The sequence below is a fragment of the Ventrimonas faecis genome (assembly GCF_040096075.1).
Classification (GTDB): domain Bacteria; phylum Bacillota; class Clostridia; order Lachnospirales; family Lachnospiraceae; genus Brotaphodocola; species Brotaphodocola faecis.
Map to the genome: position 1 here is coordinate 1 of NZ_JBBMFJ010000001.1, position 229,596 is coordinate 229,596.

Annotated in this window: 215 protein-coding genes, 3 tRNA genes, 1 pseudogene and 1 riboswitch; of the genes and pseudogenes, 29 read left to right on the forward strand and 190 right to left on the reverse strand. The window is 49.9% G+C overall.

Translation table 11 applies throughout. The features are described from left to right. Positions 1-317: 317 nt before the first annotated feature. The 5 genes from WMO41_RS00005 to WMO41_RS00025 are packed head-to-tail and all read right to left on the reverse strand — an operon-like array spanning position 318 to position 6,397. Entirely contained in the window at positions 318-1,955 is a 1,638-nt protein-coding gene (locus tag WMO41_RS00005; RefSeq protein WP_349228227.1) for a ComEC/Rec2 family competence protein, read from the reverse strand. Then, positions 1,867-3,057, reverse strand: coding sequence for a ComEC/Rec2 family competence protein (locus WMO41_RS00010; protein WP_349228056.1), 1,191 nt, complete (start codon positions 3,055-3,057; stop codon positions 1,867-1,869). Before WMO41_RS00010 ends, WMO41_RS00005 begins: the two co-directional genes overlap by 89 nt. A gap of 22 nt (positions 3,058-3,079) precedes the next feature. Then, positions 3,080-4,048 carry a GerMN domain-containing protein gene (locus WMO41_RS00015; RefSeq protein ID WP_349228057.1) on the reverse strand — a complete coding sequence of 323 codons (969 nt, stop codon included), beginning with the start codon at positions 4,046-4,048 and terminating at the stop codon, positions 3,080-3,082. Positions 4,049-4,059: 11 nt separating this feature from the next. Further along, the gene (locus WMO41_RS00020) at positions 4,060-5,499 is read right to left on the reverse strand and encodes a sensor histidine kinase (protein WP_349228058.1); all 1,440 of its coding nucleotides are present in this window, start codon (positions 5,497-5,499) and stop codon (positions 4,060-4,062) included. A gap of 1 nt (position 5,500) precedes the next feature. Continuing rightward, entirely contained in the window at positions 5,501-6,397 is an 897-nt protein-coding gene (locus WMO41_RS00025) for a DegV family protein (protein WP_177292079.1), read from the reverse strand. A gap of 232 nt (positions 6,398-6,629) precedes the next feature. On the opposite strand from WMO41_RS00025, the gene WMO41_RS00030 reads away from it, so the two are divergent. After that, positions 6,630-7,928 (forward strand): Na+/H+ antiporter NhaC family protein, encoded by a 1,299-nt coding sequence (locus tag WMO41_RS00030; RefSeq protein WP_349228059.1) that lies wholly within the window; start codon positions 6,630-6,632, stop codon positions 7,926-7,928. 108 nt (positions 7,929-8,036) lie between these two features. Here the strand turns inward: WMO41_RS00030 and gpmI are convergent, their stop codons facing one another. From gpmI to WMO41_RS00055, 5 genes are all read right to left on the reverse strand, one after another. Continuing rightward, positions 8,037-9,578, reverse strand: coding sequence for a 2,3-bisphosphoglycerate-independent phosphoglycerate mutase (gene gpmI, locus WMO41_RS00035; RefSeq protein WP_349228060.1), 1,542 nt, complete (start codon positions 9,576-9,578; stop codon positions 8,037-8,039). Positions 9,579-9,793: 215 nt separating this feature from the next. Beyond that, positions 9,794-12,724 (reverse strand): NYN domain-containing protein, encoded by a 2,931-nt coding sequence (locus WMO41_RS00040; protein ID WP_349228061.1) that lies wholly within the window; start codon positions 12,722-12,724, stop codon positions 9,794-9,796. 62 nt (positions 12,725-12,786) lie between these two features. Next, positions 12,787-13,740 carry an L-lactate dehydrogenase gene (locus WMO41_RS00045; protein WP_349228062.1) on the reverse strand — a complete coding sequence of 318 codons (954 nt, stop codon included), beginning with the start codon at positions 13,738-13,740 and terminating at the stop codon, positions 12,787-12,789. A gap of 130 nt (positions 13,741-13,870) precedes the next feature. Continuing rightward, positions 13,871-15,229: an MATE family efflux transporter gene (locus WMO41_RS00050; RefSeq protein WP_349228063.1), complete on the reverse strand. Its 1,359-nt coding sequence runs from the start codon at positions 15,227-15,229 to the stop codon at positions 13,871-13,873. A 12-nt stretch (positions 15,230-15,241) separates the two neighbouring features. Then, positions 15,242-15,664, reverse strand: a complete 423-nt coding sequence (locus tag WMO41_RS00055; protein WP_349228064.1) for a C-GCAxxG-C-C family protein — start codon at positions 15,662-15,664, stop codon at positions 15,242-15,244. 386 nt (positions 15,665-16,050) lie between these two features. On the opposite strand from WMO41_RS00055, the gene WMO41_RS00060 reads away from it, so the two are divergent. Beyond that, positions 16,051-16,488: a hypothetical protein gene (locus WMO41_RS00060; protein WP_349228065.1), complete on the forward strand. Its 438-nt coding sequence runs from the start codon at positions 16,051-16,053 to the stop codon at positions 16,486-16,488. Between the two features lie 45 nt (positions 16,489-16,533). Continuing rightward, positions 16,534-16,854, forward strand: coding sequence for a hypothetical protein (locus WMO41_RS00065; RefSeq protein ID WP_349228066.1), 321 nt, complete (start codon positions 16,534-16,536; stop codon positions 16,852-16,854). A gap of 111 nt (positions 16,855-16,965) precedes the next feature. Here WMO41_RS00065 and WMO41_RS00070 read toward each other — a convergent pair whose 3' ends face one another. From WMO41_RS00070 to WMO41_RS00125, 12 genes are all read right to left on the reverse strand, one after another. Next, positions 16,966-17,589 (reverse strand): GNAT family N-acetyltransferase, encoded by a 624-nt coding sequence (locus WMO41_RS00070; RefSeq protein ID WP_349228067.1) that lies wholly within the window; start codon positions 17,587-17,589, stop codon positions 16,966-16,968. 82 nt (positions 17,590-17,671) lie between these two features. Next, positions 17,672-19,501, reverse strand: coding sequence for an ABC transporter ATP-binding protein (locus WMO41_RS00075; RefSeq protein ID WP_349228068.1), 1,830 nt, complete (start codon positions 19,499-19,501; stop codon positions 17,672-17,674). After that, positions 19,488-21,272, reverse strand: coding sequence for an ABC transporter ATP-binding protein (locus WMO41_RS00080; protein WP_349228069.1), 1,785 nt, complete (start codon positions 21,270-21,272; stop codon positions 19,488-19,490). The genes WMO41_RS00075 and WMO41_RS00080 overlap by 14 nt, the downstream gene beginning before the upstream one ends. Further along, positions 21,265-21,843, reverse strand: a complete 579-nt coding sequence (locus tag WMO41_RS00085) for a MarR family winged helix-turn-helix transcriptional regulator (protein WP_349228070.1) — start codon at positions 21,841-21,843, stop codon at positions 21,265-21,267. Before WMO41_RS00085 ends, WMO41_RS00080 begins: the two co-directional genes overlap by 8 nt. 367 nt (positions 21,844-22,210) lie before the next feature. Beyond that, positions 22,211-23,884 carry a recombinase family protein gene (locus WMO41_RS00090; protein ID WP_494338403.1) on the reverse strand — a complete coding sequence of 558 codons (1,674 nt, stop codon included), beginning with the start codon at positions 23,882-23,884 and terminating at the stop codon, positions 22,211-22,213. Then, positions 23,865-24,095 (reverse strand): helix-turn-helix domain-containing protein, encoded by a 231-nt coding sequence (locus WMO41_RS00095; protein ID WP_021631742.1) that lies wholly within the window; start codon positions 24,093-24,095, stop codon positions 23,865-23,867. Before WMO41_RS00095 ends, WMO41_RS00090 begins: the two co-directional genes overlap by 20 nt. A gap of 88 nt (positions 24,096-24,183) precedes the next feature. Beyond that, positions 24,184-24,369 (reverse strand): hypothetical protein, encoded by a 186-nt coding sequence (locus WMO41_RS00100; protein WP_173685184.1) that lies wholly within the window; start codon positions 24,367-24,369, stop codon positions 24,184-24,186. Positions 24,370-24,384: 15 nt separating this feature from the next. After that, positions 24,385-25,674 carry a plasmid recombination protein gene (locus WMO41_RS00105; protein WP_195308560.1) on the reverse strand — a complete coding sequence of 430 codons (1,290 nt, stop codon included), beginning with the start codon at positions 25,672-25,674 and terminating at the stop codon, positions 24,385-24,387. Positions 25,675-25,762: 88 nt separating this feature from the next. Beyond that, positions 25,763-25,951 (reverse strand): hypothetical protein, encoded by a 189-nt coding sequence (locus WMO41_RS00110; protein ID WP_349228072.1) that lies wholly within the window; start codon positions 25,949-25,951, stop codon positions 25,763-25,765. 69 nt (positions 25,952-26,020) lie between these two features. Continuing rightward, positions 26,021-26,335: an LLM class flavin-dependent oxidoreductase gene (locus WMO41_RS00115; RefSeq protein WP_494338401.1), complete on the reverse strand. Its 315-nt coding sequence runs from the start codon at positions 26,333-26,335 to the stop codon at positions 26,021-26,023. Positions 26,336-26,635: 300 nt separating this feature from the next. Next, the gene (locus WMO41_RS00120; protein ID WP_349228229.1) at positions 26,636-27,982 is read right to left on the reverse strand and encodes a DNA primase family protein; all 1,347 of its coding nucleotides are present in this window, start codon (positions 27,980-27,982) and stop codon (positions 26,636-26,638) included. 10 nt (positions 27,983-27,992) lie between these two features. Next, positions 27,993-28,604, reverse strand: a complete 612-nt coding sequence (locus tag WMO41_RS00125; protein ID WP_195308558.1) for a CHC2 zinc finger domain-containing protein — start codon at positions 28,602-28,604, stop codon at positions 27,993-27,995. Positions 28,605-28,825: 221 nt separating this feature from the next. Here WMO41_RS00125 and WMO41_RS15960 point away from each other — a divergent pair, with 221 nt between their 5' ends. The 5 genes from WMO41_RS15960 to WMO41_RS00150 all read left to right on the forward strand — a co-directional run bounded on the left by WMO41_RS15960 (position 28,826) and on the right by WMO41_RS00150 (position 34,936). Continuing rightward, on the forward strand, positions 28,826-29,935 hold the full coding sequence (locus WMO41_RS15960; protein ID WP_349228073.1) for a DUF6076 domain-containing protein: 1,110 nt from the start codon (positions 28,826-28,828) through the stop codon (positions 29,933-29,935). 18 nt (positions 29,936-29,953) lie between these two features. Next, positions 29,954-30,652, forward strand: coding sequence for a hypothetical protein (locus tag WMO41_RS00135; protein ID WP_349228074.1), 699 nt, complete (start codon positions 29,954-29,956; stop codon positions 30,650-30,652). 46 nt (positions 30,653-30,698) lie between these two features. Continuing rightward, positions 30,699-31,880: a sigma-70 family RNA polymerase sigma factor gene (locus tag WMO41_RS00140; protein ID WP_173685805.1), complete on the forward strand. Its 1,182-nt coding sequence runs from the start codon at positions 30,699-30,701 to the stop codon at positions 31,878-31,880. 78 nt (positions 31,881-31,958) lie between these two features. Further along, complete coding sequence (locus WMO41_RS00145) at positions 31,959-32,630, forward strand: response regulator transcription factor (protein ID WP_173816899.1); 672 nt, start codon at positions 31,959-31,961, stop codon at positions 32,628-32,630. A gap of 2 nt (positions 32,631-32,632) precedes the next feature. Further along, positions 32,633-34,936, forward strand: coding sequence for a sensor histidine kinase (locus WMO41_RS00150; RefSeq protein ID WP_349228075.1), 2,304 nt, complete (start codon positions 32,633-32,635; stop codon positions 34,934-34,936). Between the two features lie 67 nt (positions 34,937-35,003). On the opposite strand, the gene WMO41_RS00155 is transcribed toward WMO41_RS00150, so the two are convergent. From WMO41_RS00155 to WMO41_RS00175, 5 genes are all read right to left on the reverse strand, one after another. Further along, positions 35,004-35,249 carry a DUF6061 family protein gene (locus WMO41_RS00155; RefSeq protein WP_173685808.1) on the reverse strand — a complete coding sequence of 82 codons (246 nt, stop codon included), beginning with the start codon at positions 35,247-35,249 and terminating at the stop codon, positions 35,004-35,006. Positions 35,250-35,273: 24 nt separating this feature from the next. Next, a complete protein-coding gene (rlmD, locus tag WMO41_RS00160; protein ID WP_349228076.1) occupies positions 35,274-36,953 on the reverse strand; it encodes a 23S rRNA (uracil(1939)-C(5))-methyltransferase RlmD in 1,680 nt (559 codons plus the stop codon). Between the two features lie 135 nt (positions 36,954-37,088). Beyond that, positions 37,089-37,370 (reverse strand): DUF4366 domain-containing protein, encoded by a 282-nt coding sequence (locus WMO41_RS00165; RefSeq protein WP_118530963.1) that lies wholly within the window; start codon positions 37,368-37,370, stop codon positions 37,089-37,091. Between the two features lie 168 nt (positions 37,371-37,538). Next, complete coding sequence (pcrA, locus tag WMO41_RS00170; RefSeq protein ID WP_349228077.1) at positions 37,539-39,788, reverse strand: DNA helicase PcrA; 2,250 nt, start codon at positions 39,786-39,788, stop codon at positions 37,539-37,541. A gap of 190 nt (positions 39,789-39,978) precedes the next feature. After that, complete coding sequence (locus WMO41_RS00175) at positions 39,979-40,359, reverse strand: RidA family protein (RefSeq protein ID WP_118530959.1); 381 nt, start codon at positions 40,357-40,359, stop codon at positions 39,979-39,981. A gap of 192 nt (positions 40,360-40,551) precedes the next feature. Here WMO41_RS00175 and WMO41_RS00180 point away from each other — a divergent pair, with 192 nt between their 5' ends. Further along, the gene (locus tag WMO41_RS00180) at positions 40,552-41,175 is read left to right on the forward strand and encodes a DUF1836 domain-containing protein (RefSeq protein WP_349228078.1); all 624 of its coding nucleotides are present in this window, start codon (positions 40,552-40,554) and stop codon (positions 41,173-41,175) included. A 45-nt stretch (positions 41,176-41,220) separates the two neighbouring features. Here WMO41_RS00180 and WMO41_RS00185 read toward each other — a convergent pair whose 3' ends face one another. The 4 genes from WMO41_RS00185 to WMO41_RS00200 all read right to left on the reverse strand — a co-directional run bounded on the left by WMO41_RS00185 (position 41,221) and on the right by WMO41_RS00200 (position 44,930). Then, positions 41,221-41,568 carry a YerC/YecD family TrpR-related protein gene (locus tag WMO41_RS00185; RefSeq protein WP_177292091.1) on the reverse strand — a complete coding sequence of 116 codons (348 nt, stop codon included), beginning with the start codon at positions 41,566-41,568 and terminating at the stop codon, positions 41,221-41,223. A gap of 70 nt (positions 41,569-41,638) precedes the next feature. Continuing rightward, on the reverse strand, positions 41,639-42,457 hold the full coding sequence (locus WMO41_RS00190; RefSeq protein WP_349228079.1) for a Cof-type HAD-IIB family hydrolase: 819 nt from the start codon (positions 42,455-42,457) through the stop codon (positions 41,639-41,641). A 141-nt stretch (positions 42,458-42,598) separates the two neighbouring features. Continuing rightward, positions 42,599-43,591, reverse strand: a complete 993-nt coding sequence (locus WMO41_RS00195; protein WP_177292103.1) for an ABC transporter substrate-binding protein — start codon at positions 43,589-43,591, stop codon at positions 42,599-42,601. 4 nt (positions 43,592-43,595) lie between these two features. Further along, positions 43,596-44,930 carry a D-alanyl-D-alanine carboxypeptidase family protein gene (locus WMO41_RS00200; protein ID WP_349228080.1) on the reverse strand — a complete coding sequence of 445 codons (1,335 nt, stop codon included), beginning with the start codon at positions 44,928-44,930 and terminating at the stop codon, positions 43,596-43,598. A 110-nt stretch (positions 44,931-45,040) separates the two neighbouring features. Between WMO41_RS00200 and WMO41_RS00205 the strand changes: the two genes are divergently transcribed. Continuing rightward, positions 45,041-46,465 (forward strand): polysaccharide deacetylase family protein, encoded by a 1,425-nt coding sequence (locus tag WMO41_RS00205; protein ID WP_177292094.1) that lies wholly within the window; start codon positions 45,041-45,043, stop codon positions 46,463-46,465. 37 nt (positions 46,466-46,502) lie between these two features. On the opposite strand, the gene WMO41_RS00210 is transcribed toward WMO41_RS00205, so the two are convergent. Next, positions 46,503-47,882 (reverse strand): MATE family efflux transporter, encoded by a 1,380-nt coding sequence (locus WMO41_RS00210; protein WP_349228081.1) that lies wholly within the window; start codon positions 47,880-47,882, stop codon positions 46,503-46,505. Positions 47,883-48,078: 196 nt separating this feature from the next. On the opposite strand from WMO41_RS00210, the gene WMO41_RS00215 reads away from it, so the two are divergent. Further along, positions 48,079-48,939 (forward strand): hypothetical protein, encoded by an 861-nt coding sequence (locus tag WMO41_RS00215; protein ID WP_349228082.1) that lies wholly within the window; start codon positions 48,079-48,081, stop codon positions 48,937-48,939. A gap of 10 nt (positions 48,940-48,949) precedes the next feature. Here the strand turns inward: WMO41_RS00215 and WMO41_RS00220 are convergent, their stop codons facing one another. From WMO41_RS00220 to nusB, 22 genes and pseudogenes are all read right to left on the reverse strand, one after another. Then, positions 48,950-49,645, reverse strand: coding sequence for a response regulator (locus WMO41_RS00220; RefSeq protein WP_349228083.1), 696 nt, complete (start codon positions 49,643-49,645; stop codon positions 48,950-48,952). After that, positions 49,635-50,771, reverse strand: a complete 1,137-nt coding sequence (locus WMO41_RS00225) for a sensor histidine kinase (protein ID WP_349228084.1) — start codon at positions 50,769-50,771, stop codon at positions 49,635-49,637. Before WMO41_RS00225 ends, WMO41_RS00220 begins: the two co-directional genes overlap by 11 nt. Before the next feature lie 162 nt (positions 50,772-50,933). Continuing rightward, entirely contained in the window at positions 50,934-51,686 is a 753-nt protein-coding gene (tpiA, locus tag WMO41_RS00230; RefSeq protein WP_177291386.1) for a triose-phosphate isomerase, read from the reverse strand. A gap of 155 nt (positions 51,687-51,841) precedes the next feature. Beyond that, complete coding sequence (locus tag WMO41_RS00235; RefSeq protein ID WP_177291387.1) at positions 51,842-53,065, reverse strand: phosphoglycerate kinase; 1,224 nt, start codon at positions 53,063-53,065, stop codon at positions 51,842-51,844. Positions 53,066-53,191: 126 nt separating this feature from the next. After that, positions 53,192-54,223 (reverse strand): type I glyceraldehyde-3-phosphate dehydrogenase, encoded by a 1,032-nt coding sequence (gap, locus tag WMO41_RS00240; protein WP_118733521.1) that lies wholly within the window; start codon positions 54,221-54,223, stop codon positions 53,192-53,194. A 245-nt stretch (positions 54,224-54,468) separates the two neighbouring features. Then, a complete protein-coding gene (locus WMO41_RS00245; protein ID WP_349228085.1) occupies positions 54,469-56,142 on the reverse strand; it encodes a Na/Pi cotransporter family protein in 1,674 nt (557 codons plus the stop codon). Between the two features lie 230 nt (positions 56,143-56,372). After that, on the reverse strand, positions 56,373-57,860 hold the full coding sequence (locus WMO41_RS00250) for a M14 family zinc carboxypeptidase (protein WP_349228086.1): 1,488 nt from the start codon (positions 57,858-57,860) through the stop codon (positions 56,373-56,375). A 3-nt stretch (positions 57,861-57,863) separates the two neighbouring features. Continuing rightward, a complete protein-coding gene (locus tag WMO41_RS00255; protein WP_349228087.1) occupies positions 57,864-59,972 on the reverse strand; it encodes a polyribonucleotide nucleotidyltransferase in 2,109 nt (702 codons plus the stop codon). 180 nt (positions 59,973-60,152) lie between these two features. After that, on the reverse strand, positions 60,153-60,419 hold the full coding sequence (gene rpsO, locus WMO41_RS00260; RefSeq protein ID WP_118530908.1) for a 30S ribosomal protein S15: 267 nt from the start codon (positions 60,417-60,419) through the stop codon (positions 60,153-60,155). A gap of 143 nt (positions 60,420-60,562) precedes the next feature. Further along, positions 60,563-61,024: a divergent PAP2 family protein gene (locus WMO41_RS00265; RefSeq protein ID WP_349228088.1), complete on the reverse strand. Its 462-nt coding sequence runs from the start codon at positions 61,022-61,024 to the stop codon at positions 60,563-60,565. A 73-nt stretch (positions 61,025-61,097) separates the two neighbouring features. Next, a complete protein-coding gene (glgA, locus tag WMO41_RS00270) occupies positions 61,098-62,543 on the reverse strand; it encodes a glycogen synthase GlgA (RefSeq protein WP_177292512.1) in 1,446 nt (481 codons plus the stop codon). A gap of 122 nt (positions 62,544-62,665) precedes the next feature. Further along, the gene (gene spo0A, locus WMO41_RS00275; RefSeq protein WP_349228089.1) at positions 62,666-63,478 is read right to left on the reverse strand and encodes a sporulation transcription factor Spo0A; all 813 of its coding nucleotides are present in this window, start codon (positions 63,476-63,478) and stop codon (positions 62,666-62,668) included. A 281-nt stretch (positions 63,479-63,759) separates the two neighbouring features. Further along, positions 63,760-65,049 carry a SpoIVB peptidase gene (gene spoIVB, locus WMO41_RS00280; RefSeq protein WP_349228090.1) on the reverse strand — a complete coding sequence of 430 codons (1,290 nt, stop codon included), beginning with the start codon at positions 65,047-65,049 and terminating at the stop codon, positions 63,760-63,762. A 129-nt stretch (positions 65,050-65,178) separates the two neighbouring features. Continuing rightward, positions 65,179-66,843 (reverse strand): DNA repair protein RecN, encoded by a 1,665-nt coding sequence (gene recN, locus WMO41_RS00285; protein ID WP_349228091.1) that lies wholly within the window; start codon positions 66,841-66,843, stop codon positions 65,179-65,181. Positions 66,844-66,862: 19 nt separating this feature from the next. Next, positions 66,863-67,315, reverse strand: a complete 453-nt coding sequence (argR, locus tag WMO41_RS00290) for an arginine repressor (RefSeq protein WP_349228092.1) — start codon at positions 67,313-67,315, stop codon at positions 66,863-66,865. A gap of 14 nt (positions 67,316-67,329) precedes the next feature. Further along, positions 67,330-68,157, reverse strand: a complete 828-nt coding sequence (locus WMO41_RS00295) for an NAD(+)/NADH kinase (protein ID WP_349228093.1) — start codon at positions 68,155-68,157, stop codon at positions 67,330-67,332. Between the two features lie 13 nt (positions 68,158-68,170). Further along, positions 68,171-68,980 carry a TlyA family RNA methyltransferase gene (locus WMO41_RS00300; protein WP_349228094.1) on the reverse strand — a complete coding sequence of 270 codons (810 nt, stop codon included), beginning with the start codon at positions 68,978-68,980 and terminating at the stop codon, positions 68,171-68,173. Positions 68,981-69,126: 146 nt separating this feature from the next. Then, a pseudogene (dxs, locus tag WMO41_RS00305) lies at positions 69,127-70,974 on the reverse strand (1-deoxy-D-xylulose-5-phosphate synthase); the annotation flags it as partial. 26 nt (positions 70,975-71,000) lie between these two features. Then, on the reverse strand, positions 71,001-71,888 hold the full coding sequence (locus WMO41_RS00310; protein WP_177291622.1) for a farnesyl diphosphate synthase: 888 nt from the start codon (positions 71,886-71,888) through the stop codon (positions 71,001-71,003). Beyond that, positions 71,875-72,078 carry an exodeoxyribonuclease VII small subunit gene (xseB, locus tag WMO41_RS00315; protein WP_177291623.1) on the reverse strand — a complete coding sequence of 68 codons (204 nt, stop codon included), beginning with the start codon at positions 72,076-72,078 and terminating at the stop codon, positions 71,875-71,877. Before xseB ends, WMO41_RS00310 begins: the two co-directional genes overlap by 14 nt. A gap of 36 nt (positions 72,079-72,114) precedes the next feature. After that, positions 72,115-73,350: an exodeoxyribonuclease VII large subunit gene (gene xseA, locus WMO41_RS00320; RefSeq protein ID WP_349228096.1), complete on the reverse strand. Its 1,236-nt coding sequence runs from the start codon at positions 73,348-73,350 to the stop codon at positions 72,115-72,117. Between the two features lies 1 nt (position 73,351). Next, positions 73,352-73,804: a transcription antitermination factor NusB gene (gene nusB, locus WMO41_RS00325; RefSeq protein WP_349228097.1), complete on the reverse strand. Its 453-nt coding sequence runs from the start codon at positions 73,802-73,804 to the stop codon at positions 73,352-73,354. A 195-nt stretch (positions 73,805-73,999) separates the two neighbouring features. Between nusB and WMO41_RS00330 the strand changes: the two genes are divergently transcribed. Further along, entirely contained in the window at positions 74,000-74,428 is a 429-nt protein-coding gene (locus WMO41_RS00330; protein WP_177291626.1) for a DMT family transporter, read from the forward strand. Positions 74,429-74,529: 101 nt separating this feature from the next. On the opposite strand, the gene WMO41_RS00335 is transcribed toward WMO41_RS00330, so the two are convergent. From WMO41_RS00335 to WMO41_RS00450, 24 genes are all read right to left on the reverse strand, one after another. Continuing rightward, the gene (locus WMO41_RS00335) at positions 74,530-75,567 is read right to left on the reverse strand and encodes a cytidylate kinase-like family protein (protein WP_349228098.1); all 1,038 of its coding nucleotides are present in this window, start codon (positions 75,565-75,567) and stop codon (positions 74,530-74,532) included. Between the two features lie 15 nt (positions 75,568-75,582). Further along, complete coding sequence (locus tag WMO41_RS00340; RefSeq protein WP_349228099.1) at positions 75,583-76,929, reverse strand: sodium:proton antiporter; 1,347 nt, start codon at positions 76,927-76,929, stop codon at positions 75,583-75,585. 348 nt (positions 76,930-77,277) lie between these two features. Next, a complete protein-coding gene (locus tag WMO41_RS00345; protein ID WP_118531089.1) occupies positions 77,278-77,613 on the reverse strand; it encodes an Asp23/Gls24 family envelope stress response protein in 336 nt (111 codons plus the stop codon). A gap of 152 nt (positions 77,614-77,765) precedes the next feature. Beyond that, a complete protein-coding gene (locus tag WMO41_RS00350) occupies positions 77,766-78,569 on the reverse strand; it encodes a SpoIIIAH-like family protein (RefSeq protein WP_349228100.1) in 804 nt (267 codons plus the stop codon). Positions 78,570-78,584: 15 nt separating this feature from the next. Then, the gene (locus WMO41_RS00355; protein WP_177292307.1) at positions 78,585-79,175 is read right to left on the reverse strand and encodes a SpoIIIAG-related protein; all 591 of its coding nucleotides are present in this window, start codon (positions 79,173-79,175) and stop codon (positions 78,585-78,587) included. Continuing rightward, entirely contained in the window at positions 79,060-79,746 is a 687-nt protein-coding gene (locus tag WMO41_RS00360) for a stage III sporulation protein AF (protein WP_349228102.1), read from the reverse strand. The genes WMO41_RS00355 and WMO41_RS00360 overlap by 116 nt, the downstream gene beginning before the upstream one ends. Continuing rightward, complete coding sequence (locus tag WMO41_RS00365) at positions 79,724-80,926, reverse strand: stage III sporulation protein AE (RefSeq protein WP_349228103.1); 1,203 nt, start codon at positions 80,924-80,926, stop codon at positions 79,724-79,726. The genes WMO41_RS00360 and WMO41_RS00365 overlap by 23 nt, the downstream gene beginning before the upstream one ends. Positions 80,927-81,012: 86 nt before the next feature. Continuing rightward, positions 81,013-81,399, reverse strand: a complete 387-nt coding sequence (locus WMO41_RS00370) for a SpoIIIAC/SpoIIIAD family protein (protein WP_177291917.1) — start codon at positions 81,397-81,399, stop codon at positions 81,013-81,015. 8 nt (positions 81,400-81,407) lie between these two features. Then, positions 81,408-81,602, reverse strand: coding sequence for a stage III sporulation protein AC (gene spoIIIAC, locus WMO41_RS00375; RefSeq protein WP_118720174.1), 195 nt, complete (start codon positions 81,600-81,602; stop codon positions 81,408-81,410). Positions 81,603-81,614: 12 nt separating this feature from the next. After that, the gene (locus WMO41_RS00380) at positions 81,615-82,142 is read right to left on the reverse strand and encodes a stage III sporulation protein AB (protein ID WP_349228230.1); all 528 of its coding nucleotides are present in this window, start codon (positions 82,140-82,142) and stop codon (positions 81,615-81,617) included. A gap of 2 nt (positions 82,143-82,144) precedes the next feature. Then, entirely contained in the window at positions 82,145-83,110 is a 966-nt protein-coding gene (gene spoIIIAA / locus WMO41_RS00385; RefSeq protein ID WP_349228104.1) for a stage III sporulation protein AA, read from the reverse strand. Positions 83,111-83,183: 73 nt separating this feature from the next. Then, a complete protein-coding gene (locus WMO41_RS00390) occupies positions 83,184-83,930 on the reverse strand; it encodes a hypothetical protein (protein WP_349228105.1) in 747 nt (248 codons plus the stop codon). Positions 83,931-83,965: 35 nt separating this feature from the next. Then, positions 83,966-84,445, reverse strand: coding sequence for a 23S rRNA (pseudouridine(1915)-N(3))-methyltransferase RlmH (gene rlmH / locus WMO41_RS00395; RefSeq protein ID WP_349228106.1), 480 nt, complete (start codon positions 84,443-84,445; stop codon positions 83,966-83,968). Next, positions 84,442-85,428 carry an alpha/beta hydrolase gene (locus WMO41_RS00400; RefSeq protein ID WP_349228107.1) on the reverse strand — a complete coding sequence of 329 codons (987 nt, stop codon included), beginning with the start codon at positions 85,426-85,428 and terminating at the stop codon, positions 84,442-84,444. The genes rlmH and WMO41_RS00400 overlap by 4 nt, the downstream gene beginning before the upstream one ends. Positions 85,429-85,485: 57 nt before the next feature. Further along, positions 85,486-86,952, reverse strand: coding sequence for an MFS transporter (locus tag WMO41_RS00405; protein ID WP_349228108.1), 1,467 nt, complete (start codon positions 86,950-86,952; stop codon positions 85,486-85,488). Positions 86,953-87,009: 57 nt separating this feature from the next. Continuing rightward, complete coding sequence (locus WMO41_RS00410; RefSeq protein ID WP_349228109.1) at positions 87,010-87,708, reverse strand: response regulator transcription factor; 699 nt, start codon at positions 87,706-87,708, stop codon at positions 87,010-87,012. 15 nt (positions 87,709-87,723) lie between these two features. After that, positions 87,724-88,407, reverse strand: a complete 684-nt coding sequence (locus tag WMO41_RS00415; protein ID WP_349228110.1) for a helix-hairpin-helix domain-containing protein — start codon at positions 88,405-88,407, stop codon at positions 87,724-87,726. A gap of 181 nt (positions 88,408-88,588) precedes the next feature. Next, positions 88,589-89,566, reverse strand: a complete 978-nt coding sequence (locus WMO41_RS00420) for a glycoside hydrolase family 25 protein (protein ID WP_349228111.1) — start codon at positions 89,564-89,566, stop codon at positions 88,589-88,591. A gap of 97 nt (positions 89,567-89,663) precedes the next feature. Next, positions 89,664-92,105, reverse strand: a complete 2,442-nt coding sequence (locus WMO41_RS00425) for a homocysteine S-methyltransferase family protein (protein ID WP_349228112.1) — start codon at positions 92,103-92,105, stop codon at positions 89,664-89,666. A gap of 45 nt (positions 92,106-92,150) precedes the next feature. Then, positions 92,151-92,807 carry a vitamin B12 dependent-methionine synthase activation domain-containing protein gene (locus WMO41_RS00430; RefSeq protein WP_349228113.1) on the reverse strand — a complete coding sequence of 219 codons (657 nt, stop codon included), beginning with the start codon at positions 92,805-92,807 and terminating at the stop codon, positions 92,151-92,153. Positions 92,808-92,850: 43 nt separating this feature from the next. Further along, entirely contained in the window at positions 92,851-93,708 is an 858-nt protein-coding gene (gene metF / locus WMO41_RS00435; protein ID WP_177292441.1) for a methylenetetrahydrofolate reductase [NAD(P)H], read from the reverse strand. 76 nt (positions 93,709-93,784) lie between these two features. Next, positions 93,785-94,891 carry a hypothetical protein gene (locus WMO41_RS00440; protein WP_349228114.1) on the reverse strand — a complete coding sequence of 369 codons (1,107 nt, stop codon included), beginning with the start codon at positions 94,889-94,891 and terminating at the stop codon, positions 93,785-93,787. A 161-nt stretch (positions 94,892-95,052) separates the two neighbouring features. After that, positions 95,053-95,976: a SufB/SufD family protein gene (locus WMO41_RS00445; protein WP_349228115.1), complete on the reverse strand. Its 924-nt coding sequence runs from the start codon at positions 95,974-95,976 to the stop codon at positions 95,053-95,055. Beyond that, positions 95,976-96,713, reverse strand: coding sequence for an ATP-binding cassette domain-containing protein (locus WMO41_RS00450; protein WP_177292438.1), 738 nt, complete (start codon positions 96,711-96,713; stop codon positions 95,976-95,978). The genes WMO41_RS00445 and WMO41_RS00450 overlap by 1 nt, the downstream gene beginning before the upstream one ends. Before the next feature lie 165 nt (positions 96,714-96,878). Between WMO41_RS00450 and WMO41_RS00455 the strand changes: the two genes are divergently transcribed. Continuing rightward, positions 96,879-97,649, forward strand: coding sequence for a DUF134 domain-containing protein (locus WMO41_RS00455; protein WP_349228116.1), 771 nt, complete (start codon positions 96,879-96,881; stop codon positions 97,647-97,649). Positions 97,650-97,735: 86 nt separating this feature from the next. On the opposite strand, the gene WMO41_RS00460 is transcribed toward WMO41_RS00455, so the two are convergent. The 16 genes from WMO41_RS00460 to WMO41_RS00535 form a co-directional block, all read right to left on the reverse strand. Further along, the gene (locus WMO41_RS00460) at positions 97,736-99,079 is read right to left on the reverse strand and encodes a S41 family peptidase (protein WP_349228117.1); all 1,344 of its coding nucleotides are present in this window, start codon (positions 99,077-99,079) and stop codon (positions 97,736-97,738) included. Positions 99,080-99,174: 95 nt separating this feature from the next. Further along, positions 99,175-100,440: a murein hydrolase activator EnvC family protein gene (locus WMO41_RS00465; RefSeq protein ID WP_349228118.1), complete on the reverse strand. Its 1,266-nt coding sequence runs from the start codon at positions 100,438-100,440 to the stop codon at positions 99,175-99,177. A 26-nt stretch (positions 100,441-100,466) separates the two neighbouring features. Continuing rightward, positions 100,467-101,375 (reverse strand): permease-like cell division protein FtsX, encoded by a 909-nt coding sequence (gene ftsX, locus WMO41_RS00470; RefSeq protein WP_349228119.1) that lies wholly within the window; start codon positions 101,373-101,375, stop codon positions 100,467-100,469. Continuing rightward, a complete protein-coding gene (ftsE, locus tag WMO41_RS00475; protein ID WP_349228120.1) occupies positions 101,365-102,051 on the reverse strand; it encodes a cell division ATP-binding protein FtsE in 687 nt (228 codons plus the stop codon). Before ftsE ends, ftsX begins: the two co-directional genes overlap by 11 nt. A gap of 2 nt (positions 102,052-102,053) precedes the next feature. Further along, a complete protein-coding gene (locus WMO41_RS00480; protein ID WP_177292762.1) occupies positions 102,054-103,142 on the reverse strand; it encodes a helix-turn-helix domain-containing protein in 1,089 nt (362 codons plus the stop codon). 146 nt (positions 103,143-103,288) lie between these two features. Further along, positions 103,289-104,140 carry a YitT family protein gene (locus WMO41_RS00485; RefSeq protein ID WP_349228121.1) on the reverse strand — a complete coding sequence of 284 codons (852 nt, stop codon included), beginning with the start codon at positions 104,138-104,140 and terminating at the stop codon, positions 103,289-103,291. A 78-nt stretch (positions 104,141-104,218) separates the two neighbouring features. Next, on the reverse strand, positions 104,219-104,809 hold the full coding sequence (locus tag WMO41_RS00490) for a methyltransferase domain-containing protein (RefSeq protein ID WP_177292760.1): 591 nt from the start codon (positions 104,807-104,809) through the stop codon (positions 104,219-104,221). A 10-nt stretch (positions 104,810-104,819) separates the two neighbouring features. Further along, positions 104,820-105,653: a S1-like domain-containing RNA-binding protein gene (locus WMO41_RS00495; RefSeq protein ID WP_177292759.1), complete on the reverse strand. Its 834-nt coding sequence runs from the start codon at positions 105,651-105,653 to the stop codon at positions 104,820-104,822. A 68-nt stretch (positions 105,654-105,721) separates the two neighbouring features. Further along, entirely contained in the window at positions 105,722-106,450 is a 729-nt protein-coding gene (locus tag WMO41_RS00500; RefSeq protein ID WP_349228122.1) for an acyl-[acyl-carrier-protein] thioesterase, read from the reverse strand. Positions 106,451-106,638: 188 nt separating this feature from the next. Beyond that, positions 106,639-106,710, reverse strand: a tRNA-Gln gene (locus WMO41_RS00505). A 29-nt stretch (positions 106,711-106,739) separates the two neighbouring features. Then, positions 106,740-106,811, reverse strand: a tRNA-Gln gene (locus WMO41_RS00510). Between the two features lie 72 nt (positions 106,812-106,883). Further along, positions 106,884-108,368 (reverse strand): anti-sigma-I factor RsgI family protein, encoded by a 1,485-nt coding sequence (locus WMO41_RS00515; RefSeq protein ID WP_349228123.1) that lies wholly within the window; start codon positions 108,366-108,368, stop codon positions 106,884-106,886. Positions 108,369-108,374: 6 nt separating this feature from the next. Further along, on the reverse strand, positions 108,375-108,905 hold the full coding sequence (locus WMO41_RS00520) for a sigma-70 family RNA polymerase sigma factor (RefSeq protein WP_177291422.1): 531 nt from the start codon (positions 108,903-108,905) through the stop codon (positions 108,375-108,377). Between the two features lie 95 nt (positions 108,906-109,000). Continuing rightward, entirely contained in the window at positions 109,001-110,176 is a 1,176-nt protein-coding gene (locus WMO41_RS00525; protein WP_494338404.1) for a cation diffusion facilitator family transporter, read from the reverse strand. A 96-nt stretch (positions 110,177-110,272) separates the two neighbouring features. Next, entirely contained in the window at positions 110,273-111,118 is an 846-nt protein-coding gene (gene truA / locus WMO41_RS00530; protein WP_349228125.1) for a tRNA pseudouridine(38-40) synthase TruA, read from the reverse strand. A gap of 195 nt (positions 111,119-111,313) precedes the next feature. Continuing rightward, the gene (locus WMO41_RS00535) at positions 111,314-112,480 is read right to left on the reverse strand and encodes an aminotransferase class I/II-fold pyridoxal phosphate-dependent enzyme (RefSeq protein ID WP_177291331.1); all 1,167 of its coding nucleotides are present in this window, start codon (positions 112,478-112,480) and stop codon (positions 111,314-111,316) included. Between the two features lie 293 nt (positions 112,481-112,773). Between WMO41_RS00535 and WMO41_RS00540 the strand changes: the two genes are divergently transcribed. Further along, positions 112,774-113,604, forward strand: a complete 831-nt coding sequence (locus WMO41_RS00540) for a deoxyribonuclease IV (protein WP_349228126.1) — start codon at positions 112,774-112,776, stop codon at positions 113,602-113,604. 340 nt (positions 113,605-113,944) lie between these two features. On the opposite strand, the gene WMO41_RS00545 is transcribed toward WMO41_RS00540, so the two are convergent. From WMO41_RS00545 to WMO41_RS00575, 7 genes are all read right to left on the reverse strand, one after another. Then, the gene (locus tag WMO41_RS00545) at positions 113,945-115,333 is read right to left on the reverse strand and encodes an MATE family efflux transporter (protein WP_349228127.1); all 1,389 of its coding nucleotides are present in this window, start codon (positions 115,331-115,333) and stop codon (positions 113,945-113,947) included. After that, positions 115,323-115,925: a cytidylate kinase family protein gene (locus WMO41_RS00550; RefSeq protein ID WP_177291335.1), complete on the reverse strand. Its 603-nt coding sequence runs from the start codon at positions 115,923-115,925 to the stop codon at positions 115,323-115,325. Before WMO41_RS00550 ends, WMO41_RS00545 begins: the two co-directional genes overlap by 11 nt. Before the next feature lie 219 nt (positions 115,926-116,144). Beyond that, complete coding sequence (locus WMO41_RS00555) at positions 116,145-116,642, reverse strand: GNAT family N-acetyltransferase (protein WP_349228128.1); 498 nt, start codon at positions 116,640-116,642, stop codon at positions 116,145-116,147. A gap of 85 nt (positions 116,643-116,727) precedes the next feature. Continuing rightward, entirely contained in the window at positions 116,728-117,357 is a 630-nt protein-coding gene (locus WMO41_RS00560; protein WP_349228129.1) for a flavodoxin family protein, read from the reverse strand. Between the two features lie 124 nt (positions 117,358-117,481). Then, positions 117,482-118,315, reverse strand: coding sequence for a bifunctional 5,10-methylenetetrahydrofolate dehydrogenase/5,10-methenyltetrahydrofolate cyclohydrolase (locus WMO41_RS00565; RefSeq protein ID WP_349228131.1), 834 nt, complete (start codon positions 118,313-118,315; stop codon positions 117,482-117,484). Positions 118,316-118,332: 17 nt separating this feature from the next. Further along, entirely contained in the window at positions 118,333-118,959 is a 627-nt protein-coding gene (locus WMO41_RS00570) for a cyclodeaminase/cyclohydrolase family protein (RefSeq protein ID WP_349228133.1), read from the reverse strand. A gap of 198 nt (positions 118,960-119,157) precedes the next feature. After that, positions 119,158-120,594 carry an aspartate ammonia-lyase gene (locus tag WMO41_RS00575; RefSeq protein ID WP_177291340.1) on the reverse strand — a complete coding sequence of 479 codons (1,437 nt, stop codon included), beginning with the start codon at positions 120,592-120,594 and terminating at the stop codon, positions 119,158-119,160. Between the two features lie 212 nt (positions 120,595-120,806). On the opposite strand from WMO41_RS00575, the gene WMO41_RS00580 reads away from it, so the two are divergent. Further along, entirely contained in the window at positions 120,807-121,736 is a 930-nt protein-coding gene (locus WMO41_RS00580) for a LysR family transcriptional regulator (protein ID WP_349228134.1), read from the forward strand. A 283-nt stretch (positions 121,737-122,019) separates the two neighbouring features. Here WMO41_RS00580 and WMO41_RS00585 read toward each other — a convergent pair whose 3' ends face one another. Then, complete coding sequence (locus WMO41_RS00585; protein WP_349228135.1) at positions 122,020-123,375, reverse strand: MATE family efflux transporter; 1,356 nt, start codon at positions 123,373-123,375, stop codon at positions 122,020-122,022. Between the two features lie 206 nt (positions 123,376-123,581). Between WMO41_RS00585 and mscL the strand changes: the two genes are divergently transcribed. Continuing rightward, the gene (gene mscL / locus WMO41_RS00590) at positions 123,582-124,064 is read left to right on the forward strand and encodes a large conductance mechanosensitive channel protein MscL (RefSeq protein WP_494338402.1); all 483 of its coding nucleotides are present in this window, start codon (positions 123,582-123,584) and stop codon (positions 124,062-124,064) included. A gap of 82 nt (positions 124,065-124,146) precedes the next feature. Here the strand turns inward: mscL and WMO41_RS00595 are convergent, their stop codons facing one another. The 6 genes from WMO41_RS00595 to argC form a co-directional block, all read right to left on the reverse strand. Further along, positions 124,147-125,127: a D-isomer specific 2-hydroxyacid dehydrogenase family protein gene (locus WMO41_RS00595; RefSeq protein WP_349228136.1), complete on the reverse strand. Its 981-nt coding sequence runs from the start codon at positions 125,125-125,127 to the stop codon at positions 124,147-124,149. 254 nt (positions 125,128-125,381) lie between these two features. Further along, entirely contained in the window at positions 125,382-126,578 is a 1,197-nt protein-coding gene (locus tag WMO41_RS00600; RefSeq protein WP_349228137.1) for an aspartate aminotransferase family protein, read from the reverse strand. Between the two features lie 26 nt (positions 126,579-126,604). Continuing rightward, positions 126,605-127,510, reverse strand: coding sequence for an acetylglutamate kinase (argB, locus tag WMO41_RS00605; protein ID WP_349228138.1), 906 nt, complete (start codon positions 127,508-127,510; stop codon positions 126,605-126,607). Between the two features lie 25 nt (positions 127,511-127,535). Beyond that, the gene (gene argJ / locus WMO41_RS00610; protein WP_349228139.1) at positions 127,536-128,762 is read right to left on the reverse strand and encodes a bifunctional glutamate N-acetyltransferase/amino-acid acetyltransferase ArgJ; all 1,227 of its coding nucleotides are present in this window, start codon (positions 128,760-128,762) and stop codon (positions 127,536-127,538) included. A gap of 12 nt (positions 128,763-128,774) precedes the next feature. Continuing rightward, complete coding sequence (locus WMO41_RS00615) at positions 128,775-129,239, reverse strand: GNAT family N-acetyltransferase (protein WP_349228140.1); 465 nt, start codon at positions 129,237-129,239, stop codon at positions 128,775-128,777. Positions 129,240-129,335: 96 nt separating this feature from the next. Beyond that, positions 129,336-130,376, reverse strand: a complete 1,041-nt coding sequence (gene argC / locus WMO41_RS00620; protein ID WP_349228141.1) for an N-acetyl-gamma-glutamyl-phosphate reductase — start codon at positions 130,374-130,376, stop codon at positions 129,336-129,338. Between the two features lie 339 nt (positions 130,377-130,715). Here argC and WMO41_RS00625 point away from each other — a divergent pair, with 339 nt between their 5' ends. Then, positions 130,716-131,945: an argininosuccinate synthase gene (locus WMO41_RS00625; protein ID WP_118533756.1), complete on the forward strand. Its 1,230-nt coding sequence runs from the start codon at positions 130,716-130,718 to the stop codon at positions 131,943-131,945. A 102-nt stretch (positions 131,946-132,047) separates the two neighbouring features. On the opposite strand, the gene garD is transcribed toward WMO41_RS00625, so the two are convergent. The 8 genes from garD to WMO41_RS00665 all read right to left on the reverse strand — a co-directional run bounded on the left by garD (position 132,048) and on the right by WMO41_RS00665 (position 138,522). Next, positions 132,048-133,565: a galactarate dehydratase gene (gene garD, locus WMO41_RS00630; RefSeq protein WP_349228142.1), complete on the reverse strand. Its 1,518-nt coding sequence runs from the start codon at positions 133,563-133,565 to the stop codon at positions 132,048-132,050. 142 nt (positions 133,566-133,707) lie between these two features. After that, on the reverse strand, positions 133,708-134,226 hold the full coding sequence (locus tag WMO41_RS00635; RefSeq protein ID WP_349228143.1) for a hypothetical protein: 519 nt from the start codon (positions 134,224-134,226) through the stop codon (positions 133,708-133,710). A 176-nt stretch (positions 134,227-134,402) separates the two neighbouring features. Then, positions 134,403-135,860, reverse strand: a complete 1,458-nt coding sequence (nagE, locus tag WMO41_RS00640) for an N-acetylglucosamine-specific PTS transporter subunit IIBC (protein WP_349228144.1) — start codon at positions 135,858-135,860, stop codon at positions 134,403-134,405. 112 nt (positions 135,861-135,972) lie between these two features. Beyond that, positions 135,973-136,209, reverse strand: coding sequence for an HPr family phosphocarrier protein (locus WMO41_RS00645; protein WP_349228232.1), 237 nt, complete (start codon positions 136,207-136,209; stop codon positions 135,973-135,975). Between the two features lie 37 nt (positions 136,210-136,246). Continuing rightward, the gene (locus WMO41_RS00650) at positions 136,247-136,735 is read right to left on the reverse strand and encodes a PTS sugar transporter subunit IIA (RefSeq protein WP_349228145.1); all 489 of its coding nucleotides are present in this window, start codon (positions 136,733-136,735) and stop codon (positions 136,247-136,249) included. Between the two features lie 89 nt (positions 136,736-136,824). Continuing rightward, the gene (licT, locus tag WMO41_RS00655; RefSeq protein WP_349228146.1) at positions 136,825-137,670 is read right to left on the reverse strand and encodes a BglG family transcription antiterminator LicT; all 846 of its coding nucleotides are present in this window, start codon (positions 137,668-137,670) and stop codon (positions 136,825-136,827) included. 254 nt (positions 137,671-137,924) lie between these two features. After that, complete coding sequence (locus tag WMO41_RS00660) at positions 137,925-138,239, reverse strand: type II toxin-antitoxin system RelE/ParE family toxin (protein ID WP_349228147.1); 315 nt, start codon at positions 138,237-138,239, stop codon at positions 137,925-137,927. Then, a complete protein-coding gene (locus WMO41_RS00665) occupies positions 138,229-138,522 on the reverse strand; it encodes a type II toxin-antitoxin system RelB/DinJ family antitoxin (protein WP_177292277.1) in 294 nt (97 codons plus the stop codon). Before WMO41_RS00665 ends, WMO41_RS00660 begins: the two co-directional genes overlap by 11 nt. Before the next feature lie 311 nt (positions 138,523-138,833). Between WMO41_RS00665 and WMO41_RS00670 the strand changes: the two genes are divergently transcribed. After that, complete coding sequence (locus tag WMO41_RS00670) at positions 138,834-138,983, forward strand: hypothetical protein (RefSeq protein ID WP_177292278.1); 150 nt, start codon at positions 138,834-138,836, stop codon at positions 138,981-138,983. A 103-nt stretch (positions 138,984-139,086) separates the two neighbouring features. Here the strand turns inward: WMO41_RS00670 and eno are convergent, their stop codons facing one another. Beyond that, positions 139,087-140,382 carry a phosphopyruvate hydratase gene (gene eno, locus WMO41_RS00675; protein WP_349228149.1) on the reverse strand — a complete coding sequence of 432 codons (1,296 nt, stop codon included), beginning with the start codon at positions 140,380-140,382 and terminating at the stop codon, positions 139,087-139,089. 261 nt (positions 140,383-140,643) lie between these two features. Here eno and WMO41_RS00680 point away from each other — a divergent pair, with 261 nt between their 5' ends. Together WMO41_RS00680 and WMO41_RS00685 are read left to right on the forward strand one after the other, a co-directional pair. Further along, positions 140,644-140,862 (forward strand): FeoA family protein, encoded by a 219-nt coding sequence (locus WMO41_RS00680; protein WP_349228150.1) that lies wholly within the window; start codon positions 140,644-140,646, stop codon positions 140,860-140,862. Between the two features lie 67 nt (positions 140,863-140,929). After that, positions 140,930-142,900: an EAL domain-containing protein gene (locus tag WMO41_RS00685; RefSeq protein WP_349228151.1), complete on the forward strand. Its 1,971-nt coding sequence runs from the start codon at positions 140,930-140,932 to the stop codon at positions 142,898-142,900. On the opposite strand, the gene WMO41_RS00690 is transcribed toward WMO41_RS00685, so the two are convergent. From WMO41_RS00690 to WMO41_RS00730, 9 genes are all read right to left on the reverse strand, one after another. Then, the gene (locus WMO41_RS00690) at positions 142,897-143,568 is read right to left on the reverse strand and encodes a DNA alkylation repair protein (RefSeq protein WP_349228152.1); all 672 of its coding nucleotides are present in this window, start codon (positions 143,566-143,568) and stop codon (positions 142,897-142,899) included. The genes WMO41_RS00685 and WMO41_RS00690 overlap by 4 nt on opposite strands. Positions 143,569-143,603: 35 nt before the next feature. Next, entirely contained in the window at positions 143,604-144,230 is a 627-nt protein-coding gene (locus WMO41_RS00695) for a lactate utilization protein (protein WP_349228153.1), read from the reverse strand. A 257-nt stretch (positions 144,231-144,487) separates the two neighbouring features. Then, positions 144,488-144,558 (reverse strand) — tRNA-Gly (locus WMO41_RS00700). A 54-nt stretch (positions 144,559-144,612) separates the two neighbouring features. Continuing rightward, positions 144,613-145,539: a DMT family transporter gene (locus WMO41_RS00705; protein ID WP_349228154.1), complete on the reverse strand. Its 927-nt coding sequence runs from the start codon at positions 145,537-145,539 to the stop codon at positions 144,613-144,615. Between the two features lie 71 nt (positions 145,540-145,610). Beyond that, complete coding sequence (locus tag WMO41_RS00710) at positions 145,611-146,657, reverse strand: FAD:protein FMN transferase (RefSeq protein ID WP_349228155.1); 1,047 nt, start codon at positions 146,655-146,657, stop codon at positions 145,611-145,613. Positions 146,658-146,754: 97 nt separating this feature from the next. Beyond that, positions 146,755-148,425: an acetolactate synthase large subunit gene (locus WMO41_RS00715; RefSeq protein ID WP_349228156.1), complete on the reverse strand. Its 1,671-nt coding sequence runs from the start codon at positions 148,423-148,425 to the stop codon at positions 146,755-146,757. A 102-nt stretch (positions 148,426-148,527) separates the two neighbouring features. Further along, positions 148,528-148,740, reverse strand: coding sequence for a hypothetical protein (locus tag WMO41_RS00720; RefSeq protein WP_349228157.1), 213 nt, complete (start codon positions 148,738-148,740; stop codon positions 148,528-148,530). Next, on the reverse strand, positions 148,715-150,229 hold the full coding sequence (gene galT / locus WMO41_RS00725; RefSeq protein ID WP_349228158.1) for a UDP-glucose--hexose-1-phosphate uridylyltransferase: 1,515 nt from the start codon (positions 150,227-150,229) through the stop codon (positions 148,715-148,717). Before galT ends, WMO41_RS00720 begins: the two co-directional genes overlap by 26 nt. 198 nt (positions 150,230-150,427) lie before the next feature. Continuing rightward, complete coding sequence (locus WMO41_RS00730; protein WP_349228159.1) at positions 150,428-150,973, reverse strand: Gx transporter family protein; 546 nt, start codon at positions 150,971-150,973, stop codon at positions 150,428-150,430. A 109-nt stretch (positions 150,974-151,082) separates the two neighbouring features. On the opposite strand from WMO41_RS00730, the gene WMO41_RS00735 reads away from it, so the two are divergent. Next, complete coding sequence (locus WMO41_RS00735; protein WP_177291350.1) at positions 151,083-151,433, forward strand: NusG domain II-containing protein; 351 nt, start codon at positions 151,083-151,085, stop codon at positions 151,431-151,433. Between the two features lie 85 nt (positions 151,434-151,518). Here WMO41_RS00735 and metK read toward each other — a convergent pair whose 3' ends face one another. From metK to WMO41_RS00755, 4 genes are all read right to left on the reverse strand, one after another. Next, positions 151,519-152,706, reverse strand: coding sequence for a methionine adenosyltransferase (gene metK / locus WMO41_RS00740; protein ID WP_349228160.1), 1,188 nt, complete (start codon positions 152,704-152,706; stop codon positions 151,519-151,521). A gap of 88 nt (positions 152,707-152,794) precedes the next feature. Next, positions 152,795-152,914, reverse strand: a riboswitch (SAM riboswitch). A 191-nt stretch (positions 152,915-153,105) separates the two neighbouring features. Continuing rightward, entirely contained in the window at positions 153,106-154,131 is a 1,026-nt protein-coding gene (locus tag WMO41_RS00745; RefSeq protein WP_349228161.1) for a hypothetical protein, read from the reverse strand. A gap of 275 nt (positions 154,132-154,406) precedes the next feature. After that, positions 154,407-155,699 carry a UDP-N-acetylglucosamine 1-carboxyvinyltransferase gene (gene murA, locus WMO41_RS00750; protein ID WP_177291352.1) on the reverse strand — a complete coding sequence of 431 codons (1,293 nt, stop codon included), beginning with the start codon at positions 155,697-155,699 and terminating at the stop codon, positions 154,407-154,409. Between the two features lie 86 nt (positions 155,700-155,785). Continuing rightward, on the reverse strand, positions 155,786-158,260 hold the full coding sequence (locus WMO41_RS00755) for a hypothetical protein (protein ID WP_349228162.1): 2,475 nt from the start codon (positions 158,258-158,260) through the stop codon (positions 155,786-155,788). A gap of 252 nt (positions 158,261-158,512) precedes the next feature. Here WMO41_RS00755 and WMO41_RS00760 point away from each other — a divergent pair, with 252 nt between their 5' ends. After that, on the forward strand, positions 158,513-159,472 hold the full coding sequence (locus WMO41_RS00760) for a DUF5688 family protein (protein WP_177291354.1): 960 nt from the start codon (positions 158,513-158,515) through the stop codon (positions 159,470-159,472). Between the two features lie 77 nt (positions 159,473-159,549). Here the strand turns inward: WMO41_RS00760 and feoB are convergent, their stop codons facing one another. The 7 genes from feoB to WMO41_RS00795 all read right to left on the reverse strand — a co-directional run bounded on the left by feoB (position 159,550) and on the right by WMO41_RS00795 (position 167,511). Further along, the gene (gene feoB, locus WMO41_RS00765) at positions 159,550-161,589 is read right to left on the reverse strand and encodes a ferrous iron transport protein B (protein WP_349228233.1); all 2,040 of its coding nucleotides are present in this window, start codon (positions 161,587-161,589) and stop codon (positions 159,550-159,552) included. Between the two features lie 22 nt (positions 161,590-161,611). Further along, on the reverse strand, positions 161,612-161,857 hold the full coding sequence (locus WMO41_RS00770; protein WP_494338405.1) for a FeoA family protein: 246 nt from the start codon (positions 161,855-161,857) through the stop codon (positions 161,612-161,614). Positions 161,858-161,957: 100 nt separating this feature from the next. Next, on the reverse strand, positions 161,958-163,946 hold the full coding sequence (gene uvrB, locus WMO41_RS00775) for an excinuclease ABC subunit UvrB (RefSeq protein WP_349228164.1): 1,989 nt from the start codon (positions 163,944-163,946) through the stop codon (positions 161,958-161,960). A gap of 121 nt (positions 163,947-164,067) precedes the next feature. Next, complete coding sequence (locus WMO41_RS00780) at positions 164,068-164,394, reverse strand: branched-chain amino acid transporter permease (RefSeq protein ID WP_349228165.1); 327 nt, start codon at positions 164,392-164,394, stop codon at positions 164,068-164,070. After that, the gene (locus WMO41_RS00785) at positions 164,391-165,098 is read right to left on the reverse strand and encodes an AzlC family ABC transporter permease (RefSeq protein ID WP_349228166.1); all 708 of its coding nucleotides are present in this window, start codon (positions 165,096-165,098) and stop codon (positions 164,391-164,393) included. Before WMO41_RS00785 ends, WMO41_RS00780 begins: the two co-directional genes overlap by 4 nt. Before the next feature lie 167 nt (positions 165,099-165,265). Continuing rightward, positions 165,266-166,861, reverse strand: coding sequence for an FAD-dependent oxidoreductase (locus WMO41_RS00790; protein ID WP_349228167.1), 1,596 nt, complete (start codon positions 166,859-166,861; stop codon positions 165,266-165,268). Then, positions 166,858-167,511: an ECF transporter S component gene (locus tag WMO41_RS00795; protein ID WP_349228168.1), complete on the reverse strand. Its 654-nt coding sequence runs from the start codon at positions 167,509-167,511 to the stop codon at positions 166,858-166,860. Before WMO41_RS00795 ends, WMO41_RS00790 begins: the two co-directional genes overlap by 4 nt. A gap of 609 nt (positions 167,512-168,120) precedes the next feature. Between WMO41_RS00795 and WMO41_RS00800 the strand changes: the two genes are divergently transcribed. After that, on the forward strand, positions 168,121-168,432 hold the full coding sequence (locus tag WMO41_RS00800) for a hypothetical protein (RefSeq protein ID WP_349228169.1): 312 nt from the start codon (positions 168,121-168,123) through the stop codon (positions 168,430-168,432). A 139-nt stretch (positions 168,433-168,571) separates the two neighbouring features. Here the strand turns inward: WMO41_RS00800 and WMO41_RS00805 are convergent, their stop codons facing one another. From WMO41_RS00805 to WMO41_RS00875, 15 genes are all read right to left on the reverse strand, one after another. Further along, a complete protein-coding gene (locus WMO41_RS00805) occupies positions 168,572-169,684 on the reverse strand; it encodes a 5-methyltetrahydropteroyltriglutamate--homocysteine S-methyltransferase (protein ID WP_349228170.1) in 1,113 nt (370 codons plus the stop codon). A gap of 184 nt (positions 169,685-169,868) precedes the next feature. Next, a complete protein-coding gene (locus WMO41_RS00810) occupies positions 169,869-170,771 on the reverse strand; it encodes a LysR family transcriptional regulator (protein WP_349228171.1) in 903 nt (300 codons plus the stop codon). Positions 170,772-170,810: 39 nt separating this feature from the next. Further along, positions 170,811-172,502 (reverse strand): AAA family ATPase, encoded by a 1,692-nt coding sequence (locus WMO41_RS00815; protein ID WP_349228172.1) that lies wholly within the window; start codon positions 172,500-172,502, stop codon positions 170,811-170,813. 45 nt (positions 172,503-172,547) lie between these two features. After that, entirely contained in the window at positions 172,548-173,084 is a 537-nt protein-coding gene (locus WMO41_RS00820; protein ID WP_349228173.1) for a YolD-like family protein, read from the reverse strand. After that, complete coding sequence (locus WMO41_RS00825) at positions 173,084-174,583, reverse strand: Y-family DNA polymerase (protein WP_349228174.1); 1,500 nt, start codon at positions 174,581-174,583, stop codon at positions 173,084-173,086. The genes WMO41_RS00820 and WMO41_RS00825 overlap by 1 nt, the downstream gene beginning before the upstream one ends. A gap of 128 nt (positions 174,584-174,711) precedes the next feature. Continuing rightward, positions 174,712-174,936, reverse strand: coding sequence for a DUF362 domain-containing protein (locus WMO41_RS00830; protein ID WP_349228175.1), 225 nt, complete (start codon positions 174,934-174,936; stop codon positions 174,712-174,714). A gap of 272 nt (positions 174,937-175,208) precedes the next feature. Beyond that, positions 175,209-176,162 carry a 2-keto-3-deoxygluconate permease gene (locus tag WMO41_RS00835; protein ID WP_349228176.1) on the reverse strand — a complete coding sequence of 318 codons (954 nt, stop codon included), beginning with the start codon at positions 176,160-176,162 and terminating at the stop codon, positions 175,209-175,211. Positions 176,163-176,189: 27 nt separating this feature from the next. Continuing rightward, positions 176,190-177,086, reverse strand: a complete 897-nt coding sequence (gene dapA, locus WMO41_RS00840) for a 4-hydroxy-tetrahydrodipicolinate synthase (RefSeq protein ID WP_349228177.1) — start codon at positions 177,084-177,086, stop codon at positions 176,190-176,192. Between the two features lie 38 nt (positions 177,087-177,124). Beyond that, positions 177,125-177,571, reverse strand: coding sequence for a NanQ anomerase/TabA/YiaL family protein (locus WMO41_RS00845; RefSeq protein WP_349228178.1), 447 nt, complete (start codon positions 177,569-177,571; stop codon positions 177,125-177,127). A 13-nt stretch (positions 177,572-177,584) separates the two neighbouring features. Further along, positions 177,585-178,745: a sialidase family protein gene (locus WMO41_RS00850; protein ID WP_349228179.1), complete on the reverse strand. Its 1,161-nt coding sequence runs from the start codon at positions 178,743-178,745 to the stop codon at positions 177,585-177,587. 17 nt (positions 178,746-178,762) lie between these two features. Next, positions 178,763-180,046 (reverse strand): TRAP transporter large permease, encoded by a 1,284-nt coding sequence (locus WMO41_RS00855; RefSeq protein ID WP_349228180.1) that lies wholly within the window; start codon positions 180,044-180,046, stop codon positions 178,763-178,765. 16 nt (positions 180,047-180,062) lie between these two features. After that, positions 180,063-180,548, reverse strand: coding sequence for a TRAP transporter small permease (locus WMO41_RS00860; RefSeq protein ID WP_349228181.1), 486 nt, complete (start codon positions 180,546-180,548; stop codon positions 180,063-180,065). 9 nt (positions 180,549-180,557) lie between these two features. Further along, positions 180,558-181,844, reverse strand: a complete 1,287-nt coding sequence (locus WMO41_RS00865) for a four-carbon acid sugar kinase family protein (RefSeq protein WP_349228182.1) — start codon at positions 181,842-181,844, stop codon at positions 180,558-180,560. A 5-nt stretch (positions 181,845-181,849) separates the two neighbouring features. Then, on the reverse strand, positions 181,850-182,902 hold the full coding sequence (pdxA, locus tag WMO41_RS00870; protein WP_349228183.1) for a 4-hydroxythreonine-4-phosphate dehydrogenase PdxA: 1,053 nt from the start codon (positions 182,900-182,902) through the stop codon (positions 181,850-181,852). 20 nt (positions 182,903-182,922) lie between these two features. Next, positions 182,923-184,077: an iron-containing alcohol dehydrogenase gene (locus WMO41_RS00875; protein WP_349228184.1), complete on the reverse strand. Its 1,155-nt coding sequence runs from the start codon at positions 184,075-184,077 to the stop codon at positions 182,923-182,925. 177 nt (positions 184,078-184,254) lie between these two features. Between WMO41_RS00875 and WMO41_RS00880 the strand changes: the two genes are divergently transcribed. Beyond that, a complete protein-coding gene (locus WMO41_RS00880) occupies positions 184,255-186,054 on the forward strand; it encodes a sigma-54-dependent transcriptional regulator (protein ID WP_349228185.1) in 1,800 nt (599 codons plus the stop codon). Positions 186,055-186,223: 169 nt separating this feature from the next. On the opposite strand, the gene fic is transcribed toward WMO41_RS00880, so the two are convergent. The 10 genes from fic to acgA all read right to left on the reverse strand — a co-directional run bounded on the left by fic (position 186,224) and on the right by acgA (position 194,101). Further along, positions 186,224-186,829 (reverse strand): protein adenylyltransferase Fic, encoded by a 606-nt coding sequence (gene fic / locus WMO41_RS00885; RefSeq protein WP_349228186.1) that lies wholly within the window; start codon positions 186,827-186,829, stop codon positions 186,224-186,226. Between the two features lie 354 nt (positions 186,830-187,183). Beyond that, on the reverse strand, positions 187,184-187,813 hold the full coding sequence (locus tag WMO41_RS00890) for a GNAT family N-acetyltransferase (protein ID WP_349228187.1): 630 nt from the start codon (positions 187,811-187,813) through the stop codon (positions 187,184-187,186). Beyond that, complete coding sequence (locus tag WMO41_RS00895) at positions 187,810-188,427, reverse strand: TetR/AcrR family transcriptional regulator (protein ID WP_349228188.1); 618 nt, start codon at positions 188,425-188,427, stop codon at positions 187,810-187,812. Before WMO41_RS00895 ends, WMO41_RS00890 begins: the two co-directional genes overlap by 4 nt. A 76-nt stretch (positions 188,428-188,503) precedes the next feature. Continuing rightward, entirely contained in the window at positions 188,504-189,859 is a 1,356-nt protein-coding gene (locus WMO41_RS00900; protein ID WP_349228189.1) for an MATE family efflux transporter, read from the reverse strand. 63 nt (positions 189,860-189,922) lie between these two features. After that, positions 189,923-190,927 carry an SIR2 family NAD-dependent protein deacylase gene (locus WMO41_RS00905; protein ID WP_349228190.1) on the reverse strand — a complete coding sequence of 335 codons (1,005 nt, stop codon included), beginning with the start codon at positions 190,925-190,927 and terminating at the stop codon, positions 189,923-189,925. Continuing rightward, positions 190,863-191,657 carry a protein-ADP-ribose hydrolase gene (locus WMO41_RS00910; protein WP_349228191.1) on the reverse strand — a complete coding sequence of 265 codons (795 nt, stop codon included), beginning with the start codon at positions 191,655-191,657 and terminating at the stop codon, positions 190,863-190,865. Before WMO41_RS00910 ends, WMO41_RS00905 begins: the two co-directional genes overlap by 65 nt. A gap of 86 nt (positions 191,658-191,743) precedes the next feature. Then, entirely contained in the window at positions 191,744-192,139 is a 396-nt protein-coding gene (locus tag WMO41_RS00915; RefSeq protein WP_349228192.1) for a pyridoxamine 5'-phosphate oxidase family protein, read from the reverse strand. Positions 192,140-192,284: 145 nt separating this feature from the next. Then, the gene (locus WMO41_RS00920) at positions 192,285-192,875 is read right to left on the reverse strand and encodes a nitroreductase family protein (RefSeq protein WP_349228193.1); all 591 of its coding nucleotides are present in this window, start codon (positions 192,873-192,875) and stop codon (positions 192,285-192,287) included. Continuing rightward, positions 192,872-193,906 (reverse strand): radical SAM/SPASM domain protein, ACGX system, encoded by a 1,035-nt coding sequence (gene acgM, locus WMO41_RS00925; protein ID WP_349228194.1) that lies wholly within the window; start codon positions 193,904-193,906, stop codon positions 192,872-192,874. Before acgM ends, WMO41_RS00920 begins: the two co-directional genes overlap by 4 nt. 3 nt (positions 193,907-193,909) lie before the next feature. Then, positions 193,910-194,101 carry an ACGX-repeat peptide gene (gene acgA / locus WMO41_RS00930; RefSeq protein WP_349228195.1) on the reverse strand — a complete coding sequence of 64 codons (192 nt, stop codon included), beginning with the start codon at positions 194,099-194,101 and terminating at the stop codon, positions 193,910-193,912. Positions 194,102-194,339: 238 nt separating this feature from the next. Between acgA and WMO41_RS00935 the strand changes: the two genes are divergently transcribed. Next, a complete protein-coding gene (locus WMO41_RS00935; RefSeq protein ID WP_349228196.1) occupies positions 194,340-194,663 on the forward strand; it encodes a winged helix-turn-helix transcriptional regulator in 324 nt (107 codons plus the stop codon). Between the two features lie 18 nt (positions 194,664-194,681). Continuing rightward, the gene (locus WMO41_RS00940) at positions 194,682-195,023 is read left to right on the forward strand and encodes a winged helix-turn-helix transcriptional regulator (RefSeq protein ID WP_349228197.1); all 342 of its coding nucleotides are present in this window, start codon (positions 194,682-194,684) and stop codon (positions 195,021-195,023) included. A 66-nt stretch (positions 195,024-195,089) separates the two neighbouring features. Here WMO41_RS00940 and WMO41_RS00945 read toward each other — a convergent pair whose 3' ends face one another. From WMO41_RS00945 to WMO41_RS00990, 10 genes are all read right to left on the reverse strand, one after another. After that, a complete protein-coding gene (locus WMO41_RS00945; RefSeq protein WP_349228198.1) occupies positions 195,090-196,034 on the reverse strand; it encodes an L-lactate dehydrogenase in 945 nt (314 codons plus the stop codon). A 137-nt stretch (positions 196,035-196,171) separates the two neighbouring features. Beyond that, positions 196,172-196,432 (reverse strand): TspO/MBR family protein, encoded by a 261-nt coding sequence (locus WMO41_RS00950; protein ID WP_349228199.1) that lies wholly within the window; start codon positions 196,430-196,432, stop codon positions 196,172-196,174. Next, complete coding sequence (locus WMO41_RS00955) at positions 196,425-198,110, reverse strand: AAA family ATPase (RefSeq protein ID WP_349228200.1); 1,686 nt, start codon at positions 198,108-198,110, stop codon at positions 196,425-196,427. Before WMO41_RS00955 ends, WMO41_RS00950 begins: the two co-directional genes overlap by 8 nt. Positions 198,111-198,226: 116 nt before the next feature. Further along, positions 198,227-200,437 carry an ATP-binding protein gene (locus WMO41_RS00960; protein ID WP_349228201.1) on the reverse strand — a complete coding sequence of 737 codons (2,211 nt, stop codon included), beginning with the start codon at positions 200,435-200,437 and terminating at the stop codon, positions 198,227-198,229. Between the two features lie 33 nt (positions 200,438-200,470). Continuing rightward, positions 200,471-201,160: a response regulator transcription factor gene (locus WMO41_RS00965; RefSeq protein WP_349228202.1), complete on the reverse strand. Its 690-nt coding sequence runs from the start codon at positions 201,158-201,160 to the stop codon at positions 200,471-200,473. A 301-nt stretch (positions 201,161-201,461) separates the two neighbouring features. After that, entirely contained in the window at positions 201,462-202,763 is a 1,302-nt protein-coding gene (locus tag WMO41_RS00970; protein ID WP_349228203.1) for a CitMHS family transporter, read from the reverse strand. A gap of 108 nt (positions 202,764-202,871) precedes the next feature. Then, positions 202,872-203,792, reverse strand: coding sequence for a TDT family transporter (locus WMO41_RS00975; RefSeq protein ID WP_349228204.1), 921 nt, complete (start codon positions 203,790-203,792; stop codon positions 202,872-202,874). 15 nt (positions 203,793-203,807) lie between these two features. Continuing rightward, positions 203,808-204,332 (reverse strand): C-GCAxxG-C-C family protein, encoded by a 525-nt coding sequence (locus WMO41_RS00980; RefSeq protein WP_349228205.1) that lies wholly within the window; start codon positions 204,330-204,332, stop codon positions 203,808-203,810. A gap of 176 nt (positions 204,333-204,508) precedes the next feature. After that, the gene (locus tag WMO41_RS00985) at positions 204,509-204,709 is read right to left on the reverse strand and encodes a hypothetical protein (protein ID WP_349228206.1); all 201 of its coding nucleotides are present in this window, start codon (positions 204,707-204,709) and stop codon (positions 204,509-204,511) included. A 121-nt stretch (positions 204,710-204,830) separates the two neighbouring features. Beyond that, a complete protein-coding gene (locus WMO41_RS00990; protein WP_349228207.1) occupies positions 204,831-205,730 on the reverse strand; it encodes a LysR family transcriptional regulator in 900 nt (299 codons plus the stop codon). A gap of 165 nt (positions 205,731-205,895) precedes the next feature. On the opposite strand from WMO41_RS00990, the gene WMO41_RS00995 reads away from it, so the two are divergent. Both WMO41_RS00995 and WMO41_RS01000 read left to right on the forward strand, forming a co-directional pair. Then, on the forward strand, positions 205,896-206,543 hold the full coding sequence (locus tag WMO41_RS00995; protein ID WP_349228208.1) for a cytidylate kinase-like family protein: 648 nt from the start codon (positions 205,896-205,898) through the stop codon (positions 206,541-206,543). Positions 206,544-206,629: 86 nt separating this feature from the next. Next, a complete protein-coding gene (locus WMO41_RS01000) occupies positions 206,630-207,964 on the forward strand; it encodes an MATE family efflux transporter (RefSeq protein WP_349228209.1) in 1,335 nt (444 codons plus the stop codon). Between the two features lie 606 nt (positions 207,965-208,570). Here the strand turns inward: WMO41_RS01000 and WMO41_RS01005 are convergent. The 18 genes from WMO41_RS01005 to WMO41_RS01090 all read right to left on the reverse strand — a co-directional run bounded on the left by WMO41_RS01005 (position 208,571) and on the right by WMO41_RS01090 (position 228,877). Continuing rightward, entirely contained in the window at positions 208,571-209,632 is a 1,062-nt protein-coding gene (locus WMO41_RS01005; protein ID WP_349228210.1) for a tetratricopeptide repeat protein, read from the reverse strand. 31 nt (positions 209,633-209,663) lie between these two features. Continuing rightward, the gene (locus WMO41_RS01010) at positions 209,664-211,169 is read right to left on the reverse strand and encodes a tetratricopeptide repeat protein (RefSeq protein WP_349228234.1); all 1,506 of its coding nucleotides are present in this window, start codon (positions 211,167-211,169) and stop codon (positions 209,664-209,666) included. Between the two features lie 178 nt (positions 211,170-211,347). Beyond that, positions 211,348-211,887: an A24 family peptidase gene (locus WMO41_RS01015; protein ID WP_349228211.1), complete on the reverse strand. Its 540-nt coding sequence runs from the start codon at positions 211,885-211,887 to the stop codon at positions 211,348-211,350. Further along, positions 211,862-212,983, reverse strand: a complete 1,122-nt coding sequence (locus WMO41_RS01020) for a tetratricopeptide repeat protein (protein ID WP_349228212.1) — start codon at positions 212,981-212,983, stop codon at positions 211,862-211,864. Before WMO41_RS01020 ends, WMO41_RS01015 begins: the two co-directional genes overlap by 26 nt. Positions 212,984-212,998: 15 nt before the next feature. Next, positions 212,999-213,157, reverse strand: coding sequence for a hypothetical protein (locus WMO41_RS01025; protein ID WP_349228213.1), 159 nt, complete (start codon positions 213,155-213,157; stop codon positions 212,999-213,001). A 13-nt stretch (positions 213,158-213,170) separates the two neighbouring features. Beyond that, entirely contained in the window at positions 213,171-215,330 is a 2,160-nt protein-coding gene (locus WMO41_RS01030) for a protein kinase domain-containing protein (protein WP_349228214.1), read from the reverse strand. 27 nt (positions 215,331-215,357) lie between these two features. Next, a complete protein-coding gene (locus tag WMO41_RS01035) occupies positions 215,358-216,167 on the reverse strand; it encodes a PP2C family protein-serine/threonine phosphatase (RefSeq protein ID WP_349228215.1) in 810 nt (269 codons plus the stop codon). A gap of 28 nt (positions 216,168-216,195) precedes the next feature. Next, entirely contained in the window at positions 216,196-218,082 is a 1,887-nt protein-coding gene (locus tag WMO41_RS01040) for a DUF6382 domain-containing protein (protein WP_349228216.1), read from the reverse strand. A gap of 52 nt (positions 218,083-218,134) precedes the next feature. Continuing rightward, the gene (locus tag WMO41_RS01045) at positions 218,135-218,755 is read right to left on the reverse strand and encodes a prepilin peptidase (RefSeq protein WP_349228217.1); all 621 of its coding nucleotides are present in this window, start codon (positions 218,753-218,755) and stop codon (positions 218,135-218,137) included. A gap of 42 nt (positions 218,756-218,797) precedes the next feature. Then, complete coding sequence (locus WMO41_RS01050; protein WP_349228218.1) at positions 218,798-219,514, reverse strand: TadE/TadG family type IV pilus assembly protein; 717 nt, start codon at positions 219,512-219,514, stop codon at positions 218,798-218,800. Between the two features lie 3 nt (positions 219,515-219,517). Beyond that, positions 219,518-222,001, reverse strand: coding sequence for a DUF5702 domain-containing protein (locus WMO41_RS01055; RefSeq protein WP_349228219.1), 2,484 nt, complete (start codon positions 221,999-222,001; stop codon positions 219,518-219,520). 78 nt (positions 222,002-222,079) lie between these two features. Continuing rightward, a complete protein-coding gene (locus tag WMO41_RS01060) occupies positions 222,080-222,793 on the reverse strand; it encodes a hypothetical protein (RefSeq protein ID WP_349228220.1) in 714 nt (237 codons plus the stop codon). A gap of 94 nt (positions 222,794-222,887) precedes the next feature. Continuing rightward, the gene (locus tag WMO41_RS01065; protein ID WP_349228221.1) at positions 222,888-223,070 is read right to left on the reverse strand and encodes a Flp1 family type IVb pilin; all 183 of its coding nucleotides are present in this window, start codon (positions 223,068-223,070) and stop codon (positions 222,888-222,890) included. Between the two features lie 74 nt (positions 223,071-223,144). Then, the gene (locus tag WMO41_RS01070; RefSeq protein ID WP_349228222.1) at positions 223,145-224,071 is read right to left on the reverse strand and encodes a type II secretion system F family protein; all 927 of its coding nucleotides are present in this window, start codon (positions 224,069-224,071) and stop codon (positions 223,145-223,147) included. Positions 224,072-224,095: 24 nt separating this feature from the next. Beyond that, positions 224,096-224,890 carry a type II secretion system F family protein gene (locus tag WMO41_RS01075; RefSeq protein WP_349228223.1) on the reverse strand — a complete coding sequence of 265 codons (795 nt, stop codon included), beginning with the start codon at positions 224,888-224,890 and terminating at the stop codon, positions 224,096-224,098. A 13-nt stretch (positions 224,891-224,903) separates the two neighbouring features. Then, complete coding sequence (locus WMO41_RS01080; protein ID WP_349228224.1) at positions 224,904-226,139, reverse strand: TadA family conjugal transfer-associated ATPase; 1,236 nt, start codon at positions 226,137-226,139, stop codon at positions 224,904-224,906. Further along, positions 226,136-227,245: a P-loop NTPase family protein gene (locus WMO41_RS01085; protein WP_349228225.1), complete on the reverse strand. Its 1,110-nt coding sequence runs from the start codon at positions 227,243-227,245 to the stop codon at positions 226,136-226,138. Before WMO41_RS01085 ends, WMO41_RS01080 begins: the two co-directional genes overlap by 4 nt. Before the next feature lie 162 nt (positions 227,246-227,407). Further along, the gene (locus WMO41_RS01090) at positions 227,408-228,877 is read right to left on the reverse strand and encodes a helix-turn-helix domain-containing protein (RefSeq protein WP_349228226.1); all 1,470 of its coding nucleotides are present in this window, start codon (positions 228,875-228,877) and stop codon (positions 227,408-227,410) included. Positions 228,878-229,161: 284 nt separating this feature from the next. Here WMO41_RS01090 and WMO41_RS15890 point away from each other — a divergent pair, with 284 nt between their 5' ends. Then, positions 229,162-229,446: a glycerol-3-phosphate responsive antiterminator gene (locus WMO41_RS15890; protein ID WP_350340408.1), complete on the forward strand. Its 285-nt coding sequence runs from the start codon at positions 229,162-229,164 to the stop codon at positions 229,444-229,446. Positions 229,447-229,596: the final 150 nt, after the last annotated feature.

Genomic DNA, 229,596 nt, shown 5'->3' on the forward strand with positions numbered 1-229,596 from the left:
TTATTAGCACAGCTATGTGCAATATAGAATCATGCCAGTTATTGCAATATCAGAAATCAAAAGCAGGCAATTCATCCTACCACCTAAAGAGGATGGGGGAATTCTTGTAGTGTTTAGTTAAACTTCTCCCAGGTACAGAACATCTCCGAAGATGGCAAGATTCTTCTGAAAAACGGAGAAAGCTTCTTCTGCAGCCGCCGGACCAGAAAAGAAACGCAGGATGCTTATTTTTCCTATATATTTCAGAATCTTCGCAGTGGAGCCGCTTTCTAGCCACACAACCATACGACTCTTTTTCTCTTCTCCCCGAAATATCGTTATCCTTCCCGGGCTGTCTTCCAGCCCGTCCATGTGATGCGGTGCCCGTCTGTTTGCCAGATAATGGCGCCGCTTTCTTTCGTCTGAAGGATCTGGCTTTCACATTCAGAAAGACGCTCCAGCGTGTCCGGGTGCGGATGGCCATAACGGTTCTTTTTCCCGCAGGAGATCACCGCATAGTCCGGGTTCAGCCAGGCAAGAAACGTTTCGCTGCTGGAATAACCGGATCCGTGATGGGCGACCTTCAAAATCCAGATATCTCCTGCTTCTGGCCGTCCTGCCTTTTCCTCCTTCATCCCGGATTCCCGCACATCTGTTGAATCTGTTCCAATCGGCACCTTCCCCTCAGTGCCAGACTCCAGCCGCACCAGATCTGCCTCTCCATCTGCGCTCATGTCACCGGTCAGCAGCATATGAAATTCTCCGTAATCCAGCCGGAATACCAGAGAGTGTTCGTTGCGGTCTGTACCGGATACCGGTGTGCTGTGCCCGGAAACAGATTCCGGATAAAGGCACTGCAGGCGCAGCAAATTTTCCCCGGCGCCGCCAGTCCTTCTACCCAGACGTTCCCAGATGGCCTGCACGCCTGTGCTGCCTGCCGGGCTGTCACTGGCATTCTGCTTCACCACATCCCCCCTTGCGATCCACACGACCTGACCGCCCTGCTTTTCGCACAGCTGCTCCAGCCGCTCGTACACCTCTTCTCCTTTTCCTGCTTCCGGCATGGCCAGTGCTTTTACGCGGATCCTTCCGGAAGCCGTTCCAGACTCCTCTTCTGACGCCTGCTCCAGCAGCCAGCTCAGGCCACTGATATGATCCCAGTCTCCATGGGTGACAATGGCCAGGTCAATCTGACGGATGCCTTTGCTTTGAAAAAACGGCTCCAACCGGTACTGCCCCAGTTCCTTCTGGTCCGTGCTGCCGCCATCTACCAGAATCACCTGATTCCTTGTGCGGATACAGATGCCATCCCCCTGACCTGTATCCAGAATCGTCACCTCCAGGCCGCGGACTGCGGGCGGACGCAAAGAAAACAGTGACGCAAGCAGAAAGCAGACCAGAACCACTTCCCGCTTTCCACGCAGGATCCGGCTGATTTTAAGACCAGCCATTCTTGCTTTTGGCTGCCTGTCCCTTTTAAAAAGGACATAAATCAGCACTCCCAGCGCCATATAATACACCACAATCTGCCACAGCTCCGGTCTGCCCCGAAGCAGGCTGCTGCCTGGCAGTCTCAGAAACCACCGGCAGCAAATCTCGTACCAGGCAAGCACGGCCCGACCTCCCCCGGTCAGAAATGTGCCGGCACGAATCGCAAAAAGACTCGCCAGAAGACTGCCTGCTCCACTTCCCACGATAATCCCGGTCAGCGGAACCACCAGCAGATTCAGAAAAATTCCGTAAAGCGGATAAGAAAAGAAATGCCACAGAACAACAGGGAGCGAAACAAGCTGCATGCAAAGCGTCAGACGCAGGGTCTGCTCCCACGCCTGCGCTCCCTCACCGCCTGCGCCAAAAAGCAATGTCGTTTCTGACTCGGCTCCCTTTTCAGCCCATACGGCCCCCCATTCCTCCAGCTCCTTCGCCAGTCCGATTCCTCCAATGGCCGCAAACGAAAGCTGTACCCCCCGCCTGATCCATCAGATACGGACTGTGCCATAAAAGCATCAGCGCAGACAGTCCCATGGCCGACAGCAGATCGTAGGTGCGCCCCAGCCAGGCCGCCAGAAAGCCACACAACGTCATGATCAGGGCACGAATCACGGATGGAGATGCCCCGGTGAGAATACTGTAAAGGATCAGCACCACACCTCCCGCCACCGCCGCCCGGCCATATCCGGCCCCGGCCTTTCGCAGCAGTCCGTAGGCCGCCATGCTGACCAGAGACAGATGCAGGCCGCTCACTGCCAGCAGATGCGCAATTCCGTTTTTCTGATACAGATCCCGGATTTCTTCTGACATGCCGCTTTTGTCCCCCAGAAGCATGGCTGCGAAAATACTGCCGTCTTCCTCTCCGGCAAGGAGCCGCAGGCGGGCTGCCGCCCAGATGCGGACACGCAAAATTCCATTCGGCAGCACATAGGATAGCCCTTCTCCGTTTTCCACCTTCCGCACTGTCAGCGCAAATACCCGCCATATGAGCTTCTGGCCGCGGTAGTAAGAAGCGTAGTCAAACTCTCCCGGGTTGGAGGCCGGCTGAAACTGTGTAAATTCGCCCCAGACCCGCACCACATCCCCGATCCGGTACTCTGTCTGATCCGGGTGATCTGACTGCGGCATACGCCCGGATGTCTGTTCTTTCTCTGCCACCTGCCCCACTGGCCGCCCGGCCAGGCCCGTTTCTGATTTCTCTGCCGCGTCAGCCCGCTCCGCGTACACCTGCAGATACCGCAGCTTTCCTGCCTCTGTCCCCACGTCCCTTAAGAGCAGCACACTCCAGCTTTCCTTTTCCGTGATCCCGCAGATTTCCCCCACTCCGTAAGTGCTCTCCTCCTCCAGCGCCTGCTTCTGCTCCGCAAGCACAATGCGCTCCTCCACAAAGCCCCGTGCCATGCCGGACACGACAAAAAGGGGCAAAAGCTTTAGTCCTAAGCTCCTGCCCCAGAATAACTGTCTGCGCCGGTCCGCGCACACGGCAGCCACGCACAGCATAAGCGCCACCGCAAGAAGCGGTGCCAGTTCCTTCATTGTGCTCTGATGCAGGATCACGACCTCTCCAAGTACGAATCCCCCTGTCAAAAGCAGCAATGGATGTTTGATATTAATTGCCTCCTGTATAGTCGAGATTTCTCTCAAACAAGGTATTTAATGAAATGTTTTCCCGGAATGTCACCTCCTGGGAGCCGTTCACCGTGATCTGCACACGGTTTACATTGGAAAGCTCCGATAAGGAATTGACAATGGAATAGATCGGGATGTAATCCTTCACTTCCAGGGAATTGTTTAAAAACGCCGCGTCAAAATTCACGTAGCAGACGTTCTCGTTGACCGACACGTTTAAGATCTTGATGTCGGAATTCAACGTTGGCATCAGCCCCGGCTGTTCCGGTCCGCTGATGAGTTCCTCAATGATGACCCGCTCCACCGAAGTATTCACGTTGTGCATGACACTGCGCTTCTCCGGATACAGCATGGTTCCGTTCGCGTCGGTAAAATACAGCGTCAGCTCCGTGCGCTCGTAGGCGTTGACATCGGTGATGCTGTCCACGAAATCCGCCGCGGAAATGGGGCCTGCCGGCATCCCACTCTTATCGAGCAGCGGCTGATCTCCGGAGTAAATGCTGATATACTCAATTCCCGGCACCTGAGTCAGGGTCCGAGCCAGCGCCGCCCGGCATAAAATCTCCTGGCAGGCGTTCATGCTGGTATAATTGTTGTCAAAAAACAGATACAGTACGGTGTCATCCTTCCTGCAGCCCTGATACACCACTTTGTCGGATAAGACCACCTGAGCCTCCAGATCTGCCGGAACATGAAGCAGGTTCTCCATCAGTTCTCCGATGAGTGCGTCTGTATCCGTTGTCTTTGTGCGGTAGGGCTGCGCGATGAGTCTGGTCACCGCCTGGTTCATGTAGTAGATCTGGTACTCAGACTCGCCATCCTCCAGCGGTTTTTCCCGCTTCTGGCACCCGGCCAACAAAAGTACGGAAAGCAGGAGTGCCAGAAGCAGCAGATTCTTTGCGCCAGAGCTTTGCGCGAAGCCCGGACGGCTATGCTTTTTTCGTTCCATAGTTCCTCCTGCTAGGCAATGTAGTTTAACGGGATACGCAGCGTAAAGGTGCTGCCTTCGCCCTCTTTGCTGCTTAACTTGATGGCGCCCTTGTGCATCAGCACCACGTTCCGGGTGATGGCAAGGCCAAGGCCGCTGCCGCCGGTTTCCCGGGAACGCGCCTTGTCTACGCGGTAGAAGCGCTCAAAAATACGGTCCTGTACATCCTCCGGAATTCCGATGCCGGAATCCTGCACCTTCAGGTAAAAGAACTTGTGGTCCGCATCCAGAGTTACCCGCACCCAGCCCTCTTCCATATTGTACTTGATGGCATTCTCCACCAGGTTCGTGATGGCCAGGGACAGCTTCATCTCGTCCACATCGGCAGTCACCTCCCGGATACTCTCAAAGATCAGCTCCACCTTGCGCCGGTTGGCAATGGGCCGCAGCCGCTTTAAGATCTGCTCCACCAGAACATTTAAGTTCACCTGGGTGATATTTAACTCCGCCTCGGATTTGTCCATCTTGACGAGGGACAACAGATCGTCGATGATCTTGCTTTCCCGGTCAATCTCATTGGAGATGTCCTCCATAAACTCCCGGTAAAGCTCCACCGGCACCTCACCCATGCCCATCAGGGAATCTGCAAGCACGCGGATGGACGTAATGGGCGTCTTTAACTCATGGGACACGTTGGATACAAACTCCTGGCGGGACTGGTCCACCTCCTGCAGCTTGGTGATGGTCTGGGCCACGGAACTGGAAATGTCCCGGGTCTCCCGGTATGCCTCGGAGCTGATATCCGTATTCAGCGCGCCCTGCTCCACATGATGAAGCCGCGCCTGAAACTCCTTAAACGGCCGCACCATCATGGCGGCAGCCAGCACGGCAGCCAGGATCAGAACCAGGACCAGGATGACCTGGAACAACACCAGCCGGTCGCCTACCGCATCGGTCAGGCGCATCATGGCCTCCGTGGATGCCGTCATGACCAGAACTCCCTCAATGTTTTTGTCCTGGGAAAGGCTGTAAATGGGAACCGCCTGGGCAAAATAATGCTTATCGCGGTTATAGCGGCTCACCGTCTCCCCCTGAAACGCACGGATGACGGTCTCGGCGATGTGCATGCGGTTTTCCGCAATGTGGAACGTGTCCTGCACGATCCTAAAATCCTGATTCACCACCACGATACGCCCGTTGTAGACATCCGCAATGGTCTCGATCTCACTGTTTAAGCTGCCCTTATCTTCCCCGCTCAAATATCCGGTGCGGGCAATCTTACTGCTTAAGATCTGGCACTGGTTCTGTACCTCCACCATGCGCTCGTCAATCTGCGTCTGCTTCACCGAGCTCAAAATTGTCTGGGTGCACAGAAACATGGGGATGATTCCAAACAGCACCAGACAAAGGGTGATGGGCACCTTTAAGCTGACCACCCGCTTTTTGAGCCAGGGGATCTGCAGCTTTTTCATCTTATAAGCCATAGCGTTTCCGTTCTGCCTCTATGTCGATCTTTTTGGACATAGCCACAGCCAGGGAACCCGGTCCGATGTGGCAGGCAATGCTTAAGGACAGAGGAGCACGGTAAACAGCTCCGGCCTTCGGATAATGCTCCTCGATTTCTTTTGCGAACTCAGCCGCCATTTCATCATTCTGGGTGTGCGCCACAAGCATCCAGGTATTCTCTGCCTCCGGATCCGCAAAACGATCTTTTAAGTCCTTCTCGGCCGCTGCCAGCATGGTGGTGCGGGCCTGTTTCATGGTGCGTACCTTGGAAAAAGAGTCCAGCTTCTCGCCCTGGATCTGCAGCACCGGCTTGATGCGAAGGAGCGTTCCCAGCGCAGCTGCCGCCGGGGTGATACGGCCGCCCTTCTTTAAAAATTTCAGGGTATCAACCGTGATGTAGATGCTGGATTCCATCTTCACGCGTTCCAGGATCTCGAAAATCTGTTCTCCGTTAAAACCAGCCTCTGCCAGTTCCTTCGCGTCCAGTGCGGACTGGCGCTGGGTCACGGAAATGCGCTGGTTGTTCACTACAAATACCTTTCCCTCGTAATCATCGGCCAGCATGCGGGCGGTCTGACAGGAGCCGCTTAAGCCGCTGGACATGGGGATATGGACAATCTGCTCATATCCTTCTGCGAGCAGTTTGTCCCAGAGATCCGTCACATCCTGCGGAGACGGCTGGGAGGTGCTGATATCCGCGTCCTCCGCCTGGCGTTTGTAAAATTCTTCCTGAGTCAGATTGATATCTTCCTCAAAGGTTTCTCCATTGATCATAAAAGGCATCGGAAGCACGAAGATTCCCAGTTCACCTGCCTGAGACTGGGTAATGCCGCTGTTGCTGTCCGTAACAATTGCAATTTTCATGTTGTTCTCCTTCCACGGGGTATCTGATCCGGTCCGAACCGGTTTCTCATCAAAATATATTACAACCCATTCTATCTCATTTTGGTTAGAAAGGAAAGTATTATTTTTCACAGAAAAAAACGATGAAAACCATCGAAAAAGGAACCGTTCCGAACGAAAATACGGGATTGGAAAATGAAACTTCTTATGCTAAAATACCCATAATTCCCCATTTATACAAAGGAGCGTTTTTATGGAAACCATTACCCTGGGTCTTTTTTCCCTCATTCTGGTAGTCTGCCTTCTTTTGAAGCTCCCTACCCTGTATGCCCTCTTTGCCGGGCTCATCCTCTTTTGCGGCTATGCCGCCAAAAAAGGAAATTCTCCAAAAAAGATTGTTTCAATGCTCTACACCGGTGTCCTCACCGCGAAAAATATCCTGATCGTGTTTCTCCTGATTGGTATGATGACCGCCCTCTGGCGGGCCTGCGGCACCATTCCCTACATCATCTGCCATGCGGCAAAGCTGCTGCGCCCGGAGGTCATCCTGCTGGTTTCCTTTCTTTTAAACTGCGGAATTTCCGTGCTGACCGGAACCTCCTTCGGCACAGCTGCCACCATTGGCGTGATCTGCATGAGCATGGGTGTTTCTGCCGGGGCAAATCCGCTGCTTCTTGGCGGTGCCATTCTCTCCGGCGCGTTCTTTGGAGACCGGTGTTCTCCGTTTTCCACCAGTGCGCTTTTAGTCAGTGAACTGACAAAAACCAGCATCTTCGACAACATGAAAAACATGGTCCGCTGCGCATGGCTGCCATTTCTTCTTACCTGCGCGCTGTACGGCGTGCTGGGATTTCAGCTGCATAGCCAGAGTGCCCAGACCGACTTAACCGCCTTGTTTGGACGTGAGGTAGCGCTCCATCCGGCGGCGCTTTTCCCGGCCATTGTCATTTTCGCGCTTGCGCTGATGCGGGTTCCGGTCAAATACGCCATGCTCGCCAGCATCCTGGCTTCTCTTGGGGTCGGATTCGCGATCCAGCATTTTTCTCTGGCGGAACTGCCCGGACTGCTTCTTACCGGTTACCATGCCGCAGATCCGCAGGCAGCCGCATTTCTGGACGGTGGCGGCATCCGCTCCATGGTAAAAGTCGCCGCCATCGTGTGTATTTCCTCCTCCTACGCCGGAATCTTTCAGAGCACCGGACTCTTGGACGGACTGAAAGCCGGACTGTTAAAGCTTGGAAAATGCATCACACCGTTTGGCGCCATTTTGCTGGCTTCGGTCGGCACCTCCATGATAGCCTGCAACCAGACATTATCCATTATGCTGACGGACCAGCTCGGCAGCGAACTGGAACCCGATGCCAGCCGCATGGCGCTGGATCTGGAAAACTCCGCCGTGGTCGTGGCACCACTCATTCCCTGGTCCATCGCGGGTGCTGTGCCGCTTGCCACCATCGGCGCGCCGCTCACCAGTATCTTTGCATCGTTTTTCCTGTACCTGGTGCCGCTCTGTTATCTGCTGGCACAGATACCGGCTTCCCGCAGACTCTGAATCATCATAACTGTTCAGTACCCTCACAGTTACGAATCATCATAAACAGAAAAATGCCAGATGGTGCCAATTCGGCACCCCTGGCATTTTCGTTATTTTATAATCATGTTACTGAATCAGCAGAGATTTTCCGGTCATCTCTTTTGGCTGCTCCATACCCATCAGTTCAATAAGGGTCGGGGCAATATCTGCCAGGCAGCCGCCTTCTCTTAACTTGTAAGACGGATCTGCATTAACCAGAATGAACGGTACCGGGTTGGTGGTATGTGCGGTCCACGGCTCGCCGGTGCTGTAATCTACCAGCTGCTCTGCGTTTCCATGATCAGCACAGATAAACATGACACCATTCACTTCTTTGATGGCGTCTACTGCCCTGCCAACACAGGCATCTACAGCCTCAATGGCCTTGATGGCTGCGCTCTCCACGCCGGTATGTCCCACCATATCCGGGTTTGCGAAGTTGATGATGATCACATCGTACTTGCCGGACTTGATGCAGTCTACCAGCTTGTCGCAGACTGCCGGTGCGCTCATCTCCGGTTTTAAATCGTAAGTGGCTACTTCCTTCGGAGACGGAACCAGGATGCGGTCCTCGCCCGGGTTCGGCTCTTCCACGCCACCGTTGAAGAAGAAGGTTACATGCGCGTACTTCTCGGTCTCGGCAATGCGGGCCTGCTTTAAGCCATGGGCTGCCAGGAATTCACCGAAGGTGTTGGTGATGCTTTCTTTCTTGAATGCTACCAGCTTGTTCTCAATCGTTTCATCGTAATCGGTGAAGCAGACGAAGGTAGTCTTCACGCGCTCGCCACGGTCAAATCCGGTAAACTCGTCATCGCAGAAGGCGCGGGTCAGCTGACGGGCACGGTCCGGACGGAAGTTGAAGAAGATCACGGAGTCACCGGTCTTGATGGTTCCAACCGGAGCGCCATTCTCGATAATGACAGTCGGCATCATGAACTCATCGGTCTTGCCGTCATCGTAGGAAGCCTGAATGGCCTCTGCTGCATGCTCTGCGTGATTGTCCTCACCCTTTGTCAGCGCATTATAGGCTTTCTCCACACGGTCCCAGTTTTTATCACGGTCCATAGCGTAGTAACGGCCGGAAACCATTGCTACTTTACCAACGCCAAGCTCTGCCATCTTTGCTTCCAAAGCCTCCACAAACTCCTTGCCGGAGGTCGGCGGAGTGTCACGGCCGTCTAAGAAGCAGTGTACATAAACCTTGGAGAGACCATTTCTCTTTGCCAGCTCCAGCAATCCGTAAATGTGGGTGATGTGGCTGTGCACGCCGCCATCGGAAACCAGGCCGAACATATGCAGGGCAGAATCATTCTTTTTGCAGTTTTCAACAGCCGCCATCAGCGCCTCGTTGGAGAAGAAATCTCCATCCTCAATGGACTTGGTGATGCGGGTCAGCTCCTGATATACGATGCGGCCGGCACCCATGTTTAAGTGGCCTACCTCAGAGTTTCCCATCTGACCGTCCGGCAGTCCGACTGCCAGGCCGCTTGCCTGTCCCTTTACAAACGGGCACTGGCTCATAAGCTGGTCCATGATCGGGGTCTTGCCCTCGCAGACTGCGTTAGCCTCGCAGTTGTCATTCAGTCCATATCCATCCAGGATCATTAATACCACTGGTCTTTTTTCCATGATCGCTTCTCCTTCTATTTAACGACCGGGATTCCGGTCCGATCATTGCGGCATCCACAGCATGCAGAGCGCAATGTCTGCTCCCTGCATTCCCAACAGGGTTTGTTTAAAAATTGACGAATCAAATATATTGTACTTCACACAGAACAATTTTTCAAGGTGCAATTCCGGTTCTGCGAAGCTTTCTCGCTAAGTTTTCCTGCAACGTTTTTTGTTCATGCCTTCTTTTCTTCTGTCCCGGTCTTTTTTCCAAACGGTTCCTCAAAGACCTGTTCCGACGGAGCCGGGATTTTTCCAAGCCGCACCTGTTCCAGATACTCTGCCAAGTCCTGTTCCACTCCCGCAAACAGATAATTCTTCCCCGGCTTCACCAGATTTCCGCGGTCTTCCTCGATCTGGCGGCTGACACGCTCCATATCTTCTGCGAGATCACTTGCCGACATCAGAAGGCAGCCCTGACTCCGAATAATAACCTGCTCCAAGCCATCGGAAGTAGCTACCGTCACCCGGTGTTTCTTTCCCATGTCATGGGCGAATTTTTCAATGTACTGGTCCGCGGTCTCCGCCTCTTTCGTGTAGACCACATGGATATTATGGTAATCTTCGGCGCTTCCTACTCCTCCGGCAACCTTGTAGGCATCAAACACCACGATCAGGTTGTATTTGCGGTAGCCCTGGTAGTTGCAGAGCATGTCCATCAGGCGGTGGCGGGCACCGTCCAGCGTAATCTTCATCAGCTCCCGCAGTTCGTCCCAGGCGTACAGAATGTTGTAGCCGTCCACCAGAAGGTACTCCTCCACCGGCTCTTCTTTTTTGGCGCAGCCATACTTTCCGGCATCGTACACGACCTGGCGCGGACCGCTGTCGTAGGAGAGTTTGCGCTTGCTCTCGCCGTATGTGCGGGTGAAGATGGCCTCCAGCTCCTTGTCGTCGGCACCGAAGGAGGCGCTTCCACTGCCGGCACGACTGCCTCGGTTTCCTGTCTGTGATTCAGATGTGCCAGACTGACGGCCGACACCAGCGCCAGCACTCCCTGACGAACCTGCCCAGCCGCCTGCATCAAATGTCCCGCTGACACCAGAATCCCGTCTGCTGCCCGCATTCCATCCGCCCTCACCTGCTCCCGCATCCGCGCATGCTTCCTCTCCCAGCACCGGAATCCCGGTCTGGATGTGCATATAATGTTTTACCTCATACCACGGCACCACAAATCCGGCCCCGTGGGCACAGAATACCGAACCGGTTGGGTCAGCCAGATCCAGTTCTGCCTCATAATGGGTGTTTTCCACCACTTCCACCGCGTTGTGGCATGGGAAGTACCCCTGCAGCACGCAGCTTAAACGGCCCCGGCCCTTGGTGTAGGACACAACCTCCCGCTGGTAATTCTGCATGGTGGCCACCGGCACCACGCCGCTTAAGACCATGTTTTCCCCGTCCACCTCCGGCGGCTCAAAGGTTCCCTTCATGCGCTCAAGATCCGTCATGGCTCGGCCCACATATTCGGACGGCACCTCCAGCTTAAAGGCATAATACGGCTCCAGAATCTGCACACAGCCCTCCGCTGCTGCCTCACACAGTCCCTGGCGTACTGCCCGGTACGTTGCCTGGCGGAAATCTCCGCCCTCGGTATGCTTCTGATGCGCCCGCCCGGCAATCAGCGTAATCTGCATATCCGTGATCTCCGATCCGGTCAGCACGCCCCGGTGGCGTTTTTCCTCCAGATGGGTTAAGATCAGCCGCTGCCAGTTCCGGTCTAAAAAGTCCTCGCTGCACCGTGCGGAAAACTGCAGTCCGCTGCCCGGCTCCCCCGGTTCCATCAGAAGGTGTACCTCCGCGTAGTGGCGCAGCGGCTCAAAGTGGCCCACGCCCTCCACCGTGGCGGTAATGGTCTCCTTATAGACAATGCTTCCCGCATCCAGACGGATATCCACGCCAAAACGCTCTGCAACCAGACTTTTTAACACCTCAATCTGCACTTCACCCATGACCTGCACCTGAATTTCCTGTGCCTGCTCATTCCAGGTAATGTGAAGCTCCGGTTCTTCTTCCTCAAGCTGCTTTAAGTCCGCCAGCATCTTGTGGGCATCGCATTCCTCCGGGAGTTCCACCCGGTAAGTCAGAACCGGCTCTAAAACCGGAAGTTCGGACTCTGCTTCCGTTCCGATGCCCTGACCAGGATAAGTAGAAAGAGGCCCGGTTACCGCGCAGATCATACCCGCTACCGCCTCATTTACCGTTTCATATTTTGTACCGGAATAGATGCGGATCTGGTTTACCTTTTCTGCCTCCTTTCCTTTTTCCTGCAAAAAGTCCTTTACTTTCAGACTGCCGGATGTGATCTTCATGTGAGTCAGACGGCTGCCCTGCTCGTCCCGCGAAATTTTAAAAACCTTCGCGCCAAATTCCGCAGATTTATCCAGCTCAGCATCATGCATCCAGCGCTCCAGCCCGGACAACAGTTCTTCCACTCCCTGCAGCTTCAAAGCAGAGCCAAAGTAACATGGAAACAGCTTCCGCCCGCGAATCAGCCTGCATACCTCATCATTTGCAATCTCTCCGCTTTCCAGATACCGCTCCAGAAGTTCCTCGTCTGCCATGGCAATGGTCTCCCAGCATTCCTGCGGCACTTCTTCTTTCGGACCGTCCAGCAGCGAAAAATCTATGCAAAATTCGCTCAGCCGCTTTTGCAGTTCCGCCATCAGCGCCTCCCTTTCGGTGCCCGGCTGGTCCATTTTATTGATAAAAAGGAAGGTCGGTACCTGATAACGCCTTAGCAGGCTCCACAGCGTCTCCGTGTGTCCCTGCACGCCGTCCGCTCCGCTGATGACCAGCACCGCGTAGTCCAGCACCTGCAGCGTCCGTTCCATCTCCGCGGAGAAATCCACATGGCCCGGCGTATCAAGCAGCGTCACCGTGGTATCCCCCAGCTGGCACACGGCCTGCTTGGAAAAGATGGTGATGCCGCGCTCCCGCTCCAGAGCATAAGTGTCCAGGTACGCGTCCCGGTTGTCCACGCGCCCAAGCTTTCTTGTCGTTCCTGTTGTATATAAAAATGCTTCTGACAGAGTCGTTTTTCCCGCATCCACATGAGCTAAAAGCCCGATGCATCGATAATGTTCTGCCTTTTTCGGATCCTGCAATGCCATGAAAAAAGCCTCCTTCTGTGATTGCATAATGAAAAAATTATACCACAGAAGGAGGCTCCAGTCTACAATTCCAGCCCCTCCGCAATCCCTTTAAGTATCTCCGCCGACTGGATCAGCCGGGTCGTTTCATCTTCATTCAATGAGATCGGCACATGGGTTTCCACGCCGTCCAGGCCCAGCACCGCGGGCATGCTCAGGGTGATGTCGCGGATGCCGTATTCGCCATGCATCATGGAGGACACCGGCAGAATGGACCGCTCGTTGCGGATGATGCAGGCACAGATGCGCCGCACGGACATGGCGATGCCGTAGTAGGTGGCCTGCTTTTTAGCGATGATATCGTAGGCGCTGTTTTTCACGGACTCCGCGATCTCGTCCAGCTCCATTTTCGGATTGTCGTAGCCACGCATCTCGCAGAAGGTGTCCAGCGGAATGCCGGAAATGTTGGTGCTGCTTAACACCGCGATCTCGCTGTCACCATGTTCCCCCACAATGTAGGAATGGACGCTGCGGCTGTCCACCCGCAGATGTTCCCCCAGGGCGTACTTCATCCGGGCTGTGTCCAGAACCGTGCCGGAGCCGATGACGCGGTTTTCCGGCAGTCCGCTTAAGCGAAGCGCCACATACGTTAAAATGTCCACTGGATTTGACACGATCAGCAAAATGCCGCCAAAGTTCCGGCTGGCGATCTCCGGGATGATGCTCTTGTAGATTTCCACGTTCCGGTGCACCAGATCCAGCCTGGTCTCATCCGGCTTCTGGTTGGCCCCCGCCGTCACAATGATGATGGCCGCGTCCGCCACATCATCGTAATCCCCCGCGTAAATCTTCATGGGCGCCGCAAAGGGTACGCCATGGGAAATATCTATTGCCTCCCCATCTGCCTTTTCCCTATTCACGTCCAAAAGCACCAGTTCGGAAAACAGCTTGCTCTGCATCAGGGTAAACGCTGTCGCAGAACCAACAAAGCCGCAGCCAATGACTGCGGCTTTTCTGGATTTGATCACATTGCTCATAAGACCCTCTCTTTCCTGAATCACGGTCCGCACGGCAAAAGCGCAGACCGTTTTCCACAGTAATGAATTCTGTCTTAGTCTTTGTGAGAAATGGATCCGGTATACCGGACTTATGAAATTTTGTTGAAAATCAGTGTTCCTGTACCAGCTTTTCCGCGCCCTTCATCCAGTCCGCCCGGAAGAAATATACTGCCATGCCCACTGCGCAGAGCACCCAGGTCAGCGGCCATCCGGCAATCACTACCAGAAGGCTGTGGGTTCTCGGCACGGTGATGGCCAGGTAAATCTGGCGGACCACCACGAAGCAGCCCAGCATAAAGAACATCGGAATGCTGGATTTGCCTGCACCGCGCAGCGCGCCGCTTAAGATCTGCACCACCGGCAGCATCATGTAGCCGTAGGAGAATACCTTCAGGATTGCCGCTCCGTTGACGATCACCGCCGCGTCATCCGTAAAGAGCTGCACCAGCGCCCCGCCTTCCCGGTTCATCAGGATGCTTCCGCCCAGGATGATCACGGAGCACATGACCCACGCGGTGAAAATGCCGCGTTTGACACGGTCGGTTTTGCCCGCGCCAATGTTCTGCCCCACAAAGGTGGTGATGGTCATGTTAAAGCTCTGCAAAATCAGCTGCAAAAATCCATCGATCCGCACTGTGGTGGAGTATCCGGCTATGGCAGCCGTTCCGAAGCTGTTGATATAGGACTGCACTACCACATTGGAGAATGCCGTAATACTCTGCTGCAGCGCCGCCGGAAGTCCCACCATGATGATCTGGCGGATCATGTTCCCATGGAAGCGGATCTTTTTCAGTTCTACCCGGTAGTCTTCCCGGGTCTGTACCAGCTGACGCATGACCAGAAAGGCACTGACGGCCTGCGCAATCAGCGTTCCCAGGGCAACGCCCGCTACGCCAAGCCGTGCCCCGCACACCAGGATGACATCCAGAATGACGTTCAGCACACTGGCGATGGCCAGATAAATGAGCGGATCCCGGGAATTGCCGATGGCCCGCAGGATGCCGGAGCCCATGTTATAAAACAGAAGAAAGGTGATTCCGGCAAAATAGATGGTCAGATACAGTATGGAATGTGGCAGCACCTCCTGCGGCACGCCGATGGCCTGCAAAAGCGGCCTCGTAACCGCTATGCCGACAACGGTGAACAGCACGCTTAACAGGACGGTGAAAGCCAGGGCGCTGTGAATGGCCTGGCTCATCTCTTCTTTTTTTCCTGCCCCGAAATACTGGGCAATGACTACACCGGCACCGACCGACAGGCCCATAAAAAAGCCCACCAGCATCTGGATGACCGATACCGACGCACCGACCGCCGCCAGCGCGTTGGTGTCCACAAAGTTTCCGACTACATAAGAATCTGCCGTGTTGTAAAGCTGTTGGAACAGATTTCCGATCAGCAGCGGCACGGCAAAGACCAGAAGGGCCTGAAAAATGTTGCCCTCAATCAGATCTGCATGTTTCCTCCGCACGTTTCGCACCCCTTATTTCTCTGCCTGATGTTCCTTCAGATACTCCTCGGTCAGCGCCACGGCGTCCATGATGCACTGCGGGCAGCTGCAAAGTACCTTGCCGGTCTCCACGCCTTTGAGTTCGCGGCACAGATAGGAGCCGTTCTTCTCCTGGAATTTCTTCACATATTCCTTGACCTGCTTGTAGGTGCTGCCCTTGGTCGGCATGCCCTTGTTTAAATCTCCCACGCTGTTGGCAAGGCCGATGACCATCATCATGCCGGACAGGGCTCCGCACATCTCCATCATGCCCATGCCAAGGCCAAAGCCCTCAGCGATCTTAAACATTTCTGTTTCATCTACCCCGAATTCTTTGCAGAAGGTACAGGCCACTGCCTGCGCGCAGTTGTACCCCTGATCGTGTAATGAAATCGCGTATTCTGCTTTTGTGCTCATGTTGTTCTTCCTCCATATGAATTTAATGTGCTCTCGAAATCTTTTTGTGCTTGATTTTGCGAGAAGATTTTTTGTCAGTTGTGCCCAAATTTTTGAGGCGTACGCGGTGCGTATGTTGATGAAATTCGGGTGCAACTGGCGGAAAACAAGCCGCAAAAGCAGGTGCAGGAAAGACTCCGAGAGTACATTCCTCACTAAGTGTTCCTAGTATATCATACAACCTTATTTTCAACAAGTTTTTAAAAACGATCGCTTTTCGTTCGTTTTTCGTCAGAATCGTAAATATTTCGTCAGTTTCTTCTGACACTTTTTTCACATTTACTCCCTATGATAGTGTTTGTGTTCAAAATAATACAAAAACAAAAAGAAAGGTTGGTAATTCAACTATGAAAAAGAAATATTTAGCAATTCTTAGCGCTGTTGCTGTACTTGCAATGGCAACTGCATGCTCCGCCAAGAGCAATACTGAGACGGCCGCAGCCGGAACCGAAACCACTGCTTCCCAGCAGGAAGAAACCAAGGAAGAGCCTCAGAAAGAGACAAAAGAAACGGCCAAAGAGGAATCCGCAGCTGACAAGGAAGAAAACAAAAGCACAGATGCAGAAGAATCCACAATGACCGGTGAAATCAGTGATATCAAGGATTTCATGTTTACCATCTCCTCCGACGGACATGATTATGCATTCAGCTTTGATAACGACAAAAAGCCGGAAGGCCTTGCTGATGTAAAGGACGGAGACACCGTTACCGTTACCTATACCGGAACCGTCGATGAAGTAGATGCATTTGACGGCACAGTCCTGTCTGTAAAGAAAGCAAAATAATTTCTGCCATATGGCTGTCATGTTCTGCATGGCAGCCATATGCTTATGATAGAGAGTGCAGTTATAAGGCTTTCAGATTCCTTTTTTATTAAAGACACTTCTTTCTCCATTTCTGAACAGCCTTATGGCTCTCTGTTTGACCTTTATAATCAGGAATTCCTACAGCAGTCTGTTTCTAAAGGACTTATTAATCCCCATGCACTGGCTCTCGCCGGCGATGGTACTCCTTTTGTTACTTCTGCAAGAGAACGAAAGCATCGTGTTTGTGATTGTGCCTCTAAAGCTATCAATGACTGTTCCTGTGACCGTTACTTTTCCCAGCCTGATTGTGACATCGGATGGAATTCATCCCGTTCCTGTTTGTAAAGAAGGGCATCGAATGAATGTTCATCACCAGCTGTGCTGGATATAATCACTCAGGATTCCGAGAGATTATTTTAAAAATAACCCAACTCTGCTTTTAGTATACTCCGTTTTTTACAGGCTGTCTAACAGTTCCTGCACGCCGGAAAGTTCCGGGAACCAGGTCGGGGTCTGCATCTCATCTTTATGCTCGCCGATCATCTTTTCCATCCAGACCATGTTGTACCAGCGCCCGAATTTGTAACCGCATTTGTCAAATTCGCCCACCAGCCGGTAGCCAATGTGGGCGTGATACTCCTCGCTGTTGCGGGTCAGATGCTCGTCCTCCACCTGCGGCACACCGATGCAGGCTTCCATGTTCAGGATTCCCATAGCCCCGCACACGGCCTCCAGCGCACGGTTCAGCCTGCCGCCCACACCGGAATGGCGCAGGGTTTCATCTACATAGATGGATGTCTCCACGGCCCAGTCGTAGGCCGCGCGGTCATGAAACGGGCCGACATAGGCATAGCCGAGGATCTTCCCGTTCTGCTCTGCCACCAGATACGGATACTTCTGCAAGGTGTGATGGATTCTTCCGCGGAATTCTTCCAGTGTCGGAACCTCATATTCAAACGTGATGGCCGTTTTGATCACATACGGCGCGTAAATGGCTAAAATTGCTTCTGCATCGTCCTCCGATGCAACACGGATACGGATATCGTTGTTTTTCATAAAGATGCCTCGCTTTTCTGTCATAAAAATTTTCTGCTGAATGCGCAATGAGGAAATCTGAAATTTTCACTCATTATACATCAGCAGGAATCAATTGTCTATTTTACTATATGGAAATAATTCTTCCCAGTTCTGCCATCGTGCGGTGAGATATGGAAATGACCGTGCGGTCCGCGGATACCTGTTTCAGTGCCTTTAAGACGACCTGCTCGGTCTCCGCGTCCAGGTTCGCGGTGATCTCGTCCAGAAGAAGAAGTTCCGGGTCTGCTGCTGCCGCCCGGGCGATGGAAAGGAGCTGCCATTGTCCCTGGGAGAACAGCTCCGGCGTACACTCCGTATCGTAGCCGTGCTCCATCTGCATGATGGTTTCATCCAGGCCGGTCAGGACGGCGGCCCTCTTCACCGCTTCCATGGAAATATTTTTGTCAAACAGTGTAATCTGGTCTTTGACCGTGCCCGGCACCTGATGGAAGGACTGCTCCACATAGCCGAACCGTTTTCGCCGTTCTGTGTCCCGGATTTCCGATACCGGTCTGCCATGGAGAAGCACCGCTCCCTCCTGTGGGATATAAAGCCCCAGCAGCAGCTTTAAGATGGTGCTCTTTCCGGCACCGGTCCTGCCGGAGAGTGTGACCTGCTCGCCCTGCTGCACCTGAAAGCTCAAATGCTTCAGAACCATATGCTCATCGTAGCCGAAGGTGACGTTGCGAAATTCGATGACCGGAGCTGCCGTCCGGATACTGCCGGACTGACCTGCCTGATGGTCCTGCTCTGCCGTGCATTCCCGTGATTTTCCGCCAGCCGCAGGTTCCTGTTTCAGCACTGCACCAATCACCTGCTTCTGATGCTTCTGCCTTGCTTCCCCACACATGGCCTCGGCATGTTCGACCGCCAAAGCAGGCTGCTCCTCCTGCCCCAGAAATTCATTGATCCGCTTTACACCCGCAATGGCGGACTGGATGGTCTGAATCTCCATGCCCAGGCTTTCCACTGGCGTGAAGATCTGGGAAATGTAATTCATAACCGCCACCGCCGTACCGGCTGACATGCCAAACAGCGTCAGCACCTTCGGATTGCCCGACGCGGAAAGCAGCATGACAATGGCTACCACCACTGCATTCAGAATCAGGATGACCGGGGAGTAGACCGCATCGTAAAAGTTGGTTTTTTCCATGGCCCGATAGCTGTCACCGATGTAGCGGTCATACCGCTGTTCCATGTAGCTTTCCTTCCCCAGGGTATGAATGGTGCGGATGTTATGCAAAGTCTCCGGTACACACCCGGATGCCCGGCTCACGGCGCGGCGGTTCTCCAGCTGGGCCGCCAGCATATTTTTCTGCACGGTTCTGGTAAACAGAAACAGCACTGGAAGCAAAACCAGAAGCACCAGGGAAAGCCCCCGGTTGCGAAACCAGATTACCGCCAGAATGCTCACAATGCGGCATGCATCGGCAAACATGCTGATGATGCCGGAGGTAAACAAATTCTCTACCGTGTCCACATCCCCCACAAACCGGGATACCAGCGCCCCCGGCTCCAGATGGGTCAGCCCGTCGGCTGTCAGCCGCTGCATCTTTGCCATCAGGCGGCTGCGCAGCGCATGGGTGATTTTCTGGCCAAATACCGTCAAAAGTCCCTCCCGCACCGCCTCCATCATGCCGGTCAGCGCTGTCAGGGCAAAATAAGCGATCACCAGGGAAAACGCAAGCTGTTCCCCGGAACTCAAGCGGTCCACCACCGTTCCCAGAACCAAAGGCGGAAACAGGGAAACAACAACCGCGCCGCAGACCGTGACCGCAATTCCCAGTGACAGGACTGCCTTTTGACGAACAGTCTCCAGGATGATGCCGGCTACATGTTCCTTCCTGTTTGCAGGGCTGCTTTCCTTTCCATTCTGTGGGTTCATGGACATATCTGCCTGGTCAGTCTTCTTCATGACCTGCACCTCCTTCCTGTGCCGCAAACAGCTGCGCGTATTCCGGCACCTGTTTCAGCAGTTCTTCGTGTGTTCCCACTACGGTCTCTCCCGTCTCCATCCAGATGATCTGATCCATCTGCGGGAACAGGTACAGCCGGTGGGAGATCAGAAGCACGATGCTGCCCTTCGCCATCTCCTGTAAATGCGCGAAGGCTTCCCGCTCTGTTGTCCGGTCCAGTGCCGAGAAGGGATCATCCAGAATCAGAAGAGGCTTTTTGTGGTACAGCGTCCGTGCCAGAGCCAGACGCTGCGCCTGGCCGCCGGATAACCGCACACCGCCATTTCCCACCAGCGTCTGAAGACCGTCCTCCACGGACGTTAAATCCTGGTCCAGACAGACCGCTTTCAGATAGGGTTCTGCCTCTCTGCCGCCGCCCAGACGGATGTTATTTTCTATGGTATCGTTAAAAAGCTCCGGGTCGTGCCCCAGATAGCCAATGATTCCGGCGCGCTTTTTCTCATCCATCTTTTGCAGTTCCTGTCCGTCAAACTGAATGCTGCCCTCATACGGATATTCGCACAGAAAGCTCTTTCCCAGCGTGGATTTTCCACAGGCCACCGGCCCGGTGATGCCGATGATCTGCCCCGGCTCTGCGGAAAAATTCAGATGTTCAAACAGTTTTTTGCCGCCCGGATACGCAAAACCAAGGTCTGTAACCTGCAATGTTCCCGGAAGCATCTTTGTGTTCATATGGCTGTCCCCGCTGACCTTCATAAACGGTTTGATGCGTTTCCAGGATACCTGTGCCTTATGGACTGCATTGAACAGCTTTGCCGCGCTGGAGGATTTCACTGACAGTTTGGTAAAACAGGATAAAAATGTAGCGAAGGTGGCCACACTCCACGTGCTCCATCCCTCTCCCAGCACATTTTTTCCGCCGAAATAAAAGATAAACAGCACACCCGTCATGGAAATGACCCGGTAAAGCGGCTGCATGACGGTATTCCACACATTGGCTTTCACCGCTGCCTTTTCATAGGCGGACAGATTTTCCTCATAGGCCTGCCGCCGTTCTTCCTCGCAGCCAAACACCCGGTAAGTCAGGGCGTTGATGCCCCGGTCCAGAGTTGCTGCGCTTAAAATTCCTGACTGCTCCTTGCAGGCCGCTCCGGTCTTCTGGATCAGCCGTTTCATCTTCTCGGCAATGCAGTAGGATACCGGCGGAAAGATCAGAGCAAGCAGTGCCAGCCGCCAGTCATAAAACAGAAGCATTCCGGCATAGGCCATCAGTGCTACACCCGTATCAAATACTTCCGTGGTGAATTTCCGCATGCCCTCCACGCAGTCATCCACATCGAGAATGGCCTTGGTCATGACGGTTCCGGCACCTTCCTCCTGCAGCTCTGTCCTGCTTTTTCGCACCAGACTTCCGTAGATGATCTGCTTCATCCGGCGGTTTACGTTGTTGGCAAACCGGCGCACATAAAAGCGTTTCACATAGCGGGAACTCTGCACCACCGCAATGGAGGCCACATAGGCACAGACCAGAGTCAGCATCTGCGACGCCCTGGATATACCCTGTAAAATCCGAATCAGACAGCCGGTCATGCGGCCCTCAAACCATGGGCCTGCCAGAAGTCCCAGGTTATAGATCAGTCCGGAAACGGTAATGACGATCAGGACCTTCCACTCTTTTCGGAAGTAGGAAAGGATCCGGTCGGGGCGAAATCCTTTGCCTGTATTTTCCATCTGTTTTCGCACCTCATCTGATTCCATCGTTTCACGCATCTTCCTGCACCTTCTCTCTATCAGTGGGCCGCTCTGTGCTCTCCTGGTCTTCTACCGGTGGGCTGGACTGTGCTGCTTTCCACAGTCTATCCGTCTGAACATCCGTTTCATCTATCATTTTCACGCGCTCTGCCACATGTGCAAATCCTGCCTGCCGCTCCCGCTTGGAGCGCCAGTACAGCGCATCCAGCGTTTTGCAGAACTGCTCCCGTTCTGCCTCCGGCAGTTCTTCTAACAGCCAGTCATAAAAGATTGTTTCAATCCGTGCCTTGGAATTCTTCAGATTTTCCGCCAGTTTCGTCGCGTAAAGAAGCTGGCTCCTGCCATCCTTCGGATTCGGTTTGCGGATCAGATAACCTTTTGCCTCCAGGCTGGAAGCCCGTCTGGCCGCCGCCCCCTTGTCAATCTGAAGCTGCTCCCGCACCTGGGTCTGCGTAATACCCGGATTGTGCCGTACAAGATGAATAAAATCAAACTCCGCCGTGCCAATGCCATCTTCTTTCATAGTCTGCACTGTAAATTTGCTGACCTCCCGCGCAATCTTGGTCATTTTTCTTTCTGTCTGATCCATACATTTCCCTGCCCTTCCTATAAAACAAAAACGCACACCCGCTGAGATTTCTCCGGCGAATGTGCGTTAGATGTATCTGCAACCATTTAGATGATAGTGCAACTATTTTTTGTTGTCAAGTAAATTCATCCCAGACCTTTTTATGCTTCAGTAACTGATAGATTGCTCTCCCATCCTCTCTCCCAAATGTCCAGACACGCCTGGGGCACGCTGATATCAACACCACCTTACAGGTCTACACTCACGCCACCGAAAAGATGGCAGAGCGCAGTGTAGAAATCTTTGAAAAGGCAATAAGCCTTTGACAACATCTCAAAAAAGCGTTGTCAAATGGGCTTTCGTAGTCACTCAGGAAGCCCACAAACCCTTATTTTACGCGGGTCAAAAGCGCAATGGTTTCGACGGTTGTTTCAGTTTCCAAGGGAAGTTCTTTCACTTCCTCGCCATCAACAGGCACAGGGAAGTTGAACACAATCTTCCTTATCCAGCTACCGTCTTTCCTCTTTTCCGGGAACATCTCAATTCGCTCGATAAAGGCTTTCATAAACTCTTTCTGTTCCGCTTCCGTTGCGGAATGGTAGACTTCATCAAATGCCAGTAAGAGCCTGTAAATGTTATCGCCAGAGATTTTCTCCTGCTGGATGCTGCGTATTTGACTTTGCAATTCGCCAATCTGAACCTCGATTTCCTCTATGATATCATACTGCTCATCATAGCGTCGCTGCAAGTCCAAAATCTTTCTGTCATAGTGGGCATCATTGATGTCCAGAGTATCCATCTGACGCTCCAAGCGGTTTTTCGTGCCAAAGGCTTGCTTTAGCTGCCCTTGCAGGACGGCAATCTGCTTTTCCATATCTTCTGTATCAACCGCTGTTCCGATTTTCGCTTGAATTGCTTCTACAAATCGGGGATTGTTGACCATAGCGGAAATGACCTTCGCCACAAATTTGTTGATCTCTGCCTGCTCGATATTCAGCCGGAAGCTGCACTCATGTCCTGTCGGTGTAACCGTATTTTTGCAGTAGTAATAATACCGTGTTTTCTTGTCCTTGCTGTGTGCCTTGGCGATATTGCCGTACATACTCTTTCCGCAGCAAGGGCATTTCAAGATACCGGACAGGATGTGGGCGTGATCTGGATTGTTGACCTTTTCCCGCTTAAAGGAATTGATCTTGCGCTTCTCCTGTGCCAGATACCAATCTTCTTCGGAAATAATGGCTTCGTGCTGCCCATCGTAAACAGGGAACTCCGACTGCTCAACCACGTGCATCTCATTTCTTGTACCCTGTTTCTTTTCGGTTCTCCGTCTGCCATAAGCAATTTTACCCATATAAACGGGATTGTCCAGTACGTCCTGCACGAAGTTTCTTGAAAATCCGGGGATGGTGTTATTCTGCCGCAGTTTCTTGATAAAACCGTTGCGGTTCAGATATTTGGCTACTCCGGCAACGCCCTCGTTGGTATGGATGTAGCGGTCATAAATAACACGGATTACTTCTACTTCATCCTCCGCAATGACAAGATTTCCGTTTTCCAGTTTATATCCATAGGGAGCAAAACCGCCGTTCCACTTGCCCTCACGAGCCTTTTGTTCCCGTCCCGCCATTGTCTGTGTGCGGATATTCTCTCGCTCGATTTCTGCCACCGCAGACAGCACGGAGATCATCAGCTTTCCGGCATCCTTGGAGCTGTCAATGCCATCCTCCACGCAGATCAGGTTGACACCAAAATCCTGCATGAGCTGCAAAGAGTTCAGAACATCGGCTGCATTTCTGCCAAATCGGGAGAGCTTAAAGACAAGCACATAGGAAATGCCGTCTTTGCCGTCCTGGATATCGTTCAACATCTGTTGGAACTCCTGCCGCCCTTGGATGTTCTTGCCGGAAAATCCCTCGTCAGAATACTCCCCGACAACGATCATATCTTCGTATGCCGCATACTTCCGCAGCTTGTCACGTTGGGCATCCAAGCTGTACCCGTCTACCTGCATGGAGGTGGACACTCTCGTATATAGATAACATTTAAGTTTCTTCTTTTTCAGAATCGCCACCTCCCTCGCTCATTTCTTTTACCATCAATCCCTCGTTGCGGATATAATACTCCAAAAGTCTCAGCACATAATCCGGTGCATGGCGGTTGTCCAGTTCCCACTCAGTCATCGTCCGGTACGGGATATTGACGAGCTTGCAAAAGTCCTTCCGGTTTAGTCCTGTGCTTTCCCGCAACTTTATAATTCTGTTTTTACAATCCATCTTCCTATCTCCCTAAAAACAAAAATACACGTTGCGTAATCATTATAGCACAGCTACATCGAATACGCAACGTGTAAATTGCAAATTTTTACGCAGCCTTATCCGTTAAAGGCTGCGCTTGCTTCTCATCCTTGGAACACTCCACCGTTTGTGGAGCGTCCTGCTCCAATTTATCCAAAACCTGATGCCCGTATTTCTGGAGCAACTGGGTCATAACATCCACACAGCGGTCAAATGCCGCATTATATTTCGCTTCCTCATAGTATTTCTTCAATAGGCAATCCCTCCATCAAATTTCCATATCCTGTCCACGCTTGCGGGCAGGGTGCTGGTGTTCCTGTGTTTCCTTTCCTCTGGCGAGGACGGCAGAAATAAAAGCCCGAACTCTTTCGGATGCGATTTCCAGTGCATCCAGAAAGGGTTGGGCTTTCTGTTTGAGTTCCATATATTTTTCGTTTACCGCTTCATACCGCTGCTTCCAGATGGAAACCGTCTTTTCTGCGGAAGCCAGTTTTTCTTTCAGACGCTTATTGTCGGCATTGGCGATAATGCCGTTGACCGCATAGCGTTTGAGTGTGCCGCATTCATCCGGTGTCAGCGTGATATTGTTTCCGAATGTGGCTTTCTTGCCCATCGCTTCAATGTCCTGCACCGTCAGCGCAATGGTCTTTGCTGTCTTGGTTTCCTTTTGCAGAGCTTCCAGCTTCTTTTTCTGCTTTTCCGTGGCAGACTTGGCATCCTCCAAACTCTGTTCTGCCTGTGCCACCTGTCCGGTCACAGCTTCTAAACGCTGCTGTTCTGCCTGTACCTTGAACTGTGTCACCGTCAGATGTTCCTCGGTACTGCCACGCTCTCCACGCTCTACATCGGTATATCCGGCAGCTCGCATGAAATGAAAAAAGTCATCCTGCAACACACTGTAGGACGACTTCAATATCTTTTTCCCTTTTGCGTTCAGCATCGGATTGCCGTTCTCGTCAAGTACCGGCTTTGAGTCCCATTTCTTACTGCGGCTGACTTGTGTGATCGTTTCTTTTACTGTTCCCCGGAGGGATTCATCCTTGCACCGCTTTGACCAAAGGATCTGCTTTTCCACCACTGGGATATAAACCACATGAAGGTGGTAGTGGTACACATCCTCGCCCAGAGCTTCGGACATTGCCCGGTTGCGCTCGTCGGCGTGCATCACAGCGGAGAGGATATACTGCTCACCGCCCACGATCTCCACGGCAGCTTTATAGGCATCGGCATAAAACTGTTTTGCAAATTCATAGCCACCGTGGTTGTAGAAGTAAGCGGAGTTCACATCGAAGATCAACTCGCCGTATTTGACGGCATCCGGTTTCAGACCTCTGGTGGAGATCACGCCATCCTGCTCCATCTGTTCAAACATTTTCACATAATCGTCCGTGGGTGCTTTGAAATGAACGTTCATGGAAGTGCGCTCCGGTACGATGTCCTGATTGCTGTAGCTGTCCTTTTCACGCTCATTGTGTTCCTGTACCTTCGCCACATCTGCTGGGGTTTCCAAGTCCTGATTTCTGGCTACGGTACGGTCTATTCCATCATTTCTTGCCATAGAATTTTTGTCCTTTCTTTGGGATTTGCAGACAGCGGGGGCTACGGAGAGGCACTTTTTCAAAGTGTAATAACCCACTATTACACTTTCATCCATACTGGCTGCAAAGTGCCGTGGGCTCTCCGAGGGCTCTCCCGAGGGGGAATGCGGTCACTGCGGTGACCTCTGCTGACCATGGGAAAATGTCTGCGCCTTTTCCCATGGTCAGCCCGTCTGCATGAAGCTGTTCTGCAGAACATTTCTTGCAGACGGCGGCAGCGAAAACCGTATCTTTCACTGCCTGTCCATAGGCAGCACTGCGGTGCGCCTATGGGGACGGGAGATGCGAGGGGCTGTTGCCGGGGCATCACTTCTCCCGTCTTTTCTGCCATACGATGTCGTAGCCAAGCACAGCGGCAAGCTCCAATACTTCCTTGTATCGGATGCTTTCCCGCTGCAATTTTGCGGACAGGTTGGAAACGCTGTCGCTCCATCCGTACTCGTCCGAAAGCAGGTCAACAACTTCCTGCATGGTCATCCCGGCACGGATGATCTGTGCCTTTATTTCGTTGTGTACATTCATATTGAAAAATCCTCCATAATTCTGTTTGTGGTTCGGTGCAACCTCTGCACTCCAAAGCGGAGCAGATACGCCGAACAGCGAAAAATCTGCAATCTCCAAAATCCGTTCAGAATTTCGCTTGTGATGTCCTGTCCGTATATGACCATATCCCGCTTTACTGTTTCGTGCGGTTTGGTCTGGAACAGTGAAAACACCCATTGTTCCGTGTACAGGGTACACGGTTCAGAGAAGCACGATTTCGTGAAATAGTTTTGTCCTGCGGTCAAAAACTTTGCTGTTTCCATTACCACTGATTTTCAATGCCCGAAAACAGGTCTGTTCTGAAAGTTCCTGTTTCCTATAACGGGAGAAAACAGGGGTAAATGCTGCGTACATACGTACAGAGCATGGCTGGCAAAATCATTCCCGCCAGTCCTCCGGTACGTACGTACACGGCGAATCTCCGTAAAACCCATTTATATGAGGTCTTGCCACTGCTTCCACACCCATAAAGCCCCACACCCGCCGTCCGGCAGAGTTGGTGATGTTGTTGCAATGTTCCAGATTGAATCTCCCGGCATTGGCAATCATAGCGTCGCTGAAGCTGCGGGCTTTCAGCGGTGCAAGGGAGTTTTCCTCGCACCACATTCGGTAGATTTCATAGAAATCCTTGGAGCTGATGGACGCATCCGCTTTACGCCGGATGTATCCCTCTGATTCCATGAAATCAAAGATATTGTTGTTGTCACGCTTGACCGCTTCCCGGTTTTCACGGATACGGTCACTCTCTGTAAACTTAAAGTTGTTGGAAGCGAGCCGCTGCAATCCCTCCAATGCCCACAGGAAGATGCCCTCGGCTTCGGCTTTCATCTTTTCTGCAAGGTCAGGATCGTCAGCTCTGTCAGCAGGCTTTTCCTTGGTGGTCAGCACAAGCTGTCTGCGGTAAAATCCGTCACTGCGGTCATACAGGGCTTGCAGATCACCGTTGCTGAACGCAAGTAGCCGGGCAAACATCCAGCCCTGATAACTCTGCTTGCCTTTGCGTTCCAAGTCCATCTTGCCCTGTGCTGTTACGATGGATTTTACATAGTTGGTCTGGCGCAGGGCTTCCATCCGCATATCATCATCCACGCACAGCAGGATGTGTTCCAGATCGGCACGGGCAAAGCGGTTTTCAGAAATCTTGCCTATGCTGCCGTCTTTCATATTCGTGCCAAAGATAGCAGAAAGCACAACTCCGATTTGGGATTTGCCCTCGCCGCCGTTCCCCTTAATGACCATCATACGCTGTCCCTTGTTGGATGGAATCAGGCAGTAGCCGATGAACTCTTGCAAGGTGGGGATGTCCTCCGCATGGAGCAGCCCATCCAGAAAGTTCAGCCAGATCACAGGTGCGGGTGCATCGGGATTGTAAGCAACAGGCAGACGGCTCCGCACAATAGCCGGTCTGCCCTCGGTGAATGCGCCGTTCAACAGCAACGTACCGTTGGACACATGGATACGATCCTGCTCCGGTGGGAAGTCAGGCACTTGCGCTTCCAGTTTCAGCACTTCCAGAATGTTGGTGATCTTCCGGGGGATATTGTTCACGGCACAGAATTTCAGCTTGTCGTAAATCTCTCCACGCAGAGGGAGATCGTCAGTCACTCGACCATCGGGCGTGAAAAAAGCTCCGTTTGCAAAGATGATCCTGCGCTCTTGCAGAAATTCTTCACAAAACAGAGCTTCGTTGATGTTCTGCCCATCAAACCAGATCGGCAGATTCATATCCGGTGTTTTACCTTTCTTCCCCACGGGACACCCCCTCCTTTCGTTTCCGTGCCACATAGTCCCCAAGGAAAGCAATCTTGCCCTCCTTCATCAGCTCGTCCACCATGGCAACACGTTCTTCTAAATCACCGACTGTCAAAATATCTGCCAGATATTCGATATAATCGAGCATCTGGCAGGCTTCCACAAAACGGTCATCCAGAGCATCGTCCGGTGTCTTGGGTGCATACCGCACTTTCCAATCTTCAAGAAGATGCAGATAGTCGGTCAATGCCCGGAAGCACAGCATTTCGTCCTCCCGGAACTGACGGATACAGGGATGCTTCGGCTTGGGCAAGGCGGTAGCAGTAGGCGGTTTCGGGTCAAGCCCAAAATCCGCAGCCAGCTTTTGCGCCGCTTCAAAGCTGCTCAGATTGAACAACCTTGCCACGAAGTCAATCACATCCCCCTTAGCTCCGCAGCCAAAGCAGAAGAAATATTCCTCGTTCAGCTTCAAGCTCGGATGCCTGTCGTTGTGGAACGGGCAGCAAGCCATGCCGTTGCGGCCTGCTTTCAGCCCGTAGTGTTCGGCAGCTTGCTTTACGCTGATTGCCGCCTTGATGGTTTCATAGATTGTCATAGAAAAACCTCCGTTCATAGTATTCAGAAAGCATGAAACACCCGCCGTGATTGGCAGGTGCTTTGCTCTTTCTACTATGGTTATGCCGGATTTTTCGAAAAACAGGCTAATCGGAGGACAACCTCATTTCAAAAAACAGGACAACTTTCCGGGGGATGTAGATTTCTTCACGTTTGCATGGTATAATGAAAGAAATAAAAAAACAGGACAGGAGGGCAAGCATGAATCAAGAAATGATGTCATTGGATTTTTGGCAGGATACGGTCATATATGAGGGCAAAGCATTTCCTATCGGCACTCTTGCCTGTGATGCGCTGAATGTTCCTGCGGATACCATTGCTAAAATGAACGAGCACTGCGAGAAAATCAATCTGCTGCTTGGTCTGCTGAACGCTGGACAGGATGCTTCCGCACTCTTTCCTATGGCAAGGGAAGCTGCTCTGACAATGTTGAGTATTCTCAGTAAAACGCCGCCGTTCTCCTATATGAACATATCACAGCATCGGGAACGAATAGAAAAGGTCTTTACTACCGACAATGCGCTGAAATATGTGGAGTTTGCTATAAAAGCCGCAACCAACTCCTTGCAGTTTGAAGAAGTTCTGAAATATGAGGATGCGATAATGCTCCAACGCTATACCGCTGTATTCGGTCATCTGGCATACTCCCTTGGGGAATACCAAACCGCAATGCTTGATTTTGCGGAAAAATCAGATGGCAACGAAGCAGACCGTACCGCAGAGGGCTTTGCAAAAATGTTCGGCAGCTATTTCCCGCCGAAGTTCTCTATTACAGATGGCAATGCCTGGATGTCTACCCTGAACAACTCCGTTCAGTATGTGTCTGTCATCCGTCCCGGCGAGGATGTGGCAAAGTTGGTCAAGCGGATGCACTATGTATCCTTTGTAGGGATGTTCCGGTCTGATCTCTTTGAGGGCTTGTGTGTCGGTCACGCTCCAAAGAAATGCCGGATCTGCGGCAAGTGGTTTCTGACCACCAACGCAAGGCACACCAAATATTGCGGCGGTTATGCGCCGGGGGACAAGCTGCACCGTACCTGTCGGCAGATCGGCAATCTGAAAGGGCGAGAACAGCGGGAGCTTGCGGACGATCATCCGCTGAAACAGATTTATGAGAAGCGGCTGAATACCATAAACCGCTATGTGAAGCGTGGCACACTGGACGCTGATCTTGCAGAAGTTATGAAAAAACTGGCAAAAGATAAGATGCTCCGGGCATTGAGCAATATTGCTTATGCTAAAGGCGATTATGAAAAAGAAATGGGACAGGCTGCTTTGCTAAATGAGAGTTTGAATTATAGGAACACTTAAACTCGGAGGGTTATACGAATGTTAGAATTAACGAAAGAACAAATGGATGCTATTCAAAAAGCTATTTCAAAGAAGGCTGAAGAAAGCGTACAGGAATTTGATAAAGAATTAGATGTTGTTGTGAGCAAGCTATCAACAGAAGGGTGGACTTTACCCGCAGAATTAAATATTTACGCAGTCAAAACAATAGCAAAAACGAACAAATTGGATGATATCAATGCATTTTTGAAATGGTTTTTTACAATAGAAGATTTTCAGAAAACCAAAGATATGGTGAACGGAATCAAAGCATCACCCATTAAAGAAGGACTGAAAAATCTCACAGACCAGTGCTGGCAAGCATTTCAAAATAAATTGTATGCTGTTTGCGCAACATCGCTTCTCTCGGTTATTGAGGGTATTCTGTCAGAATTTAGCGATGACAAACAAGATGTAAGGATGATGAAGGTTTGTCAAAAGAAGGTCGATACCTTCCCGTCAACAGGAAGTACAATTCAAAAACATATATGGCTTTCTTATAACAACTTCATCCGAAATCTGTATCAAAAAAGCGATTTCTCTGCCGATGAACCTGAAACGATAAATAGGCATTGGCTATTACATGGAAGATCGGATTTTGAAATTGACGAGATGGATTGTATCCGTCTCTTTAATGCGGTTCAAAGCCTGTGTATGATTGTAAAAGTAGAAGCAAAAGAAACACAATCTGAGAATTAATATCAGGCTACTATTCAGAAGGCATTTGTTAGAGGGGAGGTGCGCTATGCTGAATGATTTTACATGGAATATGACCGGATACATATCGAAATACCCTGTCAATCCGCACAGTGATGGTATCATTCCCTATGTGGCAGAGCGCATCTTCCAACTGGAACCGGAGCCGCCAGCAGTGGACAGTCTGAATGAATATATCCTGTCTGCATTGCAGGAAAAGAATTTGCTATATTTTTCGTTCTTCTTGCACCACTACGAGCCGCAGCTTAACAAGCGTATCAAAAGCTTTCTTGGTGTAGATGGCGGCGATCTGTATGACACAGACCGTTTTATAGATATAAAGCTCTCCTGCCGGGAGCAAATGCTCCAGAAGGTGATGGACTATGATCCCACCAAGGGTGCGGAGTATGCTACATACATTTTTCCGTTCATTCGAGATGCTATGCTCCGTTTCCGCATGGGCGAAGAAAAATGGTCGGTATCCTCTCTGACCAATTATAAAATGGTGCGGTCAATGGCTTGGCTGTACCATAATACCAAAGATGCAGTCGGTGAATTTTCCAAGAAGTATAACTGCGATCTCGCTCTTGCGGAAGAATATCTGAAAGTTGTCCGTGGCATCCGCAATCAGCAGCCATTTTATGTCACAGACGATGACGGCGAGGAAACAGGCGAGGATGTTGCCCTTGATGATACTTGGAACTATACCGACATTCTCTGGAACGGCATACAGGCAGAAAAGGTGCGGCGGGCATTTGAAAAGCTGAATTACCGGGAGCAGACCTTGCTTGAAAAGCGTTTAGCGATCTGCATGACCTGCGGGCGTGTCGGCTCATGGAAAGGACGCCCCACCTTTGAAGAACTGGCAGTCATGTTTGAGGGCAGCACCGCCAGTGGTGCAGAACGAGCCTACCGCAGAGCAGTGGACAAGCTAACGGAATTATTGGTTGCCGAAGGTGCGCTCCATGCTGTCCGGTTGAAACAGGTGTCCAAAACCAAGTGCAAAAAGAAAATCGCCGCCGCAATCTACGAATACCAAGTAGACTGCGACGGCGAATGGGGCGAGATTTCATTTAATTTTGAGAATGGCACAGCTGAGATCATCCAACTTGCCGATTGGGACACGATGATAACAAAATGCTTTGCAAATCGGGCAATATCGTATCTTCTGAACTGCGAAAATGAGAAGCTACCAAAGGAAACATTGGTGGCGTTTGAACAATCTTATTAAATATCCAAAAACTATTGTTTTTGACACAGAGAATACAAATCAGTGTTGTACAGTTAGGGCGAAAGGAGGAAAAGTATTATGAACAGTAAGATTTTGATTGTAGAAGACGAAGCCAAGATTCGGGAAATTCTGTGTGACTATTTCAGCAGCAAGGGAGAACTGCCTGTTGAAGCAAGCAACGGAATGCAGGCGCTTGAGCTGATCGATGAAAACGAATTTGACGCAGTTTTGCTTGACATTATGATGCCGGAGCTGGATGGACTTTCCGTCTGCCGTGCCGTGCGCAGAACAAACGATGTCCCCATTATTTTCCTCACCGCCCTTTCCGACGAGGAGGACAAACTGCTGGGTTATGAACTCGGAGCAGATGACTATGTTACGAAGCCGTTTACCATGTCTGTGCTCTATGCAAAAACCATGGCACTCATCAAGCGTAATCAGCGTAGTGTTCTTGCCGGTGACCGGATGGAGGTCAGCGGGATCACTCTGGAGCTGACTGCAGGCAGAGCGTATACAGGCGGCAAGGAAGTCTTTTTGACGCCGAAGGAGTTTGCTCTCCTGCGCTGTCTGATGCAGAATAAAAACCTTGTTATGAGCCGTGAGCAGCTTCTGGTCAAATGCTGGGGCTACGACTACGAGGGTGAATCCCGAGCTGTAGATACCCATATTAAACGCCTGAGAGAAAAGCTTGGCGACTATGCCGAATGCATCAAGACCGTTATTAAGGCCGGGTACAGATTGGAGGGGTGACGATGAAGAAAATCTCAAAATGGTATTGGATCGCCGCAGGTCTCCTGCTAATTTGGGCAGCTAAAGATATCTATGCATATTTGACCATCGGACGAGAACTCCTTGTCGAGTATTCGGATGTGTACTCCGTCCGGGAGATGGTGAAAGGAGATCTGATACGGGCGGGAGTGAAAGCAGGTCTGGCGCTGCTCCTACCGGTAATAGGATTTTGGCGAAGTAAAAAGAAACCTTTGAAATCACTCCATGCTGTAACCGGATTGCTTATCATATCCATCATGGGAACATGGCTCATTTCAATGATCGTACTTACCGTTGTGACCGCACAAGAAATCTATGATGGGATGTACGAGCAGGCAATAAACTTTCCGGATGCTGTTGACCGATACGGAAGGCTAAGCGACTTTTACGACCCCAATGAGGGCAGCTATGGATATTACAATGAGCATCCGGACTATCTGGAACATCAGATGCTTGATGCCATTGCCTATAGCACCGCAGATAGTACCACATCATCGTATCGCACAGGAGGGCATTTCGCATCTTATGACCATTCGACAGGGGAAGAACGGAACAAGCTTATCCGTGATATCCGCTATCCGCTGGAGACCGCTGTTCTGTTTTACGACGGCGAAGGAAATCTTCTCCACAGCAGCGACGACGACGTAATGTACTTCGGCTATTATACCCAGGAAGAATGGGATGCCGGACAAGATACCACAACACCACAGCATTATGGTTGGATCGACATCAGTGAAGGAAAAGTCGAAGGCTATCCAAATGACCCGTATCTCCGTTTCCGCACCATGTTTGCCGGCACACATAGTCTGTACGATATTTCAACCATTCGTGTCACGGGATACTTTGAAGGGACAAAGTTAGTGCCTGTCGTGATGCACTATGTCACCGATGGTTTTATCCATGAGGTCGTTGAAAGTGACAAGCAGTTTCAGACCGGACCGAGCAGCTATTCCTGGATCGTTTCCGATGTGGACAGAACAGGAAAGCTAAACTGGCAGCTACAGTTTGACCGCAGTGCAGAGTATGAAGGCAAAAAGCTTGTGACAGTATACCTTGATCACCCGGAAATGTGGGACTATCAGAAAACGTCCTATGTGTACACCAACGGGGTAGAGTATGAGAGTCTCGCCGCATTGACGAAAAAATTGGATTTTCCATCCTGGGCAGATATATTTTTCTACTCCAATGACTTTCGTGCCGAAGGGAGCTATGAGTTGAATAACCTTTTGGTGTTTGGCGGTTGGAAATATGCAGACTACGAAGGCTTTGATTACAGCTCGGGCACAGGACCCGCAACCGAGTATATGCTTGTTACAGCTGTTCAAGGAAACCCTCTCAGATGTGCAATGGGCGCCTTGCGAAATATCTACATCGTCACAGGACTGTTGGCACTGTCATTTCTTTTGACCGCACGCAGTGCCATCAAGAAGCATCTGATACAGCCTGTACGAGATATTGCAGATGCAATGGAAGACAGTTGGCGGAATACTTATCATACAGATAGCGCCTCTGCCATATGGCATGAAATTGAGAAATTAAGAACAGGCTTTGAAACAGAGAAGGATCGTCGCAGGATGAAGGACAACGAGATCACTCGATTAAATGCCGCTTTGGAATATTCCAAGACCGCTGAGGAAAACCGCCGCCAGATGACCTCTAATATAGCCCACGAATTGAAAACCCCGTTGGCGGTCATTCACAGTTATGCGGAGGGTTTGAAGGAGCACATTGCCGAAGATAAGCGTGATAAGTATGTAGATGTGATCCTTGCGGAAGCGGAGCGAACAGACGGTATGGTTTTGGAGATGTTAGATTTGTCAAGATTGGAAGCCGGTAAGGTGAAACTCTCACGGGACGAGTTTTCGCTTGCTGATCTTACGAAAGCTATCTTCGAGAAGCTTCAAATGGCAGCGGAGGCAAAGGAATTGCAAATCAGCTATGAGTTCCCCGAGCAGTGTATCATCGTTGCTGACGAGAATCGAATTGCACAGGTCATTGAGAACTTTGCGACCAACGCTGTGAAGTACACGCCTGCCGGTGGCTGTGTCACAGTACGGATTCAGAACAATCGTGGTAAAATTACATTCTCCATCGAAAATGATAGTAAGCCTCTGTCCGCAGAAGCTTTGGCGAAAGTATGGGACACCTTCTACCGGGTGGATGAATCCCGCTCCGGAGGAGGCACGGGACTTGGCCTTGCCATTGCTAAGAATATCGTGGAACTGCACGGCGGTAAATGCTCCGTTCAAAACACGAAAACTGGTGTGGAATTCCAATTTACAATTTAAGACCTTATTAGAAACAACACAGCCCATCGATCATTGAAGCGACCGGTGGGCTGTGCCATATCTATTCTCAATCTATTAACCGATGTTCTGGCATTCCTTGTGCATACTGCTCCAAATCACCGCTGAGTACCAACTGTGCGTATTCCAGCGGCTTGTTGTAGATTAGCCAGTCCATCTCTGACCGCTGATACATATTATCCGCTACTTCGTTCTCAACGGCAATAGTATCAATCGCTATCATGCTACCATTTGCAAATTTCAGCTCCACACAGGCGGTGTCCATGTTGAACTCACAAGAAATCAATCTATCCATAAGAAACCTCCGTTCTGCGGGATGTTAGATCATCCCAAAATATTTGAATGCTTCTCGGATTGCTTTCTCTTTTTCCGGCGGACACTGTGGCTGTCTGGAATCCTCGGATTTCGGCAGATTGTAGTTTTTGCCTACCTCAATCCCACATTTCCGTTTAATCTGTGAGATATAGAGGTTGGACACCTTTAACCCGGTATTCTCCAAAACATACTCCTTGATCTGCGGATAGGTTGCTCCATCTTGGAACTCTGACATATCCATATCTTCCAAAGAGAACTCAACCCGAATCTTTTTCGAGTCGACCTCGCCCTTGGAAAGCAAGACAACCGTCTCACAGTTCGCGGTGGACGGGAACATGTCTACGGCACAGGCTTTCTCCAGCTTATAGCCCCGCTCCTGCAGCACTACCAGGTCTCTGGTCAGGCTGGTCGGCTTACAGGAAATATAAACCATGCGGTCTACACCAAAGTCGATGATCTTATCCAGCGCCTTCGGGTGGATACCGTCACGCGGCGGGTCCAGGATGATCAGGTCCGGCTTGTCTTTCAGCTCTCCGATCACATTCAGCACATCTCCGGCAATGAACTCGCAGTTTTTCAGCCCGTTTCCGGCCGCATTCTCTTTCGCTGCCTCCACAGCCTCCTCCACGATTTCCACGCCCACAACCTTATCGGCCACCGGCGCAATGATCTGGGCGATGGTTCCGGTTCCGCTGTATAAGTCGAACACGACTTTATCCTTCGTCTCACCCACGTAGCTGCGGGCGGTCTCGTAAAGCACCTCTGCTCCCAGGGAATTGGTCTGGAAGAAGGAGAACGGAGTGATGCGGAATTTTAACCCCAGAAGCTCCTCGTAAAAGAAATCCTGTCCATAGAGAACGGTAGTCTCGTCACTCTGTACTACATCGGCCAGGCTGTCATTGCGGATATGCAGGATGCCTGCAAAGGTTCCTTCCAGTTCCAGCGCCTGCATGCAGGACAGCCATCCGGCTAACAGTTCCTGCTCGGATACCGGTGTACTGCATGCTTCTGTCACGCCCAGATTTTCTGTCTGACCGGAGGTAACCAGTGCCACCAGGATTTCTCCGGTCTTCACCGCGCGGCGCACCAGCAGATGGCGCAGATAACCGGTGTGCTGCATCTTTTTGTGGTAGCTGATGTGCTTCTCCGTAAAGTAGTTTAAGGTTGCCGTTAAAATTTTGCAGAAATCCTCATGGACAATCTGGCATTCCGGTGTGTTCACGATGTCGTAAAAACTGCCGCGGCGATGCATGCCCAGGGCCAGTGGACCATCTTTATACTCATCTCCGAAGGAAAACTCCATCTTGTTGCGGTAGCCATTAGAAATTGGGCTGGCCTTAATGCCCTCAAACTCATAGGAATTGCAGACCTCGTCCAGCAGGGCTTTGATCTGGCTCTCCTTAATTTTTAACTGTTCCTCGTACGGAAGGCTCTGGTACAGGCAGCCACCACAGATGCCAAAATGCGGGCAAGCACCCTCGGTTCTCTCAAGAGGAGACTTCTCCAGCACCTCTAACAGGCGCGCCTCGCATTTGCCTTTTCTCTTTTTATTTACCACAAACCGGACCTTCTGCCCCGGAATGGCATTCTTGACGATGACCCGCTCACCATCCACATGTAAAATTCCCTTATTCGGGAAGTCGATGGTCTCTACGACCGCTTCAAACATATCTCCCTTTTTCACGTTCAATCTCCTAAATGTATTATATCTATGAAATATTATATCTATGAAACAAGAAAGGCGTATCCCGGTCTGCGAGACACGCCTGATACTCTTTATTTTCTGATTTTCCGCCAGATATTCTGGCTTTTCCACGAATTATTTCTCGTCGTCCTCATCCTCGAAGAAGTCATCGTCGAAATCGTCATCGAAGTCATCCTCGAAATCTTCCAGATAATCCGGGGTAAAGAAACGGTATACGCCGTATGCAATGGCTGCAACTGCTGCTACCACTCCGATGATGGCAAGGATCCAGAGAATACAGGTTTTCTTTTTCTCCTCTTCCTCTTTTCTGTGTAAGAACTCATTTAACTTGGTGGAATTCATGATCTCCTCCACACGTGCCATTGCGTCTTTGCTCATGTTATCAAAACGATTCATACTGCCACGTCCTTTCTACCATATTCCTGGCTTTGTGTTCAAAGCCATACCATTACTAGAATTATAACATTAATTTTCTGTTTTTACTATCCCATTTTATTCAAATTTGCATTTTCTATGAGCGGCTTCACGCAATTCCATTCACCTGCGCTCAGACATGAAATCGGCTTATACCTTCTGCAGCTTTGCGAAGGACGCGAACATCTTCTTGACTCCGGCGGTATCAAAATTCACAGATACCTCAAAATCTTTCGCGCCGTCCTTCACACTGAGCACGGTTCCCTCTCCAAACTTCACATGGCGCACCCGGTCACCCACACCGTAATCCAGAGATGCCGGTTTTTGCACCGTAAAGGCCTTGCCAAAGCCCGGACTGGCCATATTGGCAGACTTCATACCGAACTTGCTGACGCCCAGGCGGCTCTGATTCTTATTCCACGGCAGTGTGTCATCATCAAACTCGTCCCGGTTTACACTGCGGCCCACTCTCGGCCCCAGCTTCTCCATCTGGATCAGTTCTTCCGGAATCTCGTCCACAAAACGGCTCACTTTGGAGTAATGGGTTTCACCGTTGATCATGCGCATGCGGGAGGCGGTGATAACCAGGCGCTCTTTTGCACGGGTGATGCCCACGTAGCAGAGGCGGCGCTCCTCCTCAATCTCCGTCCGGTCATCGGACATGATGGACATGCGGCTTGGGAACAGGCCATCCTCCAGACCGCTTAAATATACCACTGGGAACTCCAGGCCCTTGGCGCTGTGCAGCGTCATCAGGGTAACCCGGTTCTCGGAATCATCCATCCGGTCCACATCAGCCACCAGAGCCACCTGCTCTAAAAATTCATCCAGGGACGGATGCTCCACCTCTTCACTGTAGCTGACCGCCTTGTTCATGAGTTCTTCAATGTTCTCCATACGGGTCTGGAATTCAATCTCGCCCTCAGCCTCCAGCTCGTCTTTATAGCCGGTGTCGGCAAGAATCTGCTCGATCACCTCACGGATGGTAGCACCGCCGTTTAAGGCATCCCGGAAATCCTCAATCTGACCGGTAAAGACAGCCACCTTGCCTGCTGCCTTTCCAAGTCCCGGTACGGCAGCCGCCCGGGCACAGGCATCGTAAAAGCTCATGCCCTGCTCCGATGCCCAGGCCGTGATCTTGCCGATGGAGGCAGCGCCAATGCCGCGCTTTGGCACGTTGATGATTCGCTGAACTGCCAGGTCGTCCTGTCCGTTGGCGATGGTTTTTAAATAGGACAGCACATCTTTAATCTCTTTTCGCTGATAGAAATTTACACCGCCTACCAGACGGTACGGCACATTGTGCTCAATGCATTTTTCCTCCAGCAGACGGGACTGGGCATTGGTGCGGTAAAGAACCGCGTAGTTCTGATAATCCCGTCCATCCTTTAAGATATCCCGCACAATGCCGTCGGCCTCCTCATAAGCCTGCTCATACTGATGGAATACCACCGGCACACCCTCGCCATTGGCCGTCCACAGAGTCTTGTCTTTCCGCCCCTGGTTATTGCGGATGACCGCGTTGGCCGTGTCCAGAATGTGGCTGGTGGAACGGTAGTTCTGCTCCAGCTTAATGACCTTCGCCCCCGGGAAAGCACTCTCAAAGTCCAGGATATTGCTGATATTGGCTCCCCGGAACTTATAGATGGACTGGTCATCGTCACCCACCACGCAGAGGTTCTTGTACTTTCCGGCCAGCAGCTCAATGAGGCGGAACTGGGCCGTGTTGGTGTCCTGGTACTCATCCACCATGATGTATTTGAACCGCTCCTGATAATACTCCAGTACATCGGCGTTGGTGCGGAACAGATCCACGGTCTTAAAGATCAGATCGTCGAAATCCAGCGCATTGTTCTTCTTTAACTCTTCCTGATAGTTCTGGTAGACCTCCGCAATCTTTTTGGCACGCCAGTCCCCCTCCGCATTGACACGAAATTCTTCCGGGCTCATCAGCTCATTCTTGGCGCTGGAAATGGCGGAAAGCATGGCCCGGTCACGGAAGGTTTTCGGATCCAGTTCCAGTTTCTTTAAAATCTGCCGCATCAGCGTTTTCTGGTCATCGGTATCGTAAATGGAAAAGTTTGTATTGTAGCCCAGATGGTCAATAAAGCGGCGCAGGATCCGCACACAGGAGGAATGGAAGGTGGAGACCCAGATGCTCTCAGAGCCAAAGCCCACCAGGTTGTCCACACGGTCCCTCATCTCTCCGGCCGCCTTATTGGTAAAGGTGATGGCCATGATGTTCCACGGATTCACATCCTTCTCCTCAATCAGGTATGCAATACGGTGAGTCAGTACCCGGGTCTTTCCAGAACCGGCTCCTGCCAGGACTAAAAGAGGTCCCTCCGTACAAAACACTGCCTCCTTCTGTCTGTCATTTAAAGTATCATAAACTGCCATTACGCTGTAATCCTTTCATAATCATTAATAAAACGCTCGCTTCTCGTGACTTCGTCACTCGATCACCTCACCGTTCGCCATAACCGTGTAAACACGTTTCTGGCTCTCTTGCGCTCGTTATATCTTACCACAAAAAAACAGGCACCGCAAACTTTTGTTCGCGATGCCTGCCTTAATTTTCTTTTCAGAATTACTCAGCGTATGCAATAGCCTCGATCTCTACCAGTGCGCCCTTCGGAAGTGCTGCAACCTCGAAAGCTGCTCTTGCCGGGCAAGCGCCCTCGAAGAAAGTAGCGTAAACCTCGTTCATAGCACCGAAATCAGCGATGTTGTTTAACAGAACGGTGGTCTTTACTACGTTAGCCATGCTCAGTCCGTCACTCTCAAGAATGTTCTTGATGTTGGTTAAGGACTGCTTAGTCTGTGCTGCGATGTCTGCGCCAGCAAACTCGCCGGTAGCCGGGTCGATCGGAAGCTGACCGGAAACGAATACGAATTTGTCTGCGTGGATTGCCTGGGAATATGGTCCAATTGCTGCCGGAGCGTTATTGGTTGCTAATACTTTCTTCATAAGAAATATCTCTCCTTTGTTTGATGTTTGTAATTCCCTATTATAGACACTCCGGATTGAAAATTCAATCCTTTTTCGCAATGATATATAACTTTTTGTAAGTTTGAAAACTTTTCGTTTTATCTTTATCGGATTTTTCCCTCTTGCCATCTGGTTTTCAATACTATATAATAGAGTGTACGAGGTGACATCATGAAAAATAATTCCGAACGACTATCCGATATCCTGAGCTGGTTAGACTCCATCTCCTATATCAAAACCGAAAAGATTCCGGAAGTGGATTTATATATGGACCAGGTGACTTCCTTTATGGAGGAGCATTTAAAAAAGACCAAGCGCAGCCCGGAAGACAAGGCCCTTACCAAGACCATGATCAACAACTACGCCAAGAACCGTCTGCTCCCCGCTCCTGTCCGCAAAAAATACAGCAAGGAGCACATCCTGCTACTGCTGTTCATCTACTACTATAAAAATCTGCTGTCCATCGGCGACATTGAGCAGCTGTTCCGCCCGGTCACGGAGCAGCATTTTAACGCAGAGGAAGGTCTGAACCTCAGCGACATCTACGAGGAGGTGTTCTCCCACGAAGCGCTGCAGATGGAACACTTAAAAGAAGACATCCGCGCCAAATTTGAGGACAGCCGCCTGACCTTTGCGGACACAGACAGTGAGGACAAAGAATATTTACAGCTTTTTGCCTTTATCAGTGAGCTTTCCTTCGATGTCTATTTAAAAAAACACATGATCGAGATGCTGATTGACGAACTCCGGGAGGAAACCACACCGGATTCCAAAACAAAGAAATCAAAAAAGTGATGCACTTATGCGGCATCACTTTTTTGATTAAGTTAAACTTCCGTATTATTCTTCACTCTGTGCTTCTGCCGTTTTCCCGTCCTGGGCATCCCCTTCTGCCGCCTGTTTTTCCGCAATTCTTGCAAATACCATATCGTAGCCGTCATTGCCGTAGTTTAAGGAACGGTTCACGCGGCTGATGGTTGCGGTGGACGCGCCGGTCTTGTCCGCGATTTCCAGATAGGTTCTCTTTTCACGCAGCATCTTCGCCACCTCATAACGCTGGGACAGTGATAACAGTTCGTTGACCGTGCACACATCCTCAAAGAAAATGTAGCATTCTTCCGGAGTTTTCAATGTTAAAATGGCCTCAAACAGATGGTCTACGGCCTCTGTCTTAATCTTCTTATTCATTCTATATGATTCCTTCCTGAAATACAAATTTCTGCGGTTTTCACTTTTAACAGTTTACCACACTAAATTTTTAAAGTCCATAGTTCAGACAAAATTTCTCCACCACATGTGCCACACCGTCATCATTATTCGAGAGGGTTACGTAATCGGCCGCATTCCTCACCGGGCGGACCGCGTTTTCCATGGCTACGCCAAGTCCTGCGAACTCGATCATGGACAGGTCATTGAATCCATCCCCACAGGCAATCATCTCTTCCCGCTCCATGTCAAGAAGCTTTAACAGCTGGGCCAGACACTGGGCTTTATCAATACCGCGGGGAAGGATTTCCAGGAAAAACGGTTCCGAGCGGTACACGCTGAAATTCTTTCCAAGGGCCGCTTTGACCCGTGCCTCCACCAGTGCCAGATAGTCTCCATCGTCCAGCATGAGGAATTTGGGTACCGGAAAATCCAGATAGGTTTTTAAATCTTCTATCTGCTTTAATTTCAGATGGTTGATCCCGGACTCAATCTTTGCATAGGGGTTGTCCTGATTGTTGGTGAGAATATGCGCGCCCTGATAGGTGAGAATATCTACCTGCTCTTTTTCTGCCAGATCCAGAATTTTTCTGTTTGCCTCCACCGGAAGCTCCTTTTTGAAGATAACCTCCCGGGTTCGGCAATCCATGATGATGCCGCCATTAAACGACAAAATATACCCTTCGTATTTTTCCAGTTCCAGCTCTTCTGCCAGCGGCATGACGCCATAGGTTGGCCTGCCGGATGCCAGAACTACTTTGATTCCACGCTTCTGAGCCTCCATCAGGCTCTGCTTTGTTCTTGGCGTGATCACTTTATCCCTGTTGGTCAGGGTTCCGTCCAGATCCAGAACGATCATATTATAATTCATGCTGTTTACTCCCGTACAAATTGCGCTGCTGTTTATTCGCTGTGTCATCAGCAGCCGAATCATCTCTGGTCATCATACCACGAAAATGTCCGTTTGTCACGGACATTTTCGTGATTCAGCGTATGAAACTGCAAGGCAGTTTTACTTTACTGCCTGCTCTGCGAATTTTGTTGTTACCAGATCTTCATAAGGTACCCGCTCATCCAGTTCCCCGGCCTCCTCCAGAATGTTTTCCAGAAGCTCAAAGCTGGATTTCTCAAAAATCAGATTTTCTTTCCAGGTGTCCTGCTCCTGATACCGCTTCACGATCTTTGTAATATTTTCCAGCGGAGTCTCTGCAAACTGTGGCTGGATGGTCTTCGCGATTTCTTCTGCCGTATGGGAATTCACATAATCCATGCCCTTCTGGAGCGCATTCGTGAATTTCTGAATGAGTTCCGGGTGCATGGCCAGATAACTCCGTTTCGCACAGTACGCGGTATAGGGCACATACCCGGAGTCCGTCCCCAGAGATGCCACCACATATCCGTTTCCCTCCAGCTCCAGCCCGGTGGCAAACGGTTCAAACTCCACCGTATAATCGGACTGGTCACTGGTAAAGGCCGCCGCGGTCAGGCCAAACTGAATGCTCTGGTCTATGGTCAGGTCTGCCTTTGGATCTATGCCATTTTTCTTTAAAATATACTCAAAAACCATCTGCGGCATACCTCCGGCCCGGCCGCCCAGCACCCGGCTTCCCCTTAATTTCTGCCAGGAAAAATCCGGATCCGGCTGGCGCGCCACCAGAAAGTTTCCGGCACGCTGGGTCAGCTGCGCAAAGTTAACCGCATAGTCTTCCGCGCCCTGGGCGTAAGTATAGATACTGGCCTCCGATCCCATAAAGCCGATATCCGCGTCTCCGGCCAGCATGGCGGTCATGACCTTATCTGCCCCGGCCCCGTTTACCAGAGTCAGGTCAATGCCCTCTTCCTTAAAATAACCAAGTTCAATTGCCGCATACTGTGGCGCGTAAAAAACAGAATGGGCCACCTCATACATCGTCACAGGTATCCCCCCGGATGTTTCCCTGGCGCAGCCACCCAGAGCCGCGCACGCAAGGCAGCCCGCAAGCAGAAACCGCAGTCGTTTTTTCATCATTTCAAAAATCTCCCGCAATCGTCTTAATCCCTATATTGTATGAGATTACTTCCGTGACGTTTCCCTTTCCAGAATCTTTATTCCCGCACGCCAGGCTCCAGACACGAAACACCATACAAAGATAATCCGAAAAGCCTGCCTTTTCCACATTGCCCGCTGTCAGAATCTCTACCTCCCCCAGCGCCTTTCCATTCAGTTCATAGCGCAGTACCCCGGCTTTTTCTCCTTCTGCCACCGGTGCCTGCATCGTTTCCGGTAGCAGCAGTTTCTTTTCTATGGAAGAAAAATCTTCCCCGCCAAGCCCCAAATAGGAGAATCCGCCCGCGTACTGAAGCAAAACGGAAGGCTCCACACCATCTGCCACATCCATCTGCGGCAATGCCGGCATCTCCCGGTCTTCGTACAGACGGCAGTTGGCGTATCCATAGTTTAAAAGCGCCTGGGCATCCGCAAAGCGTGCCTTGTAATCCGGTGCCGCCATGATCACGGCAATCAGCCGCACGCCGTCCTTCTCGGCTGTGGCAGACAGGCAGTACTTCGCCAGAGAAGTGGAACCGGTCTTTAGGCCGGTCACTTTAAAATTTGTAGCCATTTTCAGAAGCTTATTGGTATTGGCAAGCCCGAACTCTTTGGTTCCCTGCTTTGTTACATGGGTAATATTCTCCATCCAGATGGTTGAGTAGTTATGAATCTGCGGATATTTCGTGATCAGTTCCCGTGACATAATGGCAATGTCCCGCGCCGTAGTCAGATGCTCCGGCGACTCCGTCAGGCCGCAGCAGTCTACAAAATGGGTTCCTGTCATACCAAGTCCCTTTGCCCGCTCATTCATGCTCTGGACAAAGGCATCCTCCGAACCGGCTATGTACTCTGCCATGGCCACCGACGCGTCATTGCCGGATGCAATGACAATGCACTTGATCAGGGTCTCCACCGTCTGGACCTCTCCTTCCTCCAGAAACACCTGGGAACCGCCCATGGATTTGGCATGGGCGCTGGTCACCACCTCATCACTTAAGCGGATTTTTCCCACGTCAATCGCGTCAAAGATGAGGATCAGGATCATGATTTTCGTGATGCTGGCCGGACTGCGCCGTTCATCCGCATTCTTCTCATAAATGGTCTGCCCGGTAGAAGCTTCCATCAAAACCGCGCTGGGGGCCTGCACCTGCACAGACAGACTGTCGCTCTGCCCGGCCTGCTCCGCCCGGATCGTTTCCGCCTGTTTTCCCCCATTACCGGCCACAAGCCCTGCCATTCCCCATGCGCACGGTCCTGCCGGATTTATCAGATTTACCAGAAAGCTGGCGCATAGAGCCATTACCATTTTTTTCATAGGATTCCCGCCTGCAAACCGCAACCTTTTCCCTATAATCTATGGCTATTTTTCTGCTTCTATGCTATGATGAAATTAGGATTAAATTTACATAAAGGGGTTTTCCATATATGAATGAATACTATTCCGGCAGGTCCTACAGCCGCAAGCGGCGCCCCTCCAGGCTCCCCCGTTTTCTGGCTGTGGCAGCCTGCATCGCACTGATCGGCGCACTGGGCACCGGCCTTTTTTTTCTGAGGAAGCAGCATCATAGCAAAGCTCCGGACACCTCCGGCGGCATTGTCATCTCCACGGACGCAGCTGGTTCGGAAGCAGAAGCTCCCACGGAGGGAGACGGCTTCGTCATGCCGGACACTCCGGCTGCGGACCTGCTCCACCAGGCCTACCTGCTGGCAGCCGGCTATGATTACGACGCCGCCATAGAACTGCTGAAGGGTTCCGAAGAATTTGCCTCCGATCCGGAGGTCATATCCGCCATTGCCGGATATGAATCCACAAAAGCCACACTGGTCCGCACCCCTATCAGCCAGATTACTCATGTATTCTTTCACACACTGATTGCGGATCCATCCAAAGCCTTCGACGGGGACGCAGACCAGGACGGCTACAACCAGGTCATGACCACCATCGACGAATTCAACAAAATTCTGGAGACCATGTATGAAAAAGGCTACGTCCTGGTAAAGCTTCACGATATGGCTTACGAGACTACCGACGAAAACGGAAACACCGTCATGAAGGCCGGAGATATCATGCTCCCGCCAGGCAAGATTCCTTTTGTCATGTCCCAGGATGACCTCTGCTATTATCCCTACATGGATGGAGACGGCTTCGCGAACCGCATCGTGATCGGGGAAGACGGCAAGCCCACCTGCCAGATGACTCTGGACGACGGCACTGTCACCACCGGAGACTATGACCTGGTTCCGATCCTGGAAAAATTCTGCGAACATCACCCGGATTTTTCCTATAAGGGCGCACGGGCTGTTCTGGCCTTCACCGGCTACGAGGGCATCCTCGGCTACCGCACTTCTTCTGCCTACACCGGCTCCGAAACCTACGAGCAGGACCGTCAGGCGGCCGCAGAGGTGGCCCAGTGCCTGCGTGACAACGGCTGGGAGCTTGCCTCCCACAGCTGGGGCCATCTGGATCTCGGTACCGTGGAATGGGACCGTTTCCAGTCTGACACAGACAAATGGGAATCCGAAGTAGAATCCCTGATCGGCCCCACCGACATCATCCTTTTCCCATTTGGAGCGGATGTGGGCGACTGGCATCCATACACCATGGAGAATGAGCGGTTCCGCTATCTTTACAATGCCGGTTTCCGCTACTTCTGCAACGTAGATTCCAGCCAGTACTGGGTTCAGCTCGGCGATGACTATCTCCGCCAGGGCCGCAGAAATCTCGACGGTTACCGCATGTGGAAAGATATCACCGCGGAGGCAGAAGGCCGTCCACGCAAATTAGAGGATCTGTTCCGGGCCGAAGACATCTTTGACAAGTCCAGACCGACCCCGGTTCCGGAAATGTAAACAACATAGCGTAAACAGAAAGAAGCTGCAGACGTCATTACGCATCTGCAGCTTCTTTTGTATGTGGCTTTTCTATTTTCAGTTTTCCAAAAAACAGATAGTAAATAACAAACAGCACCGTTGTGGTAACCCAGGTCAGCGGATAGCTGAACATAATCGTGTAGATATCCCGCTTAAGCGGTACCGCGATCAGAATCCAGCCCACGCGCAGCACACAGACACCAAGCAGGCTGATGATCATGGGACGCCAGCAGTCTCCCACTCCCCGCAGGGCACCGGACAGAATCTCAATGGCAACATACTCCACATACAGGGGCGCCAGATAACGCATCATGGCAATACCGATGGCAATGACATCCTGGTCTGTCGTAAACAGTTCGTACCCATACACGCCGTAGTGGTAAATGAGAAACGACATGCCAAGGGAGGCCAGAACCGTCATGACCATACAGGTCCGCACGCCACGGTGCACGCGGTCCATCTTCCCGGCTCCGTAATTCTGTCCCACAAAGGTAGTCACGGAAATGCCAAAAGCGTTGATCATCATCCAGAATACGGAATCCAGTTTGCTGTACGCGGCCCAGGCCGCCACCGTGTTGGTTCCCAAGGAATTGATTCCCGACTGGATGATGACATTGGACAGGCCATACATCACCGACTGCATCCCCGCCGGAAGTCCAATGCGGATGATGCGCTTTAGCATCCGCCTGTCCAGACAGAGTTCTTTTAATACCAGGCGGTGCATGTCCTTTGTCCGCATCAGGCAGGCCACCACCAGAAACGCGCTGAACAGCTGGGAAAGGATCGTGGCAAGGGCTGCTCCCACCACCCCAAGGCGGCAGAATACAACGAGCACAATATCCAGCGCAATGTTCACCAGGCAGCTCGCCGCCAGAAAATACAATGGCCGCTTAGAATCTCCCACCGCCCGCAGAATAGCTGCTCCCACATTGTAGACCAGATTGGCAATGATCCCGATAAAATAGATGCGCAGATAGATTACGGAAAGCCCCAGCACATCCCCCGGCGTTCCCATGGCCTCCAGCATAAACGGTGCCAGCCCGATTCCGGCAAACATGATGACCACACCGGAAATGATGCTGAACATCAGTGCCGTGTGGACCGCATAGCCCACCATCTCCGGACGTTTTGCCCCATAATACTGAGATACGATCACGGACGCTCCGGATGACAGGCCCACGAAGAAACCCACGATCAGCTGTGTCAGCATGCTGGTGGAACCGCCCACCGCCGAAAGCGCCTCTTTTCCCACAAACCGCCCCACGATCATGGCGTCGGCCGCATTATAAAGCTGTTGGAAAAAAGTGCCGAACAGGATCGGGAAGAAAAAGAACAGCAGCTGCTGCCAGATGATTCCTTCCGTAATCTGGTTTCCCTTTGTTTTTTCTTTTGTCATGTCCCCAAAAAACCTCCCCAAAACACACTAGTTCCGAATGATTGTCTTTTCATGATATCGTATTTTGGATTTTCCGTCAATTCCTGCGTGTCCAGGAACCATTTTTTTAAGAAGTAATCCAAAATTAAAAATATCTTAAAGCTTTTTTGATCCATACTTGCTATAATGACAGAACGATTAATTTGGGAGAATTATTATGCAAAAATACCGCAAATTTCTGGTTCTTCTGGCTCTGTCGGCCACGGCTCTGGCTGTTAGCGGCTGCGGCGCGTCAGAAAGCACTGCCGCAAAAACCGCAGATACCTCCGCGACCAGCATGCAGGCAGACCAGGAACCTTCCGATATGATTTTTTTAGACAATACCATGTATTATGACGCGGGGCGCACGGTGTTCACGCAGCCGGACCATACAGACGGCACCATTCAGTCCATAACAGCCGGCGGACAAAAACCTGCCCGCAATGAAGAAGCCAGTTTTGACTGTCAGGGAGCTCCCTACTGCATTCTGGCCGATGGCGCAGCCGCTGTCCTGACCGATGAAGCTTCCGGCACCTATGAACTTTTTCTGGCCGATGACACCGTAGAGTTCCAGGGCGTCTTCAAAAAAAAGAAAGAGCTTTCCGATGACACGTTAAAATGGCTGAATTTCTACTACAGCCTTTCCGAGTCAGACCGCAACGCTCTTTCCATGATTCCTTCGGAATTTGCCGGACAGATTCCGAGCGGCAGTACCGCCGTCAATGAAACCGCTGTCTCCGGAACTTCCTATCCGGAAGCCCTCACCCAGGAAGAACTGGATGCCACCGAAGCGCTTGCCCAGTATTATTTTACAGAAGAAGTGACTTCTTTTGAAGGCGTTGACCAGATTTACCCTGCAGACTCCTCCGACCCGCAGTACCACAACAGCGGAATCGAAGACGATTACGGCCCCGGCAATATCATCATCTACCGGGTTCTGACCAACCTCGACCGCCGGGACGGCAACCCCTTCCGCTACATCAGCATCGCAAGGAAGTCCAAATCCGACGACTGGAAGATCATCAACAGCGGATTCTAAAATACTATTTTTATTCCTTCATCCGGTATCCCACTCCAATCTCGGTAAAGATGTAGTGCGGCTCTGCCGGATTGCTTTCCAGTTTGCGGCGGATATTTGCCATGTTTACGCGGAGGATCTGGTTATCGGTATCGGCATACGGCCCCCAGATTTCCTTCAGGATAAAGTCATACGTGAGAACCTTGCCCGCATTTTTGGCAAGCAGGGATACCAGCTTATACTCGATCTGGGTCAGGTGGATGTCTTCTCCATTCAGCGTCACCACCCGTTTATCAAAATCAATGACCAGGCCATCCCGGGAGTAAACCGTCTCACGCGGACCAGCGTTTGACACCTGGGCGCTGTGGCGCAGGGCCGTGCGGATTCTCGCCAGCAGTTCCTCAGAACCGAAGGGCTTTGTTATGTAATCATCGGCTCCCTGGTCAAGAGCCTGAACCTTTTCCGCCTCCTGGGTTCTGGCAGAGATTACAATGACCGGAACCGCAGAGAAACCACGCACACGCTCAAGAACCTCACTGCCATCAATATCCGGCAGTCCCAGATCCAGAAGAATCAGGTCCGGATGGTGGGAGGTGCACAGGGAAAGTCCCGACATTCCGTTCATGGCGCGCAGGGCCTTGTAGCCATTTGATATCACAATCGTCTCAATGTAATTTCCAATATTTTTTTCATCTTCAATGATCAGAATTACCTGTTTATTTGTCATGTTCTTCTTCCTCTTCCAATGGTAATGTAAAAATGAATTCGGCTCCCTTCAGGCGGTTTGCCGCCTCAATGGTTCCGTTATGCGCATTGATAATGGTCTTGCAGATGGTAAGTCCGATTCCCATTCCTTTGTGGGAATCTCCGCTGGCATTAGGTTCGATTCCTGCTCCGTCAAAAATTGTTTTCAGGCGCTCCGGATCAATTCCTTTGCCATAATCCCGGATATGAAACGCTACATAGCCGTCTCTCTTCTCCACATAAAACTCAATTGGCTCATCCGTTCCGGAATGATACACCGCGTTCTCCAGCAGGTTGATGATAACCTGCTCAATGAGTGTAGCGTCCATGGGTACCATCAGAAACTCATCTGGAACCTTCACATCAACCTTACTATCCGGAAGCCGTTTCCGGAAACGCTGCACCGCCTCTGCTACCACTTCCTCCAGTGGCTCCGGTGATGTGCTCACATGTGTATCCCCCACCCGGATTCTGGTAACAGAAAGCAGATTTTCCACCATGTTTAACAGCCAGTTGGCGTCCTCACGAATTCCTGCTAACAGTTCACATCGTTTTGCTTCCGTTATTTCCGGACTGTCACTCAGCGCAGTATCTGCCAGGCCAATGATACTGGTTAACGGAGTTCTCAGATCATGCGATACCGCCCGCAGCAGATTCGCCCGCATGGTCTCTTTCTCTGCCTCCACCAGAAGCTTTTCACGTTCATTCAGAAGCTGGCTCTGCTTTTTAAAGCGTGTCGTTGTCGTACTGGTGATGGAAGACACCAGCAGCATGCCAAGAAAGGTCACCGGGTATCCGTCTATGGAAAAATTAAAATTCATATATGGAAATGTAAAAACATAATTAACAAAAAACACGCCGAAAACTGCCGCAATGATTCCTGTGATATAGCCGATTGTATAACGGGCCACCAGCATGACTGCCAGCACATAGATAATTGCTACACTGGTAGAGTTTTTACTGTAATGAAAAAAGGCCTGCGCCATAATGGTCGATATTCCCATAATCAGCAGCGTGATCAGCACATTGTGCAGAATCACTGTCCTGATTTTGGGATGCTCTTTTTCATGCTTTGAGGATGTCCTCTTATGTTTCGTATCTACACTCATAAATGCCTCCGCAAGCTTTCCAGAATATCCTTTCCACGTCTGGAAAACAAAAATGGGAACGGAATATGCTTCCGCTCCCACTTATTTTACTATAAAAAGAATGCAGTGTATAGTTTTTGAAATACCTGTTTCTGATTCCTTAACATTCCCTTTACGGCTGTCTTATTTGTTGTAATTCACAATTGCGCCAAAATCCGGTTTTAAGGATGCGCCGCCTACCAGACCGCCATCGATGTCTGCCTGCGCAAACAGCTCCGGTGCGCTTGCTGCGGATACAGAGCCGCCATACTGGATGCGGATGGCTGCTGCGGTTGCCTCATCATAGATCTCGCTAATGCATGCGCGGATAGCTGCACATACTTCCTGTGCCTGTTCGGTGGTAGCCACTTTGCCGGTACCGATGGCCCAGATCGGCTCATAAGCAATGACTGCGGTCTTTGCCTGATCTGCGGTTACGTTTAAGAATGCAACCTTGATCTGCTGACGGATCCAGTCAATGGTGATGCCCTGCTCTCTCTGGGTCAGGCTCTCACCACAGCAGATGATCGGGGTGATACCGTGCTCAAATGCCTTGAGAACTTTCTTATTTACCGTCTCATTAGTCTCCGCGAAGTACTCTCTTCTCTCAGAATGGCCGATGATGACGTATTTTACGCCTGCATCTACTAACATGTTCGGGGAAATTTCGCCGGTATAAGCGCCTTTCTCCTCGAAGTACATATTCTCAGCACCAATCTGGATGTTGGTGCCCTTTGCTGCTTCCATAGCCGGGATGATGTCGATGGCCGGAACACAGAGCAGAACGTCAACTTCATCGTTCTGTACAAGTGGTTTTAAAGTATTGATCAGGGCAACTGCCTCGGAAGGGGTCATGTTCATCTTCCAGTTGCCTGCGATGATTTTTTTTCTGGACATAATATAGTATCCTCCTAATTCATTTGGTAGCTTTTCCTTGTGGAAACTTCCCCTTACTAAGCTCGTGCTGCGCTTTCAGCTTGCACTTGCCAAGTGCGGGGAAGTAAGTTCGTACTAAGTTTGTGCTTCGCCTGCGGCTCGCACGCACTAAGTACTTACTTATCGTCCGCTGCTGCTACGCCTGGGAGGGACTTGCCCTCTAAGAACTCCAGGGATGCGCCGCCGCCGGTGGAAATGTGGCTCATCTTGTCTGCGAAGCCGAGCTGGTTGACTGCTGCTGCGGAGTCACCGCCGCCGATGATGGTGGTGGCGTCGGTCTCTGCCAGTGCTTTGGCTACGGCAATGGTACCTGCTGCCAGGGTCGGGTTCTCGAATACGCCCATCGGTCCGTTCCATACAACGGTCTTGGCGCTCTTAACAGCCTCTGCGTACAGTTTTGCGGTCTCAGTGCCGATATCCAGGCCCATCATGTCTGCCGGGATCTGGTCCGCTGCTACGTTCTGAACCTCGATCGGTGCGTCGATCGGATCCGGGAAAGATGCTGCTACTGCTGCGTCTACCGGAAGCAGGAGCTTCTTGCCAAGCTTCTCAGCCTTCTCCAGCATCTCCTTGCAGTAATCTAACTTGGTATCGTCTACCAGGGATTTACCGATTTCTTTGCCCTCTGCCTTTAAGAAGGTGAATGCCATGCCGCCGCCGATGATCAGAGTGTCGCACTTCTCAAGCAGGTTGGAGATTACGTTTAATTTGTCTGCAACCTTTGCGCCGCCCAGAATTGCCACAAACGGTCTTACCGGGTTCTCGACAGCGTTGCCCAGGAAGTCAATTTCTTTCTGCATCAGGTAGCCAACTGCGTTGGTGCCGCCCTTTGCGGTGATAAATTTAGTTACGCCCTCAACGGAAGCGTGTGCTCTGTGGGAGGAGCCGAATGCATCACATACATAGTCATCTGCCAGATCAGCCAGCTCTTTGCTGAACTGCTCGCCGTTCTTGGTCTCTTCCGCGCCACGGAAACGGGTATTCTGAAGCAGGACAACGTCGCCCTCTTTCATAGCCTCAACAGCCTTGGTAGCTGCCTCGCCGGTTACGTTGTAATCCGATACGAATACAACATCCTTGCCCAGCTTCTCGGACAGGCGTACTGCAACCGGAGCCAGAGACTCGCCCTCGTTCGGGCCATTCTTTACTTTGCCCAGGTGGGAGCAGAGAATCACTTTTGCGCCCTCACCGATCAGCTTCTGGATGGTCGGCAGTGCAGCCACGATACGGGTCTCGTCGGTGATGACACCGTTCTTTAACGGTACGTTGAAATCACAGCGCACCAGAACTCTTTTTCCTTTTAAATTTTTCAGATCGTCAACACTTTTTTTGTTTAACATAGAGGTTGTCCCCTTTCTTTGTATACATTTGATTACAGCTGTACATAGAACGCTTTTTCTATGTACAGAAAAGGGCCCGGCCCACATGTGACCGGACCCTTATGGAGTCTTTTGTAAGTTTGTAACTTATGCCAGCTCTGCGAAGTACTTAATGGTGCGAACCATCTGGCTGGTGTAGGAGTTCTCGTTGTCGTACCATGAAACAACCTGAACCTCGTACAGATCATCTGCGATCTGAGCTACCATGGTCTGGGTTGCGTCGAACAGGGAACCGTATCTCATACCGATAACATCAGAAGAAACGATCGGATCCTCGTTGTAACCGAAGGACTCGCTTGCTGCTGCTTTCATAGCTGCGTTGATGTCTTCTTTGGTAACGCCTGCTTTCTTAACAACTGCGGTTAAGATGGTGGTGGAACCGGTCGGTACCGGAACACGCTGTGCGGAACCGATGAGCTTGCCGTTTAACTCCGGAATAACCAGACCGATTGCTTTTGCAGCACCGGTGGAGTTCGGAACGATGTTTGCAGCGCCTGCTCTTGCTCTTCTTAAATCACCTTTTCTGTGCGGGCCATCCAGAATCATCTGGTCGCCGGTGTAAGCGTGAATGGTGCTCATGATACCGGACTGGATCGGAGCGTAATCATTCAGAGCCTTTGCCATAGGTGCCAGGCAGTTGGTGGTGCAGGATGCTGCGGAAATGATGGTATCATCTGCAGTCAAGGTGTTCTCATTTACGCTGTAAACGATGGTCTTTAAGTCGTTGCCTGCCGGAGCGGAGATAACAACTTTCTTTGCGCCTGCGTCAATGTGAGCCTGTGCTTTCTCTTTGGAGGTGTAGAAACCAGTACACTCTAATACTACATCTACGCCAATCTCTCCCCACGGAAGGTCAGCAGCCTTAGCCTCTTTGTAGATGGTGATCTTCTTGCCGTCTACAGTGATGGAATCCTCGCCAGCCTCTACGGTGTGCTTGCCCTCACCGATATGACCTGCGTATCCGCCCTGTGCGGTATCGTATTTTAATAAGTGAGCTAACATCTTCGGATCGGTTAAATCGTTGATTGCTACTACCTCATAACCCTCTGCGCCAAACATCTGTCTGAAAGCCAGACGGCCGATACGACCAAAACCATTGATTGCTACTTTAACTGCCATGATTCATTCCTCCTAGATTGTTAAAAATATGATGATTGTTAAAAACTCATCAACCTTGCTCTTATTGTACCTAATAATGCACAAAATAGCAAGCCTTTTTTTGCCATATTGACAAAAACTATAGAATTATCGTCTTGTTTTTGTCAAAGAAGCCCCTCGGAGACCTGCTCCGAAGGGCTTTCTTTTGTGCTTTGTATACAGAATCCGAATGAATTGCGCAATTCTGCTCACGATTATGTCAGTTACTACATCTCGTCCTTGACATAGCCTGCCAGGTTGTAGGCATGGTCGGACACACGCTCCAGGTTGCTGATGATATCCAGGAATACCACACCCGCGGAGGCCTTGCACTCTCCTGCTGAAAGGCGCTCGATGTGTTTCTCGCGAAGCTCCTCTTCCTGGCTGTCGACATCATCCTCATACTGGCTGACCTTGCGCACTGCCTCCATATTGCCATTCTGTCTTGCGTCGATGGCATACTGGAAGGATTTTAACACGCTGTCGCTGATGGATTTTAAGTCATCCGCACCAGTCGTAGAGAACTGAAGTCCGTGCTCTACCATGTACTGGGCCTGTTCTGCCAGGTTTTCCGCATGGTCACCGATACGCTCAATATCGCTGACACTGTAAAACAGGTTGTTTACAACCTTCTTCTGTTTTTCCGTCAGGGAAAGGTTGTCTACCTTGATGAGATACTCGGTCAGCATCTTCTCCATATTATTGATGGTCTGCTCGGTCTTGAATACCGTTTCCACCTCGTCAGAGTTCACGGTCAGGACCGCATCAATGGCACGGACCACATTTTCGTAGGTGATCTGACCCATATGGACAACCTCAAGGGCTGCGGTCTCCACTGCGAATGCCGGAGACTCGAAGATACGCTCATCCAGATGTTTGAGGGTGGCAGCAGTTTCCGCATCCTCCACAACCGGCTCTTCCTCTGCTTTCTCCTTCACGACCATGCCGGAAATCTTAACCAGCACATCCGCGAACGGGAACAACAGCGTGGTCATCGTCAGGTTGAAGACCGTATGGAAAATGGAAATCTGCACCGCGTTGATATTGGACGCCGCAAACGCCGGACGCAGGCTAAAAAAGATGAAACCAATGGTTCCGAATACAACCGCGCCAATGACGTTGAAGGTCAGGTGCATGACAGCTGCGCGTTTTGCCGTGCGGGAGCCGCCCATACTGGAAAGCATGGCAGTCACGCAGGAACCGATATTCTGGCCCAGCGTAATGTAGATGGCTGCGTTGGTGGTTACGATTCCGTTCATGGCCAGGGTCTGCAGGATACCAACCGATGCAGAGGAACTCTGCAGCAGCGCGGTAACCAGCGCACCGATGATCATGCCAAGAAGCGGATTGCCGCCCAGCACCTCAAAGGCCTTCGCAAAAATCGGAGCATCCGTATAGGGATTGATGGAGCCGGACATAAAGTCCAGACCAATAAACAGCAGGCCAAGACCGATCATGATCTCGCCGACCGTCTTTTTCTTCTGACTCTTTGCAAACACCAGAAGCAGGGCTCCGATACCGATGATGGCCGGCGCATAAAAGCTTGGCTTCATGACCGCGAACGCGTCTCCCAGCTGGCTCATGGATACGATCCATGCTGTGATGGTGGTACCAATGTTGGCACCCATGATCACGCCCACTGCCTGGGACAGATTCAGCACACCTGCACTTACAAAACCGACTACCATAACCGTTGTCGCACCACTGGACTGGATGATCGCCGTGATCAGTGCGCCCAGTGCCACAGCCAGAAACCGGTTATTGGTGAGCATTCCAAGGAAACTGCTCATCTTGCTTCCCGCCGTCTTCTGCATACCATCCGCCATGATGTTCATGCCGTAAAGGAACATGCCGAGACCGCCCAGGAAACCAAACCCGTTTGAAATGTCGCTGATTGACATACTCTCCTCCTCGTCTCGCGTACTATTTTCTCTTTATTCTCTTCAGTCCGCAAACAAATTAATCATACCATACCGCTTCTAGCATTTTCAACAAAATTTAAAATTTAGGTAAATTTTGGGTAAAAAGTATGTAAAAATGCCTGCCGCAGGTACTGCGACAGGCATTCTCAACGAATTTTATTCAATTTCCGTTAACGATGTTACTGTTCACACGTTGCGCAAACAGCAGCTTAATGATCCGCTGCGTAAGCCGCGAGTGCGGCCAGAATGGCCTGGTTGCTATTCCAGACGTTGCCGAATTCGCTGGCCGGCATCGGGCAGGCGACACTGCCTACTTCAATGGTAAGGCTTGGGATCGGATTGTCTTTGGTCTGGACGTAGTCCTTAAATCCGCCTTTGCCGCTGCTGCCGTTGGTGCGGTAGCCAGAAATACCGGTTACCAGGTCTGCCAGCACCTTGGACTGTTCAGCTACCTTATTTCCTGCAAAATCCCAGTAGACCAGGTTTCCCATGCTGTGATAGCTGATGGTGAGGGACCAGTTTCTGGAGTTTGCAAGATTTGCAAGCGCCTGGCTCTCCGGCTCGGAGAGGGCGCTGGTTCCCTTGTAATTCGCGTAAGACGCATGAGACGGGCCGGTGGTAATGGAATCCCACAGGGCCGGGAAGTTCTGGTTTAAATCCACACCGCGGCCATTCGCCTTCCACAATGCCTGGTAGCGGTCAAAGCTCTGGGTGGTACGCCCGTCCGCCTGATCCTGCGCGTAGCACTGGCTGACTGTCTGGCGCAGCGAAGAGGAACGAAGGGCAGATACTCCAAACTGGCTGATGGTAATGCCGTCCGGGTTGAGCATCGGCACAATGTGGATGGCCACTCCGGAAAGAATATCCGAAAGGCTTCTTCCCTGATAACTTCCACTGTCATAAAAAGCCAGCAGATGCTCTGACTGCTTCATGACCAGAAGCGGTGTCATGTATTCCCGCGCGTGAATGCCCGCATGGATCAGAATGTGTTTTGAGGCGTTCTGGTTGCCGATGACGATCTCGTAAAGGCTGCGCCCGTCCAGGCTGTTCCCGATGGTATTCACCTGCATATGGCTGCCATACCGGGATTTCAGGCTGCTGATATCACGGCTCATCTGGTCGTAGCTGTATTTTTCCGTTACTTTGACGATGGGGTCGGTCAGCTGACCGGCAAACGAAAGATCCCCAGCTCCAATCACCGACGGAACTGCCACTCCGCCCGGTCCTGCCGCTGCGCCTGCTACCTGGCCACTGCCGACAGTGATGGTTCCGGAACCTACAGCCACCGCCGGACCTGTCTGGCCGCCGACCGTAACCGTACTGCCAGAGGAGGTGGTGCCGCCGGATGTCACGGTGCTGCTTCCAGCTGCAACTGTGCTGCTTCCGGCGGTGACCGTGCCGTTCCCTGCGGTACTGCTGCCGCCCGCCGTCACCGTGCCGGATGCTGCTGCGTTTCCTCCTACAGTCACGGTCTGGGAACCGCTGCTCTGTGCTCCTGACGCTGGCGCCGGTGCCGCAGTTTCTGCGGCCGTCACACCTGTCGTCCCATTTCCCGCCCCGGCGGTTTCGCCGGGTGCTGATGTAAGTCCTGCCGGATCGGTTCCATTTGCCACCGGTCCGTCTGCGTATGTCATAAAAGCACTACTGGCCACCATAAAGGCAGCCAGAGCACCTGTAAAATATCTTTTACAGTTCATAAATTAGTTTTCACTTTCCTTCTTTGCAAGGTCGCCCGGCTTCATGCTGAGGCTGATCTTGCCCATCTTGTCTACGTCAAGAACTTTTACGGTTACCATATCACCGATGTTGACAACATCTTCCACCTTCTCCACACGCTTGTCAGAGAGTCTGGAAATATGGATCATGCCATCTTTCTTCGGCTTCAGCTCTACGAATGCGCCGAACGGCATGATGCGGACAACCTTACCGGTGATAACCTGGCCCGGCTCGATATCAGTTACGATATTTTTGATGATGCTCTTTGCTTTCTCGATCATATCCTTGTCGGTACCGCAGATTGCCACGTTGCCTTCCTCGGAAATGTCGATCTTCACGCCGGTCTCCTCAATAATCTTGTTGATCACGCAGCCCTGCTTACCAACCACATCACCGATCTTCTGCGGGTCGATGCTGATCTGGTCGATCTTCGGAGCGTACTTGCCAACCTCTTTTCTCGGCTCAGAGATAGCCGGCTTCATGCAGGTATCCATGATGAAGAGTCTTGCCTCACGGCATCTTGCGATAGCGCCCTCAACGATCGGTCTGGTCAGGCCATGGATCTTGATATCCATCTGGATTGCGGTGATACCGTCGGTGGTACCGGTTACCTTAAAATCCATATCGCCGAAGAAATCCTCAAGGCCCTGGATATCGGTTAACAGAACGAAATCATCGTCGGAATCACCGGTAACCAGACCACAGGAAATACCTGCTACCATCTTCTTGATCGGCACGCCTGCTGCCATTAAGGACATGCAGGATGCACAGGTAGATGCCATAGAGGTAGAACCGTTGGACTCGAAGGTTTCGGATACGGTACGGATTGCGTACGGGAACTCTTCCTCGGACGGCAGTACCGGAATCAGGGCACGCTCTGCCAGTGCGCCATGACCAATCTCACGGCGTCCCGGTCCTCTGGACGGTTTGGTCTCACCTACGGAGTAGGACGGGAAGTTATAGTGATGCATGTAGCGCTTGGATACTTCGTTCTCATCCAGGCCGTCTAACTTCTGCTGCTCAGACAGCGGAGCCAGGGTGCAGACGTTGCAGATCTGAGTCTGTCCACGGGTAAACATAGCGGAACCATGTACACGCGGGATCAGATCAATCTCTGCTGCCAGCGGACGGATCTGGGTAATCTCACGGCCATCCGGTCTCTTGTGATCTTTTAAGATCATCTTGCGGACGGTCTTCTTCTGATACTGGTAAACAGCCTCACCAAGAACAGCCAGCCACTCCTCGTTGTCTGCAAATGCCTCTTCCAGCTTCTCGGTGATCTGGCGGATATTCTCTTCACGGGTCTGCTTGTCATCGGTAAAGACAGCTTCTTCCATCTGCTCCGGAGTTACGATTTCCTTAATGGCTGCGAACAGCTCCTCCGGAATTGCGCAGCTCTCGTAGCTGTGTTTTGCCTTGCCGCACTCTGCCACGATGGTGTCGATGAATTTGATGATCTCCTGGTTCACTTCGTGAGCCTTGTAGATAGCCTCGATCATCTTAGCTTCCGGAATCTCGTTTGCTCCGGCCTCGATCATGATGACCTTCTCACGGGTAGATGCTACGGTTAAGTTTAAGTCGCCCTGCTTCCACTGAGCCTGGGACGGGTTGATGATGAACTCGCCGTCGATCATGCCAATCTGGGTCATGGCACACGGACCGTCAAACGGGATATCGGAAATGCAGGTTGCGATAGCAGCGCCCAGCATAGCCACTAACTCCGGACGGCACTCCGGGTCTACGCTCATAACCATGTTGTTTAAGGTTACATCGTTGCGGTAATCCTTCGGGAACAGCGGACGCATCGGACGGTCGATGACACGGGAAGTCAGGATTGCGTTCTCAGATGCCTTGCCCTCTCTCTTGTTGAAGCCTCCAGGGATCTTTCCTACGGAGTATAATTTTTCTTCATATTCCACGCTTAACGGGAAGAAATCGATACCGTCTCTCGGTTTGTCAGATGCGGTAGCGGTAGATAATACGGTGGTGTCGCCATAGTGCATGAATGCTGCGCCGTTTGCCTGCTTTGCAACTCTGTTTACATCTACAGTCAGAGTTCTTCCGGCAAGTTCCATACTAAAACTTTTGTACATGGGTTGTCTCCTTTTCTCTTTCTATTTTGAATGCTATATATTCACAGAAGGCTCCGAAACTACTGCTCTGTACACAAAAATTTGTGTATACAGCAGCGGCTTCGGGATACGCCTTCCAGAAAATATCAAAAACCGAAAAAACAAAAGGGTGGAGATGACCTCTCCACCCTAACGTCCTAATTACTTTCTGATGCCTAACTTTTCAATCAGAGCACGATAGCCTTCCAGGTCGGTTTTCTTTAAGTAGTCAAGAAGACCACGTCTCTGACCTACCATCTTTAACAGACCACGTCTGGAATGATGATCCTTCTGATTGCTCTTTAAATGCTCAGTCAGCTCTGCAATTCTTGCAGTCAGGATTGCGATCTGAACCTCCGGTGAACCGGTATCTCCTGCTTTTCTGCCGTACTCAGCGATGATTGCTGCTTTCTTTTCCTTTGAAATCATGTTGATTTCCTCCTTAAAAATATTCTACTCACCGTAAACCAGGTCTGTGGTTGGAGTATCCAAAAGACTGGGTCCCGGCGTTAACTCATACCGGAATATAATAGCATATCCGTTTTTGCCTGTCAACTCATTTTTCGTGAACCTTATAAATAGCTCTGGTGCACCACAAATGCCAGAATGATGCCCAGCGCCGCGCCTGCGGCTACCTGAAGCGGTGTATGCCCCACAAATTCCTTTAACCGTTTCTGGATCTCCTGGTTGTCTAAATTGAACCAGTCCTGCTCCATGATCAGATTTAAGAGTTTCGCCTGTTTTCCGGTCTCCTGACGGACACCGATGGCATCGTACATAACCACCGCGGCCAGAATAAAGCTGATGGCAAACTGGAACGAATCCACCCCGTAGCACAGCGCGGAAGCGGTAGTCAGACCGCAGACCGTGGCAGAGTGGGAACTTGGCATGCCGCCGGAGCCCACAAGGCGTTCCGGCGTAAAGCTTTTGTTCAGTCCAAAATCAATCAGTGTCTTTAAAACCTGGGCAACGGTCCATCCCACAATTGCGCTGATCAGTACCTCATTGCTCAGAAATTTATCCCAAAATCCCATGTTGTAATCCTGCTTTCCGTGAACTGTAACTTTCTTTGCTACTATTCACGCGTCGCGCAAACAGCAGCAAACATCAATAACCGATCAGCCAGTCGTAGAGTTCCTGATACTTGGCTGCTGACTGCTGCCAGGAGAAATCCGCTGCCATAGCCCGGTCGATGATCTTGTTCCATTCACGCTTTTTGTCGTAATAAATATACTTTGCGTAACGGACGGTATCTAACATCTCGTGCGCGTTGTAATTGGAGAAGGAGAAGCCGGTTCCGCGGCTTTCGTACTCGTTGTAAGGTTCTACCGTATCTTTTAATCCTCCGGTTTCCCGCACGATCGGCACCGTGCCATAACGCAGTGCCATCAGCTGGCTTAAGCCGCACGGCTCAAAGAGAGACGGCATCAGAAGCGCGTCACAGCCTGCGTATATCTTGTGGGACATATCGTTGGAGTAATAGATCTGAGCGGATACCCGGTCATGATATTTCCAGTCATAGTGGCGGAACATGTTCTCGTATTTCTCATCTCCGGTTCCCAGAATCACAAACTGCATGTCATCACTGCAGAGTTCGTCCATGACGCACTGTACCAGATCCAGTCCCTTCTGGTCTGTCAGGCGGGAAACAATGCCCACCATGAATTTCTTTTCATCGACCGGAAGGCCAAGCTGTGCCTGCAGCTGTTTCTTATTCTTGCCTTTTTCCTTGCGGAAATTCCTGGCATTGTACGGCTGCGCGATAAGCTTGTCGGTTTCCGGATTGAACTCGTCATAATCAATGCCATTCACAATACCGCGCAGGTCGCCGGAACGGGCGCGCATGAGGCCGTCAAGGCCTTCGCCGTAGAACGGCATCTTGATCTCCTCTGCGTAAGTCTGGCTTACCGTGGTGATGGCATCCGCAAAGACAATGCCGCCCTTTAACATATTGCCGTCCTTGTAGGCCTCCAGCTTATCCGGCGTGAAGTAATAATCCGGAAGCATGGAAAAACGCTGGATGGTCTTTACATCCCAGACCCCCTGGAACTTTAAGTTATGAATGGTCATAACAGACTTCATGTTCGCGAAGAACTCCCCGCCGCGGAAGCGGTCCTTTAAGTATACCGGGATCAGGCCGGTCTGCCAGTCATGGCAGTGTACCACATCCGGTTTGAAGCCAATGACCGGAAGCGCAGACAATGCCGCGTTACAGAAGAAGGAAAACTTCTCCAGGTCATACAGCCAGTCTCCGTACGGCTTCGGACCACCGAAATAGGATTCATTGTCAATAAAGTAAAATGTGATCCCGTCGTAGATGTATTGCATGATTCCGACATAACGGCTCTGTCCCAGATAATCCATATAGAAATGATCGATATAAGTCATCTCATTGCGCCATTTTTCCGGAATGCACAGATATTTCGGTATCATGACCCTGACATCAAAATACTCCTTGTCAAAGCACTTTGGCAAAGAACCAACCACATCAGCAAGCCCTCCTGTCTTGATAAATGGAACTGCTTCTGATGCGACAAATAATATGTTCTTCATACGAACCCTCCTCTGCACGAGTCTGCCCCCTAGCTGACTGTCTTACTTACCAGTATACATGATTTGTGCCGTTTTAGGAAGTAAAATCTTTATGAAACTTTGATTTTGAAGCAGACCTTATGTCAGAGCGCGCGTTTGTAATCCAGGCGGATCTTATCTGTGATCAGTGCGATAAATTCAGAGTTGGTTGGTTTTCCCTTGCCGCTGTTCACTGTGTAGCCGAAAATCTCATCGATCATCTCAAGCTGCCCGCGGCTCCACGCCACCTCAATGGCATGGCGGATAGCCCGTTCCACACGGCTTGCGGTAGTGCCATGCTTCTTCGCGATGGCCGGATACAGAACCTTTGTGACAGAAACCAGCATCTCCTTTTCTTCCACGGAAATGGTAATGGCATCCCGCAGATACTGGTAGCCCTTGATATGAGCCGGGATCCCGATCTCATGGAGAAGCTGGGTCACATCGTCCTCCAGATTCTGATGTATGTAATCTCCTTTGTTCATATAAGTATCTGCAGGTTTTTCCCGAACGACAGATACCATTTTCGTGCGAAGCCGCTCCTGCGCCACAAGGCGGATTTTGTCGAGAAGCACTTCCCGGTCAAATGGTTTTAAGATATAGTAACTGGCGCCATTGCGGAATGCCGCTGATGCCACCGTTTCATTGCCTGCCGCGGTCACCATGATGACTGCCGGCATATCTTTGCCGCTGTTCGCCGCGCGTACCTTTTCCAGAACCGTAATGCCGTCCAGTTTCGGCATGATGACATCCAGAAGTACAATATCCGGCTTTTTATCCATGATCATCTGATAGGCGTCTTCTCCATTGTCTGCTTTTCCAACCACATGGAATCCATCTTCCTCTTCCAGAATGCTGCCAAGTAATTCCAGCATCAGCGGGTTATCTTCTGCAATCGCAATATTTAATTCAACCATGATCCATTCCTCCTGTTTCCAGATCCGGTACATTCCTGCAAATATGCCGGAGTGTTACATAAATCGTATTATACTAGCCGTCTTTGTCAGGCAGCAACCTGCTTTCCCCGCATCCTTCGACGTACCCCGCACAATTCGACACGACAGGCGGACCACCGTCTGTTCCGGCGGAATATGCTGTCCTGAACTGGCAAAGTGTGTCGTTTTTTTGCTGCCCGTCCGCGGCTGTCATCTTATATAACGAATGAAACATGGCAAATATAACGCCTTCCGGAAAATTTTTATTTTTTCAGCATATCTTCCACAAAAATTCCATATCCCCGGGTCGAATCCTGCACAAACACGTGGGTCACCGCGCCGACAAGCTTTCCGTTCTGAAGAATGGGACTGCCGCTCATGCCCTGCACAATGCCTCCGGTGAGCCGCAAAAGCCGCTCATCGGTCACCTGAAACACCAGACTTTTGTTTTCCCTGGTCGGACTGTAATCCACTCTCTGGATCTCAATCTCATAGTCACAGGCTTCCCCGGAAACATAGCTGCGGATCCAGGCCTTTCCCCGCTTTACATCCTGCCGGTGCCCCACCTCCACAGCCTGCTGCTTTACTCCGTCGCAAAACGCCTGGCCTGCTGTTCCGAAAATCCCGCAGTCCGTGTTTTGTGCCACACTTCCCAGCCTGGAGCCAGGGCCATAATAGATTACCCCCGCCATCACTCCGGGATTTCCGGCACTTCCCTTCTCGATTCCAAGGATTTCTGTCTCATACAGGGCCCCGTTTTCTATTTCCACCACACGCCCGGTATCCCCATCGCTGATACCATGTCCCAACGCTCCGAAGCTGCCATCCGGCTTTAAGTACGTCATAGTGCCGATTCCCTGGGTGTCATCCCGCACCCAGGCGCCAAGCTTCCGGCTTCCATCCTCCGTTTTCACCGTGTCCACGGAAAGCTCCAGTTCTTTTCCGGCCCGCCTCACCCGCAGCAGTGCCTCGCTCTCGCCCATGCGGTTTAAATTTGTGATCAGGGCTTCCTTGTCCGAGAGCGGCTTTCCATTGATTGCCTCAATATAATCGCCGGACTGCAAAATCCCGTAAGCCGGCTCTGCCTCACTTCCGTTTTCGTCCGTCACTTTGCCGGTTCCAATGACCATGACACCCCGGGATTTTAAATAGATTCCCACCGGCATCCCGCAGGGCACCGCGTAACAGGCATCCTCCACATCCACACTGATTTCCTTAAACGGAATGGTCCCGAACAGCTTCAGGCCCAGCCGGAAGTTTCCGCCCTTTCTGGCATACAGGGAAAACTCCTGGTCCGGCCGGATGCGGATCTCTTCCTGCGGAATGCCGGAGTCGCCCTTCAAAATCACCTCTTCACTTTCACTCAGCAGTGTCGTGTAAAGCGGAAGATCCAGGGAGAACGAGGTTTCCTCCCCCTCTGAAACACTGAAATGTTCCGGAATCTGATGCTCGGCATAGTACCAGCCATAGCCGGCCGTGAAGACCAGCCCGGCCCAGAATACCACGCTAAGGATCCGGTAAAAGTATTTTCCTGCCCTGCGTATCTTTCTCATCCCGCATTCCTCCTGTTCGTGAAAACGCCGCCTGACGCAGCCTGCGGCAGATTTGAGTAACGAAAAAGGAGCCTTTTGTAAGCTCCTTTCTAGTATGTGTGCGGAATAAAAAAATCACACTGTCAGTTTTTAGTTGTGAGTTTTTGTCTGCCGGGCCAGTTCTTTCATTTCTCTGGCATTCTGGATCACGGCATCTGTAATCTGCGCGCCGCCCAGCAGCCTTGCCAGCTCTGTAACCACATCGTCCTCTTTTAAACGGGTAATTCTGGTTTTCGTGCTGGATCCGTCCGTGGATTTTTTAATTTCAAAATGACAGTCGGCCATGGAAGCAATCTGCGGCAGATGGGTGATACAGATGACCTGATGGTTTCTGGAGATCACAGCCAGCTTTTCCGCCACCTTCTGGGCCGTGCGGCCGCTGATGCCGGTGTCAATCTCATCGAAGATCAGGGTCGGAATGTCATCACTGTCCGCCAATACGGTTTTAATTGCCAGCATGATGCGGGAAAGCTCACCACCGGATGCCACCTGGCCCAGAGAGCGCTCCGGCTCACCCGGGTTCGTAGAAATCACAAATTCCGCCTCATCAAATCCGGACGCCGTATAATGGGGCAGGCGCCGGAACTCCATGGAAAACCGGACATCCAGGAAATTCAAGTCAATCAGGCCGGTCCGGATTTTCTCCGTGAGCTTCTTTGCCTCTTCCTGACGCACCGCGGAAAGTTCCTGGCTCACCGCCTCCAGTTTTTCCTCTGCCTTTTTGTACTGATGTTCCAGCTGCATGCGGTATTCGTCGAAATGCTCCATCTGTTCCAGACGGTTTTTCTTTTCTTCCAGTGCTTTTTCAATCCGCTCCAGGCTTCCACCGTATTTTGCTTCCAGCCCCCGGATCAGATCCAGGCGTTCCTGTGCCTCCTGATAAGCCTGCTCATCAAAATCGAGCTGTCCCAGGTATTCTCCAATCGCATGATGCGCATCGGACAATACCGCTTCGGCATCGTAAAGCTGATCCTGAATGGACTTCAGTTCCGGGTCAAACTCTGCCACCTCGCTGACCTGATGCAGGGCATTGCCCACTGCTTCGGCGTCCACGGCGCGGTAAGCCGCGGAGAGATTGCCCATGATCCGCCTTGCGTTTCCATATTTTCTACAGCGGGCCGCCAGCGTTTCTTCCTCGTCCGCCTTTAACTGGGCGTTCTCGATCTCCTCAATCTCAAAACGCAGAAAATCTGCCTCTCTCCTGCGGCTTTCACTGTCTGTGACAAGCTGGTTTAACTGCTTCTCCAGACGGGTATACTCTGCATAGAGGGATGCGGTCTGGTCTTTTAGCTGCTGTGCCCGGGATTTGGCATAGGTATCCAGAATTTCCAGATGTTTTGAGGCATGGAGCAGAGACTGATGCTCATGCTGTCCGTGAATATCGATTAAAAGAGAAGTGACCTGTTTTAACCTGGCCGCGGTGACGGTTTCATCGTTGATGCGGCTTAAGCTGCGGGATGCCATGATCTTGCGGCTGATGATGAGGATGCCGTTCTCATCCGGCAGCACATCCAGCGCCCGCAGCGCTTCTTCCTTTTCCGGGTCCACCGAAAAGACCAGCTCCACGTAGGCGTATTCCGCGCCGTTTCGGATCATCTCTTTGGAAGCCTTCTGTCCCAGCGCCAGGTTGACCGAGCCGATCATGATGGATTTTCCCGCGCCGGTCTCACCGGTCAGAATGTTTAAGCCGTCCTCCAGTTCCACATCTGCCGCCTCGATCAGCGCCAGATTCTTTACATGCAGTTCCAAAAGCATTGCTGCACCTCCTTTTCGCCTATCGGGCAGCGATCATCTTTTTTATTTTATCCATCAGCAGAATGGTATCATCCACGCTGCGTACCGCGCACATGATGGTATCATCACCCGCAATGCAGCCCACGATCTCATGGAAATGAATCTCATCCAGTGCCGCAGCCACAGCCATAGCCATGCCGGACACCGTCTTGATCACAAGAATATTCTGTGCCATATCCATGGAGACATACCCATCTTTTAAAATGCGGATGTATTTGTCGCTGAATGCGGTCTGATTTTGCATGACCACATAGCGCTGGCGTCCGTTTTCCGACTGGATTTTTGTCAGCTTCAGTTCCCGGATATCCCGGGAAACCGTTGCCTGTGTGACCTTATAGCCCGCCTGCTTCAGACGTTCTGCCAGTTCCTCCTGGGTTTCAATCTCATATTTTCCTATCAGTTCCACAATTTTGCTGTGACGTTCCAGTTTCATCGGTTACCTCCGTTTTAAATACGGTCCATTTTCTGTCTGATATTTTCAAGGAATGATACATTTTTCAGCTGGATGAGGGTGGTATACTTTGGTGCCCTGCCAATTTCCAGCCGCTCACCGTAATGAAGCGGGAATACCTGATCCCCGTCAAACACCGCCGAGTAGGATTTGCCGCCGGACCACTTCACCAGGCGGATGCTGACGCGGTCCTCCGGGGAAAGCACAATGCTCCGCGCATTTAAGGAATGGGAGCAGATAGGCGTTAATACCATTAACTGCGCGCCCGGCGCCACAATCGGGCCGCCCGCAGATAAATTGTAGGCAGTGGAACCCGTCGGCGTGGCCGCAATGATGCCATCTGCCATATATTCGTTAAAGAACTCATCGTTTAAGTAAACCTGGAAATGCAGCATCTGCAGCACATCCTGTCTGGTCAGAACGATCTCATTTAAGGCAATTCCCTTTACCGTTTTCTGTGCGCCCACGACACTGCCCTCCAGCATCATGCGCTTTTCCAGAGTAAAGGAATCATTCAGAAGCGCGTCCAGTACCGGCTCCATGGATTCTTCCCGGGATACCTGGGTCAGATACCCCAGATGCCCCATATTGATGCCCATCATGGGAAGCTCCAGACCGATTAAGTCTCTGGAGGCCTGGATGAGGGTTCCGTCACCGCCCAGGGTGATGATGCACTCCGTATCCGCCGGAATCTGATCAGCCCGTGTATAACCCCGTGTATGCACGCAGGACGCCCCACGTCTCAAAAATTCTGTCTCAAGTTTTTCCGCCATATCCAGGGCCCCCGGTTTGGAGGGATTGGCGATCAGGTAAAAATGTTTCATATGATCTCCTGCTTTACTTATCCAGTTCTCCGTGCGCTGCGTCCACAATGGCTTTCGCGTCCACCTGATACTCCGGATAGGTCTGTCCGTCGGTATGATTCTGAAGATAGAGAAGGTACTCGATATTTCCCTCCGGTCCCTTGATCGGGGAATACTCCAGATTCAGAATCTCAAATCCAATGCTTACCGCAAATTCGATAACCTTCTCAATAACCTCCAGATGGGTGTTCTTCTCGCGCACCACACCCTTCTTGCCAACCTTCTCTCTTCCTGCCTCAAACTGCGGTTTGATCAGGCAGACAATCTGACCGTCGTCGGCTAACAGGGCCTTCACCGGTCCTAACACCTTGGTCAGAGAGATAAAGGAAACATCGATGGAGGAGAAGTTGATCTTGTCCGCGATGTCCTCCGGAGTCACGTAACGGATGTTGGTCTTTTCCATGCAAACCACCCGCGGGTCATTGCGAAGCTTCCAGTCTAACTGGCCATGCCCTACATCTACCGCGTATACCTTTACTGCGCCGTTCTGCAGCATGCAGTCGGTAAAGCCGCCGGTGGAGGAACCCACGTCCATACAGATCTTATCTTTTAATTCCACGCCAAAATGGGTCATGGCCTTTTCTAATTTCAGGCCGCCGCGGCTGACATACTTTAAGGTTGCGCCGCGCACCTCGATGTTGGCGGTCTCCTCAAACATGGAGCCTGCTTTGTCTTCCTTCTGTCCGTCTACATAAACGATTCCTGACATGATGATGGCCTTTGCCTTCTCTCTGGATGTGGCAAGACCCTTGTTCACGATCAGGATATCCAGTCTTTCCTTCATTTGCTTTCCTCTTTCTCTTCTATGATTCCATTCCTGGCTGTTTCCTCTGTATTTTTCTGTCCGGCACTCATCATGGCATCCTCAGAGCATTCGCTCTTTGTGCTTTCCACCGCTTTCATGACATCCTCCAGCGGCGCCCAGGCTTTTCTCATGGTGCGGATCACGGAATCGCTGTCGATTCCAAGTTCCTCACGCAGCACCGATACATTGCCATGCTCCACGTAGGCATCTGGCAGCGCAATCGTCAGTACCTGCACCTTCGGATAATGCTCCTGCACGTAAGCCTTTATCTGCAGGCCATATCCTCCCTGAAGCACGTTTTCTTCCAGAACCACCAGAAGCTCATGGTTCTCTGCCAGACGATCCGCCAGTTCATAATCCACCGGCTTGATAAACCGGCCATTCGCCAGCGTACAGGTAAAGCCTGCGGCCTTCAATTTTTCCCGCACATGCTCTGCGGTGCTCACCATGCTTCCCACCGCCAGCAGAGCAATGCGGCTGCCCTCGTAAAGGAGTTCGCCCTTTCCGTACTCAATGGACGCGTCAAATTCTTTTAAGCCCCGGTATGCCTGTCCCCGCGGATAGCGGATGGCAATGGGACCGTCATAATGACATACCGCAAATTCCAGTTCCTGCCGCAGCTCCCATAAGTTTTTCGGAGCCATAATGCTCATATTCGGGATACAGCTCAAATAGGACAGGTCAAAGATACCCTGATGCGTCTCCCCGTCACTTCCTACCAGTCCTGCCCTGTCTAACGCAAAGACCACCGGCAGATTCTGGATGCAGACATCATGGAGTACCTGGTCAAATCCTCTCTGTAAAAAAGAGGAATAGACTGCTACCACCGGTTTTAAACCGGCTGCTGCCATGCCTGCCGCAGAGGTTACCGCGTGCTGCTCCGCAATGCCCACATCAAAGAAGCGGTCCGGGTAGCGTTTTGCAAATGCTTTTAATCCGGTTCCGTCCGGCATCGCCGCTGTAACGGCCACCAGGCGTTTTTCCGTCTCTGCCAGCTGGCAGATTTCCTTAGAAAATACATCCGTATAGGTCGGATATACCTTTTCCTTTAAGGACTTTCCGGTTGCGATATCGAACGGGTCAATACCGTGGAACCGGGACGGATTCTTCTCCGCCGGGGCGTAGCCCTTTCCCTTCTTGGTCAGCACATGCACCAGTACTGCGTGATCCATCCTGCGCGCCTCTTTGAAGGTCTTAACCATAGCTTTGATGTCGTGGCCGTCCACCGGGCCAAGGTACGTTACGCCCATATTTTCAAAGAGCATGCCCGGAATCACCAGCTGCTTGATGCTGTCCTTGGTGCGGCTGATTTTCTCTACCAGCCCGGCCCCTACCACCGGAATTTTAAGCAAGGTTTCCGATACCTGGCGTTTAAGTTCGTTGTAGCCCACGCCAGAACGCAGGCCACTTAAATATTTGGACATGCCCCCTACATTTTCCGAGATGGACATGTTGTTATCGTTCAGTACAATAATAAAATTCTTTTTCAGATGCGCCGCGTTGTTCAGTGCCTCATAGGCCATGCCACCGGTCAGGGCGCCATCTCCGATGACAGAAATAACCGCGTAATCCTCCCCTAACAGATCCCGGCCCTGGGCAATGCCAAGTCCGGCCGAAATAGATGTCGAGCTGTGTCCGGTATCAAAGGAATCGTATGGGCTCTCCTTGCGTTTTGGGAAACCGCTCATGCCGCCGTACTGCCGCAGCTCGTCAAACATCTCCCGGCGTCCGCTTAAGATCTTGTGGGTATAGGACTGATGCCCCACATCCCAGATGACCTTGTCTTTTGGCAGGTCAAAGGCCAGGTACAGGGCAATGGTCAGTTCCACAACACCCAGGTTGGAAGCCAGATGGCCGCCGGTCACACTGATCTTCTCGATCAGGAACTGACGGATTTCGGCTGCCAGGGTCTTTAATTCCTCCTGGCTTAAATTTTTCACGTCCCACGGACCTTCTATGTGTTCCAGAATCATGGTTTTTACAACTCCCGTAACTTCTCCTATTTTTTCCGTTCTACCAGCATGGTGATCAGATTCTCCAGGAATGGATTTTCTCCCGGAAGTTCTTTTAACAGGCTGACCGCACGGGCAGAGATTTCTGCCACGTCAGCCCTGGCCTGATCCAGCCCCACCAGTGTCACGTAGGTTGTCTTCTGATTTTTCTCATCGCTTAAGACCGGCTTGCCAAGTTCTTCGCTGGTGCTGGTCACATCCAGAATATCATCCTGGATCTGGAATGCCAGCCCCACCGCGGAAGCAATTTCTTCCACACGCTTCCCTTCTTCCTCTGACGCGCCGCCGAGAATGGCTCCGATCATCATGGAGGCCTCTAAGAGCGCCCCGGTCTTTAACCGGTAGATGAAATCCAGCTTTTCCTGCGGGATTGGTTTTCCGGTCAGTTCCACATCTACCACCTGGCCGCCGATCATGCCGTAAATACCGGTCTTCTCCGCCAGCACCTGAATGGCCTTTGCCGCCCGGTCCGGGTATGCCGTCATGGAAAATGCTTTCGATGCCGTCTCGAACGCATAGATCATCAGGGCGTCCCCCGCCAGCACTGCCATGTCGTAGCCAAATTTCTTCCAGGTGGTAGGAAGGCCGCGGCGGAGCTCATCGTTATCCATACAGGGAAGGTCATCGTGGATCAGGGAGGATGTGTGAATCATCTCCATGGCTGCCATGAAGGGCTCCACGGCCTTTTCCGTGCCGCCAAACAGATGGTACGTCTCTTCCATGAGCATGGGGCGCAGGCGCTTTCCGCCGGCCCGCACACTATAGTTCATAGCCTCAAAAATGGTTTTCTGATGTCCTTCTTCTTTCGGAAGGTAGCTTTCTACAACCGCTTCTACCTCACCGGTCCGTTTCTTCAGTTCTTCACGCATCTCCATCTTCCTCTGCACCTCCCTGCAGGATGATCATCTGCTTTTCTACTTTATCGATCTTGTCATTGCAGGCCTTTACCAGCTTTATGCCTGCCTCATAGCAGGCAAAAGATTCCTCTAGTGTGGTGTCCGGAGACTCCAGCTTTTCCAGAAGTTCATCCAGCTCCGCAAAGGTCTGCTCTATTGATTTTTCCATATCTGCTCCTTTTTACCGCATGCCGCCTGCTCTGTCTCAATCATTACTTTCTGTCCTGTTATCCGGCGTTTTCTGATACGGTATCGTTTCGGTTACCTGTGCCAGAATCTTTCCATCGGAAATGCGCAGGGTGATCTCTTCTCCCGGCGCTGTCTGAGCGACACTGGAAAGCCGTTTTCCCTCCGCGTCCGTCACAAATCCATATCCATTGCTGATCTTCGCGAGCGGCGATAATCCGTGCAGGCGTCCGCCAAGCAGTGCCAGACGGTGCCGCGCGCCGGTCATCTTCTGCTCCATGGCCCGCTTCATGGCATCTTCCGTGTCCGTAAGGCGCTGCCTCTGCTCCCGCAGCTTCCGCTCCGGATCGTGCAGCTGCAGGCGCAGGCGGTACTGCTCTGCCCGGTAACGGGCAAGTTCTGTCTTCCGCTCCATAGCCTGATTGAGCGCCGCCTGATAAGAAAGCCGCACTGTCTCAAACTGGCGGTAATCGAATACGGCCAGTTCTGCCGCCGCAGACGGGGTTGGTGCCCGCAAGTCTGCCACATAGTCCGCAATGGTCACGTCCGTCTCATGGCCTACCGCGGAGATGACCGGAGTCGCGCAGTCAAAGATGGCCCGCGCCACAACCTCTTCGTTAAACGCCCATAAGTCCTCAATGGAACCGCCTCCGCGCCCTACGATCAGCACATCCAGACCCATACGGTCCAGCGTACGGATTCCGGCTGCAATGGAAGCAGCGGCTCCCGCCCCCTGCACCAGAGCAGGATATAAGACAAGCTGGACATAGGGATTTCTGCGGTTCGTGATATTCATGATATCCCGGATGGCCGCACCGGTAGAGGCCGTCACCACACCCACCGTCTTCGCGTACCGGGGAATGGGCTGCTTATACTCTGGCGCGAACATACCCATCTCTTCCAGTTCATCACGAAGCTTTAAGAAGCGCTGGTATAAGTCCCCGCGGCCCTCCTGTTCAATCTTTCTGGCATACAGCTGGTATTTTCCGTCGCGCTCGTAGACATCGACCGAGCCGGTCACCACCACCTGCTGTCCTTCCTGTAACTGAAAAGAGAGACCTTTCCTCTGGCCGGCAAACATGACTGCCGCCAGAGTTCCGGTCCCGTCCTTCAGCGTAAAGTAAATATGTCCTGATGTATGGTACTTACAGTTTGAGACCTCGCCCCGCACCGTAATCCGGCTGAGGGCAAAGTCCTGGGCAAACATATTTTTAATGTAGGAATTCACCTGGGAAACAGAATAAATGCTGGCCATATTACTCCTCGGTCACAAGCTTCGCCAGCACACCGTTGATGAAAGCCGGTGAATCCTTTCCGCCAAATTTCTTCGCAAGGTTTACCGCCTCGTTGATGGCAACCTTGGAAGGCACCTCACTGTCGTACTGCATCTCATAAACAGCCTGACGCAGGATGGTAAGCTCTACCTTTCCCATGCGGCTGGTCTTCCATCCCTGGGCTACCTCATCGATGCGGGCATCCAGTTCCGGGATCTTTCCGGCAATTCCTTCCACACGGTCGGTTAAGAAGGTTCGGTCAACCTCTTTCATCTCCACATTGTGGACAACTTCCTCTGTTCCGTTTTCTGCTACGTCGTCCTCCTGCGGAGCGTCAAAATACTGCTCCACCTGAGCCTTTATCTCCTCTGTCGGATAAAACTCTACTCCGAACAGGATCTTAAAACAATGCTCACGCATCTCTCTTCTGGTCATCTGTCTTTCTTCCTCCTGATGTAACTGTTCAGTGCCTGCCGCACAGTTATTCAATCTTACGCATTATCATAGCATACTTTTTTCAGTTTCACAAGTGGAGCCGCTTTCACAGGGTATAAAAGTTGCCGCATCAGACACACTAGAGAGTATCTTATGCGGCAAAGGTTTTATTTTCTTACGAAAGGAGTCTTGTTTATGTTTGGATTTCTGATTGCCCTTTTGTCCGGCGCCCTTATGAGCATCCAGGGGGTCTTAAATACCGGGCTGACCCGCCAGACCGGCATCTGGCTTTCTGCCGGCTGGGTTCAGCTCACTGCTTTTTTCACCTGCGTGGTTCTCTGGCTGTTTTCCGAACGGACGCCGGTTTCTTCTCTGCTCACCGTGCGGCCCTGGTATATGGCCATTGGCGGAGTGCTTGGTGCTTTCATCACCTGGACGGTCATCCGAAGTATGGACGGGCTCGGTCCGGCGAAGGCCACACTCTTTATTGTGGTAACCCAGATTATTGTGGCCTACACCATTGAACTGTTCGGATGGTTCGGCGTGGAGAAAGCGCCTTTTGAATGGCGAAAAGTCATTGGCGCACTCATTGCAATCGGAGGAATCGTGCTGTTTCACAGCTGAACAGGCCGGATCATGTTCCCGCGTAACTGTTCAGTACCCTCACAGTTACGTTCCCGCACTGAATTTCATCATGCTGACAGATGATCCGGCAAAAGCTTCTCCTACCGCGGCAGATTTGTCCTGCCCTCCCGGTCCAGCATACGCAGAATAAAATCCACGGAACCGTCAATTCCGTAGGCTGCGCTGTTTAAGCACAGATCATAGTTGGAGGCATTGCCCCATTTTCTTCCGGTAAAGAAATGGTAATAGTCCTGATGATCCCGGTCCAGCTTTTTTAACAGATGCTTTGCCTTTTTCGCGCTTAAGCCCGGATGAAGCTCCATGGCACGGCGCAGGCGCCGCTCAAAGGGAGCTGTGATGAAAATGCTGATGTGCGGAATGTGATTGTTCGTCAGGATCACATCGGCGCAGCGACCCATCACAATGAAGTCCTCATGTTTTGCCATGTCGCAGATCAGATCACTCTGGTTGAAAAAGATGGCGTCGCGCTTACTTAAGCCATGGTAACGGCTGAACTCCGAAGCCCAGGTTTTTAAGGTCATCTTCTGGGTTTTCGCGAAAGCAGCCTCCTGATTTGCCTTATCCATTTCTTTTCCCGGATAACTGCTCAGATCCTTTACATGATCCTTTTCCGCCTCCAGGCGTTTTAACACCGCGGAGAAGATTTCCGCGTCGTAGTAGTTGATCCGCAGGCGGTCTGCCAGGGTAAAGCCAATCTCATTGCCGCCGCAGCCGTAGGTACGGCTGATGCAGATGATCAGATGGTCCTTGCCGGAGAAACGGTTTTCCAGGTTTAAGGCATTTAAGCTGGCCATCTTCTGATCCAACACATCACCATCGCCAAAGCTGGTAGGCAGTGCCAGCACCTCATGCAGGATACTGGTGTACTCCCGCATGACCATGGAGCGGCTTTCCTTATCCGGAATGGTCCGTGCCATGTTGCTGATCAGCGCCAGCTCGCTTCGGAGCTGATGGCCGCTGTCCCGCTGCATCATCAGATTCACAATCTCCGTCACGCAGCGTTCCCGGTCGCGGTTGAACACGCGGCCCAGAGAGGATCCCAGACGGGTATAAACTTCCGCATCCAGATCATAGATGCGCTCCGCAAGCTCGCGGAGACTTTCCTGTGTATATTCCATAGTCTGTTTCCCTCCTTATAAAAAGAATACCAGCATGTCCAGTAAAAATACCGGAATCAGAAATGTGACAGACCAGAGCAGGTAGCCGAAAAATGAAGGCATCCGGATACCATTCTCGTCGGAAATGGATTTGACCATAAAGTTCGGCGCATTGCCGATGTAAGTGTTCGCTCCCATAAATACCGCGCCGCATGAGATAGCCTCCAGCATGGCAACCGGAACCGTTCCGAGAATCGTCGGCATGCCCTCGGTAAAGCCCAGCGCTCCGGCCGTGGTCAGAAATACCAGGTAGGTCGGTGTATTATCCAGGAAGCTGGACAGGCATCCCGTTGCCCAGAACATCTCAAAGGGCTTGTTTAAGCCGAGGCTTGCGCCGTTTGCCTTTAAGATCATAAGGGCCGGCTGCATGGTAATGAAGATACCGACAAAGAGTACGGCAACCTCATGAATGGCGCCCCAGGTAAAGTGGTTCTTCCGGCGGATTTCTGCATTTGTGGTTTTAAAGGACAGAAACGCTGCCGCAAGAATGATCACCACCTCAATCAGAGCCGGGTAGGTTAAGGTTACCTCTCCAAACAGATGGATACCGCGGACTGCACCCTCTGCATCCTGAAATGCTGCCATACCCGGTAATGTTCCGCTTAAAATCACGGCAGCCACGATCATAGCCAGAAAGATCAGGTTGTGAAGTCCCAGAATATGGACCTCCGTACCCGGCTTGCTGATATCCGGTTTTAAGCCTTCCGCAATGTCTTTCCGGTAAGCCCTGCGGTCCAGAAAATAAAATACCGTCAGTAAAATCACCACATTAAACAGAAGAACCGGTAACAGATGAAGGCTCCAGAAAAACGGAACACCACGCATAAAGCCCATTAAAAGCGGCGGATCGCCAATCGGCGTTAAGCAGCCTCCGATATTGGAAATCAGGAAAATGAAGAAGACCATAATGTGGCTTCTCCGCTTTCTCCAGGCATTCATCTTAATGATGGGACGCACCATCAGCATGCTGGCACCGGTGGTGCCGATCCAGCTCGAGAGCATGGTGCCGATCAGAAGAAGTCCCACATTGATGCGTGGGGAACCCGCCAGATCCCCCTCCAGGGTAATGTTACCTGAAACACAAAAAAGACCGAACAGCAAAATGATAAATGTCAGATAATCATCTACGATACATTCCAACACCTTCTCAAACGCCTGCCCGGGGCCATACACAAACGCAAAGGGCAGCACAAACAGCAGCGACCAGAATACGACCGCATGGGGCTGGTGTGCCTCCCACCACTCTGCTTTTACCAGCGGCAGCACCGCGATACAGAGCAGAAGTCCCGCAAATGGAATACAAAATGCAAGATTCATCATCATTCCCTCCTTGTCTCCCTGTTTAGTCTTGAACAGTCAAATTGTTCTTCCTCGGAAACAACCATGGATTATAGCACCTTTCTTCTGAAAATGTAACCATCGATATTTTATTGTCACACTTTTTTACAACATTTTAACGCATTGGCCCTCCCAATTCACAGCCAGATGCCAAAGATGAAAAAGCATCCGGCTTGCCGGATTCTCGCGCCGAGGCGCGGTTGCTTCAGCAACCATCTGCCATTGCGCCGAGTGCGCATCCTCGCGGAGCTTTTTTGTATGATAGGACGCAATTTCCTATCATACAAAAAAGCCGGCCCGTTTCCGGGCCAGCCTTCTGACTTTGCTTTCTTTTTACTGCTCGTTGATGTTGACACCTGCGATGCGGATGTTAACATCCAGCACGGTAAGTCCGGTCATGTTCTCGATGGCGGACTTGACACGGTCCTGCACACGCTCACTCACATCCGGGATGTTGTAGCCATACTTGATGTTTAAGGACAGGTCTACGGACACATGCTCCTCTGTCACGTCTACCTTTACGCCCTTGGACAGGTTCTTCATGCCAAGCTTTCCAACCAGTTCGTTGGTGATGTTGCCAGCCATGGAATCCACGCCGTCTACCTCAGTTGCTGCCAGGCCTGCAATGATAGCTACCACTTCATCCGCGATGCGCACCTCTCCCATCATCTCTTTTTCATATAATTTATGTGTATTTCTTCCTTCTAACTCTGCCACAGTGTTCCCTCCTCAGATCAGACAGATTTCACGGCCTTTGCCCGAAATCTTTATTTCCTATAGTATAACAAATCTGCCCTGATTTGCAAAGGGGCTTTTGTTTTTTAATCCTCCAGATTCAAAAGCGTAATGATAATATTTTCCGCACTAACCTCCGTTTTGCGCTTCACGATATCCTCGATCTGGGCCCGCTGCTGGTCAGTGATGGAGGGCGCGTTGATGACCACATCCACCTTTCCATCGGTCAGGCTTACCACCGGATCCGCAAAGCCCCGGGCCTGCAGAAGCGTCTCCGCCGCGTTTTCTTTTTCTGCCACCGCGGTCAGGGCGATCATATTCTGGATGGCCTCCTGCTTGGCAGACTCGTCAATGTTCGTGCTGTTGATGATGGAATTTAAGGTTTCCTTATTTCTTGCCCGGATCTGTTCCCGGTTTAACTGCACCCCTGCTATGTAATCCGAAACTGTAAGGCCGCTGGTCAGCACTGCCTCGCCCGGATTTTCCATCCCGGCCTCCTCACCGCCATCCCAGCTGTCAATCTCGGCCAGCTCCGTTCCCGCATCTGATTCTGCCAGAAGGCTTCCCTCCTGCGATGCCTCTGCCTGAAGTCCGGATCCTTCCGCCTGGGGCTGCGCCTCCTCGATGACGGCACTGTCTCCCAGTCCGTTTTTCTGGTTCTCCGCCAGCAGGTCCTCCTCGGAAATATCAAAGGTTCCTGCCTGATAAATTCCGTCTCCGGCGCTGGCCTCCAGTTCCCGTTTTCCCGCGTAATTCAGATATCCGGCAGCCGCAATCATAATGGCCAGGGTCGTGATGATGATCTGATTTCTTCGAAACAGTTTCTTCATATTGATGTCCTGCTTTCCTGTTCCTTCCTGTTTTGGTATTCCTTCCCGTTTCAGTCTCATACCGACGCTCCTTTTTTACTCCACCCGCTTTAACACTTTTATTTTATTCGCCGGAAGCCCGAATAATGCCTCCATGGCCTCGGAAATCTCTGCCTGCACGGAGGGCTGGCCGCCGCCGGAGGCACTGATGACGATCCCGGCAATCTCCGGATAGACCTCTTTTGCCACCACCGGCTCCTGCCCGCTGCCGCTTCCCGTCAGTACCGTGCTGTGTTCCTGGTCCATGCTTTCCACGGACCGGTCTGTTCCGCTCCCCTTTTCCGTGGTTACCGATTTTGAGGTGCTGTTGTCCACCTGAATCACCTTTTCCGCAGAGGATTTCAGCACGATCATCACATCGACCTCACCCACACCGGAAACGCCCCTCAGAATTTCCTTTACCCGCTTCTCCAGTTCCCGCTCATAGGCGGCCGCGTCCTGCCCGGCTGCCATAGAGGCACTTCCCGCCTCCTCCACATTCCGGGATGCCGGAAGTGCCATCCGGCTGCTTTTACTGCCCGCCGGAAACGCCAGGATACAAAGGATCACGCCCACCGTCAGAAGAAAGACCCACCGGTCCTTCCCCTCCGGCAATTTTAATTTCCACATACTGCTCCTCCAGACCATAATACTCCTGAATCTTATTTGACAGCTTCTCCTGTTCTGCCGGTGCGGACTGCGCAGAAAGAACTGCCCGGATTTCCCGCACCGTCCCAAACTCCGGGCTGCTTTCGTCATCCTCGATCCGGACGCTGCAGTCTGACAGGGAAACTCCGAGAGACTGCGCAAGCTCCCTTACATCCCGGCCAACCGCCTCCTCATACTGTGAGAAAATCTGTCCCAGGCGTTTTTGCTCTGTCACCCCCAGCTGTTCTTTCAGTTCTTCCGCTTCTCCACGGACCAGCAGATCCTCATAGCTGCGCGCCAGCACCTCCTCTAAGTCAAATCCGGAAGTAAACGGCTCTACTGCCAGCAGGACCAGCACCATGCCCGCAAACAGCCGGATATACTTTCCGTACTTCTGTCCCGGCAGCAGGTTCTCCATCACGGATAAAAACAGGAAAAACGCTGTCAGGTTCCGAATCCACTCGTAAACTGCTGTCACGCAACCGCCTCCTTTTCCTCCGGAACTCCCGGGTGCAGACACATGCACCGCACATGCCATCCCGCCTTTCCTACGATGCCAGATAAGCTGCATTGGTTCCCTGGCAGATCAGGGCTATGGTGACCGCGAAGAGTAAAAACCCGGAGGCTGTTACCGTCAGAAGCATTTTCTGCGCCTGGGCAACACCGCTTAAACAGACCACCAGACGCTTGTCCGCCACCGGCTGCAGCACCGCAGCCACGCTCCGGTAGATCAGATACAGTACAAACAGTCTTGCCAGAGGTACAATGGAAAACAGAAACAAAAGGAGAACCGCCGCCGCTCCCATGGTATTCTTGATCAGCACCCCAGAACCCAGCATCAGTTTTGTCACCGCTCCTGCCCCGTCTCCAATGCCGGGAATCGCCTGCAAAAGCCGCTGCATCCCGGCATTTTTCACAGAATCCGCATAGGGAAGCACCATGCCCTGAACCAGCTGGAATCCCAGTACGACTCCGAGCAGTGACCGGCTGCCCCACAAAACCGCGGATCTTAAAAGATCCAGCATCCGGGACAGCATATCTTCCTTCACCATAGAACCAGCCATCACCGACAGAAAGTAGATGCGCACCAGCGGAAGCAGCAGTCCCGCATAGAGTCTCTGCACTCCGGCAATCAGAAACAGGGCCGCTTCATACCAGGCCGCAGAGGAAAGCCCCGCTCCGGACCACACCACCGCTGTGAAATAAGAAGGAAGCAGTACCTTCATAAACTGGATCTGGCTGTCTAAAACCCGGGCCGCAGCCTCCGCGCTTTCCCCAAACACCGCCGCCAGAAGCGCAAAGGACATCAGATAGGTCAGAAAAAATCCGGTCTCTGCCATATTCCCGCCGGAGAATACTTCGGAAAATCCGGCAAACAGAGCCCCAAACAGGCCCAGCGCCAGAAGTCGCCCCGCCATGCGGTTTTTTCCCTGCAGTTCTCCCAAAATTTCCTGGCGCAGTCCGTCCAGGCACAGGGATGCCGCCTCCTTTGTATTGCCGGACGCCAGTGCCCGCATCAGGTCTCCAAGGGTAAGCCGGTGGCCGGAAGTTCCAAGCTCCTGTCTTAAATACGTCTCAATATCTCCGATGCCGGAAAGCCCGTCCCCCGAAAGCGCCGCCTCCACCGCGTTAAACATGCCCTCCGGCTCATCCACGGCAATTTCACCTGCAGCATCCAAGGTATCCGGTATCTGCTCCGTCTCCGGCAGCTCATCCGCACCAGCTTCCTGCACCGCGTCACCCGTGTCCATAGCCCACGTCCGGCTTTCCGGCCCGCTGAACACACAGAATAAAAAAAAGCCGGTCACAGGCAAAAACAGCCATCTTCTCCCCCGCCTCATGCCAGAAGCCCCTGCAGCGTGTCCAGAAGCGCCAGGATAACCGGAAGGCTGACCGCCAGAATGGAAAGCTTTCCAAAAATCTCGATCTGGGTTCCCAGCGCCCCATAGCCCGCATCCTTACAGATTCCGGAGGAAAACTCCGCAATATAGGTGATCCCCGTCATTTTCAGCAGCGTATTCAAATAGACCGGATTGATGCGGATCATGTTCTGGATTTTCTGAAGCCCCTCTAAAATCCCCTTCAGTCTCAGGGTTCCGTAAAAAAAGATCACGCAGGCTGCTGCCAGCACCAGATACAGGCCGTACTCCCCTTTCAGGCTTTTTAGCTGGACTGCCATCAGCACTGTCATGATCCCGATGATTCCCACCGTTACTACCGTCATAGCATCCCCTACAGTGCAAACAGATTTTTCATAGTTTCAAACAAATCATAAATATAAGGCACCAGCCAGAACAGCACCAGCACAAGGCCCGCCAGACTGGTCAGAAATGCCTGTTCTTCCCGCCCGCTGTGCCGCAGCACCTGGCAGATCACAGATACCAGGATTCCCACCGCGGCAATGCGGAAAATCAGATTCACTCCCATATGTACCCTCCATCAGACCAGGATCACCGCAAGGAACAGGCCGCCCATCACCCCAAGGCTTGTATACAGCCTGCACCGCTCCTGCCGGTGTTCCCGCAAAACCTGCAGCTCCGTGTCCACCTGTTCCAGGTACAAAAGAAGCGTCCGCTCTTGAGTCTCCCGGTCCAGAAAGCCAAGGTGTTCTCCCAGATTTTCCAGGGTCTGCCTGTCCGACTTTGAAAGTGCCGTCTTCCCTTCCATTTCAGAAACCGCGTTCCTCCAGATCGCGGAAAATGGTTCCCCGGGCTGCGACTCCAGAGTAGCCGCTGTTTCCAGAAACAGGCTTCCAAGGACTCCGTCCACCCGTTTTCCCACGGTTTCCAGCGCTTCCGGCAGCGGCGCGCTGGCATACAGGATCTGCCCCTTTAAAAGAAATACCATCTGTTTTAACTGCTCCAGCTCCAGAATCCGCTGCCGGTACCGCCCGGAAAACCAGATTCCGGTCCCCGCAGCCCCGCACAGGATGCAGGCTGCGCCAAACAGCTTCATCCATCCCTGCATACTCAAAAGCACTCACCTCCCACCGGATAGAGCCTGCATCCCCTGGAATCGTAGATTTCCCCGATGTTGCCCACTTTTCCCCTGTTATTTAAGATCACGTACCGCTCGAACCATTTTTCCAGCACCATTTTCCGAAGCACCGGTTTCTGCTTGATGTCCTCGATGGAGCTTCCATGTACCGTAGCCACCAGCTTGCAGCCGCAGTTCATCACATATTCAATGGCCTCTAAATCTTCCCGGCTTCCAATCTCGTCCACCGCGATGACCTGGGGTGACATGGTGCGGATCAGCATCATCATCCCCTGGGCCTTGGGACAGCAGTCCAGAATATCCGTCCGGATTCCCAGTTCATTCTGCGGGATTCCCTGATAACAGGCGCCAATTTCCGAGCGCTCGTCAATGACACCGATGGTCAGGCCCGCATGCTCCACGCTTCCATTGGACACCTGGCGGATAATATCACGCAAAAGCGTGGTCTTCCCACACCGCGGCGGCGAAATGATGAGTGTGTGAAAGATCATGTCCCGGTCATACAGATACGGCAGCACTGCCTCCGCACAGCCCTTCACCTGATGGGACAGGCGTACATTGATAAAAGAGATGAACTTCATGCTGCGGATCCCGTGGCCGTCCGTGATGGTTTTTCCGGCAATGCCGATGCGGTGCCCGCCCTGGATCGTAATGAACCCCTGCTTGATTTCCTCCTCAAAAGCATACAGAGAATAACTGCTCATATAATCCAGCGTTTCCTTCAGCGCCTCTCTGGTCACCAGGTACGCCTCCTCTGCCCGCATGCTTAAATTTCCTCCCCTGGTGATGTAATACTCCCGGTTGTTGCAGATCATCAGAAGCGGTGCGTGAACACGCAGGCGGATCTCCTGTACCTGTTCAAAATCTACCGTGACCTGCTTTAAGATCTCCCGGATATCTTTGGAAAAAATCTTGATCAGTTCCTCCCGCTTATCCAAAAAAACACCCCTCCCCCTGCATAATATATATGAGGGAAGGGGTGTTTTATATTCATTTTACAGAATTTTCCTTTTACTGCTGTAATGCGCCGGATGCGTCAAACCGGTACTGCGCGCCGTCAATGGTGTACTCACCAACTGCCATGGCACCGCTTGCCGTGCAGTAGTAGCGGTTTCCGTTCCAGTCGATCCAGCCGGTCTGCATATAGCCCTGATCATCGAAGAAGTACCAGGTTCCATTTGCCGGATCCTGCCACCAGCCGCCCTTCGGGTAGCTGCCGTCCGCGTTCTGATACCACCAGCGGCCAGTGCCTGCTTCCTGGATCCATTTTGCCTGAATCACAACAGAAGCCTCTTTCTCTTCTGTGGCCTGGCCATCTTCCTTTTTGCCCGGACCGCCGTTCTGTAACTGGGATGTGCTTCCACCGTTTTTGATCATGTCGGCAAAATCTTCAGAAACGTAAGTTTCCTCAGATTCTTCGGACCAGTAACCATCTGTAAATTCCTTGGAATTGGACTTTGCCAGGGCACGCACCTTAAAGGTGTAATCGCCCTCTTTGGTCATCTTCTTTTCCATGTCGAAGGAATCTTTTTTGGTTTTAATGCTCTCCACCTGGGACTCGTTGCAGTAAAGGCGGACCTCATACTGGTAGGCGTCATCCACCTTCTCCCAGTTTGCCGTGGTGCCATCATCTCCCCAGTACAGGTCTGACACGGTATCCAGTCTGGTCTTGGATGCCGCAAGCGCGGTTGCCGCTCCCGCAATCGTCAACAGTCCTGCTGCCACAACCAGGGCAATTCCCTTTTTCCAGTTTTTCATATGAAACTACCTCCTTTTGATTATGAACCCCTTTTTTATTTATGATATGGTTCTTTATGAATAATCCGGTAGCTGCGGTAGATCTGCTCTAGCAGGATCACCCGCATCAGCTGATGCGGAAATGTCATCTTTGAAAAGCTCAGCCTGTAGTCGGCCCGGTTTAAGACCGCCTCTGAAAGTCCCAGGGAGCCGCCGATCACAAAGACCAGCTGGCTGACACCGCCAATGCCCAGCTTATTGATCTTTTCCGCCAGTTCCACGGAATCCAGCATTTTCCCGTCAATGGCCAGCGCAATCACAAACGCGCCATCTTTGATCTGCTCGAGGATCCGTTTCCCCTCTTTCTCCTTAATCTGCTGTTCTTCTGCCTCGCTGGCTTTATCCGGCGTCTTTTCGTCGGCCACCTGAAGGATTTCCAGCTTACAGTACCGGCTCAGGCGCTTCGCGTACTCCGCGATGGCATCCGTATAAAATTTTTCCTTGATCTTTCCTACTGTAACCAGTGTAACCTTCATGCCTCTCTCCTGCTTCTTTCTCTTCCGGATTTCACCCGCTTTACGGCTTTTCCTTCTTTCTTGCGCTCAATGCAGTAGATGATCTCCAGAAAACGGCTTACTTCCTCCCAGGCCTCCCGGCTTTCCGGGATCAGGCGCAGGGCCATCTGAAACACATGGAACATGCCTTCATAAACCGTAACGCGGAGTTTTCCATGGACTTTGCGCACCATTTCCGCAGCCCTTAAGGTATCATCTAACAGTACCTCCTCGCTTCCCACCTGAAACAGTATGGGCGGAAAGCCTTCAAAACTTCCAAACAGCGGGGAAATATATGGATCCTTCGGATCTGCGTCTCCAATGTAGGTGCTGTGAAACAACATGTTGTCGGTGGTGCCGCCAAACTGGGGATCCCGGTCAAAATTGGTCTGGTAAGATGCTCCGCTGTTGGTTAAGTCCGTCCAGGGAGACATGACCAGCACACCGGCCGGCAGTTCCATGCCATGATCCCGCAGGTACATGACCAGAGCCAGGGCCAGGCCGCCTCCCGCGGAATCTCCAGCAATCACAATCTTGTCCGCGTCGTAATGCTTTTCTCCGATCAGCCACTGATAAGCCGCCACCGCGTCCTTAAGGGCTGCCGGGTACGGATGCTCCGGCGCCACCCGGTAATCAATCGTCAGCACATCTCCGCCAAAGCTCCTGCGGCAGTACTGAATCGCGAAATCCCGGTAAATATTCTTCATGGGGCCAATGTAACCGCCTCCGTGAAGCTGCAGGATCACTCGTCCGGTACAAACACCGGTGGGCCGGAGATATTCCATCTTAAAATGCGGCATCTCCACAATCTCATATTCATAATCCGGCGGGCAGATCCAGGCCGGTTCCTTCGGATCCATCCGGTATTCCCCGGTCTGGATCTTATGTCCCATGGCGGAATCCATCATGTTCTTCATCATGTCCCGCACCAGTTTTCCGCGCAGACTCACCTCTCTGTTTTTCAAGCAATCTTCCTCCGTCTTAAGCTTAGTCTGTTTTGTTTCTGCCCGATTCTGCCACACTCAGATATGCAGGCGGCGTTTTAATTCTTCTTTCCAGCTTCTGCGGCCACTGACGTAGTCGCGAATTCCCTTTGCCGCGTCCACTCCGGTGTTTCCCACCTGCTTTGCCATGCGCGTAGCCTTTTCCTCCGCGCCTCCGCGCCGGATCAGCACCTTGCGCACCCGCGGATACATATCCCGCTTTGCAGCGGCAGAAAGCTCATTGCCCTCAAACCGCACCGGCACACCGTCTTCCTTTAATTTGCGGAAGAAACGCTTCTGCAGGCGGCTGTCCGCAAAGACTGAGGTAAAGGTAATGACCATCTCATCTTTATAGGCACATACCGCGCACTTGACCGGCTGGCGTCTGGAAACGCCGATCATCAGGTGGAACCGTTCGATGAGATCCGCGTATTCCGGCTCCATCTGCACCGGCCCGATGTTGGACAGTGTCATGGTGTAAGCCCGGTCCTTAAGCCGGAACACCAGGGAAAGCGCCGGAGCCTTTAAAAAGAGTGGAATGGCCCGCAGGTACCATTTTTTCTCATTGGATACATTGTATGCAATGCTCTCCGCCAGTTTGTCTTTTTCAATCTTGCGGTCCATCTGGCTGCTCACCTTCTGGAGCAGCACCTCGAACGGGATATCCGGATTCCGGAACAGCCAGCCGATCATGGTAACCGCAAAGAAATTTGCCATGGTGTCGGAACCAAAAAAGGCCCGCAGATTAATGGGCAGATTCAGGACCACGGCACGCCTGCTGCTCTTTCCACCCAGATACTCCTGCCAGATAGACCAGATCAGCGCAGCCGCCAGATACTTGGTAATGCTGACCCCATGCTGTTTGCAGACCGCTTTTAAACAGCTCACCGGCACATAGCCATGCAGAACCTGCCCGGTTCCCAGCGGCAGATAGTGCCCTTCTAACTGATAAGCCGGTCTGGAGCTGTAGCATCTTGGTTTTCCGTCTTCTCCGTGCTCTAAGTAACTGTCCTGAACGTGGAAGACCTCCTGCTTTCTGGCATTCTCGTCGTCCCGGGTCATAAACTCCGGCGCGCCCGCCGCCAGGCGCAGATACTGTCTGGTCAGGCATTTTAAGAAATTTACCGCGCCAAGCCCGTCTGTGAGCGCGTGAAAGACTTCCAGATTGATGCGCTTCTCATAATAGGTAACCCGGAACAAAAACTTCTGGTTCCCATGGGGATCGATAAACCGGCAGGGATAGGTATTTTCCCGCTTTACCTGCGGGATCCGGTCATTTTCCTCAAAATAATACCAGAAAAGTCCCCGGCGCATCTTCACGCGGAAATTCCGGATCTCCGGCAGAATTTTCTCCAGCGCCCTGCCAAGAAGCTCTGGATCCACCGGTTCCTTTAAGGTCACCGAAATCCGAAAGACCTGGCTTACATTTTCATTTGCGATCACCGGAAAGATTTTTGCCGTGTTGTCCAGCCGTCTCCACCGGTTTTTCCATCTGTTCTGTCCCATGATATTCCACCTCTCATGCTGCTGTCCCTGTGCTGCGCAGGCAGTCATCCATCTGTTCTACGCCCGGAAATAATAGCCCACACCCCACTTGGTATGTACGTATTTCGGGTCGCTCGGACTCGGCTCGATCTTCTCACGCAGACGTCTCACGTGAACATCCACGGTACGCACATCGCCGGATTCCGAAGCCTTGTTGCCCCAGACAAAAGACAGAAGGCTCTCTCTGGAATAGACTTTGTTTGGATTGCAGACCAGAAGTTCCAGAAGGTCAAACTCCTTGGCTGTCAGATTGATTTCCTTTTCTCCGATAAATACCCGGCGGCCTTCCCGGTCAAGCTTTAAGTCCCCGGCGGTGATCATCTTATTCTCCGCCGCTTTGCCTTTTCCGGACTTTCTGGAATTTCTGCGCATGATTGCCTTAATGCGCGCTTTGACCTCAAGAATGTTAAATGGTTTTGTCACGTAATCGTCCGCGCCGTATTCCAGTCCCAGGATCTTGTCCATGTCTCCGCCCTTGGCAGTCAGCATGATGATGGGCATTTCGGAAAATTCCCGGATTGCCTGACAAACCTCAAAGCCGTCATACTTGGGCAGCATCACATCCAGAAGCACGACATCATATTCTGTCTGTTTTGCCAGATTGATTGCCTCTTCCCCGTCATACGCGCAGTCCACTTCCATCCCGTCCTGTTCCAGACTGAAACGGATGCCCTTCACGATCAGTTTTTCATCATCAACCACCAGAATCTTTGCCATGTTCTCACCTATTCCCTATACTGTAATATTTTCTTTTATTTTCTGAAAGGCCGCGTCCTTAATGCCCGGCACCTTCATGATATCTTCTATTCTTGTAAAACTGCCGGCCTCCTTCCGGTAACGGATGATATCCTCCGCCCGGGATGCCCCGATGCCCTTCAGCGTCATCAGTTCCTCCAGGGAAGCCGTATTGAGGTTGACCAGACCCCTCTGCCCTGCCGCAGAGTTTCCGGCATCTCCGTTCCCGGTTACTGCATGCTGGCTTTGCGCCTGCCAGGATAGATCCTTCGCCTGGGCTTTGGATGGAACCTCCAGCCTCATGCCATCTGTAACAGGTTCTGCCAGGTTCAGCCAGGACTCTTCCGCGTCATCTGTAAATCCCCCCGCCAGATCAACTGCCTCGTAGATCCGTGCGCCTTCCGGGAGCGTGTATACACCGGGTGACTGCACCTTTCCGCAGACATATACATAACACAGGGCAGCTTCGTTTTCCCGGGAAGCTTCGGTGTCTTCCGGATATTCCCCGGTTGTTTCCGTGCTGCTTTCCGGCGCGCTCTCTGCCTGAAATGCCCTGTTTCCATGCACAGATACTGCCTCTTTTGCCGTTTCCCGGCTGCCGCAGCTATAGAAGCATCCCGCCGCGAACAGACATACCGCAAGCAGCAGCCACTTAAAAATCGCAGATTGTTTTTTCTTCATGGTATTCTCTCCGTTTCCAAAGAGAATCCCGGATTCAGCCTAGCTCTATTCTACCCAAAGCATTCGGCAAATACAAGCGGTATTTGTAAAAAGAACAGGTTCAAAAGGGGCTGCCGCAAAAATATCCCAGGAACGTTCCTGCTCCATTTTTGCGACAGCCCCTTCAGAATCCCACCCCTGTTTACTGTTCGGATGGTGATTTGGTCAGCTGGCTTTCATCCTGTCCGGCCGTCTGAACCGGAGACACACCAGTCTGGTCCTGCCCTCCTGCCTGACCGGATGGTCCCGTCTGACTGTCCGCGGACGCTCCGACTGTCGGCGTTGCCTGGGTCTTTCCTGCTGACAGGCTTACACCCGGACCGCCTGAGGAAGAACCAACCGTGTAGGTTCCGCTTCCGGTGTTGCCTGCTGCCAGCTCCGGATAATCATAGAAGGAAGCCTCAATGCAGACATTGCCGGTGATGCCTGCCACGGAACCCGTCTCGGTAAACTGCCAGATCTTGCGGTTCTGGAAGTCACCGTTCGTGCCATAGCGTGCATACCAGATATCATATGGTACCTGGGATATATCGACATAGTTCGTCAGCCACTGGTTGTTTCCATAGAGGATGGGACGGTATCCGGCATCCGCAATGGCCTTGCAGAAGATGTTGGTCTGATTTGCCAGCTCCTGCGGTGTCTTTCCGTTGTCCAGCAGATATTTGGACTCTACATCGTAGGCAACCGGATAGGAAATCTTATATCCCCGGATCTGTTCCAGCACATACTGGGCTTCCTGGCGCGCGGTCTCTTCATCCAGTGCCATGGAATACAGGAACACACCCACACGGATGCCATGGCTGATGGCACCCTCCATATTTTCTTTAAAATAAGGATCCAGGTCATTTAAGTATCCGACACGGATCATGGCGAAGGTCACGCCGTCCGCTTTCATGGCGTCCCAGTCAATCGGACCTGCCTGGTTCTGGTATTTGGAAATGGTAACGCCCTTGGCCACCGCTCCCTCGATCTTTGTGCCATCACTGCGGTAAAAGCCCTGATCCTGCACCGTCAGTGTCTCTGCTGCCATGGCCGGTACTGCCGGAGCCTGCAGAGCGAAAAGGCCGCAGAGTGCCAGCGCCGCCAGGCGTTTTCCTGTATGTATCTTACGAAATATCATAAAAAATCTCCTCTCTGTCTGTTCACTAACGTCCATGTGTCCTAGTGTAATCCAGACGGAAAGGAGATTCAATTTCGATTCTTTTAAAAATTTCTTACTATTTTGTAAGACCGAATACCTGCTCCGCGTAATTGACGGAAGCCATGGCATCACGGCAGTACTGGTCTGCTCCCATGGTATCGGCATATTCCTGGGTCAGCACGGCGCCACCCACCATCACCTTCGCCCAGGGTGCCGCCTTGCGAAGCTGCACGATGGTTTCTTCCATGCTCGGCACGGTGGTGGTCATCAGCGCAGAAAGGCCCACCAGTTCAATATGCTGTTCCACAGCCGTCTCCACAATGGCCTCCGGCGGAACATCCTTGCCCAGATCCAGCACATCGTAGCTGTAGTTTTCCAGCAGAACCTTCACAATATTCTTTCCGATATCGTGAATATCACCCTTGACCGTTGCCAGGATGATGGTTCCCTTTTTCTCCTGTTTCTGGCCGCTGGCATCCATCTTTTCCTTGATCACCTCAAACGCGCCCTTTGCCGCCTCTGCGCTCATCAGAAGCTGTGGCAGGAACATGGTACCCTTCTCAAATCCTTTTCCCACGACATCCAGCGCCGGAATGATCTGGCTGTTGATGACGTCCAGGGCATCCTGGGTCTCCAGCAGTTCCCTTGCCGCCTGCACAGCCTGGTCTTTTAAGCCCTTCACAATGCTGGCATGCAGATCCGAAGTTCCCTGGCTGCCTGCTGTCCCGGCTACAGAGCCGGATGCCGAACCACCGTTTCCGGTCACTGCACTCTGTCCCAGGCTTGCCACCTGCCCACTGTAAACAGAAATATACTCACTGCACTGGGGATCCAGATTCATCAGCGCCCGGAAGCTGTAGTACGCGCGCATCATAGCCTCGGAATTCGGGTTGATGATGGCAGCGCTTAAGCCATTCTGCATGGCCATGGTAAAGAACGCCGCATTGATAATCTCACGCTGCGGCAGTCCGAAAGAAATGTTGGACACACCCAGAATGGTCTTTCCATGAAGTTCATCCCGTACTCTTCTTAAGGTTTCCAGCGTGGTGATGGCACCCTGGCTGTCTGAGCTTACTGTCAGGCACAGGGCATCAATGATAATGTCTTCCGGCCCGATGCCATACTCTGCTGCCGTCTTATAAATCTTTTTTGCCACCTGAATGCGGCCCTCTGCCGTCTCCGGGATACCGCCTTCATCCAGTGCCAGCGCAACCACAACGCCGCCGTACTTCTGTACCAGCGGGAATACCGTGCGCATGGACTCTTCTTTTCCGTTCACGGAGTTAATGAGCGGTTTGCCGTTGTATACACGCATGGCCCGCTCCATGGCCACCGGATCTGTCGTATCCAGCTGAAGCGGCAGGTCAATGATGCTCTGCAGCTCCCGTACCACCTCTTCCAGCATGGATGGCTCATCAATCTCTGGAAGACCCACGTTTACATCCAGCACATGGGCGCCATGATCTTGCTGGGTCACGCCTTCCTGTAAAATATACTGCAGATTGTGATCCCGCAAAGCCTGCTTGAATTTGGACTTACCGGTCGGGTTGATACGCTCACCGATGATAACCGGATTCTTTCCAATCTCCACAGCCTGGCAGAAAGAGGACACCACCGTGCGGTTCTTTTTCGTCACCGGAACCGGCTTTTTATTGCGGCAGCGCTCTGCCACCATGCGGATATGTTCCGGTGTGGTACCGCAGCATCCGCCCACGATCCGGGCTCCCATATCCACAATTTCTTCCTCGGTCTTTGCGAAATGCGCCGCGTCAATATCGTAAACGGTCTTTCCATTCTCGCTTCTCGGCAGGCCCGCGTTGGGGTTGATCATGACCGGAATGGAAGAAACCTCCAGAATATCCTTTAAAATCTCCTTCATCTGAACCGGGCCAAGGCCGCAGTTCATACCAAGTACATCGACGCCCAGGCCTTCCAGCATAGCCACAATGGATGCCGGGCTTCCTCCGGTTAAAAGCTTGCCCCGCTCATCGAAGGTAACGGTAACAAACACCGGAAGATTGCAGCCTTCCTTCGCCGCCAGCACAGCAGCCTTGGTCTCATAGCTGTCACTCATAGTCTCAATCAGAACAAAGTCCGCGCCGGCGTCCGCTCCGATTTCCACCACTTCCCGGTAGATGGCGCAGCAGTCCTCAAAGGCCAGGTCTCCCATCGGCTTTAACAGCTTTCCGGTCGGGCCCATATCCAGTCCGATCCAGGCCTGTTTTCCGCTCTGGCGGATAGCCTCTTTCGCGTTGGTCACCGCGGCACGAATGACCGGCTCTAACTGAAACTCTGTATTTTCATTGTATTTTAAACGGTCCACACCGAAGGTATTGGTCGTCACAATATCCGCTCCGGCCTCCAGATAAGCTTTGTGAATCTTCACAAGCTCCTCCGGATGGGTGATGTTCCAGGTTCCCGGAAGTTCGCCCGGCTTTAATCCGGCCTCCTGCAAAAGGCTTCCCATTCCTCCGTCGCAGAATAAGATCCGGTTCTGTAATTCCTGTAATATATCCATGGTAAACGATATCTCCTTCGCGTTTTTTCTTTGCCGTCTGCTGCTTTACCTGCGGTAAGCGCAGTCCCGCTTAGCACAGACCTCACACCCCTGCACGGTACAGTTTCTTGGCAGGCGGCTCACGCCGATCACTGCCGTCACTGATTTGGACGGAGCCATAAGCAGACTGTCCGTCAGCGTCACACCGATCCGCTTGCCCAGTTCCAGGGCCGGCGCAATATAACGCTGGCATTCCAGTGGAAAATCCCCGTAGCCGGGACTGAACCGCGGACGCAGATACCAGCCCTTTTCTTCATATTCTTCTTTTAATTTCTGGTTCTGTTCATCGCAGAACGTTTCCAGCATGGCTACCGATGCCGCCTGCATCACCACCGCCTTGCTCATCTGGATCATGTTATAGCGGTGAAGCAGCACATCTACCTGGCTGCCCAGGGTTGCCGCAAACAGCAGCACCCGCTCACAGTCCTTCAAATTGCGTTCCAGACTTTTGCTTTCCGTCTGAAGACAGGTCATATCGATCACATGCCCCTGAAATGACAGCGGGTATTCTCTCCAGATCACTCTTGGGGATGCCGCCCGCTCCAGTTCCTGCTTGCACTGTATGATCAGATCTGCTGTATTCTGATCCGGCGCTGCTCCGTTTTTGCAGCCCAGATACCGCAAAAGTTCCCGGTCATTCCAGTGAAATGTTTCTTCTGTCAATGTTCTTCTCTCCGTGATTTCTGTGTTACTGTTTTTCTTTTTTCTACCGGATAATTTCAGAAAGGCTGTTTTTGATCTGGGCCGCCACATCCGGTTTGTTCATGGAGTACACATGAATGCCATTGACATGGTTCGCGATCAGGTCAATGATCTGCTCGGTTGCGTAGGCAATACCTGCCTGCTTCATGGCTGCCGGATTGTCACCGAAACGGTCTACGATAGCCTTAAACCGCGCCGGAAGATAGGTACCGGACATGGAACAGATGCGCTTGATCTGGGCCACATTGGTTACCGGCATAATGCCTGCGATGACCGGAACGGTAATGCCTTTCTCACGTACCCGGTACAGGTAGTTATATAAAATGTTGTTGTCAAAGAACATCTGGGTGGTCACAAAATCACAGCCCGCCTCAACCTTTTCTTTCAGGTGCTGAATGTCCTCGGTCTTGTTGACAGACTCCACATGGCCCTCCGGATAGCAGGCTGCGCCGATGCAGAAATCACCGGATGCCTTGATCTCGGCAATGAGCTCAGAAGCATAGCGGTAATCATGTTCTACTTTTCCATCCTTCGGAATATCCCCGCGCAGGGCCAGTACATTCTCAATGCCCTGTGCCTTTAACTGGTCCAGAACCGAGTGTACCTTCTCTCTGGTGGAAGAAACACAGGTCAGATGCGCTAACGGAGTAACCCCCTTGGCCTTTAAGGAAGCCGCAATGTCCACGGTATACTGGCTGGTTCCGCCGCCTGCTCCATAAGTAACACTCATGAATGCCGGGTTCAGCTTTGCGATCTCAGAAGCAGCCTGTTCTACAGACTCATATTTGTCCTCGGTCTTCGGTGGAAATACCTCAAAGGAAAGTGTCGGTTCGTTTTTTGCAAGAATATCTCTGATCTTCATAAGTAAGGTTCCTCTCTTTTTCTATGATTTCATAACGGTTGTGTTTCTCACAGGCACGCAATGTTTCTGTTTTTCTTTACAGACTGTCGGTATTTTCTCCATAGCTGTAGCTGTCGCTGCTTCTGTCCGGATAAATCCACACATTGCAGTTTTCATTCTCTGCACTCGGAAATTCCGCATTGATGCCGGCTCCACGCCAGAATCCTTCGGTCTGTGTCACGCTAAAATCCATCATCCGGTCATACAGCTCATCTAAATCTGCCGCATCCGAACGCTGATTTTGTTCGCTGTCCCATGCGTCCGCATCGTTTAACATCAGAAGAAACTGTTTCGTCATATCCGCGGCAGACCCCCGTCCCGGGACAGATAAGTAAATCTGATGCAGCTGACCGGTGGCTGTGTCATAATCAAAATCCACATACGCATATGTGTCTTCTGCTTCTATATAATAGGTATCTGTGGAAGAGAACCAGGTAGTCTCATCCGAATACACCGTATTGTGGGAATAGGTATCGGTGCCGGTCACTGGGAGCGGATAGGTATGGATCAGCTCCTGCATCGGAGTCTGCAAATCCTCGATTGTAACAGCAAAATGCGCTTCATCGGTACAGGGACCGCCATAATCCTTTGCTTCCTCATCCGTCAGTTCCCGGTAGTCTGCCCCATTCACGCTGTCAAACACGTTGCTGGTGATATCAATAAAAGAACTGGCCACACCACTCACCATCCGGAAAAGCCACATCACAACCATCAGAACAATATACAAAATGATTAGCTTTTTGACCGGATTTGCCTTTTTCACAACCGGCTTTGCCTGCCCCGCTGTGCCTGCCCTGGTCTGCCACTGTGCCTGATCTGTCTGCGCACGCCTGTTCCTGCTGTCTGACGCCTTTGGTCCAGCAGCAGCGTTTCGCCCCGGCTGATTCGGAGTCACGTTCTTTCTGGCATGTTTGCCCGTGTTTCCCAGTTTCCACGGCATTGCCCTCTGTTTGCCGATCCCGGCCTTTACGGCTTCCTGCTCTCCGTTGTGATAGCTGCAGTGCGCCTCATTTTTCGGATGGCGCTCATTCAGATAATAGGTCACATTCATGTACACCGGGTCCTTCACCCAGGAATGGCACGCGCTGCAGTAATGGGCGTGCTTCATGACCTGGTCACACACCGGACAGATTCGCTGCATCATAAAATGGCACCTCCTTACAGCATTTTTAACGCATTTTCTCCTAGTATAACATAAGATTCCGATATTTTCCACGAAAGGAAGCGGTTATTTTCCTGACAATTAAAACAGGGGTAAAAAATCCACCACGATAGATTTTTCGCCCCTGTTCCGACAACAGAATATTAACTTAAGAAATTTTCAATGATCACATTTTCCGCCTCTGCCTCAGTCATGCCAAGGGTGCGGAGTTTTAACAGCTGTTCATCGTTGATGCGTCCAATGGCCGCCTCATGAACAATGGCCGCGTCCACATGATTCGCCTGGATTTCCGGGATGGAACCGACTCTCGCGTGGTCCATGATAATGGAATCGCACTGGATATGCGCATGGCATTTGGCGTTGCCGACGGCCTTCGGATGGAACACCTGGGAAGACTCACCCTTTCCCACAGAACGGGATACGATCTGCGCGGAGGAACCGCTTCCGTTCATGCAGACCTCCATGTTGGACTCCGCATGCTGTTTTCCATCGGTCATGATACGCTCGATCACATAGAGTTTGGATCCTGCTTCCATGGAAACATTGGTATTACGGACCGTGGAATCCACACCCTTGATCTGAACTGTGTCCAGGGTAAATACGGAATTCTCTCCCACTTCAATGTTGGTTACCGGATTTAAAATACGGCTTCCGGTTCCATTGCCTTCGCCATAATGTTTCTCTTCGTAATGGACATTGGCATTCTTGCCCACATGGAAGGTATGGATGCCGTCATGTCGGCTCTCGTTACAGCCGCTGTTGTGAATGCCGCAGCCTGCCACGATCGTCACATCCGCACCATCCGCAATATAGAAATCATTGTAAACCAGATCGGTCATGCCGGAAACACTGACCACCACCGGAATAAAAACCCGTTCTCCTTTTGTATCGCCATCAATCAGAATATCAATACCCGGCTTGTCTTCTTTCTTGCGAATCTTAATGTGCTCACTGTCTCCATGGCAGATAGATACGCCATTCTGGCGGAGATTGTAAGCACCCTTCTGTGCAAAGCCCTCGCTGATCTGGTCCAGAACACCCTGGGTTGTCTCGTTGATCTGTGCCATCAGCAGACACCTCCTTCCAGTCCATTCGCGCACCTGCCGCAGCTTTCCCGTGTAAACAGGGTCGGAAGCACCTCATCACGGCTTCCATACTGTTTCACCTCTCCGTCCTCGATCACCATGATCTTATCGGCCATGCGAATGATACGCTCCTGATGGGAAATCAGGATCAGGCTTTCCTTTTTCTCTTTGTGAATCTCCTCAAACCGTTTGATCAGCATAGAAAAGCTCCATAAATCAATACCAGCCTCCGGTTCATCAAAAATGCTGACCTTATGCGGCTTTGCCAGCACTGTCGCAATCTCCAGGCGCTTCATCTCACCACCGGAAAGCGTGCCATCCATCTGACGGTTTAAATAATCTGCGGAACAAAGTCCGACCGCGGAAAGCAGCCTGCAGCTCTCAGCCTCCGTCAGTTCCTTTCCCGCTGCCAGAGACAGCATTCTTGCCACGGTCATGCCTTTAAAGCGCGGCGGCTGCTGGAACGCGTAGCCAATGCCCGCATTGGCACGGTGATCAATATCGTAACCGGAAATATTCTCCTCATCCAGAAAAATCTGGCCCTCATCTGCATTCTCAATTCCAGCCAGCACCTTAGCCAGCGTAGATTTACCGCCGCCGTTCGGGCCGGTAATCACTAACATTTCGCCATCCGCAACCTGAAAGCTGACATGATTGACCAGACAGCGTTTTCTGCCCTCTTCATTCACTTCGAATGTGAGGTTATCTACCTTCAACATGTGATTTTCACCTCTTCTATAGTATATCCACATTGGATAGTACCCCAATCAAACAGATCTGTCAATCTTTACTCCTAAAATCCTACGGATAACAGGTGTTTATGTATTGACTTTTCTTTTTTGCGAGTTATAATCGACATATGTCGAAAACAAGGAGGATTTCACATGCCAAGACCCCCAAAATGCCGGCGGATCTGTTTCACGCCGCAGTATGTTTCGTTCTGCCCGGAAAACGGACAGAACGATGATATCATCACCCTGACCCTGGATGAATACGAAGTAATCCGGCTGGTCGATCTGGAAAAGAAAACCCATGAACAATGCTCCGCGCAGATGGATATTTCCCGTACCACTGTCACGGAAATCTACGAAAGCGCCCGCTATAAGCTGGCACAGTGTATTGTGAATGGAAAGCGGCTCATCATTGCCGGAGGCAATTACCGCATCTGTGAAGGCCGGGAATATTCACGCTGCCAGCAATGCGGGTGTCATATGGCTGTGGCTGACCCTGTCCTCCCTGTTTCTAATCTACGACATCAAAAAGGAGAGGTTATTATGAAAATTGCGGTCACTTATGAAAATGGAGAAGTGTTTCAGCACTTCGGACACACAGAGCAGTTTAAACTTTACACGGTGGAAAATGGCGCTGTAACAGGTTCCGAAGTAGTTTCCACCAACGGAAGCGGTCACGGCGCGCTTGCCGGCTTCCTTGTGGAGCATAATGTAGATACGCTGATCTGCGGCGGCATCGGCGGCGGCGCCCAGAGCGCTCTGGCCCAGGCCGGAATCCGGCTTTACGGCGGCGTAAACGGAAACGCAGACGAAGCAGTCAACGCACTGTTAGCCGGAAACCTCGGCTATAACCCGGACGTACACTGCAGCCACCACGACCATGAGGGAGAGGGACATAGCTGCGGAGAACACAGCTGTCATTAAATCCAACAACAATATTATAAAGTAGCGAAAATGCCGGGCGGCGCCATTTGGCGCCTGTCCGGCATTTTCTGTGATACAATCAATTTTTATTTATTCAGCGCCTCAATCGCTGCCTGCACCTGATTATCCCGATCCAGCGGAACATCATACTGCCCAATGAGGTCTTCATCCAGTTTCTGTTCTACTTCCACATCCGGAGTCAGCCCCTTCTTGTGAAGGTCATGTCCGGCTGGGGTGTAGTAGTGGGCGGTGGTGATCTTGACTGCGGAGCCGTCGGTTAACGGGATCAGGCTCTGCACAATGCCTTTTCCGAAGGAAGTGGTTCCCACCAGGGTTGCTGCGCCGTAGTCCTGCAGTGCGCCCGCAAATACCTCTGCCGCGCTGGCGGACTGTCCGTTGATGAGCACTGCAATCGGCACATTCAGCTCATGATCATCTTTTTTCGGGAATTCTCCGTCTTCCATGCTGCTGCCCCGCACATCATGGCGGGTCTCGCCGTCCTGACAGTAGTAGCGCTCTTCCTGTCCGGTCTTGGTGGCGGTAGAAAGAATGGTGCCATCATGCTGGTTTTCCGGGAGAACATAGGCTGCCATCTCCACGCAGGAGGTTACCACGCCGCCCGGGTTGTCTCGCAGGTCAATGACCAGGCGCTCCATCCCCTGCTGCTCCAGATCCGAAACCGCGGAGATGAACTGCTCTGCCGTCACGGTATCAAACTGGGTTACTTCTACATATCCGGTCTGATCCGGCAGCATCTGGTGCTCTACCGTAGCTACCTCGACCATACGGCGCTGAATGTGAAGCGGAATCTCTTCGGTTCCACGAAGGACTGTCACATCCACATAGGAGCCTTCCTCACCGCGGATGTACTCCTGCACCAGAATGTCAAGTTCTTCCTCTGCCGCAGAGACATCCTTCACCTTATAGATGATATCACCCTTCTGCATGCCCGCCTCTTCTGCCGGGGAGCCCTGGAAAACGCGGAGCGCTGTCACTGCCCCGGTCTGCACATTTTTGCTGACCAGTACGCCAATGCCGCAATATACACCGCTGGTCTCCTCTGTCAGGGAACTGTACTCCTCCGGAGTGTAATAAACCGTGTACGGGTCATCCAGCCCGGCCAGCATGCCTTTGTAGATGCCGGTTTCCATCTGCTCCGCATCCTCATCGAACAGGAAATACCGGTCGATGATCTGCTGAAGCACGGAAATCTTTGCGTCCACCTGTTTTAAATTTACCTGGGTTCGAACGGCATCACTGCCAGAGCCCTCTGCCGTCGTATTCTGAGCCTGATTTTCGATCACGGTGCGCCCGATCACAGAAATACCGGTTGCCACACCCACAATGCCAAAACCTGCCAAAGCAGTTACAAGGGAACCTGCTAAGACGCCTTTCCAAAACTTTGACTTGCCTTTATTTTCTTTCTCCAATGATGTCACCTCGTCTGTTTATGATTCCCGCCTGCTGGCCATGTGCTGCTTCCACAGCCCTGCCCGCGGCATTTTGCAACTGTAAAACAGCTGCTTTACGGACTTACATAGGACTGCGGATTTACATAGCGCCCGCCGGAACGGATGCCAAAATGCAGATGCGAACCGGTGGAATAACCGGTAGATCCTACTTTCGCAATGGTCTGTCCCTGCTTCACAGTCTGGCCTTCCGATGCCAGAAGCTGGGAACAGTGCATGTATACGGTGTATACACCGCCGCCATGACTGATCATGATGTAATTTCCCGCGGAATAGCTGTAGGTAGATACTACAACCGTACCGGATGCCGCTGCCGTGATGGCTGCTCCGGTGGATGCCGGGATATCAATGCCCTGATGGTTGCTGGACGCCCCCTTGGTCGGTGAGGTTCTGCTTCCGAATCCGGAGGAAATCCGCCCGCTGGACGGACACGGCCACTTAAAGCTAATATTCCCAAGACTGGCAACATTATACGAAGCGGCTTTATCGGTCGCGGAAACTTTCTTTCCCGCTGTCTCCGCCTTTTTGCGTGCTTCCTCTTCTGCCTTGCGAGCCGCCTCGGCTTTCTTGCGCTCTTCCTCTTCCTTGCGCTTGATCTCCGCCTCGATCTGCTTGATCTTATTCTCCTGGGCTGCCAGGTCTGCGTTATACTGGTCTACCTGACTCTGGGCGGTATCGATCTGACCGGCATAGCTCTGCATTTCCTTATTTTTCTGGGCGCGCAGGGTCTTAACCGATTCCTGCTTTGCCTTTGTTTTCTCCTGCATGGTAAGAAGCGCTTCCCGGTCATCCTTTAATTTCTGTTCCTCATCCGCAATCGTCTGGCGGGTTGCCTCGTACTCATCCATCTTTTTGCGGTCATAATCGGAAATTTTGTTGATATATTCCGCCCGGTTCATGAGCTGGACCATATCTTCGGACTGAAACAGCATATCAATGTAGCTGGTATTTCCCTGCTCATACATGTATTTGATGCGCAGCTTCATATCCGCATACTGCTTGTTTTCTGTTTCTTTCGCCTGTTCCAGTGCCACACCGGTATCGGCGATTTCCTGTTCCTTGGTACCGATCTGGGAGGAAAGCTGATCCAGTTCCCCTTCCAGTTTCGTCAGGCTGCCGTCCAGCTCTTTAATATACGCTGCCGCGTCATTCTTTAAGCCTTCCAGGTTCTTGATGGTAGCCTGTACCTTTTTCTTTTCTTCCTCAATGGAGCTGACCTTCTTTTTGGCCGCCTCCACATCCTGCTTCGTCGCGTAGGCCGTCTGGAATGAGGACATGGCAAGCACCATGCCCATCACCGCAGCCAGCATACGCTTCTGCATTCTTTTCCATTTGTTTCTATGCATCATTACACCTTCATATACTTGCGGATGGTGAAAAAGCTTCCGAAAAATCCGATTCCCACACCAAGGATCAGGGCTGCGCCGATCATCAGCGGATAAATCTCTCCAACCGGAACAAAGTAAAACAGGTTAGACAGCACATGGAACCGCTCAGACAGATATACGATTCCTTTTGTATAGAGGAAATAGTTTCCTACTAACGGAATCAGCGCGCCGATCAGTCCGATCATCACGCCCTCCACAATGAACGGGGCACGGATCATGAAATTGGTGGCACCGATGAGGCGCATGATCTGGCACTCCTGTCTGCGGAATGCCGCAGCCACCGAGATGGTGTTGTTGATCAGGAACAGGGATACTGCCAGAAGCACACCAATGATCAGGGAAGATAACACACCGATCACCCGGTTGAATCCGGAAAATCCGGCCACCGCCGAGTTGGAATAATTGACCTGGCGCACGCCGTCCAAACTCTGCAGATAAGCAACCAGCTCATCCTGCTGGGTAATATCGTTTAAAAAGATTTCATAGGAAGCGGAACCTGCCAGAGGATTGTCCTCCGCAAAGCCCTCGGCCAGCTCCTCGTGGCCTGCAAAATACTCTTCCTTAAAAGAATTCCAGGCATCTTCCGCGGAAATGTAATACATCTCCCGGATTTCCGGGCGCTGATGAATGACTTCACCCAGCCCCTGAATATCCTGCTCTGTCATATCTTCATCAAACAACACCGTAATGCCCACGTTACTCTCCACATGCTTCACCATATACTGGATGTTGGCAATGATGGAAAAAAACAGGCAAAACAAAAAAATACATGCAGAAATCGTCGCCACAGAAGCAAGCGAAAACCAGATGTTTCTGCATATATTCTTCATGCCCTCTTTCATGCAATACCAGAATGTACTAATCTTCACGGTCCGATCCACCCTTTCTCTCGTCACTCACCAGACGTCCCTTATTCAGGGTGATGACACGTTTGCCCATCTGATCTACAATTTCCTGACTGTGGGTTACGACCACAACCGTAGTTCCAAGCGCGTTGATCCGCTCCAGAAGCTTCATAATTTCCGTTGCGTTCTCATGGTCCAGGTTTCCCGTCGGCTCATCGGCTAAAAGTACCTCCGGACGGTTGATGAGGGCGCGGGCAATGGCCACACGCTGCTGTTCTCCGCCGGAAAGCTGATGCGGAAAGGATTTGTACTTGGAGGAAAGTCCCACCAGCTTCAGCATGCGTGGAACCTCTTCGCGGATTTTTCTGGGGGAAGCACCTACCACCCGCTGGGCAAATGCTACATTTTCAAATACGGTCCGGTCCTTTAAAAGCCGGAAGTCCTGAAACACCACGCCAAGACGGCGGCGGTATTTCGGTATGTAACGGCGCGGCATCTTCTGAAGGTCCATATCGTTAACGATGATGCGTCCCGATGAAGGCTCTGCCTCTTTCAGCAGAAGGCGGATCAGGGTTGATTTTCCTGATCCGCTCCGTCCCATGATAAAGACAAACTCTCCGTCCTGGATGCGGATGTCAATGTCCTTCAGTGCTTTGGTTCCATTGTCATATGTTTTGCTTATATTACGAATTTCTATCATAATTAATAGTCCAGGTTCTCCATGTATTTCATGTACTTTACAACCATCAGCGCGATCTTGAAGGTGATGGCATCCTCAAAGACACGCAGATCCAGTCCGGTGCTCTTCTGAAGTTTATCCAGACGGTACACCAGGGTGTTTCTGTGGATGTAGAGCTGACGGGATGTCTCAGATACATTTAAGCTGTTCTCAAAGAATTTGTTGATGGTGGTTAAGGTCTCCTCGTCGAACTCGTCCGGGGATTTGCCGTCGAAGATCTCGCGGATGAACATGCGGCACAGCGGCAGCGGCAGCTGATAGATCAGGCGGCCGATTCCCAGGGTTCCGTATGCAACCACGTTTTTGCCGTTGTAGAAGATCTTGCCGACATCCAGAGCCATCTTTGCTTCCTTGTAGGAACGGGATACTTCCTTGATGTCGTTGACTACAGTACCGTAAGCCACGCGCACCTTGGTCATAGCCTCAGAGCTTAACATGTCGAGGATGACGCTGGCGGTCTTCTCCAGATCCGCGTAGTCCTCGTTCGGCTTCACTTCTTTTACAAGAATGATGTTCTTCTCGTCCACCGCAGTGATGAAATCTTTGGTCTTGGTAGCAAACAAGCTGCGGACGGTCTCAAGGGCGTTCACGTCTTTTTCCTGCTTGGTTTCAATCAGGAAGACCACTCTGCGCACGTTGGTCTCAATGTGCAGCTTCTTTGCGCGGTTGTAGATATCTACTAACAGCAGGTTGTCAAGAAGCAGGTTTTTGATGAAGTTGTCTTTGTCGAAACGCTCTTTGTAGGCTACCAGAAGATTCTGGATCTGGAACGCTGCCAGCTTGCCTACCATGTAGACATCATCACTGCTGCCCTTGGCCAGCAGAATGTACTCCAGCTGATGCTCATCGAACACCTTGAAGAACTGATATCCCTGGATTACCTGGCTGTCTGCCGGTGATTCCACGAAGGAAAGAATGGAATTTTCGTACTCTTCCGCCTCCGGGAATGTGGAAGCCAGCACCTTTCCCTCCGTATCACAGATACACAGATCAATTCTGGTGATCCCCTTCAGTCCATCAATGGTTGTCTGAAGAATCTGGTTTGAAATCATAATATTCACTCCTTAATCCTAATTTCGTAATACCGCCCCGTTTTGTAAAATCGCACAAACCTGAAAGGACCCATATCGTATATTTTAATGCACTTCGCAGAAAAAAGCAAGCAAGTATCCAATACTTGCCTGCCTTTTTTGAGGTTTTATTGTCTATATTCAATAAAACCTTCTCCCAAAACCTCCCTCGCATCGCTTACGATGACAAAAGCTTGTGCATCATGACCAACTACGAGCTCCTTTAATTGTGCAATTTCTTTTCTCGATACAACACAAAACAGGACATTCTTCCGGTTTCCGGAGTACATTCCCCTTGCATCCAAGGCTGTCACGCCGCGCTCCAGCTCTTTTAAGATGGCTGCGGCGATTTCTTCACTCTTATCCGAGATGATGTAGGCTACCTTGGAATATTTCATACCTTCAATGATTCCGTCCGACACCTTGGAAACCGCGTAAATGGCGATCAGCGCGTACAGCGCATAGGTAACGCCAAAGATTCCCGCGCCGATCAGAACAATGGCCGCGTCAAGAACCTGCAGAATCTGGGCCAGCGTATAGTGCGGCAGCCAGCGCCGGATGATGGCCGCCAGCATATCGGTTCCGCCGGTGGTCGCCTGACAGGCAAACACAATGCCTGCCCCGGCTCCGGTGATCAGTCCGCCAAACAGTGCCGTTAAAAACAGATCATCCATCAGAAACGGCATCTCCGGAATCACGTAAAGGGAAACAGACAGCGTGACCGTAGCCAGCAGTGTCCGCTTGATAAAGCTCCAGCCCTTCAGCTTTGCTGCCGCCGCGAACAGCGGAATGTTGATGGCCGTGTTCGTCAGCCACAGTGGCACGCCAAACTGCTTCTTTAAGATGATGGCCACACCGGAGGCCCCTCCCGTGACCAGCCCGATGGGATCATAAATGTTTTTGATCGCAAACCCCATAATTGACGCTCCGATCAGGATCAGAATATAATCCCGAACCGGAGACCTTCCCCTGACTCCCATAATACCTCCTTGTCACACCGGCAAAGCACAGACTGTTTTATTCGCCCATTTTGCTGCGCCAGGTATGCGTCTGTTCGGTCAGGAAATCTTTTTCGCAAGTACATTGAGAAGCTTGTCTCCTTCTTCCCTGTCTTCGTCCTCCGTAGTCCAGAGTTTTAAGATTTCCAGACGTCCGGTTTCAGTCAGAATGCGCTCCAGTTCTTCCCGTGTATACTCACAGAAATAGCGGCCGCTTCTCTGTCCCTCAAAGTCCCCTTCCTGGAAGGAAAGGAATAAGATTCCGTTCTGGCACAGCGCCTCGGTCAGTTTTTCCAGGATACCCGGCAGCTCGTCCTCCGGCACATGGATGAGGGCTTCATTGCCCCAGATGCCGTCAAACGCATCGTCAAACTCCATGTCCTCATAATCCATGCACAGCACTTCCAGGCCGGTGTGGATCTCCGCCAGCTTGCACATCTCTTCCGATGCATCTAACGGGGTCACATCAAAGCCCTGCTCGTAAAAAGCCAGGCTGTCGCGGCCGGAGCCGCACCCGAGATCTAAGATGGTGTCGCCGTCGATTTCCCGGAGTTCCTCTAAAAACTCCTCCCGCTGCGGCTCCATGTCCCGGTCTACTGTATCCTCAAAAATTCGCGACGCATACTTATTATAGTATTCTATCGTGTCCAAAACTATCCTCCTATATTCTCTCTATGGTTTTCTCCGTAATACGGACTTTATTTTCTTTCAGTAATTTGCCGACTGCACGCTTAAAAGCGTTTTTACTCAGCTTGAACTCCCGCATGATGGTCTCCGGTCTTGCCTTGTCGTTGAACGGCAGCACGCCGTCAAACTCATCAATGACCTTTAATACCAGCTCGGCATCCTCATCCATCTGCATGTAGGCTTTCTGACGCGGGCTTAAATCCAGCTTGCCGTCATCACGCACCTTTACCACCCGGGCCTCGATCACATCCCCCAGATGGAAATCTCCGTAGAGCTCCTTCTTTGGAATGAGTCCGTAATAGCGGTTGTCTACAGCCACAAATGCGCCGAGATTTTCATTAATCTCGTAGATGGTTCCCTGCACCTTGTCATCCTTCTTATAAGGAGACTCCGCGCTCATGTAGGAATACACGTTCATGGTGGCAGCCAGTCTCTGGCTCTTGTCTACATAAAGAGCGATCAGGCAGTTCTCACCCTGACGCACCTTATGATTCTGCTCTTTAAACGGAAGCAGCAGATCTTTTTCCAGTCCCATATCCAGGAATGCGCCGATCTTTGCTACATCCTTGACTGTCAGTACGGCAGTCTCCCCAACCTGCAGCTTCGGGCGGTTGGTGGTTGCAATGAGGCGGTCCTGGGAATCCTTGTATACAAATACCTCCAGGCTGTCGCCCACCTTTGTGCCTTCCGGCACCTGTTTTTTCGGCAGAAGTACAGAGTTCTTATCGTCTTTCTTCTCGCCAAGATACACTCCGAATTCTTTTTCTCTCTGAACTACAAGGGGCTGTATCTTTCCTAATTCAATCATCTGGTTCTCTCTTTCTGGTCGTTCCTTCACAACCGGCTGGTTATCTGTTTGCTGCTCACGCGTTGCGCCTACCCGTGTACAGCAACGCCTGTCCGCAGCCACACGACTGCGTAAGACTTTCCTTCTGTATCGCACAGTGCTACTGTATAGCACTCATCTTCCACGCTGACGCGGGGAATGATCTGGTCGCCGAGGACTGCCGCCTTCTTGTACTCCACCCGGAGTTCCCGGATGATAAGTCCTGCCGGCAATACCTCTCGCGCGATTTCCACGTACTGGGCATTGTTCACATGATGGTTGGTGTCGATGTGGTGTGCCGCCACCGCAATGGCCGGGTATTCCTCATACTCAGCCGGAAGCGGGATCCGTCTCGGCGCGTAATCCATGGGAAGCTTTTCCTCCTGTCCCACGCCGTATCCCCGGATGTCTTCCTCGCCCACGCGCACAGGTACTCCGTGCTCCGTATCAAAGAAAAACCAGTTGGAATTGGCCCGCACCAGGTAATGCCCCTCCGGGTCCTGGATTGTAAAATTACGGTATCCGTAAATACCCTTAAAATCATACGGCCAGGTGCTCACCACAATGCGCTCTCCCAGCTTCGGATAACGGTCCACAATAATCTGCCAGGAGGATAACAGCCATGCACGGTGCTTCTCTGTGAGATAATCAATTCCCATGTTTAAGTCCTCCGACTGAAACGTGGAGCAGTCCTGCATGTAATTGATCACTCCGGTCAGGGAAAGCTTCCGGTTCTCATCTACCTCGCTGTAACGCACTCTGCTGTCAAAAGAATACATGATTTGCCCTCCTTTATGGCACACTGGTTCCATCATAACCCTTTTTTAATAGAAATCGTTCCCTATTATCTCACATTCTTCTGGGATTCACAACTGTTTTTCCGTAAAAGAATGCAGGAAAATCGTTTTCTGTTTGCACAATGTATATACAACAAAAGGCTTCCGAAATTCGGAAGCCTTTTAAACAGCTGGGCTACAAGGATTCGAACCTTGAAATGACGGAGTCAGAGTCCGTTGCCTTACCATTTGGCGATAGCCCAATAATCAAATCGGATATGAAGTTTTTGAACTGGGCTACAAGGATTCGAACCTTGAAATGACGGAGTCAGAGTCCGTTGCCTTACCATTTGGCGATAGCCCATTGCTGCAACGAGGATTATTATATACGATAGTGTCGATTTGGTCAAGCACTTTTTTTAAAAAATTTATTTTTTTAATTTTCTGTCCCCTGCAGCTTTGATTCTTCCGCTTTACCACTGTCTTCGAAAGCATGATTCTGATCGTTTTCTTTCGTGCTGGTCTCCGTTTCGGATTCCGTATTCGGATTTTGTTTCTGGCTGTTCTTCGGATCGTGTTCTGTTTCTTCTTCCTCATCAGACGGTTCCGATGTCTTCAGTTCATCCGCAATCTCCGGTGTGTCAAAATATCCCTTCACCGTGGTGGCCGTGCTGTCGCCCTTTCTGGTAATGCCGCCCAGGACAAAGCTGTAGGTTTTTCCATCCTCCAGGCCACTCACTTCCACGATACAGCTGTCGCTCTCCGTCTCATCTACCATAGCCGAGTAAGAATTGCCATCTTCATCCCGCACAGAGACCGTCGGATTCTTCCAGCGGACATAATCTTCAAAATAAATGTAGATGGAACCGTCTTCATAATCCACGTAATCGATCTTCACGCGGCCCTGACGGATTTCCTCTTCGGTTTCCGGCTCAGTCTCTGGTTTTGCCAAAGTTTCTGGTTCGGAAGCACTTTCCACAGCAGTACTGCTTTCCTTCGTCTCTTCTGACATTTCCGTGCTGTCTGCTTCTGAGTCCGTGCTGTCATCCACATTCCCTTCTGTTTCCGGATCCGCTCCGGTACGATTTTCCTGTTCTGTTTCCGAATCCTGCGGATTCTCTGCCCGATCCGCAAACTCACCCAGATTCAGGGAATCCTTTGCAATCTCCCGGGCAATTTCTTTCATATTCATGGTAGAAAGGCGCTCCATATCCGCCTCGGTAAGATTCTCATTCTGGCTGATGAGCTCCTTTAAAAAATAGGCTTTGCCGTAGGAAATCCCGTAAGTATCCGCCAGTTTGCGGACTGCGTCCTCCTCAATGACCTGCTGGTCATAAACCACTGCCTTTACCTGGTTTTCCTGCAATGTCTGCTCAATATCCTCCACCACGCTGGTGCGCAGGGCCGTTGCCTTTTTGATGCTGTCATTGCTGACGGTAACCAGAATGGCATTGTCCAGATCATCCAGATAACCGTGGGTTACCATAGAACCAATCACGGCGTTGACCGCCACATTCAGTTCCACGCCCTTCAGATCCATATCTTCCATAATGGACTCCGCATCCGCATTCAGGGGCTCTGCCTTTAAAATGCGGTTTTTACGGCTGATGAAAAGCTCTACACTTGGGTTGACATCAATGCCGATCACGGAATCGATCTGGCGGTTCTGATACTGGTAATGCCAAGCGCCGCCCCCGGCTGTTACCAGACAGAGACAGGCCGCTGCCGCCACAGCCATGCCGCGCATGCGCCGCTGCAAACTTACGATTTTGTCCCGTCCGCTGTCCTGTTCCGGTTTCTGCTGCGGCACAGAAAGATCAAGCCGGTCAAAAATATCCGGAGCGAGCGCATCGACCGCGGACTTCAAATGCTGTTCGATTTCCTGGCTGCTCATTTCCCGTTTCTGATGTTCCGGTTTCATCTGCACTCACTCCCCCTCTCTTAAATAATTCTGCATCTTTTTCATGGCCCGGTTATACTTGGACAAAACCGTAGCCAGCGGAAGGCCCAGGCCTGCCGCAACCTCCCGGTGCTTTAACCCGGCAGACGCATGCAAAAGCACGATCTGCCGTTCATCTTCTTTTAATATTTCCAGCGCTGCCTTCAGCACCATGGCATCTGTCATATGTTCCAGTTCCGCACACGGCTCCCCTGTTTCCTCACCGGAAAGTTCATCCAGTCCCACGTCTGCCATGCGTTTCTGATCCCGAAACTTCATATAACACAGGTTCCTGGCAATGGTAAACATCCAGGCAAGAGGTTTTCCCTGCGGCTTGTAGCTTCCGGCAGAAGTCCAGATTTTCAGATAGGTCTCCTGCAAAACCTCTTCCGCATCCTGCGGATTTTTCAGGATAGACAGGATAAAGCTGTAGACACTCCTGTTTGTCTCCAGATAAAGCTGGTGAAAGGCTTCCCGGTCACCAAACGCTACCTGTCTTAAAAGTTCCTCTTGATTCAATCGACTGTTCCTTCCTTATAGTTTAATGCGTTCCCGGTAATTCTTATTGCAAAAAAATGACAGTTTTTTCAGTTTCTGACACTTCCAGTTCTTTCCTATTCCTGCTGGTAGCTGTTTTCCACTGTGATGTTGCAGGCGCAGCGGCTGTCCCTCTCCCGCACTTTTTCGCACACCTGGCGGGTCAGCTCCTCCCGCATCTGCTTCGTGTATTCCCGCGGCACCACCAGATCAAAGATCAGGTTAATGCGGGCCGGACTCTGTACAATGCGAAAATCATGCAGGGTCAGGCGGGAATCCAGATGCAGGATCACATCAATGGTCATCTCTTTTAAAATGGCCGCCAGCTCGTTGTCCGTCTCTACCGGGTCCATATGGATGACCAGAAAAATGCCGAGCTTTTTCAGCGCATCCCGCTCAATCTGATCTACCACCGCATGGGAAACTTCAATATCCACATTGCTCGGTACTTCCGCATGAATAGAGGCCATGCTGCGGCTTGGGCCGTAATTGTGCACGATCAGATCATGGCTTCCGATGATGCCGTCATAGCTCTCCACAAACCCGGAAATCCGGTGGTAAACCTCCGGCTCAATGGCCTGTCCCAGAAGCGGGGCCAGTGTATCTTTCGCGATGTTCACACCTGCGATCAGAACCAGCACAGAAACCACCAGACCGATGATTCCGTCTATATTGATATGGAAGAAACGGAACACCAGCAGGGATACGATCGTCGCTGAGGTTGCGCACACATCCCCCAGGGAATCCGCTGCTGTTGCCATCATCACTGTGGAGTTGATCTTCTTTCCCAGCTTCCGGTTGTAGGATGCCATCCACAGCTTGACCAGCACGGAACACACCAGAATCCCAACCGAAAGTACACTGAAGCTCAAAGTCTCCGGGTGCAGAATCTTTCCCACCGCCGTCTTTAACAGGGAAAAACCGACCTGGATGACCAGAAAGGCCACCACGAAGGCCGCGATATATTCCATGCGCCCGTGGCCAAAGGGGTGTTCCTCATCGGCCGGCTTTTCTGCCATGCGCACCCCGACAAATCCAATGATGGAGGACGCCGCGTCGGATAAGTTGTTGAAGGCATCTGCCATCACGGAGATACTGTTTACCAGCAGTCCCGCAAACAGCTTACCGCCAAACAGCAGCAGGTTGCAGCAGATTCCCGTAATGCTGGCCAGCATACCGTAAGCCGTCCGCACCTTCGCGTTCTCCACATTTTCATAATCTTTTACAAATCGTCTTACCAATAAATCCATCATCATGTTTATTGCGCCTTACCTTCCTCATATATCAATGCACCTGCTTCCGAAAAGCATTCTCACATCGCATACAGATTTCCCCCAAAATATATCTTATTATGAATAGAACACCTGCTGCAGGCAAAGTCCCTCTGCCGGTGCCGTGTATCCGGCCGCCTGGCGGTCCAGTGCCGCAAGAATTTGCGGCATACTGCCTGCATCCCTTTTTCCAAGGCCCACCTCGATCAAAGTCCCGGTCAGGATCCGCACCATATTCTGCAAAAATCCGGTTCCCTCAAACTCCAGCTTTACCAGGCTGCTGCCCGGTTCCTGTTTCACCATGATGCGGTAAATGGTCCGCACTGTGGATTTTTTCATTTTTTTATTGCCGCAGAAGCTCTTGTAGTCATGGGTTCCACAGAGCAGGTCCGCTGCCGTCTGCATCTTCTTTGCATCCAACGCCTGCCCCAGTCCGTAACAGGTTCTGCGGGAGAATACATCCCGCTTTGCCCCGGTCTCAATCCGGTAAGTGTAGATCTTTTTCACGGCACTTAAGCGGCTGTGAAAGCGCTCCGGCGCGGGAGTCAGTTCGGTTACGGCAATGTCATCCGGGAGATACTGGTTCAGATAAGCCTTGATCCATGCAGCGATCACTTCGTTTCTTCCATCTGCTGTACGAGCTGCTTCTGACTTTTCACGCTGTCTTTCATCCGCTACAGACTCATGTTCCACCGCTGTATCCGGCTTCCAGCTATCCGGCAGATGGAAATTCGCCACCTGTCCTGCTGCATGCACGCCCGCGTCCGTACGGCCTGAGCCATGCACCTCCACCGGAAAACCAGTCATGCGCTCCAGCACCTTTTCCAGCTTGCCCTGGATCGTATTCTCCGTATTGCCCTGCTTCTGCCAGCCGTCATACCGTGTGCCTTCATATTGTATGATCATTTTATAATTCTGACTCATGGTTTCTCTGCCTCTCTGCAAAATTACATCCTGCTGTTCACCCGCTGTGTGAACTATAATAATTGCTCCATGACAGTACCCTCGCTGCGGCCGTTTACACCCAGCCTGCAGCCGATTCTTCCCCGTGCTGTCATGAAGCAATTCTCTTTGCGTTCCGTTTTCTCCAGTTGTGACTGTTCCTGTAACTGTTCCTTTTTATTTCAGGATTCCACAGGCATCAATTGCCGCAATGCCCTGCTTTAACTCCGGCTCATCCTGCACCAGAGCCATGCGCACATAGCCTTCACCAGACGGTCCAAAGGCACTGCCCGGTGTTACCAGGACGCCGCTGCGCTTTACGAGTTCCACCGCAAACACCTCAGAGCTTGTGAAAGATTCCGGGATCGGAGCCCACACAAACATGGTTGCTTCCGGCTTCGGGAATTTCCAGCCAATGGCACTTAAGCCGTCACAGAGTACATCGCGGCGCTTCTCATAAGCGGCGCGGGTGGTCTCCACACAGGACTGGTCCCCGGTAATGGCGGCGATGGCTGCCTTCTGCAGCGGCAGGAACATACCGTAGTCCATATTGGATTTTAACAGCTTTAAGTGCTTCACAACCTCCGGATTACCAACGCAGAAGCCAATTCTCGCGCCTGCCAGACCATAGGTCTTGGAAAGGGAGTTAAACTCCACGCCGACCTCTTTCGCGCCCGGGAAGCGAAGGAAGCTTCCGCAGTGTCTTCCGTCAAATACCAGTTCGCTGTAAGCGTTATCATGGAGAACAATGATGTCGTATTTCTTTGCGAAAGCAATCAGTTCTTCATAGAAAGAATCCGGTGCCATAACCGCGGTTGGGTTATTCGGGTAGGAAACCACCATAAACTTCGCACGCTGTGCCACCTCCTCCGGAATATCAGAAAGGCGGATCACATAGCCGTTCTCTTTCTTCTGCGGCATATAGTAAAGCTCTGCGCCTGCCAGACGCGGGCCATCCGCAAAGACCGGATAACACGGATCCGGCACCAGAACCAGCTCCCCCTCATCCACAATGGACATGGCAATGTGTGCCAGGCCCTCCTGGGAACCAAGCAGGGAACAGATTTCTGTATCCGGGTCCAGGTTCACACCGTAGCGGCGCTCATACCACTGGGAAACGGCCTGTAACAGATCCTTCTGGTCATTGATGGCGTAAATGTAATTATTTTTATCGGCTGCTTCCTTGCAGAGTACATCCAGAATGTGCTCTGCCGGCGGAATGTTTGGCGCACCAATGCTTAAATCCACCACACTCTCTCCTGCTTCCAGCTTCTGACGCTTGATCTCTGCAAGTCTGGAGAAAACACCTTCTCCAAACCGGTTCATTCTCTCTGCGAATTTCATAATTGTTCTCCTCCGTAACTCTGGCACACATTCGTTAGAGTTTGCGCGTTGCGCAAACTCCAAATTGCCCTGTACCCATATCCATATTTTGTAACTGTTCAGTACCCTCACAGTTACCATATTTTTCTAAAAAGATTAGGCTTATTCTACCACAGTTTTTTGGAAAAGTCTCGACTAACTTTACAATTCCGTGTATATCCTCTATAGTAAAAAGGAATGTTCCGGTCCGCATTCTTATGCGATCACCCAAAACATTCCCAACAAAAATTTTTCATGAAAAGGAGATCCCGTTCATGCTTACCATCGGATGTCATCTTTCCTCATCCCGCGGCTATCTTGCCATGGGAAAGGATGCTGTAAAAATAAATGCCAACACATTTCAGTTCTTCACCCGCAATCCCCGGGGTGGAAAAGCAAAGGACATTGACCCGGAGGATGTGTCCGCTTTTCTGGCCTTTGCCAAAGAACACGGAATTAACCGCATTCTCGCCCATGCTCCCTACACCTTAAATGCCTGCTCCGCAGATGAGAAAATCCGCGACTTCGCCCGCCGCACCATGGCCGATGACCTGCTGCGCATGGAATACACACCGGGAAACTGCTATAACTTCCACCCAGGCAGCCACGTAAAACAGGGTGTGGAGACTGGCATTTCCTACATTGCGGAAATGTTAAACACTATCTTAAAGCCAGAACAGACCACCACCGTACTTCTGGAAACCATGGCCGGAAAAGGAAGCGAGGTCGGCGGTCGTTTTGAAGAACTGCGCGAGATCATCGACCGCGTGGAGTTAAACAGCCACCTGGGTGTCTGCCTGGACACCTGCCATGTCTGGGACGGCGGCTACGACATCGCAAATCATCTGGATGAAGTGCTCACCGAATTTGACCGCGTGATCGGTCTGGGCCGCCTCCACGCCATCCACTTAAACGACAGCTTAAATCCCCTTGGCGCCCACAAAGACCGCCATGCCAAGATTGGGGAAGGCTGCATTGGAAAAGAAGCCCTCATCCGCGTCGTGCAACACCCGGCACTGAAGGATCTGCCGTTCTACCTGGAAACCCCGAATGAGCTGGACGGGTACGCGAAGGAGATTGCGCTGATGCGGGAGCACGCAAAATAAATCTGCAATAAAATTTTAAGTAACAATCATTAGAGTCCGAAGTTCCTGGCTTTATCAGTGTCGTTCTGATTGCGATTTATTTTTTGCAGAGCCAATACATGCCTGCAGCCACTACTCTTTTCCTAGCGGAGCCAATACAGCAGGAAATGAATGAGACCGACTTCCGGTATTTTCAGCATATCAGGTTGTTTGCATCTCGATCACACGTGTCCGAATGTGGCGGATGCTAATCCGACACAGGCGAACACGTGTTGTGAGAGCAAGCAAACAACGATATGTGAAAATAAAGGAAGTCGGTCTCTTTCATTTCCGGACCTTATTCAGTTTCGTCCCCATATTTTTAGATTGCAATCTTCCTGTAACTCCTCCAGAAGTACACCACTTCTGCCGCCCCTGTAATGATCCAGGAGAAGAAGTAGAGCAGGTACAGCGAGGTAAGTGTGTGAAAATGGGCGAAGATTGTGAATACCCAGATCACGCGGAACACGCAGGATCCTAAAATGACAATGACCGTCGGCGGAATACTCTTTCCGATTCCGCGGGAAGCCGCGATGGAGGCATCCATAAACGCGGAAATCGCATAGGAAAACGACATGATATAAAGCCGTTCCTTTCCTGCCTCGATAACAGCAGGTTCGGTTGCGAACAGGGATAAAAACTGCTGTCCAAACAGAAGGAACAGGCCGCCTAACAGCGCTCCGATTGCAAACGCGTACGTCAGACAGATGAAATAACTTTTCAGCACCCGGTCTTTCTTTCCGGCACCCAGATTGCGGCTCATGAAGCTTGCGCAGGCTGTATAGAATGCGAACATGGAATTGTAGACCAGCGGATCGGTATTGGCGGCCGCCGCGTTTCCGGAAACCGTGACTGCGTCAAAGGAGTTGACTCCGGCCTGCACAAACAGGTTGGCAATCGCGAATATTGCCTGCTGCAGTCCCCCCGGAATTCCCAGCATTAACACCGCCTGTCCGGCGGTTCTGTGAAAACGTACCTTGCGAAGCTGCAGACGGCACACATCTCTCCGTCTCCACAGATGATGCAGGACCAGGAGCGCTGATGTGTACTGCGCCATGACACTGGCAATGGCCACACCTTCTGCCGCCATATGAAACCCGATGACAAAGATCAGGTTCATGATCACATTCAGGACTCCCGCTATAAACAGATACACCAGCGGACGTTTGGTGTCGCCTCTGGCGCTCATAACGCCATTGCCGAAATTGTAAAGTCCCAGCGCCGGCATACCCAGGGAATAAATCCGCAGATAATTGACTGCGCCATTCATCAGCTCATCCTTCGTGTGCAGAAGCGCCAGGAATGCCCTGGAGCTGGTCAGTCCGACCCCGCAGATGATGAGTCCGGTCACAAGACAGATCAGGAAAGAAGAATGGATGGTATCCTCCGTCTCTTTCTGGTTTCCGGCTCCCAGTCCATGAGCCACGCGGACATTCACGCCCGCACCCATGCCAATGAGAAATCCGGTAAACAGCGTCACCAGAAGACTTGTGGAACCCACCGATCCCAGCGCGCGGTAGTCCGCGAAACGGCCTACTACAGCCACATCGCTTAAATTGAACATGACCTCCAGCAGCTGGGAAAAAATCAGCGGGCAGCTGAACAGAAATATATTCTTCCATAAGGATCCTTCTGTCATGCTGACCGCAGATGTCTGATTCTTCTTTGAATCCGTTTTATGATATTCTCTGAAATCCTGATTACTGCTCATACAGTTTTAAACTCTCCAGGATCACATCTACACACTTTTCTACCCCAAGTTTTCCGCTGTTCAAACTTAAGTGGTAGTTTCTCGGGTTGCCCCACTCATTTCCGCTGTAATACTGGTAATAGTCACGGCGCTTCTGGTCAATCTGGCGCATGCGGCTTTCCATCTTTCTGGCGGTTTCCTGCGGCTCTAAGGCCAGCATACGTTCTACGCGCTTCTTCATGCCCGCGCAGATGAACACATGAAACCCATCCTCTACCAGAATGTCGGAACAGCGTCCGATGATGACGCACGGACCTTCCTGGGCCAGCTTTTTGATGATCTGGGACTGGGCCATAAACACCTGATCCGATACCGGAACTTCATATAATGGAGAAAACGGATTCACGGACACATAATCATGGTCGATCCGTTCCTTGTTTCCGATCACCTCATCATGGTTGTGAAATACATCTTCGGAAATGTTCGTATCCTCCGCTGCCATAGAAATGATTTCCTTATCGTAAAACGGGATACCAAGCTTTTCTGCCAGGCGGAATCCCACTTCACGGCCACCGCTTCCAAACTCACGGCTTATCGTAATGACTCTGCTCATAATTGTTTCCTCCTCTCCGGTATCTCTTTTTGTCTGCAGCTGTTTCCAGCCCGCGAAAACAAAAATTTTGAAAATGCCGTGTTTCCATCTTAGCATGTTTATCCCCAGAAAGCTACCGTTTCCGGCAAAAATATGCACAATTTTCCATTTCTTTTTCCAGCCTCATACAGCAAACACCACAAATCCGTACCCACGCAGGAAAGCAAAAGTAAAAACTGTTCAGATGTCTTTCGGCAGAAACTCAAAGGCCAGCCGTTCCTCTCCATTGGCCAGATAAATGATGCCACATCTGGTAAATCCGTTCTTTTCCAGCACATGCTGCATGGGAAGATTATTCCGGTGGGTATCGATCCGCAAATCCCTCCGGCTGTGCTCCGCGCACCAGCGGATGCAGAAAGAACCGGCGCCCTTTACGCGCCCCGGCGCTGCCACCCGGTGCATGACATCATAATCCCCGGATCCCATCCAGCTTCCTTCATAAATCTCTGCATAGTCCGGATCCGGTCCCTCTGAAAAATAGAACACTCCGGCCAATCTGCCATCTTCCTCGCAGACATAGCTTTTTTCTTCCCGGATATCAGTCTCCACCTGCTCCACTGGCGGATAAGATGTCCCCCACTGAGTCCCGTTTCCAGTCTCCTGCATGAAGGCCCTTGCTTCCTCGTAAAGCTTTAGGATTTCCGGCAGATCTGCCATCCGTGATTTTCTGATTTCCATATCGTCGAGCCTCCCTGTTCCATGATTCTGACACATGCTTTTTCATGCCTGACCTGGCATTCTTCCAGATCAGGCACTTTTTTGTCTAACGGATGAAATTCGTTCTGGCCCGCTCTTCCCGTCCGGTCGGCGGAGTAATGCCTGCTGCCTTTCCGGCCTCAATACATTTGATCATCCATGCCATATTTCGGCCCAGAGTACGCATGGTCTGCAGGCCCTCCAGATCCTGAAGCACCTCTTCCGGCTTATTGCCATGCACCATATTCCAATACTGGGAACCAACCGTCATCATGTTGCTGATGCCAAAGTACTTGTTCAGCACATCAAAAGAAGCCGTGGTTCCGCCACGTCTGGCGGAAAGTACGGCAGCGCCTGGCTTATAGGCAAATGCACTGCCTGCAGAATAAAACAGGCGGTCCAGGAAAGAAAGCACGCGTCCGCTCGGATGCGCATAGTAAACCGGGCTTCCGAAAATGAATCCATCTGCCTCCTTCGCCTTCACTGCTACAAGATTGACCGGATCCTCATCGAAAACGCAGCGCCCCAGCTTACCACAGGCTCCGCAGCCAATGCAGTCACGAATCGGTTCTTTTCCAAGCTGGATGATCTCGGTCTCCACGCCCTCCTCGTTTAATGCCTTTGCCGCCTCACTTAACGCTGTGAAGGTACAGCCATGCTCATTGCAGCTTCCATTGATTAATAATACTTTTGCCATATAAATATCCCCTTTCTGTTCGTTTTCGTGTTTTCTGCCCGCAGTCTATGTTACCTGCACTCTAATCCCCTGCGTTCGACAGCCGCAATCTGTCATCCGTAAATTTTCTCTCAGACTGATACTTCTACACCCCTGCAGCCCGCACCAGATGCTTCGCCAGCACCGCCGTAGTCACGGCTCCGACGCCGCCCGGAACCGGAGTTGCCGCCTGGGCTTTCTCCTGAACGGTATCGTAATCCACATCTCCGCAGAGTTTTCCGTTTTCATCCACATTGATGCCAACATCGATCACCACAGCGTCCTGACCCACATAGTCACCGTTCAGCATTTTTGCCCGGCCAGCCGCTGCCACCAGGATTTCCGCGTTGCGGCAGGTTCCTGCCAAATCTTTGGTTTTTGTATGACAGATGGTGACCGTTGCGTTTTCCTTCACCATTAACATGGAAAGCGGTTTTCCGACTACCATGCTGCGTCCTACAATGGTCACGCGCTTTCCGGTCATCGGAATTTCTGCTGCTTTCAGTACCTCAATCACGGCTTCTGCGGTACACGGAGCAAATCCACTGTCATCTCCCGCAAAAACCTTTGCAATATTGACCGGGGAAATGCCGTCCAGATCCTTGGCCGGATCGATCATACCCTCAATGTCCTTCTCGCAGATCTGCTTTGGCAGCGGACGTAGCATCAGGATTCCGGTTACATCTGGATCCTCATTGATCTTTGTGAACTCTGCCTTGAAATCCGCATCGGTGATATCCGCCGGATACACATAGGACTGCACACGCAGACCAAAATTCTCCATCTTTTTGGTAGCTCCGCACTCATAGGACATATCGTCCGGATTCTCACCCACACGGATGATGGCCAGCTTTGGAGCCGCACCATTGTATTTTTCAAGTGCTGCCTGCACTTCTTCTTTGATCTTTGCAGAAACCTCTGCGCCTTTTAATACTCTCATGGACTTCCTCCTTTTTATCAGACAAGCTGCTCCAGCACCTTCGCGTAAATTTCATCTGCCTTCTTTGTTCCGTTTTCTATCAGCACTCCGGCCTTTGCGTTCAGTTCTTCTGCCTTTTCCCGGTTCTTCATGGACCTGGTGTTGATATACACATTCATGACCGCGCCAGTCAATGCGGTACGGGCAAACTGCACAGCAACGCCTACATCCGATACAGCCATGCGGCTTCCCTTCTCACCAAGAACTTCCAGAAGTTCCAGAGTTTCTGCTGCCTTTTCCATCATGTGAAGCGGAACCAGGCTTGCTGCCAGAAGATTTTCTTCCATGATGCGCGCCTTTTCCTGCTTTTCTTCCTCTGTAGATGCAGGAAGACTATAAGCTGCCGCCAGAGGCGCAAAGACTTTCGCGTCCTGATCTGCCAGATTAAGAAACTCCTCCTGCATTGCCTGCAGTTTCACAAGCAGTTCCTGCATCCTATCCTCTACATCCGCATATTTTTTCTTTCCAACGGTTAAATTTGCAACCATCTGTCCCAGAGCCGCTGCCAGGGCACCTCCAATGGCCGATGCTCCGCCGCCGCCCGGAACCGGATCCTTGGAAGCCAGCGTATTCAGCCAGAGGCCCATCAATTCTTTTTCTATCATCAGAGAGCCCTCCCTTTGTATTCATTTTCATCACTCGTCCCCGTGACTTCGTCACGTGGATTTCCTCGCCGTTCGCCTTAAGCCTGCAAGCACGCTTCCGGCTCTCTTGCGCTCGTCACATTATACCATACCAAAACAAAGAACGCCAGTCCTGGGGGATGGACTGGCGTTCCTGATTGATTTCCTGTATTTTTTTACTTAGCCGCGCAGCTGCTCCATCGGATCTTTTCCGAGAATTCCCGGCTCGGTCATGGTATACGGATCCAGGACGGTGTTTAGCTGTTCCTGATCCATAAGTCCCTTTTCCAGAATCAGATCCCGCACCTGACGTCCGGTGCGGAGCGCTTCTTTCGCGATGTTGGCCGCGGTCTCATAACCAACATACGGGCAGATGGCGGTGATGACACCGATGCTGTTCTCCACCTGCTTGCGGCAGTGCTCTTTGTTCGCGGTGATTCCGGTGATACAGTTATCTACCAGAGTTTTTACCGCGTAGGTCAGCGTCTCAATGGACTCGAACAGGTTATAAAAAATGATCGGCTCAAACGCGTTCAGTTCCAGCTGTCCGGCCTCAGCCGCCATGGTAATGGTCACATCATTTCCGATGATGTTAAACGCAACCTGGTTTACCACCTCCGGGATGACCGGATTGACCTTACCAGGCATAATGGAAGAACCATTCTGTCTTGCCGGGAGATTAATCTCACCAAAACCGGTTCTCGGTCCGGAAGACATCAGGCGCAGGTCATTGGACATCTTGGACAGGTTCACAGCACAATTTTTCACAATGCCGGATACCGCCGCATAGCTGTCCAGGTTCTGGGTAGCGTCGATCATGTCGTAGGACTGCACCAGTTCCTCACCGGTCAGCGTGGACATATTTTTTACGACCCGGTGGAAATACTGCACATCTGCATTTAATCCAGTACCAATGGCAGTTCCGCCCAGATTCAGGCAGCGGATTTCTTCCTTTGCATTATCAAAGCGGCGGATATCCCGGCGGATGGCCGATGCATACGCGTGAAATTCCTGGCCAAGACGGATCGGCACCGCATCTTGTAGCTGGGTGCGTCCCATTTTGATGACGGAATCAAATTCTTTTGCTTTTGCCATCAGCGCCTCTTCCAGGCGTTTTAACTGCTCCTGGGCATTGCCGAGAAGCTTGAGTGCCGCCATCTTGCCGCAGGACGGAAATACATCGTTGGTGGACTGGCCAAAGTTAACGTGGTCATTTGGATTGACCAGCTTGTAATCGCCTTTCTTTCCACCCAGAATCTCAATGGCCCGGTTGGCAATGACCTCGTTGGCGTTCATATTTAAGGAAGTTCCCGCACCGCCCTGGATTGGGTCTACGATAAACTGGTCATGCAGCTTTCCGGCTATGATCTCGTCGCAGGCCTGGGTGATGGCAGATGCTCTTCTTTTATCCAGTTCTCCCACCTCAAAGTTGGTGATGGCTGCCGCCTTCTTGATCTGCGCCACACTGTTGATCAGCTCTGGGTGCATTTTCAGTCCGGTAATATTAAAGTTCTCATAAGCGCGAAGGGTCTGCACACCGTAATAGGCATCCTCCGGCACCTCTTTTTCTCCAATGGAATCGTGTTCCAGACGATACTTCTTTCCATCTTCCTTCATCTTCGTTGTCCTCCCCTGTATCTGTGAATATGTCCCTGCCACTAATGCCTCTCCCTCGTCAGCCTGACACATCGGTCGGCTGTCTCAGCAGCCGCATTGCCGCAGAGGAACATCGTTTCTTCTTGACTTTAGTATAATTTGGCACTACACTATTTTCAAATACTTATAAAATCATACATTTTATAGATTGTTGTCTATATCAGGAGGATGCTATGTTTCAGGGAATGCGCTATGTTTACGAGGTTTACAAAGAAATGAGCTTTTCCAAAGCCGCCCGCAATCTGTTTATCAGCCAGCCGTCCTTAAGCGCCGCGGTAAAAAAAGAAGAAGCCCAGATTGGCTTCCCCATCTTTGACCGCAGCTCCAATCCCATTCAGCTGACGGATCTTGGAAAAGATTACATCCGCTCCATTGAGATCATTATGGATGTAGAGAACGGATTTCAGAATTACATCAACGATATGCGGGAGTTAAAAAGCGGCTCCCTCTCCATTGGCGGCACGAACCTCTTTACCTCTTATGTCCTGCCGCCGCTGATTTCCCGCTTTAACGAACAGTATCCCCAGGTGCATCTGAATCTGATGGAGGCCACCACCGCGGAACTGACTGAACGGCTGTTTTCCGGTTCCCTGGATCTTCTGATCGATAACCGAAGTATGGACAGTTCCGTCTATAACAAGCGCTCCTTCTGTGAAGAGCACCTGCTGCTCACGGTTCCAGCCCGCTTTGCGGTGAATGAAACCATGAAAAACTACGCACTGACGGCCACCGACATCCGTGAAGAACGGCACCTAAACTCCCGCATTCCCCCGGTCTCCCTGGAACACTTCCAGAATGAAAGCTTTCTGCTGTTAAAAGGCGGAAACGATACCCGGGAACGTGCTGACCGGATCTTCCACAATGCCCATTTTCTTCCAAAGGTGCGACTGGAGCTGGACCAGCAGATCACCGCTTACAACCTGTCCCGCCAGGGCATGGGCATCTCCTTCAGTTCCGACACCCTGATCCGCCATGTGCCGGATGAGGAGCACCTGGTGTACTATAAGCTGAACCATCAGGACGCGTTCCGGGAAGTGAATTTTTATTACAAGCGCAGCCGGTATATGCCGAAAGTAGTCAGCACCTTCCTGGATATGATCTGAGCAATTGGTACAGCGCATAAACTGTAATCTGAAATCCAGCCAGCAAAATACTGCTGTCCATCTATACCTCTTATAGATATTTGTCTATAAGAATTCTTGTTATATAGTTATCAATCTCTGTTTTTTACTTTACTACCGCATACCGGATCCACACGGGTCGGCGCGTTTAAGGAATCCAGGGTGTCATAGTACTCCGGCGCACCATTTTCCCTGTGCACCGGGGCATTTTTTCTGTATCTGAGGTTAGCATAGCGCATGAACTTAACTTTAGGCCAAGCTTTTTTCAAACTACACTTTCACGTTCCCGATGTTCCATAGACCGGAACAAATGCACACAGATCAGGATACCTACCAGAATTGACAGATAGTCCGCTGTCGGCTGGGCATAAATCACGCCATCCAGGCCGAACATGGAATTTAAGAGAAAGATCAGTGGAATGAAAATCAGTCCCTGACGGCAGACTGTAAGGATCAGGGAAGGAAGGGCCTTCCCCATGCCCTGAATCGTATTGATGCACAAAAACAGGATTCCGATAAACGGTGCGGAAAGCTGCAGCGCAACGACCATTCGAATGCCGTACGCCACGACCTCTGCATCATCAATGAAAACCTGGGTCATGGTCTTTCTGGCAATGATCATAAACAGGGTCAGAAACATTCCCATCATGACCGATACCACACCGGTAAATTTGAATACCTGCATCAGGCGTTTCTTATTTCCAGAGCCGTAATTGTAACCGATCAGCGGCTGGATTCCCACACAAAGTCCAATCTGCAGCAAAACCACCAGCATATTGGATTTCAGCGCCACACCCATGGCTGCAACCGGCGTATCTCCGTAGCCCACCAGCGCCTGATTCAGAATAATGTTCGCAAAGCTCATCAGAATGTTATTCAGGGAAGCCGGAATGCCGATTGATGCCACCGCTGCCGCGATTCCGTCTCCTATCTTGAAATCTTTCAAATGAATGGACAGCATGGATTTTCCACGCACATAGTAAGAAATGTAAAACAGGCATGCTGCGATATTTCCGATGATGGTGGCAAGCGCCGCTCCGGACACGCCCCAGCCAAGCCCCAGAATCATAACCGGATCCAGAACGATGTTTACAACGGTTCCCAGCAGGTTTCCGATCATAGATTCCCTTGATGCGCCCTCTCCACGAAGAATATTTGCAAAGGCGGTTGAAAACATGATGGTCGGCGCGCCAACCGCAATGATCGTCAGATACTGCCTTGCAAATCCAATGGTATTCTCACTGGCACCAATCAGATGAAGAATCTGCTCCATGCCAAGCACGGAAAGTATTGCTACGATCATCCCAAGCCCCAGTGCTCCATAACAGCAGAAGGAACTGATATGCCAAGCACGGTCTTTCTTTCGTTCTCCCAGTGCTCTTGAAATGGCTGAACTTCCGCCAATTCCAAACAAATGGCCCAGCGCCATAAAAATCATAAACACCGGTGTTGCCAGGGAAACTGCGGCTACCTGCAGTGGATCCTTTGTCTGGCCGATAAAAAAGGTATCTGCCATGTTATAAATGACCACCACAAGCATGGAAATCATGGTTGGAACTGCCATCGTTGCCACAGCTTTAGGCACCGGAGCTTTCTCAAATAAATCTGTGTTTGTTTTCACGTTTCGTATCTCCTTTTTTCTAACTACCATCCTTTTCAGAATTTTCTTTCAGCAAGTTTCATGCCATCACACGACAGCATTATTTTTATTGTAATATTCTTTTCATATCCTAGTCAAGCATATATAGGGCTATGCTCCCCAATCTTGACATTTTCCGTCACAACTCCTATACTTATTTTTATCAATTACATAAGGGGGACTACCTAATGAAAAAGATCCTGGAAGAATTCAAAGCGTTCGCGTTGAAAGGCAACATGATCGACATGGCAGTCGCTGTAATCATCGGCGGCGCGTTCAACGGACTGATCACCTCTCTGGTTGAAAATGTTGTCATGCCGGCATTAAGCCTGATCACCGGAAAGATTGACTTCAGCAACATGTTCCTTGCCTTAAACGGCGAACACTACGCAACCCTTGAGGCCGCAAAAGAGCAGACTTCCGTTGTTGCTTACGGCCTGTTTGTTACCCAGCTGATCAATTTTCTGATCATGGCATTTGTTGTGTTCCTTGTCATCCGCCAGTTAAACAAGCTGTACAAGAAACCGGCACCACCTGCAGAGCCGACCGAGAAAGAGTGTCCGTACTGCAAGACCAAGATTGCCATCGCAGCAACCCGCTGCCCGCACTGCACCTCCATTCTCTCTGATGAGATTCAGAAAGAGGCTGCAGCTGCACTCACTGATAAATAAAAATATAAGGACGGAATGAATAAAGGTCCGGAAGCGAAAGAGACCGCTTTCGGACCTTATTAGCTATTCCTTTAAATTTCTGTTACAGCATCGTAGAATAGGTTCCCTCTTCTGCCATTTTCACGATTCCCTCAATACCGCACTGCACCATGCTATCTACCGCCTGCTCGGTGTAGAACGCCATATGCTGGGTCATGATGACATTGCGGAACTGATGGAGATAGAACCAGTTGCGGTTTGCGATGATGTCGCTTCTGCGGTCGCAGTGGATGATGCCTTCCTCACCCTCCGCGGTATCCATGCCCAGAGCGCCAATCTGCATGGACTCAATGCCATCGATCAGAGCTTCGGTATCCGTCAGGCCACCGCGGGCACAGTTTACCAAAATTACGCCTTTTTTCATTTTCGCGATGCTTTCCTGGTTGATCATGTGATGAGTAGACGGAAGCAGCGGCATATGAAGGGTGATGATATCACTCTCTTTGTACAGCGTATCCAGATCCACATACTCTGCCAGCTTCGCCACCTCTGCGTTCTGATAAACATCATACGCCAGAATACGGCAGCCAAATCCTGTTAAATCACGGATTACCCGCTGTCCGATGCGTCCGGTTCCCATAACGCCAACCGTCATGGCACTTAAATTTCTTCCTTCCAGTCCTGTCAGGGAAAAATCATTGACATAGCCGCGCCAAAAAGCCTGTTTATACTGGCGCAGGCACATCAGCATCATCATGATGGTAAAATCTGCCACGCTATCCGGCGCATAATTTGCATTGCAGACCAGGATGCCAAGTTCTTTTGCAGCTTCGAGATCAATATGGTCGCTGCCGATGGTGCGGGTAGACACACACTTCACTCCAAGTTTTTTGTATTCTGCCAAAAGTTCCCGGTTGATCTTCCCCTGGCCAAGAAACGTAACCCCCACGCATCCGGCCGCCAGACTCGCATTCTCCAGAGACGGAACCTCACTGTATTCTGTCACGTCTGCATTATACACCTTCGCCCAGCGGGCAAATGATGTTTTCTCATCCGGCCGCACTTCAAATGCTGCAATCTTCAAAATAGTCTCCTCCTTCGCTTCATCCTGTCACAGCCGTTATCCGGACACCGTGACACAATTTTCTGCCTCGATTATATATGCCATACGCCCACCCTGTCAATTTACAGCAATAAAGCCCACTGCCGTCTTCCGTTTGGAATTGTTGCTGCATACAGACAGGATTTTTCTGCACAAAAAACCAGTGATTTTGAGACCGGAGCGCCTGTACCGTTTCAAAATCACTGGTTCTGCTTTTACATGTTTCTATGGATTTTTTATTTCACAGCCTCAATCGCTGCCTTCAGTCTCACAACCATCTCATCCACATCAGCCTTCTCGATGACAAGCGGCGGAACAAAACGGATGATATTTGCTCCGGCACTGATCAGTACCAGATGCTGCTCTAACAGAGCGTTGGTGACAACCGGGCCTACTGCGGAATTGAACTCCAGGCCCTGGATCAGGCCTTTGCCTCGGTGGGCGATGACGCAGTCATACTCTGCCACCAGCTCTTCCAGTTTCTCATAGAGATAAGCGCCAACCTCTTTGACATGACCAACGATGTTTTTCTCTTTAAATACATCCAGAACTGCGTTGGCTGCCGCGCATACCAGCGGGTTGCCGCCGTAGGTGGTTCCGTGGTCACCCGGTACCATGGCAGTTGCTGCCTTGCCGCAGGCCAGGAACGCGCCGACCGGAGTACCATTGCCAAGAGCCTTTGCAGTAGTCATGACATCCGGCTTCACGCCGTAGTCCTGCCATGCGAACATCTCGCCGCTGCGGCCCATACCGCACTGAATCTCATCTAACATCAGAAGGGCATCATGCTCATCGCAAAGGGCACGCACACCTTTGATAAACTCCTCGGTCGCCGGATAAATGCCGCCCTCACCCTGAATGGTCTCCATGATAACGGCGCAGGTCTTATCGGAGAACAGTGCCTTCACGCTGTCCAGATTATTAAACTCCGCGAATCTGATATTCGGAATCAGCGGAGCGAAGGGCTCCTGGTAGTGGTCATTTCCGGTTACGGAAAGGGCTCCCAGGCTTCTGCCGTGGAAGGAATGCTTCATGGCAATGATCTCGTAATCCGGAGCCATGCCCTTGTTGTAGGCATAACGCTTCGCGATCTTTAACGCACCCTCAATGGCCTCGGTACCGCTGTTAGTGAAGAATACCTTATCCATCTGGGATACGGCCAGAAGCTTCTCACCGGCACTGATGGCCGGCTCATTGTAAAACAGGTTGGAGATGTGAGGAAGCTTGTCCATCTGCTCCTTCACTGCGTTTTTCACTTCGTCACAGCTATATCCCAGTCCCATAACAGCAATGCCTGCGCCAAAATCCAGGTATTCCTGTCCGTCCGTGTCATACAGCTTTACGCCTTCGCCATGGTCAAAAACCATCGGAAAACGGTTGTAAACTTTATATAATGCGTGCTCTGCACGGTCAATGTACTGCTGTTTTTCCATTTGTATTTCTCCTCTTTTCGCAAACCCTATTTTGCTTCCTCATGGAAGTACCGCGCATCGCCATCCTTGTAGATTGCGGTACCGATACCACGGTTGGTAAAGATTTCCAGAAGCAGACAGTGTGCAATACGTCCGTCCAGAATATGTACCCGGGATACGCCGTTCTCGATGGCATCAATGCAGTTCTGCAGCTTCGGCAACATGCCGCCGCCCAGGCTTCCGCTGTTCACGAAGTCCTGTGCCTCTTTTACGGTCATCTCGGAAATCAAGGAGCTCTTGTCCTCAAAGTCACGGTAAACACCCTCTACATCCGTCAGGAATGCCAGCTTCTCTGCGTTTACGGCACGGGCAATGGCACAGGCCGCATCATCTGCATTGATGTTGTAGCTTGCGTAATACTCATCAGAACCGATCGGGCAGATGATCGGAAGGAAATCCTTCTCTAACAGATCGTAGATGATCTGCGGGTCTACCTTGGTGATCTCGCCTACAAAGCCAATGTCCTCGCCCTTGGAAAGCTTCTTCTCACAGCGGAGCAGCATACCGTCCTTGCCGCTGATGCCGACTGCTTTCACACCCAGCTCGTTCACCAGCTGTACCAGGCTCTTGTTGACCTTATTCAGAACCATCTCCGCAATCTCCATGGTCGGCTCATCAGTCACACGCAGGCCGTTTACAAAGTGCGGCTCCATGCCTACCTTGTTGACCCAGCGGCTGATTTCCTTGCCGCCGCCGTGCACGATGATCGGCTTGAAGCCAACCAGCTTAAGCAGTACCACATCCTGGATGACCTGGTGTTTTAACTGCTCATCCACCATGGCACTGCCACCGTATTTGACAACAATGATCTTGCGGTTGAAACGCTGAATATAAGGAAGTGCCTCGATGAGGACCTCTGCCTTCTGTAACTCTGTGATCTCAGAACTTTTCATAATATTTCTCCCATTAAACGTTATCTTATGATCTATAATCTGCGTTAATCTTTACATAATCAAATGTTAAATCGCAGCCCCATGCGGTTGCGGAGGCATTGCCCATCTTCACATCGGCAATGGCGGTTACCTCCGGCTCGGAAAGGATCTTGGTTGCCTGCTCCTCGCTGTAATCCAGTGCCACGCCATCCTTGATGATCTGCATGCTGCCTGCAGCGCTCTCAAAGAACAGGTCTACCTTCTCCGGATCGAACTGTGCTCCGGAGTAACCCATGGCACAGAGGATACGGCCCCAGTTTGCGTCATGTCCGAAGATTGCTGCCTTGGTCAGGCTGGAGGTGATGATGGATTTGGAAAGGGTCACAGCCTGCGCCTTGCTCTCCGCTCCGATAACCTTTACCTCAAACAGAGCGGTACAGCCCTCGCCGTCTCCGGCCATCTTCTTTGCCAGAGTCTCATTGACATAGTTTAATGCCTTGCAGAACTCCTCGTAATCTGCGTTCTTCTCGGTGATCTCAGCGTTGCCAGCCATGCCGTTTGCCAGAACCAGGCAGGTATCGTTGGTAGAGGTATCGCCATCTACGGAAATCATGTTATAGGTATCTTTCACATCCGCGCTCAGAGCCTCCTGCAGAAGCTCCTTGGAAATGGCAATGTCGGTGGTAACAAAGGAAAGCATGGTGCACATATTTGGATGAATCATGCCGGAGCCCTTGCACATGCCGCCTACGGTTACGGTCTTGCCGCCGATTTCAAACTGAACAGCGACCTCTTTCTTTCTGGTATCGGTGGTCATGATGGACTTGGCTGCCTCAGTACCGCTCTCGATGGTGCCGGAAAGCTCCGGAGCCATAGCCGCGATGCCTGCTTTTAACTTATCCATCGGAAGCTGCATGCCGATAACGCCGGTGGATGCCACCAGGACTGCGCTCTCCGGAACGTTCAGTGCTGCGGAAGCTGCCTGGGCGGTCTCTGCGCAGTAGCCCATACCCTCAGCGCCGGTGCACGCGTTTGCGATGCCTGCGTTGATGACAACGGCCTGGGCGTACTCAGATTCTTTTACAATCTTCTGGTCCCATTTGACCGGAGCTGCCTTTACAATGTTGGTGGTAAAGGTGCCTGCTGCCTTACACGGCTTCTCACTGTAGATCATAGCCATGTCTTTTCTGTTTTTGTATTTGATTCCTGCTGCTGTGGATGCGGTCTGGAATCCTGCTGCTACGGTTACACCGCCTTCAATGACTGTATACATACTGTTTTCCTCTTATTTGTTAAAATTGGTAATGTTCTCTTCATTTAATACAAAATCGTAATAGTTTACATCACTGCGCTCCACCCAGCCGACATTATGCCAGAACTCGTTGCCGGCTTCGTTGGATTTGAACGCGATGAGGCTCACCTTGTTGATGCCCTCTGCCTGAAGCGCCTTCATGGCGAAATGCACCATGCGGTGTCCCACACCATGATGCCGGTAGTCGGACGCCACGCACACATGGTAGAAGAATCCGGTTCTTCCATCATGTCCGCAAAGAATGGCGCCCACAATGCGGCCATTCTGCTCTGCCACCACACTGGTGGTGGGGTTGCGCTTTAAGAACCGCTCCACGCCCTCTCTGGAATCATCGATGGAACGGATTCCAAAACCCTGAATGCTCATCCAGAGCTCATATACCTTGTCATAATCTGCCGGGGTCATCTCCCGGACGATAATACTCATGGTTCCTGCCATGTGCTGCTTCCTTTCCCAGTCCGGGACTCTCTTCGTTCCCGAAACCTTGCTTTCTCATGGTTGCTCTGCCCCTTCCGGCACAGCCCCCCTTTTTCCTTACGGGAATACCGGCACCTGCTTGAGTCCTGTATTCTCCGGCAGTCCGAACAGCAGGTTCATGTTCTGCATTGCCTGTCCTGCTGCTCCTTTTACCATATTATCAATGGCGCCCATCATAACGACACGTTTGGTGCGCGGATCCAGCTTGAAGGACACATCTGCGAAGTTGCTGCCCTCTACCCAGCGGGTCTCCGGCGGAAGTCCCGGCTCCAGGACTCGAACGAAGTATTCATTCTGATAGTACTTGTCGTAGATGGCCTTTACTTCCTCGGTGGTCACATCTTTTACCAGGGATGCGTAAGCGGTTACCAGAATGCCGCGGTTCATCGGAACCAGATGCGGGGTAAAGCTGATGGTAACCGGCTTTCCTGCCGCATAGGATAACTGCTCCTCAATCTCCGGGGTGTGTCGGTGTCCGGCAACGCCGTAGGCCTTCATACTCTCGTTGACCTCGCAGAACAGGCTGGAAACCTTTGCGCTTCTGCCTGCGCCGGAAGTACCAGACTTGGCATCAATGATGATGGTATTCGGATCAATGATGCCTTCCTTCACCAGCGGATAAGTGCTTAAGAAGGAACAGGTCGGATAGCAGCCCGGGTTCGCGATCAGTCTTGCGCCCTTGATCTTTTCCCGGTTGATTTCCGGAAGTCCGTAAACGGCCTCACCGATAAACTGCGGGGTTGCGTGTTTGATCTTGTACCATTTCTCATAGATATCTACATCTTTAATACGGAAGTCCGCGCTTAAATCGATGATCTTTGTCTTGGACAAAATATCCTCGGTCACCTGGGATGCACAGAAGCCCTGCGGGGTTGCCGTGAAAATCACATCCGCGATCTCTGCGAGCTTTGCCATGTCATCGTCCTTGCACGGCTCATTCACAGCGTGTGACGTGTTTCTATATATAGAAGCGAAATCTTCGCCCACATAACTTCTGGAACCGTACCATACGATTTCCACATCCTCTCTCTGAAGTAATAAACGTGCCAGCTCCGCTCCAGCGTAGCCGGTCGCACCGATAATTCCAGCCTTGATCATAGCCGTTCCTCCTGCGGTTTATAAATATTCACTTCTGCAGCTTCCTGTATAAAAAAGGCTGCCGCAGAGCCGTTTACTGAGTTTCATTATAAGTACTTTTCCATTACAAGAAAAGACTTTTTCCAAATATTCTCAGGGATCCATGTACAAAATACTGCTCACGGCTCTCCGCGAGATTTCATAATTATACATCAGTCATGTATATTATGCAATGTTTTTTTGAAAAATATGCAATTCACTCTTGCATAATCCAGGAAACTGTTGTATATTTATGAGGTCTTACATGACAACACGAATTTAGAAAATCATTTTTATAGACTACTCAAGGAGGATTTTGAGATGAAAGAGAAAGTTGTTCTTGCATATTCCGGCGGTCTGGATACCACCACAATTATCCCGTGGTTAAAGGAGCATTTCGATTACGATGTTGTTTGCTGCTGCATCGACTGCGGTCAGGGAAATGAGCTGGATGGCTTAGAGGAGAGAGCAAAGCTCTCCGGCGCTTCCAAATTGTACATTGAAGATCTGGTAGATGATTTCGCTGAGAACTACATTGTTCCGTGCGTACAGGCAAACGCTACCTATGAGAACAAGTACCTGTTAGGTACCTCCATGGCTCGTCCGGCCATCGCAAAACGCCTCGTTGAGATCGCAAGAAAAGAAGGCGCGGTTGCCATCTGCCACGGCGCTACCGGTAAAGGCAACGACCAGATCCGTTTCGAGCTGGGCATCAAGGCACTGGCTCCGGACATCAAGATCATTGCTCCATGGCGTATGACCGATATCTGGACCCTGCAGTCCCGTGAAGATGAGATTGAGTACTGCAAGCAGCACGGCATTGACCTTCCGTTCGCAGCCGACAGCAGCTACAGCCGTGACCGTAACTTATGGCACATCAGCCATGAGGGCTTGGAGTTAGAGAATCCGGCAAACGAGCCGAACTACGACCACCTTCTGGTATTAAGCAACACCCCGGAGAAAGCACCGGATGAGGGCGAGTACGTTACCATGACCTTCGAGAAAGGTGTTCCGACCAGCGTAAACGGCGAAAAGATGAAAGTTGCTGACATCATCCGCAAGTTAAACACCCTGGGCGGCAAACACGGCATCGGTATCGTGGATATCGTAGAGAACCGTGTTGTAGGCATGAAGTCCCGCGGCGTTTATGAGACTCCTGGCGGAACCATCCTGATGGAAGCTCACAAGCAGTTAGAGGAGCTGGTTCTTGACCGCGCTACCATGGAAGTCAAGAAAGAGATGGGCGACAAGCTGGCTCAGGTTGTTTACGAGGGCAAATGGTTCACCCCGCTGTGCGATGCAATCCGCGCATTCGTAACCTCCACCCAGGAGTATGTAACCGGTGAAGTCAAATTCAAACTGTACAAGGGCAACATCATCAAGGCTGGTACCACTTCTCCGTACTCCTTATACAGCGAATCCCTGGCATCCTTCACCACCGGCGACCTTTACGATCACCACGATGCAGACGGCTTCATCACCCTGTTCGGCCTGCCGCTTAAAGTTCGCGCAATGAAGATGGCTGAGCTCAAGAAAAACGAAACCAAATAATTCGTTACGATCACAAATACATCCAAACCCGGAAGAAGCCAAAGAGGACCGCCCCATAAGGAGCGGTCCTCTGTTTTCTATACGTTTTTCCGACCGGCAGGATCAGGTTATCGGTGCCGGGTTGAAGATGCACATGTCGTTGTGGAATCCGTACTGATCGCTGTACGGCTGCTTGATTCCGCTTGCCACATCCAGGATCATGTCAAAGATCTGCTGACCAACATCTGCGATGGTTTTCTCGCCGGTAGCTACATCACCTGCGGAAATATCGATCATGTCAAACCAGTGGTTCTTTAACTCGTTACGGCTGCAGACCTTGATAACCGGGCTGATGTCCAGGCCATACGGGGTTCCGCGTCCGGTCATGAATACCTGAAGGCCAATACCGCTGGCAACCTGGCTCGGTCCGCAGACGATGTCGCTGGCCGGGGTTGCTGCGTAGATCAGGCCGTGCTTGGTCGGCTTCTGCGCCGGGGAAAGTACTTCCACGATCTGGCTGGTACCGCTCTTTGCGATACTTCCCATTGCTTTCTCTACGATATTCGCAAGTCCGCCTGCCTTGTTGCCAGGAGTCGGGTTTGCGTCACGGCCTACGCCGCCCTCTGCAAGGTACTTGTCGTACCATTTCATCTCTTCTGCCAGACGGTCACGGGTGTGAGCATCCGGGCAGCGTGCTGCCAGCATGTGAACGCCGTCACGAACCTCGGTAACCTCACTGAACATAACGGTAGCACCGCCGCGAACCAGCATATCTGCTGCGTAACCTGCACTCGGGTTAGCGGAGATACCGGAGAATGCGTCACTGCCGCCGCACTGCATACCGATCAGCAGGTCGCTTAACGGAAGCTCCTCACGGGTTCTCTTGTTCAGCTTCTGCAGTTTCTTATCTGCCATTTCCAGAATTGCGTTCATCATAGCGTCATGACCGGCGTAGTCCTGAAGAGTCAGAACGTTCTCCGGGGTGATGTCCTCCGGCGGAAGTACGCGGTCGTAGGTCAGCTTCTCACAGCCAAGGCCTACTACCATGATCTCACCGCCAAAATTCGGATGACGGATGACATTGGTGATGGCGCGGATCGGGATATATGCTAACGGTGCGTTGATCGCAACACCACAGCCATACGGATGGGTAACTGCTACCACACCATCTACATTCGGATACTTCGGAAGCAGTTCCTTCTTAATGCGCTCTACTGCTACCTTTAATACACCTGCTGCACACTGAACCGTGGTTACGATTCCCAGAAGGTTTCTGGTGCCTGCCGGACCCTCGGCATTGCGGTAACCCATCCAGGTGGTTCTGGTCGGCATCGGAAGATCCTCCACCGGTACCAGATTGGTGCCGTACTCCATATCGTCTACAGACGGACTCTGCGGGAGATCCAGCATATGCTCATTGATCCAGTCACCCTTCTTGATATCGTTGATCGCATAGCCGAGAACAACGCCGTAACGAATGATCTCTCCGCCTGCCGGGATATCACACAGGGCAATCTTATGAGCCTGCGGAATGTCCTGATTGGTCACAAGACCTTCCATGATCTCGGTGCCGGCCTTCAGATCCTGAACAGCTACAACAACGTTATCCTGGTCTTTGATCTTGACATACAAACGTGCCATACATTTCCTCCTTCTTCGTCTCGCACTGCGGTTTTGCACGAACCTGCAATGCTTTAACTCCTTGTTGATAATCTCATTATAATGCAGGAAATGTCATAAGTAAAATTAATTCTTTTTTTTGAATACTAAGTTTTTGTAAGTTCTATTCATACAGATCCAATACGATCTTCGTGGAAACATCCTTGGCTGTTCCGGTCCGTCTGTCGACCTCAAAGGTTTTTAAAGTGCTTCCAATCTCATCCGGGCGGCTCTCTTCCTGAACTACAACGGTATATTTGTACTGGTTTTTGCTGTCTACCCGGTAATGCAGCACAATATCCTCAGAAATTTCCCGGTTGAACCAGCCGGCACGGTTTACCGCATTCTCCACCAGATAGCAGACGGAAGTCTCATCCAGGGACGGATGGCTGTTCCACACCCCATTTTCCGCATCCAGATCATACCAGACACCGTCGATTTTCTGCCAGCCGGATGCCAGGCTGCCATCGTCTTCTTTGTAAGTCCAGTCTCCGTTTTCTGCCTGCTGCCATTCGGCCGCGTAAGCCTTAAGCTCTGTCTCAGTGCCAACCGCAAAAACAGCTGCGCTTCCTACCGCCAGCAGAAATGCTCCTGCCAGAATGCCCTTCATGGTTTTCTTCATTTCTCCCTGTCTCAGTTTCATAAATATCGCCCTCTTCTTTCTATCTGCAATTGTATTTCATCTTAGCAGAAGAATATGACCGTTCTGTGAAGCAAAGCAAAACTTTTTCCGTTTTTCCGCAGACGCGCAAAAGGGCCCTCCCCGTACCAGGGAAAGCCCTTTCGCATATCTATGGTTTGGAACCAGGGAGGACTTTGCTATTTGCAAAGCTTTTTGAATTCATCTGCCACAAACTGTACCTGGGTTCCGATGATGACCTGAACAGAGGTCTTGCTCGGACGCATCACGCCTGCAACGCCTGCGGATTTGATCCGTTTTTCATCCACCTTCGTGTAATCCTTGATCTCCAGACGAAGTCTGGTGATGCAGTTATCGATAGAAGCTACGTTCTCCGGACCGCCTACGCCTTCCAGAACGATCTTTGCTACCTGAGTAAAGTCATTGTTTGCAAGTTTCACCTGAGTTTCATCTGCGTCATCATCCTCACGACCCGGAGTCTTCAGATTGAACTTAACGATAACAACACGGAATACTACATAGTAGATCACACCGACAGCCAGGCCAACCGGGATCAGCAGCCACGGGTTCTGTGCCAGCGGAGTGAAGGAGCTGAGTACCATATCTACCGCACCGCCGGAGAAGGAGAAACCTGCACGGATCGGAAGTGCTACGGTAATACCAGCGGTGATACCTGCTAACAGAGCATGTACCACATACAGACCAGGAGCCAGGAACATGAAAGAGAACTCGATCGGCTCGGTTACGCCGGTAAAGAAGGAACAGAATGCTGCGGATGCAAGCAGTCCGTATACCATTTTCTTTTTAGCCGGTTTTGCAGTCTGATACATAGCCAGGCAGGCTGCCGGAAGACCAAACATCATGAACGGGAAGAAACCGGTCATGTACATACCTGTCTGTCCGTAAACACCGGTGTTGCCCCAGAAATTACTTAAATCACTGATTCCGGCTACATCGAACCAGAATACAGAGTTCAGTGCATGATGCAGACCGAACGGGATCAGCAGACGGTTGAAGAACGCGTAGATACCTGCACCAAGAGCGCCCATGCCGATAAAGGTCTCACCCAGGGTAACCAGTGCACCGTAAACTAATGGCCATACAAAGAACAGAACAAGTGCTGCCACGATAGAATACAGTGCGGTGAAGATCGCAACTGCACGCTTGCCGCTGAAGAATGCCAGCGCATCCGGAAGCTTTACGGATTTGTACTTATTGTAGCAGTTCGCACCGATCAGACCGGAAACAATACCAACGAACTGGTTCACGATCTTGCCGAACGCCGGAGCTGCCTCGTGACCGGTGATACCGGCAACGGAACCGCTGCTTAAGAGCGTAGTGATCATGTACATGGAAACCAGGCCTGCAAGACCTGCTGTACCATCTGCATCATCTGCCATACCGACTGCCACGCCAATTGCGAACAGCCAGGACATATTATCAATCAGTGCGCCTCCTGCTTTGATCAGGAACAGGCCGATGGAATATGCCATGCCTCCTGCCGTGAAGCCCTGAACCTCACCTGCCATTGCCGCAGGTGCCAGAATGTATCCGATTCCCATCAGGATACCGCATACCGGAAGACATGCTACCGGAAGCATCAAAGCCTTGCCCAGTCTCTGGAAAAACTTCATCATAATGTAAAACCCCTTTCTTTTTCGCCTTTCGGCTTCTTTTATTTATTTGAACCATTCCCCAATGGATTCAAATCGCCTTTGTGAAAAGCTGCTGTGACGAAATCCACAGTTTCTACGCCTGAAGAATCTGCGCAATTGCGTTCACTGCCGCTTCTGCCTCTTCACCGTCTGCCCGGATCTCTATAAGATCACCAGCCCCGGCCGCCAAAGCCATCAGTTCCAGAATGTGATCCGCCCTTGCCGTTTTCTCCCCTGTGCTTAAACGGATTTGCGCATTCAGCTTTCCTGCTGCAGCAAAAATCCGCGCAGAATTGCGTGCGTGAAGGCCCTCTGGATCATGAAGCTTTATGTGTAATTTCTTCGTATTGGATCACTCCGTTCTTTTACTATAAGGTAATAACCGGTTCACCGGCCCTTACCTGGATTCCGGTATGACAGGCCATATCCGGGAAATCCTGTGTGTTGCAGATGATAACCGGCGTGATAACATCGTAACCGGCTGCCTGAATCTGCTCCAAATCTGCCGTGATCAGAAGGTCTCCCGCCTGAACCCGGTCGCCCTGTTTTACATAGGCTGTAAAATGCTGTCCTTTCAACTGTACCGTATCCAGTCCAATATGAACAATCACCTCAGCACCGTTATCCCCTTTGATGCTGACTGCGTGTCCGGTGTCAAACATAACGGTGACCTCACCGGAAAACGGTGCCCGGAACTCCCCTTCCGACGGCTTCACAGCCACGCCCTTCCCCAGGATTTCCTGAGCAAAAGCCGGATCGTTCACTTCACTTAACGGAACCACCTGGCCGGATACCGGTGACAGCACCTCTGCCGCCTCCTTTTTTCCTCCAAACATTTTTTTCAGTGCCTGAAACATAACTCTTTTCCCCTTTCTTTTTTCTGTCCATCCACTTCCATTCGTGTTGCTGCATGCCGCTGCCGAACTCCCCCTGTGCGGCTTTTGCGTTACGCCTGCGGACTGCAGTTTCTGACCCGCCGGATATGAACAGACAGATACGATACTTCTTCCTCCGACACTTCATGGCCGTAGGTCTGCCAGATGAACTCCTTTACCTTCCTGCTGCAGGCGTATTCCTCCGGATACATCTGCCGGATCATGGCGTGAAACTCTTCCAGCCCGGCTCCGTCATCCAGCGACTCCCCGCTGTAGATCCGGTGCGCCAGAAAACGCAGATGCGTGATCATGCGCTCGTAACTTGTAGAGGTTTCATCCAGCTCTATATGAAAATATTCTCCCACTAATTTAAGAACATCCTGAATGATCTTTGTCATATCAATAGTGTCCCGCATGCGGGTGTTGTACTCCGCATTTACAATATGAAGGGCAATGGAAGCCGCTTCATCGGCCGGAAACGAAATTCCAAGCCTGCGCTCAATCAGATCCAGCGCGAAGGTTCCGATAAGATACTCTTCCCGGTAAAAGGTACGCACCTCCCGAAGCAGCGGATTGCCAAACAGCATTTTTTTCTGATACCGCTCAATCGCGAAATTGATATGATCCGTCAGCGTAAGATAAATGTTGTGATTTAGTTTTTTGTTCATGACGCCTTTGGCGTACTGGATCACCTCTGCTGAAATCTGAAGCCGCTCCGGCGGAAGCTTCTGGACCAGGCTCTTGAACTGATCCATGACCCCCGGATTGTCCAGACGGAACACCTTTTCGATCAGCTCCTCCGGAATATCCATGCCGGCCCGGAGCTGGAAGCCAATGCCCTTTCCCATAACGACCACTTCCCGGCCGTCTTCCAGGGCACTGACCACATTGTTGTTAATCACTTTTTCAATTTTCATACTTGTCCCCACCAGTACCAGCTGGTCTTCACCGGTCTGATCTGTTTCTATAGTATCAGGCAATATAATGGAAATAAAAAAACCAATTCTGAACAAATATCTGCAACACAAAATATCGTTCAGAACTGGTTTTGCCTGCCGTACAGTAACAACCCAATCTGTTGCTATTCAAATCATGTTACCTTATGTTACCATGATTTTGACGGCATGTCAACTTATTTTCGACTTTTTATTGTCAGTTTTTCACAATCAGTTTATAAAATATGATTTTCATAATCCTGCAACTCATGAAAAACCGCATCAATATAAACCATATTCTCTGCAATGCGGTAGAGCAGAAAATATCTGTGTGACAAAAAATTAATTCTTCGATATCCCAATTTTTTTAATCTGGGATTCTCACACATTTTCAAGCTCCCGGCAATCCGCTCCAGCATTCTTCTGGTTGAATCAAAATCATCCAAAAGATTCTGTGCAGCCTGAGTATTTTCTTTCTCAAAAAGAAGATATCTTACAAAACTGTCCAAGTCTGCTTCCGCATCGGATGTAACAACAACTTTATAATCCATATTTCGCCCTCATATCGGCTACCATCACAGCAGCATCCCGATAATCCCCCTGATCGGCGTGTTTGCGTGCCTTCTCCAGTTTATCCAACACTTCTGTTTCTGATAATGCCATGAACGGATTTACGGTTTTCCTTTTTATTTCAAACGGAAAACCATTATTTGCTACAGCCTGCGTCAGAAACATACGAATTGCTGTTGTCGTATCCGTTCCCAGTTCTTTGAATAAATTATCAGACTTTGTTTTGAGTTCATCATCAACCCGCACCTGTATTGTACATGCCATAATTGCCTCTCCTTTCCTGCTCATCTAATTCCTATCTTAACTGTTCAGTACCCTCACAGTTACAGGCAAAAATCCATTGAAAATTGCCTTCGGCAATGGGATTTTTGCCTGCAAGCCCATGTTTTCATACGGTCAGCGCAGTGAATGCGCAGACCTACTGAACAGTGATTTCCTATCTATTTTCATTATATGCTATTTCATATATAAATCAATACTTTTTTATTGTTTTAGCAGTATTTACCTATAACACTTTTCATTTCATGCGCTTTATGTTAAACTAAAACCATCTATAAGCAAGAAAGGAATCTACCATGTTCAGAAAGAAAAATACCGGCGGCTATGTTTTAAAACTCAGCCCGCAGGGTCCGAAAATGCGCTTTAAATCCGAGAAGGAAGCCAACGAGTACCTGGCAAAGCTGAAAGAGAAGAATGCAAAATACCGCAATAACGAAAACGCATAAATCAGCGGACGTGCCACTGGCACATCCTCGATATGCATAGCAACAAACAGGGGGCGAAAAATCCATGGATTTTTCGCCCCCTGCTGTCTATCGGACAGATAAATTACCGTTTGATATTAAACGCCTTCACACCCGGGAACTGTGCTGCAACGCCCAGCTCTTCCTCAATGCGGAGCAGCTGGTTGTACTTTGCGACACGCTCACTTCTGCTCGGTGCGCCGGTCTTGATCTGGCAGGTGTTCAGCGCAACTGCAAGATCTGCGATGGTGGTATCCTCGGTCTCGCCGGAGCGGTGGGACGCGATGGCGGTGTAGCCTGCCTTGTGGGCCATCTTGATGGCTTCCAGAGTCTCGGACACGGTACCGATCTGGTTTAACTTGATTAGGATGGAATTGCCGCAGCCAAGCTCAATGCCCTTGGCCAGACGCTCGGTGTTGGTTACGAACAAGTCATCACCAACCAGCTGAACCCTGTCGCCCAGCTCTTTTGTCATCATCTGCCAGCCTTCCCAGTCTTCCTCATCCAGTCCATCCTCGATGGAGTAGATCGGGTACTTCTCACACAGGTTCTTCCAGTGCTCAACCAGCTCTTTTGAGGTGAACTTCTTGCCGCTCTTCGGAAGCAGGTACTCCCCCTTCTTATCGCTCTTCCACTCACTGGAAGCTGCGTCCATAGCCAGAACAAAATCGGTACCCGGTTTATAGCCAGCCTTCTCAACCGCCTCCAGAATCACCTGGATTGCTTCCTCATCGCTGCCAAGATCCGGCGCGAAGCCGCCCTCATCACCAACGGAGGTAGCCAGTCCTCTGGATTTTAACAGAGCAGCCAGAGCGTGGAACACCTCGGTACACCAGCGCAGGCCCTCTTTGAAGCTCGGAGCGCCGGCCGGCATGATCATGAACTCCTGTACATCTACGGTGTTTGCTGCGTGAGCGCCGCCGTTTAAAATGTTCATCATCGGCAGCGGCAGGCGGTTTCCGTTTGCTCCGCCCAGGAAGCGGTATAACGGCATCTCCATAGCGTTTGCTGCTGCTCTCGCGCTGGCAATGGATACCGCCAGGATCGCGTTGGCGCCCAGATTAGATTTATCTTTTGTGCCGTCTGCCTGGATCATAGCCTGATCAATGGCGTAAACATTGGACGGGTCCATGCCGCACAGAACATCGGAAATGACGGTATTGATGTTCTCCACTGCCCTGGAAACACCTTTTCCTCCAAAACGGTTCTTGTCCTGGTCTCTCAGCTCCAGTGCCTCAAACTCACCGGTGGACGCGCCGCTCGGTGCAGCACCTCTTCCAACGGTGCCATCGGTTAAGTAAACCTCAGCCTCTACGGTTGGATTTCCGCGGGAATCGATAATCTCTCTTCCAATTACTTTCTCAATTTCCAGATACATCATAGTCAAATCCTCCTGCCTGTGCCGGATGCGGCACACATTTTCTGGTTATGTGTTAGCCGTAGCTAACCGCCTACAGTCTATCATAAGGTCCCTGTTCTGTAAATCAACCTTATTGATCAGTATTTCTCAGTATTCCAGATTTGATTGTTTTTATACAGAATCCGGGCTCTCTTTCCTATGGAAAAAGATTGACAGGATTTCGTTTTATGCTATGATGTTAGCTGTAACTAACTTTAACATTATTTTCCAGAGGAGGAAATCATGCCACTGAATTTAGCTGAAATCAACCAGCAGTATCTTGTTCAGAAAATATGCGGCGATGAAGAACAGCGTCATTATCTGGAAACTCTCGGTTTTGTGGAAAACACTGCTGTTCGTATTCTTTCTGTCTTTTTCGGCAATTACATCGTCATGGTCAGGGAAAGTAAGATCGCGATCGGCGCTGATTTTGCGAGAATGATCATCGTACAGGCTGAGTAACCGGCCGCGGATCCCGCTGCAATTGATCCGTACCCAACCTGCAGCAACTATACTGAAGGAGAACCTTATGAAACGAAACAAGAGCATCCTGCATCTTTGTGAAGTCATCCTGGGTGTGCTCATGCTGATTCTGATACTCAATCTTTATCTGATCAAGCTTCTGGTCGACCCGGATATCTCTTATACCCCCATGTACCGCAATCTCTGCCTTACCCTGGCCCTGCTTGTATTCTGCATGGTCCTGGCCCTGATCCAGCGGGAACTGCTGGCGCGCCTGCTCAACAACGCTTACCGCGATGTGACCGGCATCCACAACAAAAAATCCCTGGAGAAAAAGCTCCAGGAATTAAATGACCGCGCCACCACCTTCGGCGTGGGTGTTATGATGTTTGACTTAAATAATCTGAAACATGTCAACGATACCTACGGCCACGAAAAGGGAGATGAATTTATTCAGGCTTTCGCCTACTGCCTGACCCGCATCCTCGACGATCACAGTTTTCTGGCCCGTTACGGCGGCGATGAATTCATCATCATTCAGGAAAACACCTCACCGGAAGAGCTTAAGCATATGGATCTTCAGCTGAGCACACTGGTCCAGGAATACAATACCCGCACCAGCCTGCCCTTGAGCTATGCAGTTGGCTTCGAGGCCAGCTACCGGAACCACTATTTTATGATGGACGACCTCATCAATGCCGCGGACAAAAACATGTACCAGGATAAATTTTATAAAAAGAATTCCCGTACCGCCACCGAACAGCAGAAACAAAGCAGTCAGGTCATCCCAACGGTATCTTCCGAATATCTTGCGGAGAAAATCCGCCTGATCCAGTCCCAGGCATCCGGGAAGCTTCAGATTGCGCTGATTTCCACCGATATCGAAAACTTTCACTATATCAACGACAAATACGGCTATCCGCTGGGAAATGAAATTTTAAACATCGTCTATGAAGAAATGACGGCCTCTTCCCTTTCTTTATTTACGGCCCGGTTCTTTTCTGATGTATTTATCAGCATTGCCGACGTCAGCAAGCAGACAGAAGACGCCCTCCGCGAACAGATTCAGACAATGAACCAGAAAATCTGCGACCGGATCCGCGATACCTACCACATCAGTTTCTTCCGCACCAACTCCGGTATCTACATGATTCCGAATGAAGAAATCACACCGGAAACTATGATTTCCTGTGCCAATGTGGCTCGCCGGATTGCCAAGAAACTGATCAGCCACACCTGTCTCTATTCCCCGGAAATTGACCGGCAGGAGAAGATGCAGGCCGAGATCCTGCATTCCTTCCATCCGGCTCTGGAAAACAAAGAATTTGAAATCTACTTCCAGCCAAAGATCCGCACCACAAATCAGGCCGTTTCCAGTGCGGAAGTTCTGGTCCGCTGGATCCGGGACGGAAAAATGCTCTGGTCCCCGGATATCTACATTCCACTGTTTGAACAAAACGGTTTTGTGGTGAACCTGGACTACTATGTTTATGAGCAGGCCTTCCAGTGGCTCCGCAGCTATTCCGGGAAACTGCCGGAGGATTTCCGCATTTCCTTAAATGTATCTCCGGTCCATTTTGAACAGCCTCAGACCTTCATTCAGAAGATTCAGAATCTGATTGACTCCTACGGCATAAATCCGTCCTTCCTCACCTTTGAGATCACGGAATCCACCTACGTCAACAACCCGCTGGCCGTCAACCAGGTCATCCGTAGTCTCCAGAACCGAAACATCCAGATATCCATGGATGACTTCGGCTCCGGCTACTCCTCCTTAAATACCTTAAAGGATCTGCTCTTCGACGAAGTCAAGATTGACCGGATGTTCCTCGGAGACACGATCTCCGAAAGCGGCCACATTGTCCTGGAAGAAATCTTCCATATGTTAAAACGCATGAAGAAATCCATCGTCTGCGAAGGCGTGGAAACCCAGGAGGTCGCTGACTTCTTAAAGCAGGAGGGCTGCGATGAAATTCAGGGCTTCTTATACTACCGCCCCATGTGCAGAGTGGATTTTGAAAAGCTGATGGGATGCTAATGCTTCAGCGTCTTCAGATATTCCTTCTGCTCCGGTGTAATCCGGTAGCTTTCCCTTGCCTTCTGAATCGTCTTATTGTGCGTCCATGGATCCAGGCGATTCTGTTCCAGATAGGAAATTGCCGCGTCCCACTGCCTGGCCAGCGCTGTCGCAAAGAACCACGCCGTCATCATGTTCACATAGTATTCTTCTGAACGGACCGCGGCAGGCATCTCCAGATATTCCGGCTGAAAGTCCTCATCCAGAAACCAGCGCATGAGCATGCCCATTCCAAACCGGCAAATGTAGGGATGCTCCGATGGAATCCAGAGTCTGATTTTCTCCAGAAGCTCCGCTTTATGTTTCCCGAATACTTTCGGGGAAAGGCCGTCGCACACGGCCCAGTTATCGATATAGGGTAAAAACGCCTCCAGTGTCTCCATACAGGCATCGTAATCCTTCATTCCGGCAATCAGAAGCGCATGAAGAATATTTTCGTCATAATAAGTATGCGGGAGCTGTTTTAAAAACACAGCCGCCTCCGGTTCTTTCGCAAATTCCTTTGCCAGCTTTCTCATGGCAGGCATACGGATTCCAATGATTTTCTCCCTTGCAAGTCCCGGAATCAGGCTGCTGTGAAAATCCCCAAACTTTTCATCCCGCAACGCAAATAATCGTTCCTGAATCATATGTACTCCTGTAAATTTTCCGTTTCGTCTTTGCCTTAGAATCCCAGATCGTCATTCACCAGGATCACATGGATTCTTCCTGTGTGTCTGGAATATCTTGTGATCAGGAACTGACAGCAGATGGTATCCGGGGATTTGCAGTCGAAACATTTTCCTGTCGTCTTGCAAGGTGTTTTTACTTCAAAACGCTGGGCATTGGCAGGCGCTGCCACATTTCTGGCCCGCTTCATGGCTGCGTCCAGATCGCTGCACACCTTATTGATTCCCACAATAAAAATCACCTTTTTCGGTCCCTGGGCAATACAGGATACCCTGTTGGAATTTCCATCGATATTTACCAGAATGCCATCGTCGGTGATGGCATTCGCGCTGCTTAAGAAAACATCTGCATCGTAAGCCGCCATAAGTCCTGCTCTTGGCTCCATTTTCGCGCGGTCCATGTAATTGTAATTACCCTCTTCCAGTGCCTTGATCAGCCCGATCTCATGGGCACTCATGCAGCCGCCCATGGCAATGCTGCTGCCCTCCGGGATCAGTTCCAGGGCCTGCTTCAGCGCCTCTTCTTTGTTTGTCGCATAATAACCGGACATATTGCGGGACTGCAGCCCCTTAATGACCGTCTGTGCCAGGCATTCATTTCTTTTTACCAGATTTTCATTCATGTGATATTCCTCCATTCTGACCACGTAACTGTTCAGTACCCTCACAGTTACCTGACCACTTCATATAGCCAATTTTATTTCCATTATAGCGTTGCTTTTCCGAAATCTCAACAAATTCCCAACAAAGAAATCAGGGACAGTTACTGTTCACACGTTATGATTTCCTATTAAATGAAAAAGCCCGGAAACTCCTGATTTTACAAGGAATTTCCGGGCAAAAAATAAGCGGGTGATTCTGAATTTAGATATAAAAATAGAGCGGGTGATGGGAATCGAACCCACGTATCCAGCTTGGAAGGCTGGTGTTCTACCATTGAACTACACCCGCGTCTCACGACGAGACTTATAATACCACAAAATTTCACAAAATGCAATTACATTTTTATTTGGTTGTATGGAACAGCTTCTCCGTCGGTATCTGCACCAGCAGCACTGCCGCGAATACCAGCGCGCATCCCAACAGTTCCCGGCCGGAAAGCTTCTGCCCCAGAATCACCCAGCCTGCCAGAACGGAAAATACCGATTCCAGGCTCAGAAGCAGGGAGGCCACAGTCGGATCCACGCCATTCTGTGCTACCACCTGCAGGGTGTAACCGACTCCACAGGACATCACGCCCGCGTACAGGATCGGCGCTGCTGCCGCAATAATAGCCGACACAGACGGATGGTCAAAGAGTAACATCAGCACTCCGGCAATCACCCCTGCCGTAAAGAACTGCACGCAGGAGATCACCACGCCATCGGCTTTCGGGGAAAAATAATCAATCACCAGAATATGTACCGAGAATACCACGGAACACATCAGCACCAGCCGGTCGCCCGCCCCGATGGAGAAGGACTCGGTCATGCACAAGAAATACATACCCACAGCCGCGATCACCGCGCTGATCCAGATATTGATGCCAATTTTTCTCTTTAAGAACAGCCCCATAAACGGCACAATGATGATGTACAGTGTCGTGATAAATCCGGCTTTTCCCACCGTTGTCTGTCCAATGCCAAACTGCTGAAGGCAGCTGGCCAGGCACAGAATACAACCGCAGCAGATGCCGCCAAGAATGCCCATGCGGGTCTGCTCTTTTTTCTCCTCCTCAGGCAAGGTCTGCCATACACTGTCCTTTCTGCCGTGCAGGAAATAAATGCACGGAATCAGGACCGCGCCGCCAAGAATAAACCTGCAGGTATTAAACGTAAAGGTTCCCACATAATTGAATCCTTCACTCTGGGCCACAAAGGCCACGCCCCAGACCAGGGCCGCAAGGAGCAGCATACAGCTGTGCCTTACCGATTGTTTTGTATTCGCTTCCATTCTCTTTTGTCCTCAACTTTCTGCTGCCGTGCAGGAAACTCCCGCCTGTCACTGCAGACATGTTCTCATCCTCACTGATCCACATAGGCTCCGAAACCGCTGCTCTGCTTCTCTGTTCCATCCGGATAGACCCACAGCGCCTCCACTCCGTCCTGTGCTTCCACAAAGGCCATTCCCGTCTCTGGGTCCATATTAAAGACCGCCGTGGACAGGGCATCTGCCCTGGCGCTGTCGCTGCAGAGGATGGTGACCGAATCGTAAGTATTCTCCGGCATCAGGGTGTCCGGATCAATGATATGATGATACCGCACGCCATCCACCTCATAGTACCGCTGGTAGGTTCCGCTGGTCACCAGGCAGGTATCGGTAAGCTTCAGCACATGCAGGTAAGCCTTCGCCGCGCTGGTATCCGGATTCTGGACTCCCACGCGCCAGGGCTTGCCGTCTGCCTTTGTGCCAATGGTCTCCACATTGCCGCCAAGGCTTAAAAGCGCGGAGGTCACGCCAGCCTCTTTCAGGGTCTCAGCCAGGCGTTTCGTGGCATACCCCTTCGCGATAGCTCCCACATCCAGGCTCATGGCCTCATCCGGCAGATAAACCGTGGATGCCTGTTCATCAATCTGCACCTGATCCAGATTTACATGCTCCGCCGCATTCTGGAGTTCCTGCTGGCCAGGCACCTGCGCCCGGGATGGATTTTCCATTCCCACCTCCCGGTAATCATGCCAGACAGAGAGCACACTTCCCATGGCCACATTGACCTTTCCACCGGTTTCCTCATATTCCTGTCTGGAAAACTCCAGCAAGTGGATGATCTCCGGATCTACCGTGACCGGGGCAATCCCGGCGTTGTCGTTGATGGTCTTGATATTATTCACGCCATCATAATTATCGTAAATATCAAACAGCTCATGATATTTCTCCATGGTATCTTCTGCCAGGCTCTTATATTCCTGAAACTGTTCCTCGCTCTCCGCGCAGATGGTAATGCTGGTAATGGTATCAAAATAATCCAGATACTGCGCGTCATAGGCAGTCAGCTTCGGATTATTTCCGGCACAGCCAGACAGTAAAAACGCGGAAGCCGCTGTCAGAAAAATGGCTTTTTTGATCTTCATAATTCACCCGTTTCTTTTCCTGTTTTGCACACACCCGTTAATCATAGCACAAAAAAAGAATGTTGGAAACCCAGCATTCTTTTTTGTTATTATGATCTTACAGTTTCTCCATCAGCTCTTTCAGATGCGCTGTCAGCTTTGTATTCTCCGCATAATCCACCGGACAGTCAATGATGACCGGTACTTCCTGTTCAAATGCTTTTTTCAGCGTTGGTACCAGTTCTTCCGCCTTTGTGATGCGGTATCCGATGGCTCCCATGCTTTCCGCAAACTTCACAAAATCCGGATTTGTGAAATCCACATAGCAGCTCTTTCCGTACTGATCCATCTGTTTCCACTTGATCAGTCCATAACTGGAATCATGAAAGATCAGCGTAACAAATGGCGTTTTGGCCCGCAGCGCCGTCTCAAATTCCTGACAGTTCATCATAAATCCGCCGTCTCCGCACACTGCCAGAATCTTCTTTTCCGGATGAACCAGCTTGGCACCGATGGCTCCCGGCACGGAAATTCCCATGGTTGCGAAACCGTTGGAAATGATGCAGGTATTCGGCTCATAGCAGTTATAATGGCGCGCGATCCACATTTTGTGGGCACCGACATCCGAAATCACAATGTCCTCCCGTCCCATGACCTTGCGCACATCATTCAAGATCCGCTGTGGCTTCATCGGGAACGAATCATCGGAAGCATAGGACTCATGCTCCTCCACCATCATCCGTCTGATCTCCAAAGCCCGCTCCGGCTCCTGGCGTCTGGAAGTTCTTCTTCCGATCTGTACCAGGGCATCCGCGATATCGCCAACCACTTCTACCTCTGGCTGGTACAGCTTGTTAATGTGGGCCGGACGCATATCCACATGGACAATATCAATTTTTCCCTCCGGATTCCACTTAGCCGGCGCATACTCCACAATATCATACCCTACCGCGATCACCAGATCCGCCTCTTCCATGATCTTGTTCTGGTAATCCTTCTGCGGAATACCAATGGTCCACATGGAATATGGATTATCAAACGGAATCACGCCCTTTGCCATCATCGTATTGATTACCGGGATTTTCAGCTTGGTAGCAAACTCTGTCAGCTCTTTTGACGCATGTCCACGCACCACACCGCTTCCTGCCAGAATCACCGGATTCTTTGCCTGGAAGATCATGCCTGCCGCATCCTGCACGGTATCCAGCTCCGCATACTCCTTCGGCGCGATTTTCTTGCGCAGCGGCTTTTCTCCCTCCAGCACCGGCATTTTCGCCACATTCACCGGCATATCGATGTGTGTGGCTCCCGGTTTCTCACTCTCCGCGTATTTGAATGCCAGACGCACAATCTCACCTACCGTGTCCGGCCGCACCACCATCTTGGTCCGTTTTGTGATCGGTTCAAACATCTTGGTCAGATCCAGGAACTGATGTCCGGTAATGTGCATGCGCTCGGTTCCGACCTGTCCGGTAATGGCCACTAACGGCGCGCCGTCACTGTCTGCATCTGCCACACCGGTTACCAGATTGGTTGCGCCGGGCCCCAGGGTAGCCAGGCACACGCCGGCCTTGCCGGTCAGTCTTCCATATACATCGGCCATAAAAGCCGCGCCCTGCTCATGCCGCGTAGTAATAAATTTGATCGTGGACTGGTCAATGGCATTCATAACAGCCAGATTCTCCTCCCCCGGAATTCCGAATATGTATTCCACGCCTTCTTCCTGCAGACATTCTACCAGTAAGTCTGCCGCATTTCTCTGTCGTTTTTCTTTCTGCTGTTTTTCCATAATGACATCCTCCTGTTCGTTCGCCTGCACACGTTTCTATCTGCCCTCCTGTGCCGGCATCCGCATTCTGGCATTCTCTGAATCAGTTCTCTGCCTTTGCTTTTATAATTCTGTAATATAGCCCTGCTTTTTCACAATTACAATCACCATTTTTATTGCCTGTTTCACAATCGTTTTATTGTAATCACCGTATTTTTTCATTTTCAAAAGCAATTTTCGAACAAAATAAAGTGACGGTCCTCTGCCCGGCAAAAATCCGGCAGAGAAACCGTCACTTTCAAAGAATTTTTTATTTCTGTTTTTTTTCGAATCCAACCGAAGTCAGGAACCGTCCAAAGGCTTCCCGGCCCTCCGGTGTGCACTTGTATACACCGGCGTCTTCCAGAACCCGGGCAAATACCTTTCCGACCTCTTCTTTTAAGATGCCATCCACATTGTCCTTTGTGATGGATGCGTAATGAGGCTTAAATTCATCTACCCAGTCCGCATGCTTTGCCAGCACCTCATCCGCGCGGATGTCTTTTCCTTCCACAATCGCGTCGGCCAGCTTTGCCAGCTCGTTCTTTAAGCGGGACGGAAGCACTGCAAGGCCCATAACCTCAATCAGGCCAATGTTTTCCTTCTTAATATGATGCAGCTCCTGATGCGGATGATAAACGCCCAGCGGATATTCTTCCGTGGTGATGTTGTTGCGCAGCACCAGATCCAGCTCGTAGCGGTCTCCGTTCTTACGCGCGATTGGCGTAATGGTGTTGTGCGGCTCGCCATCGGTCTCCGCATAGATGAACGCTGCCTCATCGGTATAACTGCGCCATGCCGTCAGTACCTTTTCGCCCAGGTCAATCAGGCGGTCCGGATTCTCACTGCGCAGACGTAAAACCGACATTGGCCAGTGCACAATGCCTGCTTCCACATCTTCAAAGCCCGGCATGGTAAATTTCTGCTCCATTCCGGCCTTCGCCATGGCGAAAGTATAGTGTCCGCCCTGAAAATGGTCATGGCTTAAGATAGAACCGCCCACGATTGGCAGATCCGCATTGGATCCCAGAAAATAATGCGGGAACTGTTTTACGAAATCAAACAGCTTCACAAATGCGGAGCGGTCAATCTTCATCGGTGTATGCTGTCCGTTGAAGACGATGCAGTGCTCATTATAATATACATACGGGGAATACTGGAAGCCCCAGCGGCTCTCATTTACCGTAATGCGGATGATGCGGTGGTTGTTTCTTGCCGGATGGTTCAGGCGGCCTGCGTAGCCCTCATTTTCCATGCAGAGCAGGCACTTTGGGTATCCGCTCTGTTTCGCCAGCTTTGCTGCCGCAATGGCCTTTGGATCTTTCTCCGGCTTAGATAAGTTGATGGTGATGTCCAGATCTCCGTAAGGTGTGCTGGTTACCCACTTCTGATCCTTACAGACCCGGTATCTGCGGATATAGTCAGAATCCTGGCTCAGTTTGTAGAAATAGCTGGTAGCGGCCTCCGGGCCACCCTCCTGATAGCGGGTCCAGAAAACATGCTCCACCTCAGATGGGCGCGGCATGAGGCAGTTCATCAGTTTCGCGTCAAACAGATCCCGGTAGGCAATGCTGTTCTCAATGATGCCCTGCTCACAGGCGTAATCCAGAAGCTCTTTTAAAATGTCTTCCAGATTTCCAGTTTCCACCGTACCCTGCGGCTCCTCGTACTCCTCCAGTTTTAATGCCTCCAGCAGCTGATTCGTCGCGTAAATACGGTCCGTTTCTGTGATCAGCCCCGTTTCCAGGCCATACTGCACCAGTTTCTTGATTGCTGTGTAAACCATAAACATCCTCCCCGTTCCCCAAGTTTTTCTGTGTTTTACGAATGTTTCTGCTGCCAGCCTGCACGTGGGTCCGTATTCCGCACCTGTCCGGTCTCGCAGCTTCTTTTTTCAGTATAATCCGTTTTCATCCACAATTCCATAGAATAATCTTTGCCGTATCTACAAATTTCTGCGGCGCCGCCGTATGATGCTTTTGCGCTACCGACGCATTCCCCGGACAGCCGGCGCAATACGGTCTGTCACCAGACCGCCCAGCAGGCCGATCACGCCGCCCGTGATCACGCCTGCCACCAGAAGCACCGGCAGATAGGAAAACACCCCGGCCGTACCTGTAATCCATGCCGCCATGGAAAGCTGGCCGATGTTGTGGAACACACCGCCCAGAATGCTGACTCCGGTCTTCTCAAACCAGTCCATCTTTTTCGCCAGTGCCATAACCGCAAGGCTTAAGATACCACCGGCCAGCGCGTACAGCATACTGCCAGGATTGCTGAAGGTAAAGCCCACCATCACAATGCGAAGCAGCCCCACCACCAGGGTTCCGGCAGCTCCCACTGTGTAGAGTCCTGCCACATTCACCAGATTGGCCAGTCCCAGCTTGATGCCCGGGACCGGAACGGGAAGCGGAATCAGCGCCTCCACGTAGCTGAATATAAAAGCCAGCGCAATGAGAAGGCCGTACTGCGCGATCTTTCCCGCACTGCTACGTCCATTGCTGTTCTGACTGTTCTTTCTTTCTCTCAATTTGACATCTCCCTGCTTCTATGCTATAGTTTCGATGCTGTTCACACACGCTGTGCGGACAGTAACCTTATTATAACATCAACCCCATGTTTTAGAAAGAGGTGCTTCCATGACAAAAAAGAAGCGGGAACTGGTTCTGATCCTGGTTCTGCTGCTGGCTGCCGCCGCAGGATTTCTGGTCAATCAGGCCATGCATAAAAAACCGGCCGCCCAGGTCGAAATTACCGTAGACGGAAAACTCGTCCGGACTCTGGACTTAAATCAGGACGCAGATCTCATCATAGATGGCGTAAACGGCGGCACCAACCACCTGATCATCCAAGATGGCACCGCATGGATCAGCGAAGCCTCCTGCCCCGACAAAGTATGCGTCCATCAGGGCAAGGTTTCCTTAAACGGAGAACTCATCGTCTGTCTTCCCAACCGCGTAATTGCCAAAATCGTGGCACCAGAACCATAATAACAATATTGGAAAGCAACGAAAATGCCGGAAGGCGCCATTTGGCGCCGCCCGGCATTTTCTGTATACAAATTAAATTTTTATTTTAGAGGTATGCCTTGAGTGCGTCTGCTTTGTCAAGCTTCTCCCACGGCAGATCCACGTCGGTGCGTCCGAAGTGGCCGTATGCTGCGGTCTGCTTGTAGATCGGGCGGCGCAGGTCAAGCATCTTGATGATCCCGGCCGGTCTTAAGTCGAAGTTCTCGCGGATGATCTCTACCAGCTTCTCGTTGGAAAGCTTTCCGGTTCCGAAGGTATCTACCATGATGGAGGTCGGATGTGCTACGCCGATTGCGTAGGAAAGCTGGATCTCGCACTTGTCAGCCAGTCCTGCTGCAACAATATTCTTTGCAACGTAACGTGCTGCGTAAGCTGCGGAACGGTCTACCTTGGTGCAGTCCTTACCGGAGAATGCGCCGCCGCCGTGACGTGCGTATCCACCGTAGGTGTCTACGATGATCTTACGTCCGGTCAGGCCGCTGTCTCCGTGCGGGCCGCCGATTACGAAACGTCCGGTCGGGTTAATGAAGAACTTGGTTTCTGCATCTACCATCTCTGCCGGAAGGATCTCGTCGAATACATATTTTTTGATATCTGCATGGATCTGCTCCTGAGTAACCTCCTCGTCGTGCTGGGTAGAAAGAACCACTGCGTCCAGGCGCTTCGGCTTGCCGTTCTCATCGTACTCTACGGTAACCTGGGTCTTTCCATCCGGACGAAGGTAACGAAGGGTGCCGTCCTTGCGGACCTTGGTGAGCTGACGTGCCAGCTTGTGTGCCAGTGCGATCGGGTACGGCATGTACTCCTCGGTCTCATTGGTTGCGAAACCGAACATCATACCCTGGTCACCTGCGCCAATGGCATCCAGCGCGTCATCGTCCATGGTGTTTTCCTTTTTCTCCAGTGCGGTATCTACGCCAAGAGCGATATCCTTGGACTGCTCGTCCAGAGCTACGATCACGCCGCAGGTATCGCAGTCAAAACCATATTTCGCGCGGTCATAACCAATCTCACGCACGGTTTCGCGCACGATCTTCTGAATATCTACATAGGCATTGGTGGTGATCTCACCCATAACCATAACCAGGCCGGTGGTAGTGCAGGTCTCGCATGCAACACGGCTCATCGGGTCTTTTTCCATCAGCGCATCCAGAATCGCGTCAGAAATTGCATCGCACATCTTGTCCGGATGTCCCTCAGTAACGGACTCGGAAGTAAACAGTAACTTTTCCATGAAAATCCTCCTTAGAATAATATTAAAATGAAACATAAAGAAAAGTCCGTAGCAACGCCGCGGACTTGATTTCTGATTTCATCAAATCCTCTTATTGCTCGATTTCTCGCTCAGGTTGGCACCTTCCGCACGCTCCTGCCGGTGGCATTTCGTGAGGGGTTGCCGTGACTTCACAGATCCTTTGTATCTCCATCACTCTGAATAAGGGATTACGCACTTTTCAGTTATTGGTTACAGCAGCCATCGCGTGACTGCGTGTCATATCTTAACAGATTCAGTATGCACTGTCAAGGACTTTTATGTGAACGCAGAACAATTATTGCATAAATGAGAAAAGATGACCCGGAAAACCCAAAAAGGAGCCCGCCTGAGCGGACTCCCTGAGTTTTTTATCCTGAATTAACGGGTCTTGCCCTTTACCCATACGCCGGATTCGTTTACATAGTAGCCATCCGGTGTCCAGGTATTGGTCACCATGTTGCCGTTGGTCAGATCGCAGTAGTAGTAGTTGCCGTCGCCTGCCTGAATCCAGCCTGTGCGCATATAGCCTACGCTGTCAAAGCAGTACCACTGGTTGTTGATCTGCAGCCAGCCGTTGGTCGGGTAGCCGCCGTTTGCGTAACGATACCACCAGCCTACACTGTCCTTGATCCAGGATGCCTGCTGGCTGTTTCCAGGAGCATTGGTAGTGCTTCCGGTGGAATTGCTGATGCTGTTGTAGTTGCCTGCCTTGATGTTTGCAAGCATCTCATCGTCTACATAGATGTAATCGGACTCGTACCAGTCACCCTTCTTACTGTTGCTGTTTACGGCACGTACCTTAAAGTAATACTCACCCTCTCTGGTGATGCTGGACGCGAAGTTGTAATACTCGTTGCTGGTGCTCACTGCGCTGCCTACAGAGCTGCTGCCGCGGTATAAGCGGACCTGATAGCTTACTGCGCCTGAGGTGGTTTCCCAGGTTGCGATCGGTGAGTTTTCATTCTGCCAGGTTACGTCATCAATCTCCATGGTACCTTCCAGATCATCTAACTTTACCGTGATGATCAGGGTAGAGCTGGAATCTTCTCTTCTGGAAGAAACGTAGGTTGCCTTGTCACCCTTTAAGGTTACCTTTGCCTTGCTCATGGAAGTGAAATAATAATCACCATCTGCTTCCAGGGTAATCTCGACTCTCGGAACGTCTCCGTCTACCCACTCGCCGTCATCATTCACAATGTCCACATCGGTTACATCGTAGTTGCTTCCATTTGCGCTTGCAGTTACGCTTCCACCGCTGTCACCTACTGAGATATCAGAATCAATGGTGATACTCACGCTGGTAATTTTAGTACGGCTCTCTGCTGCCAGTGCTGTCCCTGCTGCCAGTGTTGCCAGTAATGCGGCGCCGATGACACCGGCCAGTCCTTTTTTCCATAACTTCATACTTGTTCCTCCTTTTGCTGATCTTTTTCATCGTAGTTCATACGGCGCATGAACTGTAATCCTTTTTGATTACTTACAGGATACCGGAAAAACGTGTACAGTTTGTGTCCAGAACATGACGAATTTCCTACAGAATTTAACGATTTGTTTACAATTCTTATCAAACTGCTCCAGTTTCTGTATTCTTTATGACAAAGCAGGCCGTCCGTTCATCCTATCCTGATAAAGCAGACAGCCTGTGTTCTGAATGTTATTATTTCATTTTATGAAGCAGATCAGCCGGTCTTTAAGCGGAACTTCTGCGCTTCCTTCTCGGAATCCACCATCTCAATGGCTGCGCCAAGTGACTGGAGTTTTTCCTCGAATTTCTCATATCCACGCTGGATATAGCCGATTTCGTCTACTACCGTGTAGCCTTGCGCGGATAGGCCGGCAAGCACCAGAGCCGCGCCGGCACGCAGATCCGGAGACTCAACACGGGCTCCGGTAAAGCCCTTCACGCCGTCGATCACGGCTACGTTGCCCTCTACCTTGATGCTGCCACCCATGCGGGCCAGCTCGTCTACATATTTAAAACGGTTTTCAAAAATACTCTCGGTGATCATGCTGGTGCCCTCTGCCAGAGCCAGAGTCACGGCCATCTGCGGCTGCATGTCTGTCGGGAAGCCCGGATACGGCAGCGTTTTAATGTTGGTGGAGCACTGCTTTGGTCTGCCTACGACACGCACCTCGTCATCTCCCTCAATAACCTCACAGCCAATCTCGATCAGCTTTGCGGAAATTGCTTCCAGATGCTTCGGAATGACATTCTTTACGGTAATATCGCCCCGGGTCACTGCTGCGGCACACATGAATGTGCCTGCCTCAATCTGATCCGGAATGATGGAGTAGTCGGTTCCGTGCAGGGTTCTGACACCGCGGATGCGGATGACGTCGGTTCCTGCGCCCTTGATGTTGGCTCCCATGCTGTTTAAGAAGTTTGCCACATCTACTACATGAGGCTCTTTGGCCGCGTTCTCAATGATGGTCATGCCTTCTGCCATGGCTGCCGCCATCATGATGTTGATGGTTGCACCGACAGAAACCATATCCAGATAAATGTGCGCGCCCACCAGGTCAATGGCGTGGGCATGGACAGCGCCGCACTCAATCTCAATCTTGGCGCCCAGGGCACGGAAGCCCTTTAAATGCTGGTCAATCGGTCTGCTGCCAATATCGCAGCCGCCCGGAAGCGGTACCTGCGCACTCTTGTATTTGCCAAGCAGCGCGCCAATAAAATAATAGGAAGCACGAATGCGGCGGATGTACTCATCATCCACTGCGACCTCACGGATGGTGGAACCGTTAATCTTTACGGTATGACGGTCTATGCGGTCCACCCGTGCGCCAATTTCCTGGATTGCCTCCAGAAGAACGTTGATATCACGCACATCCGGAAGATTTTCAATGATCACATCTTCATCTGTCATAATGGAAGCGGCCAGAATGCCGAGCGCGGCGTTCTTTGCTCCACTGATCACAACATCTCCAACCAGCGGACTGCCGCCTTTCATAATATACTGATTCATTACACACCTCTATATCAAAAGTAAACCTTTACAATTCTATTAAATCTTTATGATTATACCACAGATTCTGATTTTGTAAAGGGAAACTACGGCAGGCTCACTGCGCAGATAAAGTCATTTCCCCGCGCACGGAAGAACTCTGTGCTGTCATTGAGACCGGCCTTGTAAAGTTCCCCGGTCTGCGGGTCAAACACCGTAACATTATACTGGTCAAAGCCGCAGAGAATCAGGTACTGCCCCTCTCCGGTGTATGCGGCCACCGGAATGCCCTGATCGATGAAGTAGAGCATCTGGGCCAGACTGCTGCCCCGCGCGTTGAGCACCACCAGTTCTTCATTCTGGTACACCGTGCTCTCCGCAAAGGTTTCCAAATGACGCGCCAGCGGAGCAAACGCGGACTGCGGATCCCGGATATTGCGGATATTTCCACGCTTTACACGATTCCAGAGCATATTGCGGTCCTTGTCTGTCACAAAGCCCATCTTGTCATAGGCGAGCTGCAGCGCCTCCGAAAAATCGGTTGTCACTTTCAGCAGATGCCCGCTTCCATAGGCGTAAAATTCCATATCAGAAAGCTGATAATTGGATTTCAGTTCCAGGCGGTCCGACTGTTCATAGCTCACCCGCTTCGGCGCAAAAATCCGGATGCTCCGGCTGTTTTTGATTTCTTCCTCCAGCTGGACAAAATAGACCCGTTCCTTTTCCGGTGACGCAAACCAGCCAATGCCGTCCAGTTTTCCATTTCCAAGATCCGCATTGCAGACGATGGTATCCTCCGGACTGTCCGCGTAACGGTTGGGACCGGTTTTCATGACGCGTTTTAAATGGATCCGGCTCTCATCCACCGTAACCTCGGAAATGTAGTAGCCATTTTTCTCATAACTGGTTTCTTCCTGCATCTGGTCATTGATGATGCGGATACTATACATAGGAAGATTCTCAGTCCGGCCATTGACCAGCCAGATGTCATCCCCCCGCGCCATGCCATATACCAGGTCACGGCCCACAAAACCAAGGGTGCGGACATATTCCCCGTCTCCGGCCCGGATTTCCCGATTTTCCCCGGTCTCCAGATCCATCAGATGCAGCACACCGGACTCGTAAATGGTACCCTCCTGCCACGCGATACGTTTTTTATCGCTGCTGACTGCAAAGGTTCCTTCTGCCAGAGAATCTGCCACAACCATATTCTCACGACTGTTCATGTCAATTCCATAAATGGCATGATCTACATACAGGTACAGCATTCCTCCCGCGGTCTGGCAGGCCAGGCGGTCAAGATCTGCCTCCAGCTGCTCATAGGAACCGGAATACGGAATGAAATAGCGCTCCTCCAGCGCGTTTTCAGAAGCCGTATAATGATACCCGGCAATTCCATTCTCGCCCTCATGATTTCCACGGTTCATATAGCCATATACCAGAAAGTCCATATCCCCGTCATCTTCCACGGAAAGGATTCTGGTATCATGATGGTCATAATTGCTGCGCACATCCGCGCTGTCATCATCCCGGAAGGAAAAGACTTTCACGGCGCGGCGGTCTGCCGGGTCATAGCTCCATAAGTCCCGGTTCACCCGGTATGCAAAAACCTTTCCGCCCGCGCTCTTTACCAGCTCCACACGGTCGTCCCCGGTAATGCCCAACAGGATTCTCTTTCCGGAATATTCGCTGCGGTCCCCGGAAAAGATCTGATTCACGGTGCGGTCGTACTGCATCATATAAATGCGCAGTTCATTCCATTTCATGGTAAAGTCTTCCTCGACCTCATAAGTTTCCGTACCGTCCTCGCCCTGGCGTTTTGCCTGATAGGAAAGCTGGATGCCGCACATGACACCGTCCAGTTCCTTTAAGTGGATTTCCACATTTGCCTCCGGCTGCATGCCAAGTTTTCCCCAGGTGAGCTGGGAAAAGCTGGAATGAATGGAGGTATGTCCAAAGGTGCTGTTATCCTCTGACGGACTGGTCTCCAGATAAGTGGTCAGACTTCTTGCCTGCTCATAATCAAAGGTCTTCATGGAAAAATCCGCTGCCAGATCCACCATGGCGCGGGCGTTTTCCGCGGCATCGGTCCACAGAATGCGGGTATAATAATAAACCGGCCCGAAATTTTCCGTGTCCAGCTGGATTTTCAGCTGGTATTCCCGCTCTTTTGTCAGCAGGTTCTGGATTGGAAGCACAGCAAGAATTCCATCCTCCGTCTGCTGCCAGTCCGAAACCTCAGTCCGTTCCACCAGCCGGTCCCGGTCCATGCTGCGCACTTCATAGCTGATTCCGGTAACCGGTCCTTCCGTGATATGCACGGTAAGTGCCCGGTCCTCCGGCAGAATGGTCAGAGTTTCCCCTGCGGCTGTGGTGTTCATCTCCTGACGGTATCCGTAAAGCCGGTTCATATCCCGGTCTAACATCTGTACGGTAACACTGGGAAGCGAAGCCGCCTCCATGTCCATATATACGGCCTGGTCCTGGCCACTGTTCCACCGGTTATTCGCGAAAAAAAAGACGCCCAGCGCCGCTGCGAATACCCCGGATAAAATCGCGATTCGTTTTACAATGTGATTCATATCCTGATTCTTTCCTTATTTTTTATTTCCCCTCCATATTCTACCCTGTTTTCTCCTTCCCTACAAGGAAATGTTTTCTTAAATTTCACTTGCCATCTCTCCGGGTATCCTTTATAATAAAATTACACTTCCAATTAATTCATAATAAAAATTCTGCAATTTCAAACATTCTTATCATTCTGTTTTTATTATGTTCCCAGTTTTACAGTACCTGTTATTCCGGCGCATTTTATATTTCAGCGGAGGTATTTTATGATATACGAAACTTTTCTTGAAACAGTGACAAACAAACTGCAGGAGGCATTGGGCGATTCCTACCAGTTTACCCTGCGGCCCCTTCCCAAAAACAATGGCGTTACCCTGGACGGGCTGACCATTCAGAGCCCGGGCTGCTCTGTTGCCCCTACGATTTATCTGAATCCCTACTACGAACAGTACCGCCACGGAACCGATATTTCTGAAATCGTACACGATATTTTGCGGCTCTATCGCGCGACTCCGTCTCCATCTGCCCTGCAGGCCGATTCTCTGGAACATTTTTCCGATCTGCGCTCCCGTATCATGTTCCGGATGATCCACACGGCCTCCAATCAGGTCCTCTTAAAAGATCTGCCCCATCTTCCCTATCTCGACCTCTCCATCGTCTTTTTCCTTTCCCTGGAACGCAATGAAGCCGGCCAGATGACCGCCCTCATTCATCAGGAACATATCCGGCGCTGGAATGTGACCGTGCAGGACTTATGGGAGGCCGCCAGCCACAACACACCACTGGAATACCCGGCTCAGATCCAGAGCATGGCCGATCTCTTGCAGGAAATTGCCCGAAAAAACATGGGGGAACACTATGATCCAGAGCTCATCAGCGAACTTCTGGACTCCGATGACGCATCTCCGCTTTACGTTCTCAGCAACAGCAACGGCCTGTACGGTGCCAGCTGCATGATCTACCAGAACGTACTGAAGGACTTCGCAGACCACCTTCAGGCAGATCTCATTCTTCTGCCATCCAGCGTCCACGAAGTCCTTCTGACTCCGAATCTTCCGGAAACCTCTTATGAAGACCTCAGTTCCATGGTGACCTCCATCAACCGTCAGGAAGTCTCCCCCGAAGAACAGCTTTCCAACCAGGTCTATCTGTTCTCCCGAAAAGAAGGGACATTAAAAATCGTGTCCAATGCGCCGGAGCTGGTGGGCGCGTCCGCACTTTCCTGAACACTTCCGGTCCGCTCTGTCTGCTCTGCAGCCAGTTGTCTGCGCTCTGGCCACCAGCTTCCTGCCTGACAGCCACTCTACAGGATCCGGCTTCCGATCTGGAAAATGGACACAGCAAAGCACCAGGCCAGCACAATCTGGAACAGGACCATCTGCAGCGTGAATTTTAATGATCTGGTTTCACGCCGGATCGTTCCCACTGCAGCCACACATGGGGAATACAGCAGGCAGAATACTAACAGCGCATAAGCATTGGCCATGCCAAACCCTGCAATTCCCAGAACCTTGGAAAGCTCTGCCATACCAGCCGCAGAGTTGATGTTGCTGATGCCATAAAGCACGGAGAAGCTGGACACCACCACTTCCTTCGCGGACAAACCGGAAATCAGCGCCACCGCGATCTGCCAGGTGCCAAGGCCTGCCGGTTTTAATACCGGAACCAGGAGACGCCCAATGGCAGCCGCAAAGCTCTGGGTCACATCCGTCTCATAGCCATGAACACCGAAGTTTAAGACAAACCAAAGTACAATGGATGCCACAAAAATGGTGGTTCCGGCCTTGGTCAAGTAATCCTTCACCTTATCCCATACATAGATGGCCACCGTTCTGGCATTCGGTGTTTTGTATTCCGGAAGCTCGATCAGCAGCGTATCCTCGTCCTTATTTTTTTCCCGTTTATGCAGGATAAACGCAATGGCAATGGCTACAATCAGTCCGATCACATACAGGGAGTAAGCAGCCAGCATGGCATGCTCTTTAAAAAACATCTCCGAAAAAAGCACATAAATCGGAAGTCTTGCGGAGCAGGACATAAATGGCGTGATGAGAATGGTGCGGCGGCGGTCCCGCTCACTCGCCAGCGCACGGGATGCCATGACCGCCGGAACCGTACAGCCAAAGCCCAGGAGCATCGGCAAAAAAGCCTTGCCGGAGAGCCCCACCCGGCCCATGATCTCATTCATGACATAGGCAACCCTGGCCATGTATCCGCTGTCTTCCAGAAAAGCCAGCGCCAGAAACAGGATGAAAATGTTCGGCAGGAACGTTAAAATGCCGCCCACACCGGCTACAATACCATCTACCACCAGGGAGATGAGCCAGTCAGAAGCCTGCACATGCTGCATGGCCGCAAGCACCGCCCCGGAAAACCATTCCAGCCCGGACTCAAAATATCCTTTCAGGAAATCTCCCACGGTAAAGGTCAGGAAAAAGACTGTCGCCATGATTCCCAGAAAGATCGGCACACCAAATACCGGATGGGTCAGCCAGGAATCAATGCGGTCTGTGGATGCCGACTTTTCCTCGCGTCCCATCATACATTCTTCCATAACTTCTTCTATGTAATTGTATTTTTCATTGATGATATCTTTTTCGTAATTTTTCTCCGCAATATGGCTGATATCCACCGGATGATCCTTCATCACCTCCGGGTCCTGCTCCAGTAGCTTCACCGCATGCCAGCGCATATTTTCCATGTCGCCGTATTTGGCCCTCAGAATCGCCTCAATCTGGCGGATTTTTTCTTCCAGATTCTCATCGTAATGGACTACAACACCCTGCGGACCTTCCTCATAATGGTGAACCACCGCATGCATCAGCACATCCAGACCGGTGCGCTTTCTCGCGGAAACCGGAACCACCGGAATGCCGCCCAGCATCTCCGGCAGGCGGTGCAGGTCAATCTCCATGCCCCGCTCTTCCACAATATCCATCATGTTCAGGGCCAGGATAACCGGTTTCTTCAGTTCCAGCAGCTGCAAAGTCAGGTAGAGGTTTCGCTCCAGGGAAGACGCGTCCACCACGTTGATGATAACATCCACCTCGCCTTCCTCGATACAGCGCCTCGTAACAATTTCCTCAATAGTATAGGAAGTCAGGCTGTAGATACCCGGAAGGTCAATGACCTTGATGGAACGGCCCTTGTAACTGGTACGGCCCTCTACCCGTTCCACCGTAACACCTGGCCAGTTTGCAACCTTTAAGTTGGCCCCGGTAAAGGCGTTGAACAGGGTTGTTTTACCGCAGTTCGGGTTGCCCACGAAGCCGACGCGGATTTCCCGCTGGCTCTGTCCGTTTTGCTTCTTCTCCAGCTTCAACCCGCCTGCCTGTTCCTGCATCTGCTCCATCTGCATTTTTTCCTCAGCCATGGTTCTGCACCTCCATCTCTGAGACCTCGATGCCGTCGCTGATGCGTTTGCCCACGGCCAGTCTGGTTCCGCGCACCTTAAAGATCACGGAACCGCTTCCTTTCTTATTTAAAAGGATCACCGGAGTCATGTTATTAACTCCTAATGCCTCCAGACGCCTGGTAATCGTCTCATTCACTGACACACTTTCCACCCGGTAGGTGTGGCCAATGATACCCTCATTTAATTTCATATAAATTCTCCTTCTAGTTAGCAGTTCATAACTCGTGTAAAAAAAATATACCCTTATTGAGAATTTTTGTCAATAAGAGTATATTTTTAGGGTCATTATTTGCTTTTCAGGATTCCAGATCCAGTAATGCTTTTTTTACCTCCAGCATCCGGTCACGCAGCACGGCGGCTTCCTCGAAGTTTAACTCGGCTGCCGCCTGGTGCATCTTCTTCTGGATTTCCTTCACCAGTTTGTTCAGTTCCTTCGCGCTCATGGACTCCAGATCCTTTTCGTCCGCAGACGGTGCTCTCTCTGCCGCCTTGGAAATGGAAATTAGGTCGCGCACTGCCTTTTTGATGGTGGTCGGCGTAATGCCGTGCTCCTCGTTGTAGGCCTGCTGAATCTGACGGCGGCGGTTCGTCTCGTCAATGGCCACCCGCATGGAATCGGTGATGGTGTCCGCATACATGATGACGTGACCCTCGGAATTTCGGGCCGCACGACCAATGGTCTGAATTAAGGAAGTTTCCGAACGCAGGAAACCTTCTTTGTCTGCATCCAGAATTGCTACCAGTGTAATCTCCGGAATATCCAGGCCCTCACGCAGCAGGTTGATGCCTACCAGCACATCAAATACATCCAGTCGCATGTCACGGATGATCTCCGCACGCTCCAGTGTGTCGATGTCGGAATGCAGGTACTTGACCCGGATGCCGATTTCTTTCATGTAGTCGGTTAAATCTTCTGCCATCCGTTTGGTCAGCGTGGTGATCAGCACCTTATGATGGGCCGCTACTTCTTTGTTGACCTCGCTTACCAGATCATCGATCTGGCCCTCTACCGGCCGGACGGAAATCTCCGGATCCAAAAGGCCGGTCGGGCGGATGATCTGTTCTGCCCGCAGAAGCTCATGATCCGCCTCATAAGGCCCCGGCGTTGCAGATACGAACATCATCTGGTCAATCTTGCTCTCAAACTCCGTAAAGTTGAGCGGGCGGTTGTCTAACGCAGACGGAAGCCGGAAGCCGTAATCCACCAGCGTGGTCTTGCGGGACCGGTCCCCGGCATACATGCCACGCACCTGCGGCAGTGTGATATGAGACTCATCTACAATGATGAGGAAGTCATCCGGGAAATAGTCGATCAGTGTCCACGGCGGTTCCCCCGGCTTTCCAAAGGTTAAGTGACGGGAGTAGTTCTCAATCCCAGAGCAGAAACCGGTTTCCCGCATCATCTCCACATCGAAATTGGTCCGCTCGGAAATGCGCTGCGCCTCCAGCAGTTTATCCTCACTCTTAAAGAACGCCACACGCTCCTTTAACTCCTCCAGAATATTCTCTGTGGCAAGCTGCATCTTCTCCTTCGGCACCACATAATGGGAAGCCGGGAAAATGGCAACGTGATTTAACTGCAGCTTTGCCTCGCCGGTCAGCGTGTCGATCTCCACAATGCGGTCAATCTCATCTCCAAAGAACTCGACCCGGTACGCCACACTGTCCGAGTAGGCCGGAAAGATTTCCAGAACATCACCCCGTACCCGGAAAGTACCGCGGTGAAAGTCCATATCGTTGCGAGTGTACTGGATGTCAATAAGCTTGTGGATAACCTCATCCCGGTCTTTCTCCATACCAGGCCGAAGAGAGATCACCATCTCCTGGTAGTCGATAGGGGAACCCAGACCGTAAATGCAGGAAACTGAAGCCACGATGATAACGTCCTTCCGCTCGGAAAGCGCTGCCGTAGCGGAATGCCGCAGCTTGTCGATCTCATCGTTGATGGCAGAATCCTTCTCAATGTAGGTGTCCGTGGAAGGCACATAGGCCTCCGGCTGATAGTAATCATAGTAGGAGACAAAATATTCTACGGCATTCTCCGGGAAAAATTCCTTCATCTCCCCATAAAGCTGCGCCGCCAGTGTCTTGTTGTGGGCAATGATCAGTGTTGGCTTGTTCAACGCCTGAATGACATTGGCCATGGTAAAGGTTTTACCGGAGCCTGTCACGCCAAGCAATGTCTCAAACTGATTGCCCTCCTTGAAGCCCTCCACCAACTGGGCGATAGCCTGAGGCTGGTCGCCGGTGGGGGCGTATTCAGATACTAATTTAAAATGGTCCATATTCTTTTCCTGACTGAAATAAATGGTTCATGTTGTTTCCCTCTCAGTATATCATTCCAAATAAAAAAAGTACAGATACACTCGAATGTTTGTTCTGTACTTTTTACTTTCAGTCTGTAATTTAAAACACCATCTGCACCAGCACCATATAGCACACCGTTCCGACGGCAATGGATACCAGCATTTTCCGAAATTTCAGGTGCAGCAGCACCGTCAGTACAATGGAGAGGATCTCCGGCAGACCGTAGGTGTCGCCGGTAAACTGTACTTTTCGCAGACAATATACCACCAGCATGCTGAATACAGCCCCGGGCAGCATAGTTCCGAGATACTGCACATACTTCGGTGTCGGGCGCTTTCCTCCGAATATCAGAAAAGGGAGAAACCGGGTCAGCATAGTTCCTGCCACACACAATGCAATGGTGATGATTCGCTGTGTCAGTGTCATGCGTGTTCCACCTCCATTCCCATTTTGTGTTCTACCGGCTTACGAAATGCTGTCAGCACCGCCAGAACACAGATCATGGTCGGGATCAGAAACTGATCCGGGCCAAATACAAACAGGCAGCCCACACTGGCCGCAAGTCCTACCCAGGCGCTGATGTGATGCTTTTCTTTCAGCCACTGTTCCAGGAAGATTACCACGAACATGGCTGTCATGACAAAATCCAGGCCTTCCGTATTAAAGTGGATCAGGTTGCCCAGAAGTCCGCCAATGGTGGCTCCGCTGACCCAGTAAAACTGATTCAGCAGAGTAACCCAGAAATAAAACCAGCCTTTATCAATTCCTTTCGGCACTTCGGCGGTGTAGTTGATGCTGAAACTCTCATCGCACATGCCAAAAATCAGATAGGGCTTTTTCCATCCGGTTTCCTTATATTTTTCCAGCATGGAGATGCCGTAAAACAGATGTCTCGCCTGGATCATCAGCGTCATGATGAATACCTGCAGCGGCGCAAAGGGCGCCAGCAGCATGCTTACTGCCAGAAATTCCAGACTGCCTCCAAATATCGTCATGCTCATGATGAGCGGATACCAGAATCCGAACCCGGACACATGCATGTAAATGCCGTAAGCCATCCCCAGAAACCAAAATCCGGCGAAAATTGGGATCGTGTGGGGGAATGCCGCGATCAGTGCTTTTCTTTTCATATATATAAGCAGAACCTCACTTTGTTACTATTTCGTATCGCGCCGATGGAACCTCAGGTTCCAACCAGCCGCCACTGAATTTTCAGGGCAGTACACGATATTTAGAATAGCACAAATCGCTCTGTCTGACAATCCAGACGGGTATGCTGTCTGGTGATGACTGGTATTCATATTCCCGCCAGGTATCTGCCCAGTTCCCGCCCCAGCGTCTGGGCAATGCTGATGCTCTGTCCTGGCAGGGAAGTGGTATACTGTGTGCCAAACCGCCTGCCGCTGCAGTTTCCGGTCGCATACAATCCCGGAATCGGCTCAAAGTTCCGGTCCAGCACCTGCTGATTTTCATCGATTTCCAGCCCACTGACTGTCACCAGAATTTTCAGGGACTGGCCCCCCGGCCGGTGACTGTCCTTTACAGTGCTGCTGGCATAAAACGGAGCTTTTTCAATCGGTTGCATCAGTCTCGGATCCTTGCCAAAATCAACGTCATGATGACTGTGACATAACGCATTGTAGCGTTTCACTTCACTTAGAAATGTCTCCTGATCCGCTTTTTCCTCAAACATCAGGCCAGCCAGTTCCTCCAGTGTATCCGCGCAGTAAAGCGGACGACTTTCCCCTGCCCGGTCCTGATCCATGATCATCTGATTCTTCTGGCTCTTTGCCTTTGCAAGTGCCGCTTCAAACCGTGCCATTTCTTCCTGATCGGTATAATCCAGCAGACCATGACAGGGCGTCTGAAATGTAATCTGCGTTTCAATCGTGTCATCAAACACGGCCCACAGATTGCCATTGGGCTGATGCGCCCCCGGAAGTGCTGCCAGAATGTGAGTACCAAAGGCTTCATCCGAATACCGTTTTCCATGTTTATTCACCCGCAGTACCGGAGTGGAACCGATCAGGCCGAATCCCGGGAAAGAATAGTTTCCGCCCATAGCCGCATGGCTGCGCGGCTCCAGCCTTCCACCGGCCCAGAGTCCCATGCAGATTCCGCTTCCATCCCAGCCATGTCCGGTGAAATCGCTGTCCGCTTCCGTCAGGTCTGCCGTTTCGGTCAGAAGATACCGGCACATTTGGGCATTCCGGCTGTAATCTCCTGCTGCCAGGATCACGCCTTTTTTCGCGCGGTACAGGCAGAGAGTTCCGTCTACAGCTTTGGCAAATACGCCGCTTACCCGGCCCTCTTCCGTCTGCTCCAGCTGCAAGGCTCGGGTGGAAAAGAAAAACTGCGCTCCGTACTCCTCTGCCAGACGGTGATTTGCTTTTATGACTTTACTCTGCAATGCCATCCCCATATTCGGGGTTCCCGGCCATGCGTGAAGCCCGTTCAGGAGCTCCGGCATATTGGAACTTGCTGGCGTCAGCACCGGGTGGATGGAATCTTTCTCCTCCTGGGATAATGGCTCGATCAGCCAGTCAAATGCCTCCCCGCAGTGCTGCGCATAAGTTCTGATCAGCGGGTACAGGGAACGGTTGCCGGTGCGAAGCTGCCAGTCATTTACAAAGGTGTCGATATCCACCTCCTGGACGCCGTGCTCTTTCTGCCACTGACTATTAATGTGTCCGATTTCTCCGATGCCAAGCACCCACTGTTTTTCTCGTTCCTGCTGCTCCAGCACGATCACGCCCGCACCAGCTTCCGCAGCCGCGCGGGCCGCACAGATTCCGGCATGACCGGCTCCGATCACGACAATATCTGCTTCCTGAGTCTTTTCTGCCTGATCCGGTGTCAGAGTCTCCGGCTTTACCGCCCACTTCTCATTCATACTGTTTTCTCCAGTCCTTTCTTTGCTTTCAGCGATCTGTTTTCCGCACCGCCGATCATGCTGCGTAAAGTATTTCCTGCCTTTTTATAAATCAGATAGGTCACAAAGGAAGTCACGCCATGCTTAAACAGATTAAATGGAAATACTGAAAACAGCATCAGCGTCGGAACATCCGTGATCATCGGATTGATGGCAGATCCCATCCCCATAATGACCTCCATCGGCATTCCGTACAGTTTCGAGTACAGCGGAAACGCAATGTAAGCGTTGATGAAAATAAAAGCAATGCTGACCACAACCGAAGATACCGTCATTGCGATTACCGCGCCCTTTTTCGTATGTTTCCACCGATAGATCAGCGATGCCGGCAAAACAAAGCATACGCTTCCCATGATATTCATGGCTTCACCTACATAAGCGGTATCAGAGCCCTGAAACAGAAGCTTTAACAGTACCTTGACCACAATAACCGAGCACCCGCTCACCGGCCCCAGAAAGAACCCCGCAAACAGCGCAGGCAGTTCCGAGATGTCAAATTTCAAAAATCCAGGCACAAAGGGCAGGGAGAAATTCAGCATCATGAGCACGGTGGAGACCGCGCCCATCATTCCAATAAATACTGTCTTTTTTACTTTTGATGATCGTTCCATATGTTTTCGTTCCTTTCCGAGATGAGGGCATCTTCATCGAAACAGGAAAACAGGTTCGTGAAAGGACAAAAATGCCCAACAGTCTGATTCTGACCATCGGGCATGCTCTGCTTATCCTCTTTCATCCGGACTTTTACGTTACTGTTTTTACGTTATGCAAACAACAACGTGATTTTGCCAATGCTTCGCATTCCAAATCGGCAAAATCTGCTGTCATTCCTGCAGCATACGGAATTTTCAGTTCAGAAGATTCCTGCTTGTAAGCTGCAGCACGCTACCGTCGGTCACGGAATTGCACCGTGTCGTGCCTTTCGGCTTGTGGACTTTACCACCGGTGGGGAATCACACCCCGCCTTGAAGATCATATACCGTTTTTTCTCTGAATCTTATTTTAATACCATTTGTACAACTTGTAAACCAGGTTCCAGATTGTGGCATAGTATCCTGCAGGTAACCATATTGCTTAAAAATACAAAATAATTCCCTTTTTTCTTAATAATTTGATAAGAATTTTCATATTTTTTTATTTTTTGAACACAATTTGGTCACATTTTTCCGTTATAGTATGTGCTTGTTCGAGAGGAATCCCGGACAGAGGAGGAAAAAATTATGATGAAGAAAGTATTTAACAAATCCATGATCGCTGTTGTAGCTGCTGCTATGGTAGCTATGGGAATCACCGCTTGCGGCGGCACCAAAGAGGAGACCACTGCTGCAGAGACTACTGTAGAAGAGACCACCGTCGAGGAGACTACCGTAGAGGAGTCCACCGAGGCAGAGGAGTCTTCTGAGGAAGCTGACGAGGAGTCCGTTGAGTCTGAGGAGGCATCTGAGGAAGAGGAGTCTTCTGAAGAGGCTGAGGAGTCTTCCGAGGAGGAGTCTGCTGAGTCTGAGGCTGAGGAGACTACCGCTGCTAACTAATTTACGGACAGCGTCATCTTTCACATAAGAGAAATACCGTATAAACGAAAAACCGGCAGATCAGTTTTCATAGCTGACCTGCCGGTTTTTTCCAGTTCTCATGCAGATATGCGCCTTATCTGCATGGTACTGTTCTCCTTTATCCCCAGACTTCCTCTGCAATCTCTTTTACCAGTTTCAGTTTTGCCCACTGCTCTTCCTCGGTCAGCTTGTTGCCGATCTCGCAGGAAGCGAAGCCGCACTGAGGGCTTAAGTACAGGCGGTCTAACGGCACGTACTTTGCTGCCTCATGGATGCGCGCAATCACAGCGTTCTTGTCCTCCAGCTTCGGAGATTTTGTTGTGATCAGGCCCAGAACGACCTTCTTATCCTCAGAAACATGCTTCAAGCACTCAAATCCGCCGGAACGTGCGTCATCGAACTCCAGATACAGCGCGTTGACATTTTCCTTTCCAAATACCAGCTCCGCGATCTTGTCGTAAGCACCGGTGCAGGCCCAGGTGGAATGGAAGTTTCCACGGCAGATGTGGGTGTTGATGACCAGATCCTCCGGCTGTCCCTCAATTACCAGATTGTTGATCTCCAGGAATTCTTTCTGCAGTTTTTCCAGTCCTGTGTCGTCGGTTCCAAAGAACATTCTTGCCTTCGGATCCACAAAACATCCCCAGGTACAGTCATCCAGCTGGATGTTTCTGCATCCTGCCGCGTAGAGATCTGCGATGACCTTTTTGTATCCGGCTACCAGATCCGCAATCAGCTCCTCATCATCCGGATAAATCTTTCTGGTATCCTCAATGTTCATCGGCATTACCAGCTGCTCTAAAAACTGGGCCGGTGCCGGGATCGTCTGTTTTGCTACGGTATTCTCATCTTCCAGCGCTTTCACGAATTTGTAGTGCTCCACAAACGGATGATGTTCCACGGAGATTTTTCCGGTCAGGAAAGTGTCATCGATTTTTGCTGCCTCATCATGGAACGGAAGTCCCTCTTCGGTGGCGCTGTGGCCTACGCCGTTAAATCCCCACATGAAGTCCAGGTGCCAGGTAGCACGGCGGAACTCGCCATCGGTAATCACATGGTATCCTGCCTTTTTCTGTTTTGCTACCAGATCGGTAATGGCTGCGTCTTCTGCTCTCTTTAATTCCTCTGCGGTGATAGTTCCTGCCTCAAACTCAGCGCGCGCCTTCTTTAACTGCTCCGGTCTTAAAAAACTTCCTACATAATCATAACGAAATGGGGTATTTTTGCTCATGTTGTTGTCTCCTTATCTGTTTTGTCCGTTATTTGCAGCCATTCTGCGTTCCTGCAAATGCGTCCATAGCTGCTTCTCTCAAATTCTTCAGTTGACTGTCAGCATGTCATGCTGTTCATGGCTCTTATCATACCCGCATTTTCGTTCTCTGTGAAATATTGAAAAAAAGCGGTTTGTCATAGTTTTAGTCTATAGCAAACCGTTTCAGTGCCTCAATATAATGTGCCGCAAACTTCCCCGGCACCACTTTTTTGTTCGTGATATACCCGATTTCCATATAATCATCGGCGTCTAACGGCACCGCCACAATGTCTTTTCCGTTCAGTGTTTCATTGATCACACCGCTGCAGATGGTGTAGCCGTTCAGACCAATCAACAAGTTAAACAGTGTTGCCCGGTCGCAGACCCGGATGTCCTTCCTGCTCTCCAGAGTGCTTAAAATCTCCTCCGAAAAATAAAAGGCATTGTGATCTCCCTGCTCGTAGGAAAGCCGCGGATACGGTTCCAGATCCTGCAACGTGATCTTCTCCCGTTTTGCCAGCGGATTTCCGGAGCCCACAAATACATGGGGCTTTGCCAGAAACAGACGTTCAAATTTCAGATCATGCTCTTTGAAGGCCTTTCGCAACACCGTCTCATTAAACTGATTCAGATAAAGCACCCCAACTTCACTTTTCAGCTTCGCCACATCCTCAATGATCTCATAGGTCTGGGTCTCACGGATTCGGAAATCGTAAGTTTCGCCGCCATAGGTTTTTAACAGCTCCACAAACGCCTCCACCGCAAAGGAATAGTGCTGGGTGGAAACACAAAACTGGTGGCGCACCGGAGATGCGCCGGAATAGCGCTCTTCCATCAGACTCGTCTGGGTAATGACCTGTCTGGCATAACCGAGAAATTCCTCCCCCTCAGACGTCAGGATAATGCCTTTGTTGGTACGCTGAAAAATTGTGATGCCAAACTCATGCTCCAGTTCCCGGATAGCCGCCGTCAGGCTCGGCTGGGAAATATACAGTTTTTCCGCCGCCTTGCTGATAGTCCCGGCCTCCGCGGTCTCTACGATGTATTTTAACTGTGTCAGTGTCATAGATTTGTCCTTTGTCTGATTGCGTTTTCTTTCATCATATCAACCGGCTCCGATCAGCACCCGCTTACCCTCAAACGCGAATCCATAACAGCGGATCCGGTCTTCCGGCACACCATGCGCGATCAGTTCCCGGTCATACTGCTTCTCTTTGATCTGCTTCAATGCTTCACAAACCGTGTCACCCAGAGAAGCTTCCTCTTCCGTCTCACGAACCTTAAACTCCAGGATGATTCCATCAAATTCCGGCTTTTGCGGAATCAACATCACATCGTACCGCCCCAGCCCGCTTTCCCGGTTGGACCGGATCAGATAAGTATCCTGCAGTTCCACCAGAAGTCCCAGCACAAAGCCATGATAAAAGCGTTCTGGCTGCGTCCGCTCAGACGGATGATTTCCCGTGTCAAAGCTGCTGAAAGTAGTCAGTGCCACATCATTCATGTAGGCGTTCATTTCTTTTATATTTCCCTTCAAAAGAGCCTCGATAAACGCATTATAATTGGTTCCGGAATTTTCAAACCATCCGGCAAACATATCGGAAAACATCCCCAGGGTTTCCAGATTGGTGATCATCAGATGATACCACGGTTTTCTCCATGCTCCGCGGTATTCGACCTGCTCCACCCTTAAATACCCGCTGGCCACAAGCAGGCTCCAGATTGCGTTCTGCGCATGATCCAGCTGGTCAAATACAATCTGCTCGTCAAAGGTTACCACAATTTCTCTGCCCTGAAGCAGATCCTCCATGCCTTCCTTTATTTCCGCAGATGCCGTTCGGATCAGCTTGTTGATCAGCACATTTCCGCTGGTTGCTGCCCAGTAGGCCATGAATGTTTTTTCCCGCAGGAAATTCGTGATGGACCATGGATTATAGATATCCCGCTTCGATCCAAACGTAAAACCGTCATACCAGCGCTTCACTTCTTTCTTTTTCTCTATTAAGCCAAACTGTTCCAGAGAAGCAAATACCTCTGCCTCCGTAAAACCAAAACAGTCCGCATACCGCTCTGAAGTGGTTGTGATCACGCTGAGGTTATTCAGATCTGAAAAAACCGATTCTTTGGAAACCCGGGTGATTCCAGTCATCATTCCACGTTCCAGATACGGATTGGTCTTAAAAGTCGAATTGAACAGGCTCCGGATGAACGATGTAAATTCCTTCCAGTAGCCATGAATGTACGCCTCCTGCATGGGCGTGTCGTATTCGTCCAGAAGAACGATTGTTTTTTTTCCATAGTAGCGGAACAGATAGCTGCACAATGTGCGAATGCTCAAAGAACACTCTGCATCTCCCATATCCTTGGTTATCTGCTCGTATTCTTTCTTTTCCTGCTCACTAAGCAAAGCACCATCAAGCAGATACCGGTTATTCCGGTACACTTCTGTAATCTGTGCTTTGATCTGTTTTTTGGTATCCTGAAGATTGTCAGCTTTTATGGCAGCAAAACTTAAGAATATGACCGGATAACTTCCCTGAAGACTCTGATACTTCTCCTCATTCCATATCTCAAGACCAGTAAAAAGATCCTGACGGTCTGCATATTGGTTTGAAAAGAAGCAATTCATCATACTCATATTCAGCGTTTTTCCAAACCGCCTCGGACGGGTAATCAGCGTAACCGAATCCCCTGACTCCCACCACTGCGAGATCAGTTTTGTTTTATCGATGTAGAAATAATTACCTTCCCTCAAAGACGCAAAGTCCTGCTTTCCGATTCCGATCGTACATGGCATCTGCTCCACCCCGTTTCTGTTCTGAATTTCTTGTTTATTATCTTATCATACCTGGGAATCGAAATCCACATGGATATCCAGCTTCATAATATCATCCACCGGCACAATCTCGCCCTCCTGCGTCCCGTTTTCCAGAATGATGCACCGCGCATAATAATCAATTTTCTTTACGGCTCCGGTAATAGTGCGGTAGGCACCGCCTTCTTTGTGTTCGTCCAGGACGAAGTAGGTGATGGTAACCTGCGGCCACAGCTCTGCGCCTGCTCGCTGCGGTTCTGCTGCCTGCAATTCCGCTGTCTGTGTGCCATCCTGCATTTGTCGTGACAGTTCCCCGCCCCGCATCTGTGCCTCCAGCTCATGCAGCTGTTCATCCAGCGCCGCCTTCTCGTACTCATCCAGTTCCTGTTTTCGTTCCGTCTGCCGTGCAGTTTCCTTTACCGCATCCCCATATCCAGTCAACGCTGCAAAGGGTGAAAACTGTGCCGCCCGGTCCATGATATCCATGGGCAGGTGACTGCGGGATACCGGGCGTTTGAGATAGAGCATGTCTTCATATTGCGAAAAATCTTTTTTCTGGTCCATTACGCCTTATGCCCTCCGATCTGGTCATTCCGTTCCTTCGCCGTTGCCCCTTCGCAGAGATTCATGCCTTTCAGAATGGCATTTTTTCCAAACTTCTTCTTAATATCCAGCATAGCATGCTGCAGACGTTTTTCCCGCTCCAGTTCCTGTTTTTCCTGTTTCCGCTGCTTTTCCAGTGCCGCGTAATCCATGAACAAGTCAAGCTGTTCCACCACCGGTTCCCGGCTTACGGAATGTTCCGGCACCACATGGTTTGCGACCAGATACATGCGGCGGATCAGCAGTTTTTCATTCACAATGCGGTCATAAAGATTTATCACAGCCTCGGTAATCTGCCGGGTGGAGGAAGTCAGATGTCCCAGATTCTCCGTTCCATGGGCATGTTTTGGAATCTTTCTTCCATAGCGGTCTTTTGCCACTTCGCCTTTGTAACCGCCACTGCGCTTTGGATTGGTCAGATTTTCAATATCATACCCAACAGTCAGCACCATCTGGTCGGTCACCAGCCCCTGATCCACCAGCTGCAGCGTCAGCTGATCCGCCATCTCCTTTACCACCAGCCTGGCATCTGCTGCCGTGTAGGGACAATGCAGTACCTGTCCGGACCCGATGCTGTTGTTTTCCGGACGGTATGCCTTGATGTGTTCCATGCGGCAGGGTTCGTACCCCCAGGCATGATCAATCAGAAGCTCGGCATTGATTCCAAACAGCCGGTATAACAGTTCTTCATTATGATAAGCCCCCGGCTTTCCAATAGAACAGCGCGCCACATCTCCCATCGTGTACATACCGTTTTCCGCAAGCTTCGCCGCATAGCCGCGCCCCACTCTCCAGAAATCCGTGATGGGCTGATGGGTCCAGAGTTTACGCCGATAGCTGATCTCATCCAGCATGGCAATCCGGGTCCCATCCTCGTCTGCCGGGATGTGCTTTGCCTCAATATCCATGGCAATCTTCGCCAGGTACAGATTGGTTCCGATCCCGGCCGTGGCCGTAAGTCCTGTAACCGCAAAGATCTCCTTCATAATCTTTTTTGCGTACTCCCGCGCTGTGCATCCGGCAGCGGGCAGATAGTTGGTCAGGTCCATAAACACCTCGTCAATGGAGTAGACATGAATGTCCTCCGGCGCCGCGTATTTCAGATAAATGTCATAAACCCTCGTACTCACTTCCATGTAGTGGGCCATGCGCGGCGACGCGATCAGATAGTCAATCTGGTACTCCGGATGTGCCGCCAGCTCCGGTGCCTGAACCGATGATCCGGTAAAGCGCCCGCCCGGCGCTGACTTTTTGCGCATCACATTGGCGCGTCGCACCTGCTCAATCACTTCAAAGAGTCTGGCACGTCCGGAAATTCCATACGCTTTCAGAGACGGAGAAACCGCCAGACAGATGGTCTTCTCCGTCCGGGACGGGTCTGCCACGACAAGATTCGTGGTCAGCGGATCCAGATCACGGTCTGCACATTCCACAGAGGCATAAAATGATTTCAAATCCATGCACAGATACGTGCGCGAAACCAAGCCTTCTTTTTCGCCAGATAACGTGGATTTTTTATTTTCAGTGACATCTGATCTCATGCTTAAACCTCCATGACTGGTCACAGCCGCAATTTACCTTTTCGGCTTCACGTGCTTTGCTCTGGTCCGCTTCCCTTCTCCACTGCCCCGATCGGGCAGATGTCATAGCAGATTCCGCATCCATCGCAGAACCGCAGATCGATCCGGTAATGCCCCTGGCGCGGCACCAGCGCGTGAAGCGGGCATTTCTGGGCGCAGCGTCCGCAGCGGGTGCAGTTGTCAAGAATATAGTATGCTGGCTTTTTCTCCTGGAAATCTGTTTCGTTCGTCATTTCGTTACTCCTTTTTGATTCTCAGTCTGATATTCAGTATACCATACGCTTATTTTTCTGTCCACAGGTATTGCGAACACCAGTTCTATTTTTTCCCCTTTGCTTTTCCTTTTTGTCTGTGCTATCGTCATTTCCGCTGCTTTCGAAAAGCATACAATTTCATACAGAAAACAAAACGACAGAAAATATCGCCGCGCCCCATGTCTGATGGCTGCGGCAATATTTTCTGTCGTTTTGTTGTTTTCTGAAATCTTTTATTCAGGGAGAATTTTTTATACTGCTGCTTCCTTCTGCCTGTTCGTTCGTCCATACAAAAAGGTTACCAGCATTGGACAAAGGATTGCTGTCACAATGATTGCTGCTGAAATCTGTGCCGTAGCAGTATCGCTGATCTGCGTACTGATCACCCCGGCTGCCGCAAGCGCTGCCGGAGTCGCCGCTGCATTTCCTGCCGTGGAACTGACAGCAGCGCCAAGCGCCGGAACCTTCATCTTCAGAAGCTTGTATACCAAAAATCCTGTCATTCCGGTAATCAGAGTGCCACACACACCCAGCATAATTCCAGGAATTCCTGCTTTTGCAAACGATGACAGTGTCAGATTTGCTCCAAGCGGGAATGCGAAAAACGGAATCAGCATCGTAGCTCCCGGTTCACAGAATTTACGGATTTCCGGATCCAGGTTTCCAAGGATCACGCCTGCAAGGATCGGAACCACACATCCTGCCAGTGTATTGACGGGAACGGAATATCCTGCCGCGCCAAGTGCCAGCATAGTGAAGAATGGTCCGTCATTGAGCGCCAGGATTGATACGGCACCAACATCAGTTCCATCTCCATATTCGCCTGCCAGAGCCGCATAAATTCCTCCATTGGAATTAGAAAAACATGCGATGATCGCAATGGGTGCAATTCCAAAGATTCCGTTTTCACCAAAGATCATTCCCACCAGAAGACCGCAGATCATACCGGATAATACCTTAGCTGCCGTCAATACAACTCCTTTATAAACAGTAACACCTGCTTCTTTAAAATTGATCGTTGTGCCATTGCAAAACAGAAACGCTGCCAGCAGTGACATGGAACCGCCCTTCCAGAGAGAGTAGGTAAACGTTCCATCAAAATAGGCAAACACCTGTGGAAAAAATGTATTTACCAGGCATCCAAGAAGGAGCGGAACGATCATCAGACCTCCTGGAATTTTCTTTACTGTTTCCATGATTTTCATAACCAGATCTCCTCAGATTCGTTCCAATCAATTCTTTTTGTACTCCGCATAATAGGTATTGATGGTATCCAGAATGGCTTTCTGTGCTTCCTCTCCAACCATGCCAAACGGCTTTCTGCACGGACCTACCGGGTATCCGATCAAATTGGTCGCACATTTTACGATGGAGTTCGGGTTGCCATACTTGAAGCAGTCACGAATCGGTGCGATGGAGGACTGTGCTTCTTTTGCCCCCTCGATATCCCCTGCCAGGTATTTCTGGTAAATGCTTACCATGATCTCTGGAAGAATGTTTGCGATCGCGGTGATTCCACCCTTACCGCCAGCCATCAGGGTATACAGGATCAGGGCGTCATTCCCGGAAAGTACCGCAAAATCTTTTCCCTTTGTTGCGTCAATGTACTGCAGAATGTTATTGAAGTTTCCGCTGGAATCCTTCACACCTGCAATGTTCTTGATATCCGCCAGTTTTCCTACGGTTGCCGGAGCCAGCGCAGCGCCGGTGCGGGCCGGAATGTTGTACATCACAATCGGGAGATTAACTGTCTCCGCAACTGCTTTGTAATGTGCATATAACTCGTCCTGGCTGATTGCTGCAAAATAGGGGGTGATTACGGATAACACATCCACTCCGATCTCCTGTGCCTTTTTGGAAAGGGCAATGGTTTCTGCTGTGCTGACACAGCCAGTACCTGCGTATACCGGTACACGTCCCTTTGCTTCCTCCACAAAAATTTCCATCACACGCACTTTTTCTTCAAAGCTCAAAATATAAAATTCTCCGTTCGTGCCAAGACAGAAAATGCCATCGCATCCTGCCTCAATCTCGCGGTTGATCTGATTTCTCATCTCTGCCTCATTGATGCTTCCATCCTCAAACATCGGGGTCTGCATTGCAGCAATAATACCTTTAATCTCTGTCATTGTTCTTTCCTCCAAAAATAATTTTTTTACGCATAGTTCTATTCCGGAAGCCGCAGCTTCATCACGGCTTTTCTGTAATGATGCTGCTCGCCTGTGTGCGAAACTGCTTTATGTCCATCCTGGGGAAATGCTGCAAAGAACATTCCCTTAGAAATCAGAATCGTATGATTCTTTACGCCATCCAGACGTTCCTGATCTTTTTCCTCATTGTAAGGAATGACTGGCACCAGCTTACTGCGGTCCTCCCAGGCAAGCTCCTCACATCCTTCCAGCATAATCTGAACATCCACATATTTGCGGTGCGCCTCAAAAGTTCCTTCGTCCATCGGTTTGGTATCGCCTTCCTGAATCATGAGAAATCCGCCTTCAAATTCATATCTTCCCACTTCCCGGGACGGGAGTTCTCTGAGGGTCTTTAACCCATTCTTCAGGCCCGGAAGAATGGATTCATAATATTCCATATTTTCAACGCGATCAATGATCATAATCTGCTCGCTCCTATCTGCTCTGAGCCGCAGTCGGATTGTATAATCCTACGGTTTCCCGCTTGCTTCCCATCACATCTTCCTCTGTAAAGCTTACATACTTGATTCCGATTCTGTTCTTATAGGCATAGGCAAGATGCAGTCTTCCATCTTTTCCCTGCATCAGATACGGATACTCATACTGCTTGTTATTGGTGGTATTTTCCTCACCGGAAAATCCCTCTCCGCGCTCCATCAGGCGCACCATCGGAAAGGTTTTGCCTCCATCCTCAGAAAGCGCAACCGCTACCGGACAGCGCAGTCCCGGCCATGCCACCTTGCCATACTGCGGATTCGGCACATGGGTCGGATTGTAGGCAATTGCCAGTCTTCCGCTCTGAAGCTTTAAGGCACTGATGCTGGAGTTGTTGTTCGGAAGCACGGTCGGCTCCGGTTTGGTCCAGGTATCACCATTATCATCCGAATGGCTGATGTATACAAAATCGGCAAAGCGGCTTCTCATCAGCGCGATCAGTTTTCCAGGTTCCAGCTCTACTACATTCGCATGTACCGCGCCGTTGCTTTCCGGCATTTCCACTAGCTTCCAGCTTTTTCCCTGGTCGTCAGAAATACGGAACGCGGTCGGATCACCTTCCAGGCCATTCACAGAATCGGTGCAGATCCAGTTTCCGAAGATCCATCTTCCATTGGAAAGCACCTGGATTGGCTGTCTGCAGAAGCTTCCTTCCTGCGGGAAAATCACATCTGCCTCTCCCCAGGTTTTTCCGCCATCAAACGATTTCTGGCGGCGGATAATAGAAGTAAACTGCATGTTATCTTTTCCTTCCATACGATCCAGCTGCGCAGTGTACATACACCATACCGCGCCATCCGGTCCCAGGAATAAGGACGGATTCTGCTCGCTTCGTTCGCTATCGTAAGATACTGCCACCGGCTCCTCCCAGTGATCGGAGCCCTTTTCTTTTCTTGCGCATACAATGCTGATATCCTTGCTGCCCTCAAAGGAACCAGCAAACCATGCACAGAGCATATCTCCGTTTTCCAGTTCCAGAAGTGCCGGAGCATGAGCTGTCGCGTATTTTCCCGGAGGTACCATTGCCTCCAGAGTTCCCATATCATCATTTACATAAACAGTTCCATCCGGAGTCAGTCCTCCAATGTGTCTGTATTCCATACATAATCCTCCAAATTTTATCGGTATGCCCACACGCTTAACTGCGGAAAGAGCATATAAATCAAAATAATCAGTGTCATAACGCCCCAGAACGGAAGCACTTTCTTTGCGATTGTCATCGGATGTACCTTTGCGATTGGTGACATGATGTACAGGGATACACCAAACGGCGGAGTCAGGGAACCGATTGCCACGATACCGGACATACCGGCTCCATATACCATCGGATCAATTCCAAACGATGCCGCGATCGGCGCCACGATCGGAACAATGATCGCGATCGGGTTCATGAACATCATACCGATGGACATCACCACAACCGATGCAATAATGAATGCGGTCGGAGTAGAAAGAACGCTTGTGATTGCCGCCGCAATAATATCACCACCATGGAATACATCCAGAAGGCTGGAAAATGCTACCGCAAATGCAAGCATCATCGCAACAGAAGCTACGTTTTTTACAGAACCCTTAAATGCTTCCCATAATCCTTTCAGGTCCAGGGATTTGTAAATAAACAGAGATACGAAACATGCGTATACTACAGAAATTGCTGCTGCCTCTACAACACTGAGCAGATTGGAAAAAATACCTCCAAGGATGATGACCGGTGAAAGAAGTCCCCAGATGGAGGTTCCTACTACCTTTACAAATCCTTCTGCCTTTAAACTCTCATAAGCTTTTCTGGATTTCTCCATATCTCCGGTGTCTTTTCTGCAGTGAATCAGCGTCAGTGCCAGCAGAACGACTGCACAGGTAAATCCAATGACTGCACCGACCTTGAACATCTGTCCCTCATCCGTACCGGCCATCGCGCAGTACTGTAAGATTGCGGAACTCGGCGGAATCAGCTGACCAAGAGAACCTGCTGCCGCGAGCATTGCGGCAAAGAACGCACGGTCGTAACCGTAATCAATCAGCATCGGAAGCACCATAGCGCCAACGGCTGCCACAACGGCCATTCCGGATCCGGAGATCATTCCATAGAAAATTGCGGTGAGAACAGCAACCATGGGAATGCAGGAACGGCTTTTGCCTAAGAAATACTGAAAAAACGCGAAGATCTGTTCCGTCAGCTTCCCTTTTGACATGATATTTCCGGAAACTACAAACAGCGCAATCGCAACATAGGTGCTTTTTCCTGCTGCCTTACAAAGCCACTCCACAATGCTCATCATATCGTACTGGGTAAAACCAGTCGCAATTGCCGGTATAATAAATGCCGCGCCATAAGATAAGGTCATGGAAAATCCGAGTCCCAGCAGGACAATAAAAAATGATACGAAAATTAATGATAACATAATTGATCCCCCTGTATTATTTTGCTCTGGAAGCCTTTACTTCCATGATTTTCTGAATGTCACGAATGATGTTTACGCCAAATCCCACGATGGGTGCCAGATACACGATCCAGAGCGGAAATCCGGTTTTTCCGGTGCCTCCCTCAGCAATGGTTTTTCCGACAAATTGAAAACCTCCATAAATGATCATCAGGGACATTGCAATATCAAGGACATACTGTACATATTCCAGGACATTCCGCAATGCTTTCGGATACAGGTTTGTAAGCGCATCCACAATGATGTTCGCACTACGCTTGGTACAAAAACTTGCGCATAAAAACGCAACCCAGGTGTATGCAAAGTTTGCCAGTTCCTCCGGCAGACCTGCTGCTGACGGATACGCGAATTTAAAAATGGTGTTTACCGTCTCCATCAGAACCATAAGAATAATTCCGGCAGCGATTACATTTTCTTCTGCCTCATCAAAAATACCCAGCCATTTGTTCTTTGCTGTCTCCATGTTTACCCCCTAATTCTTCTTTCTGTAAATGCTTGTCTCATCAAAAACAGTGTCATACATCTGCTGAAAAATCGTTTCTTCCCCAAATCCACCAGATTTGGAGATTACCTGAATTCTTCTGCCATTCCAGCGCATGGCAGAGAGAACTGCCCCTTTTCCGATCTCGCAGATCGGCACCAGTTCCGTTACTCCGGTCAGACGCATAAATCCCATCAGGGTATCCCCTCCGGTCATGCACAGGGTTCCATTCCAGCCCCGCCTGATCATACCGACTGCGATCCATCCCAGAGTATCCGCGATTCCGAACCGTACCTGACTGCTGGTCAGACGCATTCGCTCTGCATAGGCCAGTGCGCTTTCCTCATCTGCCTCATCTAACGTATCTACCAGATACCGGTCCGTTCCACAGAGCTTTTCGTAAAGCTGGTTAAGAAATGCTTCTCCTGCTTCGGATGTTCTGTATTCGGGATTCAGTTTCTGCTCATTTTTCAGGCGTTCAGACGGAAAGCCGTGCTCTCTTGCATAGGCCAGCTGCTTTACAGTAATTTCATTTACGCTTCCGCATAAAACCAGAAGTCCGTCTGAATCCTGCATATAATGCGGATTTCCTCGCTCAAAATCAATTAGTACTTCATATGCCGCAGCAAATCCCGCGCAGCCGGCGCAGATCCGGTAATTGGTATGTTCTTTCAGTCTTCCGGCAATCCGGTACATATCATAATCCGTCTCCGCGTCAAACAGAAATACCGTCGGTTCTTCCTGTTCCCACTTTACATGCTCGTAAGAAAACAGCGGCACCTTCTCCACATGAATCTCATTCTGGAGATGAATCACATCTGCCACATCCGATTTTAAAACCGGCTCAAACGGATCCTTTCCAAAAACACTTTCCTCTACCGGAACACCATCAATGTAATGTACGCCATCCTTCGTCGTCCGGTGGAGGGATGGAAGCGCGGGAATGCAGTACGCCACGGTTTCTTCATAGGCATCCATGACTGCTTTTAACTCTGCGCCTACATTTCCGCGAAGCCCGGAATCGGTCTTTTTATATACATACCCGAATCCGGCTTTTCTGGCGTTTGACGCAAGATGGAAGACTCTCTGATACGCCTCTTCCGGGGAAAGGGGCCGTGTGTCGGTGTTGACCACTAGCAGCCTGTATTCCTCCTTCAGATCCTGAAAATCATACTGGTAATCCGTGATGATCTTTGCGCGGACCCCCATCTTGGTAAACTGGATTCCAGTATCCAGCGCACCGGTAAAATCGTCTGCAATGATCAGGAGTTTATCCATATGGATTACCCCCTTTTCTCAAGTCTGCTCAGGGCCATCTTTGCTCCATATTCGATGGAATTGAGCAGGCTCAGTTCATTTGCGTCTCCTTTTCCGGCATGATCGAAAGCGGTTCCATGATCTACGGATACACGGATGATCGGAAGTCCCAGCGTGATATTGATTCCCGCAACTGCATTCCACTGCTGCCGCTCACGGTCATACACAAATCCCTGTACTTTTGTCGGAATATGTCCCTGATCATGGTACATGCATACAACAATGTCATACCAGCCGCCGATTGCCTGGGAAAATACCGTATCCGGCGGACACGGTCCGATTGCCTGAATGCCCTTTTCCTTTGCCTCCGCAATGGCCGGTTCAATCTCCTCAATTTCCTCTCTTCCGAACATTCCATGTTCGCCACAGTGTGGATTTAAGCCTGCCACAGCTACCTTTGGCTCCTTGATGCCAAGATCGCGGCATACCTCATCTGCCATCTCGATCACATCCAGGATCCGCTCTTTTTTACAACGGTCGCAGGCTTCCCGTAAGGATACATGGGTGGATACATGTACCACACGGAAATCATTGTGTGCCAGCATCATGCAGTACCTTTTTGTTCCGGTATAGTCTGCGTAAATCTCCGTATGACCGGAATAATGATGTCCTGCCAGGTTGATGGCTTCCTTGCTGATTGCGTTGGTGATCGTGCCATCCACCTCATCTGCCATTGCCAGCTGAATGGCTTTCACCACATACTGGAATGCGGCTTCTCCTGCTTCTTTGCTGATCTTTCCCAGCTCGATCTCAGACGGATCGGAGATCAGATGCATATCGTAAACATTCATGATGCTCTTCTCATAAACCGCATCCTTTACATCTTCGATCACATGAATCCGGATCTGATCGTTTAATCCGGTACAGACAAGCGCCTGCTGCATCATGCACGGATCGCCAATCACGACTGGTCTGCACATTTCATAAACACTGTCGTTCGCAAATGCTCTTGCGGTGATCTCCGGTCCGGCTCCTGCAGGATCTCCTGCCGTAATTGCCAGAATTGGTAACTGTGCCATGTTGTAATCCCCCTTCTCTCTTATAAAACCTTCAGATAAATGGAACGAATGTCATCCAGTGTCAGTTCCTTGCGGTTATTTACCAGAAGTCTGGTCTGTTTGCTTCCGGAATCTACCAGAAAATCCAGATCTTCTTTCTTTACGCCAAAGCTGTATAAATCGGTCGGAATCTCCGTGAACTTCACGATGTCCTCGATCTGACCGATCACATAATCTGCTTTCGCGTCAATGCTTTCCTCAAACAAGGACGGATTGATCGCGTCACAAAGTTCTGCCAGCTGTACTGCACAGGCTTCTTTGTTCATTTTCATAACATGCGCAAATAAGATTGCGTTGGATACGCCGTGCGGGATGTGGTATTTGCCGCCTAACGGATAAGACAGAGCATGAACTGCGGTAGTACCGCTTCCGGTAATTGCCACACCACCGTAAAAAGCGCCCAGCATCATATTGCTTTTTGCTTCCATATTGTCCGGATTGCAGTAAGCCTCTCTGATATTTTCAAAGATCAGTTTTGCCCCGGCAAGCGCATAGGTATTGCTCAATGGAGTGGCCTTTTTGGAAGTGTAGCACTCTACCACATGCGCCAGCGCATCTACTCCGGTTGCTGCCACAATGGATTTCGGAAGTTTTTTGATCACCTGCGCATCCAGAATCACGTAATCCGGAATCATGGCGGTATTGACAATACCTTTCTTTACTTCCTCTTCCGGAACTGCCACGATCGCATTGCAGGTTGCCTCAGAACCGGTTCCGCAGGTAGTCGGGATGGCCACACTCTTCATCTGTTTTCTTCCAAGAGACGGGTCTGCCAGAAGATCTTTTACAGAATAGTCAGAACCCTTTAAAATAGAAACCAGCTTTGCGGCATCCATAACGCTTCCGCCGCCAAATGCTACGATCAGGTCTCCCTCACTGTTTTCTGCCTGTCTGCGGATTTTTTCCACATCCTCGTAAGATGGCTCCGGTCTCAGATCACTGAAAATCTCATATGCGGTTTCCTGCTCTTTTAACGCATCCAGTAAAAGATCCAGTAACCCTGCCCCGATGATTCCTTTATCTGTAAAAACAAGCACTTTCTTTGCCTGCTCTTTTGCGATCACTTCCCTGATGCTCTCTGCGATGCTTCCCTCTCCTGTATAAAGTACAGATGGGATAATCAACTGATGTTTCATGATTTGTTGCTCCTTTCACTCTCCCTTGATGATGCCATCATATCAGCATCGTCTCATTTCTTACACAATTTCTATTTTTCTTTTTGTGTCATTATGAAACACTTATGTTTTTTCGTTGCTTTTCTCTTATTTTTGTTTTATTATGAAACATATCAAAGCAAGCACCGGAGGTTATTCATGGAAACTATCCATTTTCTTGTCATATCCCCTTACCGCGGCATGAATGAACTAGTTCACGAAGTTCTTCTTACTGAGCCACAGGTACAGGCAGACTGCTATGTGGCAAACTTAACTGAAGTAGATTCCCTGCTGGTCAAACGGAATCTGCTGAACTATGATGCGATCATCTCACGCGGTGGGACTGCCGCCCACCTGAAAGAACATGTCTCTCTCCCTGTGTACGATATCGGGCTCTGGTCGCTGGATGCCCTGCGTGCAATCAGGCTCGCGCAGACTTTCGGCCAGCCTATGGCAATCGTAGGCTTTGAAACCATTACCAGTCATGCCCGTGTCTTATGTGAACTCCTGGATTACGATATTCCGATCTATACGATTTTCCATAAAGAAGAAGCCCGGCCGATCATACAGCAGATCAAAAATCTTGGTATCTCCGTAGTTGTATGTGATGTCATTGCGCACGACCTGGCCCTTTCCATGGAAATCACGCCCGTACTCGTCACCAGCGGATACGAATCCGTACAAAGTACGATCCAGCAGGCCATCACGCTGACTCGCGGATACCTGCAAAGCCGCCGGGAACTGACACAGCTGACCATGGCATTCCAGAACAATCCTGTTTCCTGTACCATTTTCGACCAGTATGGCAGGATCGTCATGTCCAGTCTGCCGGAATATGAAAAAAAGCTGGTTCTTTCCTTTTTGCAGGAACATTTCAAAAAATTATGGGAAAACGGCGATGCTTCTCTGGAACGCAGCATCAAAGGAAGCTCCCTCCGGTTTACCATGAAAAAATCAACCCTGCGGAATCATACCTTTCTCTATGTTTATTCTCTATTGAAAGAAAAACAGGAGATCCGAAAGATTGATGCAATCACAGAGAAAAATGCCGGCAGCAATACCATGATGGATTTTTCCTACTTTAACAGCACACACAACCTGTCCAGCACACGGGATCTGATTGAAAAGTACAGCCATGTTTCCACCCCCGTACTGATTTCTGGTGAAAAAGGAACAGGAAAAGATCTGGCCGCGTACAACATTTACTGCAAAAGCAGTTACCGCAATGCCGTTTTTTATCAGATTGACTGTGCCTATGCCACAGAACGGAACTGGACCTATCTGCTCACGCACCATGAGTCCCCTCTGGCGCACAATGGGCACAGCATTTACCTGAAACAGATGGAAACCATCCCGCCACAGATTTTCAACCAACTGCTCTCCTATATTGCAGATACCAGGCTGGCAACACGAAACCGTCTGTACTTTTCTTTTTCCACGAATAACGAAAACTATGATTCCAAACCTGTCATTACCGGAATCACCAAACTGTTTTCCTGTCTGTCACTCCATCTTCCGCCTCTGAGAGAACGGACAGATGATATTCCCTATCTGACCACGCTCTACATCAACCAGATGAATGCGGACCTGGGAAAACAGATCATTGGATTTGACAGCAGAGCCAGCCTTGCGCTCAAACAATTTCCATGGGATGGAAATCTCCATCAGCTGCAGCGGATTGTTTATGAATTAATGCTGATCACCACAACCCCTTATATTTCTTATGAAAACACCATGCGTCTGCTGCATCAGGAAACTGCACTCTGGATATCTCCGGGACAATCCGGCTATCAGTTTGACTTAAATCAGACGCTTGAACATATCACCTACGATGTCGTGCGCATGGTACTCAAAGAAGAAAATAACAATCAGAGCCGTACTGCACAGCGTCTTGGCATCGGCCGCAGTACACTGTGGCGAATTCTCAAAACGCACTCTGATATTCCGGATCAAAACTAAATTTATGGAGGAACCTCTATGCTAAAACAGCTCCGATATTTCCAGTCCGTTGTCAAAAACAACAGATTGATGCCTGGATTGAGGATGTAGAGAAACTGCTGAAATAATATAAAAATACAGACAAGGGACGAAAGCAATTATCTAAAATTGCTTTCATCCCTTGTCTATTTTACAAATCTTCCGTTTTAAAAGTCGTGTATCCCTCGTAATAGTAGCTGTGGTCGATTCCTTTCATAAATACTTCTCCACTGTCTACCTCATCCGTCAGCGCAGCCTTCAAAAGTACTTTAATCTCTACATCCTTAATGGGACTGCGCTCCATGGCGAGCAGGTAATCTTCTTTATCAACCTTACTCCAGTCCACTACCTGACCGATGCCTTTTTTCAGCATCTGATCGAGCCAGATGCGGGTGCTGCGTCCGTTTCCTTCCCGAAACGGATGCGCAATATTCATTTCCACATATTTTTCAATGATTTCATCAAACGTAGACCATGGCATTTTATCAATGTTCGCCAGCGCCGCCTCCAGATACATCAGCGGAGCAAAACGGAAATTGCCTTTTGCCAGATTCACGGTCCGTATTTTTCCGGCAAACTCATAAATATCTTCAAAAAGACACCTGTGTATCTCTTTTAATGATGCGAATGTTCCGGCGGGAAGCGTGTCCAGCGTTCCGCTTTTGAACAGTTCTGCCGCTTTTTTCTTGCTGATCCGCTCTTCCTCCCGGGCAAGCTCTGCAGAACTGGTGATGCCTAATTTATTTTCAAGAGCCATGCTGACCTCCTCATGTCCATTTCTATCATTATATAGGATTCCCAATTGAAAAACAAGCTTTAACGCCCTAACGAACTCAGGCTGATTGAATCCTTTTCCAATGACCTCACTGGAAAAGGAAGCAAAGAACACGATCATAATCAGGATCTTCCGGAGATTCAGCGCACCAAAGCTGCTTAAAGAAACACGGAAAAACCGAGGAAGCCCACAATGCGATTCTGTACGGCGCCAAGATTCTGTCCGGAGCCGCATATGAACTGATTACAAAGCCAGAGCTTCTGCAGGCTGTGAAAGCAGAAATCTGGAGAAAGAAAATGCCGAGGCACAGGGATAGCAGGTGCCTTCTATTACGCATCAGAATAACTGCCCCGGCAGCGTTTTCTTTTCCTTCACCGGAAACGTTGCGTCAAACGCTTCAAAGTCTTCTGGATGTTCCTCTGCCACGAAATATGACTTGGGATCCCGGTAAGTCCCGCAGATGGAATCTAAAAATCCCGGTTCCAGCTCCTTGATCAGGAAATATGGAACCACCTCATCCTCCGATTCTGCATCGTCATAGCGAATCTGTCTGGAACTTGCGGTGACAAAACCGGACTTCCCATAAAAATCAATATTTCCAGTAATGGCCAGAGCTTTCACGCCCAGCTTCTTCGCCTCTTCCATGGAATAGTCCAGAAGCTTCTTTCCATAGCCCTGGCGTTTGTAAGCCGGTGCTATGCTGATCGGACCAAACGTCATGATCGGTACAGACGCTCCGTCTTCTGTTATGATCTCAGATTTTGCGTACATCACATGGCCGATGAGTTTCCCATCCAGCTCCATGACAAAATCCAGTTCCGGCACAAAGCCGCTGTCTGCGCGGTAGCAATGCAGTACATAATGCTCCGTGCAGCCAGGGCGGTATACATTCCAGAATGCTTCCCGTGTCAGGTTTTCCACTGCGCGATAATCTTTTTCTGTTTCTCTGCGAATTTTCAGACTCATACTGTCTCCTCCTTTTCCTGTTTCAACGATTTACAGCTCTGTTCCAGGCAGGCATCCGCCAGCGCAAGCACTGCTTCTTTCTCCGACGCTTCTGCTCCGTCGTAAACCGTGTATAAAAGAAACATCGGCGCGTAAAAAGAAGCTGCTTTCTCCTGTGGCTCTGAAAAGCCCATACCGGCAAACAGATCCGCTACATAGCCCATCGGTCCCGCCGCCAGATACTGCTGATAAAGCTTTCCCATGGTTTCGCTGCGGTACTGCTCCAGTGTTAACAGTCTCCGGAACCGGGACGCAAACGCATCCTCCGTCCAATAGCGAAACTGGGCTTTGCTGAACTCCAGCAGCTGCTTTAAGGATGTGCTCTGATATGCTTCTTCCATCTCGTCCACAGTTCCCTCCGGCACCTCATAGTCTCCGGCCTGCTCTGCGTCACGCTGCTCCATGCGCGCGACAATGCTGTCAAAAATGTCCTGCTTGTTTTTGTAATGTTTATACAGCGCCCCCTTCGTCATGCCAAGCTCACCCGCAATGGTGCTGACCGATACCGCCTCATATCCGTCTTCCGCGAAAAGACGAAGGGCAGTCTGAAGGATGCGTTCTTTTGTGTCTGTCATTCGGTACCTCCTATAAAGTAAACGACCGTTCACTTATAATGTAGTGAACGGTCGTTTACTTGTCAAGGGTTTTTATTTAATTAAATAATCGTTTCTCCATCCACTTTCCGCCTCTCCACCGGAATACATAAATCGTTCCACGGAATCCCCAGTCCAGCATGGACATGGCAATCCAGACACCGACGGCACCAAGCTGCAGCGAACCTGCCAGAATGTGAGCTCCACCAAGCCGCATAACCCACATCGACAAAATGGAAATCACCATAGGGAACCTGACATCACCGGATGCCCGCAGGGAAGCCGGAAGATCAAAGGACAGCGGCCACAGGGTAACCGCACCCGCCGTATGCCATAAAAACATGGTGATCATCAGCTTTGCTGTTTCCTCGGACAGTTTGTAAATCTTCAGAATTCCCGGCAGACTTAAGACCATAACACCACACCAGATCCACATGGCCGCATAGGCCATCTTCATCAGCTTCCAGTTATAATAGCGTGCCTGTTCATAGCCATTCTTTCCCACGCACCGGGAAATGACCGGGATCATGGCAAGCTGAACGGCACTGCCCGGAATTACCTCCAGCGATGCCAGCGTCTGCGTGACCGCGTTGGCCGTAATTGCGCTGGTTCCAAATGTAGTTACAAACCCCAGAATCACGATCTTTCCTAACTGAAAAATTCCATTTTCTACACCATTCGGAATACCCAGACTCAGAATATTTTGGGTAAGATTCCAGTCAAAACGGTGGCGCAGGCTCCGCTCAATACTCAGCTCCCGCTTCGGATTCAGCAAAAGCCAGACTACAATAAATGCCGCCACCCAGCGGGATACCAACGTGGAAAGTGCCGCGCCCTGGGTTCCCATCAGGAATCCATAAATGAGAATGGCGTTGCCCACCGCATTGATGGCATTCATGAGCAGCGAGATCTTCATGGTTGTCTCCGAATCATTCATGGTCCGGAAAATGGCCGTTCCCGCTTCAAAAATGCCAATAGCCGGAATGGAAAAGACGGCCACGAACAGATACCGCTTCGCATGATAGTACACATCCGCTTCAATATGACCAAACAGATGCGTCAGAATCCATTCGGAAATGCCAGACATCAGCAGCATGATAACCAGAGAAATGATGGCATTCAGCCAGATCAGTTCTCCGGCTGAACGCTTCGCCTCCGCCTTATTTCCGGCACCTAAGCGCTGTCCGGCCACAATCGCGCCTCCAGCAGCCAGTGCCGCAAAAATATAGATCAAAAGCTGAAAGACCGTATCAATCAGGGATACGCCGGATACCGCTGCCTCGCCCACACTGGATACCATGATGGAATCCAGAAGTCCTACGATCAGCTTTAGTGCCAGCTCAATGACCAGCGGAATCACCAGATGAATCAGATCTTTATTAGAAAAGATCAGGTTTTTCGGTTGTGATTTCATAGAATCTTTCCTCCCCAGCCTGCAAAATAAAAGAATGCAGATATTCTTTCGAATACCTACATTCTATTGCAATTTCTGTAAAATGTCTAATACTTCTCCAATATCCTGATTGATACAGATGGCGCGTTTCCGGATTTGATTCGGCGCATAAGCTTCACCAAGATTCAGGCAGGCGTAAGTGGCATTGGGATTCTGGTCTGTCATCTGCCAGAAGCTGTACTTCACGATACCTGGTGTATTGTATCCCGTTCCCAGTTCCAGAAACAGCAGCCGCATTCCCTCATGTCTGCGCAAAAATTCCGCATAACGCTGCGATGCCCGGTGCCAGCCTTCATCCTGAACAAAGGTGTCATCACAGCGCAAATTCATGGTCATGGGTCTTCCGCATTTCAGACAGTGCGGCACCAGATCGGATAGAATCTGCATCTTCAAAGTTCCCGGTTCCGGCGGTCGCAGTTCCTGATATCTGCTCTGATTTTTCTGCGATTTCGCTGGCATCGTTTCCGCAGTCAGCGGTTCCTCCGTTTTTTCTATTTTCACCATATATCCCTGCGATTCCAGCATGCACCGGATGATTTCTTCATTATCATAGGTCTCCTCATGGCATGGCCTGCTGCACTGGAACAGTCCATAATCTCCCTGGGTATAAAAGAGGCGGTGCTTGTCAAATCCGGCCTTCTGGAAACAGTGATCCACGTTGGTCGTCAGCACAAAATAGTCCTTCTCCTTCACCAGATCATAGAGCTGTTCATACACCGGTTTCGGCGCATTCTGATAGCGGTTGATCCAGATATAACGGCTCCAGTAGGCCCAGTGTTCTTCCGAAGTCTGAAACGGATAAAAACCGCCGGAATACATATCCGCAAAGCCATATTGTTTCGCGAAATCTGAAAAATAACGTTCAAACCGCTCCCCGCTGTAGGTAAATCCTGCCGAAGTAGAAAGCCCTGCACCGGCTCCGATCACCACCGCATCTGATTTCTCCAGTGTCTCTTTCAGACGCTCAATCTGCTCTGTCTGATCCGAGGATTCTTCTGTAAATTTCTTTGTCCAGATCCTTGAAAACATTGAAGACCACCTTCTTTATCCTGGTTTCTGTTTCTAAAAATTCCCGCACGGCGCGAACCGCGATCTCTGCCGCTTTCTCATTTGGAAAATGGAATTCTCCGGTAGAAATACAGCAGAACGCAATGCTTTCCACACCGGACTGCGCCGCCAGTTTCAGACAGAAACGGTAACAATTTGCAAGCAGGTCACAGTCCTTTTTTGTCACAGTTCCATAAATAACCGGCCCTACAGTATGAAGTACATACTTGCACGGCAGATTAAAGGCCGGTGTGATTTTGGCCTGTCCGGTATCCTCCTCATGTCCCTGCTTTCGCATCAGATCCGCACAGTACAGCCGAAGCTGTATGCCACTGTGGCTGTGGATGATGTTATCAATGCAGCCGTGAAGCGGATAAAAGCATCCGCACAGGCCGCTGTTGGCGGCATTCACAATGGCATCGATTTTCAGTGTAGTAATATCGCCCTGCCAGAGTGCCAGACGCTCATCCAGATCACACGACGCGATTTCAGAAACATCCGTAAGGGTTCGTTTGCTCTGCTCTTCCTGCAAATATTCATCCTGGATCTGCAGGAATTCTTCCGAAATCTGCTTCGGTTCCCGGACATTCATCAATGCCCGGAGCAGGTCATCCTGTTCCTTTTTTCCTATCGGAATTTCCATGCTCCGGCGTTCTCTTCGCTCTGCGCAAAGGGCCCGGATCAGATATTGTCTGCGCTCACTCTGGTTCATACGACATCCCTCATTTTTTAGAATTTCTCAGCAGCTCCCTGCCCGTTTCCAGGCTTTTTGTCTGCCAGAATTTTAGTCTGTTTCTCTTAGAATTCGTACGGCGGGTTACCGGAAAAGTCCGCGATCAGACCGTGAGCATCTTCCAGATAGAACACTTCAAAAATCGGGTTCTCTGCGGTCTGATACTGGCTCTTTACGATCGGGTTTGCAATGCACATTTCCTTGACAGCCATGTTGTTTTCAAACACTGCCTTGCCGTGCAGGCGGATCCATGCGTAGGACGGACTGGAAACAGAAATCTCAATCTCCGGGTTCTTCTGCATATCCTTGTACACCGCTTTAGTATTGTTGGTGCAGAACCAGAGCTTTCCATCCATCTCGCCGGAGAACATGAACGGACGGCATTTTGCCTTTCCATCACGTCCTACGGTTGCCAGATACTGTACCGGATTTGCCTGTAAAAATTCTACTACTTTCTTCATTGTCTTATCCTCCATGATAAATGTTATGATTGGGTTTTGAAAGTTTTTCCTTTCGATGACTCAACTATAACGGATGATGAGAAAATGCGGAAGTACGCACAATATTGTGGGATAGTTACCGCGGGGAAACTATCGCCTTTTCCATTTAAAATCGTAAAACACGTCTTTCTTTTCTTGGCTTTGCGGATGGGTGCCTGTCCTCCTCGCGCGGATATCCTAGGATAAGCTGCATGACAGCATAGTGCGTAACCGGGATTTCCCACTGTCTTAACACATCCTGTCCGTAGGAATCAGCAAATGCCATCCACCCCTGACCAATATAACAGGAACCAATCCCCAAAGAATCTGCCATCAGCATCATATTTTCCGCTGCTACTGCGCAGTCATCCACCGAAAATAGAAAATTCTTCGGCGCAAACAGAGTGATGACCGTAGGTGCATCATAAAAAGCGTTAAGCAGCTTCGGATCATCTGCAATGCTGGGCTGTTCTTTTGATACATAACTGGTGGCTGTAGCCATCCGGGGATGAGAATTTGCCCGCTTAATCTTGCCGAGACGCTCATTCACTTCTCTGTCCTGACAAACTGCAAAAATCACGCTCTGCCTGCCACCCGCACTTGGCGCATACAAACCGGCCTGCAAAATTTCCTGCAACGCAGATTCTTCAATCTGTCTGTCCTCAAACCGCCGGAAAGAACGGCGGTGCAAGATTGTTTTCATCACTTCATTCATCATGAAACCTCCTTCCAGCACTGCGGATCAGCGGCATAGAAATCCCCGTCTTTACCGCTTGCCACGGCAGGACACCCCCGGCAAAACGCCAACAGTTCGCACTTGCTGCACTTCTCAAACTTCGTGTAATCACGGTACTGCTCCATCTGACAAACCCATACATCCGATAACTGATCCGTAAATACGTTGGCTACCTTGCTGTTCTGCACTCTTCTGCAGGCGTAAACATCTCCGGCGGGAAGGATTGTCAGGTGGCAGTTGCCACAGTTGCATCCACCATAAATCATGCCATCCTCTACGGCCTCCGAAATCTGAAATGCCCCAGTTTCGTACTCATACAGCGTCCACAGATGGTCTTTCTTGTTGAAGTAGGTCTGACAGCCTGCGGCCTCATATTCCCTGAATTTCTTGTCGCAGTCAGATAGCAGCTTGTGGTAGCGCAGCGGCTCAATGCCCACATCTTTTTCCGCGCTAGTGGGACAGTAACGGGCGAAAGCAAAGACATTTACCCCAGCCGCCACAACAGCATCGATAATGCCTGGAACCTCGTCAATGTTCGTACCGGAAACGGTGGTCATCACCACAGAACGGATACCCGCCCGGTTGATGCAGCCGATCTTCTCCAGCGTAATATCAAAACTGCCGGGTTTGCGGAACCAGTCGTGGGTCTGGCGCAAACCGTCAATGGAAAGCTGATATTTTTCGCATCCATACTCCTTTAGCTTACGGCACACTTCATCCGTCAAATGAAACGGATTTCCAAGAATCGTAAATGGAACGCTGTGCTGCCTCATCAGTTCCAGCAGTTTCCAAAAGTCCGGATGCAAAATCGGATCACCGCCGGTGATGTAGAAATACGGCAGACGGTCATAAACTTTGCAGAAATCCAGACAGTTATAAAAGGTGTCCTGCATCTGCTGCCAGGACATCGCATCCAACTTTTTGTTGCTGTTTTCAGAAAAAATATAACAATGCTTACACCGCTGGTCACATTCATCGGTGATGTGCCACTGAAAAGAAAAATACTGTTTCATAGTTTACTGCTTATCTCCAGCACCGCAGGCAGAGCCACAAGCAGTAGGTGTTTCTTCCGGCTTGTCCCCTGCTCCACACGCGGTTCCGCATGCTGCTGGCTTTTCTTCCTGCTTGTCTCCTGCTCCGCACGCAGTCCCACATGCTACTGATGCCTCTGCCTTTTTATTCCATCCAAAAAGATTTGATAAACTCATAATTTCCTGCCTCCTGATTTTTATATTCCGGACTCATTTCCCATCCACAATGTTATTGTACTGAATCAGCCAGCGTAAAAAAAGTACGCACAAATCTATTACTGAGTCACCTTTTTGTAACCGTGTTACTGTAACTTGTAACCCACAGTTACTGCGAAGTAACTACTTGAACACCGGAACATGCTATATTATAATTTGTATATAACATTCAAATGGAAACTATTGGAGGTGCATGTTTATGCTTACCAAAGAAGAAATGCCCGCCTGCCCGGTGGCCACCACGGTCTCTCTCATCGGAAGCAAATGGAAGCTTCTGATCATGCGAAATCTTCTGGCGCGTCCGTGGCGCTTTAACGAACTGAAAAAGGATCTGGAAGGCATCAGCCAAAAGGTACTCACCGACAGTCTGCGCTCCATGGAGGCGGATGGCATCATCACCCGGACCGTATACCCGGAAGTGCCGCCACGGGTAGAATATGCACTGTCCGAACTAGGCGAATCCATGCGGCCTATCATCAAATCGATGGAAACATGGGGATTAGCCTACAAAGCGCAGAAATAAAGAATAAGGAGATTTCCCATGCCAGATATTCAGAATACCAAAAAGCTCCCGGCCTGCCCGGTGGAGACAACCCTTACACTCATCAGTGATAAATGGAAAGTGCTCATTCTCCGGGACTTACTGACGGGAACCAAACGATTTGGAGAATTGAAAAAATCCATCGGCCAGGTAAGTCAGAAGGTACTTACCGCCCAACTGCGCCAGATGGAGGAAAGCGGCCTGGTAAACCGCAAGGTTTACGCCGAAGTGCCTCCGAAAGTGGAATATTCCCTGACGGATCTCGGTCACAGCTTAAAGCCGATCATGGATGCCATGTGGACCTGGGGCGAACATTATCAGCACTCCCAGGAACAAAATTAATGTCAGGACAGGCTGCTGCACAACAGGATTCCACATTTCCCATTGCGCAGCAGCCTGTTTTTTACCTTAGCTGTTTTCCTGAATAATCTTCTTTAATACATTTGCTGAATTTCTCAACGCATCCAGTTCCTTTTCACTTAATTCAATCGGCACGACTGCCTCAATTCCATTGGCATCCACAACCGATGGGATACTCAGTACCACATCCTGAATTCCATACTCTCCCGTCATCAGGCTGGATACCGGCATAATGGAACGTTCATCCCGCACAATGGCAGAACAGATTCTGCAGACTGCCATCGCGATGCCATAGTAGGTTGCGTGCTTTCTGGATATGATCTCGTACGCACTGTTTCTTACATTGTTGAAAATCCTATCCATGGAGGCATCGTGATCGTAATGTCCTCTTAATTCGCAAAAATCATGAATCGGCAAGCCGCCGATCCGAGCATCACTCCACGCGGCAAGCTCACTATCCCCATGTTCTCCGATAATGTAAGCGTGTACGCTTCTGCTGTCCACACCTAAATGCTCACCCAGTTCATACCGGAATCTTCCCGTATCAAGAACCGTACCGGAACCAATCACGCGATTTGCCGGGTATCCGGATTCCTTTAATGCAATATAAGTAAGAATATCTACCGGATTTGAGACGATCAGTAAAATTCCATGGAATTCTCTCTTTTTGATTTCACCAACAATGGATTTCATAATAGCACTATTTTTCCTGATCAGATCCAGTCTTGTCTCATCTGGTTTCTGATTTGCTCCGGCCGTGATTACGATCACCGCTGCATCGGTAATGTCGTCGTAAGTTCCCGCATAAATTTTCATGGGACTTGCAAATGCCATCCCATGACCGATATCCATAGCCTCTCCTTCCGCCCTTCTCTGATCCGCATCAATCAGAACCATCTCTGAAAACAGCTTGCTCTGCATCAGTGCAAATGCAGAAGCTGACCCAACAAATCCACATCCTACAATCACTACTTTTCTGCTGTTTACTGCCATATATTCCTCCAAATCTGAGTATACACTCTGAAATCTTTTATTACCTGGTTTCTATAATGGCATTATATGGTAATTTTCTATGTTTGTCAATATTAGTAATCATTACTATATTTTATTTTTATCTACTGATTGCTATTTCAATTCAAAATAGCAATCAGTAGATTCAGATATCCTGCATACGTCAGCCACACCAGATACGGCACCAGCAGATTCCCTGCCTTTCTCGACAGCAGATAAAACTGGTTCAGGCAACTGTAGACCAAATACCATAAAAAGCAGAGCCAGGCAAAAGCAATCGTATACTGCTTTCCCAGAAAGAACAGGATTGGCCAGAAAAAATTGACCACCAGCTGCGTCCCATAGGTTTTCAACGCCCTGGTCTGCGTCGTGCTATCCAATCAGCACTTTTTTCCCTTCGAACGCAAATCCATAACTTCGGATCTTTTCTTCGGAAAATCCTGCGGCTTTTAATTTCGCGTCATATCGTTTTTCGTGAATCTGCCGGAGTGCGGCCTGCACCGTATCTTCCAGTGTCCGTTCTTCCTCCGGGTCATGAACTTTAAATTCAATCAGAATCGCATCATCTGCTTTTTTTAATGGAGTCAGCATGATATCATACCGTCCATATCCGCTTTCCCCATTCGATTCCACCTGGTACCGATCCCGAAGTTCCACCAGCAGTCCCAGTACAAAACCATGATAAAAGCGCTCCGGCTGTGTCTTCTCAGATGGATGCCTGCCCGTATCAAAACAGCTGAATGTCATCAGCGCAACTTCATTCATATAGGCATTCATTTCTTTTTTGTTTCCGGCTAACAATGCCTGGATAAATCCATTGTAGCTTGACAATGACCGGCCAAACCAGCCCTTAAACATTCCGGCAAACATTCCGTAAGTTTCCTGATTGGTGATGCTCAGCTGATACCACGGTTCCTGAAATACTCCCCGGTATTCTACCTCCGTAGCTTTTAAATATCCCCCCGCCAGCAGAAGGCTCCAGATTGCGCGTTCGTCCAGATCCAGCTGGTCATATACAATCTGTTCATCAAAAGTTACCGTAACTGGTCTGCCATTGATCAACCGTTCCATCTTCTGTTTGATATCCGCGGAGGATGTCTGGATCAACCGGTTCACCAGCGCATTGGAACTGGTCGCCGCCCAGTACGGACGAAACTGCTTTTTGTCCAGATAATTTGTGATGGACCATGGATTGTAGATATCCCTGCAGTTTCCGAAAATAAAACCATCATACCAATGCTTTACCTGTTCCCACTCAGAAGACAGTCCGTACTCTTCCAGAGCCTGAAATACTTCAGCCTCTGTAAAGCCAAAGCAGTCCGCATATTCCTCCGAGGTCGTAGTAATCACATTCAGATTATTCAGATCCGAAAATACAGATTCCTTTGAAATCCTCGTAATTCCCGTCATAATCGCGCGTTCCAGATATGGATTCGTCTTGAACACTGCATTGAACAGGCTGCGGATGTAAGAAACAAATCCATCCCAGTATCCTTTCAAATACGCCTCCTGCATCGGTGTATCGTACTCATCCAGAAGAGCAATGACTTTTTTTCCATAAAACCGGTTCAGGTAACAGCACAGGTCATTTAATGCCGAGGATGCTCTGGCATCCCCCATCTCCATGGTAACCTGCTCATAAGCTTTTTTCTCGTTTTCGCTTAACAGGGTACCATCCAGCAAAAAGCGGTTTTCCTCGTATTTTTTTGCGATCAGCGCATTGATCTGCTGTTTCGCATCTGACAGATTATCGGCCTTGACCGACGCAAAGCTTAAAAATAAAACCGGCCAGGTTCCCTGCAGGCTTCTGTAGCGCTCCTCATTCCAGATATCCAGTCCCTCAAACAACTCCGGACGGTTTGCGTAACGATTGGAGAAAAAGCAGTCCAGCATACTCATGTTCAGAGTCTTTCCAAATCGGCGCGGACGGGTAATCAGCGTAATTTCATCTCCTGATTCCCACCATTTACGAATTAAACTTGTCTTATCCACAAAAAAATAACCGTTTTCCCGCAAAGAAGCGAAATCCTGCTTTCCGATGCTGATTACTCGTGCCATTTCTTCACCCACCTTTTGCTATCACAAACAACTGTCTATTTCCTTATTTATCAGTCTAACACACTTATATTCTGCTGACAACTGAAAGGAACTGTTCTCATTCGACATCATTTTTCCTACCCAAACATCTCCGCGAATTCCTCCGCAAACTCCTCCTTCAGCATAAAGCGGTCGATCATGCCGTTATTTAAGTACCACTCAAAATCGGCGCCGCTCTGCTCCGCAATGAGGATCAGGCGGATTTCCGGGTTGATGCGGCGGATGACTTCGCACAGGTCAATGCCGTTCATAGTCGGGAGCGTATACTCTGCGATGACCAGATCATAGGCCGCCGGATTCTTCTGGATCCGATCAATGAGTGCCGCCGGATGAGCATAGATATCTACCGTTTTCTGGCTTCCGGCAGATACATTTTTCCAGGTTTTCGCCGACTCTTCCCGGGATACAATGGCAATCTTCCGTACCTGTTTTAAGCGTTTGCGGCTGTCTTTTTCTTCCTCGGAACGGCTCTGGGGAATTTCCAGAATGAAGGTCGTTCCGGCATCTGCTTTGCTCTCTACCCGGATACTTCCGCCTACAGATGTCACCATATTCTGTACCACGGAAAGTCCAAGTCCGGTGCCCTGCCGGGATCCTTTTGTGGTATAAAACGGCTCGAAAATCTTCTGCATGGCATCATCTCCAATGCCGCATCCAGTATCGGAAACCTGCAGGCAGATGGTATCGGAATCTTTCGCGTACAGACGAATCCAAAGTTCTTTTGTTTCCGTTTTTTCCATAGCCTGAAATGCGTTTTTGCAGAGGTTCATCAAAATATGTTCTGCCATTCGCCTGCGTCCCAGCACATAAAGCGGTTCCTGTGTCACTTCTGTTTTCACGTTAATTGCGGACGGAGCAAGCTGCCGCACAATCGAAACAGCACTCTCCACCTCTTCCGTGAAATTTAACAATTCCAGGCGCACACCGGTATCCTGTCTGGAGAAGGCCAGAAGTTCTTTAGACAGATTCGATGCCTTGTCCACTGCTTCCGTGATTTCATGGATCATCTCCTGATTCTCTGGCGTGATGGAATCATCATTTTCCAGAAGTTCCGCATAAATCAAAACCGGTGTCAGGTAATTGTTGAACTCATGGGCGATGTGGCTCGCCATCATGCCAAGAGACTGAATCCGCTGGTAATGCCGGATTTCATTGTTCTTCTGGGCCAGCATCTCCATGCCCTGATTGATCTCCTTTAAATAGGTAATTTCCTTCTGCTGGGTCTCTGCCAGAAAACGGTTCCTCAGCAAAAAAACAGTAGCCACGACCAACAACAGGATATACAGAAATACCGCACCGGTCAGCATCGTCATCATACTGTCTAACGGCCCGGAAAGTTCCCGGATCGGGATCGTGGAGTTTACGATCCAACGCTCTCCCTGAATGTAGATCGACTGAAATGCCACCACGCGCTGCACCCTGGCAAGTCCCGGATCGTCCCAGACATAGGTGTCAATTACACCAGTCCCGGATGCATCCTGCGCCTGTTTTTTCAGCCAGTCATTCATGCTGCTCAGATCCAGATCGGGATATTTTTTCAGGCGGTCATCCAGCGCTTCCAGACCAATCTGGTCCTTTGCGTGATGCATGATGATGTACATGTTCTGGTCTTTCACGCTGGAATATCCGTCTTTTCCGATTTTGACTGGAGCAACAATTTTCTGATAAAGCGTCTCCAGATTCAAGGCAAAAGTCAGCGTGCAGATTCCGTCCCCCGAAGGTACTTCCTTCTGGATATATAGTTCATACCAGCCCGTCTGGTCGGAAATTTCCTTGCCAGAAATCCATGCCGGCTGATCCGCAGACTCCAGAATACCCCCGACATACTGAGTTCCATCACGCTCAATATCTTTGGCGGTCCGTTCCGGGCTTCGCTGGTTGTCTTCTTCCTGCTGCAGCCCTCTTCCTGGTTCCGCCTGCTCCAAAACAGCAGCTTTCCCCGGTTCATACCGCAGTCTGGTGCCATCCGGCTCCGTCACGGCAATCCAGTTATACAGACTCCCACTTTCTTTCAGAAAATACGATGTTCTTGCCTCAATGCTCTCTGCCTGCGCCGGACTGCTCGCTTCTGCCTCCTGCGCATAAAACAGATCAATCTGGTCTAACTGCTGCTCCAGATACATATTGAGATTATTTCCAATAATTCCGGCCATGGTCAAGAGCTGGCTTTCCTCTGTCTCGATCACCTGTGCCCGGTACTGGCGGTAAAACCGGAACCCTGCAAAAATCATAGCCAGTGACAAAAGCAAAAGCAGTCCGGCTGCTATAAGTTCTGTTTTCCACTTCATAAAGACTTGCCTGATTTTCTTCATTAGTTCGCCCTATACACTCAGCATGTATCCGATCCCGCGCACCGTCTTCAGATACTGCGGCTGCTTCGGATCGTCCTCAATTTTATTCCTGATCCTCTTCACATACACGGTGATAGTATTGTCATCCACCACGGCCTCATTCCAGACCTGGGTGTAAAGCTGCTCTTTCGTAAATACCTGTCCCGGATGCTCCATCAGGAAGCGGAACAAGGTCATTTCCCGCGCCGTGAAATTCAGCGGCTCTCCATTTTTCAGGCACTCCATTTTCAGAGTATCCACCGTAAACGGTCCTTTCCGGATTTCGCTCTCCGCGCCACCCTGGCTGTAAATCTGGCTGCGGCGGATCAGGGCCTTGACCGTCTGGATCAGAACCGCCGTATGGAATGGCTTGGTAAGGTAACTGTCCGCCCCAAATCCCAGGCCCAGCACCTGGTCCATCTCATCCGACTTTCCAGACAGCATCATGACCGGCGTGTGGTCTCCCGCCGCCCGCATGGCCTGCAGCACCTCATAGCCGCCCACATGCTCCATCATCACATCCAGAATCACCAGATGGAACTGTTGCTTTTTCAAAAGTTCCAATGCCTCGCTTCCGTCAGAGGCCTCCGTCACCTGCATCCCTTCTCGGGTCAGGGCTGTGCGCACCGCCAGGCGGATGGCACGCTCATCATCCACTAACAAAATTTTCTCTGTATTCATATCTGTTCCTCTCGTTCTTCTGCTGCTTTGATTATATCATAATAGCTCGAATTGTGTTTTATTTATCTCACAGAAAGGCCAACACAATAGAAAGCGGTCATTCTGACATGCTGCGAAACAGAAATACGACCACTGTGTCCGGCTCTGCAGCGACTGGCGTTTGAGGAAGACGGACGATTAGTCCGACTGTCCGCAAACACCTGTCAGCTCGCAGCGTCCGAACACAGTGGATCGATATTTATGTGCAGCGGTATGTCAGGATGACCGCTTTCGAACCTTATTCGATTTTATTCCTATATTTTTAAATGGTCACGATTCCAAGAATTACTCCGAATACCAGCATCATCAGGCTGACAAGATAGTACGGCGGAATGCTGAATTTCATGTGGTCTTTCAGCTCGGTTCCGGTCAGACCGATAGCCAGGTAAGTTGCCGGTACAAGCGGGCTTACCATCAGGGCCAGGTTCTTACCGATCAGCATGGTCAGCGCGGTATTTAAGGAAGCTACGCCGTAGGTCTCGCCTACCTGCATAACCAGCGGCATGATACCGTAGAAGTACGCATCGGTTCCCACGCACAGGCCCAGCGGAAGTGCCAGAATACCGAAGATGATGTGGATGTACTTGCCAAGGGCCGCCGGGATGATCGCCATGATCGCATTTGCCATTGCCTCCAGCATGCCGGTTCCGTCAAAGACACCAACCATAGCTCCTGCTGCAAACAGGGTTGCGGAAATGATCAGCGCTGCCGGAGCGTGTTTCTTGATCAGCTTGTCCTGCAGTTTCTGGTCCGGATAGTTCACAGCCAGAAGGATGCACAGGCCCAGCATAAACACAACATAGGATTTACCAATACCGGTAGATAACAATGCAATCACGCCAGCGGTGAGCAGGAAGTTGAAGATCAGGAAAGCATTGGACTTTCTCAAGCTTGCTTCTTCCTTCTTCTCTTTCTCATCTACTGCAACCTCTTCGCCTTTTCCAAGGCCAGCTCCATGCTTGATGGCAACCATACCGAGAACAACCGCAAGGGCAATGTTCATAACCAGGCCCACAACCTGAAGCGGGATCAGCATATGCCATAACTCGGTGGCGTCCATCTCCAGAACGGTTGCCGCTCTTGCGGTCGGACCGCCCCACGGAAGCAGGTTCATAACACCCATGCAGGCACCGGTCAGGCAAAGAAGGATACGCGGATCAATCTTCATCTTTTTGTATACCGGATACATAGACGGGATGGTAATGAGAACGGTTACCGCGGTAGTTCCGTCCAGATGCGCGATGGTTGCGATCACTGCAGTTACCACGGTAACTGCGATGACGTTGTTTCCGGCCTTCTTTACCAGCCATCCTACGATGACATCAAAGAGTCCGGTGTCCGCCAGAACACCAAAATAAATTACAGAAAAGATAAATAAGATACCATTGCTGGTGGTGGTCTTGATTCCATCCGCAATGAAGGCCATGATTTCTACCGGAGAAAACCGGAGAATCAGAGCTGCAACAGCCGGAACCACGGCCAGTACCACGATCGGGGACATCTTGCCCTTTAAAAGCAGAACCACGATCGCGATGATCATCAGAAAACCAATAACTGCTACCATTGTCATATTCCTCCCTAAGATTTCTTAATTTCTTACTGAGTTTTATTCTAATGGCAGCAGTTTAATTGTTCGTGACAAAAAAATGACAATTTTGTCATATTTTACACATTATTTATTTTTTGCAGTTAAAAACATCATAAAACGGATATAGGTATACACCACCAGGACTACCGCAATCACAGTTTCCACAAACACAAGTCCGGAAAGCGCCGGAAGCGGATGTCCCAGCTTGGCAGCGCAGGCCATGGTCTGTTTTGCGGCGATGGCACTGATGACAAACGGGAAAGTAAATGCCGCATAGCTTGGGTAGAACGGCATTTTCAGATATCCCACGGCTTTCACCAGGGCAAACAGATACAGGACCGTTGCCAGCACAAACAAGGCCATAAGAAATCCAAAGGACTTCGGCGTCACGGACTGCACATATCCAGCCACACAGAGGCTTGCCGGTGCTGCGTAAATGCAGATCAGCGGTTTCGCCGGATCCGGAACCTCTTTCACCGTCACATAGCGGTAGGTCACCAGGATCAGAAGCAGGATCAGTGACACAAAACCAAACCAGAAAGCGGCTGCTCCAATGGCCGTCTGCTCATACGCCGGTGCCGTGATGGCCGCTACCGCAATGCCGACATAGACAATGTAATAACTGGCAAATACCTTCGGCATCTGAAGCTTACATAAAAATGTTACGGTAAAATACACGATCAGGATCAAATGAAGCAGAATCGCAAACAGCCAGATGCCATACGCTGCCTGAGCAATCCACGGTTTTGCGTAAGTGCTTAAGATCATCAGAGCCATGGAACCCGTACCGGCAACACTTGCCATGATCGGATTCTTCATATCTTCTCTGATCATCTGCGGAAAGCAGATCAGTTTAGCCAGGATCAGAATCAGCAGCAGGGCGGCAAACAGCCCGCACACCTGCCGGATTCCTTCCGAATAGCTCTGCAGCAGATTTCCCAACGCCGCGGTTCCCAGCATCACGCCACATAAAGGGACCGGAACCTTTTTGATCATCTCTTTCATACCTGCGCCCTCCGATCAGATTTCCGCGATGGTACGGCGCGGTGCCGGCTCATCCACTTCATCCAGATTCTTTATGCCAAGTTCACGGCAGACGATCTGCGCTACCTTCCATGCGCATAACCCGGTAAAGAAAATGCACTGCTCTTTGTGCTCTCCCTGTCCCATGTTAAACTCTTTCGTCAAAACTCTGCAGCAGATGGCATTCTTTCCATTTGCTCCTTTGAACCAGTCATGCAGCTCGTGCGTCAGTTCCATACATTTGATGCTCTTCGGGTCAGTCGGTCCTTTCTGCTCGGTACGGCCAAAGAACATGCCGAGAGCCAGCACACCACCGTTGAATGCACCGCATGCGCAGCCGGATTTGCCTGCGCCTACTGCCATTCCGGAAGCCATGGCAATGACCTCTTCCGGAACATCAAGCTGAAACTCCTCGCGAATTGCGCTCATCAGTGCCTCACAACAGTAGTAACCGCCTTTGAATTTTCTCTCTGCCGCCTGCTGAACCGCTCTCGGGCTGATTTCGGTAACTCCAATCTTCATCTGTAACATCCCCCTATTTCATTTTTCACAATGTAATTGATAAATCTTTAGTAAAATTATACAGGATATCCAAATGAATTACCAATTGTGATTTTAAAAGAAACCTTACCATTTATTTATGTTTTTAATAAATGATAAGGTTTCTCATTAATTCGTTATTCTGTTACACAACATTCTTACGCACTCCGGGAATCATCTTCCGGTATTTCCGCATCTATTTCTTCTGTATTCCCGCTTTCCAGCAGATTCAGCCAGATTTCTCTCCGCTCCACTTCATCCGCTTCCCCGTTTCCCTCTGCCTGGAAATGCAGAAACGGCACAGTGGAAGACTGCTTCATCAGTTCCATGACGGAACCGGAATTCGAATAAGTCGGCATCAGCAGCACTGTGACCGGAGCGCCGTTTCCAGGGAACTTGGGCGCATGGACCAGGAAGGACTGATTCAGCTCGGAAAGACAGAAATCACGCTCTTATAATCTTGCACTTACAAACTTCCAGTCATGCTCTTGTAACCACCATCTCCCGGAACCGCCTGCCTGCTGCTCCAATTTCCCGCTTCGTATCATACAGCATGCAGATCCGGCGCTCCGGGATGCTTTCTTTTAAAGGGATCTCAAACACACGGCCTTCTTCCAGCGCCTGTTCCGCCAGTTCATAGGGCAGGAAACCGATTCCCAGATTCTTCTCCACCATCGGCAGGATCAGATCCGCCGTCGCCACCTCAATGTCCGGTCGCATGGTCAAACCGTTTTCCAGATAAAACTGGCTGTAAAATTCATAACTGCTGGTGTGGCGTTCCAGTATGATCAGGGAATACTGTGCCAGGTCTTTTAATTCATTTTTCTGATCTGCCAGATATTCCAGACGGCTTCCCGCAATCAGCACATCGTAAAAGGTCTTTACTAAAACCACATGATCCGCCGCACCTTCCAGTTCTTTTTCATCTGCCGCCGTCACCACTGCCAGATCAATGAGTCCCTCTTTCATCGCCTTCGCTGCCCCCGGCGTCGAGTAATTGTAAATCTTTAACCGTACCCCCGGATATGCCTCATGGAAAGTCCGCAGAATCTCCATCAGATACAGGTGCAGCGCCGTCTCACTGGCACCAATCACTACAGTTCCGCTCTCCAGCGCCGCGCTCTGGCGCACCTCTTCCTCGCCTAATTCAATCTGCTCAAAAGCCGCTGCCACCCTCCGGTACAGGCGCTCTCCCTCTTCCGTCAGCGTGATGCCGCGGTTTGATCGGTTCATCAGTGTGCAGCCCAGTTCACTCTCCAGAATCCGAATGATGCGCGTGACGTTTGGCTGGTTGCTGTAGAGAAGCTCTGCCGCTTTGGTAAAACTTCCATAGCGGGCTACATAATAAAAAATTTTATAATGTTCAAAATTCGCTGCCATATTCCTGCTCCACTTTCATTTCTATTTTCTTCATCTTACTATATATTTTTTATATAGTAAATATATGAACTATACATTATCTATCGGTATCCGAACTGAGTATAATGAAACACGGTTAGAAACACCTCAATCAGAACAATAATATCCCGGAAAGAAGGAATTTTTATGGCAGAGAACATGAATACAAAACAGCCGTTAATCTGTATCGGACGTGAATACGGAAGCGGCGGACGTGAGATTGCGGAAAAACTTGCAGAAAAACTCGGCATTCCATGCTATGACAAGCTGCTCATTCACAAGGCAGCCGAAAAGAGCGGCTACACCGAGCATTTCCTGACCCAGAATGAAGAGCAGCCATTCTCCATCGGCAGCCTGCTCACCGGAAATCCTTTCGCGGATACCGTCAGCATGGCCCATGCATTCTACCCGGAAAGCCAGATGGCCTTTGACGCAGAGCGCCACGCCATCCAGGATATCGCCCAGAACGGCGGCGGCGTGTTTGTCGGACGCTGCGCTTCCTCCATTTTATCTGACCGGGACGATATGCTCTCCGTTTTCATTTACGCCAATGAAGATTCCAAGATCAAACGTGTCATGGCAAGGAATCAGACCGATGAGATCACCGCGAAGAAACGAATCCAGAAAGTAGACCGCATGCGAAAACGCTACTTTGATTTCTACGCCGATACCCACTGGGGCGAATCTGAAAGCTACGACATGATGTTAAGCAGCAGCCAGTTCGGCATTGATGGATGCGTGGAACTGATCTTACAGTGCCTGGAGCTGCGAAACAAACATACGGAGCAGCAGTAAAGTTGTGTCAGACAAACCTGACACAACTTCTGGAAATTTGGGAAACAAAAGGAAAAATAGAACTTAGGGAAAGAAGGTACATACCCATGAACAAAGACCTGACCGTGGGAGAACCGCAAAAAGTATTATGGCAGTTCTGCCTGCCGCTGTTCGGAAGCATCATCTTCCAGCAGCTTTATAACATTGCCGACAGCCTGGTTGCCGGTAAATTCGTCGGTGAAAACGCGTTGGCCGCTGTCGGCAACAGCTATGAGATTACACTGATTTTCATTGCATTCGCCTTTGGATGCAACATCGGATGCTCCGTCATCGTATCGCAGCTCTTCGGCGCCAAGCAGTACAGCGAGATGAAGACCGCCGTCTACACTACCCTCATTGCAGGCGCTGTCCTCTGCGGCGTGCTGATGGCCGGCGGACTGGCACTCTGCCGTTCCTTACTGGAGCTCATCAACACACCGGCAGAAATCCTGGATGACTCCATGCTGTACTTAAACATTTACATTTTAGGACTGCCATTCCTGTTCTTTTATAATATTGCTACCGGAATCTTCTCCGCACTGGGAGATTCCAAGACACCCTTCATCTTCCTGGCAGCATCCTCTACCTCCAACATCGCAGTGGATATTCTCTTCGTCACTGCCTTCAAAATGGGAGTAGCCGGTGTCGCATGGGCAACCTTCCTGTGCCAGGGTGTCAGCTGCGTCCTCGCGATCCTGGTTGTTCTGCGCAGACTAGCCGGTGTAAAAACCGAGAAACGCGCCGCCATCTTCTCCTGGCGGCTGCTGGGCAAGATTTCCGTCATCGCCATTCCGAGTATTTTACAGCAGAGTTTCATCTCTGTCGGAAACATCATCATCCAGAGTGTCATCAACAGCTTTGGCGCCAGCGTCATTGCCGGTTACTCTGCTTCTGTTAAGTTAAACAACCTGGTCATTACCTCCTTCACTACCCTGGGCAACGGCATCTCCAACTATACTGCCCAGAACATCGGTGCCCAGAAGATGGAACGTGTCAAACAGGGTTTCCGCGCCGGATTAAAACTGGTATGGATCTTATGTGTTCCGCTGTTCCTGGCTTACTTCTTCGCCGGACGTTACCTGGTATTCCTCTTCATGGATAACTCCACCGGCCCGGCCATCGACACCGGTATCCAGTTCCTGCGGATCCTTTCCCCGTTCTACTTTGTGGTATCCGCAAAGCTGGTGGCAGACGGTATCCTGCGAGGCGCCGGCCTGATGCGAAACTTCATGATTGCCACCTTCACCGACCTGATCCTGCGTGTGGCACTGGCCATTGGACTGGCAAGAGTCTTCGGTTCCATCGGAATCTGGTGCGCATGGCCGATTGGCTGGACCATCGCAATGTGCATGTCCGTATGGTTCTATAAATGTGGACCTTGGAATCGTAAAAAAGAAATATAGTACAAAGATCTGGAATGTTCCTGCATATATAAAAACATTCCAGATCTTTTTATTTCCAATCTTATTTCTCAACCTTTTCCAGTCTATAAATATCAGTTCTTCTCTGCTTGATCAGTGGAAGCTGCTCCCGCACTTCATCCACACGACCAAGATCAATGTCCTGAATCAGCATACCTTCCTTTTTTTGCCCTCTCCATTTTCCGTTCCGGATGTCGTTCATCCAGCAGTGTGGAAAGCTCCTCAGCAAGCACACTGTATTCCTTATGCTTTTTAATTACTTTCCTGAAGTTTTTCTATTTTTCTGTCCAGAGCTTCTATGTGTTTTCTTTCTTCCTGCTCCTGTTTTTCCATGTCATTCTTCCTCTCTACTGTCGGTATCCGTTTTCCTTGTATAAAACTGAGGATCTCCTCATAACTTTTTTCGCTTCCTGCAACATTTTCATACTTTTCTCCGCATTTGTAAAATCTATTGAAGAATCATTTTCAATCTTTCATGGCACCATATACACCCCGGATGTCATCGTCCTCACGATTCCATACATTGATATCTTCCTGCTGCCACATAAGAGGTTCTGTAAGAAATTCATATACTCCGCATGCAACCCATTATTCTCCTGAAGAATATGTAATTATACAATAACCAGTTTCTTCTCCACCGGAAGTATATGAATGTATTGCACTGACTCTTCCTAATGAATCATATTCATAAGTAGCATACTGATCATTTTCCATGGAAATTTTCCCATTTTCCGGTTTCTTTGTCGGATCTGTCATAGCGTACCATATGACCGGCGGATTTCCACTCCCTGATCCTATAGATGGACGGTATCTGGCCTGATCTTTGCAGCCATTTATCTCCTGAGTGCTGTTCCACATTCTGGCCCCTTTTGCTCCGGTAACTTCCTGTCCATTTTCCTTTCCATTTTCTGTTTCTATTCCTTCGTAATAAGCCTCACTGGATTCTTCATAGGTCTTTCCTGCTTCATCATCATATTTCCAATAATATGTTTCAGAAACAGTACCATCAAAATCATACCATTCAAAGGATGTCATACGCCCCATTCCATCATATGTATTGATCTCTTTTCCAAAATACTCCGGATATGGCATGATCATATACATCTCCATTGTCATACTTCCGTTATAAACAGATGGATCTACGGTAGAAGTGATCTGGGAAGCTTCGATTTCCTGTCTGCGCTTATCTAATGCCTCATCTCCTGTTTCTTCATAACCTTTTTTAAGGATATCCACTGCTTTTTCTGTTTCTCCTGCCAGCAGATACAATTCTGCCAGTTTTTCATAATTTCCAGCTGTTTTTGGCTCCAGTTCAATAGCTTTCAGATAATCTGCCTCACCACTTGCATAAAATCCACGTATCTCATCTGTCCACTGACTGACATCATCCACTCCGCCTGCCTGGATACGGGCTGTATAAACCTCTGCACGTTTTTCATAAGCAGCTGCCTGTTTCGGGTCTATTTCTATTGCTTTTGTAAAGGCTACGATCGCCTCTTCATAATTGGCTTCTGTCAGGTATTTTTCACCTAAGTCCAGATAGTCCTGAATAGTCATTTTCTTCTGGCAGCCTGCAAGCAGGACTGCCAAGAGCAAAAAAACACTGCACACAGTCTTTAGCTTTTTCCATTTTTTTACAGCAACCTTCATTTTCACCATACTCCTCTATCCATCTTTGTTACTAGTTCACATAATAAATACGTGCAAATTCATAATATTCTGGATTCCACAGGCCGAAGATATTTCCCTTCTGTATCGGTACATATGAATCTGGATCCTTAATCCGTATCCTGGAGACCTGCTGGCCAGAATCATCTGTAAGAACATAACCATCCTCGCTGACCTGGCAGTTATAAAATGGGGTATACTGATCATAAGTATCCGGTCCAAGACTGTAAATCTCCAGTGGCTGTCCATAATCCTGGGGATACATGGCATATGCTTGGGAAAAAACATCTCCATCCAATTTATGACGTTCTATCTCATTTCCACTCCAGTCATATTTCACAACATAAAAATCTCCTTCCAGCTCACCCATCAGGATCGAGTAGTAATTTTCTGCTGAATCTTCCATCTGCCCCGGATCACAGGCCAAAAGCTTTACATAACCGTCTGAGGTTTTCCACAAACACTCCTCATATCCCTGCAGCAGCGCATTTCCCTGTGTATCTACGATCTCATAAGGCGTACCGAACCCTTTTCCGCCGCCATAGATAAGCAGATATGTGTTCTGATCCGGATAATAAGTTTCCGGCATACTATAGGAGGAATCTGCACTTAACAGTGTAAGCACACCAAGTTCTTCTTTTTCTTCCTCTGACATTCCCTGTTCTGAACTGCCTGTAATTGCAAAACCACTTAAATATGCATCCGTTTCTGCTATTACCCCCTGCCAATAATCAAAAAGTTCCTGGGAAAACTCTCTTTCCTGCATTGATTTTTCCGTATCGATCTCCATGGCATGAAGCACTCCCTGATAAGGCGCGTCTGGTTCTTCTGTTGTAAAGCAGCCATCTTTGAAATCTCCCTCGTAATGAAATGTATCCTCTGTATCCGAATTAATAGACTGGATCTGCCACATACGATAGGTTCCCTGTCCATTAGGAAAATCATTTTCCCATGACCCATCATAAAAATCAATCCAGCTTTCCTCCAGGCTGCAGGAAGTCCAGATTCCATAACCCGCTCTATCTGTACTGCCTGCAGATCCATAATAAATATGACCGCAGGGATACAGTACCAACTTTTTTTCCCCATCTTCTGTGGTATAAGTTACCTTTTCTGACAACTGATCAAAGGTCATCTGAAAATCCATTGTAAGCATGTAATTCCACAGATCAAACCAGTTATCATACTCAACTCCACGATCCATCATACTCTCCATGCCATAAAGCACCTGCCATGCATCATAACGTTTTTGGATATCTTCATATATATCATTAAGGCTGTCATCCTCTGTCTCTTCCAGTCCCTGTTCCAATGTATACAATGCATCCTCATAACGTTCAGTGACTGCATACACATTTGCCAGACCCTTATATCCTTCTGGATTCTTCGGATCCAGTTCAATGGCTTTTGTAAAAGCTACGATTGCCTTCTCGTAATTGGTTTCTGTAAGATATTTATCTCCCAGATCCAGGTAATCCTGCAAAGTCATTTTCTTCTGACAGCCTGCCATTATTACCATTACCACAATCAGGAGCAATACTGCAAATTTCTTTCGTATTTTCAACCATTTTATATTTTTTTCCATATTCAGATATCTCTCCCATCCCATAATTTCTACTTTTTCCTGATTTTCGTTATATAGTTCAGTCTTACATCTTCTTGCTGCTTGCAACGGGCAAGATACTTATGAGTAACTGTTATAAAACCATCCATGTGATCACTAATCCAACCAAGATGCAGCATCCAAAGCTGAAATAAGACGATGTATCCTGGGACTGATACATATAGAAATGATGGGTATAAAACATATTCACGAAATAATTTTTCAGGTTTTTTAATGCGGTTCTTCCACTTTTTCGCAGAAGCATAAAAATGAATGCGGCCACACCGCCAACAAGAATGGAATATACAATAGCATATCCGCAGAAGCGCCAGCCTGTAAAAGCCCCGATGGCCATATACAGCTTTACATCTCCCGCTTTTAGTGCGCCAATGGCAAAAAATATAAATGCTGTAAATCCCATTAAAATGCCAAGAAAGCTTCCTATAAGACCCTTAAATCCAAACAGGACCAGATTGCATGCCAGACCTGCAAGCATGGCAGAAAAGGTAAGTTTATTTGGTATTTTCCTTGTTTTCAGATCTGTGATAGAAGCGGCTGCTGCTACTGCAACAGCCGCCCCTTTTAATATGATATAAGCTATTTCCATACTACTCCTCATTTGCCCCTGCTTCATCTTCCCATTCCTGGATTTCATCTTCTACAGACTGCTTTGCGTCCTGAATCTCTTCCTGGGTATAAGTTTTCATACTGTCCACTGCATCTACGCCTTTTCTGGCATGAAGAATACCTTTTTTATAGCCGCGGACTGCATACTGGCTGAACTCATCATCACTGTAAATGCAATATATTTCTTTTCCATCATCCGGTGCTATATCAGCATGGAGATCTGCTACTTCTGCAGCAATTCCTTCACTGCACTCATAGGTATAGTTTTCCTGAAAAGTTTCTTCTTCGTAGGTACTTGTGCAATTCTCCTGGATGGCTCCATGGTACAGACCGTCTTTTAAATTCATCTGGGTATAAAACAGATCCTCCGGAATAGGAAGACATACAGACCACTCTTCACCTGTTCCATTTGGATAATCATTTTCCCATGTGCAGGAATCATAATCTTTGTTTCCTTCTATGTAATCATAAGCACACCAGATTCCCTGACCAGATCGTTTTCCGTCCTTCATGCCGCCATAGTAGCAGTGACCGCATGGATAGATCAGAAGCCAGTTTCCGTCTTTGCAGTCCATGGATATAACGTGATCCAGTTTTGTTATAAGATTCTGGTATTCATCACTGCTTTGAAGCTCCCAGATGCTTTCTCTGTCTTGGGATCTCATTCTGTCTGTCAGGTCATCTACCAGTTCCTGGTATTCTCCCAGGACTTCCTTTTTTGCTTCCTGTTTCAGCTGTTCCCTTAAGTATGTTTCAACTTCTTCTCTCAATTTCAGCAAAGTCTCGTAGATCTGCTTAAACTCATCGGTCTGTTCTTCTTCTGATAAACCTTCATACACAGAAATACCATTTTCCAGCACTTCCTTTGCCTTTGCATACTTTTCTGTTTTGATGTACACATCTGCCAGACCTTCGTATGCTTTCACGGCTTTTGGCTCTAATTCAATGGCCTTTGTAAATGCCACAATGGCTTTTTCGTAATTAGACTCTGTAAGATATTTATCACCCAGATCCAGATATTCATGAAGGCTCAGCTTTTTCCCGCAGCCTGCAAGCAAAAGCAGAACCGCCAGAAAGATCAGGATCCGTTTTATCTGTTTCATGCTTTTTCTCCTCGTTTAATATTTTTCCTTCATCCTCTGCCGGATCTGTTCTTTCCGTTTTCCGGCCGTAGCTGCTATAACTACAGCTAATACCACTGCCGCGCAAAGCAGAAGGACACCTGCCAGAAACAGCAGTGTTCCCGGTGTCAGTGAAATATGTGTCAACATATACATATGTTTATTCCTCCTATAACCAGCCGCCTTTTTTCAGATCCTGCATCATATTTTCAAGCATCTGCATTTCTGTATCCCCGTCATTTCCAGTCTCTTCATACAAGGCTGCTGCCTGGTCATAATATTTCTTCATCTGGCTATAGTCCCTGTTTATATTTTCCTTTTTCTGCTGTCTGTCTGCCTCTAAAAATGCCAGACGCTTATAAGGTTTGTAATCCGCAGGATACTTATCTGTCATGTCGTTTAACATAGATTGTGCCTCATCCAGGCGATCTGTCTGCTGATAAAGAATGGCTATATTTTCCATCATCTGTTCTGTGGAATAACCCTTTTCATAAAGGTCTTTAAAACGGGCCAATGCCATTTCATAATAGTTTTCTGACTGGCCGGTATCCGCTTTTGCCTTTCTTGCATAAGCATCTGCCAGCATTTCAGAAATGTGCATGGATGTCTGAAGTGTGAAAGTATTTTCTGCCTCTTCTAACAGCTTTATCTCATCTGCCAGCCATTCATCGCCCATTCTCTTATATGCCTGGGCGCAAAGGATCACCGCTCTTCGCCTCAGCTCATCCGTCTGAGCTGCCTGGACAGACTCCTTTAAATGGTTTACAGCCTCTTCATACTGTCCTCTGGAGAACGCAATCTCTCCCTGGACCATATAAATGGAGTCTTCTCCCAATCCCAGTGTGATCGCCGTTTCCAGTGTTTGTTCTCCGGCGTCCGCGTTTCCTGTTTTTGCCTGGACAATGGCATCATCTCTGAAATACAGACAGTTTTTCTGATTCTGTGCTATGGCCTGTTCAAAACATGCCCCTGCGTTGGTGTAATCCTCCTGCTCAAAGTAGGCATTGCCCAGGATATAGAAAATATCTCCCAAAGCCGCCTGCTCTTCTTCTCCTTCCACTATATAAGAAGGATTGTTTAAAATATCCTTTCCATAAGATACTGCCTTTTCATACTCTCCCATGGAAAACAAACATAAAAGTTCTTCCTTATAGGAATGAATGTCTTCCGGAAGCCGCAGTCTCGCATTCTGGATCAGATTGCCTGCTGCTTCAAACTCCCCTGCTTCCATCAGACTCTGGGCTTTTTCTATGCTGCGGTTATAGGCCACTCTATTTTCCTGACCCATAAGCAAAAATCCGCCTGCGATCATTGCCGCACCGGCAACAAACATTCCTGCGATCAGAAGCTTCCTGAAACGGTTCTTTTTGCAATAATTCTGGTATTCACTGTCCAGTTCATAAACGTGTTCCAGAGCATAGAGAAGTTCCGTACCATTCTGATAACGGTTTTCCGGCTCCAGTGACATCATTTTTTCAATGATCGCAGCAAAGCCTTCACTGATCTCCGGCACCAGCTCCCGGATCGGTGTGATCTCATCAAAATCAGCTGCCGGTTTTCTGCCTGTAAGCAGGTGATAGACTGTAGCTCCCAGACTATATACATCAGAACGTTCATCTACGCCCCGACCTACCATTTGGGAAATGCTGCTTTCTGTCTGCCCGGAAATGGATTGATCCATAATAACCGTTTCATCATTTAAAGCAGCTGTTTCATCTGCCTCACGCATAGTCACGGTAGGGGCATTATAAAAGTTAGCCTGGTTTAAATATTTACAATAACTGGAAAAATCCCGGTACTGCTCTGGCGGGGAATAACCGCTGGAAACGCCTGTGGACATGCGCATCTCCTGGTCAAATGCAAGGGATACGTTAAAGTCAATAAGGCACACATCCCGGTCCGGCGTCAACATTACATTGGCCGGTTTAATATCACTGTGGATCACAGGGGGATTAAGGGAATGAAGATAACTTAACGCCTCTGCCAGCCGCAATGTCCAGGTGAATACCTCTTTCTGGCTGAATTTATATTCTTTTAAAAGGACTTTATCCAAAGACTCTCCGGGGATAAAATCCATAACTGTAAAAATCTCCCCGTCAATCTCTAAAAAGTCATAGACTCTTGGCAGTCGGGTATGTTTGATATTTTTTAATACATCCGCTTCCCCACGGGCATCTAAAATCCCCTTTACCCGGTCTTTTACCTGCTTTACCACCACATAGGTCTGAAGCCGTTCATGGTAAGCTTTGTATACAATACCTCCGCCGCCGGAGCCAATGGCTTCAACCACTGTATATGTATTATTTAATCTTGTTCCAGGCTGTAACATATGCCACCTCTTACACGTTTTATCATTTTATCCTTTTCTCACTTCTGTGAGGATCAGGGAAACATTATCCCTTGCTCCGCCTTCTGGTATCAGGCTGCGAAGTTTTTCTACTGCAAACTGAAGAATGCCATTCCCCTTGTCATTCTGCCTGTTATAACGCCTTAATATCTCTTTTACGTCTGCTTCTTCCACACATCCGTAAAAGCCGTCACTGCACAAAAGAAACATATCCCCGTTTTTCAGTTCTCCCATTTCAAAACCACTTTGAGGGATCTGAAACATGCCTATACACATGGTAAGCACATTTTTCTGTGGAAAATCCTCTGCCTCTTCTGGAGTCAGCCTTTTCTCACGTACCAGCTGCGCTGCCAGGGACTGATCTTTTGTCAGCTGCTCCAGATTATTTTTGCGGAAACGGTAAATACGGCTGTCTCCCAGATTTTCTATATAATATTTTCCGTTATACAACAGTAACGCAGAAAGGGTGGAACCACATCTGCAGCCTTCCCTTTCTTTAAACTGATAAATCTGGGTGTTGATATCCCATATCTCCTGCTCTAAAAGTTCTTTTATATCTGTATCGCTGTCTCTGCCTGCCTGTATCATCTGAGAAAAATCTTCATGCCACCAGGCTGCAAACTGGTCTGTGCAGTAGGCGCTTACCTGGCTTCCATAGGAAAGCCCGCCCATGCCGTCTGCTACCAGGAAAAATGCGGCATCATTCTGCTGATTTTGTATGTTTTTTTCTCCTGTACAGCACAAAATGGCATCTTGATTTTCGCTGCGCACATCTCCTGCATCTGACAGAGATCCGTATTGATATGTAAAATCTCTCATACCCCTTTATCCCATCTGAAAAGATCTGTTATGAACCGCAGCGGACTGTAAATTCACTGTCTGCTAATGTTACACGGTCATTGTTGCTTAATGGATACGGCATGTTGTTGCCAATGCGCTGTCCATTTCCATTAATATAGGTTCCATTCTTGGAATTTAAGTCTTTTACATAGATCAGGCCATCCTGATTGATAAATTCTGCGTGGACTTTTCCTACCTTTGGATTGGCAACTGCAAAATCCACCTGACCTTTTAAACGTCCTATCAGAACACTTGGCTTATCCAATGGAATCCTGGTAAGCTGGCCGTTTTCATAATATTCCAGATAAGCGCTCATACCTCCCTGGGTTCCATCCCAAAGCTCTGTCTCATCTCCACTTCCTGATCTCATGGACATAGCTGCATAGGAAGGTGTGATCGGGGCCTGAGGCATTGGTGCAGGCTGGACCGGTGCCTGGGAAAATGGTGGCTGGGAAATGGACTGCTGTGGAACAGGCGGTGTCTGGAAGCCTGAAACTGGCTGTTCCACCTGCTGCTGTGCTGGCTGGACTGGAGCCGCTGGTCTGGAACCTGCATTATTAAAACCAGAAGGTGCTGCTGGCTTCGCTCCTGCGTTTCCGAAACCAGACTGTGAAGGTACTGCCGGACGGGAACCTGCATTTCCAAAGCCGGACGGTGCTGCTGGTTTTGCTCCTGCATTTCCAAAGCCAGAAGGCTTTCCAGGCGCCGCTGGTTTCTTTCCGCTATTCTTCTGTACCGCTTTCTTATCCATCTTCTTATTGCCTTTTTTGCGGCTGTTTACATAAGCTTCCCTGTAAAGGATCACTTCTGTCACTGCAAGGATCAGGACCACTGCCAGAATATTGGTCACTGCAATATCCCCATACTCATCTGTAAATGCCCCAAAGGATACCAGCGCCGCTACTGCTACCATGACAACTGCCTGAGGCAGCAGGAACTTCTTCTTTGCCTTTTCCGGATCAAAGCCGTCCTCTTCTACAGCTGCGCTTTCCTTTACAGGTTTGGCATTTTCTTTTACTTTTTCTTTCTTCTGTGCCTTCAAGGACGATTTGCCAAATTTTCCCTTTTTATTTTCAGGCGCTGGTGGAAGTGAGCTATCAGATGGTGCTCCAGATGCTAGAGCTGATACCGGTCTTGCAGGCTGGACAGGTGGTACTTGTTGAACCGGCATAGCTGGCTGGACTGGCACAGCTGCCTGAGATACCTGCGCTGTCTGAACTGATGGAATTGGCTGAGAACCTGGAATTGATGCTGACTGTGGAAATCCACCAGCTGCGCCCATATTTATGTTGCCCTGAGTACCAGAAAATCCCTGAACCGGACTTTTAGCTCTCTGTGGCATACCCTGAACCTGGTCTAATACCTGTTTTAAATCTTCCAGCCTAAAAGGCTGCCTGTTCACGGCTTCCAGTAACAGCTGGACGAAATTGTCACCTGTCAGCTCGATTTTTCCTTCCATTACAAAAGAAAGCACTAACTCCTTTACCCCTTTTTCCTGAGGCACGCTTACAGGAAGATACACGAAAGACGGCTCCATAGTAGAAGGATCCACAAAAATATAATCTGCTTCCATTACAATTTCCCCTGCTGGAAGCTGATACTGCTCTCCGTCTTCTGCAGCGCTTAAAAAGCCCTTTAAAATCTGGACCAGTTCCATTTTTGAAAGTTTTCTTCTGCTCATGATCTGACTTAAGGCAATCTTAGAAGAAATGTTATAATAGGCCACTGTCTCCCCATTCATGACCCGCTTTGCCACTGGAAGAAAATGGCTGATCTCATTTGCTGCCAGCATCTCCAGCTGATAATTCACAAGACCTGCCTGGGGCGAAAAGGCTGCCGCCAGATAACTGGACGCACCCATATTTTCATAAGAAATCTGTACTTGTGACAACATACTCTCTACCTCCGTTTATCTTTAATATCCTTAAATATCCCTTTCATACCCTTTAAAACCATATAAAATAGATCACTGTTCCAAGAAATAAAAAGGGAACAAATGGCATTTCTGCTTTCATGGACGAATGGCGAAATAATATTCTCCATATCCCGCATATTAAGAAAAGTCCCATAGCAATGCACAAAATACACAAGGTATAACTCCACCCGGCTGCAATAGCTGTTACTGCTAAAAGCTTTCCGTCTCCCATTCCCATTTTCTCACTGGAAGTGGCTGCTACCAGGAGAACAACCGCCCCCAAAATAAGACCTCCTAAAAGCCCGGCTGTAAGCACTGTCAGACCTTCCGCTCCAGCCATAAGAAGCTGTCCCGTCAAAAAAAGGAACAAAATTCTATCCGGCACGATCCGCGTCTTAAGATCCACGATTGCCAACAACAGATAGGTATACAAAAGATCTGCATATCGCAGATAATACATCTGTCCTTTTCCAAGATAATAGATAAGGGCAAAAACTCCCAGGCTGACAGCCCCACAAACATACAGCCACCGGCAGTTCCATACTTTCCAGAATGGCTCTTCTTTTTCTTTGTATATCTCTACCCCATATACTGTTTTCATCCCATTTAACACAGCTGCAAAAACAAGAGCTGCAAGTTTCAGTTCATTCATTTTCTGTCCTCAGATCTGTGATCATTCTGTACTCTGTGATCATCAGTAGATGGATGATCCGCTCATTCCCCGTACAGTGGCCCGGTTGCACAGATTTAACTCCGGCAAAATCTTAATAGGAAGAAGGGGATCAATGGTATAGCAGGCCACAATATCAATGGTAGTACCATTTTCAAAAAACTTAGAGGAAGAAAGGTCGATTCCCTTTAAGCCCCCGATCACCCGCAGCTTCTGCAAACGTTCATCTGCGGAATTGCCCTTGGAGTCCGCTCCAATGTATCCGGCGATCATAGGTCTTGCTATCAGGGTCCATGCCTGATTGTGTGCATCTCCTGCTGCTTCATTGGCAACAGCTCCGATCACATCTTTTAATATATCTTTTGGATTGGTACTTCCCTCATAGCTGTAGTCATTTAATTCATCCAGTTTTCCGCCTTCTAATATCTCATACAGCTTCACAATGCTTTCCGCATCTGTATTAAACTGATCCTTGCGTCCGGAAGTTGCGCTTTGCAGGTCATCATAAAGCCCGGAAGCGCCGGAAACATGATACACATATGTATACATGGATAATTCCTTGGCTGTCTGGCTCACTGCATGCTGCACCAGGCCATAGGCATACACCACACGCATAAGGTACAGCAGTGTCACGATGATCATAAGAAATATAGAATAGGAAATACTGGCTTCAATGGTCAGCACGCCCTTTTGTCTTTTCTGTGCAGTTCGTTTTAATACGCTTCTTTTTCTCTGCTTCATAATTTAGTACCCCTGATAGATCGTATTGTTATACTTTATCCGTCCCGTAACACCATTTGCTTCATAATCCGATTTAAAAGGAGCAGTGCTTCCAAACAGGTATCGAATGGACATCTGGGAGTCTGCCTTTAAATAGGTAAATGCCTTGTCCATAGAAAAGCTTTCCTCACCATTCTTCTTCATGTTCACCTCGATCAGGTCTGCCGATCGCATAATACGCTTTTCTGAACCCTGAATGAGCAGTAGAATCAGCAGATAATCTTCATAAGTTACAAATACTCCGCTATTAACACTTCCATAATTGTCCACCAGACCATCTCCGTCAGGTATTTCATTTAAAATAATATTTTTGTTATTTTTAAAAAGAGGGATCTTGTATCCACAGTCTAAAAGATAATGCATTTCCAGACTTGTCTCCGCTGTTGCCCAGGCAGTAAGGAAGATCCAAAAAAATACTCTCTCGGGAATCACAAACTCCGTTGCCATACTGGCTGCAAAAGCAGCTACCTCACAGGCTGGTTTGATCGTTTTTTTATCCCGATACATAGCGTATACATTATTGGCCAGACGTTCTGCAAAAATGATCCTGTAAATGATCTGCTCGTTTTCCTGGTCTGACTGTTTGCCACAGACCAGATATTCGATCTCACTTCGCAAAGCTGTTTTTCGATCTTTTTTCGGTTCAAAACGCATGTCGATCTCCCCATCTTCATGGGCATATCGCCAGGCCGGCATATAAACGCAGTCTTTTTCTTCCTGTGACATTTTTCCGTTAAGATCCGGCTTTGTACTCATGCGGGTCTTAAAGGTTCCAAACATGTAAGCTATACTTAAAACTTCATCTCTGGCCGTTTCTCCTAATTGAAGAAGCACACTGTTCTTGCTTCCGTCTAATGCCTTTTTAGCTCCTGAAAGGCTTCCGCTTGTGTTCCAATATCCACCAAATTGCTCAGGAGTCGCAGCGGACTGATAGCTTTTGGAAGGACGATCTTTATAATCTTCTGATTTAATGGACTTCCGTTCCTCCCCATTGTCCGGCTTCGTACTCTCATCTTCTTTTGCAGACTGGTCAGAGGCCACACTTTCATTGATTTTTCCTTCCTGACCAGAATTTTGGCTCCGGCTCTGTGCCGGGTTGACAGCATTCCATGATCTTCCCTGAAAATACTGGATCACTTCTGTCACCGCCTGGCGGTAATATTTTTTCGGACCAGCTCCGCCATTTATTACCGTCTGGGCATCTTCTTCCCTGTTCGTCATATCCAGATAGTAATAATAATATTCCAGGATTTCTTCCTCCTCAGTTTCCCCATCTTCTCCTTCTGAGTCACTGTCATTTTCTTCTATTTCATCTGCATATTTCTCAACAGCCCGTTCAATCTGCCCCATAGTCTGTCTCATGCGACTTCCCAGGTATTCATCTGCAGCAAGCTGCTCCAGTCTTTTGTCATTTAAAAGCTCATCGACCCGCGCCATACAAGTATCCTGATAATAAGAACGGTCCGTCTGGGCATCCTCTACAAGACCACCAATCGTTTCATTTTCTTCCCCTCTTCCTTCCTGCCCTTCTTTAAAATCATCTAACCGGGTAATTGCCTGCTCCAGGCTGATCTTTGTATTTTTCGCCTGGTCTAGCACCGCCTTTGCAAGAATCTGGCATCGCTGCAGATCAGAAGAAACAGTTCGATGGATTCCTTTAAGCTCCGATACATCATTGCTGTTATAATCCCCTTCTATATCTGTATTTTCCAGCTTCACCTTTTCCATATAAGCCGGAAGATCTTCCAGATATGTTTCTTTTATAACACCAGCCATATATACTGCCTGATTCAGCTCCTCCACCAATTTCATCAATTCCGCTATTTTTTTATCTGCATCCCCGTTTTTTTCGTCCACATCCATTTTGGTCTCCATTACGTCTGTGGCCTCTTTCTCCTGTTCTGCCGTTTCTTTAACAGAGCCTTTGCCTGTCAGAATGCCAAAACGGTCTGCCATAATATAAATGCCTCTGTATTTTGCGTATTCTACCATCTGGTTCTGAAGGACATCTTTTTCTGCCAGGGGGTATTTAGGCTCCACCTTACAGCTGTCTACCTTAAAATCATAGAGATTTAAGAAGTTTTTCCCCTCATAAGGATTATTCAGCCCTACTGTATCCTTCATAATTCCCCAGAGCTTTTCAGAATAAGCCTCATCCTCTGAAAGCCCGGATGCCAGTAAAGTGGCTTCCAGGCTTTCTTTATAGATCTTTTCCAGTTTGTCCGGCTCTTTTACTGCAAACAGACCATAATCGTCTTTTAATTTCTGATTGTAAACGGAAAGGGCGCTGGTAGCCGCCAGATCCGCTGCCTCCTGGGTCATGGCTCTGGCGCTGGCTACGCGACTGCCGTCAATAAGAACTGCACATAACAGCATAGTAGGAAGCAGGATTATCACCAGAAAAATAGAAACGGCTCCTCTGTTCCTTTTATTTTCAAAAAACTTCATCCACTCTTCCCCCCGTTTTTCTCTCACGTTCCCCGAACAATTTCATGCCCGAACATGTATTTCTATGCTAAGTACTTTTTACTTCAGCAGTTCTCTTATTTTCTCTATGGCTGCCTTTATCTTTCCATAACCATTATCCACTGTTCCAAAAAGCTTCGTCTGTTTAAATACATCTGTGGCAATGTCCACGTTGCGGACAAAATCCGGCGCGTCTACTGCTGCGGAAATGGCGGTGGTGTTGACATCGAAAAGGCCGCTCTGTCCAAACATTTTAGGTATTGAATCCACAGGCATTGTATAACCCGCCTTAATGCTCACTATAATCTTTTTTGAAAGCAGATTATCTTTTATAGTCACATAATCATTCTGGTTATTTATGACGCCGTTTAAAATGCTGTATCTTCCCAGATTTTTGTCTACATATGTATTTAAAAGGGTTTTGTATTCCTTTTTATTTCCATTATCCATAAAGGGAACATTCCGGTAAGGATCCCTTATTTTAAAATCAGCTAATGTTTTCTCCCCGGTTGTCATATCTGACACACGGGAGCTATAAATCACAGAACCTCTCTCTGAAGTACGTATTGCAAGGCTCTGCACGTTTACCTCCTGATACAGGATCATTCCCATAAAAAGCATGAGCAGAAGCGAAAAAAATAACGAAGTAAATATAATGGTTATCTCTATGGTGAGATAGCCGTCTTGATTTTCTTTTAATTGTTGCTTTAACTGGTCTTTTTTACGTTTCAGATTGGCCCATAAAAGGCCTGATGACTTTTGCTTATTTTGCATATCTGTTCTCCTGAGAACAAAACTGTTTTATAAGATACCAGGCGAAACTTACGCCTGGTATCTTAGACAGCCATATTTTTTAGAACTAATCTACTTAACTCAAACCTGGTTTTTCTACCAGATTCTTATCAAATACCTGTTTCATAATACTGTTTGCAAATTGATATACCTGTTTTCTGAACAACAGCGCAATACACATCAGAGCTGCAATGATCATAACGATCTCTACAGTTCCCATTCCTTCTTCTTCGCTGTAAAAGCGTTTCAGCATTTCCATACTTCTGCCTCCTTCATAAATTTTATAAAAATACCCTTTTGCAGGATAAATTTAACTATTTTTTCACTACACTCCTACATTCCAGAAGTCATACTCAAAACCGCCGGTGTAGATACGATCAGTACAATCCCCATAAACATGATCATTAATGGGATCAGTATCTTGGTACTTGCTTCCTCTCCTAACTGTCTGGCTGCATTCTTTCGCATTTCCCAGCATTCATTTCCCTGTGCCTTTAATACAGGAACCACCTCAGAACCGCCTCGTTTTAAGTTCATAACGATCACGGACACAAACTTGGTCACTTCTTTTACACGGCATCGTCTTGCAAATTCTTCATAGGCAACTGCTTCTGGTTTACCGGCTTTGATCTCCATTAAGGAATACCTCATTTCATCATACAAGATATGTTCTTTCGTATTTTCATTGATGATCTTTTCCCAGGCTTTGGAAATGGTCATGCCTGCGTTTACCAGAAGTGTCAGCTTATTTACAAATTCTGGAAATTCCATTTGAATGGAACGGCGGCGTTTCTCTATAGACTCCTTTAAGCTGGTATCTACTAAAAATGGCACCGCAAAATTTGCCGCAATGGCGATCACACTTAAAAGCGCCCCATTGCTGGTATCTCCCTGCACGGACATGATCATTCCCATGATCGCTGCCATTGCAGATGCAAGGATCGCTGCTGCCAGCCGGTATCCGCTGTGGATGTAATAATAAAACTCCACATCTTTTGGCCCATGGAGCTCCAGAACCTTCTGGTATACCTGATTATTGTGGGAAGCCAGGATTGTTTTTAACTGCATGGGCATTATCTTTTCCGCCCAGATGCTTTCCGCTTTCAAAAGACCCAGGGGGATAAAATCCTTCAGCCCATATTCCTCTTTGTCCACATACTCCATGTACTCGTCATATTTTCCTTTAGACCTGAGATAACAGAGAAGGAAGTTTCCTACAAATATAACGCAGATCAGGATTGAAAAAATCTTTAAGATCATATTGTCACTCCTCTTTCCTTTCCCTTAAATGTTGATCTTCATAATCTTGGAACCAACTACGTACGCCAACGCGAAAATAGCAATAGCTGCCGTCATGGCAATCCGGCCTACAATGGTTGTAAACACAGGCGCCATGTAGTCCCCGGAAGTCAGTGTCAGAAACAATACCATGATCACAGGCAATATCATAAGGAAATTAAATTCGTATTTCTTACCGGAAATCATAGTCTCAATCTCCTGTTTTACCTCAATCTTGTCACCAATGGTATTAGAAGTAGAACGCATAACCTCAATCAGATCGCCTCCGGTGCGCTTACAGGTAACAAAAATATCCACGAAATTATCAATATCTTCCAGATGTGCTCTCTCGGCAAACTGTCCAAACATATCTTCTATGGTATTGTTCATTCCCAGTCCCCGAAGGATCAGCCCCAGCTCCACTAAAATATCTGTCTCCGGATCTGGATAAATGACCTGCAGATCCTGAAGTGAATCCCTGATACCGGTCTCAACAGATTTTCCTACTGATAATGCAGATGACAGGGAATACAGCATATCCTTAAACTGCAAAGACAGCTGATTTTTTCTTTTATCAATGATCTGTCTGGTCCTGATCTTCGGCGCTTTCACTGCAAACAGCGCTAATAATGCCGACAGAATCAAACTGTGGTAAAACACATATCCAACGGCAAACAAAGCTATCGCTGCCACCACAATGGTGAACATTTTTTCTGACTTTGTCATAACATAAACGTCATAATCTGTCAGTCCGTCTTCCCGCAGTACCATTTCTTCTGCCTGTTTTTTCTTTCCAAACATACATTACTCCTCGCTAAACTTTATCGGACAATCCCGCCATATGGAATTTATAAGTGTTCTTCATAGGATTTTCCGTCCGTTCCAGCCCGCCTATAATGCGGCCATTTTTGTCTTCTCCATGCTCTACAAATTTATAAAGAGGATTTAATATAAATTTTCCATCTACATAATCTACAACCTCTGTGATCTCTAGTGTTCTTCTGGATTTATCACGAAGTCTTGACAGCTGGATAATAATATCAATCGCCGATGCGATCTGCTGCCGTATAGCATCAATAGGAATGTTATTTCCGGAAATAACCATTGTCTCCAACCGGGAAAGCATATCTTTTGTAGAATTAGAGTGACCTGTAGAAAGGGAACCGTCATGACCTGTATTCATAGCCTGAAGCATATCCAGTGCTTCTGCGCCGCGGACCTCACCAACTACAATACGTTCCGGTCTCATACGAAGGGAAGAACGGATCAGATCACGGATCGTCACCTCTCCTTTTCCTTCCATATTTGCGTTTCGGGTTTCCATACGCACCAGGTTGGCAACACCTTTGATCTGAAGCTCCGCAGAGTCCTCAATGGTAATAACTCGCTCATCCTTTGGGATATAGTTAGAAAGAGCATTTAAAAAGGTAGTCTTTCCTGAGCCAGTGCCGCCGCTGATAAAAATGTTATATTTTGCCCGTACCATGCGGTCTAAAAGCTCTGCCACCTCCGGAGTAATAGAACCATAGGAGATCAGCTTTTCCATAGTCATAGGATCTTCCGGGAATTTTCGAATAGTCACTGTAGGGCCGTCCAATGCAATAGGCGGAAGCACCACATTTACACGGGAGCCGTCTAACAATCTGGCATCTACAATGGGATTAGCCTCATTTACAGTACGGTTTACCTTGGATACAATATTCAAAATAACATTTTCCAGTTTTTCATTGGTTCCAAAGCTGACATCTTTCTTATAAAGTCTGCCATTCTGCTCCACAAACACATTATGGGGGCCATTGATCATGATCTCGGTGATACTTGGATCATCTACTAATGGCTGCAATACATCCAGGCCACGCATGGAGTTAAATACGCCTTCCATGAGAGTTTTTTTCTCATTCAGGCTCATATACTGTTGTCTGGACTGCTCCATTACAATATCCGATATCACTTCCCGGATCTCATCATCGCTGATGTTGCGGGTCAGATCCAGACGGTTTGACACGATCTCACGGATCTGGCGGATCCATTGCTGCATATCTTCGATCATAGACTCTGACCTCCCTGCTCTTTAAAAATGGTCTGGATCATGGGATCTAAAGTCTGTCTTAAAAGGCTGCCAGAGCGGATAATATCACTGTATTTCCTAAAAACAGGAGATGCTGCTACTGCACCGCTGCATGGAATATGGTTTAATAACCCACTTTCCAACAATTCTTTTCCTACTCCTGAAACAGATGACTTGTTTACCACAAGAGTCATTTTATTAAATATTCCGTTGTATTTTTCGTGCAATGAAGCTTCATCTAAGAAACGGATCATTTTTGCAATAGAACTTTCCTCTGAAAGCACTGGCGCAAATACGATATCTGCCTCGTTTAATACAGCAAGGGTCTTTTCTGAAAAACTGGAAGAAACATCAATGATAACCACATCATACTCGGAAAGGCTACATATAGTCTCTACAAGGCGCCGTATCTCATCTCCCGTGATCTCTTCATATTCTGATATACTTTCTACACCGGACAGATAATAAAAACCGCCGGTCCGTTCCTGTACTGCGCAGGCTGCCAGCTTCACACCCACGTTCACACCTTTTGTCTTTAACGCAAGAAATACATCAGAAAGAGTACCAGCAGAAGATGCCAGCGTTCCTTTTACAGAGTCAATTTCTTCTAAATTAAGATAAAATGTGCGAAATCCCGCTGCCCCGCAGGCAGATGCCATAGCCAGTGACAGGGTGGTTTTTCCGCTTCCTCCTGCTGGACTGTAAAAAACAACTGCCCTGGTATTGCTTTTTCCACGGATCACATCTGTTTTTCCCGTAGATTCTGCGTATTTTAGTAAAATCTCATTTAACAGGCTTTCTGATTTCTGATATTTTTTTACAACTTCGTATCCTTCTACTGGTTCCATAGAAGAAGACAGAACAATCTTCGTCATATCAGCTGCAAGAGCCTGCAGTTTTGCATCTGCAAAGCCTTCATCTACTGCCAGGATATCCGCAGAACCTCCATTTTCCAGATAGTCTATTAATTTTTCTTTTTTTGTGAATATATTCTGTTCCAATTGTGGATTTTTTTCCATAAAATAATTGGATAGATTGGTGAGATATAATTCATCCCGGTCTGCCAGGATCAACTGCTTTTTTACCATATGACGCCCCCTGATGATTTATCTGCTTTACATATTTTTTTCGACAAATTCTAAAGTATAGTTTATCATTGCCTGTATTTTCCAACAATCAGGGCATAAAAATTAGACAGATAATCATTTCGTTCTTCAGGATCATCTGTCTAATTTCAGTTATTTTTTCAGTTATTTTTTCAGTTCTTTTTTTAATTCTTCCTGCAGATATTCAATCTGCTGTTTAATGATCTTAAGACATGTTTCTTTGGAGCAAACCATTTCTCCTTCTTCAATCATCCGGCAGAAATGGTTCAGTTTTTCTGCCACCCCCTGCTCATAAATGGAACAATAGGCCACTCCGTCTGCTCCAATGCAGAAAGTGATCTCATTGTCTACCATGGAAACAGTAGAATAAACAAAAATTCCTCTTGGAAGACTTACCTGACCTTCATCTAACATATATACTTCCCCATCCTGAAGCTTCATCCATTCCAGATAATTCTCCATCACTTCCAGGCGTTCTTTATTGGTAAGAGGCGTATAGATCGATGACGGTATTTCTGCCAGTCGTCCAGTCATAGCAGTATATTCCAGACCTTCTCTTGTAAAAATGTGTACTGCCTTTTCTTTTTCCAGCTGATTGCAGCGCTGTCTCCAGTTTTCTAGGACCATTTTCTTTCCTGTGTCCTCTAAAAGAAGATGATTTTTCAGCATATCTTCTGAAAGCATCCGCATCAGACAGGGATCATACTCCATGTAATAATTTTTCATTTCCTGAGGACGGAAATTTAAACTGTCCTGCTCTGTAAGATAACGTTTTCTGTTTTCAGTTATCCAGTCCGCCCACTGAGACACATTTGCAAAATAGCGTAATAGCTGCCGCTTATTTTTCTTCTTTCTCTCAAAAATCTCTTTAAGATAAGAAAGTTTTTCTTCTTTCCACACGATCAGACCGCTTTCCATATTTCTATGAAGTCCAACCGCCCATTTATCTCCAATAAACCAGTTTGGAAGAAGGTCATTGCATTTCTCTTCATAATCGTAATATGCAATATATTCACTATCTGAACGGATCAATGGCATGATCTGGTTGATATACTGAAGATTATACAGACTTCCCCCCTGTTCCCGGACCTTCTTTAACGAAAAAACATGTTCACAGCATATGTCACGACGACTTAAAAACTGAGCCAGTATCTCTACCACTGCTTCCGGCAGTTCTTCTGTAAACATACGCAATATATGTCCACTTTGCGGCAGAATTCTTTGAAGAAATGAGATTACCTCTGTCCGGCTGTGAAGTACATGGATATCTTGAAGAGCTTCCCAGTCTCCTTCCTCTACTTGTATATCTAACTGTGCAATGTCCAGAAAACCGGTTCTGTATTCCAGCATTTTTTTAATCTCCTGCATACAGTTCCACTCTTCATTGCCCATACGCTCTATTTTATAAAGCGAAAATAATGTTTTTGATACATCTTCTGAACACTGCAATGCCATAATCAGCTTCCGTACCTTTTCTGTATCCTGAGGAAGGCGCTTTCCCTGCCTCATTTTTGAAATATGATCCAGAGAAAGACCGCTTGCATCTGACAGATACAACAGCGTCTGCCCTGATTTTTTAATCTCCGCTTTTATCGCCTCTGAAAACTCTGACATACTCTCCCTATCCTTTTATACTATCTTTTTTTGCCACCCTTCTCCACCATTCCCTACATTTCAAAAATGTAATTAGATTTATAGGGGGATTCATATCATTCTTACATAATCTTTACCTTTTATTCCGCTCATTTTTCTTCAAAAAATGGATCCTTACATATCATGATAGTAATTAATTTTAACATTTATAGGGGAAGGTTTCAATTAAGGCATGGAAATTAGACAAGTTAATTTTTATAAATGGTTACCTGGCGGCACGCAAATCATCAAAAAAGAACCCTATTATGGCGGCTCTCTGTAGAGAAGAAGATCTGGATGATCTTTGCCTTTCCCGGGTAAAATTAGCATATATTTTCTGTGGAAACCTGAAAACGCTGCCATCTATTGTGGAGCGAGTGAGAAAAGCAGGAATTGAACCCTTTGTGTATATGGATTTTATAGATGGGCTGTCATCAAAGGACAGCGCAGTGGAATTTGTGAAATATTATACAAGTGCAGCAGGGATCGTAACTACAAAATCCAATCAGGTAAGAAGATCAAAGGCATTGGACTTGGGTAGTGTAATTTAATTTGTGTCTTTGGTAAAAAATGGCTCCATTTTGGTAAGAATTACGGTATGTAAATTTTTATCGAAAAGGAGCATTTTTTATGGCACTTGCAAAGGAACAAATTCGACAGATTATCTCTCAAAATGACATTTCCAGCGTTACGGATGTCTA

Bases quoted from the DNA above. Each gene is read 5' to 3' on its own strand.
- WMO41_RS00015 (WP_349228057.1), bottom strand. From the start codon at position 4,048: ATGGAACGAAAAAAGCATAGCCGTCCGGGCTTCGCGCAAAGCTCTGGC.
- WMO41_RS00020 (WP_349228058.1), bottom strand. From the start codon at position 5,499: ATGAAAAAGCTGCAGATCCCCTGGCTCAAAAAGCGGGTGGTCAGCTTA.
- WMO41_RS00025 (WP_177292079.1), bottom strand. From the start codon at position 6,397: ATGAAAATTGCAATTGTTACGGACAGCAACAGCGGCATTACCCAGTCT.
- WMO41_RS00030 (WP_349228059.1), top strand. From the start codon at position 6,630: ATGGAAACCATTACCCTGGGTCTTTTTTCCCTCATTCTGGTAGTCTGC.
- gpmI (WP_349228060.1), bottom strand. From the start codon at position 9,578: ATGGAAAAAAGACCAGTGGTATTAATGATCCTGGATGGATATGGACTG.
- WMO41_RS00040 (WP_349228061.1), bottom strand. From the start codon at position 12,724: ATGGCATTGCAGGATCCGAAAAAGGCAGAACATTATCGATGCATCGGG.
- WMO41_RS00045 (WP_349228062.1), bottom strand. From the start codon at position 13,740: ATGAGCAATGTGATCAAATCCAGAAAAGCCGCAGTCATTGGCTGCGGC.
- WMO41_RS00055 (WP_349228064.1), bottom strand. From the start codon at position 15,664: ATGAGCACAAAAGCAGAATACGCGATTTCATTACACGATCAGGGGTAC.
- WMO41_RS00060 (WP_349228065.1), top strand. From the start codon at position 16,051: ATGAAAAAGAAATATTTAGCAATTCTTAGCGCTGTTGCTGTACTTGCA.
- WMO41_RS00065 (WP_349228066.1), top strand. From the start codon at position 16,534: ATGATAGAGAGTGCAGTTATAAGGCTTTCAGATTCCTTTTTTATTAAA.
- WMO41_RS00070 (WP_349228067.1), bottom strand. From the start codon at position 17,589: ATGACAGAAAAGCGAGGCATCTTTATGAAAAACAACGATATCCGTATC.
- WMO41_RS00075 (WP_349228068.1), bottom strand. From the start codon at position 19,501: ATGAAGAAGACTGACCAGGCAGATATGTCCATGAACCCACAGAATGGA.
- WMO41_RS00080 (WP_349228069.1), bottom strand. From the start codon at position 21,272: ATGCGTGAAACGATGGAATCAGATGAGGTGCGAAAACAGATGGAAAAT.
- WMO41_RS00085 (WP_349228070.1), bottom strand. From the start codon at position 21,843: ATGGATCAGACAGAAAGAAAAATGACCAAGATTGCGCGGGAGGTCAGC.
- WMO41_RS00095 (WP_021631742.1), bottom strand. From the start codon at position 24,095: ATGGATTGTAAAAACAGAATTATAAAGTTGCGGGAAAGCACAGGACTA.
- WMO41_RS00105 (WP_195308560.1), bottom strand. From the start codon at position 25,674: ATGGCAAGAAATGATGGAATAGACCGTACCGTAGCCAGAAATCAGGAC.
- WMO41_RS00120 (WP_349228229.1), bottom strand. From the start codon at position 27,982: ATGAATCTGCCGATCTGGTTTGATGGGCAGAACATCAACGAAGCTCTG.
- WMO41_RS00125 (WP_195308558.1), bottom strand. From the start codon at position 28,604: ATGACAATCTATGAAACCATCAAGGCGGCAATCAGCGTAAAGCAAGCT.
- WMO41_RS15960 (WP_349228073.1), top strand. From the start codon at position 28,826: ATGAATCAAGAAATGATGTCATTGGATTTTTGGCAGGATACGGTCATA.
- WMO41_RS00135 (WP_349228074.1), top strand. From the start codon at position 29,954: ATGTTAGAATTAACGAAAGAACAAATGGATGCTATTCAAAAAGCTATT.
- WMO41_RS00140 (WP_173685805.1), top strand. From the start codon at position 30,699: ATGCTGAATGATTTTACATGGAATATGACCGGATACATATCGAAATAC.
- WMO41_RS00145 (WP_173816899.1), top strand. From the start codon at position 31,959: ATGAACAGTAAGATTTTGATTGTAGAAGACGAAGCCAAGATTCGGGAA.
- WMO41_RS00150 (WP_349228075.1), top strand. From the start codon at position 32,633: ATGAAGAAAATCTCAAAATGGTATTGGATCGCCGCAGGTCTCCTGCTA.
- WMO41_RS00155 (WP_173685808.1), bottom strand. From the start codon at position 35,249: ATGGATAGATTGATTTCTTGTGAGTTCAACATGGACACCGCCTGTGTG.
- WMO41_RS00165 (WP_118530963.1), bottom strand. From the start codon at position 37,370: ATGAATCGTTTTGATAACATGAGCAAAGACGCAATGGCACGTGTGGAG.
- pcrA (WP_349228077.1), bottom strand. From the start codon at position 39,788: ATGGCAGTTTATGATACTTTAAATGACAGACAGAAGGAGGCAGTGTTT.
- WMO41_RS00175 (WP_118530959.1), bottom strand. From the start codon at position 40,359: ATGAAGAAAGTATTAGCAACCAATAACGCTCCGGCAGCAATTGGACCA.
- WMO41_RS00180 (WP_349228078.1), top strand. From the start codon at position 40,552: ATGAAAAATAATTCCGAACGACTATCCGATATCCTGAGCTGGTTAGAC.
- WMO41_RS00185 (WP_177292091.1), bottom strand. From the start codon at position 41,568: ATGAATAAGAAGATTAAGACAGAGGCCGTAGACCATCTGTTTGAGGCC.
- WMO41_RS00190 (WP_349228079.1), bottom strand. From the start codon at position 42,457: ATGAATTATAATATGATCGTTCTGGATCTGGACGGAACCCTGACCAAC.
- WMO41_RS00195 (WP_177292103.1), bottom strand. From the start codon at position 43,591: ATGAAAAAACGACTGCGGTTTCTGCTTGCGGGCTGCCTTGCGTGCGCG.
- WMO41_RS00200 (WP_349228080.1), bottom strand. From the start codon at position 44,930: ATGAAAAAAATGGTAATGGCTCTATGCGCCAGCTTTCTGGTAAATCTG.
- WMO41_RS00205 (WP_177292094.1), top strand. From the start codon at position 45,041: ATGAATGAATACTATTCCGGCAGGTCCTACAGCCGCAAGCGGCGCCCC.
- WMO41_RS00210 (WP_349228081.1), bottom strand. From the start codon at position 47,882: ATGACAAAAGAAAAAACAAAGGGAAACCAGATTACGGAAGGAATCATC.
- WMO41_RS00215 (WP_349228082.1), top strand. From the start codon at position 48,079: ATGCAAAAATACCGCAAATTTCTGGTTCTTCTGGCTCTGTCGGCCACG.
- WMO41_RS00220 (WP_349228083.1), bottom strand. From the start codon at position 49,645: ATGACAAATAAACAGGTAATTCTGATCATTGAAGATGAAAAAAATATT.
- WMO41_RS00225 (WP_349228084.1), bottom strand. From the start codon at position 50,771: ATGAGTGTAGATACGAAACATAAGAGGACATCCTCAAAGCATGAAAAA.
- tpiA (WP_177291386.1), bottom strand. From the start codon at position 51,686: ATGTCCAGAAAAAAAATCATCGCAGGCAACTGGAAGATGAACATGACC.
- WMO41_RS00235 (WP_177291387.1), bottom strand. From the start codon at position 53,065: ATGTTAAACAAAAAAAGTGTTGACGATCTGAAAAATTTAAAAGGAAAA.
- gap (WP_118733521.1), bottom strand. From the start codon at position 54,223: ATGGCAGTTAAAGTAGCAATCAATGGTTTTGGTCGTATCGGCCGTCTG.
- WMO41_RS00245 (WP_349228085.1), bottom strand. From the start codon at position 56,142: ATGTCAATCAGCGACATTTCAAACGGGTTTGGTTTCCTGGGCGGTCTC.
- WMO41_RS00250 (WP_349228086.1), bottom strand. From the start codon at position 57,860: ATGAACTGTAAAAGATATTTTACAGGTGCTCTGGCTGCCTTTATGGTG.
- WMO41_RS00255 (WP_349228087.1), bottom strand. From the start codon at position 59,972: ATGTACAAAAGTTTTAGTATGGAACTTGCCGGAAGAACTCTGACTGTA.
- rpsO (WP_118530908.1), bottom strand. From the start codon at position 60,419: ATGATTTCAAAGGAAAAGAAAGCAGCAATCATCGCTGAGTACGGCAGA.
- WMO41_RS00265 (WP_349228088.1), bottom strand. From the start codon at position 61,024: ATGGGATTTTGGGATAAATTTCTGAGCAATGAGGTACTGATCAGCGCA.
- glgA (WP_177292512.1), bottom strand. From the start codon at position 62,543: ATGAAGAACATATTATTTGTCGCATCAGAAGCAGTTCCATTTATCAAG.
- spo0A (WP_349228089.1), bottom strand. From the start codon at position 63,478: ATGGTTGAATTAAATATTGCGATTGCAGAAGATAACCCGCTGATGCTG.
- spoIVB (WP_349228090.1), bottom strand. From the start codon at position 65,049: ATGAGAAAGATACGCAGGGCAGGAAAATACTTTTACCGGATCCTTAGC.
- recN (WP_349228091.1), bottom strand. From the start codon at position 66,843: ATGCTTTTGGAACTGCATGTAAAGAATCTGGCGCTGATCGAGGCGGCA.
- argR (WP_349228092.1), bottom strand. From the start codon at position 67,315: ATGAAACTGGAACGTCACAGCAAAATTGTGGAACTGATAGGAAAATAT.
- WMO41_RS00295 (WP_349228093.1), bottom strand. From the start codon at position 68,157: ATGAAACATTTTTACCTGATCGCCAATCCCTCCAAACCGGGGGCCCTG.
- WMO41_RS00300 (WP_349228094.1), bottom strand. From the start codon at position 68,980: ATGAAGGAAAGACTGGATATCCTGATCGTGAACAAGGGTCTTGCCACA.
- WMO41_RS00310 (WP_177291622.1), bottom strand. From the start codon at position 71,888: ATGGAGATGCGTGAAGAACTGAAGAAACGGACCGGTGAGGTAGAAGCG.
- xseB (WP_177291623.1), bottom strand. From the start codon at position 72,078: ATGGAAAAATCAATAGAGCAGACCTTTGCGGAGCTGGATGAACTTCTG.
- xseA (WP_349228096.1), bottom strand. From the start codon at position 73,350: ATGGCCAGCATTTATTCTGTTTCCCAGGTGAATTCCTACATTAAAAAT.
- nusB (WP_349228097.1), bottom strand. From the start codon at position 73,804: ATGACCAGAAGAGAGATGCGTGAGCATTGTTTTAAGATCCTGTTCGGA.
- WMO41_RS00330 (WP_177291626.1), top strand. From the start codon at position 74,000: ATGTTTGGATTTCTGATTGCCCTTTTGTCCGGCGCCCTTATGAGCATC.
- WMO41_RS00335 (WP_349228098.1), bottom strand. From the start codon at position 75,567: ATGGAATATACACAGGAAAGTCTCCGCGAGCTTGCGGAGCGCATCTAT.
- WMO41_RS00340 (WP_349228099.1), bottom strand. From the start codon at position 76,929: ATGATGATGAATCTTGCATTTTGTATTCCATTTGCGGGACTTCTGCTC.
- WMO41_RS00345 (WP_118531089.1), bottom strand. From the start codon at position 77,613: ATGATGGGAGAGGTGCGCATCGCGGATGAAGTGGTAGCTATCATTGCA.
- WMO41_RS00350 (WP_349228100.1), bottom strand. From the start codon at position 78,569: ATGAGACTGAAACGGGAAGGAATACCAAAACAGGAAGGAACAGGAAAG.
- WMO41_RS00355 (WP_177292307.1), bottom strand. From the start codon at position 79,175: ATGGTCTGGAGGAGCAGTATGTGGAAATTAAAATTGCCGGAGGGGAAG.
- WMO41_RS00360 (WP_349228102.1), bottom strand. From the start codon at position 79,746: ATGCAGCTTATCTGGCATCGTAGGAAAGGCGGGATGGCATGTGCGGTG.
- WMO41_RS00365 (WP_349228103.1), bottom strand. From the start codon at position 80,926: ATGGACACGGGTGACGCGGTGCAGGAAGCTGGTGCGGATGAGCTGCCG.
- WMO41_RS00370 (WP_177291917.1), bottom strand. From the start codon at position 81,399: ATGACGGTAGTAACGGTGGGAATCATCGGGATCATGACAGTGCTGATG.
- spoIIIAC (WP_118720174.1), bottom strand. From the start codon at position 81,602: ATGGGAGTGAATCTGATTTTCCGCATTGCCGCGGTGGGAATCCTGGTA.
- WMO41_RS00380 (WP_349228230.1), bottom strand. From the start codon at position 82,142: ATGCAGGGATGGATGAAGCTGTTTGGCGCAGCCTGCATCCTGTGCGGG.
- WMO41_RS00390 (WP_349228105.1), bottom strand. From the start codon at position 83,930: ATGAAAAACTGGAAAAAGGGAATTGCCCTGGTTGTGGCAGCAGGACTG.
- rlmH (WP_349228106.1), bottom strand. From the start codon at position 84,445: ATGAAGGTTACACTGGTTACAGTAGGAAAGATCAAGGAAAAATTTTAT.
- WMO41_RS00405 (WP_349228108.1), bottom strand. From the start codon at position 86,952: ATGGGACAGAACAGATGGAAAAACCGGTGGAGACGGCTGGACAACACG.
- WMO41_RS00410 (WP_349228109.1), bottom strand. From the start codon at position 87,708: ATGGCAAAGATTCTGGTGGTTGATGATGAAAAACTGATCGTGAAGGGC.
- WMO41_RS00415 (WP_349228110.1), bottom strand. From the start codon at position 88,407: ATGAAGAAAAAACAATCTGCGATTTTTAAGTGGCTGCTGCTTGCGGTA.
- WMO41_RS00420 (WP_349228111.1), bottom strand. From the start codon at position 89,566: ATGATATTTCGTAAGATACATACAGGAAAACGCCTGGCGGCGCTGGCA.
- WMO41_RS00425 (WP_349228112.1), bottom strand. From the start codon at position 92,105: ATGGATATATTACAGGAATTACAGAACCGGATCTTATTCTGCGACGGA.
- metF (WP_177292441.1), bottom strand. From the start codon at position 93,708: ATGAAGATCAGAGATATTCTTGCAAAAAACGAACCGACACTTTCCTTT.
- WMO41_RS00440 (WP_349228114.1), bottom strand. From the start codon at position 94,891: ATGATGCAGCGAATCTGTCCGGTGTGTGACCAGGTCATGAAGCACGCC.
- WMO41_RS00445 (WP_349228115.1), bottom strand. From the start codon at position 95,976: ATGGCACAGATCAACGAGACAACCCAGGGTGTTCTGGACCAGATCAGC.
- WMO41_RS00450 (WP_177292438.1), bottom strand. From the start codon at position 96,713: ATGTTGAAGGTAGATAACCTCACATTCGAAGTGAATGAAGAGGGCAGA.
- WMO41_RS00455 (WP_349228116.1), top strand. From the start codon at position 96,879: ATGCCAAGACCCCCAAAATGCCGGCGGATCTGTTTCACGCCGCAGTAT.
- WMO41_RS00465 (WP_349228118.1), bottom strand. From the start codon at position 100,440: ATGCAGAAGCGTATGCTGGCTGCGGTGATGGGCATGGTGCTTGCCATG.
- ftsE (WP_349228120.1), bottom strand. From the start codon at position 102,051: ATGATAGAAATTCGTAATATAAGCAAAACATATGACAATGGAACCAAA.
- WMO41_RS00480 (WP_177292762.1), bottom strand. From the start codon at position 103,142: ATGATTTCAAACCAGATTCTTCAGACAACCATTGATGGACTGAAGGGG.
- WMO41_RS00485 (WP_349228121.1), bottom strand. From the start codon at position 104,140: ATGGGAGTCAGGGGAAGGTCTCCGGTTCGGGATTATATTCTGATCCTG.
- WMO41_RS00495 (WP_177292759.1), bottom strand. From the start codon at position 105,653: ATGATTGAATTAGGAAAGATACAGCCCCTTGTAGTTCAGAGAGAAAAA.
- WMO41_RS00500 (WP_349228122.1), bottom strand. From the start codon at position 106,450: ATGTATTCTTTTGACAGCAGAGTGCGTTACAGCGAGGTAGATGAGAAC.
- WMO41_RS00515 (WP_349228123.1), bottom strand. From the start codon at position 108,368: ATGAAACCGGAACATCAGAAACGGGAAATGAGCAGCCAGGAAATCGAA.
- WMO41_RS00525 (WP_494338404.1), bottom strand. From the start codon at position 110,176: ATGATGGATTTATTGGTAAGACGATTTGTAAAAGATTATGAAAATGTG.
- truA (WP_349228125.1), bottom strand. From the start codon at position 111,118: ATGAGTCAGAATTATAAAATGATCATACAATATGAAGGCACACGGTAT.
- WMO41_RS00535 (WP_177291331.1), bottom strand. From the start codon at position 112,480: ATGAAATTCGCAGAGAGAATGAACCGGTTTGGAGAAGGTGTTTTCTCC.
- WMO41_RS00540 (WP_349228126.1), top strand. From the start codon at position 112,774: ATGCTTACCATCGGATGTCATCTTTCCTCATCCCGCGGCTATCTTGCC.
- WMO41_RS00545 (WP_349228127.1), bottom strand. From the start codon at position 115,333: ATGAGCAGTAATCAGGATTTCAGAGAATATCATAAAACGGATTCAAAG.
- WMO41_RS00550 (WP_177291335.1), bottom strand. From the start codon at position 115,925: ATGAGCAGAGTCATTACGATAAGCCGTGAGTTTGGAAGCGGTGGCCGT.
- WMO41_RS00555 (WP_349228128.1), bottom strand. From the start codon at position 116,642: ATGGAAATCAGAAAATCACGGATGGCAGATCTGCCGGAAATCCTAAAG.
- WMO41_RS00560 (WP_349228129.1), bottom strand. From the start codon at position 117,357: ATGGCAAAAGTATTATTAATCAATGGAAGCTGCAATGAGCATGGCTGT.
- WMO41_RS00565 (WP_349228131.1), bottom strand. From the start codon at position 118,315: ATGAGAGTATTAAAAGGCGCAGAGGTTTCTGCAAAGATCAAAGAAGAA.
- WMO41_RS00570 (WP_349228133.1), bottom strand. From the start codon at position 118,959: ATGATAGAAAAAGAATTGATGGGCCTCTGGCTGAATACGCTGGCTTCC.
- WMO41_RS00575 (WP_177291340.1), bottom strand. From the start codon at position 120,594: ATGAAGGAAGATGGAAAGAAGTATCGTCTGGAACACGATTCCATTGGA.
- WMO41_RS00580 (WP_349228134.1), top strand. From the start codon at position 120,807: ATGTTTCAGGGAATGCGCTATGTTTACGAGGTTTACAAAGAAATGAGC.
- mscL (WP_494338402.1), top strand. From the start codon at position 123,582: ATGAAAAAGATCCTGGAAGAATTCAAAGCGTTCGCGTTGAAAGGCAAC.
- WMO41_RS00600 (WP_349228137.1), bottom strand. From the start codon at position 126,578: ATGGAAAAACAGCAGTACATTGACCGTGCAGAGCACGCATTATATAAA.
- argB (WP_349228138.1), bottom strand. From the start codon at position 127,510: ATGAAAAGTTCTGAGATCACAGAGTTACAGAAGGCAGAGGTCCTCATC.
- argJ (WP_349228139.1), bottom strand. From the start codon at position 128,762: ATGTATACAGTCATTGAAGGCGGTGTAACCGTAGCAGCAGGATTCCAG.
- WMO41_RS00615 (WP_349228140.1), bottom strand. From the start codon at position 129,239: ATGGCAGGAACCATGAGTATTATCGTCCGGGAGATGACCCCGGCAGAT.
- argC (WP_349228141.1), bottom strand. From the start codon at position 130,376: ATGATCAAGGCTGGAATTATCGGTGCGACCGGCTACGCTGGAGCGGAG.
- WMO41_RS00625 (WP_118533756.1), top strand. From the start codon at position 130,716: ATGAAAGAGAAAGTTGTTCTTGCATATTCCGGCGGTCTGGATACCACC.
- garD (WP_349228142.1), bottom strand. From the start codon at position 133,565: ATGGCACGTTTGTATGTCAAGATCAAAGACCAGGATAACGTTGTTGTA.
- WMO41_RS00635 (WP_349228143.1), bottom strand. From the start codon at position 134,226: ATGAAACTGAGACAGGGAGAAATGAAGAAAACCATGAAGGGCATTCTG.
- nagE (WP_349228144.1), bottom strand. From the start codon at position 135,860: ATGATGAAGTTTTTCCAGAGACTGGGCAAGGCTTTGATGCTTCCGGTA.
- WMO41_RS00650 (WP_349228145.1), bottom strand. From the start codon at position 136,735: ATGTTTCAGGCACTGAAAAAAATGTTTGGAGGAAAAAAGGAGGCGGCA.
- licT (WP_349228146.1), bottom strand. From the start codon at position 137,670: ATGAAAATTGAAAAAGTGATTAACAACAATGTGGTCAGTGCCCTGGAA.
- WMO41_RS00660 (WP_349228147.1), bottom strand. From the start codon at position 138,239: ATGGATTATAAAGTTGTTGTTACATCCGATGCGGAAGCAGACTTGGAC.
- WMO41_RS00665 (WP_177292277.1), bottom strand. From the start codon at position 138,522: ATGGCATGTACAATACAGGTGCGGGTTGATGATGAACTCAAAACAAAG.
- WMO41_RS00670 (WP_177292278.1), top strand. From the start codon at position 138,834: ATGTTCAGAAAGAAAAATACCGGCGGCTATGTTTTAAAACTCAGCCCG.
- eno (WP_349228149.1), bottom strand. From the start codon at position 140,382: ATGATGTATCTGGAAATTGAGAAAGTAATTGGAAGAGAGATTATCGAT.
- WMO41_RS00680 (WP_349228150.1), top strand. From the start codon at position 140,644: ATGCCACTGAATTTAGCTGAAATCAACCAGCAGTATCTTGTTCAGAAA.
- WMO41_RS00685 (WP_349228151.1), top strand. From the start codon at position 140,930: ATGAAACGAAACAAGAGCATCCTGCATCTTTGTGAAGTCATCCTGGGT.
- WMO41_RS00690 (WP_349228152.1), bottom strand. From the start codon at position 143,568: ATGATTCAGGAACGATTATTTGCGTTGCGGGATGAAAAGTTTGGGGAT.
- WMO41_RS00695 (WP_349228153.1), bottom strand. From the start codon at position 144,230: ATGAATGAAAATCTGGTAAAAAGAAATGAATGCCTGGCACAGACGGTC.
- WMO41_RS00705 (WP_349228154.1), bottom strand. From the start codon at position 145,539: ATGGAAGCGAATACAAAACAATCGGTAAGGCACAGCTGTATGCTGCTC.
- WMO41_RS00710 (WP_349228155.1), bottom strand. From the start codon at position 146,657: ATGAAGATCAAAAAAGCCATTTTTCTGACAGCGGCTTCCGCGTTTTTA.
- WMO41_RS00715 (WP_349228156.1), bottom strand. From the start codon at position 148,425: ATGGAAAAACAGCAGAAAGAAAAACGACAGAGAAATGCGGCAGACTTA.
- galT (WP_349228158.1), bottom strand. From the start codon at position 150,229: ATGGTTTACACAGCAATCAAGAAACTGGTGCAGTATGGCCTGGAAACG.
- WMO41_RS00735 (WP_177291350.1), top strand. From the start codon at position 151,083: ATGACAAAAAAGAAGCGGGAACTGGTTCTGATCCTGGTTCTGCTGCTG.
- metK (WP_349228160.1), bottom strand. From the start codon at position 152,706: ATGGAAAAGTTACTGTTTACTTCCGAGTCCGTTACTGAGGGACATCCG.
- WMO41_RS00745 (WP_349228161.1), bottom strand. From the start codon at position 154,131: ATGAAGTTATGGAAAAAAGGACTGGCCGGTGTCATCGGCGCCGCATTA.
- murA (WP_177291352.1), bottom strand. From the start codon at position 155,699: ATGAATCAGTATATTATGAAAGGCGGCAGTCCGCTGGTTGGAGATGTT.
- WMO41_RS00755 (WP_349228162.1), bottom strand. From the start codon at position 158,260: ATGAATCACATTGTAAAACGAATCGCGATTTTATCCGGGGTATTCGCA.
- WMO41_RS00760 (WP_177291354.1), top strand. From the start codon at position 158,513: ATGATATACGAAACTTTTCTTGAAACAGTGACAAACAAACTGCAGGAG.
- feoB (WP_349228233.1), bottom strand. From the start codon at position 161,589: ATGCAGGAACAGGCAGGCGGGTTGAAGCTGGAGAAGAAGCAAAACGGA.
- uvrB (WP_349228164.1), bottom strand. From the start codon at position 163,946: ATGGACCATTTTAAATTAGTATCTGAATACGCCCCCACCGGCGACCAG.
- WMO41_RS00780 (WP_349228165.1), bottom strand. From the start codon at position 164,394: ATGACACTGACACAGCGAATCATCACCATTGCATTGTGTGTGGCAGGA.
- WMO41_RS00785 (WP_349228166.1), bottom strand. From the start codon at position 165,098: ATGAAAAGAAAAGCACTGATCGCGGCATTCCCCCACACGATCCCAATT.
- WMO41_RS00790 (WP_349228167.1), bottom strand. From the start codon at position 166,861: ATGAATGAGAAGTGGGCGGTAAAGCCGGAGACTCTGACACCGGATCAG.
- WMO41_RS00795 (WP_349228168.1), bottom strand. From the start codon at position 167,511: ATGGAACGATCATCAAAAGTAAAAAAGACAGTATTTATTGGAATGATG.
- WMO41_RS00800 (WP_349228169.1), top strand. From the start codon at position 168,121: ATGATGAAGAAAGTATTTAACAAATCCATGATCGCTGTTGTAGCTGCT.
- WMO41_RS00805 (WP_349228170.1), bottom strand. From the start codon at position 169,684: ATGAGCAAAAATACCCCATTTCGTTATGATTATGTAGGAAGTTTTTTA.
- WMO41_RS00810 (WP_349228171.1), bottom strand. From the start codon at position 170,771: ATGACACTGACACAGTTAAAATACATCGTAGAGACCGCGGAGGCCGGG.
- WMO41_RS00815 (WP_349228172.1), bottom strand. From the start codon at position 172,502: ATGCCATGTACGATCGGAATCGGAAAGCAGGACTTTGCGTCTTTGAGG.
- WMO41_RS00820 (WP_349228173.1), bottom strand. From the start codon at position 173,084: ATGGACCAGAAAAAAGATTTTTCGCAATATGAAGACATGCTCTATCTC.
- WMO41_RS00825 (WP_349228174.1), bottom strand. From the start codon at position 174,583: ATGGATTTGAAATCATTTTATGCCTCTGTGGAATGTGCAGACCGTGAT.
- WMO41_RS00830 (WP_349228175.1), bottom strand. From the start codon at position 174,936: ATGACGAACGAAACAGATTTCCAGGAGAAAAAGCCAGCATACTATATT.
- WMO41_RS00835 (WP_349228176.1), bottom strand. From the start codon at position 176,162: ATGAAAATCATGGAAACAGTAAAGAAAATTCCAGGAGGTCTGATGATC.
- dapA (WP_349228177.1), bottom strand. From the start codon at position 177,086: ATGACAGAGATTAAAGGTATTATTGCTGCAATGCAGACCCCGATGTTT.
- WMO41_RS00845 (WP_349228178.1), bottom strand. From the start codon at position 177,571: ATGATCATTGATCGCGTTGAAAATATGGAATATTATGAATCCATTCTT.
- WMO41_RS00850 (WP_349228179.1), bottom strand. From the start codon at position 178,745: ATGGAATACAGACACATTGGAGGACTGACTCCGGATGGAACTGTTTAT.
- WMO41_RS00855 (WP_349228180.1), bottom strand. From the start codon at position 180,046: ATGTTATCATTAATTTTCGTATCATTTTTTATTGTCCTGCTGGGACTC.
- WMO41_RS00860 (WP_349228181.1), bottom strand. From the start codon at position 180,548: ATGGAGACAGCAAAGAACAAATGGCTGGGTATTTTTGATGAGGCAGAA.
- WMO41_RS00865 (WP_349228182.1), bottom strand. From the start codon at position 181,844: ATGGATAAACTCCTGATCATTGCAGACGATTTTACCGGTGCGCTGGAT.
- pdxA (WP_349228183.1), bottom strand. From the start codon at position 182,902: ATGGCACAGTTACCAATTCTGGCAATTACGGCAGGAGATCCTGCAGGA.
- WMO41_RS00875 (WP_349228184.1), bottom strand. From the start codon at position 184,077: ATGAAACATCAGTTGATTATCCCATCTGTACTTTATACAGGAGAGGGA.
- WMO41_RS00880 (WP_349228185.1), top strand. From the start codon at position 184,255: ATGGAAACTATCCATTTTCTTGTCATATCCCCTTACCGCGGCATGAAT.
- fic (WP_349228186.1), bottom strand. From the start codon at position 186,829: ATGGCTCTTGAAAATAAATTAGGCATCACCAGTTCTGCAGAGCTTGCC.
- WMO41_RS00890 (WP_349228187.1), bottom strand. From the start codon at position 187,813: ATGAGTCTGAAAATTCGCAGAGAAACAGAAAAAGATTATCGCGCAGTG.
- WMO41_RS00895 (WP_349228188.1), bottom strand. From the start codon at position 188,427: ATGACAGACACAAAAGAACGCATCCTTCAGACTGCCCTTCGTCTTTTC.
- WMO41_RS00900 (WP_349228189.1), bottom strand. From the start codon at position 189,859: ATGAAATCACAACCGAAAAACCTGATCTTTTCTAATAAAGATCTGATT.
- WMO41_RS00905 (WP_349228190.1), bottom strand. From the start codon at position 190,927: ATGTTTTCAAGGATCTGGACAAAGAAATTTACAGAAGAATCCTCGGAT.
- WMO41_RS00910 (WP_349228191.1), bottom strand. From the start codon at position 191,657: ATGAACCAGAGTGAGCGCAGACAATATCTGATCCGGGCCCTTTGCGCA.
- WMO41_RS00915 (WP_349228192.1), bottom strand. From the start codon at position 192,139: ATGAAGAAAGTAGTAGAATTTTTACAGGCAAATCCGGTACAGTATCTG.
- WMO41_RS00920 (WP_349228193.1), bottom strand. From the start codon at position 192,875: ATGATGAATGAAGTGATGAAAACAATCTTGCACCGCCGTTCTTTCCGG.
- acgM (WP_349228194.1), bottom strand. From the start codon at position 193,906: ATGAAACAGTATTTTTCTTTTCAGTGGCACATCACCGATGAATGTGAC.
- acgA (WP_349228195.1), bottom strand. From the start codon at position 194,101: ATGAGTTTATCAAATCTTTTTGGATGGAATAAAAAGGCAGAGGCATCA.
- WMO41_RS00935 (WP_349228196.1), top strand. From the start codon at position 194,340: ATGCTTACCAAAGAAGAAATGCCCGCCTGCCCGGTGGCCACCACGGTC.
- WMO41_RS00940 (WP_349228197.1), top strand. From the start codon at position 194,682: ATGCCAGATATTCAGAATACCAAAAAGCTCCCGGCCTGCCCGGTGGAG.
- WMO41_RS00945 (WP_349228198.1), bottom strand. From the start codon at position 196,034: ATGGCAGTAAACAGCAGAAAAGTAGTGATTGTAGGATGTGGATTTGTT.
- WMO41_RS00955 (WP_349228200.1), bottom strand. From the start codon at position 198,110: ATGGCACGAGTAATCAGCATCGGAAAGCAGGATTTCGCTTCTTTGCGG.
- WMO41_RS00960 (WP_349228201.1), bottom strand. From the start codon at position 200,437: ATGAAGTGGAAAACAGAACTTATAGCAGCCGGACTGCTTTTGCTTTTG.
- WMO41_RS00965 (WP_349228202.1), bottom strand. From the start codon at position 201,160: ATGAATACAGAGAAAATTTTGTTAGTGGATGATGAGCGTGCCATCCGC.
- WMO41_RS00970 (WP_349228203.1), bottom strand. From the start codon at position 202,763: ATGGTAGCAGTTATTGGTTTTCTGATGATCATCGCGATCGTGGTTCTG.
- WMO41_RS00975 (WP_349228204.1), bottom strand. From the start codon at position 203,792: ATGAAAGAGATGATCAAAAAGGTTCCGGTCCCTTTATGTGGCGTGATG.
- WMO41_RS00980 (WP_349228205.1), bottom strand. From the start codon at position 204,332: ATGAAGATTGGAGTTACCGAAATCAGCCCGAGAGCGGTTCAGCAGGCG.
- WMO41_RS00985 (WP_349228206.1), bottom strand. From the start codon at position 204,709: ATGCCGACTTATTCGAATTCCGGTTCCGTCATGGAACTGATGAAGCAG.
- WMO41_RS00990 (WP_349228207.1), bottom strand. From the start codon at position 205,730: ATGGCAGCGAATTTTGAACATTATAAAATTTTTTATTATGTAGCCCGC.
- WMO41_RS00995 (WP_349228208.1), top strand. From the start codon at position 205,896: ATGGCAGAGAACATGAATACAAAACAGCCGTTAATCTGTATCGGACGT.
- WMO41_RS01000 (WP_349228209.1), top strand. From the start codon at position 206,630: ATGAACAAAGACCTGACCGTGGGAGAACCGCAAAAAGTATTATGGCAG.
- WMO41_RS01005 (WP_349228210.1), bottom strand. From the start codon at position 209,632: ATGAAGGTTGCTGTAAAAAAATGGAAAAAGCTAAAGACTGTGTGCAGT.
- WMO41_RS01010 (WP_349228234.1), bottom strand. From the start codon at position 211,169: ATGGTAATAATGGCAGGCTGTCAGAAGAAAATGACTTTGCAGGATTAC.
- WMO41_RS01015 (WP_349228211.1), bottom strand. From the start codon at position 211,887: ATGAAGCAGGGGCAAATGAGGAGTAGTATGGAAATAGCTTATATCATA.
- WMO41_RS01020 (WP_349228212.1), bottom strand. From the start codon at position 212,983: ATGAAACAGATAAAACGGATCCTGATCTTTCTGGCGGTTCTGCTTTTG.
- WMO41_RS01025 (WP_349228213.1), bottom strand. From the start codon at position 213,157: ATGTATATGTTGACACATATTTCACTGACACCGGGAACACTGCTGTTT.
- WMO41_RS01030 (WP_349228214.1), bottom strand. From the start codon at position 215,330: ATGTTACAGCCTGGAACAAGATTAAATAATACATATACAGTGGTTGAA.
- WMO41_RS01035 (WP_349228215.1), bottom strand. From the start codon at position 216,167: ATGAGAGATTTTACATATCAATACGGATCTCTGTCAGATGCAGGAGAT.
- WMO41_RS01040 (WP_349228216.1), bottom strand. From the start codon at position 218,082: ATGTTGTCACAAGTACAGATTTCTTATGAAAATATGGGTGCGTCCAGT.
- WMO41_RS01045 (WP_349228217.1), bottom strand. From the start codon at position 218,755: ATGAATGAACTGAAACTTGCAGCTCTTGTTTTTGCAGCTGTGTTAAAT.
- WMO41_RS01050 (WP_349228218.1), bottom strand. From the start codon at position 219,514: ATGAAGCAGAGAAAAAGAAGCGTATTAAAACGAACTGCACAGAAAAGA.
- WMO41_RS01055 (WP_349228219.1), bottom strand. From the start codon at position 222,001: ATGAAGTTTTTTGAAAATAAAAGGAACAGAGGAGCCGTTTCTATTTTT.
- WMO41_RS01060 (WP_349228220.1), bottom strand. From the start codon at position 222,793: ATGCAAAATAAGCAAAAGTCATCAGGCCTTTTATGGGCCAATCTGAAA.
- WMO41_RS01065 (WP_349228221.1), bottom strand. From the start codon at position 223,070: ATGGAAATGCTGAAACGCTTTTACAGCGAAGAAGAAGGAATGGGAACT.
- WMO41_RS01070 (WP_349228222.1), bottom strand. From the start codon at position 224,071: ATGATCTTAAAGATTTTTTCAATCCTGATCTGCGTTATATTTGTAGGA.
- WMO41_RS01075 (WP_349228223.1), bottom strand. From the start codon at position 224,890: ATGTTTGGAAAGAAAAAACAGGCAGAAGAAATGGTACTGCGGGAAGAC.
- WMO41_RS01080 (WP_349228224.1), bottom strand. From the start codon at position 226,139: ATGATCGAAGATATGCAGCAATGGATCCGCCAGATCCGTGAGATCGTG.
- WMO41_RS01085 (WP_349228225.1), bottom strand. From the start codon at position 227,245: ATGGTAAAAAAGCAGTTGATCCTGGCAGACCGGGATGAATTATATCTC.
- WMO41_RS01090 (WP_349228226.1), bottom strand. From the start codon at position 228,877: ATGTCAGAGTTTTCAGAGGCGATAAAAGCGGAGATTAAAAAATCAGGG.
- WMO41_RS15890 (WP_350340408.1), top strand. From the start codon at position 229,162: ATGGCGGCTCTCTGTAGAGAAGAAGATCTGGATGATCTTTGCCTTTCC.